The sequence below is a fragment of the Exiguobacterium sp. s194 genome (genome assembly GCF_018618275.1).
Classification (GTDB): domain Bacteria; phylum Bacillota; class Bacilli; order Exiguobacteriales; family Exiguobacteriaceae; genus Exiguobacterium; species Exiguobacterium chiriqhucha.
Genome location: NZ_JACSLT010000004.1, coordinates 1 through 229200 on the forward strand (window position 1 = coordinate 1; position 229200 = coordinate 229200).

The window sequence follows — 229200 nt, forward strand, 5'->3', positions numbered from 1 at the left end:
CTCACATACTAAACTTTACAGGTGACAGTTATCGTGTCACGCATGCGTTGTCGAAACACTAAAACCCAGCTGGCAAAGTTCTGTACTTTTCGTTGCATTATTGTGCACATTTGTATTGCAAAATACAATAAATTCAAGTTGACAATTGAAAATAGTATTAATTAATAATAATTCATTCTTTCTAGGACCAAATTAATAAATCATAGGAGTGACATACTTGAAGCTATTCGAAGTTATCCTAACTTATCCAAAACGTCGAAGCGCATTTGTCCCTAGTGCGAACCAAGTTACGACTCATATCCTTAACGAGTTACGCAAACATAAAGGAACTTACGTCTTTCAAGAACACGAAAAAAGAGACGCTCACCAAATTCACTTGGGCGTCCACGTAAAGGGTGCATCTATAGTAGTACTATCCGGCCATTTCAAATTACGTTTGACACGTTCTTTAAAGCATGAAGAGCTATGGTATCTAACTCCTACCCCACATGAAGAAGCACTATTTTATAGTTGTGGAAAGTTTACAATCGAAGCATACGACAGTCACGGACAACTGATCGCAAAGGAGAAAATGATTGCTCTACCTTTAACAATTCCCATCGAACAATATGAATTATTGCGAACTGAAATTAGAGATATGATGACAATGTTCGAGGTGAATCCCAGCTATTTCACTGGGCAAGATGTCTCAGCTGAACGTTTTGATTCCCCCAAATTAAAATTGTTCTTTGATCAGTTTATGAATGACGTGCACATTGTCTTAACGGATTTTGTTTTCCTGGAGAGAAATGCCTTTAATCCTTATTCAACTGTTAATGTCTTGTCACGAAACATACAGCACGTATTGAATCACGAATATCAAATCTTATCATTACATCACAAGCAATTACGGGATGAACTTCAGACTCGGCAAAACACCGCCACCCTTCCACGCCCTGGCGCTGACCACGGTATGACAGCCGCTATCAATAAAAAACAGGCTATGCTCAAAGAGAGTATTAGCCGTTTAACAACTAATATGAATATGCTGCAGCATATGTTGAATAACCTTCACTCTATCCCTTATGCAACCTCTTTACTCAACGACTACGGCAGTGATTTAGAAAAATTTCAACTTTCGTTGGATCCTAGTGAGCAAGAGAAAAAATTGATGAAGTCGTATCAACAAATTATGAACCTATTTCCTCAATTATCCTTAAACGCAAAAACGCTAACTCATCAAATGTTTGAATCTCCAAGACTTTTTGATATATGGGCACTTTTGAAACTTTACGTAGAATGTATGAAACTACAGTTTGTGCCCCGTGCTTCAATTATCGAACGTCTGCTTAAACATCAAAATCAATATCAACACTTAAATGGCATGGTTATGCATTTCAGTCACGCAAAAACACAGGACCGGCTCATCGTTGTGTTATCGCCTAAAATTGTTCTAGATGACAAGAGTGTTCGACAACCCGATATTGTTGTCTCTTTTAAAAACACACGGAAAGGATCATATAACCATCATGCTTTGGATGTAAGCCATCTACCTTATCAAAATCAACATTATAGTTATCTATTACGTAATCACCTAATACATTCTAGGAAGCGTTACATTAATGACTTAACTGGAACACCTTTTCAAATGACTAGTACAACATTAGTCCATAGCTCCTTCATGCAAAACTGGAATGTACAACTGCTTGAGGGCGAAACAGCCTATACGCATTCCCATTATCATCTAACGCCCGATCAAACTAACAGTCTTAGAACTTATGTAAAGCGTATTCTTCATCAGTACAATGGAAATACGAACTATTGTCCCGCTTGTGGTTCAACTCAACGAGGCATCGCTTACCCGTCTGAAAAACGCGCATATAAATGGACGTACGTCTGTGACTGCACAGAAACTTGGGTCAGTCACTTGTGTAAAAAAGAAGGCGTAACAGACTACCATACAGCCGATGAACCAGAAAATGTGCGCTTGTTAAAATATAGTTCGGAAAACTATAATCCACTTTCAATTGAGACTTGGGACGTCCATTGCCCCGCTTGTAATCGAGATCAGTCAGGAAACATTCACATTCAAAATATTGATGGCGAGCGAATTGAACTCCAATTCTAAAACTAGCTACACTTCTATCGTTGCGTAAAAAATATCTTAGACAACTTTAAAGTCATTCTGCTTGCTTCAGACAAAATATATAAATTGAGGTGATGACATTGGGAATCCGCTTTAAGACAACTCGTTTTCATGTACTTTATGGCCCTGTTCCCTTATTTGAGCGTGTAGAACATAAGTTTCAAAGTCCCAGAGTTTTGAAACTACATGGTAAGCATTTCAGTATGCGACAACTCGAGCGAAACATCCCAGCACACATCATTCAATCTCTGCTAAAGTTTAATACTAATGAATGGGACCTAGTTACGGTCGAAGTACGAAACGACACAGGCAAATTTGTGAATTCTACTTGGGAAAAAGTTTTTGAGGATAAAAAATACTGGGTAACGATTGGATTCGGTGATGTTGTCCAAACCATCATCATTAAAGAGAGTAATGGGCTAGGACAGGAGATAGTTAAGCAAGGACTGTTTTTCGAGTTTGTTTCTGAAGTAAATAAGCAATTGATGATTCAAGAATTCCCGGAGTAAATCGACTAAAAAGTTGTATGCAATTCATCTTTGAAAATGCATACAACTTTTTTATTCATTTATCCATGTAATGTTCTAGAGCGGACTATCAAAAAGTTCTTTTCTCCCCTTTATTGTGAAGAGAGAATTAGTTGAAACAGCTTTTTGAGATACTTTATGAAGCTCTACAAGATCTTTTTCATTCAAATTGGCGAGATTCATTTCCCATGAAGTCGAAGGCATTTCATTTCGTTGCGGATCCATATATCTCCACGCCTCCGAATCTTCATCAACCTTCCAATGATAAAGTACATTTTCTAAATCGGCAGTTGAATTTTCAAGGCGAATTTTCAACTCGTAGTCTGTGCTTGATAAGTTTTTAGTTTCTTTTGAAAACCAAATTACCCCACCGGATTCCATCATTGGTTCAACGTCTTCAAACTCATAACCTAATGCATTCAGGTAATCTTGATTTGTCGGCTCTACAGCCGCACCTGTAAAAGAAAGCGCATAGTAAACCATAGGAATCAATTCCTTCTCTTCGTTCTTTCGAAGCGACTCTAAAATAACGCCTGCTAGTTGGATAGCCATGCTAGGGAGACCACCCCATCTGTAATAGGCAGTTGCAACATGCTCACCATGAAACTCTACATCAAGTCTTAACCGTTCACCCACCTTCATCCCTCCCAATCATAGTAATTATTTCTAATTATAACTCGACAATGCAATTTTTCTGACACTTAACATTTGCTAAATTACTACACGTGCAACCATCTTATATAAATATTGATTTTTAAATCAAACGGCTTGGACTCTTCGGAAATCAGAGTTCAAGCCGTTTAATCACTATAGTTTAATACTTTACTTTGACTCCACCCCAAACCGATAAACCGTCCTTGAGTGATACAACTCCTCGGGGTTCAATTCAATCGATGTGGCGATGTCTGGATGGTTTGGTGCGTCCGGGAACGCTTGGGCTTCTAAACAAATCGCACTATGCTTCTGCCGTCCCTCGAGCGTGACCGGCGTCTCTTCACTGAGGAAGTTCGCCGTATAGACGACCATGACCGGCTGATTCGTCTCGACGTCCATGACACGTCCGCTCACCGGGTCGTGTAGCCGGGTCACCCCGTCCTTCAAGATGAACGGGTGATCAAGTCCTCCAGCCTTAACAATCGCTTCGTCCTCCGACGAAATCGTCTCACCGACTGCCTTCCCGTCCCGGAAATCGAACGGTGTCGCTTCTACTTCAAGTAATTCGCCTGTCGGCAACGACTCATCGTCGAGTTTGGCGACATGCTCTGCAGGCAACGTCAGCACGTGATCATGAATCGTCGGCCGACCGCCGAGATTGAAATAGTTATGATGGTTCAAGTTGACCCATGTCCGTTTGTCCGTCGCAGCCGTCATCGTGACGACGAGCTCATTGTCGTCCGTCAGCTCATACAGCACTTTAAACGTGACGTTGCCGGGATAACCTTCTTCACCATCCGGACTTAGATAAGTAAACGTAATCGCCTGTCCTTCGACGTCCATGTCCCAATGTCGGGACGTGATGCCGTCGTCTCCGCCGTGGATATGATGCGGGGCCTCGCTTGGGGTCAAGGCCACGCCATCAATCTCCGCATTGCGAATCCGACCGGCAATTCGTCCGACGACAGAACCGAGATAGACCGGGTTCTCGAGGTATTGCTCAGGACTGCCATATTTCAGAATGACAGAGTCCATGTTCCCGTCACGGTCCGGTGCCGTCAACTCGGTCATGGCACATCCGTATGAAATGGCAGACAAGCGCATGCCGTTCTTGTTTTCAATCGTTGCTTCTCTCAACTGGCTCACCTACTTCGATTCGTTTACCTGTTCATTCCCGTAGTCGTCGCCCGGTACTCCACTTTATCGACGTGACTCAAAAACGCGTTCATGAATGCGGTGAATCGGGCCTGTCCTTCCACCGTCTGTTTGAACACGCCCGCGTCCTCGAGCCCTTTGACGAACTTGTCGACGACGGCCTGGTCGACGATTGTCTTCGCGTCGCCTTCTTTCGCCTTCAACTCGTCCGCCCACGCACGATGCATGTCCGCGACGGCGACATCTTCGCCGGTCACATAGCGGACGACTTGTTCGAGTTCGGTCTTCAGTCGTGCCGGCAATACGGCGAGCCCCATCACTTCGATCAAGCCGATATTCTCGCGCTTGATGTGGTGGACGTCGGCGTGCGGATGGAAGATGCCGTCCGGATGCTCGTCACTCGTCCGGTTGTTGCGAAGGACGAGGTCGAGCTCATAACGTCCGTCGCGGCGGCGCGCGATCGGTGTCACCGTGTTGTGACGGATCTCACCCGAATACGGGACGATGTCACCTTCGGCATACTCGCGCCAGTGCCCGAGCAACTGATTCGCCAACATGACGAGCTGCTCTTTCTGACGTGAGCGGAGCCGGACGACCGAGAGCGGCCAATAGAGCGTCTCGATCTCGACTTGGTCGTAACGGTCCGAGCGATACGTCGAGACGACCTTGGCATCGTCCATCGCAAACCGGTAGCGGCCGGCCTGGTAATGGTCGTGCGTCAAAATCGATCCACCGACGATCGGCAAGTCCGCGTTCGAGCCGGCGAAGTAGTGCGGGAACTGAGACACGAAGTCGAGCAGACGCTCGAACGCCCCCCGATCGATGACCATGTCCCGCACTTCGTTCGACAACAAAATCGAGTGCTCGTTGTAGTACAAATACGGAGAGTATTGGAACGACCACGCCTGTCCACCGAGTGTGAGCGGGATGATGCGATGGTTGGCCCGGGCCGGGTGTTTCAAGTGGCCGCCGTAGCCCTCGTTTTCAATCGCGAGCAGCCCTTTCGGATAGTTCGTCTCCGGCGTCGGTTGTAGGCGGGCCCGCGCAATCTCGCGCGGGTCCTTCTCCGGCTTCGACAGGTTGATGGTGATGTCGAGCGTGCCGTAGCACGTCGGTGCCTTGTACGTGATGTTGTTGGCAATCCGTTTCGTCTGGATATAGTTCGACGCCTGACTCATCTTATAGAAGAAATCAGTCGCCGCTTCAACATCGGCAGCTCGAAGCGCGTTGAACGTGCGCGTCACCTCGGACGGTTTCGAGACGAACACGTCCATGACCTCGGCCATGAACCGGTCCTTCTCTTCGAGCAAGTCGTCGACGAGCCCGCGTTCGACCGCATGTTCTGTCAATGTCTCGAGCAGATTCGGGATCGAGTCGTGCGGGACGAACGTCGGTTTCGTGAAATCGAGCTGATTGATTCGGGCGAGGACACGGTTCCGTGAATAAATACGGTCCTGTTCCGTGATTAGTTCCTCCCGAATCGCTGCCTCGACGAGCGCTTCAATCGTAGATTCAATCATCGTCTCACCCCTTCGACATGTTTATAGCCTTCTGGATGATGCTTGTGCCAGTTCCAGGCGTCGGCCAAAATGACATCGACCGTCGACCGCTCCGGTACCCAGCCGAGTACTTGTTTCGCCTTGTCCGGTGACGCGATCAGCATCGCCGGGTCTCCGGCACGACGGACACCCATCTGCACCGGGATGGCATGTCCCGTCACGCGACGGGCCGCCTCGATGATTTCGAGCACCGATAGACCCGTCTCCGTTCCGAGATTGAACACGTCGCTCGCACCGCCTTGTTTCAAATAATCGAGCGCGCGCACGTGGGCGTCGACGAGGTCTTGCACGTGAATGTAATCGCGGATACACGTCCCGTCCGGCGTCTGGTAATCGTCGCCGAACACGGTGATGGCGTCACGCTTCCCGTTCGCCACTTCAAGCACGAGCGGGATCAGGTGCGTCTCCGGCGTATGGTCCTCACCGATTTCACCGGTCGGGTCGGCACCGGCGACGTTGAAGTAACGGAGCGCGACGAAACGGATACCGAAGGCGCGGTCGCACCATTTCATCATCGTCTCCATCGCGAGCTTCGTCGCCCCGTACGTGTTCGTCGGGTTCGTCGCGGCCGTCTCGCGGATTGGCATCTCGTCCTGGTCGCCATATGTCGCGGCCGTAGAGGAGAAGACGATCCGCGTCACGCCGTGTTTGCGCATCGTCTCGAGCAACACTTGTGTCCCGAAGACGTTGTTATCGTAATACTTCAAAGGCTCATCCATCGACTCGCCGACGAGTGAGTTGGCGGCGAAATGGAGCACCTCGGTGATCGACTCGTTCGCGAACGTCTGGTCCATGAAGGCACGGTCGCGGATATCCCCGTCATAGAAACGGACTTGTTTCGGTACCGACTCGATATGGCCGGTTTGAAGGTTGTCGATCACGATGACGTCTTCCCCGCGCGCAAGCAAGGCGCGGACTGCATGGGAGCCGATATAACCGGCCCCTCCGACGACGAGTACACTCATTTCACTTCCTCCTCTACGAGTTCACGCGCACCGTCCCCGACGGACGCGATATAAAATGTCGGCGCATAGCCGATCTCTGCTTCATACACGGTCGATACGGTCTGCATGACCGCTTCAGTAACCGTCTTGTCGACGATGGCGATAGCGCAGCCTCCGAAGCCGGCGCCTGTCATCCGGCTGCCGATGACGCCGTCACAACTTTGCGTCGCGGCGACGAGCGTGTCGAGCTCGCGGCCCGTCACTTCGTAGTCATGCTTCAGTGACGCATGCGAGTCATTCATCAGTTGACCGAACGCGTCGAGCCGTCCATCCTCTAGCGCGGTGAAGGCAAGCTTCGTCCGCTCGTTCTCCGAGATGGCATGACGTGCCCGCTTCCGGAGCGTCTCCGGGAGCTCGTCCGCCACCGTCTCGAACGTCTCGACCGACAGTTGACCGAGCGAGGCGACGTCGAAATGCTGTTGCAGGAGGTTGAGCGCCGTATCGCACTCGGTGCGGCGTTCGTTATATTTCGAGTCGGCGAGTTCACGGCGTTTGTTCGTGTTCATGATCAAGATGTCATAGCCGTCGAGCTTGATCGGCGCGTAATCGTGATGGAGCGTATCACAGTCGAGCAGGATGGCGTGGTCCGCTTTCCCCATCCCGATGGCGAACTGGTCCATGATGCCACTGTTGACGCCGATGAAGTCGTTCTCGACGCGCTGTCCGAGATGGACGAGGTCAATCCGTTCGAGACCGAGTCCGTATACCTCATTGATCATGAGCGCCGTCACGAGTTCGAGCGAGGCCGATGACGACAAGCCGGCGCCGTTCGGGATATTGCCGGCGAGAAGGAAATCGAATCCTCCGACCGCGTGCCCGTCCGCGCGCAGGAGCGCGACGACGCCTTTGACGTAGTTCGCCCAGTCGTGGTTCGCGTCATACGTTCCGTCCGTCAACGGGAACATAACGACACCGACGTCCTCGAAGTTGAGCGAGTAGACGCGGATCAGTTCATCCTCACGCTTCCGGACGAGCCCGTACGTGCCGAACGTGATGGCACATGGGAAGACGTGGCCTCCGTTGTAATCGGTGTGTTCGCCGATCAAGTTGATGCGGCCCGGTGCGAAGAAGCTTCGCTCGGGGCTTGCCGAGAACACGGTCTCGAACTGTTCGTTCAGGTGTGCTGAATCAATTGAAAGCATACGACTCCATCCCTTTCTTTGCTCATGCCGGGCGGATGACCAGGCAATATGCGTCATAGTCCTGTTGTTGTGTGAGTGTGAGGCCTTGTTCCATCAAATAGCGTCCGCTCACGCGTCGATCGTCATAGACGTAAACGCGCTCCGGATCGAGCCCGGCGAGTTTGACGCGCAATCGGTTCTTACCGTAATGACGACGGTCGGCGTTGACGAGGACGACATAATCCTCCCCGTCCGTGTAACCCATCGCATGGACGCCGTCCGTCTTGAGCGAGGCAAGGCGATAACTCGTGCCGTGCTGGACGAGCGGGCGGATCAACTTGTACGTCTCGATCCATTGTGCCGCCTCAACAAGCTCGTCCTTGCTCCATTCGAGCAGGTTGCCGCCGATGCCGAGCGTGCCCTGCATGGCGCTGACGAACCTAAACCTAAGCGGGAGCGAGCGACCGTTCAACCAGTTCGGCGCGTCCGTCACCCAGCAGCTCATCATCTTGGCGTTATAGGCGTACGAGAAGCCTTCCTGAATCGCAAGCCGGTCGAGCGCGTCTGTATTGTCGCTCGTCCAGACTTGTTCGACGCGCGTGAGCACGCCGAGGTCGATCCGTCCCCCACCGCCAGCGCATGACTCGAAAGCGACGTCCGGGTGTTTGGCGCGGAGCGTGTCGAGGATGCGATAGACGGCTTCCGTGTGGCGGAGCCACAGCTCTTTCGCGTCGCGTAACTGCGGGCTGTCCGGCTCTGAGAAGGCGCGGTTCATGTCCCACTTGATATAGCGGATCGCATGCTTCGACAGCAGATTGTCCAACAGACCGGTCACGTGCGCCTCGACTTCCGGGAGCGCCAAGTTCAACACGAACTGGTTGCGCGACGTCGTCGATGGGCGTCCGCCCGTCTGGTAAATCCAATCGGGATGCGCCCGGTACAAATCCGAATCCGGGTTAACCATCTCCGGTTCGACCCAGAGGCCGAACTGGAGGCCATTGTCCTCCACGTAACGGATGAGCGGCTCGAGCCCGTTCGGGAACTTCGTCGTGTTGACGTGCCAATCCCCGAGACCGGCCGCGTCCGAGTTCCGTTCGCCGAACCAGCCGTCGTCCACGACGAACAGCTCGCAGCCGATCGCGGCTGCCTCATCGACGAGCCGTTTCTGGCCGTCCTCGCTGACGTCGAAATACGTCGCCTCCCATGAGTTATACAAGACAGGTCGGAGCGTCTCGCGCGTCCGTTTCGGCATGATGACGTCGCGCTCGAAATCGTGTGCGTTCCGGCTCATACCGCCAAAGCCCTGTTGCGTGTAACCGATATAGCCCGGCGGTGTCGTGAACGACTCGCCCGGCTGGAGCGTCTTCGCGAAGTCGAACGAGTTGAGTCCGCCAGTCACTTGCGTGAAGCCGAACTGGTCGCGCTCGAAGTGGAGCGCCCAGTTGCCGGAGTGACCGAGGAAGCCGTAGATGACCTCGCCGTTCGTCTCCGTCGCCGACTGATCGAGGGCGAACCACGGATTGCTTTGGTGGCTCGTCAAACCGCGGCGGCTCTCAATCGTCTTCTTACCTGGTAGCAAGTCGCCTTGTTGGAGCTGGAACTCGCTCGTCCACGCCCCTGAGAAATGACTGAGGCGAAGCTTGCGTTCCGTCAAGCCGAGGCTGAACGACTGCGCGCTCTCGAGCGTAACCGTCTCGCCTGTCTGAATCGTCATCTTGCGTTCGATGATGTCATACGCCGCATACACCGTGAAGTGGAGCGTCACGGTCAACTGTTGAATCGAGTCGACCAAGTCGATCTCGAGCGTGTCGCCATCGATGCGCGCGTCTTCGAACGTGAAGGCATGCAGCCGTTCACGCCCCGTATGACTCTTCAACGTCGGTTCCGTATAGACGAGGTCACCGAACGAGGCGAATTCGTACGCGGCGACGCCTTCTGGTGTCTCGAATGACGAATGCAAAATGCGTGCGTCCGGCAGCTCGGCATAATCCGACTCAAGGAGCCGGCCACCGAGGTATTGATGGACGAGGCGGCCGCGGGCGTCGATATCGAACACGTAGGCGAGGTTTTTCCCTTCAATCACAAAGCGATTGTCGAAGCGGTAGATCATGCCCCCACCTCCTGCTTCAAGATGACGACATCGAGCGGGTTCAACGTGAGCTCTCCTGAGACTACATCCCCGTCGAGCGTCTGCCAGTCGCCTGACACGTCGACCGTCGACGTCACGTCCGTCGAGTGGTTCATATAGAAGCGAATGACGTATCCATCGCCGTGGCGGTCGACTTTCTCGACATCGTCCGGGAGACGGTTCGCGTCGATGCCGGCGCGTGTGAGCGCCTCGTTGTAAATCACATCGAGCATCGCATCGTCGACCGATGAGCCGATATACGTCACGTCGCCTTTGTACGTGTGGCGTGTGACGGCGGCCGTCCCTTTATAGAACGCCTGCTCATACGTCGCGAGCACGTCGGCACCTTTCGGCGTGATCAAATCGCACCAGATGTTCGCCTCGGACACATTCTCACCGAGTTTGACCTGATTCGACTGGACCGCCTGCAAGCTCTCATACTCGTCAATCTCGATGCCGGCGTATTTCGCGAACTTGCCCGGGAGCGTATCAAAGTGACAGCGGTTGATCGGGTCTTTGACGCCCGTCCGGTACGTGAAGATGACGTGGCCACCGTTCTCGATATAGTCGATGAGCGAGGCATCGAACGTGTCATTTCCGAGGAAATAGAGCGGCACGACGACGAGTTTGTACTTGTCGAGCGCATCCCCCGGGAAGACGATGTCCGTGTTGACACCTTGGCGGACGGCCGCTCCGTAAAAGCGGACGAACTCCTGCTTGAAGTTGAACGCGTCCGAGTGCGGCTGGTGCGTCCACGCCCAAAGGTTCTCTTGGTCGTAATAGACGGCGACGTCGGCCTTGTATTCAGCCGCATTGATCATGTCGCCATGCGTCGAGAGCTCTTTCATGACGCCTTGCACTTCATCGAACTTCCGTTTCGGCTTGCCGTCGTGATCGATGATGCCGTGGCAGAACTCCTCGGTCCCGAAATGGGCGGCCCGGAAGCGGAAATAAACGATGGCTTCGGCGCCGCGCGCGACGGCTTGATGCGTCCACAGACGGATGTGGCCCGGTCGCGGCAAGTAGCCGATCCGGCTCCAGCCTTGCGCACCACTGAGTTGCTCCATCACCCAGAAGCCTTTGCCTTGTTTCGATGAGCGGCATAAGTCATGGTCATGTGCCGTCTTCTCGAAACGGTTCGGCTCCGGCAACCCGCCCCAGACCGGGTAGTTGTCGAACGAGACGTAATCGAGGTCTTGGGCCATCTGTTGCTGGTTGATCGCCATGTCGCTATAGACGAGGTTATGTGTGATGAACGCGTCGTCATGGATGAGCGGACGGAGCGTGTCGACTTGGAGCTTGTTGAACGAACGGTACGCGTCCGAGCAGAAGCGGTCGAAATCGACGAGGAGCGACGGGTTGTGCTCTTGGAACACGGTACGAGGGACCGGAATCTGACTCCATGCCGAGTATGTATGGCTCCAGAAGACGGTCCCCCAGGCCGCGTTCAACGCGTCGAGCGTCTCATAGCGGTCTTGTAGCCAGGCTTGGAACGCGACTTGGTCGACGTCTCCGTACGAGCGGTCCGATTTCTCGTGGCCGTACTCGTTGTCGGTCTGCCAACCGATGACGGCTGGATGCTTCCCGTAACGCTCCGCCATCTTGCGCGTGATGCGCTCGCAATACTCTCGGTACACTGGGCTGTTGACCGTATAGTGGCGGCGGGCACCGAAACTGATGCGGACCCCGTCCGCCGTCACCGGCAAGATGTCCGGATATTTCTCGATCAACCAGGCCGGTGGCGTCGCCGACGGCGTGCCGAGGATGACGTCGAAGTCCTTGCCGAACGTATCGACGACCTCGTCCCAAAACGAGAAATCGAACTCGCCGTCGGCCGGCTCCATCATCGTCCACGCGAACTCCGCCATGCGGATCACGTTGACACCGAGCTCTTTCATCAAGCGGACGTCCTCATCCCATAGGGCGCGGTCCGTCTGTTCTGGGTAATAATCTACACCTACATACATTTGATTCACCTCAATCGATTATTTGACCGCTCCCGAAGTCATACCTTTCTGTAAGAAGCGTTGGAAGAAGATATAGAACACCATCGTCGGCAAGCTGATCAACACGAGCGAGGCGTATAGTTTACCTGGGTCACCACCGAGCGCTTCCGTGAAGAACGTCGGGGCCATCGTCACCGTCTGATAGGCCGGGTCCGTCATGAACGTGAGGACCATCAAATACTCGTTCCACGAGTTGAGGAACGCATAAATCGTCGCCGTCGCAAGTGCCGGCTTGGCGAGCGGCATCATGATCTTATAGAAGATTTGGAACGTCGTCGCCCCGTCGATATGGGCTGCTTCCATGAGTTCGTTCGGCAACTCGTCGAAGTAGCTCTTGATGAGCATCAGACCGAACGGGAGGAAGAACGCCACCTCGGCGCCGATCAACCCCCAGTAGCTATTCAAGCCGTCAAGGTTGCGCAACGTGAAGAAGAGCGGGACGATGAGCGATGCGACCGGCAACATGAGCCCGGCCAAGACGAGGTTGAACAACAATCGTTTCCCCGCGAACTCGAGCTTCGAGAAGCCGAACGCCGCGAAGGCGAGGAACGAGATCGAGATGATGATCATAAAGAACGCGACGATGAAACTGTTGAAGACGAACTGAGGGAAGTTCGGGTTCTGTAACGTCGCGATATAGTTACTGAAGCCGTTGACCCGTAAACTCTCTTTGAACATGACGAAGATTGGGAACAACCAAATGACCGCCATGAGCGACAAGCCGAGATTGGTGAGCCATCTTCCTTTTTTCGTTTGGATTTCCATGGGTATCCCTCCTCAGTCCATTTTCTTCTGTACGCGTGTCTGGAAGTACGTGATGCTGAGCGCGATGATGAGCAAGATGATGGCGACGGCACTGGCGTAGCCGACCTCTTGGTGCAACATCGATTTTCGGAACAGGTACGTCGAGATGACCTCGGTCGAGTTACCTGGTCCGCCTTGCGTCGAGATCCAGACGATATCGAACGTCTTAAGTCCGCCGATGACCCCGAGGATCGTCAGCGTGAACGTCGTCCCTTTCAAGTTTGGGAACACAACGCTCCAGAGCGTGCGCCAGAAGCCGGCGCCATCGATATTGGCTGCTTCGAACACTTCACGCTCGATGGCGAGCATCGCCATGTAGTACATAATCATCGACGAACCCGTCCATTGGAAGATGTTGATCAAGATGATGGCGTACAAGGCGACATCCTGGTCGCCGAGCCAGTTCTGTTCGAATGCACCGAGACCAATCATCCGGAGGAATTCGTTGATATAGCCGAACTGGAAGTCGAAGATTTGTGAGAACGCGGCGCCCAATACGACCGGGCTCAACACGACCGGGAAGAAGAACACCGACTTGAAGAACGTGCGGCCGACGCCTTTCGTGTGGAGCAGGTACGCCAAGACGAGCCCGAGACCGGCTTGAATCGTCACGGTCAAGACGGTGAAGATGCCCGTGTTCTTGAGCGCGTTATAAAATTCCGGGTCACTGAACATGCGGCCGAAGTTCTCGAAGCCGATGTACGTCTTCTCGAATGAGATGCCGTCCCACGAGAACAGCGAGTGATAGGCGTTATAGAAGATGCCGTAATAGATGAAGGCGATGACGAACAGGACGGTCGGGGCGACGAACGCCCAGCCGATCAAGTTCTTTTTCAGCCGTTCTTTCTTCTTCGTCGAATCCGGCCGTTTCGGCGGGACCGCCGACAGCTTCGGCTGTTCTTCCGGTAACTCGGTTGCGTGTTGCATAAGGTTCCCTCACTTTCCTATCAAAAAATCGAGCGCCAGTCAGGCTGGCCACTGGCGCTCGTTCGATTATTTACCTAGATCGGCGATGGCTTGGATGCGCGCGAGCGCTTCTTTCGCGTCTTGACCGCCGGCGATGTTTTGAAGTTCTTTGCCGAGCGTGTCGTATACTTTCGGGTCACGGATACCGCGGCCCGCGACGGCGTTCTTCACCGTCTCGTTCAAGATTTTGTACGACTCGCGTTCCACGTCAGACGTGAACTTGTCCTCGTACGCCACTTCGATGTCCTTGACGGCCGGGGCCATCTCGAACTTCTCCATGTAGAGCGCTTGGCCTTCGCCTTGCGTCATGTAGGCGATGAAGGCAGCCGCACCGTCTTGTTGTTTCGACTCTTTGTTGACGCCAAGCGCCATGTCGATCGAGGCGATGACCGGTTGTTCTGTGCCGCCCGCGAGGTTCGGGAGCGGGACGAAACCGATCTCGTCTTCGAAGTTGTTCCACTTGTCACGTTTCTCGACCGTCGTCATCGAGTGGGCTTCCCATGAGCCGATGACCCACATCGCCGCTTTCTTATCGAAGAAGTTGTTCATGCCGTCCATATATGTCGCGAGACCGAGCGCTCCTTCTTGGAACACTTTGTCTTCGAACAGTTGTTGCCAAAGTTCAGCCGTCTCGACCATCTCTTTGTCCGTCCACTTCGCCTCACCCTCGAGTACTTTTTGGATGTACCCTGGTGCGACCTGGTGGCTCAAGACGTTGAAGACGTCCGTGCCGACCCAGGCGTCTTTCGCGCCGAGCTGCATCGGGATGACCTTGTCGCCCGAGGCGTTGATCTTGTCAATCGCCGCAATCGTCTCGTCATACGTCTTCGGCGGCGTCACGCCGTATTTGTCGAGCATCGTCTTGTTATACATGAGATACGCCTGGCCTGTGAACCCGACCGGTACCGCCATCTGTTCGCCGTCGACCGTCGTCTGTTCGACGCCGAGCTCGATCAACTTCTCTTTCCAGCCCGCGCCGGCCGCTTTGTCCATGTAGTCTTTCGCCGGGACGAGGCGGTCCTTGTATTGCGGGATCATCGGTTCCTTGAGACCGATGACATCTGGGCCGTCACCGCCGAGCATGGCGACTTGGAGCTGTTGTTCATAGTCCTCGAGACGTTTGAATTTGACGACGTAGTCGTCTTGCGACTCGTTGAACGCCTTGGCCATAGCTTCCCCGACTTCTGGTTGTGGCGCCCAGCCCCACCAGTTGATGACCGGCTTGCCGTCTTCCGTCGTCGCGGCCGCCTCTTCCTTGCCGCCGCAAGCAGCGAGCAGTGATGACAAGACGAGTACCGATGATGCGAGTGCGATTGTCGTTTTCTTCATGTTCATTCTCCTTTGAGTGTTATGCGACCAGCTTGAGGCAAAGCTCCCGAATCAAGTGGTCTGGCATCGGTTGATCCCCGAGCCGGGTGAGTGTGTATGCAATCAGTTCCAAATCAAACTGCCAATGGTCGTCTATGTACGATCCGATGACGTACAGGTCGGCCCCGAACGGCAACGCGTCTTGTTGCTTCAACCGCCATAGAAGCATCTCGAACAGTCCGTCGAAGTCGTTCGTGCGGGCCTCGTTCAAGTCCGAGACGCGGAACAGGCGGATGTCGCGGGCCTCCTCGTCGTAGAGCCGGAAGATGCCGTCCCGCCGTGAGCGGGTGACGACGACACCGTCCGCCTTTGAGAACGCTTCCAATTCCTTAAACGTTGAACCGTCCCGTGTGAACAGCCGTGTCGCCCCGTAGCGACCGAATATATCGTGAAACTTGTCTTTCAGCAATGGTGTCTCTATGTCCATGTCTACCCCTCCACTTTCCCGTTTGAGAGTGTCACCCCTTACTTAGTAAATTAAATTTATTATCTAACTACAAACAGACTATAGCATATCCTTTTTAGACTTGTAAACGGTTTCATTCAAATTATTTTTCGACACAAAAAATCGCCCTCGAAGTGAGAGCGATTGAATCATTGGATTTCACCGAACAGTTGGTTCGTGATTAAGGCGGCCGCACCGAGCGCACCGTGGTTCGCATTCCACGGGACGACGCGGATGTCGGTCTGGCGGGCGTCCATCGTCAGCGCCGTCTGGGCGACCCGCTCCTGGATGTTGGCGACGACGTTCGGTGCGTAGTTGAAGAGCGGCCCCCCGAGCAGGATCCGGTTCGGATTGAGTAGGTGGATCATATTGAGCGTCGCGATGCCGATATACTCCCCGGCCCGCTCATACAGCTGCTGGATGTCGGCGTTCGTCCCGACCGCGTCACGCAGATCGTTCAGATTGAGCTCGTGGTTCAGCTGCCGGGCCTCGTTCAAGATGGCCCGTTCCCCGGCGACCGCCTCTAAACAGCCGCGGTTGCCACACGAGCAGATCGGTCCGTCGAGCATAATCCGCATATGGCCGATCTCACCGGCGATATGGTGCTCCCCGTCAATCAGTTCGCCGCCGTGGACGTAGGCGCCCCCGATGCCGTAGCCCGCGTAGACGTAGAAAAACTCGTCGATGCCAATCGCCTCGCCGAAATAGAGCTCACCTAAAGCGAGCGTCCGCACGTCGTTCTCGACGAAGACGTTCTGGTTCAGACGCTGTTCGAGCTCTTGTTTGAGCGGGATATCATGCAAGTGGAACCGAGGCGCGAACAGGACGATCCCATTCCCCGCCTCGACCATCCCGTGGACGGACACGCCGAGCCCGATGACGTCGCCTTCGGCCTTGCCAGCCAGTTCTATGTACAGCGTCACGATCGCCTCGATGAACTCCTCGTTCGTATCGAACCTCTCGTCATGCCACGCCTCACCTAACATCTCCCCATGGATGTTTGTGACGACGCCATGTAGCCGCCGCTGCGTCGCGTCGATGCCGATGACGAAGCGGTCACTCGCCGCGAGTTCGAGCATAATCGGTCGTCGTCCCCCGCTCGAGACGCCGAGCTCGCGCTCGTTAATCAGCCCTTCTTCTTTCAGTTCGTTGACGATGTTCGAGATCGTCGGCTTCGTCAAACTCGTCGCCTTGGCGAGCTCGACCCGGGACACCGGCTGATGGAGCCGGATGAGCCGGAGGATGAGCGAGCGGTTATACGTCCGCATCCATTTCGAGTTCCGTGGTGTCGTCTTCCCCATAACTGTTCCACCCATTTCTTTGCTTTTTTCTACTTGTAAAAGTACCAACATGTTCTCTAAGAAATTTCAGCATCTTAATTATGTAGGTCTGTAATTTGTTTTTCTAGCGAGGTTTTCAATGTTTTAACACTATTGTATATATCTTTTCTACCAACCTGATAGTCATTCCAAATACTAGAGTAATTCAATTCGAGAAGTGAAGAGTATATTGCATCAGATTTATGTTCAAAATCTTTGAGCGTCGGCATCAAGCTCATGTTACGTTTAAACTCATATGTTGTACCTAGTATAACTTTCATACTTTTTCAAGCCATAATGCTAGCATCTTTTCAATGCTAATTTTTGTTTCGTTATTTAGTACATGTCACTCTTTGCTATTTTTTAGCTTAAGCAGTTCCTTGTAGATTGAACTAAATTCAGTACTACTCAATGTCCGATGCAATCCTATATAAGTTGATAAATTGGAAATGAAAATATCTTGCTTCCGTTCTTTTTCTCTTTCTTCTTGATCCACTTTCATAGTGATAAACACACCTAAGACGCCGATAAAGGATCCAATCAGACTACCCCAGAAACCTATCCAGTTACTATTCCAATTTATAGTTCCCACGATTAACGCTACAACCCACAGTGTAATTATCAACAACATAATTTTATTATTTTTTACGAAATTAAAGATTTTTTGCTTCATGTCCCCTCCAGAACCTTACAGAATACAGATTCAGTTTAACTATTTGACTTCAGTCGCTACGATACTGTCATAGAAGTTCCGAACATGATAGTCATGCGGATACGCAGACAACTCCTTCGCGTAGGCGAAGTCGCCGAACAGTTTGTTCATCATCATGTTCTTGTCGACGAGCTTACCGATGACACCGTTGAAGAGTCCCGTCGTGCGGACTTGGTTGCCGTGTACTGAACCAATTGTCTTGACAAGCTCGGACGTACAGACATAGTCGGCGTTTTGCGGATGGAACGTGCCGTGGTCTTCATGCAGGATGAGAAGCGCCAAGAATTCCGATAAATTATCGACGTGGATCATGCTGCGACGATTCTTATATTCCGGAAAGAAAGGCACCTTTCGAGCGAGCCCGGAAAGTTTGATGTAGTTCCCTTTCGAACCTTTGCCGTAAATCATCGGTGGACGGACGTTCGCGACGAGGAAGTTGGCGTCCGCGAGCTGACTAATCCTCTTCTCGGCTTGGAGCTTGCTGTTGCCGTAAAAGTTCGTCGGCTTCGGTTCAGTGTCTTTCGTGATCATTTGGGCGTTCGAGGCGTCCCCATAAACAATCATGCTGCTCAAAAAGATGAACTGACGCACCTCGTCGCGTTTCGCTTTCTCCGCGACTTCGGCCGTCAAATCGGTGTTCACTTCGTAATACAACTCTTCCATGCTCTTGTCCGTCGAGACGTGTGCGATTCCGGCCGCATGGAGGATGGCTTCATATCCAACGAATGACTTCTCTTTCCATTCTCTGTTCTTCATTCCGACCGTGTCGACTTGAATTTTATCCCCATGTTTTGCTTCGACCCACTGTTTGAACGCATTGCCGACATAACTGTTGGCGCCTGTGATTAATATTCGTCTCAACGTCCTGCCTCCTCATAAAAAATAAACAACCATTCCAGCCGAAGGCATGAAGTAGTTGTCTCTCGTTGTTTTGATTTTACCATATTCCGTCATTCGATGATGTACAATCCTAAGAAAATTGCAGGTAGAGCTATACTATGAGCCGCCCTCACGGTCGCATTCCCTTGTTTCTTTGGATATTCATCGATATTCGAGATGGACTAGCGCCCTTATCGCACGTAAGCCTAGGGCTTGATTGAAATATCGGCTTACAATAACGAATGGAGTCGGAAGGCGAACGTACAGCAACAACCAATCGTCGAATATCGATGACTATACTCGAATTAACCTAGGAAAATCAACAGAGCGCTCGGAAACGAATTGCCACATGAATCAAATTGATGATCAAATCCACGAATGGGAACCAATGATTCACTATGTCATCCGCCAACTATCGATTCACCCGAACGAACAGGAAGACTGCGCCCAAATTGCAAGGATTGCCTTATGGGAAGCATTGAATCGCGGCTGCACGCTGTCCAAAACGTATTGCTTCCAGCGGATCCGTGGTGCCATCCTGAATCACCAACAAAAGAACGCCCGCCATTTGAAACACGAGGTTGCCGCCGAACAGATCCCCGAACAATGCATGGCGTCCGAGCGCAATCTTTTTGACTGGCTCGATGAACAGCGGTTGTTGCTGTCGCCCCGCCTTTTCGAACTCCTCTGCCACTTGATTGATGGGACCGAACAGACGCTGTCTTATTCCCCGAGTCGTTTGCGGGCATATAAGGCCGACGTCCAACGCGAACTGAAAGAGGCAATCAACTTGAAGGAGTGAATGACATGAAACACGTACTACTGACTGATGCGATTGACATGTACTTGACAGACATGAGAGAACGAAAAGAAGCACCCGAGACGACGCTGAAAAGCACGCGCAATTCGTTACTGCGCTTTGTCCGCTATGCAGCCGAGCACGGGGCGGTGTACATCCAAGATATCGACGAGACGAACCATGCGATCCCGTATAAGAAACAAATCAGCGGGATGGCCGACAATACGGTGAAATCCTATATCATGCGCATCCGCGGGCTGTTCACATTCGCCATCGAGCAGCGTTGGATACAACATAATCCGTTTGGCCGCATCGTCACACGGGAGGGTGTCAGTGAACCACCAACCATTATTACACGCGACCAATTGAACACCGTGCTGTACCACGCCCGCAATTACACCCTCTATACGATTTATCTCGTCGGGGGTGATGCCGGATTACGAATCAGTGAGATTCTGAATTTAGAACTCGATCATATCAATTTTGAGGAGCGGTTGTTGACAGTTCGAAAAGGAAAAGCGGATAAAACACGTCATGTTCCGATGACGCCCCGACTCAGCAACGAACTGAAGAAGTATATCGCCACGCACCGACCGAACGTCGGGAAATCGAATCATATTTTCTTGATGCCGACCGGACGTGTCGTCCAACCCGGCTTTGTGAACATTGATCTTAATAAAATCGCGCAAGAACAGTTCGGAGTGAAGCTGACGAGCCATATGTTACGTCATAGTTTTGCGACGACATTGTACAACCAGAGCCAAGATCTCCTTGGTGTAGCCGTGCTGCTCGGACACAAGTCAATTAATACGACCGAACGCTATCTTCATGTGTCAAGAGAGCGGAGTCGGAAGTTGATTGAAGGGTTGAATGAATAAATAAAGTAGATAAATTTTGATGTGAAATACTAACTTTCACACATGTCAACAGCGGTTTAAAATTCCCTCTTAATAACGGATTAAAAATCCCTTTTCTACACGTTACTCTTGGAAACTATCGACACGGGTCGGCTGGATGCCGGCCCGTTTCTTTTCCCTCATCCGATATGAATCTCCCCGAATGTTAAAAGTGGTCGCATGAGGAAGAAGGCGATCTAAAATCGCAGTCGCCAAAACCTCGTCACCGAATATTTTTCCCCATTCAATATATGACTTGTTTGAAGTCGGGATGATCGAGCCTCTCTCATATCTCTTCGAGATGATTTGAAACAGCGCATTCGCACTGATGGGGTCGAACGGAAAATAGCCGATTTCATCTAGAATGAGTAGCTCGGATCAACAGTACCTTTTGATGATACGAGGAAGAAGGCCAGATTTCTCTGCTTTTTGACACTCCTCGACAAAATCGTTCGCGGTAATGAACGAAGTCCGATAACCTTTCGTGACAGCTTCCGCAGCGATTGAAATCGCCAAGTGTGTCTTCCCGACCCCCGGCGGGCCCAATAATAATACATTGAAGCCGTTATCGATGAACCGACAGGTCATCACCTCCCTGACGCGCTTCTCATTGAGGCTCGGCTGGAACGCGAAGTCAAAGTCTTCTAATGTCTTAAAATAGGGGAGTCTGGCACGTTTTATTCGTTTCGATAGCTCTGTTGACTCACGGTGTTCGATTTCCGTCATCAGAATACTGTTTAGAAAGTCCGAATATGCTACATTATTCTTGGAGGCGTCCTCAAGGATTCCTTCAAGCTGGTTGGCCGACAATTGCCATCCAACTTTTTCTAAGCGTTCAGTGAGAAGGTCCGTGTTCATTCGTGATCACTCCTTTCGAGCTGTTCGTACACTTGAAGGGAACGACGTTCCACTTCAGGAATATCGGGCTGGAGACGACGGGTCGGCAAACCTTTTTGAGTCGTTTCTAGCCCTTTGTAATGCTCTAAATTCAATTGATACTTCAAGTTTCCGGAGGCGATTGGGTGTTGCGCGATTTGTTCGCCATCAGCGTAGACCTCGAGATGATGGTCAAGGGTGATTCTGATTCGCACATGCTGTCCGACGAACCGGAACGGAACTGAATACTGTCGTCCTTGGTAGGACACAAAACAGTCTTTACTTACTTCACGTGTTTCCCAACGGTGAATCGGATAATGCGGCTTCAAATGTCCTGGCGCCAGGAAACCTTGTTCAACCTCGAAGCGTTTCTCAGGTGACTCTTTCGTCGTATCGTTTTTCTTTTTATTGGCCGTGTTTTGTAGCCACTCCAGGACGTCACGATTCAATTGTTCCAACGTCTTTCCGATACGTCGCTTTAAAAAGTTCTGTTTCATGTAGCCGAGTGAGCGCTCGATCTTCCCTTTCGTCTGTGCCCGTCTGAGCTTGCACGCCTTCGGCGTGATTCCGTAATAGGCCAAGAAATCTTCGAACTTCTGATTGAACTTGATACCGTTCGGATTGTGGCTGATGATCGCCGTTTTCATGTTGTCATAGAGAATCTGTTGCGGTACGCCATTGAAGAAGGCGAACGCATTCATATGGCACTTCATCAGAGTCTCCAGCGTCATGTCGGTTGTGAACTCGATATATCGCATCCTTGAATATCCGAGGATGATGGAGAAGGCATACACCATACGCATTTCACCGTCTACTTCATACGTCCCGACATCACTCCAGTCCATCTGTCCCTGTCGTCCAGGCGGCGTCTCAAACCTGACGGTAGCCTGCTTTTTAGGCTGAAGTCTGTAAGGTCTCACGTACTCCCTCAGAATCGTCATTTTCCCTTCATAGCCTAGCTTTTGAATCTCATCGAACAGAACCTCGCAATTGGTTGTACCTTCTTGTATACTTTCGTTTTTGTAGTGTTTGTTGGGTTGGTGTGTGTTGTGAAAAATAGGAGTGCAGAGTTGTGTACGTTTCCGTTGCACACTTCTGCACTCATATTTTGCACTACACAGCAGCTTTACTAAGCCTCTTCTTGATCTCTGCAACAATCACGTCAACGTCTTCGATTTTCATAAAATAAATAATCATAAAATATGAAACTGCTCCAACCACTATTGCTGTCAGAAGAGAAAAACTCTGCGTTAAAGAAATTGACAAGAAATCAAAGCTCAGTTTAGCAAATAATCCCATTAGCAAAGAAGCAAATATAATTTTTAGGAATGAAAGGCTGATTTGCTTCATACCAAAAGGGCCAATCTTCTTCCTGAGACTAATTATAAGTAAGATGGAACATAAAATTGCTGACAAACTAGTAGCAAGAGCCAAACCATTTAAACCCATATATCGAGATAGAATAACATTTAATACTATATTAATCAAAAGTGAGATTGATGCATTTATTAATGGCGTTTTAGTATCTTGCATAGCATAAAAACTTCTATAAAATATTTCTCTTGTTGACATTCCAATAATTCCTATTGAGTAGAATATTAAAGCTTCAGTTGTCATAAATATTGCAGTGGCATCAAATTGTCCTCTACCATACAAAAGAGATACTATATCATTTGAAAAAATTAAAATTCCTACTATTGATGGGATAATCAAAAGATTAATTGCTCCTAGTGACGCCCTAATTATTCTTTTAAATTCTTGATACTCTGAATTCGCAAACACCTTAGATAAATTAGGATAAATTACAGTAGCAATAGGTACTACTAATATTGCATACATTAATGCAGTTATTTTATTCGAGTAAGATAAAACTGATATACCACCTTCACTTATTGATGAAGCCAAAGTTCTATCAACTAGTACGTTAATTTGATATACCGAACTTCCGAGTATCGCTGGAATAGACAATGTTAATATTTTCTTAATGTTTTTATCTTTAATATTAAAATACAACTTGTAACTGTAATCACTTTTTTTCATATCAATTAAGATGAAAATTAGTTGAAAAAAAGTGGCAACTATCGCCCCTAAAGCCAAGTAACTCAAGTTATATTTTGCCCCGACAAATATTGAGGCGATTGTTACAATATTTAGTGGAATTGTCATTAATCCTGTAGACATGAATCTATTTTTTGATTGAAGATAGCTAGAAAACACAAAAATTATCGCGGAAAAATAGATGCTAAAAATTGAAATTCTTGTTAAAGTAACAGCAAGTTGAAGCGCTTCGTCACTAAATCCAGAAGCAAAAATAAGCACAATTCGATTCGTAAATTGAAACAAAAGAGCTATTATTAAAGTAGAAACGACAAGTAGTAGATGTATTAAATTATTTGTAAATTTATTTGCTTCATTAACACCGCTTTGTTTCCTTATAGATGTATATAACGGTATAAATGTGGTAGAAATACTTGCACCGATTAATCCAAAAATTGTCTGAGGAATAGTAAGCGAGATGATATAAGCATCAGATATGTAACTTGCCCCTAGGAAATATGCCAAGACTAGATCTTTCGAGAATCCAATAATCATTGATAAAATGGTTAATGTCATAAGTATTATAATATTTTTCTTCATTTCAATGTATTTATATCTCCTTTTGTATTAAATGATTTCAACGTTTTGTCAAATTCTGTGCAATATTTTATCCATAGACACCCTTTGTTTTATTCACTAGTCGAGACATTTCCGGGGCCTCCCGTTGATTCTTCTAGTTTTCCTGAACACTATGCTTTTTTGGAAAACTCTTGAAAGGTGCAGAAGTTAATAGTTCAGTATATGTGAAACGTTCTTGTCGCTTTACTTCTTCAAAATCAAAATCACTATACTATTAATTCGTTCTCCGGGAACCTGGCTATAAATGGTCAAAGAAAACAATCTTGCTTCAAAAGAAACGCTTAATAGTGATCAGTTTGCCTGCAGCTTCTCAATTAATTTCTTCACCTTCGCTACACAGTCGATTTCTAGCGTTTATGCAGCGTTTATGCGCACTTCTAAAATGTATATTGTGGCGGCTTTATTCTACACAAAGACAACGCTGTGGTTTTTCCACTTTGAGGATTTCATTTTACTCTATAATTAATCGTACTTCACGAATTGAATAACATCTCTAATTATATTTGACCATAGGAATTTTTCTTTTATATATTCCTTTGCATATTCTGATTTCTTTGTTTGAAGGTAGGGATTGTTTTTAATATTTATAATTGAATTCTTAATCTTCAAAGGATCTAAATCATCAATAGCAAAAGTTGCTTCACAAAATTCGTTTTCACTCAATACTTTTGTTGTTAATACAGGAATACCACTTGCCATATATTGAATCAATTTTGACGGAAATGCAAATTTTGAAATGTAATTTTCTGTATCTCTTAAATTGATTAATAAGTCAGCCCTACTTACAGCAGAATTTATCTGACTATTACTAACAAGACCGTGATAAATTATATTATCAGCTCTTTTCACACAATTTTCTACATAACTCTTTAATGGTCCATCTCCATATATGTCCAAAACTATATTTTGTCCTTTTAAATAACTCATTGTTTCAATTAATGTTTCGATAGAGTTATATTCAATTAAAGTTCCTGAATACACTATTCTAAATTCATTTTCACTATTAAGTGTCCTTAAATAAACCTTAGGAACTATCGACTCTTCATTTATACCTACTTTAGAGATTAAAAAAGGTATACTTAATTTCATTTCTTTATAGGCTTCTTCGTTGAATAGAATAATACCATCTATAGTGTTCACATATCTTATTCCAAATCTAAAGTACAAATCAATAAGATTTTTTTTTAGAAAACCAGAACTATTTGTAGCACCCTTGTGAGTGTCAAAAGTGTAGGATATAAGTTTTGTGTCATATAATTTCGATACTTTCTTAAGTTGTCTAAAAATTCTGTAGTCGTACCCGAAAGCAATAATTATTTTTTGTGAATCTTTAAACAACGAGTTTTTACATATTGTTGTTCTTATTGCGTTTGCTATAGTTTCATCTTTATTTAGTGAAAATAAACTTACATTTTTATATTGCATATCACTTTTAGCGCTGTATGAAACTATTGAAACTTTTGCATATTGTGCTAGTGCCTGTGCAAACTCAATCTCAAATATTTTACTGGATGAGTTCACATGATTTTTATCAATAACGTCTAATGATTTTGAATATAAAATTATTTCCATCATTTTGCACCTCCTTATGAAAAATAAGCTCTGTCAATTATACTTAGATTTAATAATATAATAATCATGCAGCTATGTGTTGTTGTTAATAAGAAATCACTTTTCCATACTACTCAAAACAAAAAAATAAGAATAAAGATATAGTCATCCTATATTTTTCGAAATAAGTTAAATATATTAAGTAATCATTCATTTACAATCGCCTTGTTATATGACGGTTTTTGAAATTCAGCGCATCACTTCTTCGGTAAAAATCTTGTATGCGATTTCCTTCCTAACACAAAGATTTATTCATCGGTTGATCTTAGCGAGGACGTCCGCAAGTTCGTCATAAGTGACCTGCGCGAAGTCCGTTTCTTATTGAAAGAACTCAAGATTGAAAGAATTAGCGGGGAAGACGGTTGGCGTTCTTGTGTTGCTCCCTCCATCGAGGTCTCGGCACAATCCACGAAAGGGTTTTTCGCTTTAGGAACGTAGCGACGCATACCTTTGATTTTCCTCGTCTGCCGACGACCGTGTCGAGTTCCAATGGTTCGAACGTCTGGCGGACCCGAACCTTTAGCGGTCGTTTCGAGATGGGGAAGCCGACGTTAATATTCATTTGCTTCTCGCGATGGATCGGATGAATATACCGTGCTCCGATATAATTCTCTTCACGCTCTCCATTGTTGCAAAATTGGTGTAACTCCTCCGTCTGAAAGTGTATTGTCGCGACTGTATTATATACGAGCAAAGCGTAATAAGATTTTTTACCTTCACGTTAGGGTGTTGCACTTAAATTTATGATTTATCATGTAAAAAAGAAATTAAGTATCATATGCATATATCGCAAGGGACAAATAACAAAGGACTCCAATGTTATTTGGGCTAAAAAACATCATTTCCCCCATATTTAACATGAATGTCACAACTAGTAACGGAAGTAATTTCAAGCTATTATTACTGATGTAAATGATTCTTAAAATCAAAAATATAAATAGTGATAAACCTAAAATTCCAGAGAAAGCTAATAATCCGAAAACTATATTACCTGCTTCCACAATATATTCGAATCCAAAATTCCAGGACCGATTTGAGCCTTCAACTGAAGGTACCCCGAAACCTTTGCCGATTAATGGACTCTCTATAAAATCATCTAGAAGAGTTTTTAGTTGAATCGACCGTGAATAAAGAATGCTATCGTAATTTGATTTGTAAATGTAATTTATAAAGATCTCTTGGCTCTTTTTTGTAAATCCAATTATTAAAATAATAGGGAAAAAGAGTCCAAATCCCAAAATTATACTCTTGTAATTTTTAGTGAAATTTAAAAAATAATATATTAAAATACACGTCAAAACAGTAATTAAAGCAGTTCTTGAGAAAGTAACATATATCAATAGGAGTCCGATTAAAGAATGTGCACTTTTAGAGTAAGACAGATCTTTTTCATTGTTTGACCTTACTAAATTAAACGCAACATAAAATGCTACTATAATACCGAACATATTAGGTTGATTTGTGATGCCTTGAAACGACACCCCATTTCTTAAGTATCCTAACGGAGATATTATAAGCGGAATCGAAATTAAAATTAGAAAAAATAAGACTTGAAAAATTTTCTCTTTCCAATCTATTTCTTTAGAAGTTGTTTTAATGCCAATTAGTATAGCTAGGAACACAATATAAAATAATGTAATTTTAAATATCGATACTATGGGAAAACCACTAATAAGTAATGAACTTATAACTATATATACATAAAATATTGTAAGCGAATAGATCGGAAAATTATTGTAATTATTTTTTTTTTGCAAGCTCAAGTAAATTATTGAAAATGAAGATAATAAAAGAATTAAATATTTAAAAGTTTGTACCGAAGATATGTCTATAGCCACACCAGGATTAATAATCGTTCGTACCATTATAAAAATGATTATTATTAATGCCCCCAATTCTTTCTTAGTTAAAAGAAAAGTTAAAAGCAACAAAGAAATCATTAATGTAATAGTGTTTAGAAAGCTAAATATTAGTAAACTTATTAATAAACATACATTCAATACATAATTTAATGATTTACGTTTTTTCTGTTCAGTTTTTAATAACAACGTCTCCAATAATTTCACCAGTCCTTATGGCCATTTTTTCTATGGTATAGTTCTGAATGATGTCAATACTATTTATTGACATTTTTTTGCGAACGTCTTCATTTTCTAAAATATACAAAACTTTAGTTAATAGTTGCTCGATATCTTGTGTGTTTACTAAAAATCCGTTATGTTCATCTTTAATCATTTCTAATGCTGCCATACATTCATAGGATGAAATTATCGGCAAGCCACATGACATGGCTTCATTTATAACTAATCCCCATACGTCATATCTAGAAGGATGAACAAATAAATCACTTAATGTAAGTAGTTTTTTTACGTTTTCTTTGGTTTGAAAATCCATGAACCGTATATTCTGAATACCACACTCACTGATCAAGTCCATATATTCTTGAGATGGCTTCCCGCCCACTAATACTAACCTAAACTCTTTACCTAACTTTCTTTTAAGATTAATTAAATCAATATATCCTTTAGCTGGTACAAATGAACCAACACCAATTATTATCTTTTCATTCTCGTCAAATCCAAATTCTTTTCTATATTTCTTTTTTAAACTATCAATTTGATTGTACTCGACAATTTCTTTTTGATAAATAGACGTGAAAGGATACTTGTATATTCTACTTTCTTCAACATCGTAATTGAGTAAATAATCTTTTGATTTATCACCTGGAACTAAATAGGCAGTAGCCCCACCTATAAAGAACTTCTTTATAATACGGGTTAAAAAATTCTCTTTTTTTACGAAGCCTCCATCAATATTTAATATATATCTTCTATTAAATGTTTTCATTAATGCAATCGATAACATACCATAAAACGTTGAATATCCTCCAATTACAAAAGTTCTATCATTATTACGTAGTAAATAAATAAAGTAAGAATATTTGAACTTAAAATTTTCAGTTTCACTTAAATATTCTGAAGTGAAGTTGACATGATTAAATTTATGCCAATTTAAATTCCGATACTTGGAATATTTATTTTCAAAAAAAACTTTAACATCATTGTTTTCACCCATTACATTTAAGAAATCAACTCTATATGGTGATGGTATATTTAATAAATATGCAATTTTCATTACAAACTCCAATAACTAAAATTTTCACTTTCAAATCTGGTTGATGGAAATATCCCTTTTAAATCAATAATTAATAACTTTTTTTTGTTACCACGAATTCGATTGAAATCATAGTTAGTCAATTTTTTATATTCATCGTGAGCAACACCGATTATTAGACAGTCTAAATCTTTGAAAGTTTCATAATCAACAAACTCTGAATCACTGATTTTATTTATTTCTTCTTCATTAGCGTATAAATCTGATATTTGGGGAACTACACCATAGCCCTTTAATTCATTTACAATATCAAACATTTTAGAATTACGAATATCAGGTGTGTTTTCTTTAAATGTCAATCCTAAAATACCGATATTTGCCCTTTTTATTGATATATCTAATTTAATTAGCTCTTTGATAATTTGTTCTACAACAAATCTACTCATCCCATCGTTTACTTTTCTTCCAGAAGCAATTATTTGACTATGATATCCAATTTTTTCGGCTTCGTATAAGAAATAGTACGGATCTACTCCTATACAGTGTCCGCCCACAAGCCCAGGAGTAAATTTTAATGCGTTCCATTTTGTATTCATTGCTTCTATGACATCATAAGTGTTTATGTTCATTTTATTGAAAACCATAGAAAGTTCATTCATAAATGCAATATTTATATCTCGTTGACTATTTTCTACTACTTTTGCAGCTTCAGCTACTTTAATTGTAGGTGCTCTATGAATACCCGCCTTAATAATCGTACTGTACACTTGAGAAATTATTTCAAGTGCTTCCTGATCTGAACCAGAAACTATTTTAACAATATTTTCTAATCGATTCTCTTTATCTCCAGGGTTAATCCTTTCTGGAGAATAACCAACTTTGAAATCAGTTCCTAGCTTCAAACCCGATACTTCTTCTAAGATGGGTACACAAATATCTTCTGTAACCCCCGGGTAAACAGTAGATTCATATACGACAATAGAACCCTTTCTTAAATATTTCCCTATCGTTTTACTGACATTGATTACAGGGTTTAAATCAGGAGTTTTATCACTGTTTATTGGTGTTGGTACTGCTGCAATGTAAAAAGAAACATTTTTTAACTCTGTTTCATCATTCGTAAATTTCATTGAGGATTTTTTTATAGCATCGTTCCCGACTTCATTAGTGGGGTCAATTCCAGATTGATATAATTGCACTTTTTCTCTGTTTGGGTCAAAACCAATTACGTCAGTTACTTTTGAAAAGGAGATGGCAAGGGGCATACCCACATATCCCAAGCCTAAAATACCAATACCATTATTCTTTTCATTAAAATGTTGATTAAATTCACTCACTAAAATCATCCTTTCAAAACACTCAAAAAAACATTAAGATAATCTTCCTTTAAATCATCTACTTTAATTGTTCTTTTGATGTATTCTTTTGAGTTTTTTTTCATTTTTTCATGTGTCTTAAAATCGATTCCTATCGCTTTATTTAGGACGCTTACAAATTTATTTTCATCAAGAGGAATATCCCATCCACACATACTATTCTCCAAACCATTCCAAGGTGTTTGGTCGCTAATAATTACTGGGCATGCGTTGATAAGAGATTCAACAATTGTATGTCCGAAATTTTCACCTAAAGTAGGAGAAATAAAAAAATCATATTTCGGAATTATTTCTTCAACCTTTGAATGTTCTATAGGACCATGGAATTCGACACTAATATTTTTAGGCAACTTCTCTACAGTCTCAATAATTTCTTTATGGTATGCTTCATCAGACACAGGTCCATAAATATCTAATGTTACTCTACCTTTTATTTTTTCCAAACACTTGATTAAGAATAATATATTTTTCACAGGTGTTATTCTAGATATGCATATTAATCTCAGTTTTCCTTCTTCTTTATAAGAAACAAGTGGCGTTTCTTGTAATAGTTTTTTATCAGGAAAGTTCATCAGTGTTTCAATATTTTTTTCTCTGAATATATTTTTGATTTGAACTTCTTCTTCCGAAGATGTTGAAATCCATTTTAAATTTTTATACAGTTTCATAATTTTCGAAAATTTTAAAAACAATCTTTTTTTCTTATTTTTGATAGAAAGGGCGCCATTTGACAAGTCACCTCTTGGCATAATAACTATAGGTGTAGAAATTAATTTCATCTTGTTTAAAATTAATGTCTTTATTGTATAGTCAGAAAAAATCCCATTAAGTAATATTAAATCGTGTTTTCCCCTTGTTAGATTAAATATTTGCCTTATAGTTAATTTTTCTCCTTTGTGATAGTAAACGTTTTCTATCCCTATTTTATTCCACGCTTCACTTTGTATATTTTCATAACTAACCAAATCACCTACATCTCGATCCATAGCTACAACTTTTAAAGAAATACTCTCAGATAAATAAAATCCGAGATTAGCAATACTCCTAATTGGTCCACCCGCTTTATAACCTGGCAAGTACACTCCGTTAAATGTTAATATTACCTTCTTCATATAACTTCCTTTTCTTTTTTTCTTTCATGTATTTTACAATCAACTAAAAATCTATACCAAAATGCTTGTAGAATTGCGTGCATAAAGCCTTCTTTACCATCAAGAAACCCTAATCTAATAATATACCTATATAAAAAATAGGATAATGGACGAATTCCGAATGGAAGGTTATAATAAATTTTATTTTTTAAATTCTTTTTAATTTTCTGAGTTATCAAAAGATTAGGTTCAATCTTTTTTTCTGAAAAATAATAATTTACTTCTTTATTTGAATACACATTATGTTTCGCGATCCAATCTGTTAGTGATTTAAAATCGTTATGTATTATATCTGATTTCATTTCTATACTTTTTCCCTCAATCAAATATAGATGCTCATCCATCTCGATTTTTTCTACCGTGGCTTTTCCTTTTTTAAATATTCTTAACCCTTTTAAAGGATATATACCTCCATAGCGAAGAGACTTACCTAAAAAGTTCACTTGGAATCTTACTACAATACCATTTATTTCACTTTCAATATTGTCTTTACATAAATTAATAATTTCTTTACTAGCTTGACGAGGGATTTCTTCATCCGCATCTAATCTCATGATCCAGGTTGATTTTATTGGTAATTTTTCAATCGCAAATAAAAGTTGTTCACTATGATTAATAAATTCATTAAAAAATATGTTCACATTCAGTTTTTGAGCTATTTCTATAGTTCTGTCTGTACTAAAGCTGTCCACTACGTAAATTTCATTTGAAATTAATTTAGCTGATTTTATACATTTTTCAATATTTTTTTCTTCGTTAAAAGTAAGAATAACGACCGCTATGTCCTGCATTTTACTTTTTTCTCCAAACCACGTTATTAATATAATCTGTATATGAAATAATAATTTTCAATACTTTTTCAGATACATTTATGCTATTGTAATCCTCAACTATTCGAAGATTAATTTCATTTTCTAGAATCTTAAGACCTTGCAATACTGTCTTGCTTGAAACACCTACCATCATTACTGTGCCTTCCTCCATAGCTTCAGGTCGCTCATGTGCTTCTCTTATGTTTAGAGATTTTATACCTAATATCGAAGTTTCTTCACTAATTGTTCCACTATCGCTTAATACTGCTTTTGCATTAATTTGAAGATTGTTATAGTCAATAAATCCAAGCGGTTTTAATAATTGAATGTTTTGATGGAATTTTACCTGCTTCTCATCAATCATTTTTCGAGTGCGCGGATGCGTGCTCAAAATAACTGGTAGATCATATAATTCTGCAATTGAGTTCAATGACTCCATTAAATTCAAAAAGTTCTTTTCAGACCCAATGTTCTCTTCTCGGTGTGCGGATACTAAGAAATATTTGTCTTTTAACAACCCTAGTCGTGATAGTACCTCAGAATTTTCAATCTCATTTCGTTTTGACTCTAAAACCTCATACATTGGACTTCCTGTTTTAATAATACGGTCTGCAGGTAATCCCTCACGAAGTAGGTATTCTCGCGCAATACTGCTGTATGTCAAGTTGATATCCGCAATATGATCTACAATTTTACGATTTGTTTCCTCAGGAACACGTTGATCGAAACATCGATTACCTGCCTCCATATGGAAAATCGGAATTTTTCGTTTTTTTGCTGCAATTGCGCATAAACAACTATTTGTATCACCAAGAATCAACACTGCCTCAGGTTTTTCTTTATCTAAGATAGGATCAATTGCGATTAAAATATGCCCAATCGTTTCTGTGGCTGTTCCATTTGCAGCATTCAAAAAATAATCTGGTTTTCTCAGATTAAAGTCTTCGAAGAATACTTCATTCAATTCGTAATCATAGTTTTGTCCTGTGTGCACTAAAATATGTTCGATGGCTTCCGATTCTTCCAAACGATTGATTGTCGCAGATAATCGAATGATTTCTGGTCTCGTTCCAACAATCGTCATAACTTTTAATTTTTTCATCAAATAATCAAACCTCCAAGTAATATGTATCAGGGCTGTTATGGTCAAACGGTTCATTTACCCACATGATGGTAACCATATCTGTATCACCCAAGTTTTCAATATTGTGTGTATATCCTATTGGGATATCCACTACTTCGAGTTTGTCCCCACTTACGACGTATTCGATAACTTCTTCTGTATCGATTCTTCTGAATCGAATAACACCTTGCCCACTTACGACAAGGAACTTTTCATTCTTTGTATGGTGCCAGTGGTTTCCTTTCGTGAACCCCGGTCTTGAGATATTAACTGAAACCTGCCCTCTATCCGGGGTACGAATAAACTCAGTGAATGATCCTCGATAATCTTTATTCATTTTTAATTCATATGAAAACTGATCTTCAGGCAAATAACTTAAGTAAGTGCTATATAGTTTCTTGCTGAAGGAGTCATTCAACAAGGGCAAAGATAAATCTTTTCTCGATTCTTTGAAAGACGTTAATAGTTTCACTAGGTCACCTAATGAGACCTTGTAGCTTGGGCTAACTTCACCGTAAATCGTTTGTTTCGTTTTACGTTCTTCAAGTTTATTGATAAGTTCAGCTATGACGTCATCAATATAGACCAATGTAAGCTCTGCTTGTTCATCATTGACCTGAATCGGTATTTCCCGCGAGATGTTGTGACAAAAAGTCGCGACTACACTATTGTAGTTTGGTTTGCACCATTTCCCAAACAAGTTAGGAAAACGATAAATCATTACATCTACAGTCTGTTCTTGCCCATAAGAAATGACTAGCGACTCCGCTTCTTTTTTACTTACCCCATACGCATTAGAAAGCTCAGCTTGAGTTGACGAAGAAAACACTAGTGCAGGTGGTGTCGATTTTTGAGAAAGTAAGTTTAACAATTTTTCTGTAAACCCTTTATTTCCGACTTCAAATTCTTTATCTTCTTTAGGTCGGTTTACTCCAGCGAGATGATAAACAAAATCTGCTTCTAATGCGTACTGCTTCAATTCAGCTTCTGTTGTGTTTCGATCACAAAGAAGTAGATCGTTATATCCTTGATTTTTCAACTCCGCTACAAGATTCTTCCCAACAAACCCATTAGCTCCTGTTATGAGAATCTTCATGCTTTTACTCGCTTCTCAAGTTCAGTTCGCACATAGTCAAGCGTCAACAAACGTTGTTTGATTTGTTCAATCGATAAACGTTCTGTATTGTTCGAATTGTATTCACCTTCTTGAGTCAACTTTTGATCACCTTCGCTAAAATATTTATCATAATTTAAGTCACGCGTATCTGCCGGAACTCGGTAAAAGTCACCCATATCATCTGCAACTATATGCTCTTCTCGAGTCAATAAAGTCTCGAATGCCTTTTCTCCATGACGTGTACCGATTACTTTAATTTCATTATCTGCTTCAAATAGCTCTTTTAAAGCAATTGCTAAGTCTCCAACTGTAGAAGCCGGAGATTTTTGGACCATGATATCACCGGCTACAGCATTATTGAATGCAAATACGACAAGTTCTACCGCTTCTTCCAAGCTCATCAAGAATCGCGTCATATTTGGATCTGTGACCGTTAATGGTTCACCTTTTTTAATTTGATCAATGAACAAAGGAATAACCGATCCACGAGAAGCCATGACGTTACCGTAACGAGTACCACAGATTAGTGTTTGCGTTGAATCAATCGTACGTGCTTTCGCAACAAAAACCTTTTCCATCATCGCCTTTGAAATCCCCATCGCGTTGATTGGGTACGCTGCTTTATCGGTCGAAAGGCAAATTACTTTTTTAACGCCGATTTCGATGGCGGCATTTAAAACGTTCTCAGTGCCAAGTACATTTGTTTTCACTGCCTCTAGCGGAAAAAACTCACATGAAGGTACTTGTTTTAAAGCAGCTGCATGGAAAACATAATCTACGCCATACATCGAATTTTTCACACTATTCTGATCGCGAACATCGCCAATGTAAAACTTCAATTTATCATTTTGATATTTTTTACGCATATCTTCTTGTTTTTTCTCATCACGTGAAAAAATACGAACTTCTTTAATATCAGTTTCCAAGAAACGCTCCATTACTGCATTTCCGAAAGAACCCGTTCCTCCCGTAATAAGTAATGTTTTATTGTTAAACATAAGTAGTCTCCTTCATAGTTTCTTCAAGTGGTAGATTGTTCAAATGTCTATTCATCTCATTCATTAATTTATTTTTATCAAAGTGATTTTTTGAGTACATTGTCGCATTATCTCTAAACTCTTTCATATCGCTCTCTTCTTTTCCTAAAAAGTTTAGAAGAAGTTCAACTTGACTATTTAGGTCTTTTTGATTTGCAGTATAACCAGATCGAGATTCCTCGATAATACGTTTCGCTTCTCCTCCGACTAAACCGTATATAGGCATTCCGATAGAAAGATAAGTTTGTAGTTTTGCCGGTATCGTTTTATCAAATAAGGGATTAGGTGAAAGAGATAATAATGCGATATCATGCGATCGTAATATTGTAGGAATTTTTTCTGAAGAAACCCTCTCTGTAAATGTGAACATAGACATAAGCTTTTCAGCAGCTATCATACTAATTAAAGTATTTTTAAAACGTCCTTCACCAACTAAAGTGAAGTCGATTGATTGCTCATATCCCAATCGTTTTAACTCTCTTGCTAATGGAACTAGTTGCTCTAATCCTTGAGCTTCTCCGATATTACCTGTAAACACAACAGACAGTTCACCTTTTATTTTCTTTTTATGAAACATGTTAATGTGAACTTCTTCAGCATATTGCGGCCAATAAAACACTTTATTCTTTGGAACTCCGCGATCTAGTATTGCCTGTACAAAGCTATTAGATGTCGTAAAAATCCGCTCACAGTTAGAGTAAACGTAGTCTACCATCTTACCAATCGGTTCAAGTATTCTTTTAGACTTAATCCCAGTTACAATTTCTACGTTTTCTGGCCATAAATCTTGAACATAAATGTGACACGGGACTTGATTTTTCTTTGCAAACCATACTCCAGGTAATGCTTGTGTCATTGGTGACACTTCGAAAATAAATACACTATCTGGTTTCACTCTTGAAAATTTTGACCATATTAGACCCGAAGCGACAAAGGAAAAATAATTTAAGATAAGTGAGAGTTTCGAACTTCCTCTCGGAATAATAGGCAACCTGAAAACTTTTGCGCCATGATAGTTTTCGGAACGTTTGTTGAAGAAGCTGTACCCTTCGTAGAATTTACCTTCCGGATAATTAGGTATTCCAGTAACAACTGTCACTTTGTAGCCTTTGCTCACCCAATCTTTGCAAATTTCATTAATTCTAAAATTTTCAGGAAAGAAATACTGACTGATTACTAAAATATGCTTATTTGCTGTCATGCTTCTCATCCTTACTGAATTCCATAGCTGAAGCCACCTCTTTGATCATAGACCCAGTACCGCCCTCTAATACTCCTTGGCTCCGCACCACACTCAGCAAAGTCCTTAAAAAACAACGGATGTCCATCCAAAAGGATATTTTTTTGATATATTCCCCGTCTAATTTTGCTTTTATTTCAATTGGTAACTCATCACGCCCATTGATTTGAGCCCACCCTGTCAAACCTGGTAATACATCATTCGCTCCATATTTTTCTCGTTCTTCAATCAAATCGTACTGATTCCATAGTGCAGGACGCGGTCCAATCACCGCCATTTCCCCTTTAAAAATATTAATAATTTGAGGCAATTCATCTAAACTCGTTTTCCGAAGAAGCTTGCCAACTTTTGTAATGTATTGATCGGGATCGCCTAGTAAATGCGTCGGCGTGTCTTTTGGTGCATCGACTCGCATCGTCCGAAACTTTAAAATATTAAAATGTGATTGATGAAGCCCTACACGTTTTTGTTTGAAAAAGATGGGACCTTTTGACTCGAGCTTAATCGCAATCATAATTCCAATAAATAAAGGCGCAAGTACAATAAGTCCAATGAACGACAACATAAAGTCAATTTTTCTTTTCTGTTCAATATACTTCATTATTCACACTCCATTACTTAAACGGTTTCTTTCAGTTGCTCATGCTCTACTGAATCAAGACAATCATTTGCCCAATTGACAAGGTAAAGTCCGAGCGCTTCGCTTGTCTTCAGATTGTTCATCCGCTCAAGTTTTTCCCGTAAATTAGCTTCCTCTGTAACAATACCTGTGAAAATTTTCGGGTAAACTGCTTCTAGATGAACTTCTCCTTCTTTTAGTAATTCTTCGAACATCTTCTCACCGGGACGAATGCCACTAAAGGCTATCGCAATTTGTTCTTCCGTGAATCCACTTAACTTGATCATGTTGCGGGCAAGATCCACAATCTTAACGGGTTCTCCCATATCAAGCACGAATACTTCCCCACCATCGGCGAGCATTCCCGCTTGAATTACGAGACGACTCGCCTCAGGAATAGTCATAAAGTAGCGTGTCATGTCTGGATGCGTGACTGTAACCGGACCACCTTTTTCAATCTGTGTCTTAAAGAGTGGGATGACCGATCCACGGCTTCCGAGCACGTTTCCGAAACGTACGACCGCATATTTCGTTCGACTCGTCTTCGCCAAATTTTGGACAATCATCTCAGCAATCCGCTTTGTCGACCCCATAACGTTCGTCGGATTGACCGCTTTGTCCGTCGAAATCATGACAAAACGAGCAGTGCTAAACTCATCAGCCACTTCCGCAACATTTTTAGTACCATAAATATTATTCTTTACTGCTTCACGGGGATTTGTCTCCATCAATGGCACATGTTTATGAGCTGCTGCATGAAAGACAAGATGCGGTGTGTATGATTCAAATACTTCTTTTAATCGATTTCGATCTTGGATGTCCGCAATAATCGGAATAAGTTCAATATTCAAGTTCAAATCACGAAGTTCACGTTCAATCAGATAAATACTATTTTCTCCGTGACCTAGCAATAAAAGGCGTGATGGCTGGAATTTCAAAATTTGCCGACATATTTCGGATCCAATTGATCCGCCAGCACCAGTCACAAGAACCGTTTTCCCTTCTACCTCTGACTGTATTCCAGAGATATCAAGTTCTACAGGCTCGCGCCCAAGTAAGTCTTCAATTGACACTTGGCGCATCTGGTTAACCGACACTTTACCGGCTGCTACTTCTTCAATCATTGGCAAAGTATGTACATTTGTACAAATCGCTTTTGCACGTTTTATGATTTCTAATCGTTCTTTATAATTCATTGATGGAATGGCGAAAACAATCTTATCAATTGCTTCACGTTCAACTACAGATTCTATGTCATTAACCTTTCCCAACACTTTCACGCCGTTGACAGTTAGTGATTGTAGATGACTATTATCATCGATAAACCCAATCGGGTTCATCCGATGATTTTGTGAGTACTGCATTTGACGGACGAGCATTCGCCCTGCTTGACCAGCACCAATAATTAGCGTACGTTTTTCATCTTTTCGTTTCTTTAATTTCTTATTAAATAAACTTGAAGCAGAATTAGAGTTCCAAGTAATCACTACACGCGACCCTAATCGAATTGCTCCCAAAGCTAATAAAGAAAGACAGAAACTAAGAAACAACATACGTTCCATTGCTTCTCCATACATACTAAACTGTATGAGATAAAGAGATGCTGTACTCATTACCAATGTAAGTGTTAGTCTAATAGCTTCTTTAATGCTGGCGAATCTCCATGCTATCGCATATAGACCGCTTAAACCCGCTATTATAATAAACAACACACTATAAATGATTGCCGATTGAATAAAATGATTTTGATTCATTGAAAATAAAAATTCGACGGGATATAAAAAGAAATAAGTAAATGTAATTGCAGAAATAATTGCAACAATATCTAGTGTAGCTAGAATACTAGTCCGAATCGACTTTTTTTTCAGCTCTGTAAATGACATTTTATCGTGCCTCCTCGCTGGTATAATATATATTTTCTGCCCGATTCATAGAAAAAAGGATGTAACTTACATCCTTTCAAAATTATAAATTAAGGGTATCACTTCCGACCTAATATAAAAACATACGGGGAGTAAAATAAACCTAAAATCGTTCGACAGTTGTCGACAAATAATCATATTTCAAGATTAATTGTCAATAATTAACTTTAGTAATAAGTGAATTATTTTTTCCATTTTCCTCGCCAGTTTTTCACCGGTATCGTCGGCGGATCGACGAATACGAAGTCATCCTTTATAATCGCTTCCGAAGTGACTACGTAATTTTCCCACTTATCTTGACCAAGCTCTTCACGAATTACCTTTTCGACTTCAGTCCAATAAAATGTTCGACGACCTGTACTATGTGCATCTGATGCGATTAAATGGCTGAGGCCATTACGAAGGAAAGCGAATGCGAGCTCCTTCACGTTCTGACCGAACTCTCCGATCAAACTACTTGTCGTAATCTGCGAAAGCGCACCGGACGAGACAAAGTCCATCAACCGTTTTGGGTTGGTCGCGAACTCTTTATTACGCTCGGGATGGGCGATGACTGGCGTGTAACCTTCCGCTTGAAGTCCGAAGAATAATTGTTCCGCATAGGCAGGAACTGAGTCATTCGGGAACTCCACGAGGACATAACGTGACCCAGCAAGTGATAACGCTTTGCCTTGCCCTAACGATTCAATAAGATCACCAAAAATACGAATCTCTTGTCCAGGGTATAAATCAAGATGGATGTTTTCTTGTCGAAGTACGTTTTGCAGTTTTGTCACTGCATTTGAAACATCTAATTGACTCGTATCAAACTGCGGGTGAAACGCGTGGGGGGTGACCACGATTGCGGTCACCCCTTCACTTACGGCGCGCTTCGCCATCTCGACCGCTTGTTCGACTGTTTCCGGACCATCATCAACGGCCGGCAATAAGTGACAATGTATATCAATCATGGCACGCTCTCCTTTTATTCATATGCGTAGTAGTAATAATAATCGTCGCTACCTTGTGGCTCGCGTTTGTTCAAGACGACACCGAGGATATGTGCCTCTGCGAGTGTCAATTGTTCTTTCGCTTTGACAACCATTTGGCGATCCGATTTATCACAACCGACGACAAGAACGACACCGTCAACCTTGCGAGCTAAGAGGCGTGTATCCGCCACTTGCATCATCGGAGGTGCATCTAAAATGATAATGTCGTAATTAGCTCTTAGTTCTTCCAAAACACGGTCCATCATCTTCGAAGATAATAGTTCTGACGGGTTTGGTGGGATTGGACCAGCTGCAATCAAATCGAGGTTTTCGACTTGCGTCGCGTACGTCGCCTTTTCAATCGTTGTTTTCTTTGCCAAGACTGTCGATAGACCAATCCCGTTCGAAAGGCGAAATGTGAAGTGGGCTGTCGGACGACGCATATCACAATCCATCAACAGAACACGTTTCCCTTGTTGCGCGTACACGACTCCCAAATTCGAAGCTGTCGTTGATTTCCCTTCCCCTGACGATGCTGATGTAATCACCATGGTTTGGAGATCGTCATCGACTGCCGTGAACTCAAGATTCGTCCGAATTGTTCGATACTGCTCTGAAATTGGTGACTTGGGCTTGTGCAGTGTGATTAGATCACGTCCTGTTTTATCATATTTAAGATGCTTACTTTTCTTTTTACCAAATTTAAACATGGACTTGTTCACCTTTCACTTTCGATTGACGTTGCGATTGCATCTCGACTTTATCGATGACCGGAATTGTTCCGAGTACCGGAAGTTCCAAAATATTTTCCACGTCTTGCTCTGTTTTAATACGACGATCCAACACCACTTTAAGGAATGCAATCGCCACTCCAATCATTAAACCAAGTACCGTTGCAATAGCGGTGTTTAATAAAATATTTGGTTTCACTGGGAACATTGGTACCGACGCATTCGAAAGAACTTTGACGTTATCCACACTCATCAATTCTGGCACTTCTTTCGAAAAGACGTCGCTGATTTCATTAGCGATATCAGTAGCAAGAACCGGGTTCGTGTGTTGCACTTTAATATTGATGACTTGTGAGCTCTGCTCACTATTGACCGAAATCAGACCACTAATGTTGTTAGGTGCACCAATGACGTTCTCTTGAACAGGTTGTAAAATAGCAGGACTTTGAATAATAACTCTATAAGTGTTAACTAAAGCAACTGAAGACTGGATTTGACCACTGTCAATCATATTATTCTGCGTCTCTTTCGGAGCCACTAAAACTTGTGTTGAAGCCTCGTAAGTTGGTTGAATCACATATGAACTAACTAAATACGCGATGAGTGCCGCAATGATTGCTAAACTTACAATGAGCCATTTGCTCCGTTTTAAGATGGAGAATAATTCTCCAAGGGAAATTGTTTCTTCTTTCATGCTCGTGTTTTCTCTCCTCTGTTCTTTAAAGTCACTACTGGAAAAATTCCGCAGATAATATTTAACAATGCCAATACCAAAACATTATAGCAAAAATCCTCACAGTTGATGACCCATTTTTTAAAATTTGGGTTTTTTGGTATGTAAATCTGATAAACTTTGTTAGGAAGAACTTAACAAAAGGAGGAGACAATAGTGCACGTTAGTGAGCGCCTACTCCAGTTGTACGCAGATACGAATGCGGCCACACGTACAAAACTGCAAGATGCCATCAAACAAAATTTAGGGGACGGAAAATCCTTAAGTACGTCCTTTGAAGAATTGACCGGTACGACGAATATCACGCTTTCGACCGATGAAAAATCGGCCGCCGATTTCGCTGCATGGATTAAAGATGGCAAGAAAGATGCCACGTTTCTTCCATACTATGTGTCTTTACTTGAGATGCATAACGATGTGTTGAATAAAGAAACGGCGGTCCAACAATCGACTCCTGGTGACAAGACAACGGTTAATGAGACGCCAGTTGTAGAAAAAACGGTCGTAAACCCTCCTGAGCCAACCGTAATCGAAACTCCAAAAGTGGAGGAAAAACCATCCGCTCCAAAGCAACGTTATATGCCCGAAGCGCCAGTGCCGTCACGGGCCGAACGGGCGAAGTATCAACGCACTATCGAGCCTGCAAAACCACGACGCAAATCCGGTAAGTGGATTGGTGTCCTTTTCCTCCTCGGTTTACTCATAGGAGGCGGCTATATCGGGTATCCATATGTATTGGACTTGTTGGAACCAAAACAAGAAGCCAAAGTCGTCGAGGAAACGCCGAAACCAGATCCTGAACCGGTCGTTCAAGAACCGGAAACGAACTACGTCTGGCTCGCCTCGAAAAACGTCAATCTCGTCTCGGAACCGAACGGCACGACCGTCACCTATATAGGAGATATCGGCGACCGATACGAGATTGTGAAGGAGCAAGACGACCATGTCGAAGTGAATTTGGATGGGACGACAGCATGGGTTCCCCTCGACGCCGTCACGACCGACTGGCCGACACGCGATTTGACCGATAGCGCCCTACTCGACTGGGTGAACACGAATTTGAACAACGATTGGCTCGGCGAATCGATTCCTGACTTCTTCGCTATGAACGAAGTGGCACTCACGGAGACGATCGGCGCGCCGTACGGTCGTGAGACAGATGCGTTAAACGCCTACGCGTTCTATAACGGTGGGTTCTTCGTCATTCAACAAGACAAAGTACACGCCATCGATTGGACAAACACACAAACGACGCGCGAGGTATTCAGCCCGCTCGGCGAACCGGTCCTCGCGACGGACGATGCAGTGGTTTACGAGAGTAAGACATATTCACTCCGTTTATTTGAAGGCACAAACGGACAGACCCGGGTGCGCTTGACGGAGAAATAATCAATAGAGGGATATACGGAAGGGGTTATTCACATGAACACTATTTTAGTCACAGGCGGTGCCGGTTATATCGGTACACACACTGTTTTACAATTGCTTGAAACAGGTCACGACGTCATCGTCGTCGACAACTTATCGAACAGTCGCCGCGAGGCAATCGAGCGCGTTGAAACGTTGACAGGGAAATCGGTCACATTCTATCTAGGCGATATTCTTGACCGCGAACTGCTCGAACAAATCTTTTTGACACATACGATTGACGCCGTCATCCACTTTGCGGGACTAAAAGCCGTCGGCGAGTCGGTATCAGAGCCGCTCCGCTACTACGAGAACAACGTCGTCGGTACGACCGTGTTGCTTGAAGTCATGAACGCGTTCGACGTGAAACGAATCGTCTTCAGTTCGTCGGCGACCGTCTACGGCATGCCGGAACGGACACCGATTGACGAGTCGTTCCCGCTCAGCGCGACAAACCCATACGGTCGGACGAAACTGATGATTGAAGACATCATGCGCGATCTCGCTATCGCCGATCCATCATGGAGCATCGCTCTATTGCGTTACTTCAACCCGATTGGCGCCCACGAATCAGGTCGAATCGGTGAAGATCCGTTTGATGTTCCGAACAACTTGATGCCGTATATCACGCAAGTCGCCGTCGGCCGTTTGAGCGAACTAAGCGTATTTGGCGACGATTACGACACACCGGACGGGACCGGCGTCCGCGACTACATCCACGTCGTCGACTTGGCCGAAGGTCACTTGAAAGCACTTGACTACGTCATGGACCATACCGGTGCCGAGGCGTTCAACCTCGGGACCGGGACCGGCTATAGCGTCCTTGATCTCGTCCATGCATTCGAGACCGAGAGTGGAAAAGCTGTTCCTTACCAAGTGACACCGCGCCGCCCAGGCGATATCGCTATGTGCTTTGCCGACCCGTCGAAGTCGAAGCGTGTACTCGGCTGGGAAGCGAAACATGACGTCCGTGCCATGTGCCGCGACGCTTGGAACTGGCAATCGAACAACCCGAACGGTTATCGGGCATAAGAAAAACGGCTGACACGAGAACCTTAAGGTTCTTCGGTCAGCCGTTTTGTCATGTCGACTTCAATAATTTCTGGTTCCTTGCCCGGTGTGACGAGCACCCCGAAGTCAAGGACGGCAATCACGATGGCGATGCCCGCGAGTGCCCAAGCGGCGTCGAACGTGAACTCGCCGACGATTAAGCCGAACAAGACGAACGCTGCAAACGTCAAATAGTAGAACTTGCGCCAAATCGTCCGGTACTCGATTGCAAACTCACGGTCCCACAGGTAGAAAAATACGAAGCCCGCTAATGCGATGAATAACGTCGCGAACATCCAATACGAAAATGAATGGAACGTAAGGCTCAAGAAATGGACAAATAATGATTGATTCATCGGAATTCGCTCCTTAGGTGTATGTAGGATTTTGTCATGGAAATTCCTTCTATATCCATTCTCCTACCAAATGTTTCATGAGTCAATACACCTAAATCACACAATTCAATTTTGAATCAAAAGTCCTATTCAGATTCCACCCAAACAAACCCATAGGCATCGAGCTCGATTGTCTCGACCGGCTCGCCTGTGAACAGATTCGTCCCGCTCGTCCGCACAGTCACTGGCTCACTGCTAACGTTTGTATACAGCATAAGCGTCTCCTCTTCACTCTTTCTTTCGACTGTGAAGACGCGCTTATCAGACGTATCGATCCTTTGCTCCGCGTACGGTGAGAACGCCGGATGCGTCCGCTTGACGTTCAACTGGCTGATGATTCCAGAGAACACTTGCAGGCGGTACGGGTCCGTCTTCAGTTCTTGGATGAGCGCGTCCCGGTCGACCGGTGTCTGCACGCCGAGCAGCGTCCGATAATCGACAGTCGGGATACCTTGGAGCGAGAACAAGATGCTGTGAGCCGCGAGAATCATGTCGACGCTCGGCTCAATCAAATTCTTCTCGAACGGGTCACGCTCGTGAATCGACAAGAAGTTGAAGTACGTCTTGCCATCTCCTGGCGCCTCGATCCGATTCGCCCAGTCGGACAGCTTTTTGGCGTCCCCTTGCGCGAAAGCGAGCATCGTGTGTGACGCGAGGTCGAAGTGACAGATGGCGTCGGCGACGCTGACGTACGAACCGAGCTCCTGGACGTCTCCTTCATAGGCGAGAATCAACTGGCCGTGCGGTTTATAGTGATGGAGCACCGTGTGCCAGAGCTCGATGACGCGCTTAATACTCTCCTCCGGCATACCGCGGAACGACTGCACATGGACACGCAGCTTCGTCGCGCCTTGGGCGAGCCGCTCGATGAAGGCGTCCGTCTCCTCGAGCAGATTGAACTGTAGCTCGTTATAGACGTCCGGGTCAGTGTCATACATGAGTTCGAACTCATGCTTGAAGCGTCCGAGGTCTTCAAATAACCGGATGCGCGGGTTGATCGCCGTATCGGTCGGCTTGGCCGGATACGGGAACAGCGAAACGAGATACAAGTCGCTGATCGACGCCTGGACGTGCTCCTTCAATAGGTCATGGAGTGCGTCCAAGTCCGGGCTCCCGTCCGTCGTGACGGCGTTGGCGTCGATCATGAGCACGCTCGTCTTCTCGTTCACACTCTCCCCGTCATGCCAATGATGACCGTCCCACTTCGTGAACAGCTCCTGCCAGTCCTCCCGTGTATGATCGTCCCCCAATTGATTGATGATCGGTTCAACAGTTTCCCAAAGCATGTGATCCCTCCTCAGTGTCTCTTTATCACTCCCACCGATAAACGATTTTCAAACGCAAAAAAAGCCATCCCATGAGGAATGGCTTAGTTCATCAAGCGCTGCAGCTCAGTTTGGACATCAGCGAGCGAGGCCGCATCCGGGTTCCAGTAATAAATACCGTCTGACTCCAGACCGCCCGACCCTTCGATGCGGAGCGTGCTGGCGTTACGGAACGCCTTCATATAGTCTGTCGACAACGTCACGAGCTCATTGAACTCGATGTTCGTCTTGGCGCGGTTGCCGGCGACGTCGAGCAGTTTCGTCACTTTGTCGACCGAGAAATCGGAACGCCCTTTCTCAACGATGGCCGCAACGACGGCGCGTTGCCGCTCTTGGCGACCGAAGTCACCATTCGGGTCATCATAGCGCATCCGGGCGTATGACAACGCCGAGGCACCGTTCAAATCGACCTGGCCAATCGGGTAGTTGTAGCCGTCCGACGAGAATGCGAAACTGTTCTCTACGGTGATACCTCCGAGCGCGTCGACGACCTCGGTGAACGCCTCCATGTCCGCCTCGACGACGTAATCGATCGGGATATCGAGTAACCCTTCGACTGTGTTCATCGCCATCTCAGCACCACCGAACGCGTAGGCATGGTTGATTTTATCGTTCATACCCTTCCCAACGATCTCCGTCTTCGTATCGCGTGGGATGCTGAGCATCGCCCCTTCGTCCGTCGTCGGATTGAGCGTCATGACGATGATCGAGTCACTCCGTCCCTGCTCCCCGTCACGGCGGTCAATCCCAAGTAACAACACCGACACCGATTCCTTCTGTTCGATCGTCTCGACTTGTTTCCGTTCCGGACTGATTTCGAGATTATCGTTCACTTTCGTCACCGTCTCGTTGACGTCCCGGTACATCGACCAGACGAACAGACCCCCGGCGACGAGGAAAATCGTCAGAACGCCGAGCGTGATCGCCAACACTTTTTTCCATCGTGATTTCTTCTTATGTCTCGCCATGCGTGCACCTGCTTTCAAAATCGTTAGATATGGATATAATTCCCGCTTCACGTGTTGTATTATAGCACGTTGTCAAAAAATGCTAACCATATCTTTTCAATTTTTATGGGAAATGCGTCTTATACCGTGTGCGCCGCATATGGTCGGGCCAAGCCGCGTTGATTTCAGCACCGAGCAACATCGTCGCCGCCGTCAAGTAGAGCCAAATCTGGAGCAAGATGACGATGCCGATCGTCCCGTACGTATCGCCAAACATCGAGAACTGGTCGACGTAGACGCTATAGCCCGTCGACAGCATCTGCCAGGAGATGACGGCGAAGATGGCACCTGGGAGCGTCTCTGTGAATTTGACGTGTTGTTGCGGGGCGATCTTATAGAACATGGAGAACGCGAAGATGAGGATGATCGTCGACAACGTATAGCGCGCTAAAGTCGCCAATCTGTCGAAGTCCTCGAGCATTGGGAACCACGTGTACATGAGCTCGACGAACTCACGGCCAAAGATATGGAACACAATCAAGATGACGGCACCGACGCTGAAGGCGATGAGCGTAAGCAAACCAATCAAGCGACGAACGACGTAGCTCCGGGCCTCCGTCTCCCCGTAGGCGAATACGGTCAGTTTGACGAGACGGGCCGTCCCGTTCGATGCCGACCAGACGGCGATGATGGCCCCGATTGAGACGAGGCCGGCGTTGATGTTGCCGCTGACGTCATAGACAATCGACAGCATGTCGCGCACGCTCGAACCCGGAATGAGAATCTCGATCTGTTCGATCAACAAGGCATCATCGATCCCGAACCACGCCATGACGGCGAACAAGAGGACGAACGTCGGGAAGATGGCGAGAAACCAAAAGAACGCGAGCGTCGCGCTGTAGTCGTTGATATGGTGGTCCTTGAACCGATGGCGGACGTCGATGACGAGGCGGATTAGGCGGTCGAGCACTCGGGTCACTCCTTTTCTTCTTATTATCGCACATATTAAAACGCCTCATCCGAATTTGGATGAGGCGATGCGTCACTGTTCCATCAATTGTCCGAGATACGACTTCACGTCTTCGAGTGAAGCAGCGTCCGGGTTCCAGTAATAGATGCCGTCGCTTTCTTTCCCGCCCGTTCCTTCGAGGCGAAGGACGTCCTGGTTTTTGAAAGCAGCCATATAGTCGCTCGAGAGCGTCCGAATGTCTTTGAACGTCATGTTCGTCTTGGCGTTGTTGCCGAGCACGTCGAGCATGTTGTTGAACTTCGAGATCGAGAAATCATCTTTGCCCTTATTGACGAGCGCCGTGATGACGTCACGTTGGCGCTCTTGGCGACCGAAATCTCCACTCGGGTCGTCGTAGCGCATGCGTGTATACGCGAGCGCTTCTGGACCGTTGAGCGTGAGTGCGCCCGGCTCGAACGTGTGCTCACCTGACGTGAACGCCAAGTTGTTCGTCACGTTGACGCCACCAAGGAGGTCGACCGTGTCTTGGAAGCCTTTCATATCGACTTCAGCCACGTAATCGATCGGGATGTCGAGCAAGTTCTCGACCGTGTCGAGTGCCATCTCGGCTCCACCGAACGCGTAAGCGTGGTTGATCTTATCAGAAGTCTCTTTGCCGACGATCTCCGTCTTCGTGTCACGCGGGATGCTGAGCATCGCGCTTTGATCCGTGTTCGGGTTGAGCGTCATGACGATGATTGAGTCGCTGCGACCTTGCTCGTCGGCACGACGGTCGACGCCGAGGAGAAGGACCGAGATCGGCTTCTTGTCGTTGATCGCTTCCGTCGTCATTCGTTCCGGGCTGAGGCCCGTCGACTCGTTCAAGCGTTCGACGGTCGAATCGACTTGATTATATAGATATGTAGCTACCCCGACTCCGATGAGCAGGAACAACCCTACTACGATTCCCGCGATGAACGCGATGCGTTTAGCGGGCGAACTCTTTCTACGGCGTTTCTTGACTCTCTTTTTCTTTTGCTCTTCCATGACATAACACCTTTCCTCGAACCCTTGAATGAAATAGACCAGGTTTTAGTTTAGCACGCAAAACATTGCGGCTTTTTAAATTATTTGTAAAAAAGGTAAATGATTGCCGAATGATGTCGAAATATTCGTTCGTTTTTAAGTATCGGATTACCCTCATCAAAAGTTTAGGGTTTCGTCGACATTCCTTTGTAAGAGTACCACGCTTCTTTAGAGGTGAAACCGTTATCACATTTCAGTCATACGTATAAGGTCCTGCTTTTGGATTAGGACCTATATGAAATCGTGTCAATATTTAGTCGAATGCGCTGTTTTTTAGGTATGTTTCCTTATATTCAAAAACCTTTATGGGACAAATGGATGATTTTTTGTAATAATTGTATTGTTCGTAATGAAAATGTAAATTTAAATCCATTCATTGGTTGGAGGAATCGGCAGATGCGTTATGTCGTCACGTGCTTTTTAGAAAAAGAAGAGCCTTGTTCGTTCATCGTGTACGGGGGATCAAAACATGAGGCCGCGTTCACGTTCGAGAAGACGTTGAAAGAGGCGAGCCCGCTCAATGACTACGTCGAATTGAGTGACGGCAAGCGAGTAAAGGTTGGTTCGATCCTCGCCTATCGAATCGATGACATCCCGCCCCTCTTTTGAAGTCCATTCATATCGGGTAACCCTTATAAGGAAACCAAATCAACGAATGGGGTGAACCGATATGGAATTAGGGATGATCGGACTTGGGAAGATGGGATTGAACTTGGCGCTCAATTTAACGGACGGCGGGCATCGCGTCCTCGGCTACGACCCGGGCAATGTGGCGACGAGTCAGTTCGAGACGAAACAGTCACTCGAAGAAGTCGTCGACGGGCTCAAAGCGCCACGCGTCATCTGGGTGATGGTACCGGCGGGTGACGTGACCGAGCATGTCTTGAACGACCTACATGCATTGTTGTCTCCGGGGGATATCGTCATCGACGGTGGCAACTCGAACTATAAGGAATCGATGCGACGGGCTGAGCACTTCAAGGACAAGCTCATCTACTTCTTTGACGTCGGGACGAGTGGTGGTATGGAAGGGGCACGACACGGCGCCTGCACGATGATCGGCGGAGATTTGGAGGCGTTCGGCAAAATCGAGGAGTTGTTCCACGACGTGTCGACGGACAACGGCTATTTGTATGCCGGACCGAGTGGCAGTGGCCACTTCTTGAAGATGATCCATAACGGCATCGAGTACGGGATGATGCAGGCCATCGCCGAAGGGTTCGAGATTCTCGAGAAGAGCCCGTTCGAGTACGACCACGAGCAAGTCGCCCGCGTCTGGAACCACGGCTCGGTCGTCCGCTCGTGGCTGATGGAGCTGACCGAGAGCGCGTTCCATAAGGATGCGAAACTCGACGAAATTAAAGGGGTCATGCATGCGTCGGGTGAAGGCAAATGGACGGTCGAGACGGCGCTCGAGTACGGGGTACCGGTACCGGTCATCGCGATGTCGCTCATGATGCGGCAGCGTTCGCTCGAAGAAGACACGTTCTCCGGGAAAGTCGTCGCTGCGTTGCGGAATGAGTTCGGCGGGCATGCGGTGGAGAAAAAGTAAGGATTAACGTCAACCCGAAGCTGGTTGACGTTTTTTATATGTCTAAGTTTGTCAACGTCCACCCATAACCTTTTTTTACGAGGCAGTTTACCTCATAATGGATATAATAAAATAAACTATTTCATTGAAGCGAGGCGATTGGATGTCAAATGCATGGGATTCAAGTTATAAGGTACGCGCAGTGTTAGATGAACAAAAACAATATCGATACCTATTTGAGTGTACGTGGGGTTTAAAAGAGCGTTACGTCACATTCATCATGTTAAATCCGAGTGTTGGAAATCAAGACCGACCTGATCCGACTTTAAAACGCTGTATCAATTTTGCTAAGGATTGGGGATATGACGGCATTAGGGTCGTTAATTTGTTTGCGGGGATTTCCACTAAGCCTCAGAACTTAAGTTCCATGACTGATCCAATCGGTCCAGAAAATGATTACTATATCTCAACATATACAAAGGACTCAGAAATGGTCGTCCTCGCCTGGGGTCAAGCTATCACATCAAACCTTGCCCGTAGCCGTATGGAGGAAACACTATTTTTATTGCGCGACAAACCTCTATACTGTCTTGCTAAAACGAATTGTGGCACTTATCCAAAACATCCTCTGTTTTTAAGAAGAGACTTAACCCCTATCCCTTTTGTTAATCATTGAACATCCGTATTATTATTCTGCAGACCTTACTCATCTTGTTGTCTAAAACCGATTTTTTAAAGTCGGTTTTTTATTGTAGTATTTGTCACTCTTGCTCTTCATCAAAGAAACGTTGGTACCGATGGAAATCGCGTACATTTTTCCCTACAAATGTACTAATTTTTGTAAAACTCTTTTCGTTTCAGCAGACGTATGATGAAGGAGCAGCATATCTTGTGACACAGAAGGAGCCGGCATGATGCGTAAACTTCACGACTATAACGTCTACATCCCGAAAGAGCTGTATGAGCCAGGAGACAGGCCCGTGTTCCGGAGACGGAATCATAACTGGCAGGACATGGAGGCATGCTTTGACAAACTCGTCGCCCAAGCGTTCCATGCGTTCGAGCATGGCGGGTACTTCTTATGTGAGGCGTACGCTCTGGCCCACACCCGTATTCACATGCTCAAGCTGAAACGAACGTGTGAGGATGGCCGCGGCGTCGAGATGCACGTGACTTATTTGCATGAAATGAAAGATATTTACGTCATGTTTTATATTGACGGTGTAGCGACCCGGGCGCGAACGGCCTGGCTGTCGAATGGGATTCTGATTCTCCAGCCGGACTCGTATAAGAATTGGCTCCACTTTGAACCATGCTGGGTCGGGGATCATTTCATCGACGAAATCTCGATTTTATTACTGAAAGAGTTCCGCAAGATCGAGCTCCGATCAAGGTTCTAATGTGAACAGCCCCTAGATGTCTAGGGGCTGTCGCGCTGTCCGTCACTCCATGACGTTGCCTTCCGCCGGGATTGGCGTCTGCTTCAATAGGTTCGCGAAATGGTAGAGGTTGTACGCCATAACACGACCGTTCTTTCTCGTAAAGGCGTTGTCGCGGCCGGCATCGATGTATGAGTCGCCCGGACCGGCCTCACCGACCCAATACGTGTCGACGTTCGGCGGGACGGTGAAGCCGATATGGGATAGCCCGTACAAGATGGACGCACAGGCATGTTTCGCCCCGTCCTCGTTCCCCGTCACGACGACACCGCCGACTTTGTTGTAGTAGATGGCCTGACCTTTGTCGTTCGTTAAGGCGCTTCCTCCGTACAGCCGCTCGATGACTTGCGTGGCGACGCTGCTCTTCTCACCTAGCCAAAGCGGTGTCCCGATGATCAAGATGTCGGCGGCCTTCACTTTCTCGAAAATTTGCGGCCACTCGTCCCCATCCCCTTCATCTTCCGTCACTCCGAAGGCGACGTTGTAATCGACGACACGGACGACCTCCGAGTCGACCCCAAGTTTGTCGAAGTGCGGGATGATATCTTTCATGAGCCCTTCCGTGTGCGAGGTCGTACCCTCGCCTTTCAATGAGCAGTTCAAGAATAAGGCTTTCATCGAATCCCTCCTTAGATGATCAACAGTTAGGTGTTCCCGGTTTAACGAAGGGATATTCGTCATGGTATGTCAAAAACGACCCGTCATCTATGTGATGACGGGTCGTTTTAAGAAGGTTAAACAAACATATGTTCGTTTAATGGTACAGCGCAAACAAGCGCCTATATATTCGCTTTTTCTATTTTTAGCTTAGCAAATCCCGCAACATAAGTCTATTCTTTCTCGGTCCAACTCCCTACAGTAAAGATAGACTCTTGAAAGGAGCACAACGATGGAATCATACCGCTGGGACCTCAATCTGAAGGTTCGCTTGTTCGGTGAAGGGCTGTTCAATCTGTTGTTTTGGATGTACTTCCCGTTCATCACCGTCTATTTCGCCCAAACGCTCGGCGTCGAGCTGGCCGGTCTGCTCATGGCCGTGCCACCGCTGTTTCTTTTGATCGGCAGTTTAATCGGCGGTTCGCTCGCGGACGAAATCGGACGCCGTCCCGTCATGCTCGTCGGGACGTTCGCGCAAGGTGTCTTATTCCTCGCCTTCGCAGTGTCAACAAACGCCTACGTCGATTATGTCACTTATATCGGCATCGGTTTCATGGGCGCGATCTATAAACCAGCCAGCTCGGCCATGGTCGCCGACCTCGTGCCAACCGAACATTTACGCGACGTGTTCGCGACGTTCATGGCGTCGAACAATATCGGCGCCGTGCTCGGTCCGATCCTTGGGGCGGTCCTCTTCTTCGAGCATCGCCAAGCGCTCCTATTAGGCTGTGCCTTCGTCCTGTTCGGATACGGAGTGCTGCTCGCGGCGCTCACCCGTGAGACACGGCCGGGCTCACCTGAGAAGACGGTCGCCAAAACATTCCGCACCCAAGGGCGTTCGTATGCGACGATTTTGCGCAATCCGTTGTTCCGCCTCTATTTGATTGCCGGCGTATTCGCCTTGATCCCCATCATGCAACTCGACGTGTATGTACCAGTCTATTTGATTGAACAGGCCCCGGCCACGTTCGACGTCTCGAACACCGTCCTGTTCGGCTGGCTCGTCGCCTATAACGGGCTCTTGTTCGTCGTCTTCATCATTCCAGTGACCCGCGTGTTTAGGGCGTGGGATGAACGACGCGTCTTCCTGTTGTCGACGTTTCTCGCCGGCTTCGGGACGTTTCTCGTCGCCTTCTCGTCGAACATCTGGTATTTGCTCGTCGTCACGACCGTATTCACGTTCGGCGAGTTGATTCGCTCCCCGGTCAGCCAGAGCTTCGTCAGCCGCTACGCGCCGCCCGAGTCACGTGGCCAATATCTCGCGGCCGATACGCTTCAAAACACGATCGGCAAGTTCCTGGCGCCGGTGACCGTGCTCGCTTCAGGCTTCGTCTCCTCGCTCTCCGTCTTCACACTCATCTTGCTGTCGGCGCTCATCGGGATGGGACTGTATGCTAAACTGTTCCACCAACTCACACAACAAGACGGATGACCGCGGTCATCCGTCTTTCGCTTGTCCATTGAATAGTTCCTCGCCCCGCTTCACCCGACCGTCCGGATACTTATACGCGACATGCTCGAGCGACAGCTTCGTCGGGGTGTCGAGACCGGCCGCGGCCGTCATGTTGTAGAGCCCTTCCCGGAGCGAGATGATATAGTTCGTCACGCGGTAGCTCTTCTCGTCGACGACGAGGGCGTGCTGTAGCTTCGGGTCGGTCGTCGCGACGCCGACCGGGCATCGGTTCGTATGGCACACTTGCGCCTGGATACAGCCGACGTTGAACATGAGCCCGCGGGCGATATTGACGCAGTCGGCCCCGAGCGCGAGGGCGACGGCGATTTTATCGGCCGTGACGAGCTTGCCGGAGGCGAACAAGGTAATACGGTCCCGGAGTCCGTATTCGACGAGCAAGCGATGCACATACGGGAGCGCCGCCTTCAACGGCAGTCCGACCGTATCGGCAAGCTCTTGGTACGTCGCTCCGGTCCCACCTTCTCCGCCATCGACCGTGATGAAATCGGGATGCTGTCCGGAAGAAGCCATCTCTTGAACGAGCGCCTCGACGTCTGCGAAGCGTCCGATGACGAGCTTGATGCCGACGGGTTTGCCGCCGATGTCTCGCAGCCGTTCGATGAAGCTGAGCAGTTCTCGGTCCGTCTTGAACTCAGAGAACCGGTTCGGGCTGTCGATTGTGACGCCAACTTTGACGTTCCGGATACGAGCAATCTCTTCGGTCACTTTCACGCCATCGATATGGCCACCCCTCGTCTTCGCACCTTGGGCGAGCTTCAACTCAAAGGCACGCACTTGCGGAATCTCACTCTTCGCTTTGAACGCTGCGTCCGAGAACGAACCGTCCTCGGTCCGGACGCCGAACAGCGCCGGTCCGATTTGACAGATGAGGTCGACCCCGCCTTTTAAATGATGGTCCGACAGTCCACCCTCGCCGGTATTCATCCACGTCCCTTTGGCCCGACCGAGTCCAATCGACAGCGCCGTGATGGCGTTCTCGCCGAGCGAACCAAAACTCATCGCCGACTGACCGACGAGACCGCGGACATGGAACGGCTCCCGACACATCTGTTTCCCGATGACGATGCTGTCCTCTTCTGTCAATAAGTACGGTCCGACGTCGCGTTCGACAATCCGCTCTTTCCGCGTGAACAGGTTGTCCTCCTCGACTTGATAGAGATGCGTCGTCACGGTCTCGCTGTTATCGATGCGGAGCTCGTTCCGGTTCGTCGGATAGAGCACGTTCTGCAGATAGAACCCGCCCCGCTCGAAGTCTCGCTCCGAGCCGAACCCGATGATGCGCGACTTATATTTCCCGGAAATAACGGCCGCCTCATAGTCGTTCCGCGAGAACGGTTTCGCCTCGTTGTCGTTCAAGAACAAGTATTGGCGCATCTCGGGCCCGACCTTCTCCAAGATGTAGCGTACCTTGCCGAGAATCGGGAAGTTGCGGAGGACGGAGTGCTCACGCTGATGGCGGTCCTTGCGCCATAAATAGAAGACGAACAGGAACGGGGCGGCAATCATCGACACCATCAGGACGAGCACGATGGCGAGCATCGTCGTATTTACAGACATGGGTGTCTCCTCCCTCACGTATAGTCCTTATCCGATACCACGGGCCACCATTTCTGAAACGAAAAAAGACCGACGTTTCCGTCGGCCATCACTTCTTGATCAATTTGCTCGCTTTGTCGACTTTTTCTTTGTCGTGCTTCAACTGCTTTTCGATATCGTACGCCATATACATGTCGTTTTTAATCATATAGTCGGCAATCTCGGCATGGTCTTCAATCGCTTGATTCAATTGCTGGATGAGCACTTTCCGTACTTCTGGTGACGCCGTCTCGGTCACAGCCACCGCATAGGCCCGAACGGCCGACTTCGCCGTGATGAGTAAATCGGTCGCAATCAATTCGTCTCGTTGCTTACTGGCACGTTTCAAGTTTTCGGTGATTCCCATATGTGTCTCCTCCTTACGCTTTATTCGGCAACAATTGTTTCAGTTCACTGATTGCTTGTTCGGTGTTCTTCAAATGCTTCCGGGCGATCTTCTGCAGCTTCTCGTCCTTGATGAGCGGTTCGCTCACATACCCTTTGACGAGCCCTGCTTGTTTCAAGGTCAACATCTCATGAATCTCTAGCACCTCATGAATCGCGAGTTTGTTTTTAGCCATCTTCCTTCCTCCTTTTCATCGTGTCGAATGGACATGCGCTTCTTCTCGTTTATGCTTGAGCAACCATCCGTGGAAGACAAACTCGACGACGGCGGTCACAAGAGCCGTGTAAAGCGCGAGCAAGACGAAACTCGTCTCCGTGCCGATATCGAAATCTAAAATCCACAGGAAGAACCACGTCAAGAAGAAAACGAGACCAAAGTCGGCCAAAGTCGCAATCATATTTCCGAACTTCCGCAACACGAACATATCGCCCACCCCATAAGCGATCAGTCCGACCGCAATCGAAATCCAAGCGGCGTGGTACCATGGGACATCAAACCCGAGCGTCAAGACCGCGATAAACACGACAAGCAACGCCCCTAGTTTGAGACTCAGTGCCTTTCCATGATTCACTTGCATCGACGTTCACCCTTTCCCCGTGATGGCGTTCGTACATGGACCATGTTTCCATTCGTCCTCCCGTTCAAACAAAAAATTTAGCGATCATTATCGGACGAACATGATGAGAGTCAAACCATCACAATGGAAAGGTGGACTGTTAAATGCTGGACCTCAAGTCGGCTTCGGTAATGACTTGATCTCATGATTTTCTAGAAATATTTACAAATTGATTTCATGCCTTGTCCGGAAGGGATTTGACGGCCGGTCCTTCAATGACTTCCCCGTTCGGTTTGAAACGCGAGCCATGACACGGACAGTCCCACGAGCGCTCGGCTTGGTTCCAATTGACCGTACAGCCCATGTGCGTACAGGCCGACCCGACCATCGAGACGTGTCCCTCGGGATCCCGATAGGCAGCGACGTGTTCGCCATTATGTTTGACGATGGCACCTTCATCGAGACCGAGCTCATCCACTCGTTTGTCCGTCGGCTTCAATTTTCCTTTGACGAGTTCTTTGGCCACATCGGCATTCGTCTTGATGAATCGGGCCGCGTCCGCAAGCTTCCATTTCGAACGTGTCGGATCATACAGCTCCTCATAGCGGTTCGGTTGATTCGTGACCAAGTCGGCAATGAGTCGGGCCGCCACGATCCCTTGGCTCATCCCCCATTTCGAGAATCCGGCCGCGACAAAGACGTGCGGCGTATCGTTCGTCATTCGGCCGATGTACGGCACTTTGTCGAGCGTAATCAAATCTTGGGCCGACCAATGGTGGCTGAACGTCTCGGCACCGAAATGGCGGGTCCCGAACTCACCGAGCTTCTCGTAACAGGCGAGCGTCTCTTCCTTATGACCCGTCAAATGGTTCTCGCCCCCGAACATGGCCATCTTTTTGCCATTGTCGAGTTTGACGTGCCGCAGTGAACGGCTTGGTTTATCGACGCTGATGAACATGCCTTCCGGGAACGTCTCGACCTCGGCCGAGACGACGTACGAGCGCTCGACTTCCATCTTCGCAAAATAGAGACCTTTGAAGTCGTTGAGCGGGAAATGGGTCGCGACGACGACATCTTGCGCCTCGATCGAGTGACCTGTGATCGTCTCGAGTCGATGTGGCGTCCCGTACTCGATTCCCGTCACCCGCGTCATCTCATAGAGCGTCCCGCCAAGTTCGAGGAAGCGGTCCATCAACCCTTGTAAGTATTTGACCGGATGGAATTGAAGCTGGTCGCGCATGACGGTCGCCTTCTTGACGTCGTATGGCAAGAGACCGTTCACTTCGTCCGTGGCGTCACCACCGTCGATTCCGAGTTTTTCATATGCCTCTTCTTCTTTCTCGAGCAGTTTCGCCGAGCTCGAGGACGAGTGGGCGTACATATAGGCGTGCTGGCGCTCGAGGTCACAGTCAATATTGAGCGTGTCGACTTGCTCCTCGAGGAAACGGAGCGCGTCCATATTGGCCTCATAATAGAGCCGCGCTTTGTCCTCCCCGAGCGATTTGACCAGTTCGGTATAGACGACGCCATGTTGGGCCGAGACTTTAGCCGTCGTATAACCGGTCGTACCGGTCGCGAAACGTGCCGCTTCCACTAAAACGACCTGCTTCCCACGTTCGACCAACTGCAAGGCGGCGAGTACGCCGACGATGCCGGCCCCGACTACGACGACCTCGGTGTTGATGTCTTCGTTGAGCGGGTTGACCGTCTTCACGACGACATCGCGCCAATACGATTTCGGAAAATCTTGTAACATACGTGTCCCTCCTTCAGGAAAATCCAACGGTTTCGAATGCATGGATGAATTACCCTTCATTTGGGAACGAGAAACAAAAAAAAGAGACCTGCTTCAGGTCTCTTGGTCGCTCGGGATGACCACCTCATCGAATTGTTGATCGCGACAGAGCGTGATCGCCTGCATCGCGAGCTGGTAATCTGGTTCAGGTAACGTAATCAGCTCGGTCGGGAGCACCCATTCTTTGTTGTTATACAAATGGATGACGAGTTTGACGAGGATGAAATCCTGCTTCTCGAACGTGTTATCGTCGATGATGGTTGCCGTGCTGATTTTCCCTTGCTCAAGGTCCATGTACGGCAACAGAAGATTCCGAACTCGCTCATTCCCGGCGATCACGTATAGGGCGGAGAAATACTCTTTCTTGACGTCACCGGGATTACTGAGGCGCTGGGCCAACTGTTTGAACACGTCGTAGTGTTCGGTCGTCAAGAATTCAAGGTTGTTCATAGCTGTCGTTCCTCTCTGTATAGACGAAAATCAATCTGTTACTACTAATTCCACGATTTAATCAATTGTAACCCTCAGACGATACCCATACCCCTACTTGTATATGTAAATTTTTTTCAAATTCCAGGTTTTTATACATATTGATAGTGGAACTATACCTTTGTCGTGCATTTACCAGTTGTTCAAACAAAGGAGGAGTTCTATGTTTCGCCATCAGAAGGAATTACAGTTCGAAGTAAACGTCGACCGTCCGGATCCGCAGCTCGCCCGTCAAATCCAAGAAGTGCTCGGTGGTCAATTCGGGGAAATGACTGTCATGATGCAGTACTTGTTCCAAGGCTTCAACTGTCGCGGGGAAGAGAAGTATAAGGACATGCTTATGGACATCGGGACCGAGGAAATCGGCCACGTCGAGATGCTCTGTGCCCTCATCTCGCAACTGCTCGACGGGGCGTCACCGGACGACCAGGCCGAGGCGGCCAAAGACCCGGCGACGGCAGCCATCCTTGGCGGGATGAACCCCCAGCATTTGATTGTCAGCGGGCTCGGCGGACTGCCGACGAACTCGAACGGGGTGCCGTGGAACGGGTCGTATATCGTCGCGAGTGGGAACTTGCTCGCCGACATGCGCTCGAACTTGCATGCCGAGACGCAAGGACGACTCCAAGTCGCCCGTCTCTATCATATGACGAAAGATGAAGGGGTCCGGAAAGTATTCCGCAAGATGCTCGCCCGTGACCGCTATCACCAATATCAATGGATGGCAGCCATCGATGAGCTTGAGCAGAAGAACGGCGTCATCGTACCAGCAACCTTCTCTGCCAAGGATGAGCTAGAGGCTGAGCCACACGGTCTCGAGTTTTGGGACTTGTCGGAAGGCACTGAGTCGAGCCAAGGCAAATGGGCGACGGGCAGCGCGCCGGATGGTGCCGGCGACTTCGTCTATTTGAGCGACCCGGCCCCGCAAGGCCAGAAGCCGGTCATGGAAATTCCGGACAAATCGCTCTATCACGATTTAGATGCCCCGGGTGGTGTAGAGAAAGTCGTCAAGAAAGTCGCCGATCAAATCAAACGGAAATAAGAAAAAGGCTGGCTCGTGGGTCAGCCTTTTCATATGCGTCGAAGCGAGATGGCTTCGCGCATCTTCTGGAGCGATTCTCTGCCCTCTTCCCCGCGCCGCATCATGACGACAGTGAACAAAGCGTCAATCAGGCTGAGCTCGGCGATTCGCGAGGCGAGCGCCTCGGAACGGAACTCTGTCTCTTGCGATACGGTATAAAGGGCGACGTCACAGAGTTTTGAGAGCGGTGACTTCGCATAGTTCGTGATGGCGATCGTCGGGACGCCACGCTCGTTCAACACTTTCGCCACGTCGAGGGTGTCTTTCGAGGCGCCCGAGTGCGAGATGAGGACGGCGACGTCGTCGGTCGTCAGCTGTGACGCCGACATGAGCTGCATATGCGACTCCAAATTCGCCGTGACGAATAATCCGCTCCGGACGAACTTATGATACGCGTCGAGCGCGATGACGGCCGAGCCCCCGCTCCCGAAGAATTCGATGCGGCGGGCCGACAACAGTAGCGCCACCGACTTATCGAGTGAGGCCCCATCCAAGATTTGTCGTGTCGCCTCGAGTGTCTTCACGTTCGACGTGAAGATCTTCTCCGCAATCTCAAGTGGTGTGTCTTCTTGCGAGATGTCCTCATGAATGTCTTGGAGCGGTGCGACGACGTCGGTGGCAAGCGCGATTTTCAGCGCCTGATAGCCTTTAAAACCAACGCGCTGACAGAAACGGAACACGGTCGACTCGGCGACGTCGAGGTCGTCGGCGACTTGATTGATCGTATGGTGAATGATGCGTTCAGGCTGCTTCAAGATATAGTCGGCGATGCGTTGCTCTTTCTTGCCGAGTGTCGTATAGGCACCACGGATGCGGGCCAGGCCGTTCATCGATTCCATATGTCTCACCCTTTTTCTTTTTACGATACCGTTTCGAAAAAAATTCCGCAATCAAAGACTGACCTTCAATTTTATTTTCAACGAAGTGTTGATGTTGATTTGAAAAGGAAAAAAATTACTTCTAACGAATAACTGTATGTATTCTTACATAATTCAATAATCAGGAGGTCGGTTTGTGTTAGCTGAGATTAAAGGAAAAGTCAGTCGTACCGGTTCAAACTTATCAGAACGCTTAGAAGACAATTTAACAGGCAATGTCTTCGGTGCTCTACGCTATCTTCCCTTTTCAGACGGACTTGGAAAAGTATTAGCGAATTCAGTTCAATCATCGAATGTCGAATCAATCATCAAAGGAGTCACTGACGACTTTTGGGCAAATAAGATTGAATTTTGGCCATATGACCAAGAAGGTGAGCTAGATGCTCTACTCGCTTTTGATGACACCATTATCGGAATTGAGGTGAAATTTATTAGCGGCCTCTCTTCAGTGGATGATGCTGACGATGGCTCGTATACATTAAGTAAACACCAACTCGCAAGGGAATCTCGGATTGTTGCACGTAAAGGCACTAACAAGGAGAAGGTGCTTCTCTTCATTGCGGATCGACAAATGTGTAAGGCTGTAAAAGATGATATTGGAGATTCCAAAGAGTCCAATAGAAAGTTAATTGAAAACGGCGTCGAATTAGGGTTCATTTCTTGGCAAGATTTTTTTCATGAATTAAAACAATTAAATGGATTAGATCAGTTTCAACAGATTATCATCCAAGATTTAATCGAGTTGTTGACGAGAAAAGGGTTTGAGGACTTTATCAATATGGACATCAACGGAGCACCATTCATCCATACAGACCAATTATTCAACTTCAACATTTCAACCAATAAAGTAACAATCGATTTTATAAACGATACCCCAATCAACAAGGAGCTATATTATGAATTCAACTGAGAACGTGAGAAACGCCTTCCATGTCGTCTATAACACATACGAGAACATCCATAAGTTAATGGACTACACGAAAACCATCGCCCCGGAGAAAAGTCATTACGTCAGTGTCGTCGATAAGTTTCTACGCTACAAATCAGACAATGATTTTGCTGGTTGGTTCATCGGTGATTTCATTCTTATCTTTCAAAACAAAGACCACAATGAGTTCGAAAATGAATGGCGGGACGGACCGTTATATGTCATGGAGATTGAGTTGTATGATGAGGAATTAGAGTTGAAAGAAAGTCAGCTTCCTTGTATTCGATTGTCCAAATTTGTATATGACAATGAAACGATGCAGGGCTGGGGGAAAGGGTGCTCTCCGTCAAACCATTGGAGATTCTATTATCCATTACGCAATGCTGATTTGATGAACATTGAGTTGGACAATGGTTATTCTCGTATCACTCCCATTAATCAAGAAAGTAGCGATCGTCATTACTGGGGCGTGCAACATATCGTCAGTAAACAAATCCCTTTGATGGATGTCACGGCTGACAATGTCGTGGACAAAATATTCAAGACGTTCGATTCCCTTTAACCCCCCAGTTTTTCATATGTTTGACCGTCCCTCTCAATCATGAAGCGGGACGGTTTTTCGTTTATATGATTTCAATGTCTGCTGATAATAGGTTTATCCTTCTAATGTGCCAAACTATTGACCCACCGTGGAAAATATTCCCTTCACGTCAAGACAAATATGCTACGCTAGGAAAGCTCATTTTTGAGAAGCTGTCCGTTTTCGTCCATTTGTCCCGATATTATTAAAGAAAGGTTTGGTCCCCATCGAACACCATCTCCATAGTACATACAGTCTTCCCCTCGTCTTGTTATCCATCGCCGTCGCCGTCTTCTCGGCATTCGTCTCGCTCGATATTAGCAGCCGGCTCAAGTATGCCGAACGGGTGTCGCGCATCCGTTGGGTGAGCGCCGGTGCCCTCAGTCTCGGGCTCGGCATTTGGGCGATGCATTTCATCGGCATGTTGGCATTCCATTTAGAGGCCGACGTATCCTACCATATCGGTATCGTCATCGCCTCGATCATTCCAGCCATCGTCTCATCCGGGTTCGCCTTCTATATCGTCAGCCGGCAAACCGCACGACCACGTGACCTCGTCATCAGCGCCGTATTCATCAGCATCGGGATCGTCTCGATGCATTACGTCGGCATGGAAGCGATGCAGATGAACGCCGTGTTGACGTACGACCCGGTCATGTGGCTGTTATCGGCCGTCGTCGCGTTCGTCGCCTCGCTCGTCGGGCTGTATCTCTTGTTCTCGCTCCCAGACGTGTCGCGTTTCCATTGGCGCAAGCTCGTCTGTTCGCTGTTGATCGGGCTCGCCGTATCCGGGATGCACTATATCGGCATGGGCGCGGCCGAATTCACCCCGTTCGCGACGCCTCAAGCATTGACCGGCTTCTCGATGGACAGCACGCTCCTCGCCTTTTGGATCGGCGGCAGTGTCACCACGCTGTTCGTGCTCATGCTGATCTCGCTTCGCAATGAGAAGCAACTCGAGCGTCAGTCCATCGAACTCGAAACGAAGTTCCAGTCCGTCATCGAGTCGGCGAACGATGCCATCATCGTCGCGGATGCCGAACGTCGCATCGTGCAATGGAACCACGGGGCCGAGCGCCTATTCGGATATGCTGCAAGCGAGGTGCTCGGGGAATCGATCACGCTCATCATGCCCGAGCGCTTTAAAGTCGCACACGAACAAGGCATGAAACGCTATCGCGAGACGCGCGAAGCAAACGTCATCGGCCGTACGGTCGAGCTCGTCGGCTTGCGAAAAGACGGGACCGAGTTCCCGTTCGAGATGTCACTCGGCACGTGGGAGACGGAGGCGGGTCTCTTCTTCAGCAGCATCATCCGAGATATTAGTGAACGGAAGCAAATCGAAGAACAAATTAACGACCTCGTCTATTTGGACACGCTGACCGGCCTACCGAACCGCCGCCTGTTCAACGACCGGCTCGACGCCTTGCTTTCCCAAGGCAGCGAGTCGACATTCTCGTTGTTCTATATCGACCTCGACAACTTCAAGGTCATCAACGACCGATTCGGCCACTCATCAGGCGACGTCTTCTTGCGCCAAGTGACGGACCGGCTGTTGACGACGATTACTAAGAGCGACACGCTCGCCCGTCTCGGAGGGGACGAGTTCGTCATCCTGTCACCGAACACCGGCAGCAACTTAGCCGCCCACCGCGCCCAACAGATTACGAACGCGTTGAACCAACCGTTCTTGCTCGAAAGTGAGGACGTGTTCACGAGCCTATCGATTGGCATCAGCCTCTATCCGTCCGACGGGCGGACGGCCGATGACTTGTTGAAGAACGCCGACATCGCCATGTATCGGGCGAAAGAGGACGGCAAGAACGGCTTCCAGTTCTTCACGAAAGACATGAACGAGTCTGTCGCGCGCAAGTCACAGCTCGCGATGGCGCTCCGGAAAGGCATCGGCCGCGGCGAGTTCTCGATTCATTATCAGCCGCAAGTGCATCTCGAGACCGAGGTGCTCATCGGTGTCGAGGCGCTCGTGCGTTGGACCCACCCCGAGCTCGGTATGATCTCCCCGGCCGAGTTCATCCCGATCGCCGAGGAGACCGGCAGCATCCATCGTCTCGGCGAGTACGTCTTGAATGAGGCGTGCCGGCAGAACAAGGCGTGGCAGGATGCGGGCGTCGAACCGTTCCGCGTCGCCGTCAACATCTCGGCGCTCCAGTTCGCGCAGAAAGATTTGCCGGATATCGTCAGCCAGGCGCTCGAGGCGTCCGGACTCGCACCGGAATATCTCGAGCTCGAGTTGACCGAGACCGTCATCCAGAGCGCACAAAGTGCCATCGAGACGATGGAGGAACTCGTCGCCCTCGGCGTCCACTTGTCGATCGACGACTTTGGCACCGGCTACTCGTCTCTCAGCTATTTGAAGCTGTTCCCGATCGACACGCTGAAAATCGACCAACACTTCACGAAAAACATCGAGACGGATTCGAAGGACGCCGCCCTCGTCAAGACGATCATCCGGATGGCGCACGAGCTCGGGCTGAACGTCATCGCCGAAGGTGTCGAGACGAAAGCCCAAGTCGCCTTCCTCAAGGCCGAGGATTGTAACCAGGCGCAAGGCTACTATTACAACAAGCCGATGCCGGCCGAAGAGCTCGACTCGTTCCTGTATCCGTATAAGAAAAGTGTCTGACCCTCGTCCCGCCTACTCGTTAGGTCGGGACATTTTTGTGATGTTTTCGAAAAAAATTCCGCAATCTCTATTGAAAATCGAATTTAATTTGATATTATAGTGGAGAGATGGAAAAAAATTCGATTTAGAGGTGACGATATGCAAATCGGTTTGATTGGATTAGGCAAGATGGGATACAACTTGGCGCTCAACTTGAGCGACCACGGTCACAACGTCGTCGGGACGGACGCCGGGAACGTCGAGGCGACATCGAAGTTTGAAATCGTGCCGACGCTTGAAGACGTCCTTGCTAAGCTCGAGACACCACGTGTCGTCTGGTCGATGGTGCCGGCCGGTGACATCACCGAGTCCGTACTGGCGGAACTACTTGAGAAACTCGAGCCGGGTGACATCGTCATCGATGGTGGGAACTCGAACTACAAGCTGTCGGTCGCACGCTCCGAACAGTTCAGTGCCAAAGGCATCGCCTTCTTCGACTGCGGGACGAGCGGCGGCACAGAAGGTGCCCGCAACGGCGCCTGCACGATGGTCGGTGGTGACGCCGACGCCTGGCCGACGATCGAACCGATCTTCAAAGATCTCTCGGTCGAGAACGGCTACTTGTATACGGGACCGGCCGGCAGCGGCCACTTCTTGAAGATGATCCACAACGGCATCGAATACGGGATGATGCAGGCGATTGCCGAAGGGTTCGACATCTTGGAGAAGAGCCCGTTCGATTACGATTACGAACAGGTCGCCCGTGTCTGGAACCACGGCTCGGTCGTCCGCTCATGGTTGATGGAGTTGACCGAGAACGCGTTCTCGAAAGACGCGAAGCTCGACGATATCCGCGGCGTCATGCATTCCTCAGGGGAAGGAAAATGGACGGTCGAGACGGCGCTCGAGCTACAGGCGGCGGCCCCGGTCATCGCCATGTCGCTCATGATGCGCTACCGCTCGCTCGAGGACGACACGTTCTCAGGGAAAGTCGTCGCCGCGCTCCGAAACGAGTTCGGGGGCCACGCGGTCGTCAAGAAATAACCGCAAGGAAAAGGTCAGGGGTGGCCTTTTCCTTTGTAAATATTTGTAAACGGTTACACATACGGTAAAGGGGGAAATACATATGTCGGGTTCGACACTCATTTTAATCGCAGTCGCAGGGATTTTCTTGCTCTTATTCTTAGTCATGCGGACGAAGCTTCACGCTTTCGTCTCACTTCTCCTCGTCAGTCTACTCGTCGGGGTCGCGGCCGGTATGCCGCTCGGGGACGTCATCGCCTCGATCCAGAACGGGATGGGCGGGACGCTCGGCTTCGTCGCCGTCGTCGTCGGTCTCGGTGCTATGTTCGGGAAGATGTTAGAAGTCTCGGGTGGTGCGGAACGCCTCGCCCAGACGCTCGTCAATAAGTTCGGAGAGGACAAGGCGCAATGGGCGCTCGCCCTCACCGGCTTTATCGTCGCCGTCCCGGTCTTCTTCGACGTCGGCTTTATCATTCTCATTCCAATCGTTTATGGCCTCGCCAAAAAGACGGGCCGCTCGCTCTTGTACTACGGGATTCCGCTCCTCGCGGGTCTCGCCGTCACACATAGCTTCATCCCGCCGACGCCGGGTCCGATTGCCGTTGCCAACTTGATTGGTGCCGAGCTCGGATGGGTCATCTTGTTCGGGGTCATCGCAGGGATTCCGGCAACGATTCTCGCCGGGCCGATCTTTGCGAAGTATATCGCCAAGAAAATTCACGTCACTATCCCGGACTATATGGAGTTCGAAGAAATTGATACGTCGAAAGAACTGCCGAGCTTCAAGATGATCGTCTCGCTCATCTCGATTCCGCTCGTGTTGATTCTCGCCAATACGTTGTCTGCCGTCTTGCTTGAAGAAGGCAACGGCATCCGCACGTTCTTCACGTTCATGGGTCACCCGTTCGTCGCCTTGACGCTCGCGACGCTGCTCACGTTCATCTTCCTCGGCACACGCCGCGGCTATACGCGTGACGAAGTGCAAGAGATTGCGACGAAAGCGCTCGAACCAGCCGGGATTATCATCCTCGTCACTGGTGCTGGTGGCGTGTTCAAACAAGTGTTGATCGACTCAGGTGTCGGTGACGTGCTTGGAGAAATGATGGCCGGGTCAGCACTGCCGGCGATTGTGCTCGCCTTCTTGATTGCGGCCGTCGTCCGCGTTGCCCAAGGTTCGGCGACCGTCTCGATGGTTACAGCGGCAGGACTCATCACGCCGCTTCTCGAACTTCAAAATATCACCGGTGCCGCGCTCGGCCTCATCGTTATCTCAATCGCCTCGGGTGCGACGGTACTCTCGCACGTCAACGACTCAGGCTTCTGGCTCGTCAACCGCTACTTTGGTTTGGATGTGAAAGACACGCTCAAGTCGTGGACCGTCATGGAAACGATTATCGGATTGACCGGCTTCGCGGTCGTCTTCTTGATCAGCTTGTTTATCATTTAAGTTAGGAAGTGATGTGTGTGTACACGATTGGCGTCGATATCGGGACGACGAGTACGAAAGCCGTCCTGTTCCATAACCAGCAACAACTCGCGGTACATAACGTGTTGTACCCGCTCCTCACCCCGGACACGGAGACGGCCGAGCAAGACCTGGTCGTCATCTACGGAGCCGTGCTCGAGGCGATTTCCGCCGTTCGCGCCAAAGCCGACGGTCCGGTCCGCTTCGCCTCGTTCAGCTCGGCGATGCACAGCCTGATCGCGCTCGATGCGTCAGGCCGTCCGCTCACCCACAGCATCACGTGGGCCGACAGCCGGGCCAACCCGTATACGCAAGAGATCAAACGGAACTTTGATGCGAGTGCGCTCCATATGCGTACCGGCACACCGGTCCATCCGATGGCACCGTTATCGAAGCTGCGTTGGTTAAAAGCCGAGCATCCGGACGTGTTCAACCACGCGGCCAAGTTCGTCTCCATCAAAGAGTACGTCTTCTATCGCCTGACCGGGCGCTTCGTCATCGATCACTCGATCGCTTCGGCGACAGGGCTGTTCAATTTGAAAAACTGCGACTGGGATGCGGAGGCGCTCGACGTCGCTGGCGTCACGCCCGAGCAACTATCCGAGCTCGTACCGACGACGGAGATTTTAACGCTTAAATCGGATGTTGTTGAGACGCTCGGCTGGGACTTCCCGCTCGTCATTGGGGCGAGTGACGGGGTGTTATCGAACCTCGGTGTCGGGGCGTTCGAGCAAGGCGTCGTCGCCGTCACGATCGGGACGAGCGGTGCCATCCGCACGGTCGTCCGCGAACCGGTCGAGGACCCGAAAGGCCGCATCTTCTGTTACGCCTTGACCGACAAGCATTGGGTCATCGGTGGGCCGGTCAATAACGGCGGCATCATCTTGCGCTGGCTCCGCGACGAGTTCGCGGCGAGCGAGGTCGAGACGGCGAAACGGCTCGGGATGGACGCGTATGATGTGTTGACGCGCATCGCCGAGACGGTCAAGCCGGGCTCGGACGGTTTGTTGTTCCACCCGTACTTGATGGGGGAACGGGCCCCGCTCTGGGACTCGAACGCACGCGGTTCGTTCTTCGGCTTGAGTATCCACCATAAGCGCGAGCACTTCATCCGCTCAGTGTTAGAAGGCGTCATCTTCAACTTGTATACAGTCATGCTGGCGCTCGACGAATTGACGGGCGCACCGAATCGGATTCACGCGACGGGCGGGTTCGCCCAGTCGAGCCTGTGGCGCCAGATGATGGCCGACATTTTCGATACGCCGGTCGTTGTTCCGGAAAGCCACGAGAGCTCGTGTTTAGGTGCCGTCATGCTCGGCGAGTATGCGTTCGGGGACATCGACGACTTCACGGCCGTGCCGCAAGTGACGCATGAGCATACGCCAAACCATGAAGCGACAACGATTTACCGGGAGTTGCTGCCGATTTATATCCGGCTCTCTCGTCATCTCGCGGAAGAGTATGAAGCGATTGCCGCGTTCCAACGGAAGCATGTATGAGAAAAGACCAAGTTCATTGCGAACTTGGTCTTTCGTTTATCGCTCGTACGTCACCATGACGAACTGTCCGGACGTGCGTTGACTCGTCAGTTTCAACTTCGTCTCTTTCGTGCCTTCCGGGAAGAGTGGAATCCCTTCACCTAATACGACCGGGGCGATCGCGATTTCATAGCTGTCAATCAAGTCATGCTCCATCGCGGCTTTGATGACCTCGCCTCCCCCGACGAGCCAAATGTCCCCGTCGACGTCTTGTTTCAACCGTTCGATTAGCTGCTCAATCGGCTCGTCAGTGAATGTGACGTGCTCTGCTTCCCGGTCCGGGCTCCGCGTCAAAATGTAGTTCGGGATGTTCGCGTATGGATAATGATTGTCCTCGAGCCGGAGCACTTCCTCGTACGTTTTCCGTCCCATGATGACCGCGCCGACCGTTTGGAAGAAGTCGGCGTAGCCGTTGTCCCCTTCCCCCTCGACCGCGAACAACCAGTCGAGTTGATCGTTCGTGCGCGCAATTTTTCCATCTAAACTTGTCGCGATATATAAGACGACGTTTGCCATGATGAATTCCTCCTTGATTCGTGATACATTCAGCTTACTTGATAAACACGACAAAACATGACGGGAATGAATGAGATGAAAAAACGACATCTGTACTTAATTCGACTATTGAACCGGGGTCGACGGTTCACAGCGGATGAACTTGCTCTTGAAACGGGTGCCTCGGTCCGGACGATTCAGCGCGATATGCTGACGCTCGAGGAACTCGGCTATCCGATTTGGAGCGTCCCTGGTTCGGGTGGCGGCTACGAGATGTTGCCGAATCGACTCTTGCCACCGCTCCAACTTCGAGAACAGGAAGCGGTCGCGCTCTACCTAACCCTCAAATGGATGGAACAAATTCCGGACGTGCCGTTCGGCGACATGCGGGACACGCTGTCGGACTGGTATGTGAACGAATTGCCGCACGACCTCGAGACGAAAATCGCACAGCTCGAAAAGAACATCCTTTGGCTCGGGAATAAGACCGTCCCACCGGCGCCGTTCACGAAAGACGTGTTTCAAGCAGTCGAACAACGACGGAACATCGAGATGACATACGCCACGACGAAAGGCAGCCGCGCGTTCACTGTCGCGCCGGTCGGGATGGCGCTCCTCGATTTGAAATGGTACGTATTCGGTCTCTCGGATTACGGTCTGCGCCAATATCGCATCGACCGGATTGAAGCGATGCGCCTGCTCGATGAGACGTTCGAAGCGGACGACTTGGCGACGCTCCTCGAGGCGAGTGACGAACGAAGCGGTGTGACCGTTCGGCTCAAGCTCACCCCGCTCGGCCGCCGTCTGCTTGAAGACGTATTACCCGATATCAGCGAAAAGAATGAGTGGGACGTGCCGGAAGCCGAACTCCCGTTCTTGTCGCGGCAATTACTCGCGGCCGGGGCGGAAGTCGAGGTCGTCGAGCCGATTGAACTGCGGGAAATGATGCGGGAGCACGCGGAGCGGTTATGGAACCGGTATCGTTAATCAAATCGATGCTTTGTCCTCATGTAAGAATTGTCTTTATATGGTAATATGAGTCCATATTGCTACATGTAAAGGAGCGTTCGCATAACCAAGCTATCGTTTTCAAAATTATTTGTCTCAATCAGTGTCATCTCATTGTTCGCTATCATGGTGTACCTTAACGTCTCGACGCTCGAACTGAACGAGACGATCGGTTCAGGGCTGTTCTACTTGAAAGGCTATTATGAGGAAGGCAACATGATCGTCATTGAGCAAGGGATTGGCATCATCACGTTGCCGCTCGCCATCGGGCTCGTCGCTTCGACACTCATCAAAGGCGCTCAATTTTATCGTGCCTCGTCGGTTACGAACTAACCTTCTCATCTCGGACAAAGAGCCCAACCGTAAATCGGTTGAGCTCTTTTTTCAATTCGCTTGGTCCATCTCTTTATGCAGTTTGAGCAACTCATTCTTGTACAAATCCGAGCGTCCTCCAAAGATGGCCTGGATGTTATTTTTCACTTTCACGACCCCGGCTGCCCCGAGTGCCTTCAACTCGTCCTCATCGATTTGGGACACATCTTTCAATTCGACACGGAGACGTGTGAAACAGGCATCGATATCGATGATGTTGTCACGGCCACCGAGCGCCTCTTGAATGGCAAGTGCCGTCGTTTGGATTGATGTCTTTCCTGATTTCTTTTCATTGTAGTCTTTGCGGGTAAACAGTTTCGTCTCTTGTCCCCCTCGGCCCGGCGTCGCCAAGTTCCATTTTTTAATCGCGAACGTGAAGATGCCGTAATAGACGAAGAAGAATCCGGCCCCAACGACGAGGTTCATCCACCAGCGCGGCGTCCCTGGCAACACATTCACCAAGACATAGTCAATCAATCCCGAGCCACCGGCCCAGCCGATATGGGCGTCAAGAGCGTACATGAGCGCAAACGACACCCCTGTCAACACACTATGCACGACGTAAAGAAGTGGTGCAATGAATAAGAACGTGAACTCGATCGGTTCGGTGATCCCGGTCAAGAACGCCGTCCCTGCCGCTGCGAGCAAGAGGCCACGCACGACGGGACGCTTGTCCGGGTCGGCCTGACGGTACATGGCGAACGCCGCTCCAAGAAGACCGAACATGACGGTCGGGAACTTGCCGGCCATAAAGCGTCCGGCCGTCACGTCGACACCTTCTGCGATTTGGGCGAGGAAAATATATTGGTCCCCGCTCACAATCGAACCGCCAACCGTCTCCGTGCCGCCAAGTGACGTCCATAAGAACGGTGCGTACCAGATGTGATGTAATCCGGTCGGAATCAATAACCGTTCGAGCATTCCGTATAATCCGACGTAAGCCGGATTCGTCGCATCACTCGCGATGACATTCGCCATCGCTGTGAGGCCGGTCTGAATCGGGGCCAAATGAGCATCATAAAGAAACCGAGCAAGATGGAGAAGAATACCATGACGATACCGACCGAACGATCTCCGGCGAAAAAGCCGAGCATCTCTGGCGGGTTGAACGTATGGAATTTTTTATACACCCAGACCGCAAGCAAGCCGACCGCGATCCCACCGAGCACACCCGTCTCAAGTGACGGGATACCGAGCAACATGCCGTACTCCCCGCTCTCAGCCGCCATTTCCGGTGTGATCCCAAGGGCAATCGAAATCGTCGTGTTCATGATGACGTAGCCGACGAGTGCGGCAAGTGCCGCAATTCCCGACCCACCGGACAGACCAACCGCGACGCCAATCGCAAAGATGATTGGCAAGTTGGCGAAGATACTCAACCCGATTTGAAGCATCCCGGCACTGATCGCTTCGACCGTCCCGTTCTGTAAAAACGTCTAACTTTCTGAAAGCGGACCTGTTAGCGTCGCGCCGAGACCAAGTAAAATACCGGCCGCCGGCAAGAGCGCGACTGGCACCATGAGCGCCTTCCCGAATTTTTGAAATACCCCGAACCATTGACTCATTTGATTCACTCTTCATGTGTAAGCGTTATCAATTCCCAAAACGAACAAAGGGGAATGACTCCCCTTCGTCTTTAGCGTGCGACCGTCTCCCGTTGTTTGAGGGCCGGCCAATAGTTTTCGTTCTCGTTAATCAAATCGTCAAGGATTTGACGGGCGACCGGCGCATCGACGACGGTCCGGTTGAGCGTGAGTGCCTGGAGTGCCTTTTCATAGCTGTTCTCGAAATAGGCGTCGACGACGAGCTGTTCGTAGGCGAGCTGTCCTTCAATCATCCCTTTGTAGAAGCGAGGAATGTGTCCGACAGCGAACGGTTTCGGTCCACGGTTCGTGAGCATCGCCGGCACTTCGACCATCGCATCATCCGGCAAGTTAGCGATGATGCCGTCGTTCTTCACCATGACGATGAAGATGTCGCCATTGTTGTAGGCGAGTGACGCTGCGACGCGAATCATGTAGCAACCGTGGATGTCGACTTCAAGATGCACGTTCTCGAGCGAGTCGTCAGCGATGATTTGATCGCACGTCGAGAAGACACGTTGTTGGCGGCCGTTGATGACTTGACGGGCCCGCGTGTTCTCTACGTCTTCCTTCTCCGCCATGTCGGACGGATACAAATAATACTGAAGGTACGTATTCGGCAAGTATTCCGGGAAGTCGGTGAGCATCTTCTCGACTTGCTTGAACGTCTTGATCCAAGATGGGTCGTTTGCGATCTCTGAGTCTTCTGGGATAAACCCGTCCTCTAAGATGGCGCGCTTGATGTCTTCCGTCAATTCGTTGCCTTCTTTGTCATAGATGCCTGTGAACCAACCGAAGTGGTTGAGGCCGAAGTATTCCGGCACGAGATCCCAAATTTCTTTGCCGAGAATCTTCGCGTAGCTCACCATGATTGCGGCCGGCATGTCACAGATATTCAAAATCTTTTTGTCATTCGGGTAGGCACGCTTCAACGCCTCGGCGACGATTGCGGCCGGGTTCGTATAATTTAAGATCCAACCGTCCGGTGAGCCTTGGCGGATGTCTGCGACGAGATCAATCATGTCCCCAATCGACCGCATCCCGTACGACATCCCACCCGGTCCACACGTCTCTTGTCCAACCACGCCGTGACGGAGCGGAATCTGTTCATCTTTCTCGCGCATCTCCAGGCCGCCCGTTCGAATTTGAACGAAGAAGAAGTCCTTGTCGCGGAAGGCGTATTCTTTGTCCGTCGTATACTCGAACAGCTCGAGCTCTGGGTAATGCTCACGCAAGATGATTTCAGTCGCTTTGGCGACACGCTCCTGGCGCTCACCATCCGTATCGTAAAACGTGATTGAACGTAGTGGGAAGTGAGCCTTCTCTTCGATCAAGCTCATAATCATACCGATTGTGTACGTGCTGCCGCCACCGACGACGACGAGGCGTTGTCCTTGTTTCATGTGTGCGTTCCCCTTTCGAATACATATCTTATTGATTACAATACAAATTTAATACATATTATTTTAAACGTCAACAATATTTTTGAAAACATTTTACTTTGTGTATACTAGAAGTATGAATTCAGGTCGAAATCGGAGGGTCAGTCATGAAAGCAAAATCACCGCTCTACCAACAAGTCGCCCACAAAATGCGCACGTTTATCGAGTCCGGCACGTGGGCGCCCGGTGAGGCGATTCCGACCGAGGCTCAACTCGTCGAAGAGTTCAGCGTCAGTCGAGTGACTGTCCGGCAGGCGGTCAAATTGCTCCAAGAGGAAGGTCTCTTATGGAAACGACAGGGCAGCGGCACATACGTCCAGTCCGAAAAGATTGAACACAACATGTACGAATTAAAAAGCTTCACGGAAGACATGAAACGAGAAGGGAAAGAAGTGACGAACAAAGTACTCACCTTCACGTTGCAGCCACCGAGTGAGAAAGTGCGAGAGGCACTCGAACTCGAAGATGGCGAGCTCGTCTTCTACGTGAGGCGCCAACGATTCGCAGACGGCGAACCGCTCATCGTCGAGGACACATACTTGCCGCTAAAGCTGTTCCCCGACTTGACGTACGAAGTGATGTCGCAATCGAAGTACGCCTATATCGAAGAAGTCAAACAGTTCAAGATTGCGGACAGCGTCCAAGAGTTCATCCCGGTGCTCCCGACAAAAGAGATTGCCGAGATGCTCGGAGTGAGTGAACGAACGCCCGTACTCAAAGTCGAACTCTATTCGTTTCTTATGGATGGCAGTCGGTTTGAGTTCACAGAAACGTATTTCAAGAGTGAAGAATACCGCTTCATCATCCGCGCCGGACGAAGACATTAAAAAGGACCTGTGAATCACAGCGATTCACAGGTCCTTCGTCAGTTAATGACGATCGACAACTTATAATTGACGTACTTGCTGAGCCCATCCAAAAAAGCGTTCAGCTCTTGGTTCGACGGGAATCGGCACTCCAAGACGTAACAGCCGTCCCCGCTCACCTTGTAGTTATTGCGGACGTATGGCCGGTGCTCCTCGAGGAACATGAGGTACGGGTCGTGGAACGTGCTCGACGTAAAGATGGTGATCATCGCGTGAACCGGTAACCCGAGCTTGTCCTCATTCACGCGAATCGTATACCCTTCGATGATACCGAGGTCTTCGAGCTTCTTGACGCGCGTCGCCGTCGCCTGCCCGGTCAAGTGCACGTGTGCCCCGAGTTCTTTCATCGTTATCCGGCTGTTCGCCTGTAACGCCTCGATGATGAGGCGGTCAGTTGGATCGAGCATGGGTGACTCCTTTCACGATTCAAGCCAATCCGTCCAAACACTTGATTCGTGTTATGTATGAAACGACGGCTGCTTGTTAGACTGTACATACATTATAGCTAAAAGGAGAGATTTTTCTATGCACGTGCAACTAATCCGTAATGCCACACTCCGCGTCGAATACGCCGGAAAGACGTTCCTCATCGACCCGTTCCTCGGGGAAAAAGGCGCCTATCCCCCGTTCCCGAACTCGGAACGGCAAGACGCTAATCCATTGGCCGACCTGCCAATCGCGATCGACGACATTCTGACAGGCATCGATGCCGTCATCTTGACCCACCTGCATCTCGACCACTACGACGAGGTCGCGAAACAAGTTCTGCCGAAAGCGATCCCGCTGTTCGTTCAAAACGAGGATGATTTGACTGTCATCGAAGGCGACGGCTTCACGAACGTGACCGTGTTGAGCGACACGACAGCATTCGAAGGAATCAACCTCACGAAGACAGCTGGGGAGCACGGTCGCGGTCCGATTTTAGAAATGGCCGGTCTCGTGTGCGGTGTCGTCTTCACCCACCCTACGGAACAGACGCTCTATGTCGCCGGGGACACGGTCTGGTATGACGAAGTCGCCAAGACGATTCAAGCGCATCAACCAGCAGTCATCGTCGTCAACGCCGGGGACAACCATTTCGTCGAAGGCGGGTCGCTCGTCATGAACGAAGAGGACGTCCGCCATGTTCACGAGGCTGCCCCGTCGGCGACGATTATCGCGGTCCATATGGAAGCGGTCAACCATTGGAAACTATCGCGTCCTGACTTACGTGCCTATGCGGCATCACACGGCTTCGCCGATCGCCTCATCGTTCCTGAAGACGGCGAGACGATTTCACGCTAACGATACGATGCCCCTGACCTTCCACGTCAGGGGCATTTTTAGCTTCATTTTTGACTCCTGTTTGTGGTATTCTATGCTTCATACCGATGCCATGTCACCCGTTTTTTGCCTCGAGGGAGTTTTGTTTGGATGATGAAACGTGTCATTTTGCTCATGTCGATTTTTTTGTTGATCAGCTCCCTGTCTCAGGCAGCGATTCCGAAACCGAAAGCTTATAACGACCGCAGTCTCATCTATTTGACGCTCGATGACGGACCGAACCGGAAGACGGGCGCGCTGCTCGATGTCTTGAAGAAGCATCGGGTGAAGGCGACCTTCTTCATTCTTGGGAAGAATATCAAGGGCAATGAGCACCTCATCCGACGCATCGTCGCCGAAGGCCATCTCATCGCCTTGCATGGGATGACACACGTGCGCGAGGAGTTTTATGCGTCGCCGATGACGGCCGTGCGTCAAATGAAGGACGTACAACGTCTCATATATGAACTGACAGGCATCCATACGAACATGGCCCGCACGATTTACGGTAGCGACGCAGGGATGACGCCTGCGCATTGGCAAGCGATGGACGAGGCCGGTTTCGAGATTTGGGACTGGAACGTCGGCAGTCTCGATCACATCTATAAGAAAGACAACGCGCCAATCGAGCAGCGTGTGTTCAATCGGCTCGAGGCAAATTTCGAGATGAATATCGCCTCGATCATCTTGGCACACGATCACTCGATGACACCGCAAGCGCTCGATACAATCATCCGCTACGCGAAAGAACGCGACTATGAGTTCCGGACATTAGAAGGGGTTCATCCCCCATACAACTTTTTCAATCCGTGGGAACCGAATGAATGACACATGCTGAGTCCACGTGGGCTCAGCTTTTTGTTTGCTCGAAACTTTATGTTCTTTACGCCGTATACAATAGGAACAACCAGCAAAGGTGGAACCTACATGCAACTCGATGTCCGAACATTTCCTAAATCATTTCTCGATGGTCAATTCGATTCAATCTATAACCAGACGACCGACTCATTCAAACAGCAGACCTCGCTCGACACGTTCTACCGGCTCGCCACTTCATTCAATGAAGGTGTTCGCCGCTATCGGGTCGTGAATGACATGAAATTGAACGGAAGCCGTCATCTCGTCTGGATGGATGACCGGAAGGAACGCGTACTCAGTGTCACGTTCAATCAGGACGACCTCATCGAGGACCTACTCATGACGCCACATCAACCCGATTCGAGGGGCGACCGTCGCTTCACGAAACATACATACCACCTCCCGTTCACGGATGACTGGCTCGTCGTATCAGGCGGTACACACCCTGGTGAGAATCGGCACTATCCGGAACGCGCGCAACGATACGCCTACGACTTCATAAAAGTGAACAACAACTGGTCATACAACAAGACAAAGTCCGGGAACCACTCGTTTTATGCGTTCGGGGAACGCGTTATCACACCGTTGGACGGGACGGTTGTTAACGTTGTCGATGATCTGCCGGACGTTCCAGATTCGAGTCACCCCTTCGGCAATCACGTCATACTGGAGCACGCCGACGGCGAGTACAGTCTCCTCGCAAACCTTGAGGCCGGTTCAATCGCCGTCAACGTCGGGGACCGTGTCAAGACACGCCAATTGATCGGTCGTTGCGGCAACTCGGGGGATTCGTCTGAACCGCACCTCCACTTCCAAGTGATGGACAGTCCCGACCTGGCATCCGCCACCTCGCTTCGGATTCGGCTAAAAGGGAGAAAGAATCCGGTTCGTGGTCAAATCGTCAGACCGAAACCATCCAACTCATCAGATCATACGGTCTTGGCCGCTGATTTTTTATTTGAACTCGCGCTCGCGGTTCCCAGACTCTTGTTTAATTTTTGGCGGTAATCGTTCACTACAAAAAATGTCCCCGCATCGATGGATGTGGGGACATTTCTGTTACATCTCGAGTTCTGTGAACGCAAGCGGGACGAGCTCTTCAAGCGTCACTTCTTTCACGTCGGCGTTGCCGTTCGTGAGCAGCACTTTGAAGTCCGGGTCGCCGAACTCGACGAGCACTTGGCGGCAGATACTGCATGGCGGCAAGAAGTCGACCGTGTCGCCTGACACCGCGACGGCTTCGAAGTCACCTTTTTTATAGCCTTGCGCGACCGCTGTGAAGATGGCCGTGCGCTCGGCACAGTTCGTCGCACCGAATGAGACGTTCTCGACGTTGACACCGTCGATGACCGTACCGTCCTTCATGAGAAGCGCTGCTCCGACGCGGAAGTTCGAATACGGCGAGTAGGCGTTCTCTTTCACTTGGCGGGCACGCTCGACTAATTGTTGTTGGTTCATGGGATCATGGTCCTCTCTGACTCGAAATGAACTGATGCCAGTTCCCGGCCTCTCTTTTTTGGGCAGGATTTTTAGCATACACCTCAAGCGATAGAGAAGTCAATGAAATTTTGAAAGCGGTCACACTGTTGTGTCAGTTTTGAAACGTCAGCTCGACCGTCCCGCTCCCGAGTAGCGGTGCAAGCGTGGAGAAGTCCTCGACCCGACCGATGCGCGTATACGCATAGCTCGTCTCGACGTCTTCATAAAACAAGACGAGACAGTCATCTCCATACAGCATGACATCCCCAGCCCGAATCGAGCTGACACGTTCCGGGTTCGTCGGGAACGGTTCGTCGAAATAGAAATACTTCTCGTTCTGATGCAAGTCCTGCATCGACAACGTGAGTGGCAGACGGGCTTGGAGCGCTTCGGCTGTCGGGTTGGTTTCGAAACGTATTGAGACGTTTAGTTCTTCCACTTGTGACGTCACTCCTTCCTGATTCTCCGGCTTCCTCACCGTGTCGTCCCCACACCCAGCGAGAAACAACATGGAAGCGACTAATCCGAGCCGGATGACGTTCATGACGTCTGAACGATACGGGCCGGTGTCCCGGCGACCGTCACATTGTCCGGGACGTCTTTTGTCACCGTCGCGTCAGCTGCGACGATGGCGTTCTCGCCGATGGTGACACCCGGCAAAATCGTCGCCCCGGCCCCAATCCAGGCGTTCCGTTTCACGCGAATCGGCTTCGTGATCAAGCCGCGCCGTTCGGTCGGGTCGGTCGGATGATTGACCGTCAGTAACTTGGCGAACGGGCCGATCAAGACGTGGTCCTCGATGTCGATGCCGCCGAGATCGGTGAACATGACGCCACGGTTGATGAAGATGTCTGTCCCGAGCGTGATGTGTTTCCCGAAATCGGTATAGAACGGCGGTAGCACCGTGACCGAGTCCGCGACGTCTTGCCCGAGCAACTCCGAGAGCGTCCGCTGGAACTCGTCTTTCGGCAAGTACTGATAATTCAGGCGCATGAGCGTCGGCTCGATGGCTCGTTGAATGTGATGAATCTCTTCAAAGACGGCTTCGCCCGCAGCGATCGTTCGACCGGACACGCGTTCTCTCAATCCGCTACCCATCATCACACCTGTTGTTTCGTCGGACGGATGATGAGGTTGCTGACAGAGACCCGGTCCGGTGTGTCGATGGCGTAGACGACCGCTTCAGCCACGTCCTCGCTCGTCAATCCCCACTCGGTTTGCGCCTCATGGAGCGCCTGGGCGGCTTGTTTGTCACTGATCGTGTTGTACAGCTCGGTCTGGACGGCTCCCGGTGAGATGATCGTCGATTTGACGTTGTTCTCCCGCTGTTCTTGGCGCAAGCCTTCCATGATGGCGCGGACCGCGAACTTCGTCCCGCAGTAGACGGCCGACTCCGGATAGACAACGTGGCCGGCCACCGAATCCGTCGCGATGATATGACCCGACTGTTGACGTTCCATGATTGGAAGCACGGCGGCAATCCCGTTCAACACCCCGGTCACGTTCACATCGAGCATGGCCTGCCACTCGTCACGGCGCCCGTCGACAAGTGGCGCGGTCGGCATGATCCCGGCGTTGTTGAACAAGACATCGACATGCCCGAACGTGTCGAGTGCAGTCTTCACCACCGCCTCGACAGCTGCGTAGTCCGTGACATCGGCTTGCTGGATGACGATGTCAGCCTCGGGATGCTTCGCTTGGATGGCTTCCAACCGGTCGAGACGACGGGCGGCGAGCACGAGTTTCGCGCCCCGTTCGGCCAATAGATGGGCCGTCGCTTCGCCGATCCCGCTCGACGCCCCCATGATGATGACAACTTTGTTGATGGTCATAATCCATTCCTCCTTTGAATGACTCTAGTATAGGAACGGACAAGCGTCATGTCTAATGCTACTATTTGATTAAGAACCATAACGAAAACGCATGGAGGGATGACATGGAGCTACAACAACTACGGTACTTCCTCGCCGTCGCGAGCGAAAAGAACATCACGCGCGCGGCCGAACATTTACGACTGTCGCAACCCGCACTGTCCCGGCAAATCCATCAACTCGAGGACAGTCTCGGCGGACCGTTGTTCGAGCGGAGCCAAGGCGGCGTCACGCTGACGGAACGACGCTACTATTTGGCCGAACACGCCAAAGAGATGGTCCGTCTGGCCGATAAGATCTCGATCAACTTGAACACGGCGACACCCGTCAGCGGAGAACTGTACATCGGCGGTGGCGAGACGGAGACGCTCACCTCGGTCGTCGAGACGTTCCGACAGATGAAACAGCTTCATCCCGACGTCAAGTTACGTCTGTATAGCGGCAACGGAGACGACGTCATCGACAAGTTGGACCGAGGCATCCTCGACTTCGGGGTCGTCATCGAACCAATCAATCTGGCCACGTACGCCTCCCGCGAGCTCCCTCATGTCGACCGTTGGGGCATCTTGACGCGCCGTGACAGTCCAGTCGGACAAAAGAATGCCATCGAGACCGGGAATCTTCTCGACTTACCGCTCATCTTGTCAGAGCAATCGCTCGTCGACCGGCATTTGTCGGCCCGGCTCGGCATCGATTTGACTGAAACGGACGTCGTAGCGACGTATAACCTGCTCTATAACGCCTCGCTCCTCGTCCGGGAAGGCATCGGCCACGCGCTCTGTCTTGACGGGATCATCAACACGCAAGGGACCGAGTTGGTGTTCGTTCCGCTCTATCCCCCGCTCACGTCTTCCGTCCATTTGATCTGGAAGAGCGGGAGTCGTCTGTCAAACGTCGCCTCAACATTTTTAGAGCTGTTCGATGAACGGGAAACGGCCACCTAAATACGGCGGCCGGAATCGAGGCGCAATATGTGCGCCAACTGCTCGTTCATCTCGTCCGGGGTGGCCGCGAAGTCGTGTTCGGCCCAATGGATGATCATCCCGACGATGGCGTTCGCTTGATACGAACAGAACAACTCATGGTCAATCTCATCTTGCTTGTGCGCCGCCGTGTCGCGGAGGAGCAACTTGCGCACTTCGTCGAACAACATGTAATAGTACGCGAGCGGCACGTTTTTCGAAAAGACGATGCGATAGAAGTCGACGTACGTCTGGACGTGGTGAAAGATGCGGATCGTCGACGGTTCGAGTTCACGCGGATTGAGCAGCTTCACATGTCGATACGGCTCCTCATACGACTTGGCGAGGTCGGCGGTGATTTCTTGGAAATACTCCTCGAATACGTCCTCGACCCGTGCGTAATGCAAATAAAACGTGCCCCGATTGACATTTGCCACACGACAAAGTTCCGAAATCGTCACTTGTTCGAGCGAACGATTCCTCAATAATTCGACGAGCGCCTCATGAAGCGCTCGTTTTGTTTTGATGACACGCAAGTCCGGCTTCATAGTTTGCACATTCCTCTCAACAGTTATGGCTGGAAGTGTTGATTACTCAACAGAACGTCTCTTTTTTGATGATTGTAAGCGCTTTCTAACATTCATTATAATAGTTATTGAACACATGTTCAATTAAAGGAGGAGACAGTCATGCGGTTATCGGGGAAAGTGGCGATTGTCACAGGTGCAGCATCAGGAATGGGGAAAGCAATCGCGGAGCTTTACGCGAAAGAAGGAGCTCGCGTCGTCGTCTCGGATATGAATCTCGATGGGGCACAGGCCGTCGTCGAGGGGATTTCGGGCGAAGCGTTCGCCATCCAGACGGACGTCACGTCTGAAGAGGCGTTGCAGCAGTTGTTCGATGAGACGGTGAAGACGTTCGGTCAAGTCGACATCCTCGTCAACAACGCCGGCATCATGGACGGGATGGAACCGGTCGGTGAGATCTCGAACGAGCGCTGGGAGAAAATCTTTGCTGTCAACACGGTGTCGGTCATGAAATCGATGCGGATTGCCGTCGACTTGTTCACGAAGCAAGGTCACGGCGTCATCGTCAACAATATCTCGGCCGGCGGCTTGTACGGCGCTCGGGCCGGCGCGGCCTATACGGCGTCAAAACACGCCGTCGTCGGATTGACGAAGAACACGGCGTTCATGTATGCCGACCAAAACATCCGTTGTAACGGAATCGCACCGGGCGCGGTCGCGACGAACATCGGCTCGACGATGACGAACATGAGTCAGGCCGGGTTCGGTCGCCAGCAACTTGGGATGGCCATCAACCCACGCATCGGACAACCAGAAGAGATTGCTCAGCTCGCCCTCTTCCTCGGCTCGGACGAATCGAGTTTCATCAATGGTCAAGTCGTCGCCATCGACGGCGGTTGGACCGCCTACTAAACCAAAAAATGAGCCACATCCAAACGCGGGATGTGGCTCATTTCTCGTTATAGCTCCCCTCTCCGGTTCATCCGGATTAAGAGATAAATCAAATACGGCGCTCCGACCATGCCGGTGATGACACCGACCGGGTAGCGGGCCGTGAAGGCGAACTGACCGATGAGATCGGCTGCGAGTACCAAGATGACCCCGACGAGTGCCGCCGGAATGATTGTCGAACGCCCGTCCCCGACGAGCCGCTTCGCAATCGGTCCCGCCAGGAACGCGACGAACGCGATCGGTCCGGTCGTCGCCGTCGCGAGCGCGAGCATGAGCACCGAGGCGACGATGAGCAGGACGCGCGTCTGGTTCGTCTTGACACCGAGCGACGTCGCCGTCATCTCCCCGAGCTCTAAAATCTGGAGCTGTCGGCTGAGTCGGAGGATGACCGGGAGGCAGAGCGCGACCGCGATCATGAGCGGCGGGAGCGTCTCCATCTTCACCCCGTTCAAGCTACCGCTCAACCAGCGCATCGCCGTCCCGACATCGTTTTGGCGGCTGATTAGCAACAGATAGTTGATGACCGCTGTCAGCATCGCCTGAATCCCGATGCCGACTAAGACGAGCCGGCCAATCGAGAAGGCGGCGCCTTTCGACAAGAAGTAGATGGCGAGGACGGTCAACAGCCCGCCGATAATCGAGATGATGGAGACGAACGTATCGCTCGCCTGTAAGACGACGATGCCGAACACGGCCGCCGCACTCGACCCGGTCGTGATGCCGATGACGTTCGGGTTGGCGAGCGGGTTACGGAGCATCGTTTGGAACACCGTGCCGGCGATTCCGAACGCGAGTCCGGCGAAGACGCCGGCGAGCATGCGCGGCAGACGGATCGTGCCGACGGCGAACGAGGCGCCCGGTACTTGTTCCCCGAACAAGACACGGATGACGTCCGCGACTGGATAAATCGTGTTGCCGAGCATGAGCATCGTCGCGCTCAACGTAAGGGCCAGCGCGAACAAGACGAGCGTCACGAAGACGGTCCGTTGCCGGCGCTTGCGACTGTTATGGATGATGGGTTGAATCGATTGGTTCGTCATACGCCACGCACCTTCACTTTCATCGTCAAGGCGATCAAAATCGGGGCCCCGACGAACGCCGTGACAATCCCGACTTCGAGTTCCCCGGGACTGCCGAGCAAGCGCCCTGCCACGTCAGCGAACGTCAATAAAATCGCGCCGGTGAGTGCCGACATCGGGATGATATAGCGTTCATCCGCTCCGATGACCAAGCGGACGAGGTGCGGCGCCAAGAGACCGATAAAGCCGATTGGTCCAGCCAGTGCCGTCGCCGCCCCGCACAAGATCACACCGGCGAACGAGGCAATCAATTTCAACGTGCCGATGCGGACACCAAGACCTGTGGCGAGCTCTTCCCCGAGCGCCAAGATGTTGAGGGACGGTGCCGCCAAGATGGCGATAATGATACCGCCGATAAAGAATGGCAGGAACGTCATAATCGAATCCATTGTCCCGGCCCCGACGCTACCGACTTGCCAGAACCGGAACTGGTCCATGACGTTCGAGCGCGGAATCATGATGGCCATGACGAGTGACGACAAGGCCGCACTCGTCGCCGCGCCGGCCAAGACGAGTTTGAGTGGCGTCGAACCGCCCCGACCGAGCGACCCAATGCCGAACACGAACGCCGCCGTCAAGAGCGCCCCGGCGAGCGCGAACCAGATATAGTCGCTCGCGGTCGAGATGTTGAAGAAGGCAATCCCGACGACGACGAACAGCGCCGCTCCTGTGTTGACTCCGAGAATGCTCGGGTCGGCGATCGGGTTGCGCGTCACCGACTGCATCAATGCGCCCGAGACACCGAGTGCTGCCCCGCACATGAAACTGAACACCGTCCGAACGACCCGCTGCCGGACGATATCCGCTTCATACGACTGAACAGCCGGACGGAATAAACCGTCAAGCAGTTCATCCCATCCGACTGTCCGTGAGCCGAAAGCAAGCGAAGCGAGCATACAGACGACGAGCAGGACGAGCGACCCTACGAGGAGGAGCCCGAACCGTTTCGGCGTGTGTAACTTCTTCGGCATATTCATTTGATTACTCGACTTTCGCGAGTGCTTCTGACACGAGTTTCACATAGTCGTCAATCGTATATTCGATTGAGAGTGGTGATGGTGTCCCAGCAGCCGCGAGCGGCGTGTTATCTTCGATCATGACGACCGAACCGCGTTTGATGGCCGGCACTTTGCTGTAGAGCGGGTCAGCTTGAAGTGCTTTCAACGTCTCTTCGTTCCCGTAGGCGACGAAGATGTCGACGTCGTTCAAGATGTCAGCGTTCTCTGAGCTGAGCTCGAGGTAGAAGCTGTTCTCATCTTTGATTTGGCTTGTGATGTTCTCAGGGTACTCCATGCCGAGCTCTTCGATGAAGGCACCGCGTGGGTCACCCGTCGTGTAGATGTAGAACTTCGACAGGTCGTCTGGGCTGAGCGCGACGAATGCCGCTTTCTTCCCTTTCATCTCCGGTACTTCAGCTGCCTTGTCGGCGATGAGTTTCTCTGTGTCTTCAATCAACTGTTTGCCTTCTTCTTCCATGCCCATGGCCATTGAGTCGTAACGAACCGTGTCCTGCCATGATGACACCCAAGGCGTCTCTTGGTATGCGACGACCGGTGCGATTTCTGTCAACGTGTCGTAATCTTCTTGCGTGATGCCTGAGTAGGCGGCAAGAATGACGTCCGGCTGTGAATCAGCGATCGCTTCGAAGTCGAGACCGTCCGTATCTTGATAGATGTTCGGGTTTTCTTCACCGAGATCTTTCAACTTGTCAGCCGTCCACGGCAACATGCCGCTGCCGTCTTGGACTCCGTAGTTCGCAGCCGAGAAACCGACTGGTACGACATCAAGCGCGAGCGCGACGTCTTGGTTCGACCAACCGACCGTTGCGACGCGTTCCGGCTTCTTGTCGATGACCGTCTCGCCTAACGCGTGTTTGATGGTAATCGGATAGCCTTCTGCCGTTTCGGCAGACTCATCTGTCGTGGCTGCATCTTCATTGTTCGCGCCGCATCCTGCGAGCACGAGCACGAAGGCAGACATGATGATGAACATATGTAGCAATTTCTTGTAGCTGTTCATGTCCTAGTCCCCTTTTTCTGTATGACAACGTTTTACGCCGACATTGATAATCATTATCAGTTATGAGTATAGGATGAATCGAGTAGCGCTGTCAATCTGAACTTCAAGATATCTTTCGGAAAATAGAAACAGCCCGCCTTTCTCAACTGGTGAGACGCGGGCTTTCGTCATAACGTTTGATTGGCCAAGTTGATCAGTTGTTGGACCGGTAAGCGGGTCTCGTTGTCGAGTTCGACGGAGTTGCCATCGATATAATAGATGATTCGAGCAGTGAAGCCGTTTTTGTTAATCCACCATAAACCTTGTGACGTCGATTCCGCTTCATCATAGAAGGCAGAGGTCCCGTCCGCAAGTACGTATTGGTCTCCGTATGACGAAATATCCTCTATGTCATCAGGTTCCTCGACGACTTTATCGACAATATAACGTAGCTCTTGTGACGTCTCTTCGTTTACATAATGAAACACGAAACTATGAAGATCATGCGGCACTTGGATGTCGACTTCTGTGTAACGCCGAGTGATTTCAAACGGAAACACAATCGGTTCTTCAAACGTGTGTTCAATCGGTGGGTTTGGTGGGTCAGGCCAATCCGTCGTTAATTCAAACAACGCTAAAATGACAATCAGCCAACCTAGTAACCTTATCAATCGTTTCATGTTCATCTGTCTCCGCTCGCTTCATCATTGAATTTGATTCCACGATTGATGATACGCCTCAACACTTCCCTTGGGTAGATGAGAATCGAACGTCCGGTCAATGAATCGAAATTATCGTTGCTTACGCATCACATCCGCCATCGGACACCCTTCCCTCTCGAGCTCAGAGACGATACGATTATAGTCCGCTTCGTTCCGGTTCTGGCTCAGCTTGAACGCCGCCTGCATGTCTTCGATGTCGATGCGGAACCCGACGACGCCATATTTCTGCCGTTGCACCGGCTCGGACAGTTCCTCCCAGACGACGGCGTGCTCCCGGTCCCCTTCATGGTCTTGAAGCAGTCCGGCCAAGTCTTCCTCAAGTTGGTCCGCATTTAAAATGGTGGCCTGTCCGTATGCATGGACGGCCTGATAGTTCCACGTCGATACGTCCTCATGTCCGTACCACGACGCCGACACATAGGCTTCCGGGCCTTGGAAGATCAAGAGCACGGTCTGGTCTTCAATCGTTTGCCACTGTGGATTGTTTTTGGCGATGTGTGTCGTGAACCAGACACGGCCGTCTTCCTCATGGAAACGGAGCGGCACATGTGTCGCAATCGGCTTCTGTCCGTCATGCGTGACGACGGTGCCGAACGGATGGGCCTTTAGAAAGGCGTGAACTTCTTGCGGGTCATTCACAGCGTATAGTTTCGGAACGTACATCGTCTTCCTCCTGTCTTGTTCGTTCATCAACCGACTGGCCCTCCTGTATAATTCACGACAACTAGGGTAAAGAGTAGATGACGCTAAATGATTGAGGAGGGATATGATGAAACCACATGTTAAAGCATTCGTATTCGATGTCTACGGGACCTTGTTCGATGTCCATTCCGTCAAGGCGGCGTGTGACGAACAGTTCCCCGGAAAAGGTGACCAAATCAGCCAGACGTGGCGGACGAAACAGCTCGACTACTTCTTCACCCGCCACATCATGGGCCGTTACGCGGACTTTTCTGTCGTCACGCGCGACGCCTTACGGTATGCCTTAGAGACGGCCGACGTGACGTGGACGACCGAGACGGAGGATGCGTTGATTGCCACCTATGCCGACCTGTCGCCATATGAAGAGGTCGCGGATGTCTTACATCAACTGCATCATAAACAGACCATCGTCCTCTCGAACGGGACGGACGCGATGCTTGAGGCGCTCATCCATAACGCCGGGTTCACCGACCTGTTCGATGAACTCGTCAGCATCGACGGCATCAAACAAGCCAAGCCGTCACCGGCCGCCTACATGCACTGGTTCAAGAACAGCGGATTGAAGCGGGACGAGGTGCTGTTTATGTCCTCGAACGGTTGGGACATTGCCGGTGCGAAGAACTTCGGATTCCATACCGCTTGGATCAACCGCGACAGCAAACCGGTCGATATGCCCGACCTGGCTCCTGAAGCCGTCTACGAGGACTTGTCAGGCATACTGGAATGGGTCACGGACGAAGCGGCTTGGCCATAATCAAATCGACTTGAGCGTCGTCACCCATATAAAACGTATGCGCCCCGGTCTGGACGAAGCCGTGCTTTCGGTAAAAGGCGAGTGCCTTATGGTTATGTTCCCACACACCGAGCCAGATTTCACGTTTGTTCAGTTCGCCTGCGCATGTGATGGCCTGGTCATACAACGCCTTCCCGACGCCGCTACCTTGGAACTTCCGTCGCACATAAATCCGTTCGAGTTCGAACGCCTCTTCGCCCATGGCCTCGGTCTGGGCGTTGTTGGCGTTCACTTTTAGATAACCGGCGACTTCCCCGTCAAGTATGGCGAAAAAGAACTGTGAGTCCGGATTCGAAAGCTCTTTTTTAAGTTGCGCTACGTTGTACGCCCGCTCGAGATACGCGGCCAAATGCGCCGGGTCATTCTCCGCTTCGAACGTTTCCGTGAACGTCTCGATGCTGATGGTGCGAAGTGCGTCAACGTCTTCGATTGTACAAGCTTTGATGGTGATCATGATTGTTCCCCCTAGTAGTCTCGTTTCTTCCCTTTTTTCACGGCATCCCAGTCCCCTTCGATATTGTGACGGACCCGCTTCAACAGCCGAAGCAGCTGCTCGGCTTCCTGGTCGCTCAGCCCGGCGAGCGCGACGTTAGTCGAATGCTCATGCTCGCGGATGATGACCGGATACAGCGCCTTGCCCCGTTCAGTCGGGACGAGCCGCTTGATTTTCTTGTTGTGCGGGTCGTCCTGCTTCGTGATCAACCCGTTCGTCTCCAACTTTTGAACCGCCCGCGCCGCCGTCGTCCGATCGACTTTGATCAATTCGGCGAGCTTCTCTTGAATGATGCCCGGCTCCTCACAAATCCGGACCAAATATAAATATTGCCCTTTCGTCAGCTCGAGCTCTTTGAACTCGATATTGCTGATTGAGTCGAGGGAACGGGCAATCATCCCGATTTCACGCAACTGGTCTCTCATACAATCCTCCTGATTGTTGTATTTACAATACGTTACGTTCAGTATAATCTATTTAGTTGCATTTGCAACAAAAAATATTCTCGGTACGTCTTTCGAATGTGTGAGAAAATGAAGGTATCATTCCACGAAACGAGGGGATTTCATGGCACACCGTATTTACACGACGAGCTTTGCGAGCGTCTATCCGCTTTACGTCGCGAAAGCCGAACGGAAAGGCCGGACGAAAGACGAAGTCGATACGATTATTCGCTGGTTGACCGGTTATGACGAGTCTGGGCTCGAGCGCCAACTCGCTGCCGAGGTCGATTTTGACACGTTCTTCGCCACCGCACCCAAGATGAACGAAGACCGCGCCTTGATCAAAGGCGTCGTCTGCGGCGTCCGCGTCGAGAATGTCGAGGAGCCGCTCATGCGCGAAATCCGTTACTTGGACAAACTCGTCGACGAACTGGCCAAAGGCAAGGCGATGGCGAAGATTTTACGAGGAGGCGACGTCTGATGGACTATACGACACTCGTCGACGACAAGCGGCTCGACACTTTCATCCGTTTAATTGACGTCATCGATGCGAACTTACCGGCCGGGTTCGAGAAGACGACCGACGGGAACGGCATCCATTATGTCGTCCCGCTCTCGACGTATCCGTCCGGGTATCACGTCACGCCGGGCACCCCGCTCCCGTTCTTGAGCGTCATTGCCCAGAAGAACCATGTCGCCGTGTATCATATGGGCGTCTATAGCGACCCGGAACTGCTCCGCTGGTTCGAGGAGTCATACGCCGCCCAAGTGCCGACGAAATTGAACATGGGCAAGAGCTGTATCCGCTTCGGCAACGTCAAACATATCCCGTACGAGTTGATTGGCGAGCTCGTCTCGAAGATGACGCCGGAGCAATGGATTACGGCTTACGAAACACGCTAAACAGGCAGGTCGAATTGTTTCGACCTGCCTTTCATCATGCATGGAACATATCTCATTCATTCATTCATTTCGAGCGTGATAATCCGATCATGACGATTAGCCACATCTAAATCATGCGTCACGGTGATAATAGTCGTATTAAATTCATTGTTCATTTCAAACAATAGATCGATGATTTTTTCTTTGTTTTTTGAATCTAATGACGCCGTCGGTTCATCTGATAAGATGATTTGGGGATTCATCATGATCGCTCTCGCAAAAACAGCTCTAGACCGTTGGCCACCCGAACACTCATGCGGTTTCTTTTTCAAAATCGACTCAATCCCAATCTTCTGAACAATTCGTTCAAAGTGTTCTTGAGCGTTTCGGTCTTTTTCGATGTTGGCATACATGAGAGGTAACTTGATATTATCCTCGATGGTTAACGAATGAATAAGCGCGGAATCTTGAAGCACAAACCCAATCTTTTGATTGCGCCACTCTGCCAGTTTGTTTCGTGACAACTCATTAACCACTGAACCAAACAGCTCGTAGCTTCCTTCGTATTGTGTATCGAGCAATCCGAGAATATTAAGCAACGACGTTTTTCCGACCCCAGACTCCCCGATGATCGAAACTTTTTCCCCAGTTTGAACTTCCAACTCAAAATCATTCAAGATTGAAAAACCTTTCTGTTTGAACGTTTTGTTCTGGATTTCTAACTTCATGATACGATTCATTCTAAAACCCCCACCGAGATTGGAATCTTTTTTATTTTCCGTAATGTCAGTTCCACAATCGTTAACCCAATCATCAGATTGATTAAAAGAACTACCAGTAAAGCAAACCAATCCATACTGATTAAACCAAATAGCCCGTACGTGGCAAAAATGGCATCTTTTCTAATCCAATAGCCGTATCGATTGAACGCGATAATCACAAATAGCATGGCTAGATTCAATGTAAACAACATTCCGAAGTAACTATAAAAAATCGTTCTCAGTTTGGAATAACTTAATCCGACCAATAAGTTGAGTGTAAAATCTTTAATCATCAACCGAACACTCGTCAAACTGGTCCACGTTGCTAGACTAACAAGGATGACAAGCAGAACGAAGGTGATGGCACAGATGATTTTTATCGAGTTCGCATAATACGTCTCAAAGTAATCAAAGTTTTCTTGTTGACTAAAAAAGTTAAGTTTCAGACCTATATTTTCTTGTACGTATTCGTTCAATTCCGCAGCTTCCTCTTTTGTCGAATCGAGTAGCACCAGATCCATCAACCCGTTCACATGAAGGTCAATGTTCGCTCGTTGAATAAATTGTTCGTTCACGGGGACGAGAATCGCAAAGTTAAAATAGTTCTTTGAATTGGGCGCATAGAAATTCGACCGGTGCGTATTCTTCTCCAAAACTCCTTGAACGTTTAAATTGACCGCTTGTTGGGTGACCGGATCTGTCATTTTAATCGTTGAACCGACAGGATATGTCGAGGCCAGACCGGCCCCTATTAAAACCGGGATTTGGTCGGTGTCCAATTGATAATCGAATTTCAAATGGTTCCCTTGCGGTAAATTTAATTGGTTGATTTGATACGCCTTTTCATTGATATAACTGACAGACACTTCCATGTTCTGTTCGTTAGGTAATGAAGTGGCAAACCCATCGGCTTGAAAAGCGTATGTATAGTTGTCGTTTAAATAGTCATATAGCTTTTGTGTAGCTTCGACATCGATTCCATCAAACTTCGCTTCCTGATCTGGGTCTAGGTTCGCAATGAAATTGCCTTCTTGATTAAACACATCGATATCTTGATAACCTTGAAACGTTGAAATAATGGAACGCGCGGCAATAAAAGAAAGAGAGTTCGCGAGAAACAGCAAGGCGACCGTACTCAGCACCAAAATCCATCGCTTCAAAAATATTTTAGTGATAAAAAAGTGTAAGATTTTCATTCGTTCGTCACCTGCCCCGCACTCACTAGTATGTATATAGTAAAAATAAAGACTAAGTAGAGATTGCTCGTTACAATCACATTTAAATAAAAGCCGAATAAAAGCGACGCTACAAAGCTAATCATCAATATCGTTAAACTATTTAAAATGTATCGTTTGATTATCCCTTCCCGTGTATCACCTACAAGGATGCGGCAGGATATTTCTGTCTTCTTTCGATTTAGAAATTGATAATGGAACACAATCATCATAAATGTAAGGGAAATACTTATAATCAGTCGATAGTCTACAATACTGTCTATAAAGGCCTCTAAAAGAGATGCAATTTCTACGTTCGAAGTTTGCACATAAACCAATGCCAAATTTGAAGCAAAGCACATGAGATAGATGGCAAACGCCTCTAGCGCGTCACTCAATCTAAATAACGAATATTTCATAAGCCACCCCTTACCATAGAGAATGAACACGAGCCAATTTTACATAATTTATATTTAAAAGGGAACGGAAGGAAATAATGTGCTAGCTCAATTTACGACATACGCAAAAACAGACAGGTCGATTGTCGACCTGCCTGTTCGTTACACGTTAAATCGTTTTGTCATTTGACGCATCTCGTCTGCCATGTTCGACAGCTCTTGGGCCGAAGCCGTGATTTCTTCCATCGACGCCATCTGTTCTTCCGTCGCCGCCGAGGTGTTCTCGGTGTCGGTCGCCGTCGTCTCCGTAATGCCTTGAATCTCGTTCACTGATCGTAAAATCTCGGTCGCTCCGGCCGCCATCTCTTGGACAGAGCCTGACACTTCCTCGACTTTTTGACCGACTTCTTCGATCGCCCGCTTGATGTCCTCGAACGCGACGCCCGCCTGTTGGACGTTCGTGACGCTGTGACCCATCTCGCTCTCGACGACGTGCATTGTCTGGACGGCTTGTTTCGTCTCCGTCTGCGTATCTCCAATCAAACCAGAGATTCGTTTCGTCGCGATCGCCGACTCTTCAGCAAGTTTGCGGACTTCTGAGGCAACGACGGCGAATCCGCGTCCTTGGTCGCCAGCCCGGGCCGCTTCGATGGCCGCGTTTAAGGCGAGCAAGTTCGTCTGTTCGGCGATGCCAGAAATCGTACCGGTGATGCTACCGATTTCTTGGGAGCGGACGTCGAGTTGACCGATGACCGTCTGCAACGCCTTCACTTTCTCGTTCATCGCCTCGAGTTGGGACTCGAGCGTCTCAATCAACTCGTTGCCGGTCCCGACTTTCTGAAGTGCCCCGTCCGACAACTCGGTCATGTGTTGAGCGCTATTCGAGACGTGATGAATCCCATTCGTCAGTTCGGTGAGCGTGCTGCTCGATTCTTTCACCCGCGTCAATTGACGAAGCGAGCCCGACGCGATTTCTTCCATCGTGACGGCGACCATCTCTGTCGCTTTCGTCGTCTCTTCGACGTTCGATTTCAAATCGTCCGATGACGTCGCGACGCGCCCGGCTGTCGCCGTGACGTTGCCGATCAAGTCGCGAAGACTATCTTTCATCTCGTTAAATGAGTTGGCGAGCGAACCGATCTCGTCACGCGATGTGTACGTGCTGTCGACCGTCAAGTCACCGGCTCCAGCACGGCTCATCAGCCCATTCAATTCACGGATTGGGCGGACAATGAGGCGCGTGATGTAGACGCCGAGCCCGATTGAGACGAGTGCCCCGATGGCGACAAGCGCCCAGAACAACGTGACCGATTCCGTCCGCTCGTTCTGCATCGTCGTGCTTGCTGTCTCGGCTTCTTGATTGATGCCGTCCATGACGACCGTTGCCGTCTCGACGAGGTCTTGACGGATTGGACGCAAGTCACTCAAATAGACGCGATATGCTGCGGTGTTCTCGCCGCGCAACGCCGGTTGGAGCACGAGTTCAGTCCCTTCGAGGTAGGCTGCAATCTCGGCATTCAGGTCCTCGACTCGTCCTTGCATCTCGGCATCTGTTGAGGCGAACGTCTCGTTGAACAGCTTTAGGTTCGTCCCGATACTGTCGCGACGTTCTGTGATACTTGCCTGTAACTCTCCATTCCGACTCGAATCGGTCGTTAACATCATCTCAAGCAAATACCCGTCCAAGGCACGGTTATCCGTCCGGATTTGACCAAGGGCACGAATCGGCAATAACCGATCTTCATAAATCGATTCTCCCGCATCGGCCATGCGTCCCATGAAGACGTGGCTGAGTGCCGCGACGAGAACGAGTGTCGCGATGAATACGCTGATCAATACTGTCAGTTTTTTAGACATCTTCAAATTTTTCACGATGATCCCTCCCTACCTGATTTATCGTAGGAAAGAGGCTTGAAATGAAGTGTATTTACACATGCGTTGACCTATGTTTCCATTTTTAGCCACACTGTTGACCGCAATCGCACATTGCCGACGCATTTGTAAGCTGGCTCACCTTCATTCGAAGACGGAATGCGATACGATAAACAAAAGAACCAATAGAAAGGAGGCGTCCGCTGTGCCCCGCTGGCTCAAACTTAGTCTCATGCTCACCTTGTTCGGGAGTATCTTCTATATCACTCATTTCCACTATGAGCTCCGTCCGTCTGACGTCCGTGACATCGTCCTGTCGTTCGGTTGGTGGGGTCCGGTCGTCTTTTTCCTCATCTATGCGATCGGTCCAATCATCTTCTTGCCGACGTCGGTGCTATCACTTGGGGCCGGACTCGCCTTCGGGGTATGGCCGGGCGTCCTCTATATCCTATTCGGGGCGACGGCGGCGGCCGTGACCGGGTACGTCATGGCCCGCTTGTTCGGACGGTCCGTGCTCAAGGTCGAGAGCTATCCGTGGTCGGAGAAGCTGTTCACACAGATGGAGCAACGCGGTTTTCTATACGTGTTCGTCTTGCGGCTCATCCCGCTCGTCAGCTTCGATTTGCTCAGTTACGCGGGCGGGATTGCTAAGGTCCGGTTCCGGTCGTTTATCCTCGCGACCGTCCTCGGCATGATTCCAGGGACGCTCGCCTACAGTTTTCTCGGAGCGAGTCTCGCCTCAGGGAGCATCACTTTGGTCGTCATCGCCGCCCTCGTCTTCGTCACGTTGATTGGTGTCACTTACTATTTCCGGGAACCCGTCAAACGGTGGCTCGGACTCACGTCAGACTAGAGAAGCGCATCCGCTTCTCTTTTTTTTGCTTCGGCGTGTAAAAACGATAAACATTCGTGTCAATCGGACGATAAATGAGTAGCTATATCGACCTATTATCAGGAGGAATCTGTATGAGTTCTGAAAAACGCAATCAATTGATGCTCGTCACCACGTTCGTCATCGTCTTGACGTCTGTCATCGTCCATCTGCTCCACCGCTTCACCGATTTCGCCTATACGTACACCGTGCTCCGGAACGGTGCCGTCGGCTACGCATATCCCATCGCGACATGGGTCCTGTTTGCCGTCCCAATCGTACTATTGATCGCCATGGTCGTCAGCCAGCGCGTAAAACCACATCTCTTCCCATACTTGATGATGCTGACGCTCACGTTCGCGAGCATCTCGACCGTCGCCGGCGGGCAAGGGCTCGTCGAATATCATTTCTCGATTTTCGTCGTCTTGGCCATTTTGTCGTTCATGCGCCGCGTCGATTTGATCGTCTACAGTACGGTCATCTTCGCCGTGCAACATCTCGCTGGATATTTCTTGGTTCCTGAAATCATTTGTGGAGCAGCGGATTATCCGTTCAGCCTGTTGCTCGTCCATGCGATCTATCTCATCTTACTGAGCGCCGTGCTCATCGCGCAGATTCACTTCCGTAACCTCGAGTCGTCGCGTGTCAAAGCACAAGAAGATGAGACGCGCCGTCTGTTACAGCAGGCCGTCACCGACGCGAGTCAACTCGTCATGACATTGAAGACACATGCGACCGAACTCGAGACGGCAGCCAACCAGTCGCTCCAGTCCGGGGAACAAATCGCCTTCACCGTCGATCCGATCGTCGCCCACGCGACCGAGCAAGAGACGTCGATGAACCACGGGGCCGAGGAGATTCAATCGATTCGCTCCCTCACGGCTCTCATCCAAGAACGGATGGCCCAAACAGCTGCCGCTTCGTCACGGATTGCGGCCGACGCCATCGCCGGGGACGGCGACATGCGACGGATGGAGGCGAAAGTCGAAGAAATCATTAGCGAATCGGAACGACTCGAACGCGTTGTCACGACGATGTCGAACCGATCGACCGAAATTCAAGCCATCCTGCAGCACGTCGAGACAATCAGCGACCAGACGAACATGCTGGCTTTGAACGCCTCGATTGAAGCCGCACGGGCCGGTGATGCCGGTCGTGGTTTCGCCGTCGTCGCTTCTGAGGTCGGCAAGCTCGCCGTCCAGTCACGAGATTATGCAGCCGAGATGACCCGCGTTCTAGGTGGACTGATGGATGACACAATCATCGTCCGCGATTCAGCACAGTTGTTCAAACGCGCGACCGAGAACTGTCAAACCGTCTCGGCCGATGTGACGGCCGTCTTCCATCGTTTGACCGAAGATGTCTCCGAAATCGACGGTCAAATCAGTTCGATTCAAGAGACACGTCAACGCGTGACGTCTCAGATGGAGACGCTCGAGACGCGCCTTGCGACGACGAAACGAGCGGCGAGCGAACTGCAGCAACAGATTCAGCACGTCGCCGCCGCGACCGAAGAACAGGTTGCCATCCAAAAAGAGTTGAGCCACATGTCGGACCGCCTCGCCTCGACCGCGAGCACGTTAGAAGATGTGACCGGTCAGCTCGAAGCCCGAGCGAACTAAAAAACAGACCGCGAATGTGGATTCGCGGTCTGTTTTTATGAATGGCTGAAGAATGAAATTTTTGCAGTCGACCGAATGACGAGTACCGATACGAGCATAAGGATGGCCGCGATTCTAAAGCCCATATCCCCGATGACATTGAATTCATATCTCAGCCCGAACAATAATCCTAACCCTAAGACGACGCCGATTAAGAACATCACGTTTTTCATGTGATCGATCCTTCCTATGTACACCTATGATTATCCATTTATTGTTAGTATACCGGATGGGGATGACGTGTGCACAAATATGTGAAGACAAATCACTAATATTCATCAAAAAACGTCACGTTCTCGATGTTCGAAAACGTGACGTCACTATCGTTTATAACGTTGATACGAGCTTTTGAAGCGCCTCTTTGAGCGGCGTCACCGGACGACCGAGCACCAACTCGAAATCGTTCGACTCGACCTCGAGCGAGCCGTTGCGGATGCTGTCTTGAATGCCGACGACGATCGGAATCGCTCCTTCCGGCACACCAGCGCCGCGCATGACGCCAGCGTAAGCGTCATTACTCACTTCTTGGAGCGTCACTTCACGCCCGAGCACTTCACTGAGCGCCTCGACGAGTTCGGCTTGCGTATGGAGCGGACCTGACAATTCGAAGATGTCTTGTTCGAAATCGTCTGCCATCAAAACGTTCGCGATCGCTTCAGCGTAATCTTCTTGTAGCGCCCAACCGACCTTCCCGTCACGGGCTGCCGTCACCCAAGGTGCGCCGGCGAGCACACCTTGAATGCTACCAAGTTCGTTTTCTAAGTACCAGTTGTTGCGCAAGAACGCGTGCGGGATCCCCGTCCGCTCGATTGCGCCTTCCGTCTCGACATGTGGCGGTGCCATCAAGTTTTGGCTCTCTGTCGCGTCGGCGAGACTCGTATAGGCGATAAACGATACGCCTGCGCGCTCGGCCGCCTCGACGGCGTTCGCATGTTGACGGATGCGTGTGTCGTTGTCCCCGTCCGCCGAGATAATGAGCAGCCGTTCGACACCTTTGAACGCTTCATCGAGTGTCTCTGGCTGGTCGAAGTCGCCGTGTCGCACATCGACGCCTTTCGCTTTCAGTGCTTCTGCTTTTTCAGGGTTGCGGACACTGACCGCGAGTTCACTTGCGGGTACCGACTTGAGCAACACATCGACAATTTTCGAACCGAGTTTTCCGGTTGCACCTGTGACTAAGTATTTCATAAATCATTTCCTCCTTTTAACCTGTAATTAAATCAGTTACATGTAATCATCATAGTTACAGCTTCTTCGTTTGTCAATTGTTTGTTCCCTGTTATACTAAGGATGTAACCAATTCGCTTACATGGTTGTGCAGAAAGGTGGTGGCCTATGTCCATCAGTAGCCGTTTCGCGGTCGGCATTCATATCTTGACGTTGATCGAGGTCAATCAGGACGGCGTCACCTCGTCTGACTTTTTGGCCGGCAGTGTCAACACGAACCCGGCCCTAATCCGAAAAATCATGGCCATGTTGAAGAAGGCCGACTTGATTAAAGTGAAGCCTGGCGTCGCCGGAGCCAAACTGACGAAAGACTTGACCGAGATCTCGCTCTATGACGTCTATCGCGCCGTCAGTGTCGTCGAGGAGAACGAGTTGTTCAGTATCCATGACAACCCGAACCCAGCGTGCCCCGTCGGCCAACATATCCAAGCCACAATCGAACCGATTTTCATCCATGCCCAATCGGCGATGGAGTCTGTGTTGAAGCATGTGACCCTCGCCGATGTCGTGAACGATGTCGCAACGAAAAGCCAAGCAACCTGAAGACAGGTTGCTTGGCTTTTTTTCAGATGAGTCGATACTTTTTGAAGCTATTCGCAAGCCCGTCTTGGTCACAGGCGTCCGTCACATCGTCCGCGACGCGCTTGACCTCGGGTTTGGCATTGCCCATGGCGACACCGACCTTGACGTATTCAAGCATCTCGATGTCATTCAACCCGTCCCCGTAGGCGAACGTCTGCGAACGCTCGAGCCCTAGATGTTCGAGCAACGTCGCAATCGCCGTCGCTTTGTTGACGCCCGGGATGGACAGCTCCCCGCTGTTGGCCCCGAATACGGCGACCGTGCTCGGGATGACGGTGAAGCGGGATGCGAACTCTTGTTGGATGACGTCGAGCGGCACGGATGAGCCGAGGAACGAGATTTTGTTCACGTCGGGACGGACGAGGTCGACCCCTTCCATCATCGCGTCATGGAACGGCTTCAAGCCGCGCTCGATCGTCGCGCTCGCCTCCGGATTGTTCGCCATCAACTCGTCAATCATCGTCGCCACCCGTACCTTGGCGTTGCCGCCGGCGAACAGGCCGTCGTTCGACTCGAGATAGAAGTCGATGCCGTGTTCGGTGAAGAAGGAGATGAGGTGACTCAAATCATCGACGGAGACTTGTTGATGGTATAACACTTCCTCCTCGAGTTCGATGTAGCCGCCGGCTGCCCCGATGATGCCGTCAAAGCCGACGTCGAGAATGTCCGAAAACAGCTCGGCCTTCGAGCGCCCGGTCGACAAGAAGACGAGATGACCGTTCTGTCGCGCCTGCCGGACAGCCTCTTTGGCCGATTCCGGGATGTTGCCGTGGTCATCGACGAGCGTGCCGTCGACGTCTAGAAAGATGATGTGTCGCATAATATCCTCCTTTTTTTGTCCTGAACACAAGAAAAACCTAAACCAGACGCAACACGTGCGCCCAGTTTAGGTTTTGCCTGGCAATCCAGTAACAATCCTGATGTATGTCGTTTTCCCCTCAAGCATACCGCTCGCGCATTTCGTTTGTCAAAGCTGTCGTTGTTGCCGCACGTCGGCCCGTGGCGACAGCCCGAACAACCGGGCATACTCGCGGCTGAACTGCGATTGACTCTCGTAGCCGACTTGGAACGCCGCCTCGCCCACGTCCGTCGCCTGCATGAGCAACAGCCGTCTCGCCTCTTGGAGCCGTAACTGCTTTTGGAATTGGAGCGGGCTCATCGCCGTCACTTCCTTGAAATGACGGTGGAGCGTCGAGACGCTCATGTTGGCGACGCGGGCCAATTCCTCACTTCGAATCGTCTCGTTGAAGTTCGCGATGATGTGGTCGATGACGCGTTTGATCCGGAACGCCTGACTCCCCTCGAACGCCAACTGCCGCAGCATCTCCCCGTTCGACCCTTGCGCCACCCAATACAGGAGTTCGCGCTTATAGAGCGGCGCGAGTGCCACATGATCCGGTGTGTCGACGAGACGAGCGAGACGGAGCGCGACATCGAACAACGCCTCGTCGGCATCGGCGATATACATGCCTCGTTTCGGTTCACGCGGCTCGGTCAGCTCGACGTGCCCGACGGCATCGATCAAGTCGTCAATCGTCAACTCGAGTTTCAACGCCACGTATGGGACGTCTGCGCTCGCTTTCGTCACTTGTCCCGTCACAGGCAAGTCGACCGAGGCAACGAGGTAATGTCCGCCCTCGTAGACGAGCCGTTCGTCACCGAACAACATCTCTTTCCCCCCCTGCAGGATTAGGCAAAATGACGGTTCATTGACGCGTGTGATCGGTTCGGTCACCATCGATTCATGAATGAACGTCATCGCCGGGACGATCGTCGGATGCACCCCGTCCCCCGGTATGTGTCGTGTGATGACGTCAATCAGTTGCAGTCGTGTCTCGATGTCGTTCACCCTCCCTCGGTTTTCTCCCCTTCAGTATACGGCAGATCGTTTTCTTGGACGAGCCCTGTCCAACCTGTTGAGAGGATTAGGCAAAAACACGACATGAACGCGCTAACGCCCGCCCCACATCTCGCGTCATACTGGTGGCAAAGGAGGGGAATCGACATGGAAAAGACGTATCACGTGACGGTCGAACGTGGCTTCGCGACATTGCTCACCCGTTGTGCGCATTTCGCACTTGCCCATAACGTGGTGATTCGGCTCGATTCATTCCGACTCGAACCGACGCCAGAGGCGCTTGTCGAGGCGCTAGCGCTTCCGATCGACACCCATACCGAATTACGATTGACCGTCAACGACGACAGCACCGTGGATGAGTTCGAACGGTTACTCTCCACGTATCAACTTTGAAGGAGGCATTTTCATGGAATACGTAAAACTTGGCAATACGGGACTCGATGTCTCAAGGCTCTGTCTCGGCTGTATGGGCTTTGGCGACGCGAACCGATGGATTCATGACTGGGTACTCGATGAGGCGGCGACCCGTCCGATCATCAAACAAGCACTCGACCTCGGTATCAACTTCTTTGACACGGCAAACATCTACTCGAAAGGCACGAGCGAGGAATACGTCGGACGTGCGCTTCGGGATTATGCGAACCGGGACGAGATCGTTCTCGCGACAAAAGTTCACGGTCGAATGCACGACGGTCCGAACGGTGGCGGCTTGTCGCGGAAGGCGATTCTGTCGGAAATCGATCATAGTTTGAAACGGCTCGGCACCGATTACGTCGACCTGTATATCATCCACCGCTGGGACTATGACACACCGATCGAAGAGACGATGGAGGCGCTCCATGACGTCGTCAAATCCGGGAAGGCCCGCTATATCGGTGCATCGGCAATGTACGCCTGGCAGTTCCAAAAAGCGCTCCACGTGGCGGAACGAAACAACTGGACCCGGTTCGTGTCGATGCAAAACCATTTGAACTTGATTTATCGGGAAGAAGAGCGTGAAATGCTGCCGCTCTGCCGGGAAGAGAAAATTGGGGTCACACCGTACAGTCCGCTCGCCTCGGGGCGCCTGACACGCGACATGTCGACCGTGACCCACCGCTCTGAGACGGACGTGATTCAACGTTCGAAGTATGACGCGACGATGGACGCCGACCGGCTCATCATCGAGCGGGTCGCCGCAATCGCTGAGACGCGGGGAATTACCCGGACACAAGTCTCCCTCGCCTGGCTCTTGCAACAAGACACGGTCACCTCGCCAATCGTCGGTGCCACGAAGCAGCGTCATTTGGACGAGGCGGTCGGTGCTTTCAACGTCACGCTGACAGCGGACGAGATCGCTTCGCTCGAAGAACCGTACATCCCACACGCGGTCGTCGGTGCGATTTGAGTCAAAATTCAACCTCAAGTCGTATGGGCGTGCTCCTTGCCGTCGGGTAAAGTAGACAGAGATGTCACAATACGCAAGGAGAACCGATTCATGGAACAATGGATTCAACAAATGATTGAGCAGTTCGGCTATTGGGGCGTGCTCTTCCTCATCTTTATCGAGAACGTCTTCCCACCTATCCCGTCCGAGCTCATTTTAATATTCGGCGGCTTCTTCACGACGACGACCACGCTTACACCCGTCTGGATGATTCTCGCCGCGACGGTCGGTGCGGTCATCGGAGCCATCGTTTTGTATAGCGTCGGATTATTTTTCGACAAGGAGCGTCTCGAGTCATGGGTCGCGCGTTACGGCAAACGTCTCTATTTGAAAGTGGATGACGTCCGCATGGCCGATCGCTGGTTCGACCGCTTTGGACCGAAACTCGTCTTTTTCGGTCGATTCGTCCCCGTCGTCCGTAGCCTCATCTCGATTCCGGCCGGCATGTCGAACATGCCGTTCGTCAAATTTTTGATGCTGACGACACTCGGGACGCTCATTTGGAACACGGTGCTCATCTTTGTCGGCGTGTACGTCGGGGAGAATTGGCAAGTGTGGCTCGGCCATATCGAGACGTATTCGCATGTCATGTATGGCGTCCTCGCCGTCATCCTTCTCGGACTAGGCGCTTTCATCGTCCGGGTCATCTGGTCACGTCGCTCTGAACAGCGTTAAGTTTGCACACTCCGAAATCGATTCGGAGTGTTTTTTTGTGGAATCGCGGTTTACCCTCTTGACTTTAAGTTCTTATGACCTTAAATTAAACATATAGAGTTCACACGAACTTAAAAAGGAGGAATTATTGTTGACATTACTCATCGCCTTTTTGGCACTCGTCATCTTCATGCTCGCGCTTGACCTCGGGGTGTTCCACCGCAAGGCACACGAAGTCTCGCTCCGTGAGGCATGGACATGGACGTTCGTCTGGATCGGGATCGCCATCGCGTTCGGCGGTTGGTTGTTCTACTCGCAAGGCAGCACCGTCGCGACAGAATATGCGAGCGTCTACTTCATCGAGAAGGCACTCGCCATCGATAACGTGTTCGTCTTCTCGCTCGTGTTCGCCTACTTCGCGATTCCGCTCAAGTATCAGCATAAGGTGTTGTTCTGGGGCATTCTCGGGGCAATCTTCTTCCGGGCCGTCTTTATCGTGGCTGGCGTCTCGCTCTTAGAGAACTTCGGTTGGGTCTATTACGTGTTCGGTGCCTTCCTCATCTATACAGGATGGATGATGTTCAAGAACATCGGTAAGGACGAGTCGCTCGAGGAGAACAAGACGATTCGTTGGCTCGAGCGCCGCTTGCCGATCACGCAAGACATCTCGTCTGGTAAGTTCACGAAACGCATCAACGGCAAACTGTTCTTCACACCGCTGTTCATCGCGCTCATCTTCATCGAGCTGTCGGATATCGTCTTCGCCGTCGACTCGGTCGCGGCAAGCTTCGCCTACTCGCGTGACCCGTATATCATCTTCTATGCGAACATCATGGCGATTCTTGGACTCCGTAGCCTCTATTTCGTCCTTGCCAACTTGATTGACCGCTTCTACTACTTGAAGCACGGACTCAGCTTCATGCTCGTCTTCATCGGAGCGAAGATGGTATTGGGCGACGTATACAAAATGCCGATTTGGATGTCGCTTGGCGCAATCGTCCTCGTCATCTTGGTCAGTGTCGTCTATAGTTTCTATAAAACGAAACCTGGTCAGAAAAATCACGTATAACAAAAGGGAGATGTGCTAGCCTCCCAGGTGGTTCACTTCTCAATTGTGGGTAAACCTTTAGTCTAGCAAACACAGAAAAGGTGGTTACAAATGTTTGACCGTATGGGTGATGTGAGTATTGGACTCGTCTTCGGGATCGTGTTGATGCTTCTGTTCAACAGTCTTTGGGGACTTGGGGTCGGTGTGATGTTAGGAATCTTCTTCCTCGTCGCACCGCGCTCGACAAACCGCCGTACTAGAAAATATATACCGCAAATACGCTGAACCGGGGCAATCGCCTCGGTTTTTCTTATGTATACTGGGGAAAAATCATTTAGGAGGTCACATGGATTATTCAACGACAGAACTGACGGAAGCGAAACGTCAAATCGATTCGATTCTCCATAAACTGCACGAGACCGTGAAAACGCTCGAGGCGAAAGATCACCCCGAGCGTTACAAATCACAACTGACACTCGCCAAACGGCGAATTCAAGCGCTGACGATTGCCGTCGCATTGATTGAGGCCCAACTTCATCCGGACACATGACAACAGCGACCGCATCACTCGGTCGCTGTTGTTGTCGATTTAGCTTCTTTTGCTGCTTCCTCTTCTTCTTTTTCTAACTCTTCAATCAACCGCTTCATCTCTTCAATTTCACGCCGCTGTGCTTCAATGATGTCTTCCGACAACTGTTTCACGCGCGGATCCTCGATCTCGGCCCGCTCGCTCGTCAAGATGGCGATCGAATGGTGCGGGATCATCGCCTTCATCCAACTGACGTCATCGACCGTCGTCTGGCTCCGGACGAGCCATAGCGAGAGCCCGAACACGAGCGCGCTCACACCTAAGATGACGGCGTTCAACTTCTTGTTTTTGTACATGCCCCACATGAACAGCAACATGACGAACGCCATGACCGATCCCATGATGAGCGCCATATACAAGCGTGTCTGACTGAAGAAGACGTGGTCGAGTTGGAACACGTTCAAATACATGAGCCAATACATGAGGAATGTCGACACGAGAATCATCACTCCGAATTTTGCGTAAGGTTTCATCGTCTACTCCTCCTTTTCTGATGGTCTGTCTACATAATCGATTGCCTAATCCAAATTCGTTAAAACATCGGCGACTCGCTCGCGACATGCGCCTCTGTCTCATTTCACTTCTTTTTCACAAACAAGGGCTATACTGTCAAAATGGACTTTGCCGACAAAGGAGAAATTCGAAGTGTTGAAAACCTTGCAAGACCTGTTGACAGAGCTGAAACAGCTCGTGACATGGACGTATATAGACAACCCTGCCGAAACGATGATTGAGGGCATTTCCTTCTCCTCAAAAGAAATTAAACAAAATTTTTTATTTGTTTGTATCTCAGGCTATCGCCATGATGGCCATGACTACGTGAACGAGGCGATTCATAACGGGGCGGTCGCCATCGTCGCCGAACGTCCGATTGAGGCCCGGGTACCTGTCATCTATTGTAAAGATACGAAACATGCCCTCGCCGAACTCGCCAGTGCGTTTTATGACCATCCCTCGACGCGACTTCGTCTGCATGGCGTCACCGGGACGAACGGAAAAACGACGACGACGGCGCTCGCCCATCAATTGTTTGATCACGTCGGCATGTCAGCCGGACTCATCGGCACACTCGGCATCACATACGCCGGGAAGACGTTTGAGACACCGAACACGACGCCTGACCCGTTGACGATCAATCGCCACCTTCACGCCATGGTCGAGTCAGGTGTCACCGACTGTATGATGGAAGTCTCATCCCAAGCCATCGCGGAGGCACGGATTGCCGGCTTGGAGTTCGAGACGACTTCATTCCTCAACCTGTCCCACGATCACTTGGACTATCATGGGACGATGGTGACGTACGCCTACACAAAAGCCCAGTTGTTTGCACAGTTGACGGAGTCTGGATGTGGGATCGTCAATGAAGATGATCCGCATCACACGCTCATGTTGTCGATGGCACCATCCATCGCCAACTCGTTTTTGTTCAGCCGTCAGTCGACTGCCGCGGACTTGGTCGGGCATCGAAAAGACGAGCAGTTCATGCTCGAATTGGGTGACGAAGCGGTCCAATCTCCCCTCCCATTCTATGAGGACTATAACCTCGATAACACGTTGTGCGCCATCAGCATTGTCCTGCAAACCGGGGTTCCGTTGGCAGAGGTCCTTCCTCATGTTAAGAAGTTGACGTTGCCGAGCGGACGCCTCGAACGAGTGACCGGAATCGAACAATCGGTCTATATCGACTATGGACATACGCCGGACGCCATCAAACAAGTCGTGACGGCATTGACGGCCCGCTACCCTCGTGTACTCGTGCTGCTCAGTGCTGCCGGCGAACGTGACCGAATGAAGCGAAACATCATGACAGAGGTCGTCGTTGCTTCAGGCGCGGATATGATTTTGACGGTCCATGACCCACGTCACGAAGATCCGCAACAAATCCTTGACGATTTGGCGACGGGACAATCTGCCGAGCTTGCACGTTTCGACGAACGCGAAGCAGCCATCCGGTTCTTCTGCGAACGGATGGACGGCTACGACTGTGGTGTCTTATTCGGGAAAGGGCATGACCGCGTCGAGCGCATCGGAGACGCGGCCGTGCCGTTCGACGAACCCGCACTCGTCCGACGCTTTCTTCAATCGCCCGAACTGCCCTGAGGGACAAGGAGAACGTTCCCCTTCTCTCGAAACCGTTACGTAGACGAGACGGCTCAGAATCATAGGAGGACCACATATGAAAATTTTGATTGTCGATGACGAAATGAAAATGAGACGGTTGCTCCGCTTATTCTTAGAAGGCGACGGCTACACCTGTATCGAGGCCGCTGACGGACGAGAAGCGATGGAACGGATTTCCGAACGTCCGGACTTGGTGATGCTCGACATCATGATGCCCGGCGTCGATGGGATCACGTTGTGCCGCCAAATCAAGGCGCTCGATGCCGAACTGCCCGTCGTCTTGTTGACGGCCCGCTCGGACAGTGAGACCACGATCCGCGGGTTGGACGCAGGTGCCGACGATTATGTCACGAAGCCATTCGAAGGAAATGTGCTCCTGGCCCGGATTCGTGCGGTGTTGCGACGGAGCCGTGTCACCAATGTGAACTACGGACAGCTGCGCTATGAGGAAGCGAGCGGACGGATCCTCTATCGAGAACAAGAAATCGTCATGACGCCGAAAGCGACGGCCATCTTGAAACTGTTCTTGCAACATCCGAACCGGCTATACAACCGGATGGATTTATACGACTTGGTGTGGCCCTACTCGTCCGAGTCGGACCCGCGCACGGTCGATGCCCATATCCGCATGATTCGCGACAAACTCGGTGAGGCCGGCTTCCCGATTGACGATTATTTGAAGACGGTGTGGGGACGCGGCTATCGCTGGACCGAGGAGCGGTCGGACTCATGACATTCCGACGTAATAGCCTCCCGTTCCGAATCAGCCTGATCTTTTTATTGACGACGTTATTGATTGAAGGCGTCTTGTTCTTATTGCTCTACCATACGCTCCTCGGTGAACGTGTCGTCGAAGAAATCGACCGGCTCGAATCGAGAGCGGAAAGCCATGCGAGCGTACTGGCGATGAGTTTTGATGAAGAGACGATTGGCCACGTCGCGACGATGGAGAGCGAGACCGATACGAAAGTCGCCATCACCGCTCCCGACCACTCGATTCTACAGACATCCAACCGCTTCCCCGACCCGCTCTCGGTGCTCGTCCAAACGGAAGCGGACCGAGGCGATGGCAATATGACGACCATCCTCGAAGACGATTGGGAGAACGAACCGTATCTCGCGGTACGGACCCCGATTGATGCAATGGAAGGCGACACCCGCTACGGGTATGTGTATATGTTTCTACCGACCGAGATTATTCATGGCATCAGCCATCGGCTCCAGCTCCGGTTTCTTTATATCACCGGCATCGCCCTCGTCATCACCATCATGACGTTCGTCTTGCTGAGCCGGTTGATTTCAAACCCGATTCAGCTGTTGCGCCGAGCAACCGAGGATGTGTTGACGAATCCCGAAACGTTAACCCTGCCGACGTCCCGAGAAGATGAGATCGGCGAGTTGGCCCGCTCAATTGAAGCAATGTCGCTTGAACTGGCTCGTCTCCGGAAAGAACGGAATCAGTTCTTGTCGGACCTCGCCCACGAGATAAAAACGCCGCTCACGTATCTGCAAGGATATGCCGAAATCGCATCCAAACCGCAGACGCCAGAGTCGTTAAAAGAACAGTCGATTCAGACGATTCTCGAAGAGAGCCAAGCGTTGACCGAGCTCGTCGAGAACGCGTTCCAGCTCGCCCAGTTGGACGAGAACACGTTCACGTTGCATCGCGAACCCGTGGCCGTCGATGCGCTCTGTGACGATTTGCAACGCGTGCTCACCACGATGTTCCGAGTGACACCGATCGCGTTTGCTAGTAGCACCGATTGCTCCTCCAAGGACGTCGTCTTACAGTTAGATCGACATCGCATCTTACAAGTGTTCCGCTCCATCGCCCACAACGCGATTCAACATAGCGAGGCACGCCACGTCCGATTCGATATGCAACTTACGGATGAAGCACTTCACTTCACGATTCAAGACGATGGGAAAGGTATCCCTCAAGAAGATCTGCCTCACATCTTCAATCGCCTGTACCGGGTCGAAAAATCACGTTCCCGTCGTACGGGTGGCAGTGGACTCGGGCTTGCCATCGCCCATCAAATCATCCGGTTGCATGATGGTACGTTGACCGTCGCCTCTGATTCATCTGGGACGATGTTCACCATCACGCTTCCGCTCCACTAAAAAAATCCGGCACCTGAGCTCAGGCGCCGGATTTTTTTCATTTCACTTTTCCTGCTTGCAACAGTTGCGTCCATTCCTCGTCTTCAAAGACATACACACTGTTATCCGATGTCGCTAGCAAAAATCGCCCGTTTTGGCTGACCAGTTCGATCGGGACGCTGTCCGCGTTCAGCGAGGGCAGCTCAACGGTCGTCTCCGTCTCGTCGGTCAAATCCGAGACCACAAGATCGAACGAGGCACCGTCTTTCGTGATTGACGCCAATTTCCCTTTCGTCGATGCCATCGTGACGATATTCTTCTGTTCCAGGAACGGCTCGAACGTGTCTCCCCCGTCGTCTGAGACGAGGATGCCGTCCGGACCATAGACGAAGACGCGTTTCGGTTCACTTGCATCGGCCGTGATGCCGGCGATGCCTCGACCTTCGATGCCATCCATCTCCATCGGCTCAAACGACGTACCGCCGTCGAGCGACCGATAAAAACCTGGTTCGAGTTCACTGGTCGCCGTTTCCAAATACACGTAGAGGCTCTCGGATTCGAAACCCGCACTCATATAGTGAAAATCGGCCTCACCTTCTAACGAGCGAATCTCGAGCGTCTCCCCTTTATCGGTCCCACGGACGACACCGAGGGGATTTTTATACGGCGAATCCTGTGCCGGGTGACCACTCGCATAGAATCCGTCTTTGACGAGCTCGAAGCCCATATAGTCGTGACGGTTCGACGACAATTCGTACCAGCCGTCTTCTCTGAATTCCATCAGTCCCGTATGCGTCGCAATGACCGGACGCCCGTCTGGCCAAAAGCCGGCACCGTGAATATGGGAGACCGCGGTGCCTGTTTTTGTCGCTGTCCAGCGGTCCGGCACCTGTTCCGTCGACGTCTCTTTTTCTTCCGTGACCGGTTCCTTCGACTCGCTCGCTGGTGTCGCACCCCCACACGAGGCAAGAAATACAGTCGTCAAAAACATCGGTACGAGTAGCTTTCGTTTCATAATAGTTCCCTCCATCTTTAGCATCCTCCTCATTATAGAGACCAAAGATGAAAGAATTGTTAAAGCTTGAGCGTCCGGGCATTGAGCGCGACGATGACGGTACTGAGACTCATGAGCACGGCACCGACGGCCGGTGACAAGATGATGCCGATTGGGGCCAACACACCGGCCGCGAGCGGGATGGCGACGATGTTATAGCCGGCGGCCCACCACAGATTCTGAATCATCTTGTTGTATGTGTTGCGAGACAAGTCGAGAATCGACAGCACGTCTTTCGGGTTGCTCCGGACGAGAACGATATCGGCCGTTTCGACGGCGACGTCGGTGCCGCTCCCGATGGCAATGCCGACGTCCGCTTGGGCCAAAGCCGGTGCATCATTAATGCCGTCCCCGACCATCGCCACTTTGCTGCCGTCGGCTTGGACGGTTTGCACTTGCCGTGATTTATCATCCGGCAACACTTCGGCGTACACTTCCTCGATATGAAGTTGCGACGCCACCCAGTCGGCCACTTTTCGGTTGTCACCAGTGAGCATGATCGAACGGACGCCCCGGTCTTTCAACGCTCGGACCGTCTCTTTCGCTTCATCGCGAACCATGTCCGCCAAGGCGATCATACCGACCAAGTCTCCGTCTCGAATCGTGAAGACGACGGTCTTCCCGGCGGCTGATAACTGGTCGAACGCCGTTTCGTCAATTGAGAGCTCATGCTCCCGAATATAGCGGGGGCTGACGACTTGAACGTGACCTCCCTCTACCTGTCCTTCTAATCCAACCCCCGTGATCGAAGCGAAATCGACGACTTCAGGCAACGTCAATTTGCGTGCTTCCGCTTCCCGAAGAATGCCTCGTGCGAGCGGATGCTGCGAGGCCGTCTCGACCGCGGCGGCCAGACGTAACACGTCCTCTTCTGTATGAGCAGATGCGGCTTCAATGTCCGTCACCCCGAAATCGCCTTGCGTCAACGTTCCCGTCTTATCGAAAATGACCGCATCGAGATGACGCGCCTCTTCGAATTGAGTCCGATTCCGAATCAACAGTCCGCGTTTCGCCGACAGGGCTGTCGAGACCGCCACGACGAGCGGAGACGCGAGACCGAGCGCGTGCGGACATGAGATGACCATGACGGTGACCATTCGTTCGACAGCCATACTGACCGGATATCCGAGAGCGACCCAAATGGCGAACGTCAGAACTCCCGATCCGACGGCGACATAAAACAAGAGCTTGGCGGCCCGATTGGCTAGGTTTTGCGTTTTCGATTTGGATTCCTGCGCTTCTTTGACCAAGTCGATGACTTTCGCCAAGTATGTGCTCTCTCCCGTGCTTGTCGTCGAAATCGTCATGCTACCTTCTTGGTTGATTGATCCTGCGATGACGACATCCCCGGTCTCTTTTTCGACAGGCATCGATTCACCGGTCAACATCGACTCATCGACCGTCGTCCGCCCTTTCAGCAGTTCCCCGTCGACAGGAATCTGCTCGCCCGGTTTGACGAGAATCAAATCCCCAGCAGCGAGCGCCGAGACGGGAACGTCCTCGATGTCACTCCCGTTGATGCGGTGTGCCACGCTCGGTAATAGACGAACGAGCTGTTGCAACGCGTTCGACGCACCCATGATTGAGCGCATCTCAATCCAGTGCCCGAGCAACATGATGACGATTAACGTCGCCAACTCCCAAAAGAAGTCATGCCCATGCCCGTATCCGAACACGATGGCAACACTATAGAAGTACGCGACGCTGATGGCAAGTCCAATCAGCATCATCATCCCCGGATTTCGTTGACGCAATTCATCGATGCTCCCTTTCAAAAACGGCCACCCTCCGTAGACGTACACAATCGTCGCCAACACGAATAGCGTCTCCTTTTCATAAGGAAACGTGAGTTCGAAACCGGCCCACTCTTGAATCATATCTGACAAGATGAGAATCGGGATCGTCAGCCCTAACGAGACGAAAAATCGACGCTTATACTCTTCAATCATCCCTTCATGTCCGCCGGTATGCGAGTCATGCGCTTCCCCGTGTTCATGATGAGATGACGCGTGGTGTGAATGTTCCACGTTGACCACCTCCTATGTATACCATATACCCCTATATAGTATATAAAAACTTATTTTCCGTTTAACAAATATTTCATAACTTGTTGGTATAACTAAATAGGCTCTCGCTTTTAACCGAAAGGATGATGCCTTATGAACCGCGTAACGAAATGGGTCATTGGGATGGTTATAGTCAGTATCGTGATTGGATTGTTCTTGCTTTTGTTCACGTTTGCTCCTGGAAACTGGATGATGGGAAACGGTTCATTCATGGGAGATCGAAACGATGGTGGCATGATGCATGGCAACGGCGGGATGGGACGTGGGGGTACCGTCGAGCTCGTCGCGTCGAACGAACCGAATCAACGACTCCCCATCCCGGAACGGCTACGACCTGACCGTGTCACGGACGAGGCGCTCTATTATACGGTTCGTACCGAACGTGGCGAGCACCGGTTTTTCAATCAAGGTGTCAGTACCGAGACGCTCGGCTATAACGGGAATTTGCTCGGACCGATGATTGAATTGCCAGCTGGAAAGACCGTCTATATCAATACAATCAATCAGCTCGATGAACCGACCTCGTTCCATTGGCACGGTCTCGTCATCCCGGGAGCCGAAGACGGCGGACCCCATCAATCGATTGCCCCGGGCGAACAAAGACAAGTTCGTCTCGACATCGACCAAGAACCGGGCACACTCTGGTTCCACCCACATCCGATGGGCGCGACGGCCGAACAAGTATACCTTGGTTTGGCCGGACTCTTGTACGTGACGGATCAAGCGGAGACCGGGTTGCCGAATGAATACGGTGTCGATGACATCCCGCTCATCGTTCAAGACCGTCTCTTCACAGACGACGGACAACTCGATTACGACCGTCAGATGAACGTCGATGGGACGGTCGGTGATACGTTGATTGCGAACGGAGCGATCAATACAACGTTCGACGTGACGACGAATACGTTACGCGTCCGTCTCGTCAACGGCTCTAACGCCCGAAATTTCGACTTCTCCCTATCGAACGGGGAGGCGTTCACTCAAATCGCGACTGACGGCGGATTGCTCGATCGACCGGTTTCGCTTGAGACGTTGACGCTCACACCTAGCGAACGTGTCGAGATTTTAATCGACTTCTCCGACTTGTCGATCGGGGACAATCTCGCTCTTCAAGCTGACCGGATTCCGTTCACGACGTTCACGGTGCGCGACCATACCGAGCAAGACGGTGATTGGACGGATGCTTTCACGGAAGCCCCTGTCGCTAACGAGTCGAGCGAGGCCGATCGCCGGCTCACGTTGTTCGGGATGGGCAATATGGTGACGATTGACGGCAAACAGTTCGACCCTGACCGGATTGACATTAACGTCCGGCAAGGCTCGACCGAGGTGTGGGAAATTTATAACCGAGAAGACATGATGGGCGGGATGACCCACCCGTTCCACGTCCATGGCGTCCAATTCCGGATACTTGAACGGGACGGCAAGCCTCCGCCTGACAACGAACGTGGCTGGAAAGATACGGTCGCCGTCGCACCGGGCGAGAAAGTGAACATTGAAATGACGTTTCGAGAGACAGGGACGTTTATGTATCACTGCCACATTCTGGAGCATGAAGAAAACGGGATGATGGGACAATTGAAAGTAGACTAATCACACTTAACTTGGAGGGAATATGAATGAAATGGAATAAGAAACTTGGAATGATGACGATGGCACTCTCACTGAGCGGTTTACTCGTTGCTTGTGGTGAAGACGACACGACGAATAATGATACGAACATGAATGGTCAAATGGAAGAGACGATGGACGGGAACGACCATTCAGGAATGGACATGTCCGGGTCTGGTGACGTCCCCGAAGGCTTGAAGTCAGCAGAGAACCCGACGTTCGCGGTCGGCGACACGGCCGTCATCACAGAGGCCCATATGCCTGGCATGGAAGGCGCGGAAGCGACCATCGTCGGCGCCTACGATACGGTCGCCTACAGTATCTCGTATGATCCGATGCATGGCGGTGAGCGCGTCAAAGACCATAAATGGATCATTCACGAAGAGATTGAGGATGCACAGGACGCACCGTATGAGGTCGGCGACGAGGTTGAAGTCAATGCCGAGCATATGAGCGGTATGGGCGGCACGACTGCTACCATCGATTCTGTCGAAGCGACGACGGTCTATATGGTCGACTTCACGTTAGAATCCGGCGAAGAAGTGACCAACCATAAATGGGTCACCGAGGAAGAACTGTCGGCACCTTAATCGAGACGTTTGTCGGAACGTGGTCACGCCTTCTCAGTAAGAGCAGGCAAGTGAAACCGGGGCACATGCCTCGGTTTTTCTTATGTATGGGACGAAGCATTTCAAGGAAACAACTGACAAAAGAGATTGATTCTCATCAGCCTTTTTTTATCTAGGCTAAACTAATTAAAATTACCCTGTTTTTCAAAAGCTAAACAGCGAGAAATCGGAGTTTTTTTGAATTTTAGGCATATATCCTTTTACCAACAAAATGTTGTACGTCTCATTTTCGTTGATATGACTGGACTTTCTACAATACAAAATCGTTTTCATAACGATTATACTTTTTTGAAATATAAATGACATATTAGAATCTATTTTTTGATGGTAAAATTTTTTTATAAGGTAATTATCATTGTTCTGTCGCATTGTTCCATAATTGAAAGGATTTACCATACTATGAAAAAACAACTGATGACGATCACATTAGGCGCCCTTCTTGTTTCCGGCTTGACACTTCCCGCTTCGACACCGGTAGAGGCAGCTACATCGTATAAAGTCAAAGTCACGACGAATGTTTTGAACGTGCGGAGCGGCCCATCGACGTCTTATCAAAAAGTCGGCAGTGCCAAACTCGGCCAAACGTTCACCTATCTCGGCGCGACCGGTTCATGGACAAAAATCAATTATAATGGCAGTACAAAATACGTCTCGAGTACATATGTTAAAAAATATAGCAGCACGTCACTCCAAACAGCGACAGCGGGCAAGTTCTTGATTCCTGCGAAAGGCACGTTGACGCAAGGGTATGGCCCGGCGAGCGGCAAATACGGCTACACGTTCCATAACGGCATCGACTTGGCGGCCGCGAAAGGCACGACAGTCCAAGCTGGAGCATACGGTGAAGTCATCGTCGCCCGTAACTATGGAGCGTACGGTAACCACGTCATGATTTCGCATACAATCAACGGTCAAGCGTACACGAGCGTCTACGCCCATATGGATCGTTTGAACGTCGTCAAAGGACAAAAAGTCGCCAAAGGCGCGAAAATTGGAACGGTCGGCAACACCGGCAACTCGTTCGGAAGCCACCTTCATTTCGAAATCCATAAAAATAAATACGTCTACAGCAGCTCGACGGCTGCCAATAGCGTCAACCCGTATACGTTGTTCTAATCCTACCACCTTCCTCTAACATACGAGGAAGGTGTTTTTTCCTAGAATCGTGCGCATTCCGTCCGACTATCCCGGTTGTGACCCATTTCTAGCTAGGTCTATGGGGGGTATAGGGAATCATCGGCGAATATCGTATAATAAAGGAGTATGTCGATATTACTTTACGTATATATATAGCTTTATATCGAAGGGAGGTTCGCGCGATGACTCGAAAGTCATTCTATCCGGCTCGCCGGTACCATGGGCGCTCGACGGCTAAACGAATGAACCAGATTCACGCACCCCAGTCGTTACCGATTCATTCACTTGTCGAAGAAGTTCAAGATGCGGTCTGTTATATCGACTTCACACGGAACCATCTGTATTCGAACGAACAGCTTCGCGCCATCTGTCCCTCGATGGTCAACCAGCGTTTCTCGCGCCCAGAAGACATGACCCGGTTCTTCCACGAAGCGTTCGAGCGGAACGGCGCAGATATGAACGATGTAACGCTGTTTTGGGAAGAACTCATGACGAACCGGTTCGGCTGTTTCCCGAGCATGGATGCGAAGTCGCTCCGCATCGGCGAGCGAACGATGCAAGTCATTGTGAACTTCACACATACGCCGCGCGGCGCATTCCTCATGTGGCGAGACATCACCGACTCGATCCGCTTCGAGGAGCAGAAAGACGCCTTCCTGGCCGAACTGTCCCACGAGTTCCGTTCCCCGCTCACGGCCATCAATGGTTACGCGGAACTGCTCATGTACCAACATCACGACGATGAAAAGACGCATGGGATGTTGACGCTCGTCAAACGGGAGGCCGAGCGGCTCGAGCGGCTCGTCGATAATTTCCTCGACTACCAGCGTGTGAACTATTCCGTGGAGTTATTGTCGTTGTCGACGTTCGACTTGCGACCATTGCTCGAGGACATCGTCGCACACTATAAGGCGACAGCCCCCCAGCATGACGTCATCTTGTCTGCGGATGACATGACCCTCGAGGCCGATCAGGAGAAGCTGTTGCAACTGCTCCATAACTTGATTGGGAACGCGATCAAGTATTCGCCGAACGGCGGCACGGTCTATGTCGAGCTGACGACCGAAGACGACACGTATGTCCTGTCGGTCCGTGACACCGGAATCGGCATCCCGAGTGACGCCATCCCGTATGTGTTCGATGAGTATTACCGGGTCGACTCGGATGCACACCGCCCGATCAAAGGGACCGGTCTCGGCCTTCGCATCTGTAAACGGATCGCCGAAGCGCACGGCTGGGGCATCCATGCCGACTCCGTGTACGGGGAAGGCACGACGTTCTCCATCTACTTATATCCCAATAGTTCGACGCATGCGACGTCACTCGCCGAACGGGAGACGTCCGACTGACAGGACCGTCTTTTTTGAATGAATCACCTTTAAAGCGGGAACAGACGAGAAGAGAGACGTAGAAAGGATGATTCGCATGAAACGTCAACGTGGCTTTTTGGCACTCCCGGTCGCCGTCGCCTTTATTCTCATTTTCGGGCTGTTGTTCGACAACTGGTGGCTCGGACTCGGGATTGGCATCGCGATGTTCTTCGCGTTCCAAGGGACGAAGAAGAAGGCTTGAAACTTTTTGAGGCGGCGCCCGTAGTAATTGGACAAAGGAGACATGCTCCATGTCCAATAAACAAACGACCGGCAGCTACGCCTTTCCGCTCGCCCTCGGCGTCGGTGTCTCGACTGCCATCGCGCTCGATCACTACTTGATTGGACTCGCAATTGGCATCGGGTTGTATTTTGCTTTTAGTGATTCGCCGAAGAAGACATGACAAAGACCGCTTCATTGAGCGGTCTTTGTCATATATACTCGTGCTTCGTGCGGTAGCAGTTGATTGATTTCATTTAAGGAAGGCTGATGTAGATGGCATCTAACAAACCTACACCTAAGTTTCAACTCGCTTTTGCATTACTCCTGTTAGGAGGTGTCTTTTTCCTTCTTCATGAGGTAGATCAGCGAGAAACTTTTTTGAACGAAACGTTAACTGAGCATTTTTCAATCGATCAGAGCGCCTATGATGTCGAGTTCAGCATGAATCAATTTGGGTACTTATATCGCTTGAATTTCGAGGACGAAAACAGAGTCGAGTATGAATTTTTCGTCAAAACCAATCAAGAGAAAGAGTACGTCGTCACCTATTATGGACATAATTCAAAAGGCGATTCACCTTTGAAAGAAGATGAATTTACCACGTTGAACAAAGAATACTAAATTTGGAGAATTGCCATGAGAAGAGTCCAGCTGATGCGAACACGTCGCGCCAGCTGGACTCTTTCTTACATATCGATTGAGTTATATCCAGCCTCACTTCAATGACGCAACCTCGATTGGAACCGCTCGACCTCGTCCGTCATGATGGCGTCGACACCAGTCATGTCCGGCAACTCGCTCGGGTCATTGATGGTATACAGGCGAAGCAACCGATTTTGTTCGCGAATCATCGCCGCATCTCTCGTCCCGATAAATGCCGGTTGAGCATGAACCGCCTCGGCTCCGACTCGTTCCACAAATTCAACCAGATTCGGATGCCCGTCCCCGGTCAAGACGGCGATTCGCGCCTCGCGGGCGACGTCCCGCAACCGGACGAGCGTGTCCGGGTTGAACGAGGAGAAGACGACACGCTCTTCTAACTTGAACTCGGTGACGGCGAGCCACGTCAAATACTCGATTCCTTCATAATCAAATTGATCCGTCTTCAACTCGATATTGAGCGTGACGTCGGAAGGTTCAATCAAGACGAGTACTTCCTCGAGCGTCGGGATCCGTTCCCCGCTCTCCGTCCGGAGCAAGCGGAGCTGCCGAAGCGTCATATCTTTGACGAAGCCGCTTCCGTTCGTCGTCCGGTCGACCGTCTCGTCATGGATCACGACGAGGCGTCCGTCGCGCGTCAATTGGACATCGAGCTCAATGCCGTCGACGTGAGGAAACGCCGCCTTGAACGCGCTGATTGTGTTCTCCGGATACTTGGCGCTATAGCCGCGATGTGCGTAAATCAACATATCATTGTCCCAAGGTGGAAGTTGTCTCATCGGCCGCGCGCTTCAATGCCTCTTCGACCGATACGCCTTGGTATAGGCTCTCCATGGCGTTGACGACGCTTTGACGTGACTGCGGGAACGTCGAGATGAGCGCGCCTTGTGTCGCCGGTGAGGCTTTCGTCTCACTCAATTGATCGACCGTCACTTTCAGTTGCGGGTACTCAGCCCACATCTCTTTGACGACCGGCTCGTCATACGCGTCCGGGTTGATGGCGAAGTAGCCCGTCTCGACGTGCCATTTGGCCTGTGCTTCTTTCGACGCCGCATACTTCATGAACTCCCATGCGCCCTGCTTCGTCTCGTCGGCGATCCCGTCACCCATCCAGAGCGAGGCCCCACCGATGATGACACCTTCACGATCGGCTTCGTTCGGCACCGGCAAGTACGCCGCCCCGACCTCGAAGTCAGCGTTGTCCGCCACGGTACGAATCCCAGCCGACGAGTCGAGATACATGGCAACTTTTCCGGATTGGAAGGCGGCACGCATGTCGTCCCAGTTTTGACCGACGTTCATGAACGTCTTCTCGTCATACATCTCTTTAATCAAGTTGAAGGCGTTCTGCCCTTCTTCCCCATCAAAGACAGCTTTCGTCGGTGCCCCGCTACGGCCGTTGTCGTTGTCGACATAGAGCCCGCCTTGCGCGGCGACAAGTTGCTCGAAGAACCAACCGTAGTTGAGCATCGTGAAGCCGGTCTGCCCGTCGGTCGTCAGTGCCTTCGCCGCTTGCTTCAGCTCGTCATACGTGCGCGGCGCTTTCTCTGGGTCGAGGCCTGCTTTTTCGAACGCGTCTTTGTTGTAGATGAGCACCGGTGTCGACGAGTTGAACGGCATCGAGTACTGCTTGCCGTCGACTTGGTAATAGCTCAAGATGTTCTCTTCCCAGACGCCCGTATCGAAGTCCTCTTTGTCGATGAACTCCTGGACCGGCGTGATTTTGTTCGAGTCGATCATATACTTCGTGCCGACCTCGAACGTCTGCATGATGGCCGGTGCGTCCGGTGACCCTGCGACGGCGTTGAACTTCGTGAGCGCCTCTTCATACGTGCCTTGGAACACCGGTTTCACTTCATAGTCGTCCTGTGACTCGTTGAAAGCGTCGACTTGGTTGTTGAGTGCGGTCTCTAAGTCCCCGCTCATCGCGTGCCAAAACACGACTTCTGTCTTCCCATCCGTCGTCGTGGTCGCCGCTGCCTCTTCCGCTTCTTGACTGCCACATGCCCCGAGCAATAATACCGAACTGGCCAACCCTGCGAATAATGCTTTCTTTTTCATGAACGTTTCCCCCTATTATTTGATCGCACCTTGCGTCAAGCCTTCCTGTAACTGCTTTTGTCCTGCGAATAACAGCATCAGCGTCGGGATGATGATCATGATGACCGCCGCCATGACGACGCCCCAATCCGAGGCGACCTCGTTCGACTGCATCTGCTTAATCCCGATTTGAACCGTGCGGGCCTGCTCCGTGTTTGTCACGAGGAGCGGCCATAAGTACATGTTCCATGTCGTCAAGAAGCTATATACCGACAACGTGACGAGCGGTGTCTTCGAGACCGGCAAGACGACGCTCCAAAAGAAACGGAAGCGGCTGATGCCGGCGATTTGTGACGCCTCGTACATCTCGTACGGAATCGTTTTGAACTGTTGTCTTAGCAAAAACGTTCCGAACGCGAGCGCGAAGAACGGCACCGACAGCCCCCACACCGAGTTGAGCCAGCCGAGCGACTGAATCGTCAAGAAGTTCGGTACCATCGTCGCTTCCCACGGCACCATCATCGTCGCGAGGAAGAGCATAAAGATGAGCCCTTTCCCTTTGAAGTTGATGAAGACGAACGCGAAGGCGGCAAGACTCGACAAGACGACTTGACCGACCATGACGAGGAGTGCGACGACGAGACTGTTCCATAAGTACGTCATGAGCGGAATCCGCTCGAACGCAGCGACATAGTTGTCGAACGTGACGTCGCGCGGGATGAGGTTGCCTTTTAACACCTCACTCCCGTCCATCAGGCTGATTGAGAACGCATAGGCGATCGGGAACAGCATAACGATGGCACTCAAGACGAGGAGCGTATACGTGACTACTTTCCGAAGCGTCATTGGTAATGCACCTTCCTTTCGACGAGCTTGAACTGGAGCCACGTCAATGTCAGGACCGCGAGGAACAAGAGCACGGCCTGCGCACTCGCCCCGCCGACGTTATAGTTGATAAACGCGTCCTTATAGATGGCGTAGACGATGACGTTCGTCGAGTTCGTCGGCCCGCCTTTCGTCAGCAAATCAATCTGCCCGAACGTCTGAAACGCATTGATGAGCGAGATGATGCCGACGAAGAAGAGGGTTGGTGACAGCATCGGGATGGTGATTGCTCGGAGCTGGGTCCAATACCCCGTCCCGGCGATGTCCGCACTCTCGTATAGCGTCCGGTCGATGTTTTGCAGCCCGCCGAGAAGAATCAAGAATGTGAAGCCGATGTTCATCCAGACGGTCGCGAGCGAAACGGATAGGAGCGCATACTGCGGGTCGAGGAGCCACTGCACCCCGCTCGTTCCGATCGCTTCCAAGAAACGGTTGAAGATGCCGATGGACGGGTTGTACATGAACATCCAAATGACAGATGAGGCTGCGACGCTCATCCCCATCGTCGCCGAGAACGCCGTCCGGAAGATGCCAATCCCGCGCAGCTTCTCGTTGGCGAGGAGCGCCAGACCGAGCGCGATGATGATTGTGAGCGGGACGGTCAACAGAACGAAGCCGACCGTCGCCTGAATGCTCTGCCAAAACGAGGCGCTCGTGAACAGCTTGGCGTAATGCTCGCCGCCGACGTAACTGAGCGGCGTCCCTTGTGTGTCCGTTTGAAAGAAACTCAAGTAAATCGTCCGGAACAGCGGATACACGAGGAAAATCCCAAATAACGCGATCGACGGGGACAAGTAGAAAAGCCCGCTCGTCGCGTCCGATAATCGGGTCCGGACGCGTTGTCTCGGAAGGGCGACCGTCATTGGAACACCTCCAACGCCTCGAACAGTTTCGGTTGCCGCGGTTCGATACGATTGCCGTTCGTATCAAACAAAGATATCTGTTTCGGGTCGACGTAACAGGCGATCTTCTCCCCGATCGACAGCGGCCATTGTCCCGGCCATTTGGCGAGCCATTCGACGCCACCCATATCGAAGGCGAGAATCGTCTCCGTGCCGAGCACCTCGATGTTCTTCAGTTCGGCATAGAACGTGACATCCTCTTTCGCCGGCGTGATTTGTTCCGGGCGGATGCCGAGCGTCGCCGTATCTTCTCGCGTCAGCGTGTTCGGATGGAACAGGCGTCCGTCCGAGGCGACCCAGCCCTTGTCACTCCGCTGCACCGGCGTCAAATTCATCGGCGGTGAACCGATGAACGAGGCGACGAACGTGTTCGCCGGCTTGTTGTACAAATCGAGCGGTTGACCGACTTGTTGGACCTCGCCATCGTTCAACAGCATCATCCGGTCGGCCATCGTCATCGCCTCGACTTGGTCATGGGTGACGTAAATCATCGTCAGCTTGAGCTTGCGTTGCAGCTGTCGGATCTCCGAGCGCATTTTGGCCCGAAGTTTCGCGTCCAAGTTCGAGAGCGGCTCGTCCATGAGGCAGATTGGTGACTCGGTGACGATGGCCCGGGCCAAGGCGACCCGTTGCCGTTGCCCGCCCGACAGTTCACGCGGCTTTCGCTTCAAATAGTCGGTCAGTCCGAGCGTTTCGGCCGCTTCCATGCAGCGTTCGCGCTGCTCGAGCTTCGTCAGTCCTTTCGTATGTAACCCGAACGTGATGTTCTTCTCGACGGTCATATGCGGATAGAGCGCATAGTTTTGGAACACCATCGACAGTTGGCGTTCGCTCGGTTTCAAGTCGTTCGCGGCGACGCCGTCGATGCGGAGCGTCCCGCTCGTGATTGACTCGAGCCCGGCAATCATCCGGAGCATCGTGCTCTTCCCGCAACCCGACGGTCCGACGAGGGCGAAGAATTCACCGGCCTCGATCGTCACGTCGATGCCACGGATGACTTCCGTCTCGTCGTATGACTTTTTGATATTCTGCAGTTGAATCGATTTCATATGATATCCTCCTTCATTCCTTGCGACGCCCATAATCGCTCATCCCCGGTCGAGACGGCGAACGCCCCGTGAGAAAGTGCTTCATGCACGTGAATCGGTTTTCGAATCATCCCACCCGTCACAATCGGCAACGAGACGTGTTCCGCGACGTGCTCGATGACACTCGGAATGAGACCCGGCATCAGTTCGAGCGCGTCCGGCTGTTGGTCTTTCGCCATCTTGATGCCTGAAGTGATCGCGTCCGAGTCGACGAGGAATAGGCGCTGCACCGTCATCAGGCCGGCCCGTTTGGCGTGTTGGATGACAGACGCCTTCGTCGTCACAATCCCGTCGGCGCCGACGCGTTTCGCCAAATAGTCGATGCCGTCCCGGTCGAGACTGATGCCGTTGATGCGTTCAGCGTGCAGGAACACGGTCCGATTCTCGCGTTTCAAATGGGCGACATAGCGGTCGAGCGTGCTGAGCGTCCCCATCATGAGGAACGTCGTCGTCACGTCCGACTGCAGGAACTTCTCGAGTTGTTTCGGTGATTTGATGGAGGCAATCATCTTCTCTTGTCCGATCGTGCGAAGTGTTTCATTCACTTGAATCATCCTTCCCTAGAAAAAAGGACCAACAGAAACAGGACGTCATCGACGTACGGGCTTCTGTTGGTCTCTCGAATGTTCTACCGGTTGCTATTCACTTGGCATGAGGGGTCTCACAAGTCATATCGTAACGGATGAATGTAAAGCGGCCGTGAAGCAGATGCAAAAGTTTGTGAAGATGACGTAAAAAAACCGACTCATAAGGAGTCGGTTTCGTCGAGCGTCTGTCTCGCCTTCGCCAAAATGTCGGCTTTGACGGCATCGTCCCGCCCTTGCCAGTTACGGACCATCATCTTCATGCGTTGGTTCTTCGCGAACCGCTCCTCGTGCTTGTCGATGAAGTGCCAATAGAGTGCATTGAACGGACAGGCGTCCTCTTCGGTCGTGTGTTTCGGATTATACTTGCAACCTTTACAGTAGTCGCTCATCTTGTCGATATATTTTCCCGAGGCGATATACGGCTTCGTCGCGAGGCGCCCGCCGTCGGCATGGAGCGCCATCCCGAGCACGTTCGGTAGCACGACCCAGTCGTAGGCATCGATATACATCTCGTTGAACCAGTCACTCGTCTGTTGTGGCGACACTTCGAACAGCGTCGCGAAGTTGCCGAGCACCATGAGCCGTTGGATGTGATGGTTATGGGCCCGCTCGATGACGGGTTTTACACTTTGATGGACGCAGTGCATGTCCGTCTCGGCGTCCCAGAAATAGCTCGGCAAGTCACGCTCATGTTTGAACGTGTTGACCGACTCGTAGCCCGGCATCGTCGCCACATAGACGGCGCGCATATATTCCCGCCAGCCGAGAATTTGACGAACGAATCCTTCGACCGAGGCGAGCGGCGCATCCGACGCAATGGCCGCTTGAACGACCTCGTCCGGTGTCAGTAGCCCGATGTTGATGGCCGCCGACAGCAGGCTATGCGACATGTCTTGATTGTCCGACAGCATCGCGTCCTGATACGGACCGAACGTCTCGAGACGTGCTTCGACGAAACGAGCGAGCGCCCGTTGTGCCTCACTGCGTGTCACCGGCCAGACGAACGGAGTGATGTCTCCTGGATGGTCGGCGAAGTCGGTCTCGATTTTTTGGATGACGTCTTTCGTGATGACGTCCGGTCGGAAATGGATCGGTGCCGGGAACGTCAGCCCGTCTTTCGGCGGCTGGCGGTTATCCGCATCGAACGACCATTTGCCACCGCGCGGCTTCCCGTCCTCGAGCAACACGTCGAACCGTTTCCGCATCTGGCGATAGAAACGATCCATCCGCCACGGCGCGTTGCCAATCGTGTCGAGCGCTTCCTTCTTCGTTAAATAGAAGAGCGGCACGTCCGAGTGTTCGACGAGCTTTTGCTTCTGACCGAACTGCCGCAGCTTTTTCTCCATCGCGGCGTCGGTGACGGCCGTGTAATGAATCTCTTCTGGTTCATACCGTTTGAAGTGGTCGTCCCATGCATCCTGGAACGAGTCGGCCTCATGATAGTCGACCGTGTAGCCTTTGTCGCGCAGCTCCTCGGCGAAATGACGCATCGCCGAGAAGATGAGGACGAGCTTTTGTTTATGGTACGGCCGCCACATCGCCCGGGATGTCGCCTCGATCATGACGATGACGTCATCGTTCTTAACGTGATTGAATAGCTCGAGTTCGTGCGACAACTGATTGCCGAAAATCCAAAAGGAACGCATCGATTCAACTCCCTTCCCAAAATGGTTGTGCTACACTCAATCTACATCTACTGGATTCGGAAAGGAATGGTTCGATGCGCTTCACACGTCTCCAAACATGGATTGACAGTCAATACGAGAACCCGCGCGGCATCGTCGGGACGTACATCGGCGAGAAGATGGTCTGGCAACACCGGGTCGAAGTCGATTGGACGATTGAGCAACTTCAGATTCAGCCCGACAATCGCGTTCTCGACCTTGGTTGTGGGGCCGGCGACGCGCTTGCACAGATATTACGTGGCTTTGAGCACGTGCATGTGACCGGACTCGACCGTTCCCCGACTATCGTCCGCTCGGCGCTCCGACGAAATCGAACGGACGTGCAAGCCGGGCGAGCTGATGTCGTCGAAGGCGACCTCGGAACGCTCCCGTTCCCGTACGCACAGTTTGACCGCGTCTTCAGCATCCATACCCTCTACTTTTGGGAAGACGTGCCTGCGGTGCTTCCCGAAATCGAACGTGTCCTCGCACCGGGCGGGTTGTTCGTCATCACGTACTGTGACGGGAAAGCTGACGTGACGTGGGACGGCATCGCATCCATCGTGCGGGAACAGTTCATCCCCGCCGCTTCCGCGCTTGGTCTGACCGACGTCGTCGAGACTCGCGGTCCTGACTCACGTGATTATCATACGGTTGCCGTGACGGGGCGGAAGCCGCACGATGATTTCTAATCATCACTTTATAAGAATTTTTATTCCATTTGCTGTTTAAAATGAAAAGAAACCTCTCGAATGTGAAATCTCGAGAGGTTTCTTTGTTATTTAGCAACGATAGTATTGATACGCTTCGTCATATAACTCGAGCGTGTCATTTCAACGGTCAACATACTGCTTTGACGTTGTTTATTCACATAAACTTTGAAGTTCCCTTTCGAATCAACTTTGACAGCCTTTCCAATATTCGAATCTCTACCATACACTTGTACCGTCGCACCCGGATGTCCTTTTCCGGTCACATAGGTGTGACTCGTTCGTACAGTATTCACACTGAATTGTTTGAACGCATACTTGATGGTTTGTACAGTTGCCGTCGACACATTTCCAGTCGTATCTTTTGCACGGACCGAAACGGTTTTTCCTGGTAGCCATTTATTAATCGAATAGGCGTATGAACCAGAGCTGTTCGCTTTCGTCGTATAGGTCCGCCCGTTATACGTAATGAGGACGGTTGCCCCTTTTTCTGTCTTCCCCTGGACTTTCGTTGACGCTGCCGACATTGCATGGACTGTCGGCTTGGTTGGTGCCGTGTTATCTTTCGCCTTGAGTGTAACTGACGTTTTTTGTCCAAGTCTAGGAATGGTCACGAACTTTAAGCTTTCGCCTTCTTTGTACATACGGACTAGATAGAAACTGAATTTACCTGTTGCATCGATGTTCGTTTGACCAACTCTAGTCGTACCATTCCACACTTCAAGCGTTGCCTGCGGCTCTCCCACGCCTGTAATGTGACGGGATGCTTTTTGGAATTTAACGGCGGATACATTTTTGCCGCTATACGGTTTTGTGACCGTCTTCTTGACTTCATACTTAATCGTTTTATCCGGATTGACGAGTTTGACTGTCACGTCGGCAGGTAATTCAATATCATTCGACCATGTGACCACATTGCCCATGTGTTTATGGCTGACAGTTTGCCCGTTCACGGTGAACTCATACTGTTTTTGAATCATATTGTCTGATGGGGAGTAAAACCAAATTCGCTGATCCCCATTCATACGAATATCTTGAATTTTGTCACCGACTGGTCCTACATAAGTATATGCCACATTACCCGCTGCATCCTTTGTAGTGATTCTTACTTTACTGTGACGGACCCCATTATAGAATAAGTACATAGGGTCTGTCGTTTTAATGACAAAATCCCCTGTTTTCGAGACTGAGACTGCTTTCTCTTTATCACTTCGATAAGTGAACGTAACTTTGGCCCCTGGTTCTGTTTTTCCATAGATGAGTCGTTCACCTGGCAAAACATACTTTTGAAGCGTTACTCGAGGTGCAACTATGTCTTTGATTGTAACTTTATTTCCTTCCGACCAATTACCGGAGAGGTCTTTAACTTTGACGACAAGATGGGTCACGCCGTCCCTCTTCAAATTTGAGACAGGTAACTGTGAGGTCGTTATGATTTTAGAGTTGTTTTTTGGGAACGAATGGATTGGTTTGACGATGCCTTCTCGCAACAGCCTCTCCCCTTTATAGTATGCAATCGTAAAGTCCGTTACTTTTTCATTGGCTTCGGCGTCTATTTGCGTCGCTTCGTCAGACAAGATTCCGTACATTTGTAATGTCGGTTTCATCGTATCCTCTACTGCATACGTGAAGCGTTGATCTGCTTTCCCCGCCACTTGAACGAGGACGTTAAACGTCGAGACTTTCTCCAAGTTGACGGCGAACTCAAATTTCCCAGAGGCATCTGCCGTCACTTCTTTTGTGATTCCTTTCGAGAACTGAAGCTTAGCGTTCGGTTCCGTCGTCCCTGTCAACACTTTCGTGTGGTTTGTCAGTTCTTTGATCGATGGTTTTTGAATCGCATCAAACGTTCCTTCAACCCACTCCGAGACGCGTCCATCTTGAAGGAGCGTCCTAATCATGAACTTGTCATTTAGCTCAAGTGGAACCGTCGGATTTTTCAAATCTACTTTCTCAACAATCGAACGTCCGTCCGACTTTTCGATCTTCGTTTCAAATGATATCGTTTTGTTCGGGTAATGGAATGGTGGAATTCCAATTACCATACGATCACTTTCAAGTTTGAAATTTGGAATCGGAGCGGGGCGATTATCCTCCGCACGAAGCTCTACTTTTGGATGAGAATAATTATATTCGTCCAAATAAGAGACCATATAGTTCAGTCCGTATAGTCTAGGTAATGAAAAGACAATGTTACCCGCTTCATCACTTTTTGCCTGTACACGAACTTGAGCATTTCCAGCTTTTGGATCCGAATAGGCCACGACAAACTTTTGGTTTGGTGTCGCTTTACCGATCAATCGTGCTTCTGCGAGATCAAACGATTGTGTTTCAAATTTGATTGTTTCGACTTTACGTTTAACTTTTACTTGCTTCGTGAAAATGGTCTGGCCATCTTTTTCAATCGTAAGCGTCCGATCGACTCGATCGTTTTGTGGGTAATAACAATCAAACTGCCCTTGTTCATAACTGATGCCACACCCATCGCCATCAATTAAAATCACTGCACCTGGGAACGTCACTCCCCGAAATTGCGTGAATGACTCTTCGATGATAAATAAGGGACGATCTGGCGTTGCTTTGAAAGCGGGCATTGTGAATCCGTGAATTCCACCAAGCATTTTATTCATCAAATGTGCCGGTTGAATCGAGTATCCCTGTTCTTGATAGGCCCATATTTCCCAACCTTTGAATGGGAAATCGAATTTACCCGTCCCATCGGCTTGTACAATTTCTTCATCATAGCCGATTTTCACGACTACTTTCACATAAGGCAACGTCGTCCCAGATACGCGTAGCGTCTCATGTGGGGCAGCGTCTAAACGAATGATATCCGTCTTCGCAGCTGTTTCTTTATATGTTTTGATCGGGGTCGATGCCTTTTCCGGACTACTCACATAGACACTAACAGAGTCCGCTTGATTTTTTGGTATTCTTAACGTACCCATTCCTTCTTTTGCTCGTCCCTCATATGTCGCATGGATGGTATGAGTTGGGTGTGTAATGAACACGAACTCGTTATCAATCATCCCGAGGTATGTCACTTCTTGCGGAGCTGCAGGTTTCATTTGAGGTTTAGGTTCACTTCGCTCAATCATTTGAATGACCTGATCAAAACCATCGCTATTCCGCTGATAAATGGCAATTCTTCCTACTGGTGATTTCGGAAACGTATATGTAAACTTTTTATTCGCATCACTTGTGGTTTCGACAAGTTTTTCATCAGCGACAATCGTGACATGCTGATTGGGTTGATCCGTAGTTCCTTCTATAACACGCAAATCTGCGGTCGTTTCCGATACGTTTACGGCTTGTATAGGCAGAGGTGAAATGATTGCTCCCAGTAACATCATCGCGATTAAAATCGCACAACTTTTTTTTACTTTTATAAACATCTTTCTGTCTCCTTTTGGAAATATCTGATTAACCTTAAAAAATATAGCATGATTTTCTATATGCAAATTCAGTTTTTGCTAAAGTGGGTCAATAAAAAAACTAGACGATGTCTCGTCTAGTTTAGCCCCGACTCTTGCGCGTTACGGCAATCCCGCCGAACCCGCTGATGATGGCGATGTAGAAGCCCAAATCGTAGAACCAACCGGTGTTATTCACTTCATAGACGCGATACGTGTCATTGAACAATCCTAAAACGAGTGACACCGGTGCGATCCACCCGTGCCAGACGCCCCAAAAGAAGCCGGCCGGGTCGGTCGTGTACGTCCCGTCGCCCGGCACACAGCCGCCGAGGACGACAATCAAACTGAGCATGATGGCTAATAATCCGATTCGTTTCATAATGAATCCCTCCTGCTATGAGTATTCCCGGTTTTAAAGAATTCAGTACGGTTTAACGTGCGCCAGACGAACGAAAAACAAGCAGAGGCTCATGATGAGTCGCTGCTTGTTTTTCGTTACCGCCAAAGTTGGACCGTGTTCGCGAACTCGATGTCGGTCGCGATTTCCCCATCGAGGGCATGTAAATCAAAATCCTTACCATCGAGCCACTCCTGAAAATCAAAGATGACCGGGTCGCGGTCGCCACCGAGGGCGAACCACGTCTCGAGCGTCTCCGGGAAATAAGCCGCCGTGTGAATCGTGCCGGCCCAGCTCTTGTACAGCTCCGAGAAGACGCCTTTGTCCGAGTCGTTCATGAGCCGGAACGCACTCTCGGCGTCCTGGACGATATGTTGATACATCTTGATTTCCATCATCCGGCGTGTTGAATCATCAAGATGGTAACGGTTCTCGTGTTGGAGCAGTTCGAAATGGTTCGTGCAGATATTCGACTCGCGGACGCGAATGTCGCGCGGTGTCGCTTCGATGACGCGTGTCTTCGACGACTTGTCGTGGACGACATACGTGAACGAGCCGCGGTGCGGAATCTCTTGAAGCAGATCGACCGCCTCCTCGACCGTGGCGCACGTCTCGAGAATCATTCGGCCAATCATCTGGCAGACGAACCCATCCCCCGGGCGCCGGCGGTTGATGAAGTTATAACCCATGGCGAGCCCTTTCTCGTTCATCCCATCCATCCGGCCGGTGACACGTGAGACGGGACCGATGACGGCGTAACCCTCATCTGGCTGGAACACGTTATAGCGTCCATCGTACGTCATCGGGTGATAGTCATAGTTGCGGACGAGGAAGTTGTCCCCCGTCAAAATCGAACAGCCGCTGACCGGGTTATTGACCCGGAAATGACCGAAGTGAAGGAGCGTGTCGGCGAGCGTCAATTCGAGCTCATCCTGCAGGCCGAGCAGTTCTTCCCAAATCTTCGGAGCGAACCGGTCGAACGCCTGCTTCGCCTCGCGCTCGTCAATCTCAAAGCGCGGGACGCGGAGCTTCCACTGGTCGGTCCGGTTCTCGAGCAGTTTGCTGCGCTTGATGTATTGTCCTTGAAAGCGGCCAAAGTCATAGTGACTGCCGCGGAATTGTGTGAGTTCACTTGAGACGCGTTGCATGAAAAAACCTCCCTTGCGCCTAGTATAACGGACGCAACGGAGGTATGTCTGACTTGAGACTGTTTACAACTTGAACTGTCGGCTCATGCGTTGCATGTCCTCGGCCGTGTGCGACAAATCTTTAACGAGCCGGTTCATCGTCTCGCTCGTCGCCGACATCTGTTCGGTCGAGGCGGCCACTTCCTCGTTACCAGCCGTACTCTCTTCAGAAATCGACGCGATGTCAGAAAGACCACGTTTGATGTCGTCTTGGTTCGTCTTGACGCGTCCGAGCTGCCCTTGCATCGAGTTCGTCAGGCGCTGCATCTCCCGCACACTCTGTTCAATCTCATTGAAGGCGCGCTTCGTCTCCTCGAGCGTCCGCTTGCCGTCCTCGGCAGCGTACATGCTGTCCGTGAACGTCTCGCCGAGCGCGATCGAGTTTCGTTTGACGCTGCCAACGATTTCCGAAATCTCACTGACCGACCGCGCAACGCTGTCGGATAACTTGCGAATCTCAGAAGCGACGACGGCGAAGCCTTTTCCATGCTCCCCGGCACGAGCCGCCTCGATGGCCGCGTTCAAGGCGAGCAAGTTCGTCTGCTCAGAGATTTGACGGATCATCGTGACGAGCGCCGTCACTTCGTCCGCCTGTTGCTCGAAGTCCTTCACCTGGCCTTGCGACTCGCGCACTTGCAGATGGATGTTCGTCATCTTGCCGACGGCATCCTCCATCAGTTCGAGCCCTTCTGCCGTCACCCGACTGACGACTTCCGCTTGTTCGCTCACGCCGTTGCCGTCGTGCGCCGTCTGGTCGACAAGTCCCGAGAACTCATTCATATGTCCGTACAGTTTCATCGTGAGCACGCTCTGATTCTCGACACCGCCCGCGATTTCTTCCATCGTGAACGCGATTTGACGCGAGGCATCGTTCACTTCTTCCGAGATGCTCGCCACGTTGCCGCTCTCATCGCGCACCGTCTGAGCGGACGTTTGTAATCCGGAAATCAAGTCGCGGAGCATTTTCGTCATCTGATCCATCGAGGCGGTAAGCCGCTTGATCTCATCGTTCGCTTTCAACTGGATGTTGTCCATCTCACGAGCCGCCGTCGCCAAATCCCCGCTCGCGATATGGGTCGCGACACGCTCGAGCTCCCGGAGCGGACGAAGTTTCCAGCCAAGGTAGCGCCAGATGATGACCGAGGCAATCCCAAGCAAGACGACGAGTCCGATGAGAATCGGCGGCAAGCTCTCTTGCAACACGTCTTCCGTCACCGCTGCGACATCACTCGCCCCTTTGTCGATTCCAAGTACACCGATGACGTCCCCGCCTTGTTTGATCGGAACGAGCACCGTCATATAGTCCCCGTACTCTGGGTCCTCGACAATCGGTGTCGTGACGGTCCCCCCTTCAAACGCCGCTCTCGCGTCCGCAAACGATGTCGCCGTCGTCGGCGTTCCGATATCGACCGCGTCGGCCGCGCTCATACCATCGACGATGATTTGAAGCTCTTCGCCGTCGGCTGCGAGTGTGTACACATACATGGCCCCGATTTGCGTCCGATACGTGTCGAGCTGTTCCCGAAACTGCTCGAACCGTTCATCTTTCGCAGGGTTCTGTAAAAATGCCGCATACGCTTCCGCGTCGATCGCCTCGCTGATCCGGGCCCCGTCCGCCAACAGGACCGCTTGCATCGAGCTCTGTACCGTATGCTTCGTACTGACGTACTGCAACACGCCGAATGTGACGATGAGTAGCGTGATGAATGCCAACATCATCGCCAAAATCCGCGTCTGTAGCAATTGTGGTTTATTTCGTTTCATGTGATTCCCTCCATTCGTCCTTACTGTATGTATCGGACGATTTCCGAAAAACTGCACAAAAAAACGGATGATTTTCGACAAAAATCATCCGTTCGTTCATTCATTTGTCGAATCTACTACCTCGAGCGGCATCGACACCTCAGCCTCGCCCTCTTCTCCAATATGGAAGAGAGGCAGCGTCTCGGTGACGAATAGATCGGGGTTCAAATCCGCTTGATAGACGTAAGTTCGCACGTCCCCTTCGCGTTCCGCGACGAGTTCACCGAACGGAATCGGGACACGCGTGCCGTCGACTTCATAACTAATGATCGTCGTCGGATCGAGGCGACGGTCTTCGAGCATCCGAATCGTGAACAGCATCGTCGAGCTGTTCGTCCGCTCGAGCGAGACCGCAATCGATTCCGATTGACCGGCCCGTTTTTCAATCATCGCATCTTCGACGTCCTGCTCGAACACGACGTTCTCTTCGGTCGGATCATCTTGCACTTGTTGGCAACCGACGATGGTCGCCAATCCGAGAATCAAGGCAATCACCAATACGCGCATCTCGTTCTCTCCTCACTTCAAGGCGAAAGTGAGTTCCGCTTCACAAGCAACTTCTCCATCGACCGTCGCCACGGCGCGCCCTTTACCGATTGGTCCGCGCACTTTCAAAATCTCGACCTCGAGGCGCAATTGATCGCCCGGGACGACTTGACGTTTGAAGCGACATCCATCGATACCTGCGAAGAACGCGAGCTTGCCGCGGTTCGACTCCTGCTTGAGCATCGCGAAAGCGCCGACTTGCGCAAGCGCCTCGACGATCAACACGCCAGGCATGACGTTATAGTCTGGGAAATGTCCATTGAAGAACTCTTCGTTCGCCGTCACATTCTTTAATCCAACGGCCCGTGTGCCTTCTTCGACTTCAAGAATTCGGTCGATGAGCAAAAACGGGTACCGATGCGGGATCACTTCTTTAATCTGTTCAATCGTGTACATGGTTCCACCACCCTTATGATGTTAGCCAAAAATCGGTGATATGGCGCCACGTGTCGATGTTGAACACGTCCTTCCACTCGCCTCCGCCAATCACGCTGTACCCAATGATGGCCCCAATCGCAAGCATCACGAAAGCCAACAGCAGGACAACGATGACGCGTAACAAGATTGGGAAACGTCGATGGTTCGATAATCGCTTCCGCTCCGTCCGCTCTTTGGACTCGGTCTGTTCCGAGCCGTTCTGTTCTTCGTTCGCCACGTCCATACATCCTTTCAGCTGAATTAATCATAACATATTAGTACCTGGTATTAAAACTATTGCATGAGTTCTATATAAGTGTAACGTATCTACCATACGTCGAACAAGCGCCCGGCCTAGGGCAAGGGCGACGCTTCTGTGAAAAATTCCTGCCCGCTTCCACCTATGCTGTGCTATCGTAAGAGTATTCATCATTTAGGAGGGTTTATTTTTATGTGGAAAGAATTCAAAGAGTTTGCAATCAAAGGCAATGTGATTGACCTGGCCGTCGCCTTCATCCTCGGGGCCGCCTTCACGGCCATCGTCACGTCGCTCGTCAATGACATCTTCATGCCGTTCCTCGGCATCCTCATCGGCGGCATCGACTTCTCGACGCTCGCGGTGTCGGTGCTCGGCGTGAACGTGACGTATGGCAACTTCCTGCAAGAAATCGTCAAGTTCTTCCTCGTCGCCTTCGCCTTGTTCATGATGGTCAAAGTGCTGAACCGTCTGAAACGTGAGAAAGCGGTCGAAGAGACACCAGAACCGGAACTGTCGCGTGAAGAACAGCTCCTCTCGGAGATTCGTGACCTATTAAAAGAACGCCCGTGACCAAAAGACGCCTGAACCGAAGTTGGTTCAGGCGTCTTTGTCGATTAACCGGAACGCTCGGCTGACGGCGTCCGTCAAGAGCGGTGCCGCTTGCTGCATCGCTTCCTCGAGCATCATCACCCGGGAAACAATCGGGAAGACGGCCTGAATCCCGACGTCCGGGACGGCAATCAGTTCCGATTGTCCGGCGAAGACGAGCGTCGGGACACCATATGCGTGGGCGAGGCACGCCAACCCGTATGGCGCTTTCCCGTGAAGCGACTGCGCATCGAAGCGACCTTCTCCGGTGATCAACCAGTCGGTCGTGCGCAGTTTCTCTTCCAGGTTCGACCAGCGTATGACTTCTTCAATACCGCTCACGTACCGGCCACCGAGCTGATAGAGCGCGAAACCGATACCTCCGGCTGCGCCCGACCCAGGCCGCGTGGCCAAATCACGTTCGAAACAACGGGCGTACGTGGCAAGCAGTTCGTCATAGCGCACGACGTCCTCTGGCGCCAATCCTTTCTGCGGACCGAACACGGCCGCGGCCCCGTCTTGTCCAAGGAGTGGATTCGTCACGTCCGAGGCGATGCGCCACTCGACATGACGTGCTTCCGGGAGGAGTCCTGTCCAATCGACTTGAGCGACGTGCTCGAGTTGATGCGGGAACGGCCCAATGATCTGTCCAAACTCATCGAAGAAGCGGACACCGAGCGCCTCGAGCAAACCTTTTCCCCCGTCGACAGTCGCGCTCCCGCCGAGGCCAACAGTGATGCGTGTCGCCCCGCTCTTGAGCGCATGCTTGATTTGCAGCCCCGTCCCATAGGAGCTGTAGCGCCACGGGTCGAGCGTATCGACAAGTGTGAGCCCAGACGCCTCGGCGACTTCGATGACTGCTTCTCGCGTCAGTTCTAACCAACCGTACCTTGCTTGTCGCATCGTCCCATCAAGCGACATGACGTCTTGCGTGATGGTCTCGGCATGCGGATGTGTCAGGAGCCACGCATCTAAAAATCCTTCGCCTCCGTCTGAAATCGGCACCTCGATGACATCGTGTCCAGCGAGTGCCCGACAAACCGCCCGATTCGCTTCCACGCTCGTCAACGATCCTTTGAACGAATCCATCGCCACGACAATCCGCATGTCCATCCCTCCTCGTATTCAGTGTAACGCAAAAACCGCCCTTCCGAAGAAGAACGGTCCGTGATTAACGCAGTGACGTGACGAGTCCCATCATCTGGTCGCTCATCGACAGCGCCCGTGAGTTCATCTGATACGCACGTTGCGTGATCGTCATGTCGGTCATCTCTTTCGTCAAATCGACGTTCGACGATTCGAGCGTCCCTTCGATCAACAGATTGCCGAGCGGACGGTCAACGTCCGCCGCCAAATCAGCCGCATAGACGTTGTTGCCGAGCGGTTGGAGCGCTGACGTGTTGCGCACCTCGACGATATCGAGACGGCCGAACTCTTGCTCGACCCCGTTCACGCTGGCGACGACCATCCCGTCTTGACGGACGCGGTGCGCCGTCGACTCATTCGGCATGACGATCGGGTTCCCGTCCGCACCCAGGAGGGCGTTGCCGTTCACGTCGACGAGCGTCGTCGTCTCACCGACCGACAGCTGCATGTTCCCGCTCCGAGTCAATCCGACACCATTCTCCGTCTCGACGGCGAAGAACTGGCGGCTCGCTTTCAAGAACACATCAAGGCCACGGTCAGTCTTGCGAATCTGACCGATATTGAACTGTTGGCTAATATCGGCGACGTGGCCGCCGACACCGATGCGAATCCCGTTCGGCGTGTCGCGCCCGACCTCAAGCTCGGCGCGTGGTTGATTGTCATACGCCTGCGACAAGAGCGAGGCGAAGTGGGTCTGTTCCCGCTTATAGCCGGCCGTGTCGACGTTGGCAATGTTGTGACCGGTCACATCGAGCTGGCGCTGAAGCTGCGTGAGCGACGACACCGAGTTATAAATCGATTGCATGGGCTTCCTCCTTAACGAATCCGAGCGATTTCAATCGCCCGCTCGGCACTCTTGTCATATGCTTGGACAACTTTTTGGTTCGCCTCGAATTGACGGTACGTCGTCATCAAATCGGCCATCGTCCGGTCAAGATCGACGTTCGCCTCTTCGATAAATCCTTGTTGGAACTGAACGTTCGCAGCAGGCGGTGCGTCTCCATTGACCCGATAGTCGTTCCCGACTTGCTCGAGTGTCGCCAAGTCATCGATTTGGACGGCACCGAGCGTCGCCACGTTCTGCCCAAGTGACGTGATTTGTCCGTCACCTGACAACGTGAACTCACTTGACGGCAATTGAATCCGTTCGCCGGCGTCTGAGAGGATATACCCGCCATCTGCCGAACGCAAGAAGCGTTCCTCATCGACCGCGAAGCGTCCGTTCGTCGTATAGAGCGTCTCACCGTTCTGTTCGACGGCGAACATAGCGGCACCCGTCGCGTCAGCCGGTACCTTCATATATACGTCGGTCGGGCTGCCCGTCTCGGAGATGCTTCCCGTCGAGAAACGCGGCATCGTCTCTTGCAAATACACGCCTGTCGACAACGTGCCAACCTCGCCTTGCACGCGTGAACCCGAATTTCCCGGGTGGCTCACTTGGGCGAGCAACATTTCTGGGAACGAGCGGACGACGCCGTTCGATGCCTTGAATCCAGGTGTCCGGACGTTTCCAAGGTTATTGCTCAAAATCTCTTGTTGACGTTGGAGCGCGTTCATCGCGCCCGCCGCCGTATATAATCCGCGTAACATGGTTCGTCTTCCTTTCATCGTTCAAAGTCTTCACTCTGTATATCGTACCAAACGAATGTTTCATTCACCGTTTTTTGAAAAAAACTAAAAAAAAACCACTTCGCAATGTGAAGTGGTTTTCGTCAAGCGACAATCGGGAGTTCGACCGTCATGGTCGTCCCATTCCCAAGTTCAGAACGGACGCTGATTGTCCCGCCATGTGATTCGATAATCTCCTTACAGATCGCAAGCCCAAGGCCGGTGCCTCCAATATTGCGGCTCTGTTCGTTTTGGACACGGTAGAATTTCTCAAACAGTCGTTCGGCATCTGCGGGCGCCACCCCCATGCCTTCGTCTTCGATGGCGATCCGGATGACATCGTCATCGCACGAGACGTTGACGGCGATATTGCCGCCGTCGGGTGAATATTTAATGGCGTTATTCAAGATGTTCGAGAACACTTGACGCAGTTGCGCCGGGTCCCCGGAGACGCGAATCGTTTCATCACAATCGAAATGGAACGCATGCAACTCGGTCGAACCAGCATGAATCTCAAGAATATCGGACAATAGTTCGAACAAACTCTCGACTTTGAAGTCTTGCTGCGCGTTACCGGACTCTATCTTCTGCACGTCGAGCAGATTGCTGACGAGCCGCTCGAGCCGGGTCGTCTCGCTATGAATCATGCTCAAGTAGCGTTTTCGCTTCTCTTCGTCGACGTGACGATGTTCAAGCAGTTCGGTAAAACCGAGAATGGATGTGAGCGGGGTCCGAAGTTCGTGAGAGACCGTCGCGACAAGTTCCGTCTTCAAGCGATCAATCTCAATCTCTTTCGTAATGTCCCGCGACACAAACATCACGCCGAAACGTTCGTCCTGCAGTTCAATCGGTTCGGCGTACATCCGTATGATACGTCTTCCCCCTTGCATCGAATACGTAAACGTTTCATCGAAGATTCCACAGTTTTTAGCCCGGTGTGTGAAGCGATTGAGACCGTCCTGATCATCGATTTGGTCCATGAACGGCTCATAAAACGCGTCAATCGGATACAAGCTCTGACGGTCGCCGAACGGGAACGGCTGCTCATACAGTTCGAACAGCGCCTCATTGGCGAAGCGTTGGTTTGTGTCTACCTCGACAAAGACAATCGCGTCGCGCATCGTATGCAAAATGCGGGCCGTCTTCTCGCGCTCTTTCTCGAGTTCAGTATGTTGATGAATCAACGAGCTCGACATCTCCGTAAATGATTTCGATAGTTGACCGACCTCGTTTTTCATTGGATTGATCGGAATAAGCGTAGCATGCGGATCGACGGCCAGCCGTTCACTGTTCGTGATGAGCGCCTCAAGCTGTTTCGTCAACCGCACAATATATGGTTGTAGGCTAACGAAGAGGATGAACAACGCGCCGAGCAAAATAAGTAGCCACATCCATTGAGCTTTAGCGAGCTGCTCCGACAGTTCTTCCCGGAGACCCGACTCTTGAAAGTCGAGCTCGGAGCGATAGTCCGTGAAGACCGATTCCATGTCGACGATGCTCGCACTCATATCGGCCGCACTATTTGAATTAAATTTGAATCGTGTCTGATTCGACGATGCATTTTTCGGCATAAGCTGGCCGACGGTCGCCATCTGTAAGAACGGCTCATCGACTTCCCCGTTCGCTTTGGCGACAACGTAACGTTCGAGACCAGGCATGACGCGCGTCGTATAGATGGTAAAGAGCAAACGCGCCTCTTCCGCGAACGTCGTCTCTTCGTTTGTCTCGGCGTTCTGTTCAAACCAGCTCGTCTGGTCATCGATGCGGGTCTGGGCTTGTTTCACTTCCGCCAACAGGGCATCTTCTCCGAGCAGGACGTGGCCGCGCATCTCGTACTGCATCGACTGCCACGTCTCGAACAAATCGGTTGCCCGGGCCCGCTGTTCACTGATCCGTTCGAGTTCGACCGTGGTTTCGCGGATCGCTTGCTGGGTATAAAAGTATGTGCCAAGTGACGTCAACGTGATTAAGGCGATCAATACGTAAAACACGGTGAGGACTTGGCGGCTAATTCGTTGTTCAATCCAGCGTTTCATATATAGCCTTCTTTCATATCGATGATTAATCGGATTGGGTAGTTTCGTATGTTCGGCTATTCAAAAAAGTCAGTTTCGTGTACGATAAGAAAACATTCGTCACTTTATACGTGAACGATTAGTGTCAGTATATCGTTCGTTTCTCACAAGAAACTCACAAATCACGAAGGGAATATGCAGATGACCCCTAAATCGATCGGGCTGGTCGTATTGATTATCATCTTCGCGCTCGCTGGCGGCTTCGCCTTGACGCGTGGACAGACGATCGACGACTCAGTCACCGTCACACAAGGAACGGCCGATTTGACCGACTCTCGTGTGACCGACCAACTCATGCGTCTCGATGGGACGTGGCGCTTTCAATCGAGCCTGCTCGAGCGAGTCGACCGCGAATCGTATCGACAACTCCCGCATGTGACGCCGCACAAGACGGCGACTTATGAAACCGACATCTCATTGCCCCCGGGACAATACGCTTTGCGTGTCCCGCGTAACCACCCACATGTCAACCTCCTCATTGATGGAGAAGCTGTCTCACCCGTCTACGCATCGACAGATCAAGACCCTAGACATGCCTATCTCGTTCTGTTAGATACGCAGACGCCGACGTTTCGTTTGACGATTCAAACGGCTGAGACAAATGAGCTCTCGACTGGTATTTCCGACAGTCTGCTCATCGGTCCAACGAGCAATATGATCACCTATCATAATCAATACTTCAGTTATGAGTTCGTGATCATCCTCATCTCGCTCCTCATTTTTTCTTTCTATGCGATCGTTTGGCTGTTCCATCGCAAAGAAACACTCTATCTATATGGAGCTGCTTTCTTTTTCCTCGTCAGCGTCTCGCTTATGACGAGTGATCAAATGATCATATTCGAAATCGTCCCTATGATGTCTTACGTTTTAGCCCATAAATTAAATATGATTACGGCATTACTGAGCGTCGCGATGTTAATCAACTTTGCGTTATGTCTTGAACGCGTCCCGTTTCGACACTTTTTGAAGTACGCGTCCTACCCGCTCTATGCGTTCAGCCTCATCGCCTTGGTGCTGTCTGAAGGTGCGCACGCGATATTCGACCAATTTCCTTGGGTGTATGTCCTGTTCATCACATTCTTCTGGACCGGACTGAACATCAATTGGCTGTTCGAACGAAAAGACGACGGCTATCCGTTCGAATTTCTCGTGTTCACGATTTCGCTCATCATCGGCTATGTCGGCCAGTTGATTAACGTTTTGATTGACCACCCGAACCAAGAACTGTATACGAGCGTCATGTCGCTCATTTACTTCCTGCTCATGTTCACGTTGCTCCCGATTCACTTGTCGACGGATAAACGAAAAAAGCGTGAAGTGCTGACGTTCGCCAATCAAAGTGAAATCTCATTTTTCAACGCCCAAATCAAGCCGCACTTCCTATACAACACATTCGGGAACGTGATTGCGCTCTGTTACACGGCACCGACTGAGGCAGCACGTTTGCTCAGCCATTTGAGCACATATGTCCGCTTCATCTTCGAGAATGGGCGGACCGAGAACGATATCTCGCTCAAGCAAGAACTCGACGTCATCGACTCGTATTTGATGATTGAGCAGACTCGCTTCAATGATGCGTTCACCATCACGAAAGATATCGACGAATCCGTCCTCAACGCCTCGATTCCACCGCTGTTATTGCAACCGCTCGTCGAGAACGCGGTACAGCATGGGTTGATGAAGCAACCAGGTATCAAACGGCTCATGTTGTCGATCCAGTCCTCAGATGATGCAATCGATATCCGGATTGCCGACAACGGCATCGGGTTCAATCCGACACCGCACTTGAGAAAATCGAATGGAATTGGTATCCCGAATGTCAAGAATCGGATCGACTTCATATCAGATGCCACATTTAAATTAAATTCTGAACCAGGGGTCGGAACGCATGTGCATATCCGACTCCCAAAACGAGAGAGGATGAACGAGCAACATGCGCACGATTTTGATTGAAGATGAGCACCATATTTTAAGGATGATGGAACGCCTCATCCAAGCTGAACCAAACTTGAAATGGATGGGGTCGTTCCACGATCCGTTCCAAGCACTTGAATTTTTAGCAAACCAGGAAATCGACCTCGTCTTTCTCGATATCGAGATGCCACAGATGAGCGGCCTTGATTTTGCCAAACGTTTACCCGAAACAACGCAAGTCGTCTTTACGACGGCACACAGCCAATATGCGGTCGAAGCGTTCAACTTACAGGCAACACACTACCTGCTTAAACCAATCACCGAACAGATGATTCACGACCTGATCCCGCGCGTCTCGAAGCGATACGCGGAGACACTATCGACCGAGCATCACCGGACGTGTACGATTCAATGTCTCGACCACTTCTCAGTCAAGACACAAGACGGCGACCTCGTCAAATGGCCGACGCAAAAGACCGAGGAACTGTTCGCCTACTTGATTTTCCACCGCGATAAAGTCGTCAACAAATGGCTCATTGCCGAGACACTTTATCCGGATATCGACGAGCCGCAGCGTGCACTCCATAACGTCTATAACCTCATCTATCGGTTGAAAAAGACGCTCGCCGAGTATGATTTGAGCATCACGGTTCAGACGATTAACAACGGCTACTCGCTTCATTTGGATGACGCCTGTCTTTGCGATTACCATGATTGGTTAGATGCAAAAGAAAAGCCGTTCCCGCAAACGGAATTGTCCACTCGACTCTTTGTCGACAAAGATTATACATGGCATTGAAAAGAGCTTCTCCCAATTCAAGGGAGAAGCTCTTTTCAGCGTCCGACAAAGCCACCGTCGACATGAAGATGTTGGCCGTTGACCCATGCCCCGTCTGGCCCCATGAGGAAGGCGATATAGCGGGCCGTGTCTTCAGGGGTGCCGACGCGCCCATGGGGGAACAGCGGCTCGAGCTGTTCGCGAAGCGCGTCGTCAATCCAACCCGAATCGGTCGGGCCCGGGTCGAGCGCGTTCACAGAAATCCCGTACTGCCCGGCCCCGTTGGCGAGTGCCGGCGTGATGGCAATCAGCATACCTTTCGTGGCGATATATGCCAAATTGGACGCATCCGCCCCACCGGATACCATGAATAAAATTCGTCCGTCCGTATGCCCAGCCTGTTTGTATCGCTCGATGAAGGCAAACGTCAGACCAAGCGTCCCTTCGTTATTGACGAGATAATGCCGGCGGAGTGTCTCGGTCGTGAACGTATCGACGCTCACGTGCCGCTCATACGTCGCATTGTTAATCAGACGGTTCGGAGTACCGAGCGCCGCTTCGACGCGATTGAGCAGCCCCTCTACGTCTCCAGACGACAAATCATACGCTTCATGTGCGACACGGGCCCCTAATGCCCTTAATTCGTTGACGAAGCCGTCAATGAAATTCGGTTCCGCCCCGACACCTTCCGTGCCGTCAAACGGACTCCAGTGCGTGAGATACAAGTCATGACCTGCCGTAGCAAGTTTTCGCGCGATGGCTGCCCCGATGCCTTGCGTCCGGCTGACGCCGGTAATGAGTGTGAGTGGTCGTGTCATTTAATGATCCCCTTTAGCCCTTAATTTGGTGAGAAAATACGGTCCCCAGTCCGCTTCGTGCGGGATGTCATACGTCCACGTGTAAGCCGGGTCGACGATATAGACATCCGCATAGTCCATTGTTTCGACAATCAAGTCTTTCCTAGTGAGTGGTTTCGCTTGCGTCAAATCAAGCTCGAGCACATCGTTCGAGTGTTGAAAAAAAAGCATCGCTTTCCACTTCCCGGCTCGTTCGAACGCATGCTCAGCAGTCGTTCCGACGAGACAGCCTTCAGTCCCTGCCACGATATCCTCCCACAGGTAAGGGGAAAGACGTGTCCGCTGTTCCGGTCGTATGAAGTGCGCCACCCATGTCTGACGCGCTTTCTGGCCTCGGTCTTCAATTTTTGTGACCTCGACCCCTTTCGCCGTCAATCGCTCAATCAATGGATCCATCTGCAGCCCTCCCTCCCTTAGTCTATCCATTTCCAGGAAATTCGGACAGTGTTGAACGCAAAAAAAGCACGACGCCTACTGACGTCGTGCCTTTAGATGATCTTACTTCAAACGATCCAAGTGCTCGAGCATGATGCCCGTGCCGTGCGCGACGCTGAGCGTCGGCTCTTCGGCGATCATGACCGGCAATCCGACACGCTCGGCAACGAGCTGGTCGATTCCGTGGAGGAGCGAGCCGCCACCTGTCATGATGATGCCGCGGTCGATGATATCGGCCGCAAGTTCCGGAGGCGTCTGTTCGAGGACGCGCTTCGTTGCTTCGACGATCTCATTTGCCGATTCGGCCATCGCTTCACGGAGTTCTTCCGACGTGATGGTTACCGTACGCGGAAGCCCACGCACCATGTCACGACCTCGGATATCCATCGTCTCGTTACGTCCGCCTGGGAAGACCGTCGCAATCTCTTTCTTGATTTGCTCGGCCGTCCGCTCACCGATGACGAGCTTATGCTTGTCTTTGATGGCGCGGAGGATGTCCGTATCGAACCGGTCCCCGGCGATTTTAATCGTTTCGCCGCAGACGATATCGCCCATCGAGAGGATGGCAACGTCTGTCGTTCCGCCACCGATGTCGACGATCATATGACCGACCGGCTTCCAGATGTCCATGCCCGAACCGACGGCTGCTGCTTTCGGTTCTACGGCGAGGAAGACCTCTTTCGCGCCGGCCTTCTCGGCCGCCTCACGGATGGCTTTCGCTTCGACCGGTGTCACGTTCGCCGGCGTACAGATGAGCATGCGGATGCCGCCAAAGAAACCGCGGACTTGAATCTTCTCGACGAAGTGACGAAGCATCTCTTCGGTTGTCGCGAAGTCGGCGATGACGCCGTCACGGAGTGGACGGATGGCGACGATGTCACCAGGTGTACGTCCGACCATCTGATACGCTTCTGTCCCGACAGCGAGTACTTTCCCTGTCGAACGTTTAATGGCAACGACCGATGGCTCGTCGAGGACGATGCCTCGACCTTTGACGTGGATGACGACGTTTGCTGTTCCTAAATCAATCCCGATATCTTTTGAAAACATGGTGTGTAGGTTCCTCCGTTCATTACTTCATTGAAAAGAGCGAGAAGAGTCTCTCCTCGCTCCTATGAGTCTATTAATTAGTTCTTAACCATCTCTTCGGCAACTTCGACGTTCCCTTGGATGCGCTCGATGTCAGCACCGAGAGCTTGCAATTTCTTGTGGAAGTCAACGTAGCCACGGTCGATGTGGTAGAGATCGCCCACGCGTGTCTCTTCGTCCGCGATGAGTCCAGCGAGGACGAGAGCAGCACCGGCACGAAGGTCAGTCGATACGACTTCAGCACCTTGGAGGCGAACGCCACCTTTGATGATGGCCGAACGGCCTTCGATTTTGATGTCTGCGTTCATGCGGCGGAACTCTTCCACGTGCATGAAGCGATTCTCAAACACTGTTTCTGTGATGACCGATGTGCCGCCTGCTTTCAAGACGAGCGCCATCATTTGGGCTTGGATGTCTGTCGGGAAACCAGGGTGTGGCATCGTCTTCACGTCGACCGGCTTCAACTCATCCGGTGCGATGACACGCATGCCTTCTGCTGTATCCTCGAACTTGACGCCCATTTCTTCCATCTTCGAGATGAGCGGACGAAGGTGCTCGCGCTCAGCGCCGATGACTTCGATGTCGCCGCCTGTGATGGCTCCTGCGACGAGGAACGTACCGGCTTCGATGCGGTCAGGAATGATTGAATGCTCGGCGCCATGAAGCTTATCGACACCTTCGATGCGAATCGTTTCTGTACCGGCACCGCGCACGTGTGCGCCCATACCGTTCAAGAAGTTGGCGAGGTCAACGATTTCAGGCTCTTTGGCGACGTTCTCGATGATTGTCGTGCCTTCTGCGAGGACGGCAGCCATCATGATGTTCTCTGTCGCGCCGACAGATGGGAAGTCCAAGTAGATCTTCGCACCTTTCAAGCGACCGTCAACTGAAGCTTCAACGAAACCGTTGCCAATGACCGTCTTCGCACCCATCGCCTCGAAGCCTTTTAAGTGGAGGTCAATCGGACGTGAGCCGATCGAGCATCCGCCTGGCATCGCAACACGTGCGTGACCAAGGCGAGCGAGAAGAGGACCCATGACGAGGATTGAAGCACGCATCTTACGGACGTACTCAAGTGGCGCCTCGTCTTTGATTGTGCCCGACGCATCGACAGTGACTTCATTACTCGCTTCGTCAAATGAAACCTCTGCACCGAGGTGGCGAAGCACTTTGTTAATCGTGTACACATCAGCGAGGCGTGGCACGTTTTGAAGTACCGACTTTCCTTCACCTGCTAATAGAGTGGCAACCAATGTTTTGAGTACGGCGTTTTTAGCTCCTTCAACACGCACAGTACCTGACAATTTACGTCCTCCACGGACTACAATCAAATCCTTCATATCTCTCTTTGTCCTCCAACTTCGTTGATTTTTTGTTTTATACGTCGATATCCGTTACCGGATGTGGTTGTGTCGATTACTATGATGGTTTGTATTACGTGACGCTTCATCAGAGAGAAAAATAATAATAAAAGCAACCATAAAATTCTGATGAAAAATTTCGTCATGTCAGACGAATTTATCCTATCACGATAAACATATACGATACGTTACAGCAGGATTACAGTTTAGTAATCATTTCCCTGCCTACTGTAATGGTGCGAGTGCCTGAGCCAATCGGATATACTCCAAAAAGAACTGGGCGATCAGTGAACCGAAGACGACGGCCACGAGGACGCGCAAGACGGCAGCTTGCGGACTCCTCACTTGATTGAGCAAGCGGTCCCATTTGACCGGCATGAGCGCCCACCAAGCGACGTAGATCGCTACGACGTAGATGACGAGCGATAATACGGTGTTCAGCATCGACGATTCCCCTCTTTTCAAAAATTCGTACCATTTTTAATCATAGCATGACGCGTCAGAGAAAAAAAGACTTAGCGTTCTAGTGAGTGGTTGAATGGGTTCATCCGATCAACTCGCTTTCTCTCCATAAACCGCATACAAAAAAAGGAACGTCAACCGGCGCATGGCCTTAGTACAGTAATTGACGTCCCTTCAACATTTCAAACATTATTCACTTCAGCATCATAAGTTTGGCTCCAACGGATGGCTTCGACGTAGTAACGAGACAAGTCCGGCATCGTCTCATCGACGTCGACCGTCAACCGCTCATAGGCGAGCACCGTATCGAGCAAACCGCGCAACTCGTTGTCTTCCCCGAGAAGCGCCGCTTTGACGACGGGTTCGACCGGAAGCTCCGAGACGAGCGTATGCATCGTCTCGTCCAAGATGACGTCAAGCGACGAGAAGATACCCGTGATGAACGCGTCGAACGCCGTCACGTGCGGCAGCGTCTCGGCCGCGATCAGTTCCATCATCTTGCCGCGGATGACACTCTGTTTAATCAATTCTTTCGATTCGGATGTCTGTAACTCACGCAACAACATCAAGTAGGACCAACGCCGCATCTCATCGAGCCCGATGCGCGCGACGGCCTGTTCAATCGATTGAATCGTGTGACGTCCCTTTTGATAAACCGTGTTGACCGAGCGTAACATTTTATACGACAAGTCGACGCTTCGTTCGATTTGGCTGGCGATGCGTCGGAAGTCCGGTTCCGGCTTATCGAGCTCCTTCAGCACTTCGACGAGCGTATGCCGGAGCGGATGGACCTCGGCACCGTGGACGACCGTCGGCCGACTGAAGAAGTAGCCTTGGAACATGTGATAGCCGAGCTTCTTGGCAATCTCATATTCAAACGGTGTCTCGATTTTCTCCGCTAGAAATTCGACGCGATGGCCGAGGGCGTCGATGAGCCGCTTCTGTTGGTCGATTGGTGTCGCCTGGTAGTCGATTTTGATGATATCGGCGAGTCCGATGAGTGGCCGATACTTCTCTTCGAACACGAAGTCGTCGAGGGCGATCGTATAGCCTTTCCGACGTAACGAACGTAACGCCGCCAAGACTTTCTCCGTCGGTTCGACATGCTCGAGCACTTCGACGACGAGCGTCTGCCGCGGCAATAAAGCCGGGACCTCGCTCTCAATCAAGTTTTGCGGAAAGTTGATGAACGCTCTCGTCCCTTCCGTCAACTCCCGAAAGTTGAAGACGAGATAGGCGTTATGAATCACGTCGGCGGTCGCAAGTGCGTCATCGACATGTTCAAATATATTTTTCTCGCTGCGGCGATATAACAGTTCATAGCCACAGACGCGTAATTTTTGATCAAAGATCGGTTGGCGCGCAACATAAACTTTCATCCCATTGTCTCCTTTACCGTAGTTCCCACCTATATTATCGGATAAGAGATGTCTGTCTTCCACTATTTGGGCGTAAAACTTTTGATGCTTTGGACCTATATATAGAAGGAACGTGATTCATTCGGTCCATCCACAAAAAAATCTCCCCTGCGGCTGCAGGAGAGATGTCGGTTATTCTTTGATATCGCGAATGCTCAAACGGTTAATCGCTTTTTTGAGCGCGAGCTCCGCACGACGGAATTCGAGGTCCGAGAGCTTCGTGTCTTGAAGACGACGCTCGGCACGAACTTTCGCCGCAGAAGCGCGGTCGTAGTCGATTTTATCCGCCATTTCGGCTGTTTCAGCTAAGATCGTCACCGTGTCGGGACGAACTTCCATGAAACCGCCGCTGAGTGCGATCAGCGTGCGTCCACCATCTTCGTGGCGCAGTTTGAGAACTGAGATATCGAGCGGTGTCACCATCGGGATGTGTTTCGGTAAGATACCGAGTTCACCGGTCACCGATTTGGCGACGACCATCCGTGCCTCGCCCTCATAGGCTGCACCATCCGGGGTGACGACGTTGACGTGAAGAGTATTCATCGTCTAGTTTCCCCCTTCCGTGTAGGTCTTAGACCAACGTCTTCGCTTTTTCGATGACGTCTTCGATTGGACCAACGAGACGGAATGCATCTTCTGGAAGATCGTCGTGTTTACCATCGAGGATCTCTTTGAAGCCGCGAACTGTCTCTTTAACTGGTACGTACGAACCTTTTTGGCCTGTGAACTGCTCAGCCACGTGGAAGTTTTGTGACAAGAAGAACTGAATACGACGGGCACGGTGAACCGTGAGCTTATCGTCTTCAGACAACTCGTCCATACCGAGGATTGCAATGATATCTTGAAGCTCTTTGTAACGCTGAAGCGTCTGCTGGACGTTACGGGCTACTTCGTAGTGCTCAGGTCCGACGATGTCAGGCGAGAGGGCACGTGAAGTCGATGCGAGCGGGTCAACGGCTGGGTAAATCCCCATCTCCGAAAGACGACGCTCCAAGTTAGTCGTTGCATCAAGGTGAGCGAACGTTGTCGCTGGAGCCGGGTCAGTATAGTCATCGGCTGGTACGTAAACCGCTTGAATCGATGTGACCGATCCTTTAGCTGTTGACGTGATTCGCTCTTGAAGCATACCCATTTCCGTTGCGAGTGTTGGCTGGTAACCTACGGCAGATGGCATCCGACCGAGAAGGGCCGAAACTTCCGAACCTGCCTGAGTGAAACGGAAGATGTTATCGACGAAGAGAAGAACGTCTTGTCCTTGCTCATCGCGGAAGTATTCTGCCATTGTAAGACCCGTCAAGGCTACGCGAAGACGCGCGCCAGGCGGCTCGTTCATCTGACCGAAGACCATCGCCGTTTGCTTGATAACGCCTGAGTCCGTCATCTCGTGGAACAAGTCATTTCCTTCACGCGTACGCTCACCGACTCCTGCAAATACAGAAATCCCGCTGTGCTCTTGCGCGATGTTGTTGATGAGTTCCTGAATGAGAACGGTTTTACCTACACCGGCACCACCGAAGAGGCCGATTTTACCACCTTTGATGTATGGTGCGAGAAGGTCGACGACTTTGATTCCTGTTTCCAAGATTTCAACTTTTGTCGACAACTCATCGAACGTCGGTGCGAGACGGTGAATCGGTGACCGACGGACAGTCGGTGACACTTCTTTATCGTCAATCGGGTTACCGAGTACGTTGAAGACACGACCGAGCGTCTCTTCTCCGACTGGTACTGAAATCGGTGAACCTAAGTCAAGTACTTCCATGCCGCGGCGAACGCCGTCCGTTGAGTCCATCGCAATCGTACGGACCGTGTCATCCCCAAGGTGAATCGCCACCTCGAGCGTCAAGTCGACACTGACATCTTGTGCCGATTCAGCCACGTGTGTGACTTTAAGGGCGTTATAGATGTTCGGTAAGTGGTTGTCGAACTTAACGTCGATAACTGGGCCCATGACTGCGACTACGCGGCCTTTCATGCCGTATTCGTTCATCGTGTTAGCCTCCTACAATCTAGAGGGCGTGCGCTTATTCAAGCGCAGCCGCACCTCCGACAATCTCTGTGATTTCTTGTGTGATCGCCGCTTGACGCGCGCGGTTGAACTTGAGCTTGAGTCCACGGATGAGTTCATCCGCGTTGTCTGTCGCGTTCGACATCGCCGTCATCCGAGCCGCGTGCTCCGATACTTTCGCATCGAGGAGCGCGCCGTAGATGAGTCCTTCCGCGTAACGCGGGAGAAGCGCTGCTAAGATCGTTTCTTCTTCTGGTTCGTATTCATACATCACATTAGATGCGGTCTGTTCGATATTCCCAAGCGGAAGCAATCGATCAATCTTCACTTCTTGGCTGATGACAGAGATAAATGAGTTGTAGCAAAGCTTCAATTCATCAATCTCGCCTTCACTGAACGCGCCGACCGTCTGTTTGACGATCTCTGCGACTTCAACGAATGATGGCTGGTCGTTCAATCCTGTCATGGCACTGTACACCGGAATGTTACGTGCCTTGAAGAACTGAACGCCGACCTTCCCGATCACGTACAGACGGTACTCGTCTGTTGAACCGTGTTTGGCTTTCAACTCGCGATACACGTCACGAAGGACGCTGGCGTTGTATCCACCAGCAAGTCCGCGGTCTGACGTGATGACGATATAGCCGGTCCGTTTGACGGGACGGACTTGAAGCATCGGGTGTGTTGCGCCTGAAGTACCGCCGGCAATCGACGAGATGACTTCCTGCAACTTGGTCATGTACGGCTTGAAGTTGGCGTTGCTCCCTTGAGCGCGGTTCAATTTCGAGGCCGACACCATGTTCATCGCTTTCGTGATTTGCTTCGTGCTTTGGGTCGAGGTGATCCGCATCTGGATCTCACGTAATGATGCCATTTCGATTCACCACCTTAATAGACGCTCGTCACCGGATTAAACCGATGGCGAGAACGTCTTTTTGAATTCCGTAAGTGCATCGACCATCGCCTCGTCAGCAGGAAGGTTTCCTGTTTGACGGATTTCACGGCAGAGGTCCGCACGGTTTTGGTCGAGCCATGCGTTCATTTCTTTTTCGAAACGACGGATGTCTTCGACTGGGACGTCATCGAGATGACCTTTCGTGAGAGCGTAGATGATGATGACTTGCTTGTCGACCGAGAGCGGTGCGTTCAAGTCTTGTTTCAAGACTTCAACGGTACGTTGTCCACGGTTGAGCTTCGCTTGTGTCGCTTTGTCGAGGTCCGACCCGAACTGGGCGAACGCTTCGAGCTCACGGTATGACGCGAGGTCAAGACGGAGCGTACCGGCAACTTTCTTCATCGCTTTCACTTGAGCCGAACCACCAACACGCGATACCGAGAGACCGGCGTTAATCGCAGGACGTACCCCTGAGAAGAAGAGGTCCGACTGAAGGAAGATTTGACCGTCTGTGATCGAGATAACGTTCGTCGGGATGTAAGCCGAGATATCCGACGCTTGTGTCTCGATGAACGGAAGTGCTGTCAATGAACCGCCGCCGAGTTCGTCGTTCAACTTCGCCGCACGCTCAAGAAGGCGTGAGTGGAGGTAGAAGACATCCCCTGGGTAGGCTTCGCGGCCTGGAGGACGACGGAGAAGAAGCGAGAGCTCACGATAAGCTGCCGCTTGTTTCGAGAGGTCATCATATACGACGAGGACGTGTTGTCCGCGGTCCATGAAGTACTCACCCATCGATACCCCAGCGAATGGTGCGAGGTAAAGAAGTGGGGCTGGCTGTGAAGCCGATGCCGAAACAACGATCGTGTAATCGAGGGCGCCGTTTTGACGGAGCGTCTCAACTACGCCACGGACAGTCGATTCTTTCTGACCGATTGCGACGTAGATACAGACCATGTTTTCTTCTTTTTGGTTGATGATCGCATCGATTGCGAGCGAAGTCTTACCAGTTTGACGGTCACCGATGATGAGCTCACGTTGTCCGCGACCGATTGGTACGAGGGCGTCAATCGCCTTAATCCCAGTTTGGAGCGGTTCGTGAACTGACTTACGGGCCATAACGCCGTAAGCTTTACGCTCGATCGGGTTGTATGTGTCCGTCACGATCGGTCCGAGACCGTCGATTGGTTGTCCGAGTGGGTTGACGACGCGTCCGAGGAGCGCTTCACCGACTGGAACTTCCATGATGCGGCCCGTACGTTTTACCGAGTCGCCTTCTTTGATGCCTTTGTAGTCGCCAAGGATGATAATCCCGACGTTACCTTCTTCTAAGTTTTGCGCCAAGCCCATTACGCCGTTAGAGAACTCTACGAGTTCCCCCGCCATAACGTTATCGAGTCCGTATGCACGAGCGATACCGTCACCTACTTGAATGACTGTACCTGTCTCACTGACTTCGATTTCAGAACCGTACGAAGCGATCCGCTCTTTTAGCAGGGCGCTGATTTCTTCAGCTTTGATCGTCATTGAATTCACCCCTATTTCTTACGCATTCAACAATTCACGCTCGAGGCGTGTTAGTTTGTTTTCGATTGTGTCATCATACGTCGTGTAGCCAATCTGGACACGGAGTCCACCGATGACGTCTTCATCGACGACGTTCTTCAATTGAAGCGTCTTGTTCATCTTCTGACCGAAGACGAGTTCGACTTCTTTCAACTCTGTTGCCGACAACGGGTAAGCACTCGTGACGAACCCTTCGGCGATGCCACGGTAGTCGTTGATGTAATCAAGGACGTAGCGCGACAAGCCGCGAACTTCGCTCGCACGGTCGTTTTCGACCATGACGAGAAGTGTGTTGAGCACGATATCTGTCATGTCACCAAAGCTATGTGTTAAAAGCTGTGCAAGCTCGCTGTCACTGATTGCCGGATTCGTTAAGAGATCCGTGAGTTCAGGAGTCGCGTGGAGCACTTCATCGAGCAGACGCACTTCCGCTTCGACTTGGTCGAGCGTGCCTTGTTCCCGCGCTAAGTCGAAGAGCGCTTTGGCATAGCGTTTTGCTAACGATGTGTTCATCAGTTAGCACCTTTCGCTTTAGACAGGAAGTCTGTAACGAGGGCACGTTGTTTCACTTCGTCGCCTTTAAGGTCTGACTGAAGGACGTGGCGTGCGGCCGAGAGCGCCTGTGTGACGACTTCGGTCTGGAGCGATTGTTTCGCGAGCTCACGCTCACGTTCGATCGCTTTACCCGCCTCGATCTTGATTTGTTCGGCTTCCAAACGCGCCTGCTCCACCAAGCGTGCTTGTTCCGCTTCTGCTTGACGACGGCTTGAATCAAGCATTTCTTTCGATTCTGTACGTGCTGCACTTAATGCGTCACGTTGTTCGACTACATATGTTTCCGCATCTTTGCGGCTCTTTTCAGCGAGCTCAATTTCGTTCGCTACATACTCTTCACGCTGTCTCATCATTCCAAGGAGTGGTCCCCAAGCAAATTTCTTCAACAGGGCCAAGAGTACGAGGAATGTGAAAAGTGTAAAGATCATATCCAGGATGCGGAGGCCTTCGCCACCAGCACCAGCTGCAATCATCATCGTATCCATGCATACCCTCCTCTTGACTAAATAAGTGAGGGAGACACGCTCCCTCTTACGTTGTTCTCGTTAACTCGTAATCAAGAGTTGAGGAGAAGGAAACCGACAGCCACACCGATGATCGGGAGGGCTTCAACCAAACCGATACCGATGAACATTGTTTGACGAAGTTCGTTTTTGAGTTCTGGCTGACGTGCTTGTCCTTGTACTGTTCCGTATACGATGAGACCGTTACCGATACCAGCCGCGAGTGCTCCAAGACCGATAACGAGTGCTGTTGCGAGAAGATTCATTTGTTCCATTGTGTATATTCCTCCTAAAAGTTAAGTAAATAGTTTTTTTGTTCAACGCTTTGGCGAGACCTGCCCGAATTAATGCTCGGCAGAAGCTTTATGCCCGATGTACACCATTGCAAGCGTCAGGAAAATGTAGGATTGGATAACCCCGATAAAGATTGAGAAGCCTTGCCATAAAATCATTGGGAGAATTGCGAACACAGCACCGAGTGGGTTAAGTGCCCCTTCTGCGGTAATTGCGAGTCCCAAGATGATGGTAATCATGATTTCACCGGCAAAGATGTTACCGTAAAGACGCAGACCGAGCGTCAAGGTGTTCGCGAACTCCTCGATGAGCTTGATCGGCAATAAGAACCAGACCGGCTTCACGAATTCCGCCGAGTAGTGCTTCAAACCATGTAGCTTCACGCCGTAATAGTGCGACATTGCAACGACGAGTGTCGACAATGCCAACGTGACGTAAGGATCGGCCGTCGGTGAGTTGAACCATAGATAGTGACCAGAAATGACGTTAAACGGTAGACCCATCAAGTTCGAGAAGAGAATGAACAAAATCAACGTCATTCCAAACCCGATGAAACGGCCCCCAGTCTTCCAGTCCATCGCACTCGAGATAATCCCGCGTGTGAATTCTGCGAAAAATTCCATTAAGTTCTGCTTACCAGTCGGCTTCATAGCCAAGCGTCGCGTTCCCCAAACGGCAAACGTAAATACGAGTAGTGATGCGATCAGCACCGTAATGACGTTCGTCCAGCTCCCATATAACGTATAATCTCCAAGTTGTAGAGAATATGTGGGAAACTCATGACCCATTAGTATTCACCTCTTTTCCTGCTGAGCTGGGCAAGTGTGAACTCGCCAAATTGTATGATGTGGCCGGCGATTAGACCAGTTACCACCGCAATCAGCGATACTCGATCCTCATAAAAGAGACCGACTATCACGGCTAGTGCACCGACTGCCATTCTTGAAACAGTCCCGTGCGACTTTGGGCGTCGTCCATGTTCGATGACGTCAAACATACGAATGACGCTTCGATTCTGCATATGTAGAATAATGAGACTGGCGACCCCACCTAGGAACAAGCCGAGAAATATCGGTTTGTACATAGGGACGATGAGCGCTCCGATGAGGAGAATGGCGAACCATCCGATAAACCACTTCGTATAGCGTTTCATCAACTGCTTTTGTGCTTTTCTGTCTGCTTGCACTTGTTGTAGTTCCGTTTGTTCTAGCTTCATTCGTCCTCTCCTGTCAGTAAACTTCGAAGGGTGAGAACAAGCGCCGTGATTCCGAGAGCCATCCCCAGAAACACCGACACATTCCAACCAAACGTGCCCCAAAACTCACGTCTCGCCCCGTATTGGCCAACGAGATAACCGATGACGATCGGTCCAGCGAGCGCGGTCGAAATTTGAGAGGCGAGCGAGGCGTAGGACAGGTAACGATTGTCTTTTTTCGTCATCCTGATCCTCCTTTCGAGCTGCCGAGCTTTCCGTCTTCTCCATCGAATTCACACTCGCGTGACCATCAAAAGTCACACAAGTTCAGAGTACTGGAAATGGCATAAGAAGTCAATGAATTTCACAATTATAAAAGCGCTTTAAATCAAGGTGTATCAAGGCTTTTACGCAGTTCACAAACTAAATTAAAATCGCTAAATTTTAAAAAAGTATGAAGAAACGGTGAAATAAAAATGTTAACTTTATAACATTTCACATTGCGAATCAGATGAAGAATAGTTCAGTTATACCTCCACGTTTTGGAAAACACAATGACAAACGGCTTACGTTCACAAAAGGTTTTGAAACGGACGTTGACCCGATTTTGAAATCGTTTTCATCGTCCTGTATCAGTATACCGATTATCTTTTTATCATGTCGAGGGGTTCTGACGAATTTGTAGTGATGAATCTCACAGGGCGATTTTTGTCGTCCACACGTCTGGAAATCCCTTCCCATCAAGCCGAAATGGGTGGACAATACCAGTTCGAATGGCTACGATTACGATGTAAGCGCTATCTAAAAATGTGTCGATTTTGTGACTTTCGAAACCGACGCCCGCATCATGAAAATTTTGATGCGTGTGAGGAGGAACTACCATGGACTGGATGAATCAATTACGTGAGGAAATCGGTGCCGACGTCGTCTTCACGGACCCGACGACCCGACTCGCCTATTCGTTTGACGCGACACCGAACTATCAGGCGATGCCCGACGCCATTGTCGCCCCTCGCTCGACCGAGCATGTACAGGCTGTGCTACGGCTGTGCCATACATACCGCATCCCGGTCGTCCCCCGTGGGTCGGCAACGAACCTTGCCGGCGGGACGACGCCGCTTTCTGGTGGTGTCGTCATGGATTTCCGCCATATGGACCGCATCCTCGAGATTGACGAGAAGAATTTGACGGTGACGGTCGAGCCGGGCTGCATCACTGCCCACCTAGCACAAGCCGTCGAGGCGAAAGGACTGTTCTACCCACCGGATCCGAGCTCGATGAAAATCTCGACGATTGGCGGCAACATCAGCGAGAACTCAGGTGGGTTACGCGGATTGAAATACGGTGTGACGGCCGATTACGTGCTCGCGCTCGAGGCGGTGCTCCCGAACGGGGATGTCCTCCATACGGGCGGCAAGCTCGCCAAGGACGTGGCCGGGTACGATTTGACACGTCTCCTCGTCGGCTCGGAAGGGACACTCGCCGTCATTACGCAAGCGACACTCAAGCTCATCCCGCTCCCCGAGACAAAACAGACGATGCTCGCTTATTTCGAGGACTTGGACAGGGCGGCCCGAACGGTGAGCCGCATCATCGAGAATCGCGTCATCCCGGCGACACTCGAGTTCATGGACAAGAAGACGATCGAGGTCGTCGAGGCGTATGCGAACATCGGATTGCCGACTGACGTCGGCGCTCTCCTTCTATTAGAACAGGACGGCCCACGTGACGTCGTCCGACAAGATATCGAAGCGATGCATGCTGTCTGTTTAGAAGAAGGTGCCTTGTCGGTCGAAGTGGCCCGAGACGAGGCACATGCCGAGACGCTTCGCTACGCCCGGCGCATCGCCTTGTCCGCCCTCGCCCGACTCAGCCCGACGACGATTTTAGAGGATGCGACCGTGCCACGGAGCGAGATTGCCGAGATGGTCCGGCGCATCGAAGCGATCGGACGGGCGTATGACATTCAAATCGCCACGTTCGGTCATGCCGGGGACGGCAACCTGCATCCGACAGTCGCGACCGATGCCCGGAATCATGAGGAGATGGAACGTGTCGAGGCGGCGTTCGCCGATATTTTCGCCGCCGCACTCGACCTCGGCGGGACGATCACCGGCGAGCATGGGGTCGGGGCGATGAAAGCACCGTATCTCGAATGGAAGCTCGGTCCGGCCGGGATAGACGTCATGAAAGGCATCAAGCTCGCCTTCGACCCGCACGGCATCATGAACCCGCAGAAGATGTTCGCCAAAGCGGCGAAAAAACGCATCGTCCAAGGAGGTAAATCATGAAGCAGACGCCCGAACTCGCCACCCGCATGACCGAGAAGCTCGACTATGAAGAGATGCTCGGCTGCATGCGTTGCGGCTTTTGCCTGCCGACGTGCCCGACGTATATCCGCTCGAAAGACGAGTCCGCCTCCCCGCGCGGTCGCATCGCCATCATGAAAGGTGTCGTCGACGGATTGATTGAACCGGATGAGGGCGTCGAAAAGACGCTCAACGAATGTCTCGGTTGTCTCGCCTGTGAGCCGGCATGTCCGGCCGGGGTACGCTATAGCGTCTTGCTCGAGGACGCACGCGCCGCCATTACCGAACATAAACGTGCGACGGGACAAATGCCGGTCCGCGAGCGGCTCGTCCGAAAAGTCGTCTTTGACGGGCTGTTCTTGAATAAGGCGAAGATGGAGACGGCGACGGGCTTTCTCCGCTTCTATCAACAGTCTGGCGTCCAGACGCTCACTCACAAGCTCCGCATCCTCGACTGGTTCCCGGACCAGCTCCAGAAGATGGAGACGATTTTACCGACGGTCCCACCGAAGACGGAGCGACGTCGACGTCCGGAGCAAATCCCGGCGACGGGAGCGACAACGGCCCGAGTCGCCTTCTTCAGCGGCTGTTTGATGGACACGATGTTCTATGAGACGAATGCCAACACGATTAAACTGCTCCAAGCGGCGGGCTGCGACATCGTCATCCCGAAAACGCAACAGTGTTGCGGGGCCTTACATGGTCATGCCGGCGAACAGGCGGGCGCCGTCACGCTCGCCAAACAGAACATCGCGGCGTTCGAGGCCGAGGACGTCGACTACATCATCACGAACGCCGGTGGTTGCGGGGCGTTCCTCGTCGGTTATGATCATCTGTTGAAGCACGACCCGGAATGGGCCGAACGCGCCGAACGATTCACGGCCAAGATCAAAGACTTCGCCTCGATCTTACTCGAGGTCGGCTTCCTCGACCGCGTACCGCTCACGCTGCCGGCGCAACTCATCACGTACCAAGACTCGTGTCACCTTCGCAACGTCCAAAAAGGGGCGCTCGCCCCACGGGTATTGCTCCAGGCGATCGAAGGGGCCGTCTATATCGAGCAGAAGCACGCCGACCACTGCTGCGGCTCGGCCGGTGTGTACAACATTCTGCAGCCCCATATCGCCAACGACATCCTCGAGATGAAGATGGGGCACGTGAACGCCACGGCAGCACAAACGATCGTGACGTCAAATCCGGGTTGCCACATGCAGATGCAACTCGGGATTCAAGAGCATGGGACTGAATCGATGCGCGCCGTCCATCTAGCCGATTTGCTCGTCGAGGCGATGCCATCCTGACCAATCAAGAGGAACGGCCCGCTGATTCGGGTGCTGTTCCTCTTTTTTCTCCTTTTATAAAAAAATAGAAGTAATAATCCCCGCTTTATCCGACCTTTAAACGCTTTTTTCAAAAATAATGTTTACAATCCTTCGACAACGGGCATATAAGGTTATGTGAAAATAATTATTGAAAAGGGTGAATGCATGATTGAATTTAAACAAGTGCAAAAAACATTCAAGAACACGACCGTCTTGAAAGAGATGAACCTCACCATCAACAAAGGTGAACTCGTCGTCTTTATCGGCCCCTCCGGCTGCGGGAAGACGACATCGCTCAAAATGATCAACCGTTTGATCGAGCCGACGGAAGGGACGATCATCGTCAACGGACAGGATACCCGGAAGATGGACCCGATTGAACTGCGTCGCCAGATGGGCTACGTCATTCAACAGACTGGCCTCTTTCCGCATATGACGATTCGCGAAAACATTCAATTGATCGCCGGTCTCGAAGGACACGCCGAACAAGACATGGATGCGCGCACCGAACACCTCCTCCGCATGGTCGGCCTCGACCCGGACCAATTCATCGATCGCTATCCGAGCGAATTGAGCGGCGGTCAGCAGCAGCGTATCGGTTTCGCCCGTGCCCTCATGAACGACCCGGAAGTCATTTTGATGGATGAACCGTTCAGCGCCCTTGACCCTGTCACTCGAAACGATCTCCAAGAAGAACTGTTCAATCTACAAGAAGAAGTGAAAAAGACGATTGTGTTCGTCACCCATGATATGGATGAGGCGATCAAGCTGGCCGATCGCATTTGTATCATGCGCGACGGGGAAATCGTCCAATTCGATACTCCGGAACAAATTCTCCGGAACCCGAAAGACGAATACGTCGAGTCGTTCATCGGGAAGAATCGGATTTGGAACAGCCCTGAATTCATTAAAGCGAAAGACATCATGATCACCGACCCGGTATCGATCAGCGGGAAGCGGACGGTGCTTCAAGCGATTGAAATCATGCGCTCCCGCAAGGTCGACAGTTTGTTGATCACAGACCGTGATCGTGTCCTTCAAGGACTCATCAAATTGAAAGATGTCCACGGCATCCAAGACAAGACGAAGCGGCTCGAGGAAGTCATGAACACGAACTATGCTTTCGTCTCAATCGAGGACTCGCTCCTCGACATTTTAGACGTCATGAACACGAGCGACCAAGGGTATCTCCCGGTCGTCGACGGTTCGATGCTTCACGGTTTGATCACACGCAGCAGTTTGCTTTCCGTCCTCAGTGAGCAATTCATGCAAGAGGAGGAAACTATATGAATGCCATTCAATCGTTTTTCAATTACTTCACGAGCAACACCGACCAAATCGGGACGCTCTTGCTCGAACACTTACAGCTGACGGTCTTTGCCGTCTCGCTCGCCGTCTTACTCGGGGTACCACTCGGGATTCTCATCTTACGGATCCCGCGTCTCGCCAAGCCGATTCTCGGTCTGACGAGCGTCGTCCAAGCCGTACCGAGTTTAGCGCTCCTCGGATTTTTGATCCCGTTCATCGGAATCGGATCGACCCCGGCCATCATCATGGTCGTCTTGTACTCGCTCCTCCCGATCGTGAAAAACACGTATACGGGACTATCGAGCATCCCGGGCGATACGCTTGAGTCGGCCAAAGGGATCGGGCTCACCGACCGCCAGATTTTGAGTAAAATCCAGCTTCCGCTCGCACTCCCGATCATCATGGCGGGGATTCGCATTTCGGCGGTCACAGCTGTCGGACTCATGACCATCTCCGCATTCGTCGGAGCCGGTGGTCTCGGCTATCTCGTCTTCGCCGGGATTCAGACCGTTGACAACAACCAAATCCTTGCCGGTGCCATCCCGGCCGGTCTGCTTGCACTGTTGATTGATTTCATCGTCAGCCGCATCGAGTACAAGGTCGCACCGAACGGCATCGTCCTCGCGGATGGCCGGATGAAGAAAAAGACACGCCGCTCGGCGAAGAAAGTCACGAAACCACTCATCGTCATCGCGACGGCGTTCGTCCTACTCCTCGCCGGTTCGATTTACGCCTTCACCCGTGAAGACGACACGATTGTCGTCGGATCGAAAAACTTTACCGAGCAATTGATTCTCGGGAACATGGTCGCCGACTTGATCGAAGACAAGACAGACCTCGATGTGAAACGTCAATTGAACCTCGGCGGGACCCAGGTCGCTTTCAGCGCCCTGCGGACCGGTGAGATTGATACGTACGTCGAATATACAGGTACGTTGTTCGTCGATGTATTGAAGCAAGAAGTCGAGAACGATCCCGAAGTCGTCTACGACAAGGTCGTGAAACAAGTGAACGAACGTTTCGATATCCGCACGCTCGACCCGATCGGCTTCAATAACACGTATGCCATTGCCGTCAAACAAGAAGACGTCGACAAATACGGTTTAAAGACCGTCTCAGATCTTGCCTCGGTGAGTGACGAGCTCGTCTTTGGTCCGACAATCGAGTTCTCAAACCGTGAAGACGGATACCTCGGCTTGAAAGAAGCGTATCCGTTCAACTTCCAGGACGTGAAACCGGTCGACGGAGGACTCCGCTATACGGCACTCATGAACAACGAGAGTAACGCCATCGACAGCTTCTCGACCGATGGTTTGCTCAAGCGCTTTGATTTGACCGTCCTCGAGGATGATAAACAGTTCTTCCCGCCGTATTATGCGGTCCCAATCGTCAGCGAAAAGACGCTCGCCGAGCATCCTGAGCTTGCGGACGTATTGAACTTGCTGAGCGGGAAAATCACGGACGAGACGATGCAAGAGCTCAATTATCTTGCTGACGTCGAGAAACAACGTCCGGAGAAAGTCGCCCGCGACTTCCTTATCCAAGAAGGATTGATTGAACAATAAACCTATACGAAAGACGACCCTCCCGTTCGAATCGGGAAGGTCGTCTTTTTTTGTAGCCGATTTTAACCTACGTTCGTCGCCTGGCCGACCGAGACGCGGTTGCGCCCACTCTGTTTTGCTTGATAGAGGGCTTGGTCGGCCGCCTCAATCAAGTCGGTCTTATCACCACTTGGCGTTGGCGCATGTTCGGCGACGCCGATGCTGACACTCACTTTTCGCAACGGGGTGTACATTTCGTGCGCGATGTTCAGTTTGAGCACCGCCTGCCGAATCCGTTCCGCGATTTCTTTCGGTTGCCGCGCGTGGCGTGGCCGCAGGAGCACCGCGAACTCTTCGCCTCCATAGCGGGCCGTCATGCCGTCTTCCCCGACCGCCTTGTCAATCGCGTTCGCCACCCGTTCGAGGCAAGCGTCTCCGGCCAAATGGCCGTATGTGTCGTTATACGTCTTGAACGCATCGATATCGAGTAAGAGAAGTGCGAGCACGTCTCCGGTATCGGTCGCTTCGTCCCACATCCGTTCTAACTTCTCGTCAAAAGCTCGACGATTCCAAATCCCGGTCAAGGCGTCATGGAGCGAGCGATGGATGAGCGCTTGTTTGCTGCGCTCGAGCCGGAACGTATGCATGAACGTCATCAACAGCAACAATGCGATGCCGACGACGATGAAGATGACCCATTTCGCTGAATTCGAGGCAATTTCACTCCGAAGCGTGGCTTGTTGGATGATGTTGTCGATGTCTTCACGAAGGGCCGCATCGACGTCTCGGAACTGGTTGATATAATCGATGCCACTATAGCGACGCGCGTTCGCGGCGATGACGTCCCCCGCCTCGATGAGTTCGATTTGCGACGCATGGAACGCCTCCATTTTTTGAATGAGCGGCAACGCCTCGTCTTGAATCAATTCCTGCATAATCGGATGACGCTCGTCGAGTTAACGAATAATACGAATCGTCTCCTCCAATGATTGTTTCGTCGCCTCATACTGTTCGAGCGACTGCGCGTCTTGGTTATATGTATAGCCCCGAACCGATAGCTCTTGGTCGAGCAGTAACCGAAACAGCTCCGAGGCAGCGTTCGAAATCGGGATGGCTTCCTCGACAATCCGTCGATTTTCCTGCTCGATGTCCTGAAACGCGCTATAGCTCCAGACGCTCGTTAAAAACAACGCCATCAAGGAGATGAGTAAGTATCTTTGCAGTAGCGAGAATTTAGTCTTCATCGTGTCTCTTCCCTTATCCCGACATCGGACCGACTTACGGTCTCTTCCTCTTCTACTATCGGCCGTCTCTTCGATCGTCTCAACTAATTTGAATCGATTGGTGCACATTCCCACAAAAAAGAGAGGATCACCAGGATCCTCTCATCGGGTTCATGCTTATTTTGTTCCGAACAGACGGTCACCTGCGTCACCGAGTCCTGGTACGATGTAGCCGTGGTCGTTCAACTTCTCGTCAAGTGCGGCGAGATAGATTTCGACGTCCGGGTGTTCGGCTTGAACACGTTCCACACCTTCAGGGGCTGCACAGAGGCAAGCGAGCTTGATCGACTTGGCACCGTGCTTTTTAAGCGCGGCAATCGCGTCGGCTGCTGAACCGCCTGTCGCGAGCATCGGGTCGACGACGATGAAGTCACGTTCTGTGACGTCCGTCGGCAACTTGAGATAGTATTCGTGCGGCTCGAGCGTCTCTGGGTCACGGTATAAACCGATGTGACCAACTTTGACGTTCGGCATCATTTTGAGGAAGCCATCCACCATGCCGAGGCCTGCCCGTAAAATTGGGACGATTCCCAATTTCTTGCCGGCAATCATCTTCTGTGTCGATACAGAGACCGGTGTCTCAATTTCCACATCAGTAAGCGGAAGGTCGCGTGTAATTTCATATGCCATGAGTGACGAAACCTCGTCTACGAGTTCACGGAACTGCTTCGTCCCCGTCTCTACTTTACGCATAATCGTCATCTTGTGCTGAATCAATGGGTGGTCATAAACGTGTACTTTGCCCATCATGCTTCACTCCTCTCTCAATCTCTCTTGAGCATTGTACCCTAACTTTTCTGAGAAAGGTAGGGTCAACTTCTGTTTTTTAAGAGGTCAGACGAAACCCGAAGGAACGAAATCGATCCCTCGGGGTTCAGGTGACACATGGTTTAGAATTTGAAGAAATTTAGGAAACCGGCCGTCTTGTGTTTCACTTTTCCGCACATGTTTCCTTTGGCGGCGTGATGGTCGTTAGACGAGCTGTGCTTGGCGGCATGCTTTTTAGCATGTTTTTTGGCATGCTTTTTCGCCTTCTTCTTCTCTTTTTTGTCTTTCTTCTCTTGCTTCCAGTCAGCTTTTGCTTTTTGTTTCGACTCGGTCGGTTTGTCCGTCGAGGCATCTGCTTTCGGAGCTGAGACTGGCTTTGTGACAGGCTTTGTCGCCGTTTCTGTTACAGGTTTCGCCGTTGTCGTCGCAGCCGGTTTCGTGGCTGTCGTTGTAGCTGGCTTCGTCGTTGTCGTCGTAGCCGGTTTCGTCGTTGTCGTCGTAGCTGGCTTCGTTGTTGTCGTTGTAGCCGGTTTCGTCGTTGTCGTCGTAGCTGGCTTCGTTGTTGTCGTTGTAGCCGGTTTCGTCGTTGTCGTTTCAGCTGGCTTTGTCGTTGTCGTCGTAGCCGGTTTCGTCGTTGTCGTTTCAGCTGGCTTCGTCGTTGTCGTCGTAGCTGGCTTCGTCGTCGGTGCTACTGCGACCGGTGCCGGCGCCGTATCCTGTGTGCGCGTCACGAGACCTGCGCTCCAGTTCACGTAAGCATCCGCTTCGTGGAAATGGATGAAGCCAGAATCTTTGGCGAGCTTGTGGCTGTCCGCGCTAAGACGTGTCGAAATCGTGAGCGTCTTGACCGAATGCTTCGCGTCGACCGCTTGTAATTTCTTAATCATGTTTTGTGACCAAGCGTCGCTCTTGATCGTGTCGGCGTTGAAACTCTCCCACATGATGCCGTCAACGTAAGGTGCCGTTGACGTTTCCAACGTGTCAAAGCCCCAGTTTTGGACCATGGCGATCTCACCATAGCGGGCCCGTGCTTGCTTCAAGAAGTTGACGAGTCCGTCACGTTGCTGCTTGAGCACGGTCGGATTGTTCAAATGTTCGTTATCGATATCACCGACCGTATCCATGAACACGCCATCGATGCCTTTGGCGACGACTTGGTTCTGGATTTCCGTGAGGAGCAACCCTTGGAAGTGCGGTGAGGCGATGTTCGTCAAGTACGAATCCCATTCCGAGTAATGGACACGTTGTCCGTTACGCGTAAAGAAGTCACCTGACTGAAGTTTTGACATGAGACCCGTGTTCCATGTCGCGACTTCCATGACGCTAATATATCCGAGTACTTTTGTCCCGCGTGCTTTGATTTGCTCCACTTGCGCTTTCGTATAATGGAGCGGTTCAATGATGACGAGGTCATAGTTTTGCATATCTTTCAAAATCGCTGCCGTTGGATGGCCATAATACACTTGATAGTTCTTCACACCGTCGAGTGGGTTCATGGTTTGTGCCCCCGTTTTAGACATGTTCAGACTAACAATCAACAACACTACCGTTAGAGACATAATTAACTTTTTCAATTTCACTACCTATTCCTCTCCTGATGACTGACAAAACGTGGTGACGGACGATGATGGTTGAATGGAGTTGTGTCTCGTTGCTCCCCCTTTTCTTATATTCAAATGACGAGAAGGTTAGTGCTGTGTGTTTTATGGATGTATCGGATTCGTGTATGTAATGTTGAACCTTCGCAAAAAAAATTATAGGATAGTTTTTTACGAAAACATAGTGTCAATTTGACAACAAAAACCCGTCTCACGACATGAAAGTGTCATGAAACGGGAAAAGAATTAGTTTTGGCTCATATGTAAGTGTCTAGCAATCCCTCTAATTCCAGTTGATCAATCAAATAGACCCGCTTCGTCTCGACGTCCATCAGTTGAAGGGTATCCCTCCCTTCCTCGATCCAAACGTCGAACCGTTGCTCGGTCAACTGCTCATATAATGCGAGCGTCCCACGTCGTTCGCCCGTCGGTGCGGCACTCGTCGTCTTCACGCGGGACAAAAGTTCGAACAGTTCGCGCGTGTTCGGGCCTCCGAGGTGGGCCGTCTTCGTCTCCGTCTCGTACGTCGCCAACCGCATCGCCTCTTTTTGCTCCGATGTGATCGTCAATTCACCGGCTCCTGGTCGTTGAACGGTCCCCCATACCTCGATTACGGTATCATAACGAGTCGATAAGACGGCCGAATCCTGCTCCGAGACGTCTTCGATCGGCTCATCCGCGAGCACGATTCGTTTCAAGAGCCTACGTCCTTCGGCATCTAAATTGAAGACGGCTTCCATCGAGTCAATTTGCACGTACTCACTTGACAGCGAACCGGGTAACACGGTTCGGTCCCACGCCTGTTCTGTACCCATCTGGAGGGTAATCCGTTGATCGGCCAACTGGGTCAAGAACGCCACGCCTTCATTCTTACCGCTCTCGAAGACGAACAGTCCCGGCTCAATCAACTGTCCTGCCTCGGCACCGTCTTGATAGACGTGATAGGTGACATGAAGCGCACCACGGTCCGGTGTGTGATACCGGAAGACCGAACCCGGAACAATCGTCTCATGCGTCTCATTGACCGCGAAGGCGCGCGCCACGGTCGTGACATCTGGTTCAGGAATGAACGATAACGTGCTCCCGACATCGACCTCCCTCGGCCCTGAACCGGCCGCGGACTCGAACGCCTCGATTCCATCGGTACGGAAGACGCGCTCATTTTGTTCGTTGCTGTTCAAACAAGAGACGTAACGCTCGTCCCCGCTCCGCCAATATTTGACGGTCTTGCTACCTAATTCGTCATAGAAGGGGTGGCGGAATGTGATGGCCGCCAATTCGGCCCGACGCGTCGGCAACACGTCTGTCGGTTGCCGCTCACAGTAATTCAACAGTCGCGTCTTCAACGCAGACGTCAACGGAATGTCTTGGTCTTGTTGAATCGCATACGTCGACAGCGGTCGTAAATTGAGCGCATTGATTTCATTCGTCCCGCATCCACTTAACAGTATGACGGCTATACTCATCAGTCCGATGACGTTTTTCATCCCGTCCCCTCCTTTCACATTTATTTGGTTTGAATCGCCTAAAATTTTCATTTTCACCTTATCATACAATAATAATTATGACTCTTGTTAGAAGAATAAACAAAAAATGCCACTTGCGTGGCATTTTTTTAGTCGTCGTCGCGATCATCATCTTGATCATCGTCACGGTCGTCATCTTGGTCGTCATCATTTTGATCGTCGTTTTGATCATCTTGATCGTCTTGGTCATCCCGGTCATCGTCGCGTTCAATCTCTTTCACTTGCTGTTGAAGGTTCAACTCGAGTTTGACCCGGTCACCGGCTTTTGGCGCCTCGTCGTCAAGCTCGTAGCGGCTCGCGAGTTTGAACGTCTCTGACTTGCCATCACGTTCGATGGTCACGTCACGATCCGACAGGCTGACGAACGTGCCGTAAATGTCGAAGTCGTCACTTTCACGGTCGACTTCCTTCACTTCTTCGTTTTGATTGAATTCGAGTTTGACGCGGTCACCGGCTTTCGGTGTGTCGTCGTCAATCTCATGACGGGCCGCGAGCGGATACGTCGATTCTTTACCGCTGAAGCTGATCGTCACGTCACGGTCTGATAGGCTGACGAGGGTACCATACAATTCATAATCATCGTCATCGACCGAACGGACCGGCGTATCGTTCGATGCTGATCCTTCTGACGAAGTGGCTGCTTCTTGACTCGCATCATCTTGCGCATCGTCTGCGGCATCATCGGTTCCGCTGTTCACGCTATCGACCGCCCGTGGGACGATGACCGTGTCCGTCTTGTCGTTCGCGACATACAACCCAATCCCGGCGACGGCTAGTACCGCCAACCCGACTCCTAAAATCCATCCGATTAATTTCATGATGCTTCCTCCTCGTTTCATGTGGTGAACTTGTTCTACATCTTCATCATAGAACGGTGACCTTAGAGCACCACGAGGATTCCATTAGAAAATGATGAGAATCTGCGAAAGATTTGTCATTTTGTGACGTAAAAGACACTGCCGTCCGGCGCGTTCGCATAACTGCCAACCTTCCATCCGTTCAAATCCGCCACTTCCTTGGCGATGGCGAGGCCAAGTCCGCTGCCGCTCCGGTCCCGTGCCTCATCGAGTCGATAGAAGCGGTCGAACAGTCGCGCTCGGTCTTCCTCACTGAGCGTCGTCCCATGGTCCCGTACTTCGATGCGGTCGGGCGTCATCGTGACACGCGTGTCGGTCGCATACTTCAAGCTGTTGTCAATGAAAATGACGACGAGCCGTTGCAACGAATCGCGATGCCCGTGCCATGTGCCCATCGCTTCAATTGGCACGTGGACACCGTGCGATCGTTCGAATCGCTCGGTCAACTGCTCGGCCAGCTCGGTCAAGGTAATCGCTTCGGTCTCCACGTCTTCGAGCGAGGAAAAACGGCTCAGTTCGAGCATCGGTTCAATCAAGTCCTCACGCATTTGCCGCGACTCGGTCAAGATATGGTCAATCGCCTCGTCGCGGACGGCCGGGTCGCTCTGACCCCAGCGCCGAAGCAGTTTGGCGTACCCTTCGATGACGGTGAGCGGTGTCTTCAGTTCATGTGAAACATCGGCGACGAAACGTCGTTGTTGCTCCATCGACCCTTCGACTCGCGCAATCATTTGGTTAAAGCCCGTCGCGAGCGTCGATACCTCATCTTTGTCCTTGCCGACATCGATTGTCTCAAGCGTACCTGACTCGGTGATTCGTTCCATCGTCGATTCGAGACGGCGTAACGGGTCGAGCCCTTGGCGTACGATCCATAGACTGCCGAGGAACGTCACCGCCACGGCAATCAGGAAGATGACAAGGAAAATCGTCGCCAGCGTCCGCAGCGTTTCACTCACGGCCGCGTCTTGAAAGGCGTAACCAAGCCCATTCGACGTCGCGATGACGAACCAGTCATCGACGAGCGCCGGTTCCCCGAAATTGACCGGGAATCGAAGAGCGCCATCGGCCTGTCCACCGATGATGCCCCAATCGCCGTTCGCCTGCCGTTCGAGCACGACACTGTCCTCGTGCAACGACAAGACGGCTTGTTGGTTCCGCTCGTCTTCCTCGAGCAAGCTGAGCGCCTGGCGCAAAACATCATAACGAGCGTCGACGATCTGTTGGCGCGATACGAGCCAGGCGACACCGAACGAGGTGATCAGCAGGAACAACATGAACCCCGCCATCGCCAAGGCGATTTTCGTCCGTAGCTTCATCTTTAATCGGCAAGGATACCCCTACTTCAATCGTGTCCCGGGCACAGCCCGACGATTAGTGGGGGGAGGAATTTCCATCATTTTCGGTATGGGACACAATCATGCTAAACATGTGCATGATAACCGCTTATGAACTCCTACCTTGCCTCCTCCCTTCTATGAGTTAAGTCCATTCATTTTCCGCTAAAAAAACGGGTATCGTTTATGTAGCGAAAGGTGGTGAGTACCATGTCTACAATCACTGCAAAAATACAAATCTACATCCAAGACTCTCAAGCCGCTACTCTGAGGGCAACGATGGACGCGTACCGGTCGGCCTGTGACTGGCTGTCGGGTCATGTCTTCGAGACGGGGGACCTGAACCAGGCGAGCCTCAACGACGCGCACTATGCCGAGATCCGGCAACGGTTCGGCCTGAAGAGCCAGATGGCCCAGTCGGTCATGAAGACGGTGGTCGCCCGGTACAAGTCGGCGAGGTCGAACGGGCACGCGTGGTCCCGGGTCGAGTTCAAGCGTCCCGAGTACGACCTCGTCTGGAACCGCGACTACTCGCTCACACGGGACCGGTTCAGCGTGAACACGCTGGACGGCCGGATCAAGCTGGACTATGCGCGCAAGGGCATGAGGCGGTACTTCAACGGGACGTGGCGGTTCGGCACGGCCAAACTGGTGCACAATCTACCAGTTCCGTCAAATGCTCGCGTACAAGGCCGCGTTGATCGGACAGAAGGTGATCGTCGTCGACCCGAGACACACCTCCCAGACCTGCCCGACATGCGGGCACACCGAGAAGGCGAACCGGGACAAGAAGCTACACACGTTCCAATGCAAGAACTGCCGGTACCGGTCGAACGACGACCGGGTCGGCGCGATGAACCTGCACCGAAAAGGCATCGAACACATCGGTGCAGGTGCCACGGGAGCATGACTCCCGTGGCAGGGGCGAGGTCGACCGTCCCGATGTTCCGCCACACGAAGGTAGGAGGTGCACGAGCGCCGTCCGCACTACCGGGCAGGAACGAGCGTAACTGCACTCTACGAGGGTAGAGGCGCCGTCGGGTTCTCGACGGACGCAAGCCCCCGCTTCAAACGGACCGTCAGTTCGTTAAGTGGTGGGTTGTTGACCTTATTCACCACGCTTCAGCATATAGCCGACGCCTCGGACCGTCTGAATCCAAGAGCCTCCGAGTTTCTTGCGGACATAGCGGACGTACACATCGACGACGTTCGTGTCCCCGTAATAGTCAAAGCCCCAGACGTGCTCGACGAGTTGATCGCGCGTGAGCACGCGTTCTGGATGTTCGAGCAAATAGACGAGCAAATCGAACTCCCTCCGGGTCAGGTCGACTTTTTGCCCCTCACACACCACTTCATGGCGATTGACGTCGACGGTCAGCCCCTCATAGGAAAGGACCCGTTCACTCGTATCGACTTGGACGTGTTGACGCATCCGTAAGAACGCCCGAATCCGCGCGAGCAACTCCTCCATTTCGAACGGTTTTGTGATGTAATCATCGGCCCCGAGGTCGAGCCCGCTCACTTTATCGTAGCGGTCCCCGCGTGCCGTCACCATCAAGACGGGAAGGAGCGGCTGCTCTTCTTTGACGCGGCGCACGACTTCGAGTCCGCTCATCTGCGGCAACATGACATCGAGCAACATCAGGTCAATCCCACCGGCGAGCGCCCGGTCGAGCCCGGCCCGCCCGTCATGGGCGACCTCGACTTGATAACCGGCATGCATGAGTTCAAGTTCGAGTAATCTGGCAATTTTAGCATCGTCTTCAACGACGAGAATCGTAGGCATTCCATTCATCCTTTCTAAAAAAAACGCCGAGCAGTCCGCCCGACGCATCATTCTAAGTGTTCCCGGATTCCTCAGTCAAAAAACGGACGAACTGCTTCTGGAATCGCTTGTTCGATGCGCAATTCGAGTGAATCGCCCATCCGGTCAAACGTCGTTTCAATCCCTTCCGCCTGAAACGCCAAATCAGTCCCGACTTGAGCGATTTGGTCGAGCCACGCGTTACCGGTCAAGGTGAATAATAAGAACCCGGCGACACCTGCCGCCATGAGTGTCAATGCGAGCGCACCGACGGCCACTCCTCGAATCAATCTTCCAATCTTTCCTCTGCTAGTTGAGCGCATATGTCCCTCTCCCTTATCCTTTTTCTTTACTGTACGGGAGCGAGCTGAGAAAGAGCGGTGAAACAGATTAAAATTTGATGAGAAAAAGGTCACAGCACGGCTGCGACCTCATTCTTCCTCGAGCACCGATTTGGCAATCGGGGCCCAATACGTCCCGTCCATGGCGGCGACTTCGGCGAGCGTCGTCCGGTATGTGTCGTCCCCGGCCTTCTTCTCAGCGATGCCTTTCATCCATAAGACGTCCGCCTTATATCCCGACTCTGGATACGTGTCGACATAGGCGGCATAATCGGCGATCTCTGCTTCGCCGAGCTTGTTGTCGACGAGCAACCGATAAAACCCGACGGCCTGTTCCTGACCGGCTTTCGCCTTGCCGATGAGGAGCGCATCGGCTTCCTCGTACCGTTTGTCCGAGACGAGCGTTTCGACTTCGCCGAGCGGGATGACGGCCGGTGCCTCAGGGGCTTCGGTCGTCTCGTCCTCGGTTTGGAGCGCCTCGTTCGCTTCCTCGAGTCGAGCAACTTCTTGCTCGAGCTCTTCTAACCGTTTCGCGAGCGCCTCGTCCTCCGTCACCGTTTCGACCCGTTCGTTTGATGCGGTCGGCGTCACGGGCGGCGGCTCCGAATCCGGCCAAAAGATGAGTGCGACCAGACCGAGACCAACGACGAGCGGCAGACCGAGCCACGATTTGTTCCATTTGAAGGCGTTACGCCAAGCCGACAAGTCCGCATGACCGGTGACAGCCGGCGAGAACGAACGAAAGCGGCGCTTGGCCGCCTTCTTTCCGTTCGCCTTCACTTCGAGCGCAAGCCCGAGCCGATGAAACGCCGCCGGCACTTTCATTCCGAGAAGCGGTACAATCCGTTCACTTGCCTCGATATAATACCCGTGGTCGAGTAGCGTCGTCACGACCCCGAACTCGTTCGCGACGAGGCGAAACGTCGGGTCATGCTCGCCTTTTCGGACGAGCCATTCCGTCATATCGATGAGCGGCAGTTCCGCAAGTTCCCGATCTGCGAGTGTCCGTACGTCCATTCGTCAGCCTCGTTCAGGATAGAGCGAGAACTTCGACGTCAACGCGCGAACTGCTTCGTGCGCTTCCGCGAGCACTGCTTCATCTTCATGGTTCGTCAAGACGCGTCCGATCAAGCGAGCGACTTCACGCATATCGTCTTCTTTCAATCCGCGCGTCGTCATCGCGGCCGTCCCGAGACGAATCCCGCTCGTGACGAACGGTGATGCCGGATCGAATGGAATCGTGTTCTTGTTGACCGTGATGCCGGCTGCGTCGAGCGCATGCTCGGCCGCTTTCCCGGTGATGTCGATGCCGCGGAGGTCGACGAGGAGAAGGTGGTTATCCGTACCGCCCGATACGATGCGGAGCCCTTCCTCTTCTAGCCCTTGCGCGAGCACCTGTGCGTTCTTGATGACTTGTGCCTGATACTCTTTGAACTCAGGTTGGAGCGCTTCCCCGAACGCCACGGCCTTCGCCGCGATGACGTGCATGAGCGGACCACCTTGAATCCCTGGGAAAATCGACTTGTCGATTGCCTTGGCGAACTCTTCTTTACAGAGAATCATACCGCCGCGTGGACCACGAAGCGTCTTGTGCGTGGTCGTCGTCACGAAATGCGCGTGCTCGACCGGGTTCGGATGAAGACCGGCTGCGACGAGACCTGCGATGTGGGCCATGTCGACCATGAGGTAGGCATCGACGCTATCGGCGATTTCACGGAACTTGGCGAAGTCGATTGTCCGCGGGTACGCCGAGGCACCAGCGACGATGAGTTTTGGTTTATGTTCTTTCGCGAGGGCTGCGACAACGTCATAATCGATGTGTTCTGTCTCTTTGTCTACACCGTATTCGACGAAATTATACTGAACGCCTGAGAAGTTGACCGGACTTCCGTGCGTCAAATGGCCACCGTGCGACAAGTTCATGCCGAGCACCGTGTCACCGGCTTCAAGGACTGTGAAGTAAACGGCCATGTTCGCTTGGGCACCCGAGTGCGGCTGGACGTTGGCGTGTTCTGCACCGAACAGCTCCTTGGCGCGGTCGCGGGCCAAGTTCTCGGCCACGTCGACGAACTCACAACCGCCGTAGTAGCGACGGCCTGGATAACCTTCCGCGTACTTGTTCGTGAGCACGCCGCCTTGCGCTTCCATGACTGCTTCTGAGACAAAATTCTCCGAGGCAATGAGTTCGATGTTCTCGCGTTGGCGACCGAGCTCGTGTTGCATCGCTTCAAACAATTCCGCATCCTGTACTTTCAACTTCGTCGTGTTTACCATGTTGAAACCCCCTCTGAATGTCTAAAAATCAACACCCCCATCGTAACATATGCTTCTTTTTTTGGGTATCGTCTAATCCACGGGCAAGTCGGGTATCATATGAAAGAAGACGATCAGAGGAGGCTACTTATGATTGAGACAAAACAAATTACCATCACCCCGTTCGAGCGCGAGCGGACGATTCGGATTTATACGCCGGCCGATTACGACACGACGGACAAACGTTATCCCGTGCTCTATATGCATGACGGACAGAACGTGTTCGCCGACGAGGACGCGAGCTATAAGATGAGCTGGCGCGCCGGCGAGTATATGGACGCCTCGAAGCGCGACATCATCATCGTCGGCATCGACAGCGCCCCCGGCGAGATGCGGCTCGACGAGTACGGTCCGTGGGAGAACCCGTACATCGGCGAGAGCTTGCTCGGTCAAGACGTGACGCTCGGTGGACAAGGATCAGCCTACATTGAATACATCGCCCAAGAGTTGAAGCCGATGATTGACGCGAACTATCGGACGAAGCCGGACGAGACGGCGATGATGGGCAGCTCGATGGGCGGCTTGATTTCGATTTACGCCGCTTGCGTCTATCCCGATGTCTTCAAGCGCGTGGCTTCATTGTCCTCGGCGTTCTGGTTCAACCAGACCGAGCTCGAGCAATTGATTGACGCGAGTGATTTGAACGGCGTCGAACGTCTGTATATGGACGTCGGCCGCAAAGAAGTCGAACAGCCGTCAGCGGACGGTCCGACGAACGAGATGTATCTCGAGTCGAGCGAGCGGGTCTACGCCCTGCTGCGCGACAAGGTCGAACATATCCGCTTCGAGGTCATCGAGGAAGGTGTCCATAACGAGCTCGCTTGGCGCGATCGCTTCCCGATGGTCATCTCGTATTTGTTCAGTGAAGAGTTATAACGCAAAAGAAAGCCGGTCGCGCAGACCGGCTTTCTTTATTTTGCTGGATAGTGGGCCCGTGGGCCGCCAATCAATTTCGGTCGCGTGATGGCGAACGTAACGTACGCCTCACCGAGCTGCTTCGCCGACAACCGGACCGGGATCGCGACCGGCTTCAAATGCATGCCGATCAGCGTCGATCCGATATCGATGCCGGCGTCCGCTTGAATCGATTCGACGACGCATGGGGCGTCGAAACGCTCGTACGCCTTCTCGGCCATCGCCCCGCCCGCCGCGCGGACCGGGACGACCGTCACTTCCGTCAATCCGAACTGTTTCAAGGTCCGTCGCTCGATCGTAAGGGCGCGATTGATATGTTCGCAGCCTTGAAAGGCGAGATGGACGCCGGTCTTGTCCCGAAACGCAAGGAACGCCTCGATCAAATCCGACGCCACATCAATCGAACCCGCTTTCCCGATCGTCTTGCCGACGACCTCGCTCGTCGAACAACCGATGACGAGCATCTTTTCCTCATCTAATGGAAACCGTTCATGCAACTCCGTCAATAAGTTCAAAAGCTCCGCCTTCATCGTCGTCACTTCGTTTCGTAAGCGCTCATCTTGTCGACACGGTTCGAGTGGCGTCCGCCTTCGAAGTCCGTATCGAGCCATGTCGCCACTAAGTCGAGTGCAAGACCCGGTCCGATGACGCGCTCGCCCATCGTCATGATGTTCGAGTCGTTATGTTGACGCGTCGCTTTCGCGCTGAACGAGTCGTGTACGAGTGCCGCCCGAATGCCTTTCACTTTGTTGGCGGCAATGCCGATGCCGATTCCAGTACCGCAAATCAAGATGCCACGGTCGAATTCACCGGCCGCGACTGCTTCGGCGACTGGAATGGCTACGTCCGGATAATCGATTGACTCGGCCGAGTGTGTCCCGAAGTCCTTATACTCGTGTCCAAGCTCCTCCAATAATCCGATGATGTCTTTCTTCAAATTGAATCCGCCATGATCGGCGCCGATTGCGATTTTCATTCCGTCATTCCCCCGTCTTCTTTGGTAGGCGTCTCGGTGGTTTCGTCACCTTTGACCCGTCATTCGTCAATTTTAGCACAAGTCGATTCACGAGTGGTTCGAGTTCGTTTCGGACTTGGCGGTAGACGTTCATCGACCCTCCGAACGGGTCGTTAATATCGCGCTCGAGTCCCGTGACGAACTCATATAATGTGAATGTGCGATCGGCCAAATCCGGATACGTATCCCGAATCTGTTCACGATGCGCCCGTGTCATCGTCAAGATGACGTCCGACCAGCGTCCGAGGACGTCGTCAAACGTTTGCGTCACGTGCTCGAGCTCAATTCCTCGTTCACGCAACACTTGGAGTGCATTTTCTGATGCGTCAAACCCTTGCATCGTCCGAAGCCCGGCTGAACGAATATCGAACTCGTCCCCCGTCACTTTCGAACGGAGCAGGGCCATCGCCATCGGGCTTCGGCATGTGTTCCCACTACATATGAATAATACGCGTTTCATCGACATCGCGTGATCCTCCTCTATGTCCTTAAGCCTCTTCCTATGGACGGATGACTTTACCGCCAGCCGCCTTGTAGAGGCGGTTATAAACGGCAAGAGCGACTCCCGTCGGTTCAATCCGATTCACGTAAATCTCTTCTACATCCGTCTCATCAAATTTACGCAACGCCTCGTATAGACGCTGGGCCGCCGTCTCCATCGAAGTGCCGAGAGAGAGGGTGACGTCAGCCGGGGTCGTCGCTTCATCGAACACGAGTGCGCCAACTCGCTTGCCCGCTTCCTGCCGCGCCATGACGACACGGACGAGGTCTTGACGTCCCCCTTCGACTAAATACAGGGGCGCACTCGGGGCGTAATGGGTGTACTTCATTCCTGGTGATCGTGGCGCAGCTGTTTCATCGCTCAAGTTGGCATCGAGAATGACCGGGCCAATAACCGCTTCAATCGCTTCTTTCGTCACGCCGCCCGGACGTAAAATCGTCGCCGGTTCTGCCGTGCAATCGATTACGGTCGACTCGACGCCGATGCCTGTCGGTCCCCCATCCATAATACCCGCGATCCGACCGGTCAAATCATCTGCCACGTGCCGGGCCGACGTCGGTGATGGACGTCCCGAACGGTTCGCACTTGGTGCTGCCAGTCCAAGACCGGACGTGCGGATCAAGTCAAGTGCGGCCGGATGGTCCGGCATCCGCAATCCAATCGAATCCAGACCAGCCGTCACGAGTGACGACGCCCGACCGTTCGACGGTAAGATGATGGTCAAGGCACCGGGCCAAAACACTTCCATCAAGCGTCTCGCGACCGGCGGGATGGTTTGCGCGAAATGTTCGGCCTGCTCGACCGTAGCGACGTGGACGATGAGCGGGTTATCCGACGGTCTTCCTTTCGCCTCGAAAATCTTTTTGATGGCGACATCGTTCGTCGCATCTCCGGCGAGTCCGTAGACAGTCTCCGTCGGGATGGCAATCACCTCGCCAGCCTTCAAGAGACGTACCCCTTCCTCAACTTCTGTCGGCTTGATCCATTTCGTTTCCATGCGCAATCCCTTCCCTCACGGCGTAGACGATTCGGTCTTTGCCGTTTATATCTTTTAAAATACCCGTTTCTGCTTCAGGATAACGTTCGGACAGGTACGATTTCACAACTTGTCCTTGATTATACCCGATTTCAAATGCAATCAATTGCCAATCGGCACACAGGACGCGCATCGAGTCGGCGATGATCGTTCGATAAAAGTCGAGCCCGTCTGCTCCGCCGAACAAGGCGAGGTGAGGCTCGAAGCCCACTACCGTCTCATCGAGCAGTTCGTCCGCCTCGATATAAGGCGGATTTGAGACGAGGACGCGAATCGAGTTGTCGGCAATCGGCGCGAGGCAATCTCCTTCATGGAAGGACACATCCGCCCCGAGGTCCGCTGCATTACGCTCGGCGACAGCGATTGCTTCCCGGGAAATATCGACCGTTTGGACACGGACACCGAGCTCGAGACTGAGTGTGACGGCGATTGCGCCACTACCCGTCCCGATGTCGACGATCTCATCGTCGGAGACATTATGCACATGCTCGACGACCCATTCAATTAGCTCTTCCGTTTCCGGACGCGGAATCAAGACGTCACGATTGACCTCGAACATCCGTCCATAAAACGGGGCGTGACCAATCAAGTGTTGGACCGGCTCACCTGCCAAGAGACGCTTGAACCCGGCGTCAAACGACTTCGCCTCTTCCGTCGTCAATTCATCGGACAAACGGATGAGTAGTCCCGTCCGATCGACGTCAAGGACGTGCATGAGCCACCACTCCGCCATCGAGACGTCGCGACCCGAGAGCGCGAGCTCCCGTTCTGCTTGTTTCAGCCTCGCCGCGATCCGCATCAATCGACATCCTCCATCAGACGGGCCTGTTCGTCCATGACGAGGGCGTCGATGATATCTTCAAGTTCTCCGGCGAGGACGCGGTCGAGCTTTTGGAGTGTCAGCCCGATGCGGTGGTCGGTCACACGGCTCTGCGGGAAGTTATACGTCCGAATCCGCTCTGAGCGGTCTCCCGTCCCGACGGCCGATTTGCGTTGCGCCGACAGTTCTTGTAGGTGTTCGCTTTGCATCTTGTCATACAGGCGGGCTCGGAGTACTTTGAGCGCCTTGTCTTTGTTTTTATGTTGCGACTTCTCGTCCTGACACGAGACGACGAGCCCCGATGGGATGTGCGTCAAGCGCACGGCCGATTGGGTCGTGTTGACCGACTGGCCACCTGGACCCGATGATGTGAACGTGTCGACACGGACGTCTTTCATATCGATGTGCACTTCGACGTCCTCTGCTTCCGGCAACACGGCGACGGTCGCCGTCGACGTATGGATGCGTCCGCCCGACTCGGTCGATGGGACACGTTGGACCCGATGCGCCCCGTTCTCGAACTTCAGTTTCGAATAGGCACCCGTCCCGTTGATGAGGAACGTCACTTCTTTGAAACCGCCGAGTTCTGTATAGTTGGCGTCAATCAATTCGGCCTTCCAGTTCTGCCGCTCGGCGAAACGCGTGTACATCTTGTATAGGTCGACTGCGAACAGTGCCGCCTCGTCTCCGCCGGCTGCCCCGCGAATCTCGACGATGACGTTCTTGTCGTCGTTCGGGTCTTTCGGTAACAGCAAGACGCGTAATTTCGCCTCGAGCGCCTTCACTTCCGGCTCGAGGAGTGACATCTCTTCTTTGGCGAGCTCGCGCATATCGGCATCGAGCGTGCGGTCTTCAAGCATCGCTTTTGCTTCTTTATACGCCGTGCTCGTCTCTTTATAGTGACGGTACGCCTGCACCGTTTCTTCGAGTTGCGACTGTTCTTTTGAATATTGTCGTAATTTATTCGCGTCGCTGAGCACTTCAGGGTCAGCGAGCATCTCATTTAATTGCATATAGCGTTCTTCTAATACGCTCAAACGGTCAAACATGATGATCCGTCCTTTCTCCGTCAAATCGAACTGTCTTCATTATAGCAAAAAACGAACCGCCAAGGGCGGTCCGTTGACGTCAGTCGGCCACTGTATGGCGGACTGGGCGTGGTTTATTCGGGACGTCGTGGCAATGACGGCAACGCGGTTCGTACGACTCGGAAGCGCCGACCAAGATGACCGGGTCTTCGAAACGCGCCGGTTCACCGTCAATCAATCGTTGTGTCCGAGAAGCTGGCGCCCCGCATGATAGACAGATGGCCTGCAGCTTCGTGACAAATTCGGCACGCGACAACAGCTCTGGCATCATCGTGAACGGCTCACCTCGGAAGTCCATGTCGAGCCCTGCGCAGATGACACGTTTGTCTTCTGACGCCAATTGCTCGATCACGTCGACGATTCCTTCGTCGAAAAACTGAACCTCGTCGATGGCGATGACTTGCGTCTCTTCACGCACCGCATCGTATAAGTCTTGACTCGATTGAATCGGCACGGCCACGACCGAGTTGCCGCTGTGGGAGACGACGTTCTCTTCATGATACCGGTCGTCGATTGCCGGTTTGAACACTTGGACAGGGATTTTCCCGTAGTGCGCCCGACGGACACGGCGGATCAGTTCCTCCGATTTCCCAGAAAACATACTCCCACAAATCACTTCTATCCAACCGTAACGGTTCGTCACATGCATCATTCTACTTCGCCCTCTCCTTCGTTAATCGCTTCCCGATTATACCCATCTTTTTCTTGAAGAAAAAGGGTTGACTTCTATCTAAAAAAAATAAAAACCGCCAAGGGCAATCCCTAGGCGGTGTGCATACAAGTTGACGATTAACGTTGGTACTTCTTGTTGAAGCGCTCGATACGACCGTCCGCAGATGCGAATTTCTGGCGACCTGTGTAGAACGGGTGCGAATCAGAAGATACATCGACACGGATGAGTGGGTATTCGTTACCATCTTCCATCGTGATTGTCTCGTTAGAGTAACGAGTCGAACCAGAGATGAATTTGAACTCAGTCGTCGAGTCCATGAATACGACTTTACGGTATTCTGGGTGGATTCCTTGTTTCATTGCTTTTCAACTCCTTCTGCCCTAAGTATTCTTTCAACCTAGAGAAAGTTCACTAGAATATAATAGCACCCGGTTCAAGGATTTACAAGTCCGTTTTCGTTTTTTTCACCGGGCGTCGACTCTTTTTCTTATCGGCTTCAAGCGCCGCAAAAAAGTCGAGGTTCGTTTTCGTTTCGCGGACCCGGCGCAAGAACTGATCGACGAAGTCTGGCGACTCGTTCATCGTGCGACGAATCGTCCAAAGCGAGTCGAGTTCGCCTTTGCCGAGCAGCAATTCTTCCTTGCGCGTTCCCGAGCGACGAATGTCGATGGCCGGGAAAATCCGACGTTCCGCCAGTTTGCGGTCGAGGTGCAGCTCCATGTTGCCCGTTCCTTTGAACTCTTCATAGATGACGTCATCCATGCGCGAACCCGTATCGACGAGTGCCGTGCCGAGAATCGTCAAACTGCCGCCGTCCTCGATATTACGGGCCGCCCCGAAGAACTTCTTCGGTTTATGGAACGCGGCCGGGTCAATCCCGCCGGAGAGCGTCCGTCCGCTCGGCGGGACGGACAAGTTGTACGCCCGCGTCAGACGCGTGATCGAGTCGAGCAAGATGACGACGTCCTTCTTATGTTCGACGAGGCGCATCGCCCGTTCGAGAACGAGCTCCGAGATGCGAGCATGGTTCTCCGGTGTCTCGTCAAACGTCGAGTAGGCGACGTCTGCGCCAGGCACCGAACGTTGGATATCCGTCACTTCTTCCGGCCGCTCATCAATCAACAGAATAATCAACTCGACGTTCGGATGGTTCGTTGTGATCGAATTGGCAATCTCTTTTAAGAGGGACGTCTTCCCTGCCTTCGGCGGCGCGACAATCAACCCTCGCTGCCCGAAGCCGACGGGAGCAATCATGTCCATGACGCGGACCGACAAATGGTTCGGCTCCGTCTCGAGCACCATCTGTTGTTCCGGATAAATCGGAGTGAGCGCCGGGAAGTAGTCTCGGTTGCGCGTCGAGTCCGTCGTCTCGCCGTTGACCGCCTCGACGCTGAGAAGCCCTTGGAACCGTTCATTCTCTTTCGGCTTCCGGACTTTCCCCGTCACAAGGTCGCCGTTGCGGAGATTGAAGCGGCGGATTTGCGACGCCGCGATATAAATGTCTTCAGACGATTGCGAGTAATTGATGGGGCGTAGGAAGCCAAAACCGCCATCGTTTTGCGACTGTGGGTTAGGCGGAATAATCTCTAGGATTCCTTCGAGGAAATAAAGATCTTTTGATTCTGCCTGTGATTTCAATATCCGGAACATGAGCTCACGTTTACGTGCCTCTCGATATTGAGGCACGTTCACTTCTTTCGCAATCTCATATAACTCTTTCAACGTCTTCGTCTCGAGTTCCCGAAGCGTGTAGTTTTTAGCCGGTTCAGTCGTTTGACTCATTCAAGTCACCTGTCTTTCATGATTCTATATTTCAAAAGTAAACGTTCATTCCTCATTCATCTAATCACACTTCAGTCAAACCGTCACTGTTTGAAAAACGGCTTCATGTCAGTCTATTCCCCTGTTGTTGAAAACATAACAACCTTTTTACTATGTATGTAACAAATAAGTCTCTATTCTCGCATATTGTTTCAAATATGTTACAAGAAAACTGTTTTTGTCTTGTGATTGAAAAATGCTATCGGTCTTGCGCATGATATAGTTTATTTGCACAGGAAACCGGGTAATATCCGCAACTTGTGCTCTAATCTCGTTAACACACATCGATCATATACAGCCACTTAGGGTTTTATTTTAAAAAACGGAGGGAAATACACTATGTTAAAGCGTTTCGCATCTATCATTGTCGCTGCCACTCTCGCTTTCTCGGGTCTTGCTTTCACAACAGGTGAACAAGCAGAAGCCGCTACTGGTAAATTCGCTTACTCGAAAGTTAACGGCTTGAACATCCGCACAGCACCGTCGCTCAGCTCGAAAGTCACGACAACGATGAACAAAGGCCAACGCTATACATACCTTGGTAAAGTTGGTTCGTTCTACAAAATCAACTACAAAGGGACTCACCGTTATATCTCAGCTTCATCTACTTACACGTACTTGAAAGCAAACACGAAGACAGCTACTGCGAAGAAAGTAACAACTGCTTCTGCATCAAGCGCTCGTACAAAACTTGTCGCTGAGTCGAAGAAGTACCTCGGTACACCTTACCGTTACGGCGGAACGACAACTTCTGGCTTTGACTGCTCAGGTTACACAGGTCACGTTTATAAGAAAGCCATCAACAAATCGATCCCACGTGATTCACGCTCGCAATACGCTAACTCGAAAAAAGTTTCGAAGTCAGCGATTCAAGCCGGCGACCTCGTGTTCTTCTCACACAACGGAAGCACGATCCAACACGTTGGAATGGCACTCAGCAAAACACAAATGATCAACTCTGAAACAGGCGGCGTGAAGTACGCGAGCTTCACATCAGGTTACTGGGCACCACGTTATGTCGGTGCAGGATCATACCTCTAATTTAAACGACCAAACGACCCGGTTCATAGGAACTGGGTCGTTTTTTTCGTCTCAACGTTTCGTAATACCGTCTCCGTGCTCGTCAACACCGAGAACGTCCCATCCGTCTCCAAGACGACAGCCTCGACTTGATTGAAATCCGTACCGCTCGCTCGAATCGCCTGCAACACTTCAATCTCGAGCACCCGCTCCCGCCGCATCGTTTCTTCTAAATATGTTCCATCATAGTAAAGTAGCGCCGGCGTCGACTTGATCAGTTGATTCACGCGTTTCGAGCGGGTCGCCAACTTGGCCATCACGTATTGCATGAACACGAGCGTCGCAAACGCGGTCAGTCCGTTCAATAGCGGTGTCTGTTGACTCGTGAGTGTCGTGGCCAGAATCGATCCGAGCGCGACGGTGACGATAAAATCAAAAGCGTTCATTTTGGCAAGTGTCCGTTTGCCGGAGACCCGCAAGATGAAGATAATTGCCAAATAGCCCCCCACACCGGTCAGTATAATATTCAACATCGTTCGCAGTTGGTCCATCGTCTCCCTCCTTCTCTACTGCTGTTCCACGAAGCACCAACATTCAATCGCTGTTCATCTTCCGTTCATCTGGCTTCGTTACGATAAAGCCATCACGTTGAAGGAGTTGTTCTATGCCATGGAAAAAATTTGGAGTCTTCGCTTGATTCGCCTCGCCGCGCTGTTCGGTGTCATCGGGACGGCGCTCGGGTCGCATATGTCGGGTGCCAGCAGTTATGCCTTTCGTCCGATTCACGCCCATATTCTGCTCGCCGGTTGGCTATCGGTCTTCGCCTGGGGAGTCTTCTATCGCTTGTATGCGGTCCGGAACCAACTGCTCGTCACGATTCACGGGTGGACGGCCGTCATCGGATCAATCGGATTGACGAGCGGGATGTGGTTCTACACAATGAACCCGTTCCAATGGAATGAGACCGTCACCCTCGTCTATTTCATCATCGGGGGCACGGTCTCGTTAATCAGTTTTATTCTGTTTTTGATTGTGACGTTCATGATCGACCAGGACGAGCAGGGCTGAACCCCCGCTCGTCATTTTTGTTTCAAGGCACCGCGTGCGTTCGTCGCCGCGAACACGACCATGATGACGCTCATCGCCCCGGCGACGGCGAGTCCGGCCGATAACACGCTCCAGTCGATCGTCGGTTGTGTCAAGACGGCACGCATCCCTTCAAAGATATACGTCGTCGGATTGAACGTCGCCGCTACTTTGAGCCATTCTGCCTCAATCAACTCTTTCGGGACGAACGTCGTCGACAAGAAGATGAGCGGGAAGAACAAAAGTGTCCCGGCTTGTGCGGCCTGAGCGTTCCGTGTCTTTAACGCGACACCGACCGAGTAGCCGGCAAAACCAAGGCCGAATCCGATCGCAAGCAGCACCGTGAACAAGAAGCCAGGCAGACCGACCGGAATCGACAAACCGAGCAAGAACGCCACCCCGAAAATGAGGAGCGTCTGGACGAGCAGTTGCAACATCCCCGCAATCATCGGGCCGAGCACGATCGCCGTCCGCGTCGCCGGAGTCAGAAGCAAGCGGGCGAAGTAGCCGCTCTCGATATCACGGACGAGCGCTTGTCCCGTCCCCCCGGCGCCACCGACCGCCCCGGACACGATGGAGACTGGCAAGATGAAGTTCAAATAGGCGCTCCCATCAAACTGAGGAAGCGACGCGACGCTCGACAATCCGCTCGTGTAAACGAGTAGGAAGAAGACGGAAATAATCAAGTTCGGGATGAACGAAAACGGATTCCGAATCGTCGTAATGAGGCTCCGTTTCGTGAAGAGCCATGTTTCAGTCCACATCGGGCACGCCTCCTTCGTATGACTCGCCGGTCACTTTCAAAAAGACGTCGTCGAGCGACGGTTGCTTCACGGTCAGACGTTCCGGTTGAAGCGACCGTTCATCGAGCTGGCGCACGACTTCCATCAGCGTATGATTGACGAGCTCGAATGCCACGTGTTGCCCGGTCGCCGCATGACCGAATAACGCAGCGGCTGCAGATGCTTCTTGATTGCTGTGGAACGTCATCGCAATCGTCTCGCCGCCGACGAGTCGTTTCAACGCTTCCGCTGTCCCTTCACTGACGATTTTTCCATGATTGATGATGGCGATCCGGTCGGCCAATTCGTCCGCCTCTTCTAAGTACTGGGTCGTCAAAAAAATCGTCGTGCCGAACTCCTCGTTGAGCCGTCTCACCTCGTTCCAAATCTCGATGCGGCTCGCCGGGTCGAGCCCGGTCGTCGGTTCATCTAAAAACAAGACGGTCGGTCGATGGACGAGCGTGAGCGCTAAATCGAGCCGACGCCGCATCCCGCCCGAATATGTGCCACTTCTCCGATCGGCCGCTTCCGTGAGCGAGACGACACGCAGCAGTTCCTCGGCGCGCGTCTCCGCCTCTTGTTTCGTCATCTTGAACAACCGTCCTTGCAAGACGAGCAGTTCCCGCCCGGTCAATACTTTATCGATTCCGGTCTCTTGCAGGGCGACGCCAATCGATAGGCGGACGTCTTTCTCTTGTTTGACGACATCAAATCCGTTCACCCGCGCCTTCCCTTCGGTCGGCCGGACGAGCGTCGTCAACATTTGCACGGTCGTCGACTTGCCAGCCCCGTTCGGTCCAAGGAAGGCGAAAATCTCTCCTTCTTGCACCGAGAACGAGATGCCATCGACGGCCGGCACGTCCCCGAACGTTTTGACGAGTGATTCCACTTCAATCATGACACACACCTCCTCCCTATTCATTCCCGTTCTCGATGTATATTAAATATGAAACGACACATCAAAAAAGAACCGCGGACGGAAGTGTCCACGGTTCAGGAGAATCAAGGTTTCATGACCATTTTCGGTTTTTTCTTCAAGGAGTGGATGCCTTCGACGAAGCGGACCGTTCCTGACTTGGCTCGCATGACGACCGAGTGTGTCTGACCGCCTTGCCCGGTGAACTGGACGCCGCGGAGGAGTTCCCCGTCCGTCACGCCCGTCGCCGCGAAGATGCAATCTTCACCTTTGACGAGGTCGTCCAACAGCAAAATCCGGCCCGTATCGGCGATGCCCATGTCTTGGCAACGCTTCTCTTGGGCTTCGTCTTCAGGAAGCAGACGACCTTGGAAGTCACCGCCGAGACATTTCATCGCGACGGCCGCGATGACGCCTTCCGGCGCACCACCCGAACCGAGCAACAAATCGACACCTGTTTTCGGGAACGCCGTGTTAATGGCCGCGGCCACGTCTCCATCGGGAATCAACTTGATGCGGGCACCCGTCGCGCGGACACGTTGAATCATCTCTTCGTGACGATCACGATGTAAAATCGTGACGACGACGTCTTCGACGTTCTTGTTCTTCGCCTTGGCGACGATGGCGATATTCTCTTCAATCGAGTTGTCGAGACTGATCAATCCGGCCGCTTCCGGACCGACGGCAATCTTATCCATGTACATGTCCGGCGCGTGAAGAAGGTCACCGGCGTCAGCGACAGCGAGAACGGCAAGCGCTCCCCACGTTCCCGTCGCGACGATACTCGTCCCTTCGAGTGGATCGACAGCGACGTCGAGGCGTGAGCCATAGCCGTTCCCGACTTTTTCACCGATATAGAGCATCGGTGCCTCGTCCATCTCGCCTTCCCCGATGACAACGACCCCTTTCATCGGAATCGTATCAAATACTTCACGCATCGCGGTCGTCGCCGCGTCGTCCGCCTCTTCTTTCAAGCCTTTACCCATCCAACGAGCCGAAGATAGCGCTGCCGCTTCTGTGACTCGGACCAATTCCATTGATAAACTACGTTCCACCCGAATTCTCCCCTTTTTACTCGGACACCTCATCGACCCAGACGAGTGCGCCGAGTTGTTTTAGTTTGCCGACGAAATCGACATATGAATCGTTCAATTTTTCCGCATGGATCACCGTGGATTCGCCACTCGCTTGAAGCCCAGCTAAGGCGAGGGCTGCCCCACTCCGTGCGTCTGCACATTCCATTTCCGCATTGGCAAGCGTTGTCCCGCCGCGAATGACGGCCGAAGCGTCCTCGAGCGTAATCTGTGCATTCATGCGCCGCATTTCTGCGATATGGCGGAACCGTTGGGCGTACAGCTTGTCGGTGACGATACTCGTCCCGTCCGCTTTCAACAGTGCGGCCGACATGATCGGCTGCAGGTCGGTCGGATACCCCGAATAGTGGAAGACACGGATATCAATCGGTTTAAAGGCGTTCGCCCGCACCGTGATCGTCTCTTCCCCGACTTCGACGTCGGCCCCGTAATCCAGTAGTTTTTGAATGACGCCTTCTAAGTGCGTCGGAATGACGTTTCGTACCGTCACTTCACCCGCGACGGCGCCATAAATCATGAACGTCCCAGCCTCTAACCGATCGGGAATGAGCGTGTGTGTACAGCCATGGAGCTTGTCGACCCCTTTGATGCGAATCTCGTCGGTGCCCGCCCCGATGACGTGGGCCCCCATCGAAGTGAGCATCGTCGCGACGTCGACGATTTCCGGATCGATGGCCGCGTTCTCGATGACGGTCGTCCCATCAGCGAGCACGGCCGCGAGCATGGCGCTCACTGTCGCCCCGAACGAACGGAGATCGAGATAAATTCGATTTCCTTCCAATTTTTCGGCGTTCACATGATAAAGTCCCGACTCGTTCTCGACTTTAATGCCGAGACGTTCGAGTGCTTTCAAATGTAAATCGATCGGTCGTGGACCAATCGCATATCCACCGGGAAGTCCGACGGCCCCTTTCCCAAAACGAGCCGCAAACACCCCGAGCAAATAGACAGCGGCTCGGACTTTACGCGTCTCTGAGCCGAGCAGCGGCATGGCGACGGCATCTTTCGCATGAAGCGTCATCCGCTCCCCGTCCCGTTCAATCGCGACGCCGAGTTCTTGTAATAGACTGAGCATCACTTCGACGTCCTCGATGACGGGGACGTTCTCAATCGTCACCGGTTCTTCCGTCAAAAGTGCTGCGACGAGACAAGGCAAGGCGCTCTGTTTGGCCCCGCTAATGTCAACTGTTCCTTCAAGTTTTTGCTGTCCTACGATATGGAGAATTTCCACGATGATCAAACCTTTCTGCGACAAACTTATTTGGATTGAGCGTTGTTCCAATCCGCTAAGAATTGCTCGATCCCTTTGTCAGTGAGCGGATGTTTCATCATCTGTTCGATGACTTTGTATGGTACCGTGGCGATGTCGGCTCCAAGGAGAGCCGCCTTCGTCGCGTGGACCGGATGGCGAACGGAAGCTGCGATGATTTCTGTATCGATGCCATGGATGGCAAAGATATTGGCAATCGTCTCGACGAGGTCGAGACCATCTTGACCGATATCGTCCAAACGACCGATGAATGGCGAGACGTATGACGCGCCGGCCCGAGCCGCGAGTAGCGCTTGGTTGGCGTTAAAGATGAGCGTCACGTTCGTCTTGATGCCGAGCTGTGAAAACGTATTGACCGCTTCCATCCCTGCTGGCGTCATCGGTACCTTGACAGTAATATTCGGCGCGATGGCCGCAAGTTCCTTTCCTTCTTCCACCATACCCGCTGCGTCGAGCGCAATAACTTCCGCGCTGACTGAGAGATCCCCGACGATCTCACAGATTTCGCGTAGCCGTGTATGGAAATCGACGCCTTCTTTGGCGACGAGCGATGGATTCGTCGTCACGCCCCCGATGACGCCCATCTGATGAGCTTTCTTGATGTCTTCCACGTTTGCCGTATCAATGAAAAAACGCATGTACAATTCCTCCTCGAATGGTGTTGTGATCGCTTACACTTCTTATTATGAGGAAATTGTCATGGAATTGCTACACCCTTTACGTCAAGGCGGCGATGGCGAACATCGATCCGACGAGCAGCATTCCATAAAAAAAGCCGGTTCTCACAGGGAGAACCGACTGATGTGACAGGATTATGCTTGGTTGCTTGAACCGAACTCACGCATTTTGCCAGTAACGACGTTGTAGATCGCTTCGACACCAGGGCCGATGACTTTACGTGGGTCATATACTTTCGAGTCCGTGTTGAGCTTCTCACGTACGGCACGAGTCCATTCTTGTTGGCACTCTGTGTTAACGTTGATTTTGCTGTGACCGAGCTCGATTGCTTTTTTGATTTGGTGCTCAGGAATACCTGAACCGCCGTGAAGAACGAGTGGAGTTTTAGTCGCTTCTGCGATTTCTTCCATCTCTTTGAAGCCGAGTTTAGGCTCGCCTTGGTATTCTCCGTGTACAGAACCGAGTGCTGCCGCAAGAGCGTCAACTTTCGCTTCTTTCACGACGCGTACGCACTCGTCGAGGTCAGCGTATTGTACGCCGCCAACAACGCCATCTTCTTCGCCGCCGACTGTGCCGACTTCCGCTTCAACTGAAGCACCTTTAGCGTGTGCGTATTCAACGACTTGTTTCGTCATTTCGATGTTCTCTTCAATCGGGTGGTGTGAACCGTCGATCATAACAGACGTGAAACCAGCGTCAATCGCTGCTTTACACTTGTCGAAAGATGAACCGTGGTCGAGGTGGATTGCAACTGGAACAGTGATGTTGTAGTCGTGCATGAGACCTTCAGTCATTTTAACAACTGTTGTGAAGCCACCCATGTACTTCGCTGCACCTTCTGATACACCGAGGATAACTGGTGATTTCTCGTCTTCCGCAGCGCGAAGAATCGCTTGCGTCCACTCGAGGTTGTTGATGTTGAATTGGCCTACTGCATACTTGCCTTCGAATGCTTTGTTAAGCATTTCTGTCATTGATACTAATGGCATAATGACATCCTCCTGTCTGTTCGCTATTGTGCACTTTGGGAAAAATGCCCCCGTGCAATTCGTTCCCATTATAACACACGTCGAAACTTGTGCCTATGCTATTCGGGCATAGAAATGGCTCTGCGCAAGCGTTTACATATGTCATCTTCGTGACGAATTACGTGATTTTGAGGACTTCCTTCACTTTTTCAATCATCCGATAAATATCGAACGGCTTTTCAAATTGCGCGGTAATGCCAAGTCGTTGCACTTCTTCGAGCGTCGATTTTTCCCCGAACGCGGTCATAATCATGACCGGGGTGTCGATGTCTCGTTGGCGCATGTTTCGTAGTACTTCATGGCCGAACATGCGCGGCATGTTCATATCGAGCAATACTAAATCGTATCCGTTCTGTTCGAGCTTTTCCCAAGCGTTCTGTCCGTCGTTCGCCGTGTCGACCTCGATGCCGAGGTTTTGGAACACTTGCGCCAACATCAACCGAATCCCATCTTGGTCGTCTGCGATCAACATCCGTGACATCCATCTACCTTCTCTCCATAATTTGCACTAGTCTAACCATACCAAATCCGATTTCGTTTGGCGACGGACCTATTTTGAAATCAAGGCAACGGTATCGATACCGGCTCCTCGGTCTGTTCGTCCTTCAACTGGGCCGGTACTTCCGACTCAGGTACCGGCTCGTAGGCCGTCACCGTCTGCTCGTCTTTCACATACAGTTTCAAAAAATCGCCTTCGGCCAGCCGAATCGGTGCCTCGAACGTGATTGGTCGTTTCTTGCCATCTTCATCATAGCCAATCGTTTCATACGTATATGTCTTTTCTTGATCGGTGACGTTTCCGCTCGGCACTTTCGTATAGTAGACGTCGGCAAACAGCCGATTCGTATCGACGAACTGCCAACCGAGAAATAAGATGAGGACGACGCCACCGATTGCCCATGCTCGTTTCATCGTAACTCCCCCGCCTTTCTCTTTTCCATCTTTTTCAATACCATTGTCTCCCTATTTCTAAACACCCGGTGCGCTGATATACTGAAAACATGAAACGAACAGGAGCGAAATCATGAAACCATATTTGTTATACGTGTTGTTCGTCTTGGCGATTGGAAGCATGGTCGCACTCATGGTGAACGTCTTTGGAGAAGAACAAGAAGAGATACCGCTCGCCGCGGCCATCGAGACCGGTCTCGAGGACTTGCCGGAGACGTTCGCCGTCTTATCCGAGACGTTCGATGAGCCCATCGCAGACAGTGACATCGCCCGCATTAAAAAGCTGGCTTCTAATCCGGAACTCGACGAAGCGAACGTGCACACGCTCGGCACAATCAATGTTATCTTCGAAGGACGACCAACCACGCTGACCCTCGAAACAGAAGTGAATCGTGAGGACGGCACGTATCTTTATCTGTATTTGTTCGGCGAACCGGACGTCGTCGAGGCGCTCGACGAACGCATCATGGCGTATTATGAAGAATTAGGCATATGAAAAGGAACCTCGCCGCGGCGAGGTTCCTTTTATTTCGTTAGTCGACCGTGACAGGGACGACCGCGAGATCAATCTCTTTCTCGACCTCGGCCCGCTCTTCAGCGAGACGAGCATCCGACCATTTGAAGACATCGGCCATGCAACGGAGCACGCCGTCTTTATAGTTGCGGACGAAGTCGATGTCGAAGAACATCGCTCCGGTCCGGCGGACGAGGAAGTCGATGGCCCGAACGACCGACTCTTCTTCGATGCCATACATGAGTTGTGCATAGACGTACTCTGGAAGGTCGTACGCGTTCGAGTCCATCCGTTCGATGACACGATCGATGTTCGATCCGTAGAGACGAACGAGCTGCTCGGCTTTGACGTCATCGAGACCAAGGTTTTTCAGTTCAGCTTTCTTCTTCGTCAAGAAGTCATCGAACCCTTTCGAACCGCCGACATGGCCGCCCGACATCGGCATATGTTTCGTGCGCGAAGCGAGGAAGACGATGCCTTCTTCTTGCTTGAGCAGTTTCGCCACCAAATCGACGACCGTCTCTGACATCTTGCGATAACCGGTCAACTTCCCACCGGCAATCGTGATTAAGCCGCTTTCCGACTGCCAAACCTCATCTTTCCGTGAGATTTCAGACGGGTCTTTGCCTTCTTCATAGATGAGCGGACGAATCCCGGCCCAGCTCGACTCGACGTCATCTGCCGTCACGTTCACGTCTGGGAACATATAATGGATCGCCTCTAAAATATAGTCGCGGTCCTCGGTCGTCATGCGTGGATGAGCTTTATCCTTATCGAAGAACGTGTCTGTCGTCCCGACGTACGCTTTGCCGTCACGCGGAATCGCGAACACCATCCGGCCGTCCGGTGTATCGAAATAGATGGCTTGTTTGAGCGGGAATTTCGACTGGTCAATGACGAGGTGAATCCCTTTCGTCAAACGGAGCATCTTCCCTTTGTTCGAGCCGTCCTGTTCGCGGAGCACGTCGACCCAAGGTCCGGTCGCGTTGATGACTTTCTTCGCATAAACTTCGTACGTCTTGCCGTCGATTTGGTCTTCAACGTGGACGCCGACGACTTTGCCTTGCTCATAGATTAGACCAGTCACTTTCGAATAGTTCAAGAGGAGAGCGCCGTGGTTGGCCGCCTCTTTCGCGACTTCAATCGTCATACGGGCATCATCTGTCCGATATTCGACGTAATAACCGCCACCGACAAGACCGTCTTTTTTGACGAGCGGCGCTTTTTGAATGACTTCATCTGGCTTCAACATCAAACGTCGCTCGGCGCGTTTGACGCCCGCTAAGAAATCGTACACCATCAAGCCGACCGCTGTGGAGAGCGGTCCGAACGTGCCGCCTTTATGCATCGGCAACAGCATGCGTTCTGGCGTCGTGACGTGTGGCCCGTTCTCATAGACGATGGCGCGTTCTTTTCCGACTTCGGCGACGAGCGCGACTTCGAACTGTTTCAAGTAGCGCAACCCTCCGTGGACGAGTTTCGTCGAACGGCTCGATGTTCCGGCTGCGAAGTCTTGCATTTCGAGCACGGCCGTCTTCATTCCGCGAGACGCGGCATCGAGCGCGATTCCGGCACCGGTGATTCCTCCGCCGACGACGAGCACGTCGTGACGTTCACCCGTTAACTGTTCATATCGTTTGGCACGTTCTTTTGCTGAGAAATTTCTGATTTCCATCTTGTCCCCTCCTATAATGAATCCGGTTCGATGTATGCGAAAAGAGACCACAACAAAACAAGGCTTCGCCCCCCATGTCGTGGTCTCTCTGTAGTCTCCAACCGGTTATCAACTTTTCTCCTGTATTATACCCCATTTTCTAGCATTCAACCATCGACCCGCTCACGGAGTGTGCAACCTGCTCCTCAGAAAGCGTCCCGCTCGCAATTTCAAAATGAGAAGACTAGACTTCAAGGTATCACCAACAAGGAGGAGTTTTTTTATGAAACGCATGTTACAACCTTTCCAATTCAAAAACGGCGTCGAGCTCCACAATCGGCTCGTACTTGCGCCGATGACCCATTATTCGTCAGAACCGACGGGTGAAGTGTCGGAACACGAACTCGCCTATTACCGCAAGCGAGCGAAGAACGTCGGCCTCGCCATCACGGCGTGTGCTTACGTGACCGAAGACGGCAAAGGGTTCCCGAACGCCTTCGGTGTGAATGACGACAAGTTCATCCCTGGGCTTCGTCAGCTCGCTGAAAGTTTGAGAGCGGAAGGCGCGAAAGCGATTCTTCAAATCTTCCATGCAGGACGCATGTCTCCTCCGGAACTCGTTCCGAACGAACAACCAGTAAGCGCCAGCGCCATCGCACCGGTCCGTGAAGGTGCCGCCACACCACGCGCCCTTGAGACTGAAGAAGTCGAAGCCATCATCGAGGCGTTCGGCGAAGCGACACGTCGTGCCATTGAGGCCGGTTTTGACGGCGTCGAGATTCACGGGGCGAACACGTATTTGATTCAACAATTCTTCTCACCTCACTCGAATCGACGCGACGATTGCTTCGGTGGCGACGTAAACGCACGCCTCACATTCCCGCGTGAAGTCATTCGCTCGGTCAAACGTGCAGCTGAAGGCGCGGACAATTTCTTAATCGGCTACCGCTTCTCGCCTGAAGAAGTCGAAGAGCCAGGCATCACGCTCGACGATACGGACGTATTGATCGATATGTTGCTCGAAGAAAATCTCGACTACCTCCACGCCTCGCTCTGGAACTTCAATATCGGTTCAATGCGGAACGAGAACGTGACGGAGCGGTCGATTGATCGCATCGCTAAACGCATCAACGGTGCCGTCCCGCTCATCGGAGTCGGACAGCTCCAGCGCCCAGGTCAAGTCGAAGACGCACTGAACGTCATCGACCTCGCCGCGCTCGGCCGCGAACTCATCATCGACCCGGATTGGCTCGAGAAAGTGAAAGACGGTCGTGAAGACGAAATCGAGACCGAACTCGACTTGAACAAACAAGCCGAACTCGCCGTCCCGGCTCCGCTCTGGAACGCCATCACAACACGTGCCGGCTGGTTCCCAATCAAAGACCAAGCCGTCAAATAAGCCTTCAACCGCAGACTTCATGTCTGCGGTTTTTTTGTGGTTTGTGCAATTCATCGAGTAGTGTGAGAAATGGGATATGCTACGGACACAATTTCGTCACATTTTTCATCTTTTTCACCACTTCTTTCGTGTTGACCTAACTTTCCAACCTTTCACCCCCTTCGTAAGCTAAGGACAGGAACCGTTTCCTCGATGAAACTGCGGGCCAAGCCTCGCTTGCACCGCGCCTGTCTGTTTGACCGTCTTTTGAAAGGGGCATATGATGTATGACGAAAAAGCCAATTGATCTCGATGCGTACAACAAACAACTCAATCAGCATCAACAGCGTACGAAAGAAGTCGCTGAAACGTATCGACAAAAAAGTAAGGAACTCGAACACCACCTCGAATCATCCGCACGTTCCCGTGAAGAAGCGCTCGCTCGCGAAATCGCCGAATTAAAGCAAGTGACTAAACGGAACGTTCCACGAAATAAATAAACGGTTCCCGATCGTACGACGAAAGAAGTGACTCATCCGGTGGAAAACAAAATCAAACGCCAATTTCTGAATCATCTGCATCGTGACAAAAATTTGTTCGATGATTTTCAGCATGTGGATAACTTTTATACGCTCGATCAACACATTGTGAGTGCGCTCCGCAGCGCCCATCCGATTCGGGCCGAACAGCTGCTCGAGACGCTGACGCTCGACCTATTGAAACTTCCGGTCTCCGATGAGTATATGAGTGTCCGTTTCTACTACCGCGGCCTCGTCTATCACGTCATCCGTCTGATTCCAGTCGATAACCCAAACGTCCAGACCGCGCTCAATTATACGAGCGCTCTTCTCATCTTAATCGATGAACTGACGACGACACTCGACTTTATCTATGCCATTCCCGTCATCGTCGACCATTTGACGAAGATGATGGCGTTTCTATCCCCTCCCGTGTCGACGAACCCGAACGTCACGACGACCATCCATTTGATTGAAGAGCATTTGAAAGAGCCAGAACTATCGCTCCCGTGGATCGCCCAACAAATCGGGTTATCAAACAATTATTTGTCGGCCCTGTTCAAACAGGAAGTCGGCGAGAGTGTACCCGAACGAATCCGGCGCCGCCGCATCGATGCGTCCATCGCCGATTTGCTCGGAACGAATTTGCCGATTTGTACCATCGGTGAGAAATATCGCTTCGCCTCGTGCACGGCCTATATCAACACGTTCAAGACGTACAAACAAATGACCCCGCTCCAATACCGCCAATTGTTCCACACGTGAAAAGCGCTAAGCCTCTACCGAGACTTAGCGCTTTCTGTCATCCATTCTTCTCGCAACAAACCCATGCGAATCGAGTCGTAACGCACGTCGTCGACGACGCGCACCTGACGAATCCGACCTTCGAGTCGCATGCCGATTTTCTCGGCCACTTTCATCATCCGCTCATTGCCCGACCACGTCGTCAATCCGACCCGGACCGTCGGCAACGTCTGAAACAGATGGCCGACCCACAGCTTGAGCGCCCGCGTGCCGATGCCACGATTCCAGCGGTCGGCTTGATGGAGGATGATCCCGACCTCGAGCCAATTCTGTCCGGCGTCTTCATAATAGAAGGAAACCGTCCCGTAGACGGTCCCATCGACCTCGATGACCCGCATGTCGTCACGGCCGACGTGTTCGCCCGCATTCTGACAGTACACCTCATACGTGTGCGCCCGATGTTCAAAATACGGCGCGTCCCATTTCTTGAATTCCGGCGCCTCGTCCTTATACATCAATTCCCATAACCGATCCAAGTCGCGTGACGCAATCGGTCGAATCACTAATTCTTCATCGCGAACCATAACGTCTTCCTCTCTAACTGTGCTCTTGACGGTTTCGCGATGTCAGTTCGAATTCCCTTTTTTCCGTTTGCGCCAGACGAGCGCCAAGATGACGAGCAATAGGCTCGCCGTGACCGAGACGACGGCGAACGGACTCGCACCGGTGATAAACAGTTCGCCGAGCGAGACCGAATAGGCGAGGCCGAACGACGTGACGAGCTTCGCGCCGATGGCAATCAAAACGAATCGCGGGAATGGCACCCGGCTGAACCCGGCCGCGAGACAGATGACCTCATCGGGCAAAATCGGGATGATGAACAAGACGAGCAACACACCGAGCCCGTACTTGTCCACGTATCGGTCATACGTCGCGAGCTTGTCGGCGTCGATAAGCCGCATCACCCGCTCCCGTCCGAACCGAGCGAGCCCGTACATGACGAGGATGCCGAGCGTCGTCGCGACGCTCCCGATTAAGGCCGCCCGGAGCGGCCCAAGGGCGACACTGCCAATCGGGACACTGACCGCCTCTGGGACCGGGAGCGCGATCGGCTGCAGGAAGCTGAAGGCGGCGAACACCCACATCGCCTGGTCGCCATACTGTTCGAGCAACCGCTCGAGCCCGTACGAGTCGTACAAGACGAGTCCGAACGAGACGTAGTATACGAAGACGAACAACAAGAATAACGTGAACGTGACTTTTAGCATTTGTTTCAAGTACGTATTCGAGCCCTCACGAATCGACCGCAATAGACCAATCGACAGTGCGAGCAATACAATCCCGGTCCACCCGAGTTGATACGGCAATAATAGCGTCGGCAAGACGACGAACGGCAACAGGCTGAGCGTGACGAGCGCTCCCCCGTATCCTGCATAAATCATAGTTCGTTCTCGCATGTCGCATCGCCCTCTCCCTGTTCTACTATTAGTGTACCCGGATTTCGGGCAACATGTATCCACCTGAAGCTGTTGCGCACATCAGCCTTTTGCCCGAGAAAAAAGGCCACAGTCATAGACTGTGACCTGCCACTCACTCGCCGAGTGAGGCTTGGATGAAATCGTGGAACAAGCGTTGCGGACGCTCTGGACGCGAAATGAGTTCTGGGTGGAACTGTGACGCGACGAACCACTTGTGCTCTGGAATCTCGATGATTTCGACGAGACGGCCGTCCGGGCTCGTTCCTGAGAACTTGAACCCTTCTGCCTCGAACGCTTCACGGTACTCGTTGTTGAACTCGTAACGGTGACGATGGCGCTCATAGACGAGCTCTTGGTTGTAGGCGGCGTGCGCTTTCGTGCCTGGCTCGAGCTTACATGGATAGAGGCCGAGACGGAGCGTGCCACCGAGGTCCTCGATATCTTTTTGTTCTGGAAGCAAATCAATAATCGGATAGTTCGTCGTCGGATCGATTTCGGCCGAGTGGGCACCGTCGAGCTTCAAGACGTTACGGGCGAACTCGACCGTCGCGAGCTGCATGCCGAGGCAAATCCCGAAGAATGGGACGTTGTTCTCACGCGCATAACGCGTCGCTTCGATTTTCCCTTCAATGCCGCGTTCTCCAAATCCGCCTGGGACGAGAATACCGTCTGCGTCTCCGAGAAGCGTCTCGACGTTCTCTGCCGTCACCTCTTCAGCGTTGACCCAATCGATATCGATGTCGGCGTTGAAGGCGTAACCGGCGTGCTTGAGTGATTCCGCGACCGAGATGTACGCGTCACGAAGTTCGACGTATTTTCCGACGAGAGCGATTTTGACTTTCTTCTCGAGGTGCGTGACCGTGTGTACAAGCTCTTTCCAAGCCGTCATGTCAGCGGCCGGCGTGTTGAAGCCGAAGTAATCGTTGACGAGTTGGTCCATTCCTTGCTTTTGAAGGTTGAGCGGCACTTCGTAAAGCGTCGACGCATCTTGTGCCTCGATGACCGCTTCTTTACGCGTGTCACAGAACAAGGCGATCTTTTCACGCATCTCTTCTGGGATGTCGTGCTCGGTACGGAGGACAATGATATCCGGCTGAATCCCGTAACTACGGAGCTCTTTGACGCTGTGTTGCGTCGGTTTCGTCTTCATCTCACCGGCAGCGCGAAGGTAAGGGACGAGCGTACAGTGGACGTACATGACGTTCTCTTTGCCGATGTCGTTCTTCACTTGACGAATGGCCTCGATGAACGGAAGCGACTCGATGTCCCCGACTGTTCCACCAATCTCTGTGATGACGACATCCGCGTTCGTCTCGCGACCGGCGCGGAAGACGCGGTCTTTAATCTCGTTCGTGATGTGTGGAATGACTTGGACCGTACCCCCGTTATAATCGCCACGGCGTTCTTTTTTCAAGACCGTCGAGTAGATGCGACCTGACGTCACGTTGGCGTTTTGCGACAAGTTGATGTCGATGAAGCGCTCGTAGTGACCGAGGTCAAGGTCCGTCTCAGCGCCGTCATCTGTGACGAACACCTCTCCGTGCTGGTACGGGCTCATCGTTCCTGGGTCGATATTGATATACGGGTCAAACTTCTGAATCGTCACGTTCAAACCTCGGTTTTTGAGTAGACGTGCGAGTGAAGCGGCTGTGATCCCTTTACCGAGTGAAGATACTACCCCACCTGTTACGAAAATATACTTTGTCATCATCATTCTCCTCTCTTAAATGCCACAACGGGAAACGAAAAAACAAAAAAAGCAAAAGTGCCCCCACTGAAATGGAGGACACTTTTGCTGCATCGTTACGTGCTAAACTAGCCCATGACTAATTTACGTCAGAGACGATGCAGTCGTCAAGTCATTATTTTTTCTTTTTTTCAACTGTCAAAAAAGAAAAAGAGACACGCCTAGCCGGGACAAATGCCCGGCTTTTTGCGGTCTCTTATAAATCATCCTCGTCTTCTAAGTCGAGGTCGTCGTCCAAGTCTTCGTCCTCGAACTCGTCAAGGCCTTCCACTTTTTCGGCTTCATCCTCGGCATCGAACTCAGATGCGTCAAAATCTTCACCTTTTGCAAAGACGTCAAGGTCGTCTTCAATGTCGACGATGCCTTCATCCGTCTCATCGATCTCTTCTTCGAACTCATCGAGCTCACCGCGTTGGCGTGCTTCGATGACGAGATCTTCGTCTGACTTATCGAACGGATACCAAACACGAAGCGCCCAACGGTTAGCTCCCAAGTTGACGAATAGTCCGTCGATGTTCATGTCCGTGTAGAGTTGCGCGATTTTCTCGAGCTCTTCCTCTTCACTTGCGAACGTATAGTTTTGTCTGATCAGCTCACGAATCTCATCAAATGACACTGGTTGCTCGCCAGTCTTTTGAAGAATTTCGTAAACGAAATCGATCAACGATTTATTCATTAAAGGACACTCCTTTTCCGTCACTAGTTAAACATCACTCCTCATTATAAACAAAACCGATATGAAAAAGCTAGAGGAAATTATTTTGAAGTTTCAACGGTTTTTTGGATGCGCAACCAATACAGCGTAATCAATCCGACGTTGAAGATCCACGTCAAACCGAGCACCCCGAGCATCCAACCACGCGGGATTTTAAAGGACAACTCTGCATTGACGGACTGGCCGGTATATAGACCTTAGCCGAGCAATCCAACCATGAGCGCGGAATAAGCGACGACCATCCCGAACCGTTTCCATAGTTGCAAGAGCAGCGAGGCGAACTCTTTATTGTCCCCATACGATGCATATAGATAGACGTGACCCGCACTCGCGTACATCGTCTGGACGTACCCACTCACAAACAGGACCGGAATAAACACGATCGGCTCCAAGAAACCGAGGAAGAATAGCAGCGACGTGACGAGCAGGACGTAGTAAGGATGACGCGCCACGTCGAACACACGGTTCAATAATATCCAGCCGATGACGCCCGCCAAGAACGGCATGAACACATAGAACAAGAGCACTTGAAACGAATATAGGACCAGACTGATGAATACGGCGCCAATCAACGTCCAGCCGCCGAACAACCCGACGACGAACGCGAGCAGTTGAACTTGGCGCGTCCGGGTGGCACTGACGTACGTTCTCGTCCGCTCCTGGAACAATACCCACCCGACGTAGCCGAGCAAAATAATCATCAATAAAAAGATTTCCACATACCCGCTCGCCCCTTCCAACAGGCTGAGGAGACGGCTCACCAACGTGAACACGGTGACGGTGATGAAGGCAAGCACGAACTTCCCTGTCGCCCATGCCCACGTCGCCGTTTTCTCGAGCGGCAACTTTCTCACGAACAGCCAAGGCAGGATCAGACTGACGAGGAAGAGGATGACAGCCTCGTCATATGATCGAGTCAGCACATAAGAGAAAATGATGATCCAGGCAACGAGTGCGAGTACGAGCGGGAGCGAACTCCCTTTCTGATCCGTCGACTCGTCTGTGGTGGACAGTTCCTTCAGCTGTGACAAAATCGTCGTCATAATCGACCCGACACCGATCGATCCGACACCGACAAGAAAAGCGCTCAATTCGATCGCCCAGCCAAACGGCAGCAAAAAGCAGATGAGTCCGGTCACCAAGACGGTCAGCGCCAGTAAGAATGTCTGTTTCGAGCCAAGGCGACCAATGATGTACACCCATAGAAGCAGTCCCGACATACTCGCCACGTAAAAAATCATGAACGGGATTAATCGTCCGACGCCGTCTTCGACCGCCATGATGGACAAAAATAAAATTTGAGGCAAGATTTGACTGCTGAGGGCACTGACAATCGTCAATAACACGACCGTGTTTTTCATTAAAGATACCTCATTTCTAGAAAATGATCGAATCGCTCTCCTTTCCTTCTTTCCCGCTACCTTCCATTCGAGAACCTCTCGAATCACACATCAGCTCCTCAGTTTTTTCACATTTTTGCCGATATAGAAAAGAAAGCTATTTTAGCTGTACGAGAAAAAGGAGAATGAAACATGGCACTGTTCCGTAAATCAAAACCTACCGCCTACACCGCATCGATCGGCTTCCCTGATGTGGCGAAGACCGCACGGCCGACCGATCAAAATTTGAACGGGCGCACCCATTATATGGGTTATACGACGTCGCAAGTGAAGCGACTTCAAGACATGGCCCCGCTCGTCGAATCCGTGTTAGACGATGTCCTTGAAAACGTCCTCGACCACTTGATGTTGCAGTCTGAGATGGTCCAAATCGCCAACGCCTCGTCGACACGGGAGCGACTTAAAAAAGTGTTTGCTGACTATTTCCGTAGTCTATTGACCGGAAACATCGATGACAAGTTCCTTGCGATGCGTAAACGGATGGGCCAGACGCATCACCACTATGCTGTACCGGTCGTCTGGTTCCTCGCGACCTATTCTGCCTTCAACACGTTGCTCGTCCCAAAAATCGTCGAGACGTACCAACACGACCCGGCCACATTGACCGAATCGCTCCTCGCATTGTCCCATGCGATGAACTTGGACGCCCAAATCGTCACTGAGCAGTACGTCGATGCGCGTCTCGATGAGATTGAATCGGCAAACGTCGCCCGAGCGACGCTATTGAACGATGTCAGTCGCGTCAGCACGGAAGTCGCGACGACGATGGAGCAGACCGGTCACGCCATGTCCGAGACGAGCAAGCGAGCCCATCAAGTGTTGTCCGAGACCGAGCAGACGGAGAAGATGAGCCGTCACTTGATGAGCTTGACGCATACGAACGGCGAGCAAATCGAACAGATGGAATCCGAGTTCAAACAGTCAGCGACGTACGTCGACGCCTCGCTCGATCGCATCACCGCGCTCAAGGACGGCTCGCAAGAAATCGTCAGCATGACTCGGAGCATCGAACAGATTGCCAACCAGACAAACTTGCTCGCCTTGAACGCATCAATCGAAGCGGCCCGAGCCGGTGAGCACGGCAAAGGCTTCGCCGTCGTCGCGACCGAAGTGAGGACGCTTGCCGAGAATGCAAAACAGCTGAGCAGTCAAATCAACGTCCTCATCCATGAGAATGAAGCGAACATCGCCGCCCTGCTCGATCAAATGGGACAGATGCATCGAACGAACGACGAGGCAATGCGTCAACTCGGTGCCGTCAAAGCTGGCTTCTCGACCGTCAAAGACGAGATGGGCAATTACGTCCTGTCGTTCGAACGGAACAAGCAAGACCTCGGCCAAATGGTCGAGACGATTTCGGCCATCAATGAGACGACACAAGGACTATCACACCTGACGTCTTCCTTATTGGCCACTTCCGAGATGCACTGACGACAGAACAAGGCACGGTCCGCGGACCGTGCCTTGTTTTTTATTGAACGAGTGGTTCAGGTACTTCGATTGGAGCAAGTGAGCGATCGAGCAGTTCAACGACGTCGAACGTACCGACCGTCTCATCGACTTCTTTCGCCTTCGTTCCGTCCGAGAGCATCGTCAAGCAGTACGGACACGCCGATCCAATGACCGTCGGTTTCGTCTCGAGCAACTGCTCGGTCCGGGCCACATTTACGCGCGTTCCGACTTTCTCTTCTTGCCACATGAGACCGCCGCCGGCGCCGCAGCACATGCCGTTCTCACGGTTCCGCTCCGCCTCGACAAGTTCAACACCTGGAATGCGTTCCAAGACGAAACGCGGGGCGTCGTAAATACCGTTATAGCGCCCGAGATAACATGAATCGTGATAGACGACACGCTCGTTCACGGAGAAGTCCGGTTTGACACGGCCCGTATCGAGCAGCTCGGCGAGGAGCTCGGTATGGTGATACACTTTCACACCCGTGAGTCCAAAGTCCGGATACTCGTTTTTGAACGTGTTATACGCGTGCGGGTCGACCGTGACGATTTTCGTGACCCCATACTTCTCGAACAGTTTGATGTTCGCTTCGGCGAGCTCTTGGAACAACAGCTCGTTCCCGATGCGGCGTGGCGTATCCCCTGAGTTCTTCTCTTCGTTACCAAGGATGGCGAACGAGACGCCGGCCTTGTTCAAGACGCTCGCAAAGCTTTGCGCGACTTTTTGGCTACGGCTGTCGTATGAGCCCATCGCTCCGACCCAGAAGAGGAATTCAAACTCTTCGCCGGCCTTTTTCTTCTCTTTCGCCGTCGGGATGACGAGTTCTTCCCGGTCTTTGCGCCAATTCTCACGCTCTTTCCGGTTCATCCCCCACGGGTTGCCTTGACGTTCGATATTGGCGACCGTACGCTGCGCTTCTGGATCCATCTTGCCTTCCATCATGACGAGGTAACGGCGCAAATCGATAATCTTGTCGACGTGCTCGTTCATGACCGGACATTGGTCCTCACAGTTGCGGCACGTCGTACATGCCCAAATCTCTTCTTCAGTGATGACGTTGCCGATCAACTCATCGGCGACGAGCATATGTCCGTCTTGGGCCGCGGCGGCAATCTCGGCCCCTTGCGTGTTTTGGAACAAGAGCGCCGGTGCCCACGGTGACTTCCGGGTGACGGCGGCCCCTTTCATGTTCATATGGTCGCGCAGCTTGACGATGAGGTCCATCGGCGACAGCATCTTACCGGTCCCGGTCGCCGGGCAGACGTTCGTACAGCGTCCGCACTCGACACAGGCATACAAATCGACGAGTTGTTTTTGGTTGAAGTCTTCGATTTTATTGACCCCGAAGACGACTTCTTCGTCCGACTCCTCGGCTTCTTCCATCGCCGAGAAATCGACCGGAGCGAGACGACCGACCTGGTGCGTCCGTCCGAGCCAGACGTTGAGCGTCCCGGCGATCAAGTGGGCGTGCTTGCCTTGCGGGATATAAATCATGAAGCTGAGCAAGAACAAGAGATGAAGCCACCAGAAGACGACGAACAAGGCGAAGGCAATCCCTCCCGGTACCCATGCGAACGCCGAACCGATGAGCGTTGCGACCGGTTCACCCCACATCGGAAGTTCTTCCTTATAGACGAGGTAGAACCCGTTCCCGAACAAGACCGATACCATCAGCCCACCGATGAAGATGAGGGCGAGGCCGGCCAAGAAGTTTCGTTTCAAGCGCACGAGCTTCTCGATGTAACGGCGGTAGAATCCCCAAACGACCGCGACAAGAATCATGAGCATGACGATTTCTTGCATGAACGTGAAAATTGGATAGAGCGGACCGAGCGGGATGTGCGGGAAACGTGTCCCGACAGCAAGCCCTTTCCAGATGAAGTCGATGGCCCCGAACTGGACGAGGATGAACCCATAGAACATCATGACGTGAATGATGCCGCTCTTCTTGTCTTTTAACAATTTCTTTTGGCCGAACACGTTGATCATGACCTGTTCGAGCCGTTCCTTATTCGTTTGGCTCCACTCTGCCTGCTTCCCGAGCTTGATGAACGTATAGCGCTGATAGACCAGCGAGGCGAACAAATACAGTCCATAGCCGAGGACGAGCAAGAATAGAATCCAGTTGACGATTAAAAATGTAGACATCCCCAAAACTCCCCCTTATGAAAACGGATTCAATCTTGAATTCAGTATATCAAACAATGAATGAACAGTCATTCATTTTTATCGAAGGGGTCAAAAATTGAGCACATGCTTCAAGAATAAGAGGATGCCGCCATACCCGACTACCGCGAGGACGAACGTCCGGAAGTGGAGGTTGCGGTCGGCTGGAAGTTCGAACTTGACGATATTCAGAATCATCGCCCCGGCGACAAACGCGAACAAGATGGCCTCGACGTGCGAGGCGAGATCGATGAAACGGGAAAAGAAACCGCCGATGAGGATGCCGCCGCTCAACAAATAACGTCCTTGCCGAAGGTAGCGTTCCCCGTAATGGCGATACAAGTCGTGACCGACAGCGAGGAAGTGGACGCCGAGCGCCGTTGCGTAGAAGCTGCGGGCGACGAACGTGACGGATGATGCCGTAACGACGTAAGCCGAGAACGACATATATGCCGTCAACAGCGTCACTTGGAGCCAATACGACACGTTCTGATCAATCGTCTCGTCTTTGAAGTGTGGCGTTCGAACGACACGCATCGTCCCATAAAAGACGGTGAAGCCGAGCAAGCTGATGACATAAATCTCCGACGGCAAGGCCAGGTCGAGCCATTCGACCCGCAGCGTGTCTTGCCGCTTGTTCAAAGACGGCAAGAGATACATGAAAAAGTACGTGATGGCGATCCCGCTCGAAAACGAGAACCATTTTTGAGACGGTACCCGGTCTCGTGGAAACAGATAGATTCCCCAAAAATTGATCAGTGCTAAATAGACCACGATCCAATTCGCCATCTCACGTCATCCTTTCAGTTCAATCCAAAACCGCTCGACGATTTTCCCGCCTTCCGTTGTGAACGGTGTGTCCGGTATTCCTCCGTTATTCAAGATGACTTGGCGTGACGCCACGTTCGTCCGGTCACACGTAATCAACGCCCGCTCGATCCCGAGTTCTTTCGCTTTCTCGAGCGCGAGCTCGAGCTGTTTCGTTGCCAGACCGCGTCCACGTGCGCTCGGCTTGATGCCGTACCCGATATGTCCCCCAAAGTTGAGGAGGTTGTCATTCAATTCGTGACGGATATTCGCCGCCCCGAGCAACTCGTTCCCGTCCGTCAGCCAATACGTCGTACTCGGCACCCAACTGACGTTGTTCACCCGTACCTCTTTATCACGAATCTGTTTAACGTACGACGCAAAGTCAGACGCGTCGCGGTCGACCGCGTTCGGGACGATCGTCTCTTCCCGCTCCCGCCACTCCTGTAAAAATTCGAGTACTTGCGCTTGTTGCGCCATCGTTGTTTTGACGAGCTGTAGCATCTGACGTCCCCCTAATTGATTGGTCTTTCTTCATCATAACGAAGCCGATTCACGTTGAAAACAGACGTTCCTGTGACGAGATGTCGCCTTTTTTCATAGAATCATCTAGCAAAAAACCCGCAATCGATTGCGGGTCAGTCTTCTAATCCTAGTCGTTTTGGCATCTGTGGGGCGAGTGTACGGGCCTCGTCTAAACGGCCAGCCTCGACGAGCGTGTGGAACCGTAAAAATTCCTCATGTGTCGCGTCACCGATGGCCGCCAAATAATCGATATAGCGTTCGTACACCGACTTGTCTTCCGGCCGCGCCTCGATCAACGCGACGTAAAGCCGGACCGTATCTTCTCCATAAAGAAGCGGGAACTCATCGTTCAACTGGAGCAACTTGTCGACCGAGTCCATATCGACACCGGTCTCGTTGTCATAGTGCCCGACGACCTGCTCAGCATGGTCCTCGAGGCGGCCACGCCACTCTTCATACTCGTCCTCGTTCGTTTCGAGCATCTCGAACCAATCCTCGTTCAACATCTCTTCAATCTTTTTCACGCGTTCTGCAAAATTCATGCGAACTCTCCTCCTTCAAACGTCCATGTGACGTCGACGTCATAATTTCCCGCCACGTCTTCGTTCATCGATAACTCGTAGACGAAGCGGCAACGGCCGTCCGCGACATCGAGTCGCTCTGTCGTCGTCGCCATCGTCATCGACATATATGGGTTTTTATATAGGCTTTGCGTCAAACGTCCTTCAATAAAGGAATGATTCATCTCGATCGGTCCTTTACAGATGAGCGCGAGCCGGCCTGTCGTATATTTGATTGTCGTCGGAACGACACCGTCTTCCCGTTCTTGATCGAACGTCAAGATGAAGCCGGTCTTCAATTCATAATAGAGCCCCTCGGCTTGCAGCTCGATCGGTTCCGCGATCTCACTGATCGTCGTCTTTTGGCGCACACGTACGCGTTTCGGTTCAATTGCCATGATGATTCCCCTTTCCGCTGTCCCATCGTACCATATCACGCGAACGGTCCGGAATCGGTAACTTTTTCTTTCCCGGTTCGCACGCGCTTCACACGTCGGGCCCGATCAATTTTATATTATGTTCGTGCAAGAAGTCCGCTTCAAGCAAAAGACCGCGGATGTGATCATCCGCGGCCGTTCGTTCCGTTAAAACTTCAGCCAATTACCTTCCGAAATCACGTCTACACGCCCGTCGACGACTCGAATCGCCGTCTCGTCATCGATGGCGTAGCTCGGCCCAGCCAACATGCCTGCCCATTCGGTCGCATGCTCGGACGTGTTCTCCGGCAACATCTCATGATCGAGGTGAGGGAAAATCGAGAAATCGACATACCCTAGTGTCTTATCGCCCTGCTCGCCCGGTGCCTGCCAACCGACAAACGCCTCCCCGATGCGCGGGGTCATGACCATGCTGCCGGCACTCAAACCGACATAGACGCCATTCCAATCCGGTAACAGCTGCGCGACACCGGACTGCTGCATCCAATAATGCAAGAACAGAGGGTCGCCTCCGTTGACCAACAACACATCCGCCTCGTCGAACGCCGGTCTCCACACCGTTTCATCAAGGCTTGGGAGGGCACTCAATTCGAGGACCCCGACCGACTTCCACCCTAACTCACATATCGGCGTCGAGAAATCACCGTTGAAAAAGTTCCACGCGTGATTCGTCCCACCCGGCAACGCGTAAATCGCGGTCGGGATGCACAGGGCGGTACACTCCTCAATCGGTTTCCCTAACAACTCGAGTAACGCTTGTTTAATCCGGTCATTTTTAATCCCGGCCGATGTCAGTAACAGTCTCATTTCAACCCCTCCTCGTCTTGTCTATATATGAATTCGTGCTCTCTCGTCATTTCCCTGTACGCAAAAAAAAAGACAGGGAATGTCCCTGTCTTCGATTAACTCATTTTATAGACGCGCCCCTCGAACGGCTTCAAGTGGACGAGTGTCGTCTCATCATGCGGCTCGAGCGGCATGTTTTGCAAGACGACGTCTTCCGAGCGAAGCGTGAGCTCCGTCGCAAAGATGGCTTCTTTGCCCGTCAAGTTCGTCATGACGAGGTATTGCGAGTCACCGAGCGTGCGCGTGTACGCGTAAATCTCCGGGTGCTCCGGCAAGACGATGTCATACGTCCCGTAAACGAACGTCTCGTCTTGCTTGCGAAGACGAATCATCTCTTTATAGAAGTTGAGAATCGAGTCGTCGTCTTCGAGCTGGGCGTCGACGTTGATGTCCGTGTAGTTCGGGTTGATGCCGAACCAAGGCGTCTCGGCGAACGTGAAGCCCGCGTTCGGGGCATCGCTCCACTGCATCGGTGTGCGCGTGTTATCACGTGACGAGTTCCACGTGATATCCATCATCTCCTCATGGCTCTTGCCATGTTCGAGACCGATGTAATAGCGGTTGCGTGTCGCGATATCGTCGTACTGGTCGATCGAGTCGAACTTCACGTTCGTCATGCCGATCTCTTGGCCTTGATAGATGAACGGCGTCCCTTGCATGAGGAAATACATCATCGCAATCGATTTCGCGCTCTCTTTCCAATAGCGCTCGTCATCACCCCATGACGACACGGTCCGTGTCTGATCGTGGTTCTCGACATAGAGGGCGTTCCAGCCGTCTTCTTCGAGACCTTTTTGCCATTTCGTCAGGACGTTCTTCAAGTGGACGACGTCGAGCTTCGACTCGGCGTCTTCACGCCAGAGACCCATGTGTTCGAATTGGAACACCATGTTCATCTTGCCTTCCTTCTCGCCGACCCAAAGGTGGGCGTCGTCAGGCGACACGCCGTTCGCTTCCCCGACCGTCATGATGTCGTGCTTGTTGAACGTCTCGTCGCGAAGCTCTTCCAAATAACCGTGAATCCCATCGACGTTCATGTGCATCTCGAACGATGGCACGAAGTCGAGGCCTTCTGGGTTCGGCAAATCGCCGAACGATGGATGTTTGCGGATGTGGCTGATTGCATCGACACGGAAGCCGTCGATGCCTTTGTCGAGCCACCAGTTGATCATGTTATAGATCGTCTGGCGCATCTCGGCGTTCTCCCAGTTCAGGTCCGGTTGTTTCTTCGAGAAGACGTGCAAGAAGTATTGCTCCGTCGTCTCATCGAACTCCCAGGCCGACCCGCCAAAGATTGACTCCCAGTTGTTCGGTTTCGAGCCGTCGGGTTTGCCGTCACGCCAAATGTACCAGTCACGCTTCGGATTGTCTTTCGAGCTCTTCGATTCGATGAACCATGGGTGCTCGTCCGACGTATGGTTGACGACGAGGTCGAGCAACAACTTCATGCCGCGTGCATGGACTTCCGTCAACAGTCGATCGAAGTCTTCCATCGATCCGAACTCGTCCATGATGTCCTGATAGTCGCTAATGTCATAGCCGTTGTCATCATTCGGCGACTTATACATCGGACAAATCCAGATGACGTCGACGCCGAGGTCTTTTAAATAGTCGAGCTTATCGATGATGCCTTGGATGTCGCCGATTCCATCGCCGTTCGCATCGTAGAAGCTGCGCGGGTAGATTTGATAAGCGACGGCTTCTTTCCACCAGTTTCGTTTCAGTGTTTTCGTTTGTGTGTGTTGGTCACGTTGTAAAAGTTGCATGTCTCAATGATACTCCCTTATCCCTAAACTCACTGCGCATCCTATATACTAATATCAGTGCTGTTCTCTCTATATCGCATTAGCGCAATCGTTTGCACGATGCACTACGTTTATCTTATCAAAAATTCGAAATCAATACAAAGAGTGTTTCAACAGCTTACTCACCGTGTACCCTACACGAATTTGAAATGAAATGAAAGTGAGGCGACTTATATGATTCGTTTGGCCACACAGGCCGATCTTTCGGCAATTGATCAACTAATTTTGCAGAAAGCCCAAGCTTTTCAGGCAGCCGGAAAAACGCAATGGGTGAAATATTTGGAACCGAGCCGGACCGATTTTGTGACTCATGACGTCACGAACGGGACCGTGTATGTATATGAAACAAATGGAACCATCACCGGGTCGGTCAGTTTGATTCCGCCGACGGCTTGGGATGAGAATTTATGGGACGATTCCCGGGGGGCCGTCTATTTACATCGGCTCGTCGTCGACGACCGAATGAAAGGCCAACAAATCGGCGAACAGCTGATGCGTCATGCACTCGCAGCAACGTCGGACCGGATTCGCCTCGACTGCGTCGCCACGAATTCCTTTTTGAACGCCTATTATCCCCGCTTCGGCTTCCGGTATGTCGGCGAACGGGATGGCTTTTCCTTATTTGAAACAAAGGCTTGACCTTGACGCGACGTCAACGTGTACGCTGAATCCAAGGAGGTGAGGACATGTATACGATTCAACAGCTCGCCACACTCGCCGGCACGACCACACGGACGCTACGGCACTATGATGCGGTCGGTCTACTTGTTGCCGAGCGTGACGCCAAAGGGTATCGCCGTTACTCGTCACATGACGCCGTGCGTTTACAGTCGATTCTGCTATATCGCTCGCTCGACTTTCCACTCGAGACGATTCAGGCGTTGCTCGAAGCCGAACCATTCGATCGGACCCGTGCCCTCGAGGAGCAGGTGACCGCCCTGCGCGCGAAGGCCGCCTATTTCGCGACACTCGCCGAGACGGCGGAATCGACGCTCACCTCACTGAGAGGAGGAATTCCAATGGAAGACAAATCGTTGTTCAACGGCCTGTCGTTTGACGAACTGAAAGCCCATGAAGCGAAACACGAACCCGAGGTCGTGGAGCGTTGGGGCGAGAGCGAGGCGTACAAGACGTCACGTACGCGCGCCGACAAGCGCTCGAAAGAAGACTGGGAAGCTCTCAGTCAACAGCAAGTCGATCTCGTCAAACCGCTGGTCGACTTGTTCACGGCCGGTGTCCCGGTCGAAGACCCACGTGTCCAAGCGGCCGTCCAGGCGAACCACATGTTCATCAACGACCAGTTTTATGACTGCTCGCTCGACATGTTCAGCGGACTCGGACAGATGTACGTCATGGACGAGCGTTTCACCGCATTCTATGACAAGTACGCCCCAGGACTTGCCGTCTACTATAACGACGCCATCCAACACTATTGCATCACCCAAAGCTAAACGGCCAAAGCATCGCGCTTTGGCCGTTATTTCGCCGTTCGGCGGTCATAGACATCTTCCTTTAACAGCAACTCGATTTGCCGTCTCAGGAGCGGGAGCGCTGTCGTGAGCTGTAAATACGGGTACGTGGCAAAGTTATCCGTCCCACCGATATAGAGCACGGCCCGGTCGACCACAGACCAGCCCCGCTCGGTCCACTGTTCGATTCGTGCCTCACAGACGTCCGGTTTGGCCCGAAACGCCCAGTATGCCTCAATCTGCCCTTCGGCGATCGTCGGTTTGACCGTCAGCACCGGACAATCGAATCGAGCGAGGACACTCGGGTCAATCGGTCCCGTCTCATGGGTGACGATCAGTTGTGGGTCGAGACGATCGAGCCACATCGTCGTCTTCGCATCGTTTAACGAAGTGACCCGCAGGATGTGATGGAACGGAATCGGCTCGTCATTCAACGGATAGCGACCTTTCAATTCTCGAATCCGGGCCCGGCTGGATACGCGCATGAGAGGCGCCATCGACCGGACATAAGCGTGTGTCAGCCAATGGTTGAGCGATTCGGGTCGATGCTCGCTCGGACCATCTTCTCGAATCACATGGGTCACCCCTAGATTGCGAATCGCCTGATAGACGTAGGCGGATGTGCGATGTTCCCCGACAAGTAACACGATTGGTCGGCCCATGGCGTTTCCCTCCTTCCAAGATGTCGCAGTTCAATTCGAAATCTAACGAGATGACAAATGCTCCGTTCATCGCGATTCCTCCTCCATGTTCACTTCTTTCCATCACACGACTCACGAAGCTCCAACTCGGCGAGTGCCCGTTTCCAAGAGCCATACCGCCGCGATATTTTGGCAACACTCGGTCGTTTATGTTGTTTGGCCCATTTCTGATAAGTGACGGCGTTGAATGGGACCACGACCCGGCTTGCTTCGAGTAACGATTGGACGATTTCTGCTTTTTCACGTTCTGGTTGGACGGTAAAATGGAGTTCTTCTAAACGCTCAACCGTTTTCACGGCCAGACTCCAAGACCCGAAGTGGGAAATAATATCACCTAGGGAAGGGGCGACTTGACCTTTGGCCCATTGTTGATAGTGGGTGCTCGTCAATCTCCCTTCCTGTTCAAGTGCGAGCCGAAGCGCTGCGATGAGTTCTTGTTGGGTATACTGTTTGCGGGATTCGACGAGCCCGGCCGCTTTTAATGCGCCGGTCCATGACCCATAAAAATTGAGAACGTCGAGGAACGTCGGGACGTCTCGGTCTCGGCTCCAGAGCTGATATTGTTTGACAGTGAGGGTCGGAGTCAGAGATGCAGCGGCTCGAAGCGACTGGATAATCTCTGCTTCCCGGTTCATCGTTCGTCCTCCTCAGACACTTTGTTCGGTCACGATTGTACGTGTATCGAGTACCGTCTGGATGACTTGCTGTTGTTCTCCGAGCGTCAAATCAGACCCTGACGGAAGACAGATGCCGTTTTCGAAGAGTCGGCGACTGACGTCTTCTCCGTCGACCGACACGTATTCCGCATCGCGGAAGACGGGCTGTAAGTGCATCGGCTTCCAGACAGGACGCGATTCAATCCCGGCCGTGGCGAGCCGCTGCATCAACGTGTCACGATGCAATTCGGTTTGGTCCAATTGCATGGCCGTGAGCCAACGGTTGGCCCGCGAATACGGGACCTCTTGTTGATACGTCGTCCCCAGTTGCCGGAACATGCGCTCGTAGCGGGCGAAGACGCGACGTCTCGCTTGGACACGCTGTTCAATCACTTCGAGCTGTCCCCGACCAATACCGGCCGAGACATTGCTCAATCGATAGTTGTAACCGACTTGTTCATGCTCATAATGCGGCGCGTCTTCCCGGGCTTGCGTGGCCAACTTGAGCGCTAACTGTTTCGTTTCCGCATTCGGCACCATGAGCATGCCGCCGCCTGAGGTCGTGATGATTTTGTTGCCGTTGAACGAATAGAAGCCGATGTCGCCGATCGTGCCCGTCATCTGCCCGTGCCATGTCGACCCAAGTGATTCGGCCGCATCTTCAATCAGCGGGACACCATACTCGCGGCAAATGTGGCGAATCTCACCTATTTTCGCGACGACGCCATAGAGATGCACGACGATGACTGCTTTCGGAAGTTTCCCTTTCGTCGCCGCTTGGACGAACGCTTTCCGGAGCGCGTCCGGCGACATGTTCCACGTCGTCGTTTCCGAATCGATAAAGACCGGGATCGCCCCGACATAACGGATCGGGTTGACCGATGCCACGAACGTGAGCGATTGACAGAAGACTGTGTCATTTGTCCCGACACCGAGAGTAAGTAGTGCTAAATGGAGGGCGGCCGTGCCCGAACTTGTCGCCAAGGCGTGAGGATGGTCCGCATATGCAGCCACTTCCGCTTCAAACGCATTGACGTTCGGGCCGAGCGGTGCAATCCAATTGCTCGCGAACGCCTCTTCGATATAAGCCATCTCACGTCCGGACATATGCGGCTTCGATAATAAGATGTTCATTTGATGCCCTCCTTCATCATGTTTTTATACGAGATATACCAGTCGACGACTTGCTCGAGCCCTTCAAATAACGATGTGCTCGGGCTGAAGCCGATCAACGTATCGAGCGTCGGGGTGTCCGACTGGCGAAGCACCGATGCCCGCATCGGTAGCGACGTCTTGGCTGACTTGTTGAGGATATGGCCGACATCGGACAGTAACGTTTGAACGTTCACGTAGTCCGAGGCCGGGATTTGAAAGTAACCGACGGGCGACAGCCCCGTTTGAACCAAACGCAATAGTCGAACGACCGACTCGACGACGTCGTCGATATAGGAGACGTTGATGATATCCGTCGCATAATAGCCGGAGAGACGAACCCCGCGGTCGACGGCGACGATTGCTTTGGATACGAGTGTCGTGGCATCGTCCCAAGGGCCGAAGACGTCTTCCGTGAAAAGATGGATGGCGGGACCTTCTTCGTTCACTTCCTGTATCGGGAGGTCAAACGTGATGAACGACTTGAGCGGCACACGTTTCGTATGCAGTGCGATATATCGCTTCATCAGCTCATAACGTTCGAGCGGGTCGTCGACGGTACGGGTCGAACATAAGATGATGTGATGCGGGTCATGTCGATTCAACATGCTACGCATGACCGTCTTGTTCGCGAGTGTTGTACGAATCAATTGAAACTGCGGGTGCGTCAAGACGTAGAGACGTTGTTTGGCGATTCTCGTCTTGTGTCGTCCCTCATCATCGATGCCGACGACATCAAACCCTTCTTGTAACAGTCGACGTGCCAGATGGAACCCTTGAAAACTGGCGACGCCGACGATGAGCACTGTTTGATCGACCATCGTTCTCCCCTCCTCGCTCATAGTGGCGTTCAGTTCCCATCGGCGAGACGTGACGCGGCGATATGAGGACGCATTCGTTTCACTCCGTGTGTGAACAGCCGTTCGATGTCTCGGTCGAGGTCGTCACTGTTGGCGATGAACAGCAACAGATACATCAACGCGTCACGGTCATCGCGGAACGTTTCAATCAGATGCAAGACGGAGGAGACGGTTTTGAACGGGCGGGTCTGACCGACGAAGATTTTCGGGAAGACGTTCGCTTCCGGACCGAGCTCACTTTCAGCCAACAGTTCTTCGTACAACTTCTCACCGGGGCGAATCCCTGTAACCTCGATGCCGATTTGGTCGGTCGTGAAGCCGCTCAACTCGATCATCTTTTTCGCCAAATCGATGATTTTGACCGGGTCACCCATATCGAGCACGAACACTTCACCGCCTCGCGCTAAGACGCTCGCTTGAATGACGAGGCGACTCGCTTCCGGAATGGTCATGAAGTAACGGGTCATCTCGGCGTCGGTGACGGTGACCGGTCCCCCGCGTAAAATTTGTTCTTTAAACAGCGGGACGACCGAGCCGCGGCTGCCGAGGACATTCCCGAAGCGCACGACCGCGAAAATCGTGTCGCTGGCACGTGCCTTCTCTTGAACGACCATCTCGGCGATGCGTTTCGTCGAACCCATCACATTTGTCGGGTTGACCGCCTTATCCGTCGAGATCATGATGAAGCGATTTACTTTATGCCGGGCCGCGACGTCGACCATATGTTTCGTTCCGTAAATATTGTTTTTGACGGCTTCGAGCGGGTTGCCCTCCATGAGAGGAACGTGTTTGTGGGCGGCGGCGTGATAGACGATGTCCGGTTTATACATCCGGAACACCTCTTCAAGCCGGGCCTCGTCCTGCACGTCCCCGATGACGGGATGAAGCACCGTCTCCATCCCGAGTTCGCGCAACTCTCGTTCAATCAAATAAATACTGTTCTCGCCGTGACCGAGGAGAATCATTTCAGCCGGGGCGAATTTGATGAGCTGGCGGCACAGTTCCGAACCGATCGATCCACCGGCACCTGTGACGAGTACCGTCGCGCCTTCCACATGACTAGATATTCCAGATATGTCCAACTGGACCGGCTCTCGGCCGAGCAAGTCCTCGATTTTCACTTCACGGATTTCACTGATGGACACCTTCCCGGTCGCGAGCTCCGAAATCATCGGTAACGCATGGGATTCTGCGCCCGTCTTCTCAATCCGTTTGAGCAAGGCCAGGCGTCGCGCATAGGACAGGCTCGGGATGGCCAAAATCACGACTTCAATCCCATGCTCTTGGATGATTCGCTCTAAATCGTCCGTCATCCCGAGCACCGGCACCCCGTGCACGTAAAGCGATTGAAGATGTGGATCGTCATCGAGCAGTCCGACGACGCAGAGGACGGTCGTGCGATGTTCTTTTAACTCACGGACGATCAACTGGCCCGAATCACCGGCGCCGATGATGAGCGCTTTTCGTCCGGGGTGGTTGGAGTGTGGTTTGAACACATCGAAGACGTGGTTACGAGCCAAGAATCGCGTGAATAAAATCAAGTTGAAGGCGAGCAACCCTTGGACGGCAATCATCATGCCGAGCCCTGCCCCGAAGTGGAACTGGTTGTAGGCGTACAACACCAAGTCACTGCTCAGTAAAGCGATGGCGACTTGTTTCATCTCATGGACCGAGGCGTAGCGCCAGTCGATGCGATGGATTTTTAACACCGTCCCGACGAGACTGAAGCTGATGATTTTGATACCGACCATCGTCAACATTTCGCTCGATTCGAGCGCTGCGTACGACGTGAGCGTCGAGAACAGCAATTCGAACGTCACATAGAGGACAAATGAGACGATTAAGATGTCGAGACATAAGAACAGCAAATTCCGTTGGTTCTTCCGATACACGTTCACAAGTGTTGCCATGGTAGTTCGCACCTCCAAGAGTCTGAGTTGTTCGTTCGTGGTGTGGGTTGGAATGCGCAAAAGATGCGTCGATGCTAGTAAACTACCCGACTCTTCTCGACAAATTTAAAGATAAAACAAGCTTTTTCTCATGAACGACACGGATGGCAACAAAGAAGTTCACGAAATTATTATCATGATTTCTTTCACATAATGAATAATTGTCGGACAAACGGGAAATGGAAATATACATAACCCGAATTGGGTATCGTTTACATTATCTTGAATTTCGTCTAAAACATCATGTAAGGAGGGAAACATCGATCGCACGCATTCTTTTTGACTAGCTCGTTGACTCTTCAACCAATACAAGCTGTTCATTCACACCAAGAGACCTTCCGAGACGCTCGCTGCGTCTCCCTCCAAAGGAGAGACACCAAGATGAAAAAATGGACACGCCCTCAAATCGTACAAGCGTTGCAGTTAGCTGCTCAAGAACATGCCGAGCTCGATTCAAAACGGTACAGCGTTTGGTCGCAAACCAAAAACGTACCGTCCCTTTCCACCGTTATCCACCAGTTCGGGTCTTGGCGCGAAGCACTCGTCGCCGCCCAAATTCAAATGTCGTTCCATTACTATTCAGATGAGGATATCCTTCAGGCATTGAATCAAGCCGCTGAGGAACTTTCGCTCTTCACGAGCCAAACGTATCGGGAGTGGTCGAAAGTAACACGTTCCCCGTCGCTGACGTTAATCAGCAGCCGGTTCGGCTCTTGGTCAAACGCGCTCCGGGAAGCCAAACTTCAGACGACCGCGGCGAAAAACAATGAAGAACGAATTATCCAAGCGTTGATTGAAGCGTCCGAGGAACTCGAACGTCTCACATCTCAGCATTACGCCATCTGGGCCCAAGAGCGCGGCTATCCGACGGTCGCAACCATCGCCCGGAAGTACGGGTCATGGAGCTACGCCTTATTCGTCCTCGATATCGCCCCGCCGAAGCGGAAATGGGATGAAGAGGACGTCATCGAGGCGCTCCGCGTTGCTAAACAAGAGTTATCACACTTCAGCATCCTCCATTATCGGAAATGGGCCGAAGGGCGCAACGTGCCGAGCACGTCGACCATCAACGCCCTATTCGGCAGCTGGACGGCAGCGTTGAAATGTATGGAAGAACAAAAAGTGAATCAATGAAAACAGGCCTGGTCTCGAATGGAGACCAGGCCTGTTTTCAGGTGACGATAGAAATGAACAATGGAATGCCGACGAGCAGATTGAACGGGAACGTGACAGCGAGGGCGAGCGTCAAATAAAACGACGGTTCCGCTTCGGGCACCGACGCCTGAAGCATGGCCGGGGCGGCGATATACGACCCACTCGCGGCGAGCGTCATGAAGAGAATCGTTCCCCCGTCCGACAGTCCGGCCATCCCGGCCGCGATGTAACCGATGACGGCCCCGACGAGAGGAAACGTCATGCCAATGACTAAAAACTTGAGGCCATAGGACGGCACCGCCTTCAACTGATGACCGACCTTGACGCCCAGGCTGAGCAGGAACAAGAGCAAGACGCCCGGGAACAAGTCGATGAAAAACGGTTCGAGCGCTGATGTATCCGGTGTGACAATTCCGACGACGAGACCGGCCAACAACAGCAGAATGCTCTTTGAAAGCAGACTGTCGCGGATGACCGTGAGCGATTGAGTCGGGGCCGCCGTAATCCCGAGGACACGGCTCTGATTGTAGAGCAACAGCGCGACGACGAGACCCGGAATCTCGAGCATGACGACGAGCGTCGTCATGAACGGTTCATAGACGATACCAAGACGTTCGAGCTGGGCCGTCGCGGCGACATATGTCACGAGCGAGACCGAGCCAAACGTGGCCGCCATGGCGATCCGTTCCGGGAACGTGAATTTGAGTAGCGAGCCGATTCCAAAGGCGACGAGCGGCAAGATGATGCCGACGACGAGCGTCACTGCCAGTGGGAGTGCCAACTCGTCCATCGACACCGAGGCGAGACCGATTCCCCCTTTCAACCCGATGGCGAGCAGTAAGTACAAGTTGAGCGTGATGCTGAGCGACTCCGGGATTCGTAAATTCGATTTTCCGAGAGCGGCAATCACACCGGTCACGAATAGGAGCACCGGGGCGCTCGTCAATAAAAACGTCAATAGTTCCATACATTTCCTCCTAGACGACAAAAGCGCACACCAAAGAAAGGTGTGCGCTGCATGCCGACGGCTCGAACGCGTTCGCTCCGTCTAGCCGACAACTGTCGGATGTGTAGTTAGTCAGCTCCGGTTCAGGACGACGGGGATGTCTCGCGGACACCACCAATCCTGAACCGTCTCTGCTTCTAGTGTAAAAACGTCGTCACGGCTTGTCAATCCCATTCTCCCATGGCGCATCGAGGCGAAAGACGATGAGGCGTTCCCCTGTCTTCGTGCTGATGTCCGTATGGAGCGAAACGAGTCGCCGCCCGAGTACGTCGTGCACGATGGCCTCGAGCTGAGGCCGACCGGATTCGACGAGGTTGTTGCGGTACTTCTTCAATTGCTCGCGTCCGGCCGATTTGGCGGCCAGTTCGTACTCGGCCGGGGTCAAGACGCCTTGGAGCGTCACGATCGCCAGGTCGCGGAGCAAATCTGCTTTACACGTCAAGGAACCGCGTCCGAGATACTCTTTCTCCCATTGGGTGATGCGAGCACTCAGCTCCATCTCGAGCTGACCTTTTTTCGGCATCGTTACTTCACGAACCCGATCATCATCTCGCGAAGGATCTTCGCGGCGGCGATGGCCGTCATGTCCGACTGATCGTACGCCGGTGACACTTCGACGAGGTCGGCCCCGATAACGTCGACGTCGGCGTTCGCGATAGCGTGGACCGCTTCAAGCAACTCTTTCGTCGTGATGCCGCCGATCTCTTGCGTGCCCGTTCCCGGCGCTGCCGATGGGTCGAGGACGTCGATGTCGATCGTGACGTATACTTTCTTCCCGGCGAGCGTCGGCAACACGCGTTTGAGCGGTTCGATCACTTCATATTTATACATGTTATAGCCGACTTCTTTGACCCAGTCGAACTCTTCTTTCATCCCAGAACGAATTCCGAACGAGTAACAGTTCGATGGCCCAATCAAGTTGGCCGCTTTTTTGAGCGGTGTCGAGTGCGACAACGGCTCGCCTTCGTATTCGTCACGGAGGTCCGTGTGCGCATCGAAGTGAAGAATGACGAAATCGTCGCCGTATGCATCGTGCATCGCCTTGATGACCGGCCAAGTGACGAGGTGTTCCCCACCCATACCGAGCGGGAACTTGCCTGCTTGGATGACGTCTTTGACGAACGACTCGATCATGTCGAGCGACTTTTGTGCGTTCCCGAACGGAAGCGGGATGTCACCGGCGTCATAGACGGCGGCTTCACTCAAGTCCCCATCCAAGTACGGGCTGTACTCTTCAAGCCCGATTGAGACTTCACGGATCCGGTTCGGGCCGAAACGTGAACCCGGACGGAAACTGACCGTCCAGTCCATCGGCATCCCGTAAAGGACCGTCTTCGCGTCTGCGACTTCTGGCAGGCTCGCGATGAACACTTTGCCTGAATAGGCTTCATCGAAACGTTTAATCATTTCGTCAAGTCCTCCACGAATTTAGGCAGGACGAAGGCCGCATTGTGAAGCTTCGGCGTGTAGTACTTCGTCTCGATGTCATGGAAACGCTCCGGAGCCACTGCTTCCGGATCATACTGCTTCGAACCGATTGTGAACGTCCACATGCCGCTCGGGTACGTCGGTACGTTCGCAGTGTAGAGCTTCGTGATCGGGAAGATTTCTTTCACGTCACGTTGGACTGTCTGGATGAGCTCTGGCGTGAACCATGGGTTGTCCGTCTGCGCGACGAAGATTCCATCGGCTTTGAGCGCTCTCGAGATTCCGGCGTAGAATCCTTTCGTGAACAAGTTGGCCGCTGGGCCGACTGGTTCTGTCGAGTCGACCATGATGACGTCGTACTCGTTCTCAGACTCAGCGATATGCATGAAGCCGTCGCCGACGATGACTTCAACGCGTGGGTTGTCGAGTTCGCCTGCGATGTTTGGTAAGTATTTCTTCGAATATTCAATGACTTTCCCGTCGATGTCGACGAGAACTGCTTTTTCGACTGATGGGTGTTTCATAATCTCACGGATGACGCCGCCGTCTCCGCCGCCGACTACGAGCACATGCTTCGGATTCGGGTGCGTAAAGAGTGGGACGTGAGCCACCATCTCGTGATAGACGAATTCGTCCTTATCCGTCGTCATGACCATTCCGTCAAGCAACAACATTGTTCCGAACTCGTCCGTTTCGACCATTTCTAGTCGTTGAAACTCCGTTTGTTCGCTCTCATAAACGTGGTTTACACGGAACGTGATTCCGTAATCTTCTGTCTGGTGCTCCGTAAACCATAATTTTAATTTTTGGTCCATCGATAGAACCCCTTTCTGTTCAAAAAGTTGTTCGTATGCGAGTGGCGTTTTGAGGCGCTTCTTATTCATACGATAGGAAGTATACAAAAACTGCCCGCATTTTGCACGATTTTTTTATTTATTTGTCCCGTCGTGTGAGTTTTATGTGAGTTTTATCCGATAAACTAAATAGAACCAACTTTATCTCTTGGAAAGGAGGAATGTACATGTGGTCTCCCTGTACCGCCTGCTCCACGAACATCCCGTTCTTTGAGCGCGGCCTTGTCGTCGTCAACGACACGTTCCATCCGTATGAATCGTTAGATGAATTAAGCGCACACCTCTCCACCGTCGAGGAGGACGTCTATTGCGTTGATCAAGTGACGAAACGTCAAACTGCAATCATCTCGGCGAGTAATCTGCTCGAACAAATCGCCAACCGTGATACGATCGAACTCATTCAACACGGTGAATTCGAGAGCCATCTGCAACCAATCGTCCATCTCGATACCGGTGAACGATTCGGTTACGAAGCGTTACTCCGCAGTCGCAATAACGTCTCTCCCGGAGAACTGTTCCGCGCGGCCAACCGTTTCGGCCTGCATTCCAAACTCGACCAGCGCGCTCGCGCCGAGGCGATTAAGGCGACCTATCATGCCGTCGCCCCGCACGAGAAGACGTTCATCAACTTCTTGCCGTCGACGATTTATAACCCGGACTATTGTCTGCAACACACGTTCGAGATTATCGATCAATACGGACTCAGTCCCGACCGTTTCATCTTTGAAGTCGTCGAGACGGAGAAAGTGCAAGACGTGGCCCACTTGCAGCACGTGTTCTCTACATATAAGAAGCGCGGCATGAAAGTCGCCCTCGACGATGTCGGGGCCGGTTTCTCGACGCTCGATATGTTGAAACGCCTCGAACCAGACTATGTCAAAATCGACCGGTCGTACATCTCGTTTTGCGATCAAGACGCCGAAAAACGGACATTCTTGAAAAACGTACGTCAATTGACCAAATCGATGGACATCACGATTCTGGCCGAAGGCATCGAACGCGCCGAAGAAGTCGACGTCTGTCGTGAACTCGGATTCGACCTCGCCCAAGGCTATTACTTTGGCAAACCGTCCCCGTATTCGCTTTGACGCAACGAAGGCCTAGAGCATCCGCTCTAGGCCGTTTTTTTAATCGTCTTCTTCCTCATCCATATCTTCTTGCATTTCCGTATCTTCATTGTTCATCGGTTCTTCGTCTGCTCCCCCGCAAGCCCCGAGAATGATGCCTGTCGCTAAGAGCGACGCGGCCAATGCACCTTTTTTCTTCATCGCTAACACCCCTTTTACGTTATGTCGTACAGTTACGATAATTCCCTTCGCCCATATCGTGAAACGTAATTTTAGATTAACAATGTGTAAACGGTGGAATGAATTCAGTGATGACAACTGAACAGAAAGAAGGTGTACGTGTTGAAACGACGCGTCTGGCAACTCCTCACCATGATTGTACTCGGCCTCCTCCTTCTCCTCGTCCTCTATTCCGTGGACGGATTGATTCCATTCTTGATCGGTCTCGCCATCGTGGCGCCGCTCCTCGTCGGCTGGTATATTTTATTCGACCAGGTCCAACCTCAGGCCAAACTCGCTTGGCTACTCGCCGTCCTGTTCATCCCGTTCCTCGGCGCCCTCGCCTGGGTATTGTTCGGACGGACGCCGCGACGCCATCGTCGGATTAAGCGGACTTCGACCGAGATTCGCATGTTCCGGCAAGCGATTGAAGCGGAACGCATCGAGACGTCCAACGACGTGTCCGATCGGTATCCGCTCACGCGCACGCTCGAAAAACTAGGGGCGACCGGTGCGGACGGCCACACTTCGACGAAACTGCTCGTCAACGGGGAGGCCAAGTTCGAAGCGGTGCTCCACGACATCGAGCAAGCGACGCATCACATCCATGTCCAATATTACCTGTTTCGGACCGATGAGATTTCGCTCAAAATCCGCGACGCCTTGATCAAGCGCTCGAATGAGAACGTCACCGTCCGGTTCTTGTATGACGGGCTCGGCAGTCAGGAAATCAATGAAGATTTCATCGAACCGCTCCGCGAGTCCCGTGTCCACGTCGAGGCGTTCGACCCGGTCGTCCACCCGCTCCTCGTCTTTAATGCCAACTTCCGCAATCATCAGAAGTTGATCGTCATCGATGGACGAATCGCTTACACGGGTGGCCTGAACGTCGGAGATGAATATTTGGGCAAACATAAAAAGCTCGGATTTTGGCGCGATACCCATCTGCGTCTCGAAGGGCCGCTCGTCCGGGAATTGCAGCGCCTGTTCGTCGAGAATTGGCTGTATGCCGGTCATGAGGAAGACAAAGAGACGTGGGACTTGTTTGCCGACAGCAAACACTTACCGGAATACTTTATCGATGAGCCGCAACAAGAAAACGGGGCGACGCAACTGCTCGTCACATCACCAGGGAAAGATGTGACGATTCGAGACGGGCTCATGGCTCTGTTGATGCAGGCGAAAGAATCGATTTGGATGACGACCCCTTACTTGATTCCGCCTCCCGAAATGCTCGCGCTGTTAGAAGTCGCCGGCAAGCGCGGCATCGACGTCCGAATCGTCGTGCCTGGAAAAGGAGACGAATGGTTCAGCTTTCATGCGACCGAGTATTATTTTGAGCAATTGCTCAAACGGAATATCCGGATTTATAAATACAATCGTCATTTCATCCACGCAAAAACCGTCCTCATCGATGGCAAGATTGCGCTCGTCGGGACGGCTAACTTTGATTTTCGGAGCATGTATTTGAACCATGAGATGACCATCGCCCAGTTCGAGACGTCATCCATTCAAGAGTTGCACGAAGCGTTCTTGAACGACTTCGATGAATCAATTCTCGTCGACTGGTCGATGCTACGTAAGAAATCGAACGGCAAACGCTTCGTCGAAGCGTTCTGTCATATCTTCTCGCCGCTTCTCTGAGACAAACACCACACGACGTATAAAACGGCGAGAACGGCGACGAGAACGAGTTGCCACCCGCTCGCTACGGTCAGGATGGCCGTGACGGCGAGTGCCTCAATCAAGAGCGCCGGGACTTTTCCAATCGTGCTCGCTACAGCGAACGAGGGGAGCGACATCCTGCTGAAGGCGGCCGACAGCGTGACGAGACCAGACGGCACGAACGGTAACAGCCGGAGCCCGAGGACGAGGAACCAAGCCTCGACCCTTTCGGCCTCACGGAGACGCCGCAGCCGCTTTCCGTCCGGTGACGTGTAGCGATGGAGTGCCTGCCGATACAGGATAAAGCTGAGCACGGCGCCGACGGCCTCACCGACGATGGAGACGGCGACCCCTGGTCCGAACCCTAACAGTTGAACATTCAGCGCCGTCAAAAAGGCGCTCGGCAACACGCCCGCGATGGCGATGATGCTGTTTAAGATGATGCTGACCACGACAAACAACGGGATCGGCAGAACTTCCCATTCCATTCATTAAAACCTCACTTCATTTGAAAAGGCTGGCCCGGTATGAACCGGGTCAGCCTTTAGGTTATTTTGCGTCCACTTCATCCCACGAGTCTTCGTCGACTGGAGGAAGATGTTTCTCTTCGAGTTTCGAGACGACGACCGCACAAGCGGCGTCCCCTGTAATATTGACCGACGTCCGGAGCATATCGAGGATCCGGTCGACACCGATGATCAGGGCAATCCCTTCGACCGGTAAGTTGACGGATTGTAAAACGAGCGCGAGCATGACAAGTCCGACACCTGGTACGCCCGCCGTCCCGATTGAGGCGAGTACCGCTGTGATGACGACCGTCAAGAGCTCTGTCATCGTCAAATCAGCATTGAACACTTGCGCGATGAAAATCGTTGCGACCCCTTGCATGATGGCCGTTCCGTCCATGTTGACCGTCGCACCGAGCGGTTGGACGAACGACGAAATCGAGCGCGGGACACCGAGTTTCGTTTGAGCCACTTCCATCGACACCGGGAGTGTCGCATTCGATGAAGACGTCGAGAATGCGAACGTCATCGCCTCATAGAAGTTTTTAAAGAAGAAGACGGGATTCATTTTCCCGAGCAACGCCACTGCACCGCCATAGACGATGACTGAATGGAGCGCCAACGTCAAGACGACGGCAATCATATACCATGCCATCGCTTGGACAGCCTCTAATCCAATGCCACCGATGGCTGAGGCAATCAAAGCGAACGCACCGTACGGCGCAAGTTTCATGACCAAATGAATCAAGTACATCATGATGCGGTCACCTTGTTTGACGAATCGGCGCCATGTGCGCGCTTTTTCACCGAGCGCAATCATCGCGAATCCGATGAGTGCCGCGAAGACGATAATTTGAAGCATATTGCCTTCGGCAAGTGCTTGAACCGGGTTCGTTGGAATCATGTTGACGAACGTCTGCACGATATTCGAAGATTCTTCCGAACCTGACGCATCAAACTCTAATCCCGTCGTCGGGAAATCTCCACGTTCTCCTGGTTGGATGACATAAGCGACACCCATCGCCAAGACGATAGCGAGCGCCGTCGTCGTCAAGAAGAAGAGCAATGATTTCGTTCCGACACGACCGAGTTCTTTCGGGTCACCGAGACCCATGACACCAAGAATGATCGAGAAGAAGACGATCGGGACGACTAACATTTTAATTAAGTTCAAAAATACGGTTCCGACTGGCGAGAGGACATACGTATTGGCCATATCATAAATATTGCCCGGTAATCCTGCTAATGCTAAACCGACGGCTACCCCCAACAGTAGCCCAATCATAATTTTCTTAGTTTCACTCATCGTGTCACCCTTTCTCTTTTACACAAGTGCGTTTAGTATAGCATAATGCTGAATATTCATACAATTACGGTGAAATCACAACATGATAACAAATTCATGTTCCCAAATCGGGGCACATGAAAACAAAAAAGATTGGAGACCGAAACGGTCCAATCTTTTCACTCGGCGCTCAAACGCTCAAGCTCGGTTTGAAGTTCGGTCGATTGTTCCCAGATTTCAGGACGATGTTCTTTCAAAAAGGCAGCGAGCACGTCGCGTGACGGTGCATCCATCATGTCAATCAAGATGCGGCCTTTGAGCGACTTGTCCATCTGGTTGACGTGATACGGCAACAGTTTATAGCCGCGCCGTGCCTCGAGGTCGATCGACATGTCACAAGCTGCGACACCGCCGTAATAGAACCCTTCTGGCTTTCGTCCGACCGTGACCCAGACAATCCAATACGGTTTGCCGTTCGGCACCGCTTCTGGATCCGTCAAAAATTTGATGCGTTTCTCGATCGCCGATTTGGCATGCATGGCCCCCATATCGATGACCGCGGTCCCCGCCTCGACATCGATGATGACGGGAGACATATTGTTCAAACTGAGCGAACCGACCCCAAAACCGCCGTGGCCATCGGTCGAATCGTCAGCGACGATGTTAAAATTAATCTCTTTCATGGCATTCCCTCCCTCTCTACTGTACACAAAGACGAGGGAATGTGGCAATCCGGAACGTCAACACCACTCGATTCGAAACTTCGTGCCCGGTCCGATCGATTGGATGAGCGGCCGGTCTGCCTCGATGACGCGCCCAAGGACGTTGATCCGATCGTCTGCCACCAAATCGCGTTTTGTGATTTGCAGCTCACCGGCATAGCGCCCGTACTTCGCATTATCGACCGTGATCGTTCCGAGCGGACGCGGTCTTGCTGCCATCGGCTCGAGCAAGCGGTCCCCCGGACGTCCATAGCCCCTCGATTCGACCGAACGGACGACGTCACGTGCCGGGTCCATCCGGTTCGTCTGGACACGATAGAAGGCGGCCTCAATCGTCGTCTCCGCTTCGGCCCGAAGAACGAGCATTTTGTCGGCGTGTGAGGCGAACTGTTCAATCGTCTCATCGGTGAGTCCCGGATCGCCGATTAAGATGCGATCGACTGAATCCATGAGGTCCATGTAGCAGGCGAACGTCGACAACAGGCGATGGTCCTCGAGCGTCGGCAGCCGTTCGAACAGCGGTCCTCGGAGTGTCCCGTCACCAGGGATGAACGCCTGGACGCTCAACCCTTGCCGCTTCAGCCAATCGTTCTTGGCATCGAACCAGTTACGATTGAGCCCCGTCTCCGGGCGCGGATAGAAGTTGTGCCACGCCTCGACGTTGTCCGTCACGAGGCCGTGTTGCTTCATCTCTATGAGTTCCGCTTCAGACAGCGTGCTCGCGTTCAAGGCGACCGTCATTCGGGTCGACAAGTCGGCGACTTGTTTCGGCGTCACGCCGTAATCGACGCGCAGCCCCGTCACGCCCCAATCGAGAAGTGTATGGGCATCGTCCCACGTCTTGCCGAGCGCGGCGAGCGACGTCGGTGCGATATCCGCAAACAGTTCCATGTCGAGTTCTCGTGCGAGCGTCCCGAGGTCACGAAGCCGTTCCGTATACACCGACGTGTCGTCCTCGGGGATATGCAGTGACGTGAACATCGAGGTGAAGCCAATCTCGCGCATGCGTCCGACCCATATCTTGAACTGCGGTGTGAGCGGTTCGCTCAAATAAACCGATAATCCCTTCATCAGAAATTCCTCCTCATCAAATGAAAAGGCGACTCCAAAGAGCCGCCTCAGTTGTTAAATCCCGTCTGCCATTTCTTCTTTGAAGCCGAAGAAATACGTGAAGATGAAGCCAGCCGTATACGAAATGACAAGACCTGCGATGTACGTCAAGTACATGCCGTTGTCGATGAGCGGCGTAAGCGAGAGACCCGAGACCCCAATCCCGAGTGCTGCCGTCTTCATCGTCGCTTGGAAGGCACCTCCGACCGCGGCCCCCATACAAGCCGTCAGGAACGGACGGCCAAGCGGGAGTGTGACCCCGTAAAGGAGCGGCTCGCCGATTCCAAGGAATCCGACCGGAATGGCCCCTTTAATGATGTTACGGAGACGTTGGTTGCGCGTCTTCACGAAAATCGCGAGCGCCGCCCCGACTTGTCCAGCCCCTGCCATCGCCAGGATTGGCAAGAGTGCCGTGTTACCGACCGTGTTCAAGAGTTCCAAGTGAATCGGTGTGAGTCCGTGGTGCAACCCGACCATGACGAGCGGCAAGAAGAATCCAGCAAGGACAGCCCCTGCTACCGGTCCACCGACTTCAAGCACGGCGTTCAATCCTTGCATGATCCCGTCTGACAAGATGCCTGCGACCGGCATGATTGCATAGAGCGCCGTGAAACCGACGACGAGGACCGTGAGAAGCGGTGTAAAGATGATATCGACCGCCGTCGGCATGAAGCGACGAACGTGTTTCTCGATGTACGTCATGAGCCAAGCGGCAAAGATGACCCCGAACAGTCCACCCCGCCCGACAACGAGCGGTTCCCCATAAATGGTGATGTCCGCGAGCACCGGGTTGAAGAGAATCCCCCCGGCGATGGCACCGAGTACCGGCGTCCCGCCGAACTCTTTGGCCGTGTTCCAACCGACGAGGATGGCGAGATACGCGAACACTGTGCTACCGAGCAATAAGAGGATTTGCATCCACGTTTCGGTCGGGTCAACGCCGGCGTTCTTCGCGAAGTTGGCTCCCCCGTTAATGATACCTGAAGCGACAAGCCCTGGAATGAGCGGAATAAAGATGTTCCCTAAGCGACGCAAGAAGCGCTTGAACGGCGACTTCTGTTTGTCTTTCACTTTTTGACGTTCGATGGCCGCCCGTTCGTCCGGCGTCAAATTCGCATCGACCGACTCTTCCCCGATGGCGAGCCCCGTCTCACGACTGAGATGGTCCGCCACGCGGTTGACCGTCCCCGGGCCAACGACGATTTGCAACGTCTCGTCATCGATGACACCCATGACACCATCGATTTGTTTCAATGCAGTGAGATCCGCTTTCGTCGGATCTTTGAGCGCTAAACGCACACGTGTCATACAGTGCGCGAGTTGACGAATGTTATCTTTCCCCCCGACATGCTCTAATATCGCATGTGCAAGAACCTCTTCTTTCTTCATCTCGAATCCCCCTTATAATGCGTCACGGACGAATCCGTTCGCACGCTCTAATCGCTCGACTGCCTCCGCATGCGGGACGTCGGCTAAAATCATGACAATCGCCGTCTTGACGTGACCACCGGATGAATCGAAATAACGCGCGGCCGTCTGTTCGTCGACCCCTGTCGCTTCCGCAATCATCCGTTTGGCCCGCACTTCCAACTTTTCGTTCGTCGGCTGCACGTCGACCATCAAGTTTTGATACACTTTCCCTACCCCAATCATCGACGCCGTCGAGATCATGTTGAGGACGAGTTTTTGCGCCGTCCCTGCTTTCAATCGGGTCGATCCGGTCAATACTTCTGGTCCCGTCTCGACTTCGATTTTGAACTCGGCGTGTTCGCTGATTTTTGAACCTTTGTTACACGATAGCGCGGCTGTCGTCGCGCCGACCTCGCGGGCGTAATCGAGTCCACCGATGACGTACGGTGTCCGTCCGCTCGCGGCAATCCCGATGACGGTGTCGAATGCATTCAAGTGAAGCGCTTTCAAATCATTGACCGCCAAATCCTTGCTATCCTCTGCTCCCTCGACCGCTTTAATCAACGCCCGTTCGCCACCTGCGATGAGTCCGACGACCATGTCCGGTGACACGCCAAACGTCGGCACACATTCCGCCGCGTCTAAGATTCCGAGCCGTCCGCTCGTCCCTGCGCCGATGTAAATCAAACGTCCGCCTTGTTTGAAGGATGCGATGGCACGCTTCGTCACTTCGGCAATGACCGACAGTTCTTCTTGAATGACGTGTGGGACCGATTGATCTTCCTCATTCATCACTGCAAGGAACTCCTCGACCGCCATCTCGTCCAAGTGCATCGTTCGTTCATTTCGTCTTTCAGTAGCCAGTTTGTCTAACATCGCCACCATCCTTTCTTCTCTCTAATTTTATTGTACTAACTTGAAATTAAAAGTCAAACTTATTTAAAAAAATAAGGAAATAAAATTTCATTATAGGTCAGGCGTATACATGTAGATTTTTATACGTGTATACATCTATAGAAAAGCGCCCGGCCCTATTGGACCGAGCGCCTTAGCTGATGACTTTTTTCAGCACGTGGACGTGATCGCCGCGTGCCGTGATGGAATCTTTTTCATACACATAGCCTTGCCGCTCCCAAAAGCGGCGCGCCCGCTCATTGTGAGGTAATACCCCGAGTCGGAACACCGTCTGGAACGGACGCATATATGTTTGTTCGAGCTGTTCATACAACCGCGTCGCAATCCCGGTGCCGTGCAGCCGTTCATCGACGACGAACAGGCCGAGCCAAAGCGAGCCGTCGACCGGGTGTTGCTTCAACAAGTCGGCGACGGCGATGACATCCCCGTCCTCAAAGACGAGGCTGACGGTCTCCTCCGTCTCAAAATCGGCCACGTTTTCATCGCGGAACGTTTCGGGCGCCTGTCCGTTCAATTCCGCGAACGACCGTTGTTGTAAGAGGAACGCCGCCACCGCATCGCGCCACGTTGGGTCATAGACGTGAATCATCGGCGCAACTTCACCATCTCGTCACGTGCCTCGGCGTAGCGATCAATCAATCCCTCGCCTTTTCGGTGCAACAGCCCCATATAAAGTGTGTCGATAATCGTCAACTGTGTCATCCGTGAAGCGATGCTCGCAATCCGGAAATCACGTTCGACGCTCGGCGTGCATAGTCGGACATCCGCTTCTCGATAGAGCGGAGATTTATCGAGGTCCGTGATGGCGACGACCGGCACCCCTTTTTTCTTGGCGAAGCGGACGAGTTCGAGTACGTCTTTCGTCCGACCCGACGTACTGATGGCGACGAAAACGTCGTTCGGGCCGAGATGCGGAATGAGAGACAACATGTAATGGAAATCTTGCGATGTCTGGGCCGCATATCCGAGCTTTGTGAATTTATATTGCGCGTCATAGGCGGCCGTCGACGAACCGCCGACCCCATAAAACACGACCCGGTTCGCTCGGGCGAACGTATCGATCGCATGCTCGAGCTCACGCTTGTCCATCGCCTCGGCACATGCCTCGATGGCCATTTTGTTCACATGGATGACTTTTTGAAACGAATCGTAAGGTGTGTCTTTCTGCTGCAACACGTTGAAATCGGTGAGCGTCGTCTCGGTGATCGCCAAGTCTTTGACGAGGGCGAGTTTGAACGCCTTGAAGCTATCGATTCCGACGACACGCGCAAAGCGAACGATACTCGCCTCGGACACGTCCGTCTTTTGAGCGAGCTCTTTCGTCGTCATATTCGGAACGAGCGTCGAGTGGGATAAAATATAGTCGGCGATTTTTTTCTCCACGGACGTCATCTCGCTTTTGGCGAATTCGATTTTTTTGAGTAAGGATTCCATCGGGTCATCCCCTTCCTACTTCTAGTTTCTGTTTCCATGATAGCGGATTCTTTCTTCACAAGCCAACTTGGACATGGAAAAAGGTCAAGCCATCGCTTGACCTCATGGTTATAAGTTTTTAGCGTTGAACGTATCGCCGCCTTGAATCGTCCCGTTTTGGAACCCTTTATCGAACCAACGTTTCCGTTGTTCGGACGTCCCGTGCGTGAACGAATCCGGTGTCACATAGCCGCGCGCCTGTTTCTGAAGGGTGTCATCCCCTATTTGGTGCGCCGCATTCATCGCTTCTTCGACGTCGCCGGACTCGAGGTAACCCATCCCTTGAGCGTGGTGGGCCCAAACGCCTGCATAATAATCGGCCTGGAGTTCGAAGCGGACCAAATATTTGTTGAACTGTGTCTCACTCATCTCGTTTCGGAGCGGCATAATCTCGTCCGTCGTGCCGAGCAACGTCTGGACGTGGTGACCGACCTCGTGGGCGACGACGTACGCCATCGCGAAGTCACC

General features: G+C 51.5%; 235 protein-coding genes and 4 pseudogenes (1 of these 239 only partly in view). 70 read left to right on the forward strand and 169 right to left on the reverse strand.

The window, feature by feature from the left end; translation table 11 throughout:
* Positions 1 to 217: 217 nt before the first annotated feature.
* Both KNP85_RS05620 and KNP85_RS05625 read left to right on the forward strand, forming a co-directional pair.
* A complete protein-coding gene (locus KNP85_RS05620) occupies positions 218 to 2107 on the forward strand; it encodes a hypothetical protein (protein ID WP_214801958.1) in 1890 nt (629 codons plus the stop codon).
* A gap of 98 nt (positions 2108 to 2205) precedes the next feature.
* On the forward strand, positions 2206 to 2634 hold the full coding sequence (locus tag KNP85_RS05625) for a hypothetical protein (protein WP_214801961.1): 429 nt from the start codon (positions 2206 to 2208) through the stop codon (positions 2632 to 2634).
* Positions 2635 to 2709: 75 nt separating this feature from the next.
* On the opposite strand, the gene KNP85_RS05630 is transcribed toward KNP85_RS05625, so the two are convergent.
* The 14 genes from KNP85_RS05630 to KNP85_RS05695 form a co-directional block, all read right to left on the reverse strand.
* Positions 2710 to 3288, reverse strand: coding sequence for a hypothetical protein (locus KNP85_RS05630; protein ID WP_214801964.1), 579 nt, complete (start codon positions 3286 to 3288; stop codon positions 2710 to 2712).
* A gap of 186 nt (positions 3289 to 3474) precedes the next feature.
* Entirely contained in the window at positions 3475 to 4443 is a 969-nt protein-coding gene (locus KNP85_RS05635; protein WP_214801967.1) for an aldose epimerase family protein, read from the reverse strand.
* 23 nt (positions 4444 to 4466) lie between these two features.
* Positions 4467 to 5981 (reverse strand): UDP-glucose--hexose-1-phosphate uridylyltransferase, encoded by a 1515-nt coding sequence (locus KNP85_RS05640; protein ID WP_214801970.1) that lies wholly within the window; start codon positions 5979 to 5981, stop codon positions 4467 to 4469.
* A complete protein-coding gene (gene galE / locus KNP85_RS05645) occupies positions 5978 to 6985 on the reverse strand; it encodes a UDP-glucose 4-epimerase GalE (RefSeq protein ID WP_214801973.1) in 1008 nt (335 codons plus the stop codon). Before galE (KNP85_RS05645) ends, KNP85_RS05640 begins: the two co-directional genes overlap by 4 nt.
* Positions 6982 to 8157: a galactokinase gene (locus tag KNP85_RS05650; RefSeq protein ID WP_214802420.1), complete on the reverse strand. Its 1176-nt coding sequence runs from the start codon at positions 8155 to 8157 to the stop codon at positions 6982 to 6984. Before KNP85_RS05650 ends, galE (KNP85_RS05645) begins: the two co-directional genes overlap by 4 nt.
* Positions 8158 to 8188: 31 nt before the next feature.
* On the reverse strand, positions 8189 to 10255 hold the full coding sequence (locus KNP85_RS05655; RefSeq protein ID WP_214801988.1) for an alpha-galactosidase: 2067 nt from the start codon (positions 10253 to 10255) through the stop codon (positions 8189 to 8191).
* The gene (locus KNP85_RS05660) at positions 10252 to 12240 is read right to left on the reverse strand and encodes a beta-galactosidase (protein WP_214801991.1); all 1989 of its coding nucleotides are present in this window, start codon (positions 12238 to 12240) and stop codon (positions 10252 to 10254) included. Before KNP85_RS05660 ends, KNP85_RS05655 begins: the two co-directional genes overlap by 4 nt.
* 18 nt (positions 12241 to 12258) lie before the next feature.
* Positions 12259 to 13044: a carbohydrate ABC transporter permease gene (locus tag KNP85_RS05665; protein WP_131472964.1), complete on the reverse strand. Its 786-nt coding sequence runs from the start codon at positions 13042 to 13044 to the stop codon at positions 12259 to 12261.
* Between the two features lie 12 nt (positions 13045 to 13056).
* Positions 13057 to 14010, reverse strand: coding sequence for a carbohydrate ABC transporter permease (locus KNP85_RS05670; RefSeq protein WP_131472965.1), 954 nt, complete (start codon positions 14008 to 14010; stop codon positions 13057 to 13059).
* 66 nt (positions 14011 to 14076) lie between these two features.
* Positions 14077 to 15378 carry an ABC transporter substrate-binding protein gene (locus KNP85_RS05675; protein WP_251136236.1) on the reverse strand — a complete coding sequence of 434 codons (1302 nt, stop codon included), beginning with the start codon at positions 15376 to 15378 and terminating at the stop codon, positions 14077 to 14079.
* Between the two features lie 19 nt (positions 15379 to 15397).
* Positions 15398 to 15844, reverse strand: a complete 447-nt coding sequence (locus KNP85_RS05680; RefSeq protein WP_214801997.1) for a hypothetical protein — start codon at positions 15842 to 15844, stop codon at positions 15398 to 15400.
* Between the two features lie 167 nt (positions 15845 to 16011).
* Positions 16012 to 17163, reverse strand: coding sequence for an ROK family transcriptional regulator (locus KNP85_RS05685; protein WP_021066288.1), 1152 nt, complete (start codon positions 17161 to 17163; stop codon positions 16012 to 16014).
* Positions 17164 to 17527: 364 nt separating this feature from the next.
* Positions 17528 to 17854: a hypothetical protein gene (locus KNP85_RS05690; RefSeq protein ID WP_214801999.1), complete on the reverse strand. Its 327-nt coding sequence runs from the start codon at positions 17852 to 17854 to the stop codon at positions 17528 to 17530.
* A gap of 39 nt (positions 17855 to 17893) precedes the next feature.
* The gene (locus KNP85_RS05695; protein ID WP_214802001.1) at positions 17894 to 18754 is read right to left on the reverse strand and encodes an NAD-dependent epimerase/dehydratase family protein; all 861 of its coding nucleotides are present in this window, start codon (positions 18752 to 18754) and stop codon (positions 17894 to 17896) included.
* 367 nt (positions 18755 to 19121) lie between these two features.
* Between KNP85_RS05695 and KNP85_RS05700 the strand changes: the two genes are divergently transcribed.
* Positions 19122 to 19574, forward strand: a complete 453-nt coding sequence (locus KNP85_RS05700) for a sigma factor (RefSeq protein ID WP_214802005.1) — start codon at positions 19122 to 19124, stop codon at positions 19572 to 19574.
* A 5-nt stretch (positions 19575 to 19579) separates the two neighbouring features.
* Positions 19580 to 20449, forward strand: a complete 870-nt coding sequence (locus KNP85_RS05705) for a tyrosine-type recombinase/integrase (RefSeq protein WP_214802008.1) — start codon at positions 19580 to 19582, stop codon at positions 20447 to 20449.
* Between the two features lie 102 nt (positions 20450 to 20551).
* Here the strand turns inward: KNP85_RS05705 and istB are convergent.
* The 19 genes and pseudogenes from istB to KNP85_RS05795 form a co-directional block, all read right to left on the reverse strand.
* Positions 20552 to 21325 (reverse strand): annotated as a pseudogene (istB, locus tag KNP85_RS05710) (IS21-like element helper ATPase IstB).
* Complete coding sequence (istA, locus tag KNP85_RS05715) at positions 21322 to 22434, reverse strand: IS21 family transposase (RefSeq protein ID WP_214802011.1); 1113 nt, start codon at positions 22432 to 22434, stop codon at positions 21322 to 21324. The pseudogene istB and the gene istA overlap by 4 nt, the downstream one beginning before the upstream one ends.
* A 22-nt stretch (positions 22435 to 22456) precedes the next feature.
* Positions 22457 to 23980: a murein biosynthesis integral membrane protein MurJ gene (gene murJ, locus KNP85_RS05720; RefSeq protein ID WP_214802014.1), complete on the reverse strand. Its 1524-nt coding sequence runs from the start codon at positions 23978 to 23980 to the stop codon at positions 22457 to 22459.
* Positions 23981 to 24481: 501 nt separating this feature from the next.
* On the reverse strand, positions 24482 to 25591 hold the full coding sequence (locus KNP85_RS05725) for a glycosyltransferase (RefSeq protein ID WP_214802017.1): 1110 nt from the start codon (positions 25589 to 25591) through the stop codon (positions 24482 to 24484).
* A 454-nt stretch (positions 25592 to 26045) separates the two neighbouring features.
* Positions 26046 to 26177, reverse strand: a pseudogene (locus KNP85_RS15960) (IS30 family transposase); the annotation flags it as partial.
* A gap of 220 nt (positions 26178 to 26397) precedes the next feature.
* Positions 26398 to 27687 (reverse strand): O-antigen ligase family protein, encoded by a 1290-nt coding sequence (locus KNP85_RS05730; protein ID WP_214802020.1) that lies wholly within the window; start codon positions 27685 to 27687, stop codon positions 26398 to 26400.
* The gene (locus tag KNP85_RS05735; protein WP_214802023.1) at positions 27662 to 28765 is read right to left on the reverse strand and encodes a glycosyltransferase family 4 protein; all 1104 of its coding nucleotides are present in this window, start codon (positions 28763 to 28765) and stop codon (positions 27662 to 27664) included. Before KNP85_RS05735 ends, KNP85_RS05730 begins: the two co-directional genes overlap by 26 nt.
* Complete coding sequence (locus KNP85_RS05740) at positions 28765 to 30081, reverse strand: nucleotide sugar dehydrogenase (RefSeq protein WP_353048918.1); 1317 nt, start codon at positions 30079 to 30081, stop codon at positions 28765 to 28767. Before KNP85_RS05740 ends, KNP85_RS05735 begins: the two co-directional genes overlap by 1 nt.
* Before the next feature lie 5 nt (positions 30082 to 30086).
* Positions 30087 to 31232 (reverse strand): glycosyltransferase, encoded by a 1146-nt coding sequence (locus tag KNP85_RS05745; protein WP_214802042.1) that lies wholly within the window; start codon positions 31230 to 31232, stop codon positions 30087 to 30089.
* Positions 31229 to 32062, reverse strand: coding sequence for a glycosyltransferase family 2 protein (locus tag KNP85_RS05750; protein ID WP_214802044.1), 834 nt, complete (start codon positions 32060 to 32062; stop codon positions 31229 to 31231). The genes KNP85_RS05745 and KNP85_RS05750 overlap by 4 nt, the downstream gene beginning before the upstream one ends.
* Before the next feature lies 1 nt (position 32063).
* Entirely contained in the window at positions 32064 to 33185 is a 1122-nt protein-coding gene (gene wecB / locus KNP85_RS05755; protein ID WP_214802047.1) for a non-hydrolyzing UDP-N-acetylglucosamine 2-epimerase, read from the reverse strand.
* A gap of 7 nt (positions 33186 to 33192) precedes the next feature.
* Positions 33193 to 34302: a polysaccharide biosynthesis C-terminal domain-containing protein gene (locus KNP85_RS05760; protein WP_214802050.1), complete on the reverse strand. Its 1110-nt coding sequence runs from the start codon at positions 34300 to 34302 to the stop codon at positions 33193 to 33195.
* Positions 34299 to 35321 carry a polysaccharide biosynthesis protein gene (locus KNP85_RS05765; protein ID WP_214802053.1) on the reverse strand — a complete coding sequence of 341 codons (1023 nt, stop codon included), beginning with the start codon at positions 35319 to 35321 and terminating at the stop codon, positions 34299 to 34301. Before KNP85_RS05765 ends, KNP85_RS05760 begins: the two co-directional genes overlap by 4 nt.
* Positions 35314 to 36561 carry a glycosyltransferase family 4 protein gene (locus tag KNP85_RS05770; RefSeq protein WP_214802056.1) on the reverse strand — a complete coding sequence of 416 codons (1248 nt, stop codon included), beginning with the start codon at positions 36559 to 36561 and terminating at the stop codon, positions 35314 to 35316. The genes KNP85_RS05765 and KNP85_RS05770 overlap by 8 nt, the downstream gene beginning before the upstream one ends.
* Positions 36548 to 37201, reverse strand: a complete 654-nt coding sequence (locus tag KNP85_RS05775) for a sugar transferase (protein WP_214802059.1) — start codon at positions 37199 to 37201, stop codon at positions 36548 to 36550. Before KNP85_RS05775 ends, KNP85_RS05770 begins: the two co-directional genes overlap by 14 nt.
* A gap of 17 nt (positions 37202 to 37218) precedes the next feature.
* The gene (locus tag KNP85_RS05780) at positions 37219 to 39102 is read right to left on the reverse strand and encodes a polysaccharide biosynthesis protein (RefSeq protein WP_214802061.1); all 1884 of its coding nucleotides are present in this window, start codon (positions 39100 to 39102) and stop codon (positions 37219 to 37221) included.
* 221 nt (positions 39103 to 39323) lie between these two features.
* Positions 39324 to 40091 (reverse strand): tyrosine-protein phosphatase, encoded by a 768-nt coding sequence (locus tag KNP85_RS05785; RefSeq protein ID WP_214802064.1) that lies wholly within the window; start codon positions 40089 to 40091, stop codon positions 39324 to 39326.
* Positions 40092 to 40105: 14 nt separating this feature from the next.
* Entirely contained in the window at positions 40106 to 40822 is a 717-nt protein-coding gene (locus KNP85_RS05790; RefSeq protein ID WP_214802067.1) for a CpsD/CapB family tyrosine-protein kinase, read from the reverse strand.
* Entirely contained in the window at positions 40815 to 41537 is a 723-nt protein-coding gene (locus KNP85_RS05795; protein WP_214802070.1) for a YveK family protein, read from the reverse strand. Before KNP85_RS05795 ends, KNP85_RS05790 begins: the two co-directional genes overlap by 8 nt.
* Before the next feature lie 195 nt (positions 41538 to 41732).
* On the opposite strand from KNP85_RS05795, the gene KNP85_RS05800 reads away from it, so the two are divergent.
* Together KNP85_RS05800 and galE (KNP85_RS05805) are read left to right on the forward strand one after the other, a co-directional pair.
* Complete coding sequence (locus KNP85_RS05800) at positions 41733 to 42965, forward strand: hypothetical protein (protein ID WP_214802073.1); 1233 nt, start codon at positions 41733 to 41735, stop codon at positions 42963 to 42965.
* A 33-nt stretch (positions 42966 to 42998) separates the two neighbouring features.
* The gene (galE, locus tag KNP85_RS05805; protein ID WP_214802074.1) at positions 42999 to 44015 is read left to right on the forward strand and encodes a UDP-glucose 4-epimerase GalE; all 1017 of its coding nucleotides are present in this window, start codon (positions 42999 to 43001) and stop codon (positions 44013 to 44015) included.
* Positions 44016 to 44038: 23 nt separating this feature from the next.
* Here the strand turns inward: galE (KNP85_RS05805) and KNP85_RS05810 are convergent, their stop codons facing one another.
* The 5 genes from KNP85_RS05810 to KNP85_RS05830 all read right to left on the reverse strand — a co-directional run bounded on the left by KNP85_RS05810 (position 44039) and on the right by KNP85_RS05830 (position 48696).
* The gene (locus KNP85_RS05810; RefSeq protein ID WP_214802077.1) at positions 44039 to 44389 is read right to left on the reverse strand and encodes a hypothetical protein; all 351 of its coding nucleotides are present in this window, start codon (positions 44387 to 44389) and stop codon (positions 44039 to 44041) included.
* A gap of 125 nt (positions 44390 to 44514) precedes the next feature.
* Entirely contained in the window at positions 44515 to 45714 is a 1200-nt protein-coding gene (locus KNP85_RS05815) for an alpha-amylase family glycosyl hydrolase (protein WP_214802080.1), read from the reverse strand.
* An 83-nt stretch (positions 45715 to 45797) separates the two neighbouring features.
* Positions 45798 to 46721: an LCP family glycopolymer transferase gene (locus tag KNP85_RS05820; protein WP_021066268.1), complete on the reverse strand. Its 924-nt coding sequence runs from the start codon at positions 46719 to 46721 to the stop codon at positions 45798 to 45800.
* Positions 46722 to 46824: 103 nt separating this feature from the next.
* On the reverse strand, positions 46825 to 47670 hold the full coding sequence (locus KNP85_RS05825) for a YihY/virulence factor BrkB family protein (RefSeq protein ID WP_214802083.1): 846 nt from the start codon (positions 47668 to 47670) through the stop codon (positions 46825 to 46827).
* Positions 47671 to 47742: 72 nt separating this feature from the next.
* Positions 47743 to 48696, reverse strand: coding sequence for an LCP family glycopolymer transferase (locus KNP85_RS05830; RefSeq protein WP_214802086.1), 954 nt, complete (start codon positions 48694 to 48696; stop codon positions 47743 to 47745).
* 435 nt (positions 48697 to 49131) lie between these two features.
* On the opposite strand from KNP85_RS05830, the gene KNP85_RS05835 reads away from it, so the two are divergent.
* The 4 genes from KNP85_RS05835 (at position 49132) to KNP85_RS05850 (ending at position 51666) form a co-directional block, all read left to right on the forward strand.
* Positions 49132 to 49344, forward strand: a complete 213-nt coding sequence (locus KNP85_RS05835) for a hypothetical protein (protein WP_131471354.1) — start codon at positions 49132 to 49134, stop codon at positions 49342 to 49344.
* A gap of 61 nt (positions 49345 to 49405) precedes the next feature.
* Positions 49406 to 50287, forward strand: coding sequence for a phosphogluconate dehydrogenase (NAD(+)-dependent, decarboxylating) (gnd, locus tag KNP85_RS05840; RefSeq protein ID WP_214802089.1), 882 nt, complete (start codon positions 49406 to 49408; stop codon positions 50285 to 50287).
* A gap of 142 nt (positions 50288 to 50429) precedes the next feature.
* Positions 50430 to 50942: a DUF1643 domain-containing protein gene (locus tag KNP85_RS05845; protein WP_214802091.1), complete on the forward strand. Its 513-nt coding sequence runs from the start codon at positions 50430 to 50432 to the stop codon at positions 50940 to 50942.
* A 238-nt stretch (positions 50943 to 51180) separates the two neighbouring features.
* On the forward strand, positions 51181 to 51666 hold the full coding sequence (locus KNP85_RS05850) for a hypothetical protein (protein ID WP_214802094.1): 486 nt from the start codon (positions 51181 to 51183) through the stop codon (positions 51664 to 51666).
* A 42-nt stretch (positions 51667 to 51708) separates the two neighbouring features.
* Here the strand turns inward: KNP85_RS05850 and KNP85_RS05855 are convergent, their stop codons facing one another.
* Complete coding sequence (locus KNP85_RS05855) at positions 51709 to 52323, reverse strand: flavodoxin family protein (RefSeq protein ID WP_214802096.1); 615 nt, start codon at positions 52321 to 52323, stop codon at positions 51709 to 51711.
* Positions 52324 to 52594: 271 nt separating this feature from the next.
* On the opposite strand from KNP85_RS05855, the gene KNP85_RS05860 reads away from it, so the two are divergent.
* Positions 52595 to 53794 carry an MDR family MFS transporter gene (locus tag KNP85_RS05860; RefSeq protein WP_214802098.1) on the forward strand — a complete coding sequence of 400 codons (1200 nt, stop codon included), beginning with the start codon at positions 52595 to 52597 and terminating at the stop codon, positions 53792 to 53794.
* Positions 53795 to 53800: 6 nt separating this feature from the next.
* On the opposite strand, the gene KNP85_RS05865 is transcribed toward KNP85_RS05860, so the two are convergent.
* The 6 genes from KNP85_RS05865 to KNP85_RS05890 all read right to left on the reverse strand — a co-directional run bounded on the left by KNP85_RS05865 (position 53801) and on the right by KNP85_RS05890 (position 58618).
* Positions 53801 to 55393: an FMN-binding glutamate synthase family protein gene (locus KNP85_RS05865; RefSeq protein ID WP_214802102.1), complete on the reverse strand. Its 1593-nt coding sequence runs from the start codon at positions 55391 to 55393 to the stop codon at positions 53801 to 53803.
* An 88-nt stretch (positions 55394 to 55481) separates the two neighbouring features.
* The gene (locus KNP85_RS05870; protein WP_058764647.1) at positions 55482 to 55778 is read right to left on the reverse strand and encodes a spore coat protein; all 297 of its coding nucleotides are present in this window, start codon (positions 55776 to 55778) and stop codon (positions 55482 to 55484) included.
* 13 nt (positions 55779 to 55791) lie between these two features.
* Complete coding sequence (locus tag KNP85_RS05875; RefSeq protein WP_029594786.1) at positions 55792 to 55992, reverse strand: hypothetical protein; 201 nt, start codon at positions 55990 to 55992, stop codon at positions 55792 to 55794.
* 15 nt (positions 55993 to 56007) lie between these two features.
* Positions 56008 to 56394 (reverse strand): DUF2512 family protein, encoded by a 387-nt coding sequence (locus KNP85_RS05880; RefSeq protein ID WP_214802106.1) that lies wholly within the window; start codon positions 56392 to 56394, stop codon positions 56008 to 56010.
* 214 nt (positions 56395 to 56608) lie between these two features.
* Positions 56609 to 58129 carry an FAD-dependent oxidoreductase gene (locus KNP85_RS05885; protein ID WP_214802109.1) on the reverse strand — a complete coding sequence of 507 codons (1521 nt, stop codon included), beginning with the start codon at positions 58127 to 58129 and terminating at the stop codon, positions 56609 to 56611.
* A 93-nt stretch (positions 58130 to 58222) separates the two neighbouring features.
* On the reverse strand, positions 58223 to 58618 hold the full coding sequence (locus tag KNP85_RS05890) for a hypothetical protein (RefSeq protein WP_131471360.1): 396 nt from the start codon (positions 58616 to 58618) through the stop codon (positions 58223 to 58225).
* A 202-nt stretch (positions 58619 to 58820) separates the two neighbouring features.
* On the opposite strand from KNP85_RS05890, the gene KNP85_RS05895 reads away from it, so the two are divergent.
* On the forward strand, positions 58821 to 59699 hold the full coding sequence (locus tag KNP85_RS05895; protein WP_214802111.1) for a manganese catalase: 879 nt from the start codon (positions 58821 to 58823) through the stop codon (positions 59697 to 59699).
* Positions 59700 to 59728: 29 nt separating this feature from the next.
* On the opposite strand, the gene KNP85_RS05900 is transcribed toward KNP85_RS05895, so the two are convergent.
* On the reverse strand, positions 59729 to 60577 hold the full coding sequence (locus KNP85_RS05900; RefSeq protein WP_214714367.1) for a MurR/RpiR family transcriptional regulator: 849 nt from the start codon (positions 60575 to 60577) through the stop codon (positions 59729 to 59731).
* A 175-nt stretch (positions 60578 to 60752) separates the two neighbouring features.
* On the opposite strand from KNP85_RS05900, the gene KNP85_RS05905 reads away from it, so the two are divergent.
* The 6 genes from KNP85_RS05905 to gntK all read left to right on the forward strand — a co-directional run bounded on the left by KNP85_RS05905 (position 60753) and on the right by gntK (position 68734).
* Positions 60753 to 61526: a hypothetical protein gene (locus KNP85_RS05905; RefSeq protein ID WP_214802114.1), complete on the forward strand. Its 774-nt coding sequence runs from the start codon at positions 60753 to 60755 to the stop codon at positions 61524 to 61526.
* Positions 61513 to 62106, forward strand: a complete 594-nt coding sequence (locus KNP85_RS05910) for a hypothetical protein (protein WP_029594778.1) — start codon at positions 61513 to 61515, stop codon at positions 62104 to 62106. The genes KNP85_RS05905 and KNP85_RS05910 overlap by 14 nt, the downstream gene beginning before the upstream one ends.
* Before the next feature lie 235 nt (positions 62107 to 62341).
* On the forward strand, positions 62342 to 64768 hold the full coding sequence (locus tag KNP85_RS05915; RefSeq protein WP_285801449.1) for a bifunctional diguanylate cyclase/phosphodiesterase: 2427 nt from the start codon (positions 62342 to 62344) through the stop codon (positions 64766 to 64768).
* Between the two features lie 138 nt (positions 64769 to 64906).
* Positions 64907 to 65791, forward strand: a complete 885-nt coding sequence (gene gnd / locus KNP85_RS05920) for a phosphogluconate dehydrogenase (NAD(+)-dependent, decarboxylating) (RefSeq protein WP_214802117.1) — start codon at positions 64907 to 64909, stop codon at positions 65789 to 65791.
* Between the two features lie 82 nt (positions 65792 to 65873).
* Complete coding sequence (locus KNP85_RS05925; RefSeq protein WP_214802120.1) at positions 65874 to 67217, forward strand: GntT/GntP/DsdX family permease; 1344 nt, start codon at positions 65874 to 65876, stop codon at positions 67215 to 67217.
* A gap of 11 nt (positions 67218 to 67228) precedes the next feature.
* Positions 67229 to 68734 carry a gluconokinase gene (gene gntK / locus KNP85_RS05930; RefSeq protein WP_214802123.1) on the forward strand — a complete coding sequence of 502 codons (1506 nt, stop codon included), beginning with the start codon at positions 67229 to 67231 and terminating at the stop codon, positions 68732 to 68734.
* 36 nt (positions 68735 to 68770) lie between these two features.
* Here gntK and KNP85_RS05935 read toward each other — a convergent pair whose 3' ends face one another.
* Entirely contained in the window at positions 68771 to 69289 is a 519-nt protein-coding gene (locus KNP85_RS05935) for a dihydrofolate reductase family protein (protein WP_214802127.1), read from the reverse strand.
* Positions 69290 to 69364: 75 nt separating this feature from the next.
* Here KNP85_RS05935 and KNP85_RS05940 point away from each other — a divergent pair, with 75 nt between their 5' ends.
* Positions 69365 to 70255, forward strand: a complete 891-nt coding sequence (locus tag KNP85_RS05940) for a helix-turn-helix transcriptional regulator (RefSeq protein ID WP_251136238.1) — start codon at positions 69365 to 69367, stop codon at positions 70253 to 70255.
* A 135-nt stretch (positions 70256 to 70390) separates the two neighbouring features.
* Positions 70391 to 70609 carry a hypothetical protein gene (locus KNP85_RS05945; RefSeq protein ID WP_214802133.1) on the forward strand — a complete coding sequence of 73 codons (219 nt, stop codon included), beginning with the start codon at positions 70391 to 70393 and terminating at the stop codon, positions 70607 to 70609.
* 51 nt (positions 70610 to 70660) lie between these two features.
* Here the strand turns inward: KNP85_RS05945 and KNP85_RS15865 are convergent, their stop codons facing one another.
* The 4 genes and pseudogenes from KNP85_RS15865 to KNP85_RS05955 all read right to left on the reverse strand — a co-directional run bounded on the left by KNP85_RS15865 (position 70661) and on the right by KNP85_RS05955 (position 73634).
* On the reverse strand, positions 70661 to 71170 hold the full coding sequence (locus KNP85_RS15865) for a glucose PTS transporter subunit EIIB (RefSeq protein ID WP_251135245.1): 510 nt from the start codon (positions 71168 to 71170) through the stop codon (positions 70661 to 70663).
* 75 nt (positions 71171 to 71245) lie between these two features.
* Positions 71246 to 72042: pseudogene (locus KNP85_RS15870) on the reverse strand (PTS transporter subunit EIIC); the annotation flags it as partial.
* 42 nt (positions 72043 to 72084) lie between these two features.
* Positions 72085 to 72213, reverse strand: a complete 129-nt coding sequence (locus KNP85_RS15835) for a hypothetical protein (protein WP_285801450.1) — start codon at positions 72211 to 72213, stop codon at positions 72085 to 72087.
* A 71-nt stretch (positions 72214 to 72284) separates the two neighbouring features.
* Positions 72285 to 73634, reverse strand: a complete 1350-nt coding sequence (locus KNP85_RS05955) for a 6-phospho-alpha-glucosidase (protein WP_214802136.1) — start codon at positions 73632 to 73634, stop codon at positions 72285 to 72287.
* A 146-nt stretch (positions 73635 to 73780) separates the two neighbouring features.
* Here KNP85_RS05955 and KNP85_RS05960 point away from each other — a divergent pair, with 146 nt between their 5' ends.
* Positions 73781 to 74500, forward strand: coding sequence for a GntR family transcriptional regulator (locus KNP85_RS05960; protein ID WP_029594765.1), 720 nt, complete (start codon positions 73781 to 73783; stop codon positions 74498 to 74500).
* A 38-nt stretch (positions 74501 to 74538) separates the two neighbouring features.
* Here the strand turns inward: KNP85_RS05960 and KNP85_RS05965 are convergent, their stop codons facing one another.
* The gene (locus tag KNP85_RS05965; protein WP_029594764.1) at positions 74539 to 74946 is read right to left on the reverse strand and encodes an Lrp/AsnC family transcriptional regulator; all 408 of its coding nucleotides are present in this window, start codon (positions 74944 to 74946) and stop codon (positions 74539 to 74541) included.
* A 118-nt stretch (positions 74947 to 75064) separates the two neighbouring features.
* Between KNP85_RS05965 and KNP85_RS05970 the strand changes: the two genes are divergently transcribed.
* The 3 genes from KNP85_RS05970 to KNP85_RS05980 all read left to right on the forward strand — a co-directional run bounded on the left by KNP85_RS05970 (position 75065) and on the right by KNP85_RS05980 (position 77707).
* Positions 75065 to 75823, forward strand: coding sequence for an MBL fold metallo-hydrolase (locus KNP85_RS05970; RefSeq protein ID WP_214802139.1), 759 nt, complete (start codon positions 75065 to 75067; stop codon positions 75821 to 75823).
* Positions 75824 to 75952: 129 nt separating this feature from the next.
* On the forward strand, positions 75953 to 76669 hold the full coding sequence (locus KNP85_RS05975; protein WP_214802142.1) for a polysaccharide deacetylase family protein: 717 nt from the start codon (positions 75953 to 75955) through the stop codon (positions 76667 to 76669).
* Positions 76670 to 76768: 99 nt separating this feature from the next.
* The gene (locus tag KNP85_RS05980) at positions 76769 to 77707 is read left to right on the forward strand and encodes a M23 family metallopeptidase (protein WP_214802145.1); all 939 of its coding nucleotides are present in this window, start codon (positions 76769 to 76771) and stop codon (positions 77705 to 77707) included.
* Between the two features lie 51 nt (positions 77708 to 77758).
* Here the strand turns inward: KNP85_RS05980 and KNP85_RS05985 are convergent, their stop codons facing one another.
* The 4 genes from KNP85_RS05985 to KNP85_RS06000 all read right to left on the reverse strand — a co-directional run bounded on the left by KNP85_RS05985 (position 77759) and on the right by KNP85_RS06000 (position 80010).
* Entirely contained in the window at positions 77759 to 78157 is a 399-nt protein-coding gene (locus KNP85_RS05985) for a cytidine deaminase (protein WP_021066236.1), read from the reverse strand.
* 133 nt (positions 78158 to 78290) lie between these two features.
* Positions 78291 to 78617, reverse strand: coding sequence for a cyclophilin-like fold protein (locus KNP85_RS05990; protein WP_214802147.1), 327 nt, complete (start codon positions 78615 to 78617; stop codon positions 78291 to 78293).
* 101 nt (positions 78618 to 78718) lie between these two features.
* Positions 78719 to 79279 carry a sugar O-acetyltransferase gene (locus KNP85_RS05995; protein WP_198922689.1) on the reverse strand — a complete coding sequence of 187 codons (561 nt, stop codon included), beginning with the start codon at positions 79277 to 79279 and terminating at the stop codon, positions 78719 to 78721.
* Complete coding sequence (locus tag KNP85_RS06000; protein ID WP_021066233.1) at positions 79279 to 80010, reverse strand: SDR family oxidoreductase; 732 nt, start codon at positions 80008 to 80010, stop codon at positions 79279 to 79281. The genes KNP85_RS05995 and KNP85_RS06000 overlap by 1 nt, the downstream gene beginning before the upstream one ends.
* A 104-nt stretch (positions 80011 to 80114) precedes the next feature.
* Here KNP85_RS06000 and KNP85_RS06005 point away from each other — a divergent pair, with 104 nt between their 5' ends.
* Entirely contained in the window at positions 80115 to 80993 is an 879-nt protein-coding gene (locus tag KNP85_RS06005; protein ID WP_214802150.1) for a LysR family transcriptional regulator, read from the forward strand.
* Here KNP85_RS06005 and KNP85_RS06010 read toward each other — a convergent pair.
* Positions 80990 to 81559 (reverse strand): TetR/AcrR family transcriptional regulator, encoded by a 570-nt coding sequence (locus tag KNP85_RS06010; RefSeq protein ID WP_214802152.1) that lies wholly within the window; start codon positions 81557 to 81559, stop codon positions 80990 to 80992. The two genes, KNP85_RS06005 and KNP85_RS06010, sit on opposite strands and share 4 nt — an antisense overlap.
* Positions 81560 to 81700: 141 nt before the next feature.
* Between KNP85_RS06010 and KNP85_RS06015 the strand changes: the two genes are divergently transcribed.
* Positions 81701 to 82450, forward strand: a complete 750-nt coding sequence (locus KNP85_RS06015) for an SDR family oxidoreductase (protein WP_058764679.1) — start codon at positions 81701 to 81703, stop codon at positions 82448 to 82450.
* A gap of 47 nt (positions 82451 to 82497) precedes the next feature.
* Here KNP85_RS06015 and KNP85_RS06020 read toward each other — a convergent pair whose 3' ends face one another.
* The 5 genes from KNP85_RS06020 to KNP85_RS06040 form a co-directional block, all read right to left on the reverse strand.
* On the reverse strand, positions 82498 to 83529 hold the full coding sequence (locus KNP85_RS06020) for a FecCD family ABC transporter permease (RefSeq protein ID WP_029594756.1): 1032 nt from the start codon (positions 83527 to 83529) through the stop codon (positions 82498 to 82500).
* Positions 83526 to 84539, reverse strand: a complete 1014-nt coding sequence (locus KNP85_RS06025; protein WP_470295451.1) for a FecCD family ABC transporter permease — start codon at positions 84537 to 84539, stop codon at positions 83526 to 83528. The genes KNP85_RS06020 and KNP85_RS06025 overlap by 4 nt, the downstream gene beginning before the upstream one ends.
* 10 nt (positions 84540 to 84549) lie before the next feature.
* Positions 84550 to 85587: an iron-siderophore ABC transporter substrate-binding protein gene (locus KNP85_RS06030; RefSeq protein WP_131471379.1), complete on the reverse strand. Its 1038-nt coding sequence runs from the start codon at positions 85585 to 85587 to the stop codon at positions 84550 to 84552.
* Between the two features lie 167 nt (positions 85588 to 85754).
* The gene (locus KNP85_RS06035) at positions 85755 to 86246 is read right to left on the reverse strand and encodes a hypothetical protein (protein ID WP_214714391.1); all 492 of its coding nucleotides are present in this window, start codon (positions 86244 to 86246) and stop codon (positions 85755 to 85757) included.
* Between the two features lie 111 nt (positions 86247 to 86357).
* Complete coding sequence (locus KNP85_RS06040; protein ID WP_251136255.1) at positions 86358 to 86978, reverse strand: FMN-binding negative transcriptional regulator; 621 nt, start codon at positions 86976 to 86978, stop codon at positions 86358 to 86360.
* Between the two features lie 79 nt (positions 86979 to 87057).
* Here KNP85_RS06040 and KNP85_RS06045 point away from each other — a divergent pair, with 79 nt between their 5' ends.
* Positions 87058 to 87744, forward strand: a complete 687-nt coding sequence (locus KNP85_RS06045) for a haloacid dehalogenase type II (RefSeq protein WP_214802155.1) — start codon at positions 87058 to 87060, stop codon at positions 87742 to 87744.
* Here KNP85_RS06045 and paiA read toward each other — a convergent pair.
* Both paiA and KNP85_RS06055 read right to left on the reverse strand, forming a co-directional pair.
* The gene (gene paiA, locus KNP85_RS06050; protein WP_214802428.1) at positions 87719 to 88240 is read right to left on the reverse strand and encodes a spermidine/spermine N(1)-acetyltransferase; all 522 of its coding nucleotides are present in this window, start codon (positions 88238 to 88240) and stop codon (positions 87719 to 87721) included. The genes KNP85_RS06045 and paiA overlap by 26 nt on opposite strands.
* 8 nt (positions 88241 to 88248) lie before the next feature.
* Positions 88249 to 88701, reverse strand: coding sequence for a MarR family winged helix-turn-helix transcriptional regulator (locus KNP85_RS06055; RefSeq protein ID WP_214714399.1), 453 nt, complete (start codon positions 88699 to 88701; stop codon positions 88249 to 88251).
* 142 nt (positions 88702 to 88843) lie between these two features.
* Here KNP85_RS06055 and KNP85_RS06060 point away from each other — a divergent pair, with 142 nt between their 5' ends.
* Both KNP85_RS06060 and KNP85_RS06065 read left to right on the forward strand, forming a co-directional pair.
* Positions 88844 to 89200, forward strand: coding sequence for a DUF2200 domain-containing protein (locus tag KNP85_RS06060; RefSeq protein WP_214802158.1), 357 nt, complete (start codon positions 88844 to 88846; stop codon positions 89198 to 89200).
* On the forward strand, positions 89200 to 89622 hold the full coding sequence (locus KNP85_RS06065) for a DUF1801 domain-containing protein (protein ID WP_214802161.1): 423 nt from the start codon (positions 89200 to 89202) through the stop codon (positions 89620 to 89622). Before KNP85_RS06060 ends, KNP85_RS06065 begins: the two co-directional genes overlap by 1 nt.
* A gap of 56 nt (positions 89623 to 89678) precedes the next feature.
* Here KNP85_RS06065 and KNP85_RS06070 read toward each other — a convergent pair whose 3' ends face one another.
* The 3 genes from KNP85_RS06070 to KNP85_RS06080 all read right to left on the reverse strand — a co-directional run bounded on the left by KNP85_RS06070 (position 89679) and on the right by KNP85_RS06080 (position 93846).
* Complete coding sequence (locus KNP85_RS06070) at positions 89679 to 90341, reverse strand: ABC transporter ATP-binding protein (protein ID WP_034779127.1); 663 nt, start codon at positions 90339 to 90341, stop codon at positions 89679 to 89681.
* Positions 90338 to 91558, reverse strand: coding sequence for an ABC transporter permease (locus KNP85_RS06075; protein ID WP_214802164.1), 1221 nt, complete (start codon positions 91556 to 91558; stop codon positions 90338 to 90340). Before KNP85_RS06075 ends, KNP85_RS06070 begins: the two co-directional genes overlap by 4 nt.
* Positions 91559 to 92136: 578 nt before the next feature.
* Complete coding sequence (locus KNP85_RS06080) at positions 92137 to 93846, reverse strand: methyl-accepting chemotaxis protein (RefSeq protein ID WP_214802167.1); 1710 nt, start codon at positions 93844 to 93846, stop codon at positions 92137 to 92139.
* A gap of 205 nt (positions 93847 to 94051) precedes the next feature.
* On the opposite strand from KNP85_RS06080, the gene KNP85_RS06085 reads away from it, so the two are divergent.
* Together KNP85_RS06085 and KNP85_RS06090 are read left to right on the forward strand one after the other, a co-directional pair.
* Positions 94052 to 94699, forward strand: a complete 648-nt coding sequence (locus tag KNP85_RS06085) for a TVP38/TMEM64 family protein (protein ID WP_214802170.1) — start codon at positions 94052 to 94054, stop codon at positions 94697 to 94699.
* Between the two features lie 113 nt (positions 94700 to 94812).
* Positions 94813 to 96339, forward strand: a complete 1527-nt coding sequence (locus KNP85_RS06090; protein WP_214802173.1) for a methyl-accepting chemotaxis protein — start codon at positions 94813 to 94815, stop codon at positions 96337 to 96339.
* Between the two features lie 35 nt (positions 96340 to 96374).
* Here KNP85_RS06090 and KNP85_RS06095 read toward each other — a convergent pair whose 3' ends face one another.
* The gene (locus KNP85_RS06095; RefSeq protein ID WP_214802177.1) at positions 96375 to 96551 is read right to left on the reverse strand and encodes a hypothetical protein; all 177 of its coding nucleotides are present in this window, start codon (positions 96549 to 96551) and stop codon (positions 96375 to 96377) included.
* 154 nt (positions 96552 to 96705) lie between these two features.
* The gene (locus tag KNP85_RS06100; protein WP_214802180.1) at positions 96706 to 97566 is read right to left on the reverse strand and encodes an SDR family oxidoreductase; all 861 of its coding nucleotides are present in this window, start codon (positions 97564 to 97566) and stop codon (positions 96706 to 96708) included.
* 147 nt (positions 97567 to 97713) lie between these two features.
* On the opposite strand from KNP85_RS06100, the gene KNP85_RS06105 reads away from it, so the two are divergent.
* The gene (locus KNP85_RS06105; protein WP_214802181.1) at positions 97714 to 98148 is read left to right on the forward strand and encodes an Rrf2 family transcriptional regulator; all 435 of its coding nucleotides are present in this window, start codon (positions 97714 to 97716) and stop codon (positions 98146 to 98148) included.
* A gap of 22 nt (positions 98149 to 98170) precedes the next feature.
* Here KNP85_RS06105 and KNP85_RS06110 read toward each other — a convergent pair whose 3' ends face one another.
* A complete protein-coding gene (locus KNP85_RS06110; RefSeq protein ID WP_214802183.1) occupies positions 98171 to 99007 on the reverse strand; it encodes a Cof-type HAD-IIB family hydrolase in 837 nt (278 codons plus the stop codon).
* A 147-nt stretch (positions 99008 to 99154) separates the two neighbouring features.
* Positions 99155 to 100036, reverse strand: a complete 882-nt coding sequence (locus tag KNP85_RS06115; RefSeq protein WP_021066189.1) for an AraC family transcriptional regulator — start codon at positions 100034 to 100036, stop codon at positions 99155 to 99157.
* A gap of 156 nt (positions 100037 to 100192) precedes the next feature.
* Between KNP85_RS06115 and KNP85_RS06120 the strand changes: the two genes are divergently transcribed.
* The 6 genes from KNP85_RS06120 to KNP85_RS06145 all read left to right on the forward strand — a co-directional run bounded on the left by KNP85_RS06120 (position 100193) and on the right by KNP85_RS06145 (position 103723).
* On the forward strand, positions 100193 to 100438 hold the full coding sequence (locus KNP85_RS06120) for a hypothetical protein (protein WP_214802185.1): 246 nt from the start codon (positions 100193 to 100195) through the stop codon (positions 100436 to 100438).
* A gap of 13 nt (positions 100439 to 100451) precedes the next feature.
* Entirely contained in the window at positions 100452 to 101432 is a 981-nt protein-coding gene (locus KNP85_RS06125; protein WP_214802187.1) for an aldo/keto reductase, read from the forward strand.
* 90 nt (positions 101433 to 101522) lie between these two features.
* On the forward strand, positions 101523 to 102146 hold the full coding sequence (locus KNP85_RS06130) for a DedA family protein (protein WP_021066186.1): 624 nt from the start codon (positions 101523 to 101525) through the stop codon (positions 102144 to 102146).
* Positions 102147 to 102276: 130 nt separating this feature from the next.
* Positions 102277 to 103194, forward strand: coding sequence for a TerC family protein (locus tag KNP85_RS06135; protein WP_214802189.1), 918 nt, complete (start codon positions 102277 to 102279; stop codon positions 103192 to 103194).
* Between the two features lie 90 nt (positions 103195 to 103284).
* Positions 103285 to 103458, forward strand: a complete 174-nt coding sequence (locus KNP85_RS06140; RefSeq protein ID WP_214720335.1) for a hypothetical protein — start codon at positions 103285 to 103287, stop codon at positions 103456 to 103458.
* A 61-nt stretch (positions 103459 to 103519) separates the two neighbouring features.
* Positions 103520 to 103723, forward strand: coding sequence for a hypothetical protein (locus tag KNP85_RS06145; protein WP_214802192.1), 204 nt, complete (start codon positions 103520 to 103522; stop codon positions 103721 to 103723).
* A 14-nt stretch (positions 103724 to 103737) separates the two neighbouring features.
* Here KNP85_RS06145 and KNP85_RS06150 read toward each other — a convergent pair whose 3' ends face one another.
* Complete coding sequence (locus KNP85_RS06150; RefSeq protein WP_128123443.1) at positions 103738 to 104235, reverse strand: DUF305 domain-containing protein; 498 nt, start codon at positions 104233 to 104235, stop codon at positions 103738 to 103740.
* 172 nt (positions 104236 to 104407) lie between these two features.
* Here KNP85_RS06150 and KNP85_RS06155 point away from each other — a divergent pair, with 172 nt between their 5' ends.
* The 3 genes from KNP85_RS06155 (at position 104408) to KNP85_RS06165 (ending at position 108007) form a co-directional block, all read left to right on the forward strand.
* On the forward strand, positions 104408 to 105862 hold the full coding sequence (locus KNP85_RS06155; protein WP_214802196.1) for a UDP-N-acetylmuramoyl-L-alanyl-D-glutamate--2,6-diaminopimelate ligase: 1455 nt from the start codon (positions 104408 to 104410) through the stop codon (positions 105860 to 105862).
* Positions 105863 to 105938: 76 nt separating this feature from the next.
* Positions 105939 to 106616, forward strand: a complete 678-nt coding sequence (locus tag KNP85_RS06160) for a response regulator transcription factor (RefSeq protein WP_214802198.1) — start codon at positions 105939 to 105941, stop codon at positions 106614 to 106616.
* Positions 106613 to 108007: a sensor histidine kinase gene (locus KNP85_RS06165; RefSeq protein WP_214714420.1), complete on the forward strand. Its 1395-nt coding sequence runs from the start codon at positions 106613 to 106615 to the stop codon at positions 108005 to 108007. Before KNP85_RS06160 ends, KNP85_RS06165 begins: the two co-directional genes overlap by 4 nt.
* A 37-nt stretch (positions 108008 to 108044) precedes the next feature.
* Here KNP85_RS06165 and KNP85_RS06170 read toward each other — a convergent pair whose 3' ends face one another.
* Both KNP85_RS06170 and KNP85_RS06175 read right to left on the reverse strand, forming a co-directional pair.
* Positions 108045 to 109001: a F510_1955 family glycosylhydrolase gene (locus KNP85_RS06170; protein WP_131471400.1), complete on the reverse strand. Its 957-nt coding sequence runs from the start codon at positions 108999 to 109001 to the stop codon at positions 108045 to 108047.
* A 59-nt stretch (positions 109002 to 109060) separates the two neighbouring features.
* A complete protein-coding gene (locus KNP85_RS06175) occupies positions 109061 to 110917 on the reverse strand; it encodes a heavy metal translocating P-type ATPase (RefSeq protein ID WP_370448607.1) in 1857 nt (618 codons plus the stop codon).
* Between the two features lie 282 nt (positions 110918 to 111199).
* Between KNP85_RS06175 and KNP85_RS06180 the strand changes: the two genes are divergently transcribed.
* From KNP85_RS06180 to KNP85_RS06210, 7 genes are all read left to right on the forward strand, one after another.
* Positions 111200 to 112699 carry a multicopper oxidase family protein gene (locus KNP85_RS06180; RefSeq protein ID WP_251136242.1) on the forward strand — a complete coding sequence of 500 codons (1500 nt, stop codon included), beginning with the start codon at positions 111200 to 111202 and terminating at the stop codon, positions 112697 to 112699.
* Positions 112700 to 112725: 26 nt separating this feature from the next.
* On the forward strand, positions 112726 to 113307 hold the full coding sequence (locus tag KNP85_RS06185) for a YdhK family protein (RefSeq protein WP_214802200.1): 582 nt from the start codon (positions 112726 to 112728) through the stop codon (positions 113305 to 113307).
* A 438-nt stretch (positions 113308 to 113745) separates the two neighbouring features.
* Positions 113746 to 114462, forward strand: coding sequence for a peptidoglycan DD-metalloendopeptidase family protein (locus tag KNP85_RS06190; protein ID WP_058764770.1), 717 nt, complete (start codon positions 113746 to 113748; stop codon positions 114460 to 114462).
* A gap of 203 nt (positions 114463 to 114665) precedes the next feature.
* The gene (locus KNP85_RS06195) at positions 114666 to 115832 is read left to right on the forward strand and encodes a sensor histidine kinase (RefSeq protein WP_251136243.1); all 1167 of its coding nucleotides are present in this window, start codon (positions 114666 to 114668) and stop codon (positions 115830 to 115832) included.
* Positions 115833 to 115908: 76 nt separating this feature from the next.
* A complete protein-coding gene (locus tag KNP85_RS06200) occupies positions 115909 to 116055 on the forward strand; it encodes a hypothetical protein (RefSeq protein ID WP_021066172.1) in 147 nt (48 codons plus the stop codon).
* A gap of 49 nt (positions 116056 to 116104) precedes the next feature.
* Positions 116105 to 116257 carry a hypothetical protein gene (locus tag KNP85_RS06205; protein WP_160327095.1) on the forward strand — a complete coding sequence of 51 codons (153 nt, stop codon included), beginning with the start codon at positions 116105 to 116107 and terminating at the stop codon, positions 116255 to 116257.
* A gap of 92 nt (positions 116258 to 116349) precedes the next feature.
* Positions 116350 to 116697: a hypothetical protein gene (locus tag KNP85_RS06210; RefSeq protein WP_214802203.1), complete on the forward strand. Its 348-nt coding sequence runs from the start codon at positions 116350 to 116352 to the stop codon at positions 116695 to 116697.
* A gap of 98 nt (positions 116698 to 116795) precedes the next feature.
* Here the strand turns inward: KNP85_RS06210 and KNP85_RS06215 are convergent, their stop codons facing one another.
* The 7 genes from KNP85_RS06215 to KNP85_RS06245 form a co-directional block, all read right to left on the reverse strand.
* The gene (locus KNP85_RS06215; RefSeq protein WP_214714424.1) at positions 116796 to 117485 is read right to left on the reverse strand and encodes a glycerophosphodiester phosphodiesterase; all 690 of its coding nucleotides are present in this window, start codon (positions 117483 to 117485) and stop codon (positions 116796 to 116798) included.
* Between the two features lies 1 nt (position 117486).
* A complete protein-coding gene (locus KNP85_RS06220; protein WP_214802206.1) occupies positions 117487 to 118797 on the reverse strand; it encodes an ABC transporter substrate-binding protein in 1311 nt (436 codons plus the stop codon).
* 15 nt (positions 118798 to 118812) lie between these two features.
* Positions 118813 to 119622, reverse strand: a complete 810-nt coding sequence (locus tag KNP85_RS06225) for a carbohydrate ABC transporter permease (protein ID WP_214802209.1) — start codon at positions 119620 to 119622, stop codon at positions 118813 to 118815.
* Complete coding sequence (locus KNP85_RS06230; protein ID WP_214802212.1) at positions 119619 to 120524, reverse strand: carbohydrate ABC transporter permease; 906 nt, start codon at positions 120522 to 120524, stop codon at positions 119619 to 119621. Before KNP85_RS06230 ends, KNP85_RS06225 begins: the two co-directional genes overlap by 4 nt.
* Positions 120521 to 121612 (reverse strand): ABC transporter ATP-binding protein, encoded by a 1092-nt coding sequence (locus KNP85_RS06235; protein WP_021066165.1) that lies wholly within the window; start codon positions 121610 to 121612, stop codon positions 120521 to 120523. Before KNP85_RS06235 ends, KNP85_RS06230 begins: the two co-directional genes overlap by 4 nt.
* Complete coding sequence (locus KNP85_RS06240; protein ID WP_021066164.1) at positions 121609 to 122196, reverse strand: glycerol-3-phosphate responsive antiterminator; 588 nt, start codon at positions 122194 to 122196, stop codon at positions 121609 to 121611. The genes KNP85_RS06235 and KNP85_RS06240 overlap by 4 nt, the downstream gene beginning before the upstream one ends.
* Positions 122197 to 122396: 200 nt before the next feature.
* A complete protein-coding gene (locus KNP85_RS06245; RefSeq protein ID WP_214802215.1) occupies positions 122397 to 123884 on the reverse strand; it encodes a cryptochrome/photolyase family protein in 1488 nt (495 codons plus the stop codon).
* Between the two features lie 74 nt (positions 123885 to 123958).
* Here KNP85_RS06245 and KNP85_RS06250 point away from each other — a divergent pair, with 74 nt between their 5' ends.
* The gene (locus tag KNP85_RS06250; protein ID WP_214802218.1) at positions 123959 to 124594 is read left to right on the forward strand and encodes a class I SAM-dependent methyltransferase; all 636 of its coding nucleotides are present in this window, start codon (positions 123959 to 123961) and stop codon (positions 124592 to 124594) included.
* Positions 124595 to 124680: 86 nt separating this feature from the next.
* Here KNP85_RS06250 and KNP85_RS06255 read toward each other — a convergent pair whose 3' ends face one another.
* From KNP85_RS06255 to KNP85_RS06285, 7 genes are all read right to left on the reverse strand, one after another.
* Positions 124681 to 128007, reverse strand: coding sequence for an Ig-like domain-containing protein (locus tag KNP85_RS06255; protein WP_214802221.1), 3327 nt, complete (start codon positions 128005 to 128007; stop codon positions 124681 to 124683).
* Between the two features lie 121 nt (positions 128008 to 128128).
* Positions 128129 to 128407, reverse strand: a complete 279-nt coding sequence (locus tag KNP85_RS06260; RefSeq protein ID WP_214802224.1) for a hypothetical protein — start codon at positions 128405 to 128407, stop codon at positions 128129 to 128131.
* Between the two features lie 116 nt (positions 128408 to 128523).
* Complete coding sequence (locus KNP85_RS06265) at positions 128524 to 129573, reverse strand: C45 family autoproteolytic acyltransferase/hydrolase (protein ID WP_034779192.1); 1050 nt, start codon at positions 129571 to 129573, stop codon at positions 128524 to 128526.
* Between the two features lie 63 nt (positions 129574 to 129636).
* Entirely contained in the window at positions 129637 to 131376 is a 1740-nt protein-coding gene (locus KNP85_RS06270) for a methyl-accepting chemotaxis protein (protein ID WP_214802227.1), read from the reverse strand.
* Between the two features lie 96 nt (positions 131377 to 131472).
* On the reverse strand, positions 131473 to 131922 hold the full coding sequence (locus tag KNP85_RS06275; RefSeq protein WP_214802230.1) for a hypothetical protein: 450 nt from the start codon (positions 131920 to 131922) through the stop codon (positions 131473 to 131475).
* A 12-nt stretch (positions 131923 to 131934) separates the two neighbouring features.
* Entirely contained in the window at positions 131935 to 132357 is a 423-nt protein-coding gene (gene fabZ / locus KNP85_RS06280) for a 3-hydroxyacyl-ACP dehydratase FabZ (RefSeq protein WP_029594702.1), read from the reverse strand.
* 13 nt (positions 132358 to 132370) lie between these two features.
* Positions 132371 to 132622, reverse strand: coding sequence for a DNA-directed RNA polymerase subunit beta (locus KNP85_RS06285; RefSeq protein WP_029594701.1), 252 nt, complete (start codon positions 132620 to 132622; stop codon positions 132371 to 132373).
* 207 nt (positions 132623 to 132829) lie between these two features.
* On the opposite strand from KNP85_RS06285, the gene mscL reads away from it, so the two are divergent.
* Complete coding sequence (gene mscL, locus KNP85_RS06290) at positions 132830 to 133207, forward strand: large-conductance mechanosensitive channel protein MscL (protein WP_214798702.1); 378 nt, start codon at positions 132830 to 132832, stop codon at positions 133205 to 133207.
* A gap of 27 nt (positions 133208 to 133234) precedes the next feature.
* Here mscL and KNP85_RS06295 read toward each other — a convergent pair whose 3' ends face one another.
* The 4 genes from KNP85_RS06295 to KNP85_RS06310 all read right to left on the reverse strand — a co-directional run bounded on the left by KNP85_RS06295 (position 133235) and on the right by KNP85_RS06310 (position 138015).
* Positions 133235 to 134332 (reverse strand): glycerate kinase, encoded by a 1098-nt coding sequence (locus KNP85_RS06295; protein WP_251136244.1) that lies wholly within the window; start codon positions 134330 to 134332, stop codon positions 133235 to 133237.
* Between the two features lie 64 nt (positions 134333 to 134396).
* Positions 134397 to 135176 carry a flagellar hook-basal body protein gene (locus KNP85_RS06300; protein WP_214802233.1) on the reverse strand — a complete coding sequence of 260 codons (780 nt, stop codon included), beginning with the start codon at positions 135174 to 135176 and terminating at the stop codon, positions 134397 to 134399.
* Between the two features lie 11 nt (positions 135177 to 135187).
* Complete coding sequence (locus KNP85_RS06305) at positions 135188 to 135961, reverse strand: flagellar hook-basal body protein (protein WP_214802236.1); 774 nt, start codon at positions 135959 to 135961, stop codon at positions 135188 to 135190.
* A gap of 122 nt (positions 135962 to 136083) precedes the next feature.
* Positions 136084 to 138015 carry a sensor histidine kinase gene (locus KNP85_RS06310; protein ID WP_214802239.1) on the reverse strand — a complete coding sequence of 644 codons (1932 nt, stop codon included), beginning with the start codon at positions 138013 to 138015 and terminating at the stop codon, positions 136084 to 136086.
* Between the two features lie 180 nt (positions 138016 to 138195).
* On the opposite strand from KNP85_RS06310, the gene KNP85_RS06315 reads away from it, so the two are divergent.
* Positions 138196 to 140007, forward strand: a complete 1812-nt coding sequence (locus tag KNP85_RS06315) for a sensor histidine kinase (RefSeq protein ID WP_214802243.1) — start codon at positions 138196 to 138198, stop codon at positions 140005 to 140007.
* On the forward strand, positions 139988 to 140767 hold the full coding sequence (locus KNP85_RS06320; protein ID WP_214802247.1) for a response regulator: 780 nt from the start codon (positions 139988 to 139990) through the stop codon (positions 140765 to 140767). Before KNP85_RS06315 ends, KNP85_RS06320 begins: the two co-directional genes overlap by 20 nt.
* Before the next feature lie 35 nt (positions 140768 to 140802).
* Here KNP85_RS06320 and KNP85_RS06325 read toward each other — a convergent pair whose 3' ends face one another.
* The 16 genes from KNP85_RS06325 to KNP85_RS06400 all read right to left on the reverse strand — a co-directional run bounded on the left by KNP85_RS06325 (position 140803) and on the right by KNP85_RS06400 (position 153626).
* Positions 140803 to 141564 (reverse strand): SDR family oxidoreductase, encoded by a 762-nt coding sequence (locus KNP85_RS06325; protein WP_214802250.1) that lies wholly within the window; start codon positions 141562 to 141564, stop codon positions 140803 to 140805.
* Positions 141565 to 141999: a DUF4275 family protein gene (locus tag KNP85_RS06330; RefSeq protein WP_214802252.1), complete on the reverse strand. Its 435-nt coding sequence runs from the start codon at positions 141997 to 141999 to the stop codon at positions 141565 to 141567.
* Positions 142000 to 142101: 102 nt separating this feature from the next.
* Positions 142102 to 143088 carry a rod shape-determining protein gene (mreB, locus tag KNP85_RS06335; protein ID WP_021066145.1) on the reverse strand — a complete coding sequence of 329 codons (987 nt, stop codon included), beginning with the start codon at positions 143086 to 143088 and terminating at the stop codon, positions 142102 to 142104.
* A 77-nt stretch (positions 143089 to 143165) separates the two neighbouring features.
* Entirely contained in the window at positions 143166 to 144467 is a 1302-nt protein-coding gene (murA, locus tag KNP85_RS06340) for a UDP-N-acetylglucosamine 1-carboxyvinyltransferase (RefSeq protein ID WP_021066144.1), read from the reverse strand.
* A 246-nt stretch (positions 144468 to 144713) separates the two neighbouring features.
* Positions 144714 to 144932, reverse strand: coding sequence for a DUF1146 family protein (locus tag KNP85_RS06345; protein ID WP_021066143.1), 219 nt, complete (start codon positions 144930 to 144932; stop codon positions 144714 to 144716).
* 200 nt (positions 144933 to 145132) lie between these two features.
* Complete coding sequence (locus KNP85_RS06350) at positions 145133 to 146329, reverse strand: EAL and HDOD domain-containing protein (RefSeq protein WP_251136245.1); 1197 nt, start codon at positions 146327 to 146329, stop codon at positions 145133 to 145135.
* A gap of 171 nt (positions 146330 to 146500) precedes the next feature.
* Positions 146501 to 146911 (reverse strand): F0F1 ATP synthase subunit epsilon, encoded by a 411-nt coding sequence (locus KNP85_RS06355; protein WP_021066141.1) that lies wholly within the window; start codon positions 146909 to 146911, stop codon positions 146501 to 146503.
* A 28-nt stretch (positions 146912 to 146939) separates the two neighbouring features.
* Positions 146940 to 148358 carry a F0F1 ATP synthase subunit beta gene (atpD, locus tag KNP85_RS06360; protein WP_021066140.1) on the reverse strand — a complete coding sequence of 473 codons (1419 nt, stop codon included), beginning with the start codon at positions 148356 to 148358 and terminating at the stop codon, positions 146940 to 146942.
* A 34-nt stretch (positions 148359 to 148392) separates the two neighbouring features.
* A complete protein-coding gene (gene atpG, locus KNP85_RS06365) occupies positions 148393 to 149250 on the reverse strand; it encodes an ATP synthase F1 subunit gamma (RefSeq protein WP_021066139.1) in 858 nt (285 codons plus the stop codon).
* Between the two features lie 36 nt (positions 149251 to 149286).
* A complete protein-coding gene (atpA, locus tag KNP85_RS06370; RefSeq protein ID WP_021066138.1) occupies positions 149287 to 150795 on the reverse strand; it encodes a F0F1 ATP synthase subunit alpha in 1509 nt (502 codons plus the stop codon).
* A gap of 18 nt (positions 150796 to 150813) precedes the next feature.
* Complete coding sequence (locus tag KNP85_RS06375) at positions 150814 to 151347, reverse strand: F0F1 ATP synthase subunit delta (protein ID WP_021066137.1); 534 nt, start codon at positions 151345 to 151347, stop codon at positions 150814 to 150816.
* Positions 151347 to 151874, reverse strand: a complete 528-nt coding sequence (gene atpF / locus KNP85_RS06380; protein ID WP_021066136.1) for a F0F1 ATP synthase subunit B — start codon at positions 151872 to 151874, stop codon at positions 151347 to 151349. The genes KNP85_RS06375 and atpF overlap by 1 nt, the downstream gene beginning before the upstream one ends.
* Positions 151875 to 151945: 71 nt before the next feature.
* Positions 151946 to 152158, reverse strand: coding sequence for a F0F1 ATP synthase subunit C (atpE, locus tag KNP85_RS06385; RefSeq protein WP_024370837.1), 213 nt, complete (start codon positions 152156 to 152158; stop codon positions 151946 to 151948).
* 78 nt (positions 152159 to 152236) lie between these two features.
* A complete protein-coding gene (gene atpB / locus KNP85_RS06390; protein WP_021066134.1) occupies positions 152237 to 152974 on the reverse strand; it encodes a F0F1 ATP synthase subunit A in 738 nt (245 codons plus the stop codon).
* Positions 152974 to 153402, reverse strand: coding sequence for an ATP synthase subunit I (locus tag KNP85_RS06395; RefSeq protein WP_058764799.1), 429 nt, complete (start codon positions 153400 to 153402; stop codon positions 152974 to 152976). The genes atpB and KNP85_RS06395 overlap by 1 nt, the downstream gene beginning before the upstream one ends.
* On the reverse strand, positions 153399 to 153626 hold the full coding sequence (locus tag KNP85_RS06400) for a hypothetical protein (protein ID WP_021066132.1): 228 nt from the start codon (positions 153624 to 153626) through the stop codon (positions 153399 to 153401). The genes KNP85_RS06395 and KNP85_RS06400 overlap by 4 nt, the downstream gene beginning before the upstream one ends.
* Positions 153627 to 154271: 645 nt before the next feature.
* On the opposite strand from KNP85_RS06400, the gene KNP85_RS06405 reads away from it, so the two are divergent.
* From KNP85_RS06405 to KNP85_RS06420, 4 genes are all read left to right on the forward strand, one after another.
* Positions 154272 to 155672 (forward strand): FAD-binding oxidoreductase, encoded by a 1401-nt coding sequence (locus KNP85_RS06405; protein WP_251136259.1) that lies wholly within the window; start codon positions 154272 to 154274, stop codon positions 155670 to 155672.
* Positions 155669 to 156991 (forward strand): (Fe-S)-binding protein, encoded by a 1323-nt coding sequence (locus KNP85_RS06410; protein WP_251136246.1) that lies wholly within the window; start codon positions 155669 to 155671, stop codon positions 156989 to 156991. The genes KNP85_RS06405 and KNP85_RS06410 overlap by 4 nt, the downstream gene beginning before the upstream one ends.
* A 186-nt stretch (positions 156992 to 157177) precedes the next feature.
* Entirely contained in the window at positions 157178 to 158302 is a 1125-nt protein-coding gene (locus KNP85_RS06415) for an ABC transporter ATP-binding protein (protein ID WP_029594683.1), read from the forward strand.
* Positions 158299 to 159885, forward strand: coding sequence for an ABC transporter permease/substrate-binding protein (locus tag KNP85_RS06420; protein WP_214802258.1), 1587 nt, complete (start codon positions 158299 to 158301; stop codon positions 159883 to 159885). Before KNP85_RS06415 ends, KNP85_RS06420 begins: the two co-directional genes overlap by 4 nt.
* A 62-nt stretch (positions 159886 to 159947) precedes the next feature.
* On the opposite strand, the gene KNP85_RS06425 is transcribed toward KNP85_RS06420, so the two are convergent.
* The 7 genes from KNP85_RS06425 to KNP85_RS06450 form a co-directional block, all read right to left on the reverse strand.
* Positions 159948 to 160799, reverse strand: coding sequence for a GGDEF domain-containing protein (locus tag KNP85_RS06425; RefSeq protein ID WP_251136247.1), 852 nt, complete (start codon positions 160797 to 160799; stop codon positions 159948 to 159950).
* A gap of 21 nt (positions 160800 to 160820) precedes the next feature.
* Positions 160821 to 161108, reverse strand: a complete 288-nt coding sequence (locus KNP85_RS15775) for a CHASE3 domain-containing protein (protein WP_251136248.1) — start codon at positions 161106 to 161108, stop codon at positions 160821 to 160823.
* Between the two features lie 156 nt (positions 161109 to 161264).
* Complete coding sequence (gene upp / locus KNP85_RS06430) at positions 161265 to 161894, reverse strand: uracil phosphoribosyltransferase (RefSeq protein WP_021066126.1); 630 nt, start codon at positions 161892 to 161894, stop codon at positions 161265 to 161267.
* 143 nt (positions 161895 to 162037) lie between these two features.
* Positions 162038 to 163411, reverse strand: coding sequence for a glycoside hydrolase family 191 protein (locus KNP85_RS06435; RefSeq protein WP_214802261.1), 1374 nt, complete (start codon positions 163409 to 163411; stop codon positions 162038 to 162040).
* A 359-nt stretch (positions 163412 to 163770) separates the two neighbouring features.
* Positions 163771 to 165000 (reverse strand): hypothetical protein, encoded by a 1230-nt coding sequence (locus KNP85_RS06440; protein ID WP_214802264.1) that lies wholly within the window; start codon positions 164998 to 165000, stop codon positions 163771 to 163773.
* Between the two features lie 128 nt (positions 165001 to 165128).
* Positions 165129 to 165857: a hypothetical protein gene (locus KNP85_RS06445; RefSeq protein WP_236355746.1), complete on the reverse strand. Its 729-nt coding sequence runs from the start codon at positions 165855 to 165857 to the stop codon at positions 165129 to 165131.
* A gap of 116 nt (positions 165858 to 165973) precedes the next feature.
* Entirely contained in the window at positions 165974 to 167212 is a 1239-nt protein-coding gene (locus KNP85_RS06450) for a sensor histidine kinase (RefSeq protein WP_214802270.1), read from the reverse strand.
* A gap of 228 nt (positions 167213 to 167440) precedes the next feature.
* Here KNP85_RS06450 and KNP85_RS06455 point away from each other — a divergent pair.
* Positions 167441 to 168140, forward strand: a pseudogene (locus KNP85_RS06455) (transposase).
* A 198-nt stretch (positions 168141 to 168338) separates the two neighbouring features.
* Here KNP85_RS06455 and KNP85_RS06460 read toward each other — a convergent pair.
* The 4 genes from KNP85_RS06460 to glyA all read right to left on the reverse strand — a co-directional run bounded on the left by KNP85_RS06460 (position 168339) and on the right by glyA (position 171649).
* Positions 168339 to 169016 (reverse strand): response regulator transcription factor, encoded by a 678-nt coding sequence (locus KNP85_RS06460; RefSeq protein ID WP_058764818.1) that lies wholly within the window; start codon positions 169014 to 169016, stop codon positions 168339 to 168341.
* A 71-nt stretch (positions 169017 to 169087) separates the two neighbouring features.
* Positions 169088 to 169357, reverse strand: a complete 270-nt coding sequence (locus KNP85_RS06465) for a hypothetical protein (RefSeq protein ID WP_144060654.1) — start codon at positions 169355 to 169357, stop codon at positions 169088 to 169090.
* A gap of 108 nt (positions 169358 to 169465) precedes the next feature.
* Positions 169466 to 170392, reverse strand: coding sequence for a hypothetical protein (locus KNP85_RS06470; RefSeq protein WP_029594674.1), 927 nt, complete (start codon positions 170390 to 170392; stop codon positions 169466 to 169468).
* 3 nt (positions 170393 to 170395) lie between these two features.
* On the reverse strand, positions 170396 to 171649 hold the full coding sequence (glyA, locus tag KNP85_RS06475; protein WP_058764822.1) for a serine hydroxymethyltransferase: 1254 nt from the start codon (positions 171647 to 171649) through the stop codon (positions 170396 to 170398).
* 129 nt (positions 171650 to 171778) lie between these two features.
* Here glyA and KNP85_RS06480 point away from each other — a divergent pair, with 129 nt between their 5' ends.
* A complete protein-coding gene (locus tag KNP85_RS06480; RefSeq protein ID WP_029594673.1) occupies positions 171779 to 172564 on the forward strand; it encodes an alpha/beta hydrolase in 786 nt (261 codons plus the stop codon).
* 35 nt (positions 172565 to 172599) lie between these two features.
* Here the strand turns inward: KNP85_RS06480 and KNP85_RS06485 are convergent, their stop codons facing one another.
* The 9 genes from KNP85_RS06485 to rho form a co-directional block, all read right to left on the reverse strand.
* Positions 172600 to 173142 carry a TIGR01440 family protein gene (locus tag KNP85_RS06485; RefSeq protein WP_087576458.1) on the reverse strand — a complete coding sequence of 181 codons (543 nt, stop codon included), beginning with the start codon at positions 173140 to 173142 and terminating at the stop codon, positions 172600 to 172602.
* Positions 173139 to 173579, reverse strand: a complete 441-nt coding sequence (gene rpiB / locus KNP85_RS06490; RefSeq protein WP_021066115.1) for a ribose 5-phosphate isomerase B — start codon at positions 173577 to 173579, stop codon at positions 173139 to 173141. The genes KNP85_RS06485 and rpiB overlap by 4 nt, the downstream gene beginning before the upstream one ends.
* A 4-nt stretch (positions 173580 to 173583) precedes the next feature.
* A complete protein-coding gene (locus KNP85_RS06495; RefSeq protein WP_021066114.1) occupies positions 173584 to 174084 on the reverse strand; it encodes a low molecular weight protein arginine phosphatase in 501 nt (166 codons plus the stop codon).
* 34 nt (positions 174085 to 174118) lie between these two features.
* On the reverse strand, positions 174119 to 175117 hold the full coding sequence (locus tag KNP85_RS06500) for an L-threonylcarbamoyladenylate synthase (protein ID WP_214802273.1): 999 nt from the start codon (positions 175115 to 175117) through the stop codon (positions 174119 to 174121).
* Positions 175083 to 175955, reverse strand: coding sequence for a peptide chain release factor N(5)-glutamine methyltransferase (gene prmC / locus KNP85_RS06505; RefSeq protein ID WP_214802443.1), 873 nt, complete (start codon positions 175953 to 175955; stop codon positions 175083 to 175085). The genes KNP85_RS06500 and prmC overlap by 35 nt, the downstream gene beginning before the upstream one ends.
* Complete coding sequence (prfA, locus tag KNP85_RS06510; RefSeq protein WP_029594669.1) at positions 175955 to 177025, reverse strand: peptide chain release factor 1; 1071 nt, start codon at positions 177023 to 177025, stop codon at positions 175955 to 175957. The genes prmC and prfA overlap by 1 nt, the downstream gene beginning before the upstream one ends.
* 79 nt (positions 177026 to 177104) lie before the next feature.
* Entirely contained in the window at positions 177105 to 177716 is a 612-nt protein-coding gene (locus KNP85_RS06515; protein WP_021066110.1) for a thymidine kinase, read from the reverse strand.
* 137 nt (positions 177717 to 177853) lie between these two features.
* The gene (locus KNP85_RS06520; RefSeq protein ID WP_021066109.1) at positions 177854 to 178096 is read right to left on the reverse strand and encodes a type B 50S ribosomal protein L31; all 243 of its coding nucleotides are present in this window, start codon (positions 178094 to 178096) and stop codon (positions 177854 to 177856) included.
* An 82-nt stretch (positions 178097 to 178178) separates the two neighbouring features.
* On the reverse strand, positions 178179 to 179519 hold the full coding sequence (rho, locus tag KNP85_RS06525; protein WP_021066108.1) for a transcription termination factor Rho: 1341 nt from the start codon (positions 179517 to 179519) through the stop codon (positions 178179 to 178181).
* 378 nt (positions 179520 to 179897) lie between these two features.
* On the opposite strand from rho, the gene KNP85_RS06530 reads away from it, so the two are divergent.
* On the forward strand, positions 179898 to 180599 hold the full coding sequence (locus tag KNP85_RS06530) for a C40 family peptidase (RefSeq protein WP_021066107.1): 702 nt from the start codon (positions 179898 to 179900) through the stop codon (positions 180597 to 180599).
* A 23-nt stretch (positions 180600 to 180622) separates the two neighbouring features.
* On the opposite strand, the gene KNP85_RS06535 is transcribed toward KNP85_RS06530, so the two are convergent.
* A complete protein-coding gene (locus KNP85_RS06535; protein WP_214802275.1) occupies positions 180623 to 181129 on the reverse strand; it encodes a DUF421 domain-containing protein in 507 nt (168 codons plus the stop codon).
* Positions 181130 to 181247: 118 nt separating this feature from the next.
* On the opposite strand from KNP85_RS06535, the gene KNP85_RS06540 reads away from it, so the two are divergent.
* On the forward strand, positions 181248 to 181646 hold the full coding sequence (locus tag KNP85_RS06540) for a hypothetical protein (RefSeq protein WP_214802277.1): 399 nt from the start codon (positions 181248 to 181250) through the stop codon (positions 181644 to 181646).
* A gap of 11 nt (positions 181647 to 181657) precedes the next feature.
* Here KNP85_RS06540 and KNP85_RS06545 read toward each other — a convergent pair whose 3' ends face one another.
* The 8 genes from KNP85_RS06545 to KNP85_RS06580 all read right to left on the reverse strand — a co-directional run bounded on the left by KNP85_RS06545 (position 181658) and on the right by KNP85_RS06580 (position 188344).
* Positions 181658 to 182428, reverse strand: coding sequence for an ABC transporter permease (locus KNP85_RS06545; protein WP_214802297.1), 771 nt, complete (start codon positions 182426 to 182428; stop codon positions 181658 to 181660).
* Positions 182418 to 183344 (reverse strand): ATP-binding cassette domain-containing protein, encoded by a 927-nt coding sequence (locus KNP85_RS06550; RefSeq protein ID WP_214802299.1) that lies wholly within the window; start codon positions 183342 to 183344, stop codon positions 182418 to 182420. Before KNP85_RS06550 ends, KNP85_RS06545 begins: the two co-directional genes overlap by 11 nt.
* 104 nt (positions 183345 to 183448) lie before the next feature.
* Positions 183449 to 184417: a class II fructose-bisphosphatase gene (gene glpX / locus KNP85_RS06555; RefSeq protein ID WP_029594665.1), complete on the reverse strand. Its 969-nt coding sequence runs from the start codon at positions 184415 to 184417 to the stop codon at positions 183449 to 183451.
* Between the two features lie 16 nt (positions 184418 to 184433).
* Complete coding sequence (gene murA, locus KNP85_RS06560; RefSeq protein ID WP_214802302.1) at positions 184434 to 185687, reverse strand: UDP-N-acetylglucosamine 1-carboxyvinyltransferase; 1254 nt, start codon at positions 185685 to 185687, stop codon at positions 184434 to 184436.
* Between the two features lie 26 nt (positions 185688 to 185713).
* Entirely contained in the window at positions 185714 to 186364 is a 651-nt protein-coding gene (fsa, locus tag KNP85_RS06565) for a fructose-6-phosphate aldolase (protein WP_021066101.1), read from the reverse strand.
* 174 nt (positions 186365 to 186538) lie between these two features.
* Positions 186539 to 187393 (reverse strand): class II fructose-1,6-bisphosphate aldolase, encoded by an 855-nt coding sequence (fba, locus tag KNP85_RS06570; protein WP_021066099.1) that lies wholly within the window; start codon positions 187391 to 187393, stop codon positions 186539 to 186541.
* A gap of 157 nt (positions 187394 to 187550) precedes the next feature.
* Positions 187551 to 187913, reverse strand: coding sequence for a response regulator (locus tag KNP85_RS06575; protein ID WP_021066098.1), 363 nt, complete (start codon positions 187911 to 187913; stop codon positions 187551 to 187553).
* Positions 187914 to 187993: 80 nt separating this feature from the next.
* Positions 187994 to 188344, reverse strand: a complete 351-nt coding sequence (locus tag KNP85_RS06580) for a YxeA family protein (RefSeq protein WP_214802305.1) — start codon at positions 188342 to 188344, stop codon at positions 187994 to 187996.
* A 112-nt stretch (positions 188345 to 188456) separates the two neighbouring features.
* Here KNP85_RS06580 and KNP85_RS06585 point away from each other — a divergent pair, with 112 nt between their 5' ends.
* Positions 188457 to 188879, forward strand: coding sequence for a hypothetical protein (locus tag KNP85_RS06585; protein ID WP_214802307.1), 423 nt, complete (start codon positions 188457 to 188459; stop codon positions 188877 to 188879).
* A 37-nt stretch (positions 188880 to 188916) separates the two neighbouring features.
* Here KNP85_RS06585 and KNP85_RS06590 read toward each other — a convergent pair whose 3' ends face one another.
* A complete protein-coding gene (locus KNP85_RS06590) occupies positions 188917 to 190572 on the reverse strand; it encodes a glycerol-3-phosphate dehydrogenase/oxidase (protein ID WP_058764850.1) in 1656 nt (551 codons plus the stop codon).
* Between the two features lie 262 nt (positions 190573 to 190834).
* Here KNP85_RS06590 and KNP85_RS06595 point away from each other — a divergent pair, with 262 nt between their 5' ends.
* The 3 genes from KNP85_RS06595 to KNP85_RS15875 all read left to right on the forward strand — a co-directional run bounded on the left by KNP85_RS06595 (position 190835) and on the right by KNP85_RS15875 (position 193212).
* On the forward strand, positions 190835 to 191950 hold the full coding sequence (locus KNP85_RS06595; RefSeq protein WP_214802310.1) for an NADH-dependent flavin oxidoreductase: 1116 nt from the start codon (positions 190835 to 190837) through the stop codon (positions 191948 to 191950).
* 266 nt (positions 191951 to 192216) lie between these two features.
* Positions 192217 to 192429 carry a hypothetical protein gene (locus KNP85_RS06600; protein WP_029594656.1) on the forward strand — a complete coding sequence of 71 codons (213 nt, stop codon included), beginning with the start codon at positions 192217 to 192219 and terminating at the stop codon, positions 192427 to 192429.
* A gap of 114 nt (positions 192430 to 192543) precedes the next feature.
* Positions 192544 to 193212: a helix-turn-helix transcriptional regulator gene (locus tag KNP85_RS15875; RefSeq protein WP_214802312.1), complete on the forward strand. Its 669-nt coding sequence runs from the start codon at positions 192544 to 192546 to the stop codon at positions 193210 to 193212.
* A 14-nt stretch (positions 193213 to 193226) separates the two neighbouring features.
* On the opposite strand, the gene KNP85_RS06610 is transcribed toward KNP85_RS15875, so the two are convergent.
* The 5 genes from KNP85_RS06610 to KNP85_RS06630 form a co-directional block, all read right to left on the reverse strand.
* Positions 193227 to 193775 carry a GNAT family N-acetyltransferase gene (locus KNP85_RS06610; RefSeq protein WP_214802315.1) on the reverse strand — a complete coding sequence of 183 codons (549 nt, stop codon included), beginning with the start codon at positions 193773 to 193775 and terminating at the stop codon, positions 193227 to 193229.
* 42 nt (positions 193776 to 193817) lie between these two features.
* Positions 193818 to 194648: a TVP38/TMEM64 family protein gene (locus KNP85_RS06615; RefSeq protein ID WP_029594653.1), complete on the reverse strand. Its 831-nt coding sequence runs from the start codon at positions 194646 to 194648 to the stop codon at positions 193818 to 193820.
* 133 nt (positions 194649 to 194781) lie between these two features.
* A complete protein-coding gene (locus tag KNP85_RS06620) occupies positions 194782 to 196377 on the reverse strand; it encodes a CTP synthase (RefSeq protein WP_021066089.1) in 1596 nt (531 codons plus the stop codon).
* A 235-nt stretch (positions 196378 to 196612) separates the two neighbouring features.
* Entirely contained in the window at positions 196613 to 197092 is a 480-nt protein-coding gene (gene rpoE / locus KNP85_RS06625; protein WP_021066088.1) for a DNA-directed RNA polymerase subunit delta, read from the reverse strand.
* A gap of 236 nt (positions 197093 to 197328) precedes the next feature.
* Entirely contained in the window at positions 197329 to 198492 is a 1164-nt protein-coding gene (locus KNP85_RS06630) for a hypothetical protein (RefSeq protein WP_251136250.1), read from the reverse strand.
* 171 nt (positions 198493 to 198663) lie between these two features.
* Here KNP85_RS06630 and KNP85_RS06635 point away from each other — a divergent pair, with 171 nt between their 5' ends.
* The gene (locus tag KNP85_RS06635) at positions 198664 to 199962 is read left to right on the forward strand and encodes a methyl-accepting chemotaxis protein (RefSeq protein WP_214802318.1); all 1299 of its coding nucleotides are present in this window, start codon (positions 198664 to 198666) and stop codon (positions 199960 to 199962) included.
* A 40-nt stretch (positions 199963 to 200002) separates the two neighbouring features.
* Here KNP85_RS06635 and KNP85_RS06640 read toward each other — a convergent pair whose 3' ends face one another.
* From KNP85_RS06640 to KNP85_RS06670, 7 genes are all read right to left on the reverse strand, one after another.
* Positions 200003 to 202132, reverse strand: coding sequence for a (Fe-S)-binding protein (locus KNP85_RS06640; protein ID WP_058764865.1), 2130 nt, complete (start codon positions 202130 to 202132; stop codon positions 200003 to 200005).
* Positions 202133 to 202222: 90 nt separating this feature from the next.
* Positions 202223 to 202939: a hypothetical protein gene (locus KNP85_RS06645; RefSeq protein ID WP_029594649.1), complete on the reverse strand. Its 717-nt coding sequence runs from the start codon at positions 202937 to 202939 to the stop codon at positions 202223 to 202225.
* Positions 202940 to 202945: 6 nt separating this feature from the next.
* Positions 202946 to 203461, reverse strand: a complete 516-nt coding sequence (locus KNP85_RS06650; RefSeq protein WP_214802321.1) for a GNAT family N-acetyltransferase — start codon at positions 203459 to 203461, stop codon at positions 202946 to 202948.
* A gap of 134 nt (positions 203462 to 203595) precedes the next feature.
* Positions 203596 to 204024 (reverse strand): hypothetical protein, encoded by a 429-nt coding sequence (locus tag KNP85_RS06655; protein WP_021066082.1) that lies wholly within the window; start codon positions 204022 to 204024, stop codon positions 203596 to 203598.
* Positions 204021 to 204440, reverse strand: coding sequence for a YwiB family protein (locus KNP85_RS06660; protein ID WP_021066081.1), 420 nt, complete (start codon positions 204438 to 204440; stop codon positions 204021 to 204023). Before KNP85_RS06660 ends, KNP85_RS06655 begins: the two co-directional genes overlap by 4 nt.
* A gap of 186 nt (positions 204441 to 204626) precedes the next feature.
* Positions 204627 to 205286: a Type 1 glutamine amidotransferase-like domain-containing protein gene (locus tag KNP85_RS06665; RefSeq protein ID WP_214802324.1), complete on the reverse strand. Its 660-nt coding sequence runs from the start codon at positions 205284 to 205286 to the stop codon at positions 204627 to 204629.
* A 95-nt stretch (positions 205287 to 205381) separates the two neighbouring features.
* Entirely contained in the window at positions 205382 to 207091 is a 1710-nt protein-coding gene (locus KNP85_RS06670; protein ID WP_285800917.1) for a glycoside hydrolase family 13 protein, read from the reverse strand.
* Positions 207092 to 207304: 213 nt separating this feature from the next.
* Here KNP85_RS06670 and KNP85_RS06675 point away from each other — a divergent pair, with 213 nt between their 5' ends.
* Together KNP85_RS06675 and KNP85_RS06680 are read left to right on the forward strand one after the other, a co-directional pair.
* Positions 207305 to 207769 (forward strand): GNAT family N-acetyltransferase, encoded by a 465-nt coding sequence (locus KNP85_RS06675; protein ID WP_131471471.1) that lies wholly within the window; start codon positions 207305 to 207307, stop codon positions 207767 to 207769.
* Positions 207770 to 207816: 47 nt separating this feature from the next.
* A complete protein-coding gene (locus KNP85_RS06680) occupies positions 207817 to 208581 on the forward strand; it encodes a MerR family transcriptional regulator (protein WP_214802327.1) in 765 nt (254 codons plus the stop codon).
* 26 nt (positions 208582 to 208607) lie between these two features.
* On the opposite strand, the gene KNP85_RS06685 is transcribed toward KNP85_RS06680, so the two are convergent.
* The 5 genes from KNP85_RS06685 to KNP85_RS06705 form a co-directional block, all read right to left on the reverse strand.
* Positions 208608 to 209261 carry a hypothetical protein gene (locus KNP85_RS06685; protein WP_029594643.1) on the reverse strand — a complete coding sequence of 218 codons (654 nt, stop codon included), beginning with the start codon at positions 209259 to 209261 and terminating at the stop codon, positions 208608 to 208610.
* A gap of 89 nt (positions 209262 to 209350) precedes the next feature.
* Entirely contained in the window at positions 209351 to 209935 is a 585-nt protein-coding gene (locus KNP85_RS06690; RefSeq protein ID WP_021066075.1) for a hypothetical protein, read from the reverse strand.
* 12 nt (positions 209936 to 209947) lie between these two features.
* Positions 209948 to 211090 (reverse strand): DegT/DnrJ/EryC1/StrS family aminotransferase, encoded by a 1143-nt coding sequence (locus tag KNP85_RS06695; RefSeq protein ID WP_214802330.1) that lies wholly within the window; start codon positions 211088 to 211090, stop codon positions 209948 to 209950.
* Positions 211087 to 211929, reverse strand: coding sequence for an NAD-dependent epimerase/dehydratase family protein (locus KNP85_RS06700; RefSeq protein ID WP_214802333.1), 843 nt, complete (start codon positions 211927 to 211929; stop codon positions 211087 to 211089). Before KNP85_RS06700 ends, KNP85_RS06695 begins: the two co-directional genes overlap by 4 nt.
* A gap of 29 nt (positions 211930 to 211958) precedes the next feature.
* Positions 211959 to 213878 carry a polysaccharide biosynthesis protein gene (locus KNP85_RS06705; RefSeq protein WP_214802336.1) on the reverse strand — a complete coding sequence of 640 codons (1920 nt, stop codon included), beginning with the start codon at positions 213876 to 213878 and terminating at the stop codon, positions 211959 to 211961.
* A 420-nt stretch (positions 213879 to 214298) separates the two neighbouring features.
* On the opposite strand from KNP85_RS06705, the gene KNP85_RS06710 reads away from it, so the two are divergent.
* On the forward strand, positions 214299 to 215051 hold the full coding sequence (locus KNP85_RS06710; protein WP_214750987.1) for a homing endonuclease associated repeat-containing protein: 753 nt from the start codon (positions 214299 to 214301) through the stop codon (positions 215049 to 215051).
* A 37-nt stretch (positions 215052 to 215088) separates the two neighbouring features.
* Here the strand turns inward: KNP85_RS06710 and KNP85_RS06715 are convergent, their stop codons facing one another.
* From KNP85_RS06715 to speE, 4 genes are all read right to left on the reverse strand, one after another.
* Positions 215089 to 216039, reverse strand: coding sequence for a sodium-dependent bicarbonate transport family permease (locus tag KNP85_RS06715; protein WP_214802338.1), 951 nt, complete (start codon positions 216037 to 216039; stop codon positions 215089 to 215091).
* Between the two features lie 193 nt (positions 216040 to 216232).
* Positions 216233 to 216601, reverse strand: coding sequence for a Na-translocating system protein MpsC family protein (locus KNP85_RS06720; RefSeq protein WP_021066069.1), 369 nt, complete (start codon positions 216599 to 216601; stop codon positions 216233 to 216235).
* A gap of 2 nt (positions 216602 to 216603) precedes the next feature.
* Positions 216604 to 217485, reverse strand: coding sequence for an agmatinase (speB, locus tag KNP85_RS06725; protein WP_021066068.1), 882 nt, complete (start codon positions 217483 to 217485; stop codon positions 216604 to 216606).
* Complete coding sequence (gene speE, locus KNP85_RS06730) at positions 217482 to 218321, reverse strand: polyamine aminopropyltransferase (RefSeq protein WP_029594637.1); 840 nt, start codon at positions 218319 to 218321, stop codon at positions 217482 to 217484. The genes speB and speE overlap by 4 nt, the downstream gene beginning before the upstream one ends.
* A gap of 206 nt (positions 218322 to 218527) precedes the next feature.
* Between speE and KNP85_RS06735 the strand changes: the two genes are divergently transcribed.
* A complete protein-coding gene (locus KNP85_RS06735; RefSeq protein ID WP_021066066.1) occupies positions 218528 to 219448 on the forward strand; it encodes an EAL domain-containing protein in 921 nt (306 codons plus the stop codon).
* Between the two features lie 39 nt (positions 219449 to 219487).
* Here KNP85_RS06735 and KNP85_RS06740 read toward each other — a convergent pair whose 3' ends face one another.
* Positions 219488 to 219628 (reverse strand): hypothetical protein, encoded by a 141-nt coding sequence (locus KNP85_RS06740; protein ID WP_021066065.1) that lies wholly within the window; start codon positions 219626 to 219628, stop codon positions 219488 to 219490.
* A gap of 138 nt (positions 219629 to 219766) precedes the next feature.
* Here KNP85_RS06740 and cls point away from each other — a divergent pair, with 138 nt between their 5' ends.
* Positions 219767 to 221290: a cardiolipin synthase gene (gene cls / locus KNP85_RS06745; protein ID WP_353048923.1), complete on the forward strand. Its 1524-nt coding sequence runs from the start codon at positions 219767 to 219769 to the stop codon at positions 221288 to 221290.
* Here the strand turns inward: cls and KNP85_RS06750 are convergent.
* The 9 genes from KNP85_RS06750 to ypfJ all read right to left on the reverse strand — a co-directional run.
* On the reverse strand, positions 221266 to 221799 hold the full coding sequence (locus KNP85_RS06750; RefSeq protein WP_214802344.1) for a TVP38/TMEM64 family protein: 534 nt from the start codon (positions 221797 to 221799) through the stop codon (positions 221266 to 221268). The genes cls and KNP85_RS06750 overlap by 25 nt on opposite strands.
* 61 nt (positions 221800 to 221860) lie before the next feature.
* Complete coding sequence (locus KNP85_RS06755) at positions 221861 to 223123, reverse strand: dicarboxylate/amino acid:cation symporter (protein WP_214802347.1); 1263 nt, start codon at positions 223121 to 223123, stop codon at positions 221861 to 221863.
* Between the two features lie 158 nt (positions 223124 to 223281).
* Complete coding sequence (locus KNP85_RS06760) at positions 223282 to 223785, reverse strand: YwhD family protein (protein WP_021066061.1); 504 nt, start codon at positions 223783 to 223785, stop codon at positions 223282 to 223284.
* A gap of 57 nt (positions 223786 to 223842) precedes the next feature.
* Positions 223843 to 224895 (reverse strand): DUF871 domain-containing protein, encoded by a 1053-nt coding sequence (locus KNP85_RS06765; RefSeq protein ID WP_214802350.1) that lies wholly within the window; start codon positions 224893 to 224895, stop codon positions 223843 to 223845.
* Between the two features lie 54 nt (positions 224896 to 224949).
* A complete protein-coding gene (locus tag KNP85_RS06770; protein ID WP_029594632.1) occupies positions 224950 to 226323 on the reverse strand; it encodes a PTS transporter subunit EIIC in 1374 nt (457 codons plus the stop codon).
* Positions 226324 to 226335: 12 nt separating this feature from the next.
* A complete protein-coding gene (gene murQ, locus KNP85_RS06775; protein WP_256442315.1) occupies positions 226336 to 227229 on the reverse strand; it encodes an N-acetylmuramic acid 6-phosphate etherase in 894 nt (297 codons plus the stop codon).
* Between the two features lie 163 nt (positions 227230 to 227392).
* The gene (locus tag KNP85_RS06780) at positions 227393 to 227848 is read right to left on the reverse strand and encodes a GNAT family N-acetyltransferase (RefSeq protein ID WP_021066057.1); all 456 of its coding nucleotides are present in this window, start codon (positions 227846 to 227848) and stop codon (positions 227393 to 227395) included.
* The gene (locus KNP85_RS06785) at positions 227845 to 228693 is read right to left on the reverse strand and encodes a MurR/RpiR family transcriptional regulator (RefSeq protein WP_021066056.1); all 849 of its coding nucleotides are present in this window, start codon (positions 228691 to 228693) and stop codon (positions 227845 to 227847) included. The genes KNP85_RS06780 and KNP85_RS06785 overlap by 4 nt, the downstream gene beginning before the upstream one ends.
* Before the next feature lie 108 nt (positions 228694 to 228801).
* Positions 228802 to 229200 carry the 3' end of a KPN_02809 family neutral zinc metallopeptidase gene (gene ypfJ / locus KNP85_RS06790; protein WP_021066055.1) on the reverse strand. 459 nt of this gene lie beyond the right edge of the window, so the window shows 399 of its 858 coding nt (coding positions 460–858); the start codon falls outside the window, past its right edge; it ends in the stop codon at positions 228802 to 228804.

What these genes read in the sequence shown, in the direction of transcription:
- mreB (WP_021066145.1), bottom strand. Translation starts at nt 143,088, where the DNA reads ATGTTTTCAAAAGATATCGGGATTGATTTAGGAACAGCAAACGTCGTC.
- atpF (WP_021066136.1), bottom strand. Translation starts at nt 151,874, where the DNA reads ATGGATACGATGATGATTGCAGCTGGTGCTGGTGGCGAAGGCCTCCGC.
- KNP85_RS06305 (WP_214802236.1), bottom strand. Translation starts at nt 135,961, where the DNA reads ATGTTACGCGGATTATATACGGCGGCGGGCGCGATGAACGCGCTCCAA.
- KNP85_RS05845 (WP_214802091.1), top strand. Translation starts at nt 50,430, where the DNA reads ATGTCAAATGCATGGGATTCAAGTTATAAGGTACGCGCAGTGTTAGAT.
- KNP85_RS06590 (WP_058764850.1), bottom strand. Translation starts at nt 190,572, where the DNA reads ATGGAAATCAGAAATTTCTCAGCAAAAGAACGTGCCAAACGATATGAA.
- KNP85_RS05770 (WP_214802056.1), bottom strand. Translation starts at nt 36,561, where the DNA reads ATGACAGCAAATAAGCATATTTTAGTAATCAGTCAGTATTTCTTTCCT.
- KNP85_RS06580 (WP_214802305.1), bottom strand. Translation starts at nt 188,344, where the DNA reads ATGAAACGAGCATGGGCAATCGGTGGCGTCGTCCTCATCTTATTTCTC.
- KNP85_RS06190 (WP_058764770.1), top strand. Translation starts at nt 113,746, where the DNA reads ATGAAAAAACAACTGATGACGATCACATTAGGCGCCCTTCTTGTTTCC.
- KNP85_RS06030 (WP_131471379.1), bottom strand. Translation starts at nt 85,587, where the DNA reads ATGAACAGCTACAAGAAATTGCTACATATGTTCATCATCATGTCTGCC.
- gnd (WP_214802117.1), top strand. Translation starts at nt 64,907, where the DNA reads ATGCAAATCGGTTTGATTGGATTAGGCAAGATGGGATACAACTTGGCG.
- KNP85_RS06415 (WP_029594683.1), top strand. Translation starts at nt 157,178, where the DNA reads ATGATTGAATTTAAACAAGTGCAAAAAACATTCAAGAACACGACCGTC.
- KNP85_RS06215 (WP_214714424.1), bottom strand. Translation starts at nt 117,485, where the DNA reads ATGTTGATTTACGCACATCGCGGCTATAGCGCCAAGTATCCGGAGAAC.
- KNP85_RS06645 (WP_029594649.1), bottom strand. Translation starts at nt 202,939, where the DNA reads ATGGCGAATTGGATCGTGGTCTATTTAGCACTGATCAATTTTTGGGGA.
- KNP85_RS06520 (WP_021066109.1), bottom strand. Translation starts at nt 178,096, where the DNA reads ATGAAACAAGGAATCCACCCAGAATACCGTAAAGTCGTATTCATGGAC.
- KNP85_RS06680 (WP_214802327.1), top strand. Translation starts at nt 207,817, where the DNA reads ATGTATACGATTCAACAGCTCGCCACACTCGCCGGCACGACCACACGG.
- KNP85_RS05855 (WP_214802096.1), bottom strand. Translation starts at nt 52,323, where the DNA reads ATGAAAGCCTTATTCTTGAACTGCTCATTGAAAGGCGAGGGTACGACC.
- KNP85_RS05890 (WP_131471360.1), bottom strand. Translation starts at nt 58,618, where the DNA reads ATGAACAACCTTGAATTCTTGACGACCGAACACTACGACGTGTTCAAA.
- KNP85_RS06760 (WP_021066061.1), bottom strand. Translation starts at nt 223,785, where the DNA reads ATGAAAGAGATTAATTTTAACATCGTCGCTGACGATTCGACCGATGGC.
- KNP85_RS06065 (WP_214802161.1), top strand. Translation starts at nt 89,200, where the DNA reads ATGGACTATACGACACTCGTCGACGACAAGCGGCTCGACACTTTCATC.
- KNP85_RS05850 (WP_214802094.1), top strand. Translation starts at nt 51,181, where the DNA reads ATGCGTAAACTTCACGACTATAACGTCTACATCCCGAAAGAGCTGTAT.
- KNP85_RS06400 (WP_021066132.1), bottom strand. Translation starts at nt 153,626, where the DNA reads ATGACGAAAAAAGACAATCGTTACCTGTCCTACGCCTCGCTCGCCTCT.
- KNP85_RS06630 (WP_251136250.1), bottom strand. Translation starts at nt 198,492, where the DNA reads ATGAAAAACACGGTCGTGTTATTGACGATTGTCAGTGCCCTCAGCAGT.
- KNP85_RS15775 (WP_251136248.1), bottom strand. Translation starts at nt 161,108, where the DNA reads ATGAAGACTAAATTCTCGCTACTGCAAAGATACTTACTCATCTCCTTG.
- KNP85_RS06000 (WP_021066233.1), bottom strand. Translation starts at nt 80,010, where the DNA reads ATGACCATCAACAAAGTTGTCATCATCATGGGGGCGTCGAGCGGGATC.
- KNP85_RS06660 (WP_021066081.1), bottom strand. Translation starts at nt 204,440, where the DNA reads ATGGCAATTGAACCGAAACGCGTACGTGTGCGCCAAAAGACGACGATC.
- murQ (WP_256442315.1), bottom strand. Translation starts at nt 227,229, where the DNA reads ATGGTGGCGATGTTAGACAAACTGGCTACTGAAAGACGAAATGAACGA.
- rpiB (WP_021066115.1), bottom strand. Translation starts at nt 173,579, where the DNA reads ATGAAAATCGCAATCGGCGCCGATCATGGCGGATTCAATTTGAAGAAA.
- KNP85_RS06015 (WP_058764679.1), top strand. Translation starts at nt 81,701, where the DNA reads ATGCGGTTATCGGGGAAAGTGGCGATTGTCACAGGTGCAGCATCAGGA.
- KNP85_RS06245 (WP_214802215.1), bottom strand. Translation starts at nt 123,884, where the DNA reads ATGCGTTCCTTTTGGATTTTCGGCAATCAGTTGTCGCACGAACTCGAG.
- KNP85_RS05935 (WP_214802127.1), bottom strand. Translation starts at nt 69,289, where the DNA reads ATGGCAAACGTCGTCTTATATATCGCGACAAGTTTAGATGGAAAAATT.
- KNP85_RS06550 (WP_214802299.1), bottom strand. Translation starts at nt 183,344, where the DNA reads ATGATTGAAGTGGAATCACTCGTCAAAACGTTCGGGGACGTGCCGGCC.
- KNP85_RS06120 (WP_214802185.1), top strand. Translation starts at nt 100,193, where the DNA reads ATGGAAAAGACGTATCACGTGACGGTCGAACGTGGCTTCGCGACATTG.
- KNP85_RS05640 (WP_214801970.1), bottom strand. Translation starts at nt 5,981, where the DNA reads ATGATTGAATCTACGATTGAAGCGCTCGTCGAGGCAGCGATTCGGGAG.
- KNP85_RS05675 (WP_251136236.1), bottom strand. Translation starts at nt 15,378, where the DNA reads ATGAAGAAAACGACAATCGCACTCGCATCATCGGTACTCGTCTTGTCA.
- atpD (WP_021066140.1), bottom strand. Translation starts at nt 148,358, where the DNA reads ATGAACGAATACGGCATGAAAGGCCGCGTAGTCGCAGTCATGGGCCCA.
- KNP85_RS06710 (WP_214750987.1), top strand. Translation starts at nt 214,299, where the DNA reads ATGAAAAAATGGACACGCCCTCAAATCGTACAAGCGTTGCAGTTAGCT.
- KNP85_RS06445 (WP_236355746.1), bottom strand. Translation starts at nt 165,857, where the DNA reads ATGAAATTAATCGGATGGATTTTAGGAGTCGGGTTGGCGGTACTAGCC.
- atpB (WP_021066134.1), bottom strand. Translation starts at nt 152,974, where the DNA reads ATGGGTCATGAGTTTCCCACATATTCTCTACAACTTGGAGATTATACG.
- KNP85_RS05815 (WP_214802080.1), bottom strand. Translation starts at nt 45,714, where the DNA reads ATGCTTTGGGAAACTGTTGAACCGATCATCAATCAATTGGGGGACGAT.
- KNP85_RS06170 (WP_131471400.1), bottom strand. Translation starts at nt 109,001, where the DNA reads ATGAAACGAAAGCTACTCGTACCGATGTTTTTGACGACTGTATTTCTT.
- mscL (WP_214798702.1), top strand. Translation starts at nt 132,830, where the DNA reads ATGTGGAAAGAATTCAAAGAGTTTGCAATCAAAGGCAATGTGATTGAC.
- KNP85_RS05835 (WP_131471354.1), top strand. Translation starts at nt 49,132, where the DNA reads ATGCGTTATGTCGTCACGTGCTTTTTAGAAAAAGAAGAGCCTTGTTCG.
- rpoE (WP_021066088.1), bottom strand. Translation starts at nt 197,092, where the DNA reads ATGAATAAATCGTTGATCGATTTCGTTTACGAAATTCTTCAAAAGACT.
- KNP85_RS05970 (WP_214802139.1), top strand. Translation starts at nt 75,065, where the DNA reads ATGCACGTGCAACTAATCCGTAATGCCACACTCCGCGTCGAATACGCC.
- KNP85_RS15865 (WP_251135245.1), bottom strand. Translation starts at nt 71,170, where the DNA reads ATGTACGCTCTTGACGCCCATATCGGCTGGGCCGGTGGCTCGGGATTG.
- KNP85_RS05940 (WP_251136238.1), top strand. Translation starts at nt 69,365, where the DNA reads ATGAAAAAACGACATCTGTACTTAATTCGACTATTGAACCGGGGTCGA.
- KNP85_RS05820 (WP_021066268.1), bottom strand. Translation starts at nt 46,721, where the DNA reads ATGGCGAGACATAAGAAGAAATCACGATGGAAAAAAGTGTTGGCGATC.
- KNP85_RS06285 (WP_029594701.1), bottom strand. Translation starts at nt 132,622, where the DNA reads ATGGACGTGGCGAACGAAGAACAGAACGGCTCGGAACAGACCGAGTCC.
- KNP85_RS06595 (WP_214802310.1), top strand. Translation starts at nt 190,835, where the DNA reads ATGAAACGCATGTTACAACCTTTCCAATTCAAAAACGGCGTCGAGCTC.
- KNP85_RS05685 (WP_021066288.1), bottom strand. Translation starts at nt 17,163, where the DNA reads ATGGGGAAGACGACACCACGGAACTCGAAATGGATGCGGACGTATAAC.
- KNP85_RS05955 (WP_214802136.1), bottom strand. Translation starts at nt 73,634, where the DNA reads ATGAAACAAGGACAACGCCTCGTCGTCGTCGGTGGCGGCAGCACGTAC.
- KNP85_RS05870 (WP_058764647.1), bottom strand. Translation starts at nt 55,778, where the DNA reads ATGGGAATCACCGAAAACTTGAAACGTGCCAGTAAGCAACGAGACGAA.
- KNP85_RS05925 (WP_214802120.1), top strand. Translation starts at nt 65,874, where the DNA reads ATGTCGGGTTCGACACTCATTTTAATCGCAGTCGCAGGGATTTTCTTG.
- KNP85_RS06020 (WP_029594756.1), bottom strand. Translation starts at nt 83,529, where the DNA reads ATGACGAACCAATCGATTCAACCCATCATCCATAACAGTCGCAAGCGC.
- KNP85_RS06755 (WP_214802347.1), bottom strand. Translation starts at nt 223,123, where the DNA reads ATGAGTGAAACTAAGAAAATTATGATTGGGCTACTGTTGGGGGTAGCC.
- KNP85_RS05975 (WP_214802142.1), top strand. Translation starts at nt 75,953, where the DNA reads ATGATGAAACGTGTCATTTTGCTCATGTCGATTTTTTTGTTGATCAGC.
- KNP85_RS06185 (WP_214802200.1), top strand. Translation starts at nt 112,726, where the DNA reads ATGAAATGGAATAAGAAACTTGGAATGATGACGATGGCACTCTCACTG.
- KNP85_RS06410 (WP_251136246.1), top strand. Translation starts at nt 155,669, where the DNA reads ATGAAGCAGACGCCCGAACTCGCCACCCGCATGACCGAGAAGCTCGAC.
- KNP85_RS06070 (WP_034779127.1), bottom strand. Translation starts at nt 90,341, where the DNA reads ATGAATCGTATCATGAAGTTAGAAATCCAGAACAAAACGTTCAAACAG.
- KNP85_RS06060 (WP_214802158.1), top strand. Translation starts at nt 88,844, where the DNA reads ATGGCACACCGTATTTACACGACGAGCTTTGCGAGCGTCTATCCGCTT.
- KNP85_RS05995 (WP_198922689.1), bottom strand. Translation starts at nt 79,279, where the DNA reads ATGATGGGTAGCGGATTGAGAGAACGCGTGTCCGGTCGAACGATCGCT.
- rho (WP_021066108.1), bottom strand. Translation starts at nt 179,519, where the DNA reads ATGAGTCAAACGACTGAACCGGCTAAAAACTACACGCTTCGGGAACTC.
- KNP85_RS06100 (WP_214802180.1), bottom strand. Translation starts at nt 97,566, where the DNA reads ATGAAATACTTAGTCACAGGTGCAACCGGAAAACTCGGTTCGAAAATT.
- KNP85_RS06665 (WP_214802324.1), bottom strand. Translation starts at nt 205,286, where the DNA reads ATGAGACTGTTACTGACATCGGCCGGGATTAAAAATGACCGGATTAAA.
- KNP85_RS06640 (WP_058764865.1), bottom strand. Translation starts at nt 202,132, where the DNA reads ATGTCTACATTTTTAATCGTCAACTGGATTCTATTCTTGCTCGTCCTC.
- KNP85_RS06635 (WP_214802318.1), top strand. Translation starts at nt 198,664, where the DNA reads ATGGCACTGTTCCGTAAATCAAAACCTACCGCCTACACCGCATCGATC.
- KNP85_RS06315 (WP_214802243.1), top strand. Translation starts at nt 138,196, where the DNA reads ATGACCCCTAAATCGATCGGGCTGGTCGTATTGATTATCATCTTCGCG.
- galE (WP_214802074.1), top strand. Translation starts at nt 42,999, where the DNA reads ATGAACACTATTTTAGTCACAGGCGGTGCCGGTTATATCGGTACACAC.
- KNP85_RS06450 (WP_214802270.1), bottom strand. Translation starts at nt 167,212, where the DNA reads ATGAAGCTACGGACGAAAATCGCCTTGGCGATGGCGGGGTTCATGTTG.
- KNP85_RS06770 (WP_029594632.1), bottom strand. Translation starts at nt 226,323, where the DNA reads ATGAAGAAAGAAGAGGTTCTTGCACATGCGATATTAGAGCATGTCGGG.
- KNP85_RS06140 (WP_214720335.1), top strand. Translation starts at nt 103,285, where the DNA reads ATGTTTGACCGTATGGGTGATGTGAGTATTGGACTCGTCTTCGGGATC.
- speE (WP_029594637.1), bottom strand. Translation starts at nt 218,321, where the DNA reads ATGGACCAAAAATTAAAATTATGGTTTACGGAGCACCAGACAGAAGAT.
- KNP85_RS06300 (WP_214802233.1), bottom strand. Translation starts at nt 135,176, where the DNA reads ATGCAATCGATTTATAACTCGGTGTCGTCGCTCACGCAGCTTCAGCGC.
- KNP85_RS05690 (WP_214801999.1), bottom strand. Translation starts at nt 17,854, where the DNA reads ATGAAGCAAAAAATCTTTAATTTCGTAAAAAATAATAAAATTATGTTG.
- KNP85_RS05700 (WP_214802005.1), top strand. Translation starts at nt 19,122, where the DNA reads ATGAATCAAATTGATGATCAAATCCACGAATGGGAACCAATGATTCAC.
- KNP85_RS06495 (WP_021066114.1), bottom strand. Translation starts at nt 174,084, where the DNA reads ATGTCGATGAAACGCGTATTATTCATATGTAGTGGGAACACATGCCGA.
- speB (WP_021066068.1), bottom strand. Translation starts at nt 217,485, where the DNA reads ATGATTAAACGTTTCGATGAAGCCTATTCAGGCAAAGTGTTCATCGCG.
- KNP85_RS05655 (WP_214801988.1), bottom strand. Translation starts at nt 10,255, where the DNA reads ATGATCTACCGCTTCGACAATCGCTTTGTGATTGAAGGGAAAAACCTC.
- KNP85_RS06330 (WP_214802252.1), bottom strand. Translation starts at nt 141,999, where the DNA reads ATGGATCCATTGATTGAGCGATTGACGGCGAAAGGGGTCGAGGTCACA.
- KNP85_RS05680 (WP_214801997.1), bottom strand. Translation starts at nt 15,844, where the DNA reads ATGGACATAGAGACACCATTGCTGAAAGACAAGTTTCACGATATATTC.
- KNP85_RS06460 (WP_058764818.1), bottom strand. Translation starts at nt 169,016, where the DNA reads ATGCCTACGATTCTCGTCGTTGAAGACGATGCTAAAATTGCCAGATTA.
- KNP85_RS06545 (WP_214802297.1), bottom strand. Translation starts at nt 182,428, where the DNA reads ATGTGGACTGAAACATGGCTCTTCACGAAACGGAGCCTCATTACGACG.
- KNP85_RS05775 (WP_214802059.1), bottom strand. Translation starts at nt 37,201, where the DNA reads ATGAAGTATATTGAACAGAAAAGAAAAATTGACTTTATGTTGTCGTTC.
- KNP85_RS06405 (WP_251136259.1), top strand. Translation starts at nt 154,272, where the DNA reads ATGAATCAATTACGTGAGGAAATCGGTGCCGACGTCGTCTTCACGGAC.
- KNP85_RS06615 (WP_029594653.1), bottom strand. Translation starts at nt 194,648, where the DNA reads ATGCGAGAACGAACTATGATTTATGCAGGATACGGGGGAGCGCTCGTC.
- KNP85_RS06355 (WP_021066141.1), bottom strand. Translation starts at nt 146,911, where the DNA reads ATGAATACTCTTCACGTCAACGTCGTCACCCCGGATGGTGCAGCCTAT.
- KNP85_RS06165 (WP_214714420.1), top strand. Translation starts at nt 106,613, where the DNA reads ATGACATTCCGACGTAATAGCCTCCCGTTCCGAATCAGCCTGATCTTT.
- KNP85_RS06345 (WP_021066143.1), bottom strand. Translation starts at nt 144,932, where the DNA reads ATGCTGAACACCGTATTATCGCTCGTCATCTACGTCGTAGCGATCTAC.
- KNP85_RS06655 (WP_021066082.1), bottom strand. Translation starts at nt 204,024, where the DNA reads ATGAATTTTGCAGAACGCGTGAAAAAGATTGAAGAGATGTTGAACGAG.
- KNP85_RS06150 (WP_128123443.1), bottom strand. Translation starts at nt 104,235, where the DNA reads ATGAAACCTTACGCAAAATTCGGAGTGATGATTCTCGTGTCGACATTC.
- KNP85_RS06200 (WP_021066172.1), top strand. Translation starts at nt 115,909, where the DNA reads ATGAAACGTCAACGTGGCTTTTTGGCACTCCCGGTCGCCGTCGCCTTT.
- KNP85_RS06055 (WP_214714399.1), bottom strand. Translation starts at nt 88,701, where the DNA reads ATGAGAGACCAGTTGCGTGAAATCGGGATGATTGCCCGTTCCCTCGAC.
- KNP85_RS06270 (WP_214802227.1), bottom strand. Translation starts at nt 131,376, where the DNA reads ATGAAACGAAATAAACCACAATTGCTACAGACGCGGATTTTGGCGATG.
- KNP85_RS06435 (WP_214802261.1), bottom strand. Translation starts at nt 163,411, where the DNA reads ATGAACCCACTCGACGGTGTGAAGAACTATCAAGTGTATTATGGCCAT.
- gntK (WP_214802123.1), top strand. Translation starts at nt 67,229, where the DNA reads ATGTGTGTGTACACGATTGGCGTCGATATCGGGACGACGAGTACGAAA.
- KNP85_RS05985 (WP_021066236.1), bottom strand. Translation starts at nt 78,157, where the DNA reads ATGAACCAACAACAATTAGTCGAGCGTGCCCGCCAAGTGAAAGAGAAC.
- KNP85_RS06035 (WP_214714391.1), bottom strand. Translation starts at nt 86,246, where the DNA reads ATGAAACGATTGATAAGGTTACTAGGTTGGCTGATTGTCATTTTAGCG.
- KNP85_RS06310 (WP_214802239.1), bottom strand. Translation starts at nt 138,015, where the DNA reads ATGAAACGCTGGATTGAACAACGAATTAGCCGCCAAGTCCTCACCGTG.
- KNP85_RS06295 (WP_251136244.1), bottom strand. Translation starts at nt 134,332, where the DNA reads ATGCGGATTGTCGTGGCGATGGATTCGTTCAAAGGATCGTTGACGAGC.
- KNP85_RS06255 (WP_214802221.1), bottom strand. Translation starts at nt 128,007, where the DNA reads ATGTTTATAAAAGTAAAAAAAAGTTGTGCGATTTTAATCGCGATGATG.
- KNP85_RS06130 (WP_021066186.1), top strand. Translation starts at nt 101,523, where the DNA reads ATGGAACAATGGATTCAACAAATGATTGAGCAGTTCGGCTATTGGGGC.
- KNP85_RS06540 (WP_214802277.1), top strand. Translation starts at nt 181,248, where the DNA reads ATGGAAAAAATTTGGAGTCTTCGCTTGATTCGCCTCGCCGCGCTGTTC.
- KNP85_RS06610 (WP_214802315.1), bottom strand. Translation starts at nt 193,775, where the DNA reads ATGGTTCGCGATGAAGAATTAGTGATTCGACCGATTGCGTCACGCGAC.
- gnd (WP_214802089.1), top strand. Translation starts at nt 49,406, where the DNA reads ATGGAATTAGGGATGATCGGACTTGGGAAGATGGGATTGAACTTGGCG.
- KNP85_RS06530 (WP_021066107.1), top strand. Translation starts at nt 179,898, where the DNA reads ATGTTAAAGCGTTTCGCATCTATCATTGTCGCTGCCACTCTCGCTTTC.
- KNP85_RS06225 (WP_214802209.1), bottom strand. Translation starts at nt 119,622, where the DNA reads ATGACGCTTCGGAAAGTAGTCACGTATACGCTCCTCGTCTTGAGTGCC.
- KNP85_RS05750 (WP_214802044.1), bottom strand. Translation starts at nt 32,062, where the DNA reads ATGCAGGACATAGCGGTCGTTATTCTTACTTTTAACGAAGAAAAAAAT.
- KNP85_RS06465 (WP_144060654.1), bottom strand. Translation starts at nt 169,357, where the DNA reads ATGCGCTCAACTAGCAGAGGAAAGATTGGAAGATTGATTCGAGGAGTG.
- KNP85_RS06695 (WP_214802330.1), bottom strand. Translation starts at nt 211,090, where the DNA reads ATGAACATCTTATTATCGAAGCCGCATATGTCCGGACGTGAGATGGCT.
- KNP85_RS06235 (WP_021066165.1), bottom strand. Translation starts at nt 121,612, where the DNA reads ATGAAATCGATTCAACTGCAGAATATCAAAAAGTCATACGACGAGACG.
- KNP85_RS05735 (WP_214802023.1), bottom strand. Translation starts at nt 28,765, where the DNA reads ATGAAAATTGCATATTTATTAAATATACCATCACCATATAGAGTTGAT.
- KNP85_RS06740 (WP_021066065.1), bottom strand. Translation starts at nt 219,628, where the DNA reads ATGAAGAAAAAAGGTGCATTGGCCGCGTCGCTCTTAGCGACAGGCATC.
- KNP85_RS05725 (WP_214802017.1), bottom strand. Translation starts at nt 25,591, where the DNA reads ATGGAAATAATTTTATATTCAAAATCATTAGACGTTATTGATAAAAAT.
- KNP85_RS06620 (WP_021066089.1), bottom strand. Translation starts at nt 196,377, where the DNA reads ATGACAAAGTATATTTTCGTAACAGGTGGGGTAGTATCTTCACTCGGT.
- KNP85_RS05860 (WP_214802098.1), top strand. Translation starts at nt 52,595, where the DNA reads ATGGAATCATACCGCTGGGACCTCAATCTGAAGGTTCGCTTGTTCGGT.
- KNP85_RS06180 (WP_251136242.1), top strand. Translation starts at nt 111,200, where the DNA reads ATGAACCGCGTAACGAAATGGGTCATTGGGATGGTTATAGTCAGTATC.
- KNP85_RS05830 (WP_214802086.1), bottom strand. Translation starts at nt 48,696, where the DNA reads ATGGAAGAGCAAAAGAAAAAGAGAGTCAAGAAACGCCGTAGAAAGAGT.
- KNP85_RS06535 (WP_214802275.1), bottom strand. Translation starts at nt 181,129, where the DNA reads ATGGACCAACTGCGAACGATGTTGAATATTATACTGACCGGTGTGGGG.
- KNP85_RS05895 (WP_214802111.1), top strand. Translation starts at nt 58,821, where the DNA reads ATGTTTCGCCATCAGAAGGAATTACAGTTCGAAGTAAACGTCGACCGT.
- KNP85_RS06480 (WP_029594673.1), top strand. Translation starts at nt 171,779, where the DNA reads ATGATTGAGACAAAACAAATTACCATCACCCCGTTCGAGCGCGAGCGG.
- wecB (WP_214802047.1), bottom strand. Translation starts at nt 33,185, where the DNA reads ATGAAAAAATTAAAAGTTATGACGATTGTTGGAACGAGACCAGAAATC.
- KNP85_RS06515 (WP_021066110.1), bottom strand. Translation starts at nt 177,716, where the DNA reads ATGATGCATGTGACGAACCGTTACGGTTGGATAGAAGTGATTTGTGGG.
- upp (WP_021066126.1), bottom strand. Translation starts at nt 161,894, where the DNA reads ATGGGCAAAGTACACGTTTATGACCACCCATTGATTCAGCACAAGATG.
- fabZ (WP_029594702.1), bottom strand. Translation starts at nt 132,357, where the DNA reads ATGTACACGATTGAACAGATTAAAGAAGTGATCCCGCATCGGTACCCG.
- KNP85_RS06260 (WP_214802224.1), bottom strand. Translation starts at nt 128,407, where the DNA reads ATGAAACGAATCGGATTATTAGCCATCATGCTCAGTTTGATTGTCGTC.
- KNP85_RS06600 (WP_029594656.1), top strand. Translation starts at nt 192,217, where the DNA reads ATGACGAAAAAGCCAATTGATCTCGATGCGTACAACAAACAACTCAAT.
- KNP85_RS06785 (WP_021066056.1), bottom strand. Translation starts at nt 228,693, where the DNA reads ATGGAATCCTTACTCAAAAAAATCGAATTCGCCAAAAGCGAGATGACG.
- KNP85_RS06780 (WP_021066057.1), bottom strand. Translation starts at nt 227,848, where the DNA reads ATGATTCACGTCTATGACCCAACGTGGCGCGATGCGGTGGCGGCGTTC.
- KNP85_RS05795 (WP_214802070.1), bottom strand. Translation starts at nt 41,537, where the DNA reads ATGAAAGAAGAAACAATTTCCCTTGGAGAATTATTCTCCATCTTAAAA.
- KNP85_RS06350 (WP_251136245.1), bottom strand. Translation starts at nt 146,329, where the DNA reads ATGAAAGTTTATGTTGCGCGCCAACCGATCTTTGATCAAAAATTACGC.
- fsa (WP_021066101.1), bottom strand. Translation starts at nt 186,364, where the DNA reads ATGCGTTTTTTCATTGATACGGCAAACGTGGAAGACATCAAGAAAGCT.
- KNP85_RS06325 (WP_214802250.1), bottom strand. Translation starts at nt 141,564, where the DNA reads ATGACACGACCACTCACACTCATTACCGGCGTCAGCCGGACGCAAGGC.
- KNP85_RS06010 (WP_214802152.1), bottom strand. Translation starts at nt 81,559, where the DNA reads ATGAAGCCGGACTTGCGTGTCATCAAAACAAAACGAGCGCTTCATGAG.
- KNP85_RS05790 (WP_214802067.1), bottom strand. Translation starts at nt 40,822, where the DNA reads ATGTTTAAATTTGGTAAAAAGAAAAGTAAGCATCTTAAATATGATAAA.
- KNP85_RS06230 (WP_214802212.1), bottom strand. Translation starts at nt 120,524, where the DNA reads ATGACGGTCGCCCTTCCGAGACAACGCGTCCGGACCCGATTATCGGAC.
- murA (WP_021066144.1), bottom strand. Translation starts at nt 144,467, where the DNA reads ATGAAGGATTTGATTGTAGTCCGTGGAGGACGTAAATTGTCAGGTACT.
- KNP85_RS05980 (WP_214802145.1), top strand. Translation starts at nt 76,769, where the DNA reads ATGCAACTCGATGTCCGAACATTTCCTAAATCATTTCTCGATGGTCAA.
- KNP85_RS05785 (WP_214802064.1), bottom strand. Translation starts at nt 40,091, where the DNA reads ATGATTGATATACATTGTCACTTATTGCCGGCCGTTGATGATGGTCCG.
- KNP85_RS06720 (WP_021066069.1), bottom strand. Translation starts at nt 216,601, where the DNA reads ATGCCGAAAAAAGGTCAGCTCGAGATGGAGCTGAGTGCTCGCATCACC.
- KNP85_RS06160 (WP_214802198.1), top strand. Translation starts at nt 105,939, where the DNA reads ATGAAAATTTTGATTGTCGATGACGAAATGAAAATGAGACGGTTGCTC.
- KNP85_RS05965 (WP_029594764.1), bottom strand. Translation starts at nt 74,946, where the DNA reads ATGCTCGATCCAACTGACCGCCTCATCATCGAGGCGTTACAGGCGAAC.
- KNP85_RS06420 (WP_214802258.1), top strand. Translation starts at nt 158,299, where the DNA reads ATGAATGCCATTCAATCGTTTTTCAATTACTTCACGAGCAACACCGAC.
- KNP85_RS05910 (WP_029594778.1), top strand. Translation starts at nt 61,513, where the DNA reads ATGAATTCAACTGAGAACGTGAGAAACGCCTTCCATGTCGTCTATAAC.
- KNP85_RS06275 (WP_214802230.1), bottom strand. Translation starts at nt 131,922, where the DNA reads ATGCGCGTATTGGTGATTGCCTTGATTCTCGGATTGGCGACCATCGTC.
- KNP85_RS05660 (WP_214801991.1), bottom strand. Translation starts at nt 12,240, where the DNA reads ATGTATGTAGGTGTAGATTATTACCCAGAACAGACGGACCGCGCCCTA.
- KNP85_RS06715 (WP_214802338.1), bottom strand. Translation starts at nt 216,039, where the DNA reads ATGGAACTATTGACGTTTTTATTGACGAGCGCCCCGGTGCTCCTATTC.
- KNP85_RS06425 (WP_251136247.1), bottom strand. Translation starts at nt 160,799, where the DNA reads ATGCAGGAATTGATTCAAGACGAGGCGTTGCCGCTCATTCAAAAAATG.
- KNP85_RS05865 (WP_214802102.1), bottom strand. Translation starts at nt 55,393, where the DNA reads ATGTCTGTAAATACGACGATGCTCGCCATCGTGCTCGTCCTGATGGTG.
- KNP85_RS06220 (WP_214802206.1), bottom strand. Translation starts at nt 118,797, where the DNA reads ATGAAAAAGAAAGCATTATTCGCAGGGTTGGCCAGTTCGGTATTATTG.
- KNP85_RS06105 (WP_214802181.1), top strand. Translation starts at nt 97,714, where the DNA reads ATGTCCATCAGTAGCCGTTTCGCGGTCGGCATTCATATCTTGACGTTG.
- prfA (WP_029594669.1), bottom strand. Translation starts at nt 177,025, where the DNA reads ATGTTTGACCGTTTGAGCGTATTAGAAGAACGCTATATGCAATTAAAT.
- atpA (WP_021066138.1), bottom strand. Translation starts at nt 150,795, where the DNA reads ATGACGATCAAAGCTGAAGAAATCAGCGCCCTGCTAAAAGAGCGGATC.
- KNP85_RS06095 (WP_214802177.1), bottom strand. Translation starts at nt 96,551, where the DNA reads ATGAAAAACGTGATGTTCTTAATCGGCGTCGTCTTAGGGTTAGGATTA.
- KNP85_RS06040 (WP_251136255.1), bottom strand. Translation starts at nt 86,978, where the DNA reads ATGAACGAACAAGACAGGAGGAAGACGATGTACGTTCCGAAACTATAC.
- KNP85_RS06675 (WP_131471471.1), top strand. Translation starts at nt 207,305, where the DNA reads ATGATTCGTTTGGCCACACAGGCCGATCTTTCGGCAATTGATCAACTA.
- KNP85_RS06320 (WP_214802247.1), top strand. Translation starts at nt 139,988, where the DNA reads ATGCGCACGATTTTGATTGAAGATGAGCACCATATTTTAAGGATGATG.
- KNP85_RS06700 (WP_214802333.1), bottom strand. Translation starts at nt 211,929, where the DNA reads ATGGTCGATCAAACAGTGCTCATCGTCGGCGTCGCCAGTTTTCAAGGG.
- KNP85_RS06575 (WP_021066098.1), bottom strand. Translation starts at nt 187,913, where the DNA reads ATGTCACGGATGTTGATCGCAGACGACCAAGATGGGATTCGGTTGATG.
- atpG (WP_021066139.1), bottom strand. Translation starts at nt 149,250, where the DNA reads ATGGCATCATTACGTGAGATCCAGATGCGGATCACCTCGACCCAAAGC.
- KNP85_RS06005 (WP_214802150.1), top strand. Translation starts at nt 80,115, where the DNA reads ATGGAGCTACAACAACTACGGTACTTCCTCGCCGTCGCGAGCGAAAAG.
- glyA (WP_058764822.1), bottom strand. Translation starts at nt 171,649, where the DNA reads ATGGTAAACACGACGAAGTTGAAAGTACAGGATGCGGAATTGTTTGAA.
- KNP85_RS06670 (WP_285800917.1), bottom strand. Translation starts at nt 207,091, where the DNA reads ATGCAACTTTTACAACGTGACCAACACACACAAACGAAAACACTGAAA.
- KNP85_RS06175 (WP_370448607.1), bottom strand. Translation starts at nt 110,917, where the DNA reads ATGATTCAAGAGTGGGCCGGTTTCGAACTCACGTTTCCTTATGAAAAG.
- KNP85_RS06750 (WP_214802344.1), bottom strand. Translation starts at nt 221,799, where the DNA reads ATGGAATGGGAAGTTCTGCCGATCCCGTTGTTTGTCGTGGTCAGCATC.
- KNP85_RS06045 (WP_214802155.1), top strand. Translation starts at nt 87,058, where the DNA reads ATGAAACCACATGTTAAAGCATTCGTATTCGATGTCTACGGGACCTTG.
- KNP85_RS06145 (WP_214802192.1), top strand. Translation starts at nt 103,520, where the DNA reads ATGGATTATTCAACGACAGAACTGACGGAAGCGAAACGTCAAATCGAT.
- KNP85_RS06090 (WP_214802173.1), top strand. Translation starts at nt 94,813, where the DNA reads ATGAGTTCTGAAAAACGCAATCAATTGATGCTCGTCACCACGTTCGTC.
- KNP85_RS05880 (WP_214802106.1), bottom strand. Translation starts at nt 56,394, where the DNA reads ATGCAAGTGAATCATGGAAAGGCACTGAGTCTCAAACTAGGGGCGTTG.
- KNP85_RS06125 (WP_214802187.1), top strand. Translation starts at nt 100,452, where the DNA reads ATGGAATACGTAAAACTTGGCAATACGGGACTCGATGTCTCAAGGCTC.
- murJ (WP_214802014.1), bottom strand. Translation starts at nt 23,980, where the DNA reads ATGAAGAAAAATATTATAATACTTATGACATTAACCATTTTATCAATG.
- KNP85_RS06395 (WP_058764799.1), bottom strand. Translation starts at nt 153,402, where the DNA reads ATGAAGCTAGAACAAACGGAACTACAACAAGTGCAAGCAGACAGAAAA.
- KNP85_RS05780 (WP_214802061.1), bottom strand. Translation starts at nt 39,102, where the DNA reads ATGTCATTTACAGAGCTGAAAAAAAAGTCGATTCGGACTAGTATTCTA.
- KNP85_RS06735 (WP_021066066.1), top strand. Translation starts at nt 218,528, where the DNA reads ATGTGGTCTCCCTGTACCGCCTGCTCCACGAACATCCCGTTCTTTGAG.
- KNP85_RS06210 (WP_214802203.1), top strand. Translation starts at nt 116,350, where the DNA reads ATGGCATCTAACAAACCTACACCTAAGTTTCAACTCGCTTTTGCATTA.
- KNP85_RS05670 (WP_131472965.1), bottom strand. Translation starts at nt 14,010, where the DNA reads ATGCAACACGCAACCGAGTTACCGGAAGAACAGCCGAAGCTGTCGGCG.
- KNP85_RS05960 (WP_029594765.1), top strand. Translation starts at nt 73,781, where the DNA reads ATGAAAGCAAAATCACCGCTCTACCAACAAGTCGCCCACAAAATGCGC.
- KNP85_RS05665 (WP_131472964.1), bottom strand. Translation starts at nt 13,044, where the DNA reads ATGGAAATCCAAACGAAAAAAGGAAGATGGCTCACCAATCTCGGCTTG.
- KNP85_RS06470 (WP_029594674.1), bottom strand. Translation starts at nt 170,392, where the DNA reads ATGGACGTACGGACACTCGCAGATCGGGAACTTGCGGAACTGCCGCTC.
- KNP85_RS06025 (WP_470295451.1), bottom strand. Translation starts at nt 84,539, where the DNA reads ATGCCGAAGAAGTTACACACGCCGAAACGGTTCGGGCTCCTCCTCGTA.
- KNP85_RS06440 (WP_214802264.1), bottom strand. Translation starts at nt 165,000, where the DNA reads ATGAAAAACGTCATCGGACTGATGAGTATAGCCGTCATACTGTTAAGT.
- KNP85_RS05810 (WP_214802077.1), bottom strand. Translation starts at nt 44,389, where the DNA reads ATGAATCAATCATTATTTGTCCATTTCTTGAGCCTTACGTTCCATTCA.
- KNP85_RS05745 (WP_214802042.1), bottom strand. Translation starts at nt 31,232, where the DNA reads ATGAAGAAGGTAATATTAACATTTAACGGAGTGTACTTGCCAGGTTAT.
- KNP85_RS06195 (WP_251136243.1), top strand. Translation starts at nt 114,666, where the DNA reads ATGACTCGAAAGTCATTCTATCCGGCTCGCCGGTACCATGGGCGCTCG.
- KNP85_RS06705 (WP_214802336.1), bottom strand. Translation starts at nt 213,878, where the DNA reads ATGGCAACACTTGTGAACGTGTATCGGAAGAACCAACGGAATTTGCTG.
- KNP85_RS06265 (WP_034779192.1), bottom strand. Translation starts at nt 129,573, where the DNA reads ATGCAACGCGTCTCAAGTGAACTCACACAATTCCGCGGCAGTCACTAT.
- KNP85_RS06205 (WP_160327095.1), top strand. Translation starts at nt 116,105, where the DNA reads ATGTCCAATAAACAAACGACCGGCAGCTACGCCTTTCCGCTCGCCCTC.
- KNP85_RS05765 (WP_214802053.1), bottom strand. Translation starts at nt 35,321, where the DNA reads ATGTTTAACAATAAAACATTACTTATTACGGGAGGAACGGGTTCTTTC.
- KNP85_RS06685 (WP_029594643.1), bottom strand. Translation starts at nt 209,261, where the DNA reads ATGGGCCGACCAATCGTGTTACTTGTCGGGGAACATCGCACATCCGCC.
- KNP85_RS06075 (WP_214802164.1), bottom strand. Translation starts at nt 91,558, where the DNA reads ATGAAAATCTTACACTTTTTTATCACTAAAATATTTTTGAAGCGATGG.
- KNP85_RS06585 (WP_214802307.1), top strand. Translation starts at nt 188,457, where the DNA reads ATGAAACCATATTTGTTATACGTGTTGTTCGTCTTGGCGATTGGAAGC.
- KNP85_RS06250 (WP_214802218.1), top strand. Translation starts at nt 123,959, where the DNA reads ATGCGCTTCACACGTCTCCAAACATGGATTGACAGTCAATACGAGAAC.
- KNP85_RS06500 (WP_214802273.1), bottom strand. Translation starts at nt 175,117, where the DNA reads ATGGAAACGAAATGGATCAAGCCGACAGAAGTTGAGGAAGGGGTACGT.
- KNP85_RS06650 (WP_214802321.1), bottom strand. Translation starts at nt 203,461, where the DNA reads ATGCTACAGCTCGTCAAAACAACGATGGCGCAACAAGCGCAAGTACTC.
- KNP85_RS05885 (WP_214802109.1), bottom strand. Translation starts at nt 58,129, where the DNA reads ATGTTACAAGATTTTCCGAAATCGTATTGGCGCGATGTCGTCGTGAAG.
- KNP85_RS05875 (WP_029594786.1), bottom strand. Translation starts at nt 55,992, where the DNA reads ATGGCTAAAAACAAACTCGCGATTCATGAGGTGCTAGAGATTCATGAG.
- KNP85_RS06765 (WP_214802350.1), bottom strand. Translation starts at nt 224,895, where the DNA reads ATGAAGGGATTATCGGTTTATTTGAGCGAACCGCTCACACCGCAGTTC.
- KNP85_RS15835 (WP_285801450.1), bottom strand. Translation starts at nt 72,213, where the DNA reads ATGAGTCAATGGTTCGGGGTATTTCAAAAATTCGGGAAGGCGCTCATG.
- fba (WP_021066099.1), bottom strand. Translation starts at nt 187,393, where the DNA reads ATGCCATTAGTATCAATGACAGAAATGCTTAACAAAGCATTCGAAGGC.
- KNP85_RS05705 (WP_214802008.1), top strand. Translation starts at nt 19,580, where the DNA reads ATGAAACACGTACTACTGACTGATGCGATTGACATGTACTTGACAGAC.
- KNP85_RS06690 (WP_021066075.1), bottom strand. Translation starts at nt 209,935, where the DNA reads ATGAACCGGGAAGCAGAGATTATCCAGTCGCTTCGAGCCGCTGCATCT.
- prmC (WP_214802443.1), bottom strand. Translation starts at nt 175,955, where the DNA reads ATGCGGATCGCGGCGAGGCTGAAACAAGCAGAACGGGAGCTCGCGCTC.
- KNP85_RS05760 (WP_214802050.1), bottom strand. Translation starts at nt 34,302, where the DNA reads ATGAAGATTCTCATAACAGGAGCTAATGGGTTTGTTGGGAAGAATCTT.
- KNP85_RS05900 (WP_214714367.1), bottom strand. Translation starts at nt 60,577, where the DNA reads ATGGAATCGATGAACGGCCTGGCCCGCATCCGTGGTGCCTATACGACA.
- galE (WP_214801973.1), bottom strand. Translation starts at nt 6,985, where the DNA reads ATGAGTGTACTCGTCGTCGGAGGGGCCGGTTATATCGGCTCCCATGCA.
- KNP85_RS06110 (WP_214802183.1), bottom strand. Translation starts at nt 99,007, where the DNA reads ATGCGACACATCATCTTTCTAGACGTCGACGGCACGCTCGTCGATGAC.
- atpE (WP_024370837.1), bottom strand. Translation starts at nt 152,158, where the DNA reads ATGAATCTTCTCGCAACAGCACTCGTTATCGGTCTTGGAGCACTCGCG.
- KNP85_RS06375 (WP_021066137.1), bottom strand. Translation starts at nt 151,347, where the DNA reads ATGAACACATCGTTAGCAAAACGCTATGCCAAAGCGCTCTTCGACTTA.